Source organism: Denitraticella aggregata (assembly GCF_048158365.1).
Taxonomy (GTDB): domain Bacteria; phylum Pseudomonadota; class Gammaproteobacteria; order Burkholderiales; family Rhodocyclaceae; genus Azoarcus_F.
Genome location: NZ_JBLLNL010000002.1, coordinates 114,277 through 319,230, shown reverse-complemented (window position 1 = coordinate 319,230; position 204,954 = coordinate 114,277). Strand labels below are relative to the sequence as shown.

Below are 204,954 nucleotides of genomic sequence, written 5' to 3'. Positions count from 1 at the left end.
CGCGGAATTGCAATCGATCAGCATCAACGCATTCACATTGCCGGATGCACACGACATGAATACAGCACGACCGGATCACGCGGAGATCGACCCGCCGGTGTCGGTGGATCACGAGACACGCGCCACTGCGGATGATCACGAAGCCCTGAGGCTGTGGTTGCGCATTCTCGCCTGCACCAACATGATCGAATCCGACTTGCGCACACGCCTGAGGCAGGGTTATGAGTGCACACTGCCGCGCTTCGATCTGATGGCTCAGCTGGATCGCCATCCCAAAGGCCTGAAGATGCGCGAGTTGTCCCGGCGTCTGATGGTCACCGGCGGAAACGTCACCGGTCTCACCGACAAGCTGGTCGAAGAAGGTCTGGTCGAGCGTCGTGAAGATCCGCGCGACCGCAGGGTCTATACGGTTCTGCTGACGACGGCCGGCAAGCGCCAGTTCAGGAAGATGGCGCAGGCACACGAACTCTGGGTCATCGAACTTTTCTCCGGTCTGGATAAGGACGAGAAAGGCCGCCTGTTCGATCTGCTGGGTAAGCTCAAGGCCCACCTCGTCCGTCCGTCCTGACCTGCGCTCGGGCGTCGACCGGGTTTGGCGAGAATCGATTCGCGCCGTTGGTTTCGCTCAGGGTCCCCGTGCGCCCTTCTTAGCAGCTCCGGTGCATACGCAGAGTTCGCCGCGTTGGTGCAAAAGCGCTGTTGCGTGCCCCCGGGCAGCACGGACGTTCCCCCGCCCGAGGCGCACCAGCGCTTCGGTCAGACCACACCCTGGGCCAGCATCGCGTCGGCGACCTTGACGAACCCGGCGACGTTCGCACCATCCGAATAGCTGACGCTGCCGTCCGGCCGCGTCCCGTACTCCAGACACATACTGTGGATGCCCTGCATGATCTCCAGCAGACGGTCATCGACCTCCTCGCGCGTCCACGACATGCGCATCGCGTTCTGGCTCATCTCGAGGCCCGACGTGGCGACCCCACCCGCGTTGCTCGCCTTGCCCGGTGCGTAGAGCACGCCCTTGTGTTCGAACACCTTGACCGCCTCGGCGTTGCACGGCATGTTCGCGCCTTCGGCCACGCACACGACGCCGTTCTCCACCAGCATACGGGCGTCCTTGCCGTCCAGCTCGTTCTGGGTGGCGCACGGCAGCGCGATGTCGACCGGCACATGCCACGGACGCATGCCGGGTTCGAATTTCAAACCGAGCCGTTCGGCGTATTCGCCTACACGTCCGTAATGGACGTTCTTGACATCCATCAGCACCGCGAGCTTCTCGGCGGTGAAACCCTCCTCGTCGATGACGGTACCGCTCGAGTCCGAGCAGGTCACGATCTTCGCACCCAGTTCCATTGCCTTCTCGATGGAATACTGCGAGACGTTGCCCGATCCCGACACCGCGACCCTCATGCCCTTCATCGAGCGTCCGGCGTGGCGTAGCATTTCCTCGGCAAAATACACGGTGCCGTATCCTGTCGCCTCCGGGCGGATCAGCGAACCGCCGAAGCTCAGGCCTTTGCCGGTGAACACGCAACTCGACTTGTTGGACAGTTTCTTCATCATGCCGGCCATGAAACCCACCTCACGGCCACCGACGCCGATATCGCCTGCAGGTACGTCGGTGTCCGATCCGATATGACGATACAGTTCGGTGATGAAGGACTGACAGAAACGCATCACTTCACGCGGGCTCTTGCCCTTCGGATCGAAATCCGAGCCGCCCTTGCCACCGCCCATCGGCAGCGTCGTCAGGGCGTTCTTGAAGGTCTGTTCGAACGCGAGAAATTTCAGCACCGACTGATTCACCGACGGATGAAATCTCAGTCCGCCCTTGTAGGGACCGATGGCCGAACTATGCTGGATCCGGTAGCCCCGATTCACGTGCACTTCACCACCATCGTCCATCCAGGACACGCGGAACTGGATGATCCTTTCCGGTTCGACCAGACGATCCAGCAGCCCATGTTCGGCATAACGCGGGTGCTCGGCGATGAAGGGCCAGAGGCTCTCCATGACCTCGGCGACAGCCTGAATGAACTCGGGCTGACCCGGGTTACGCTCTTCTACATAGGCAAGGAATTCTGCTAGATTCTGGTAGCGCATGGTGTTGGACATCCTTCGGAAAATCGATCGACAAGGTCACCGCACGAAACGGTGGGCCTGCAATTTTCCAGGATTTTCACAGGACTTGCACTACTTCAGTGCACATTGCGTCCGGTTCTGGTGCAATCAAGCATGCCCACAGCTGCGATCAGGGCCTGCGCGCGTCGAACTCGATCGCCAAGGACTCGCCGAGGCCGGTGAAGGTCTGCATGCTGAAACGCAGCACGTCCCCGTGAAGCTGCGCCGCGTACTGATGGACTCTTTCCTGCTGCTGATTGCCGATCCGCTCGCGACTGCGCACCAGAAAGCTTATCCGATCGTCCTCGAGGTGCGCCTGCTCGATGACACGACGCACGCCACGCAGGCTCGCGGTTCCCGACGCTTCGGTGCCGGTCAACCTGAACTCGAATCGTTCCGCGTGCCGCGTGCCGCGCTCGTATTCGACATCGGCCACCCATGTGCCAATGATGGCTGCGGCCTCGGGCTCCCAGGAACGGCTGACCAGAAGAAACAGACCAAGCACCACGAGCAGCGCCGTGGTCGCCGCACTGACCAGGTAAGGGGTCGGCCACTTGCGCTTCACTTCGGAAACGGCCACAGGCAGCGCGCGCTCATCGTCCGCCATCTATCGGTTCTCCTCATCTTCATTCAAAAGTGGTCGAGATGCGACTCGCCGCAGTCCTGCCCAATGATACGTCGGGTCTGGTCCCGCAGTGTGACCATGTCATGCCAGGTGTCGCCGGGCGGGAGAATGGGCTCGCCGATGGTCACGCGGATGGGACCGCGCCGCGGCCACCATGTGCCATCCCGCAGCACCTTGCGGGTGCCGGCCAGCGCAAGCGGCACGACCGGGAGCCCTCCACTCGCGGCGATGCGGAAGGCCCCGAGCCGGAAAGGACGCAGACCGGACTGCGCACTGAAGGTCCCCTCGCCGAAGAACAGCAGCGGCGGCCCGTCCTGCGCGACTGCGACCAGCGTTTCGACGTCCCGGAGACCCTTGCTGGACTCGAAGCGTTCCACGAACTGTGCGCCCAGGCGTCTGAAAAGCAGATGCAGGAAGCGGTTGCGCATGAATTCGGCCTTGGCGATGAAGCGGACCGGACGCGGCAGTACCGCCGCGACCACGAAGCCGTCGATGTAACTCGCGTGGTTCGACACCAACACGCAGCCGCCTGACGGCATTCGTTCCAATCCCTGGAGTTCGAGTCGGCAACCGGCCAGTCGCGCGAAGGTTCGCGCGAGCCGATGGCAGAGGCGCCAGCGGTTGTCGATGCCCGGCAGCGCAAGCATGCCGACCACGGCCGGCATCAACAGCAGCATGAACCAGCCCCATGTCCACACGCCGTAGATCCGGGAACCCAGCAGCGACAGCCCCTTTCCGAGCCGCCCGGCCAGACTGCTCAGGTACAGCCGCAGCGCCTGACGCCACGGCGGGGCCGTCGCCGCGCCAAGTCGGCCCTCCAAGTACGCGTCGCGCACCGCAGACCGGCGGATCTTGCCGCTGGACGTCTTCAACACCGCATGCGGCGGGACCAGCACGATGTCGTCCGGCGGTAACCCGAGCGTGTCTGCTGCAACCGACATGATCTGCCCTTCGATCCTGCCACGCTCGCGCGCGTGCTGCACCGCGGCCTCCGCGACGACCACTAGACGCTCGCCGCCATGTACGGCGTCGACCACCCCGAACACGGCGACACAGCCCTTGCGCACCCCGTCGAGCTCGCCGACCGCGAGTTCCAGATCGTAGGGATAGAAGTTGCGCCCGCCGCGGATGATCAAGTCCTTGGCCCGGCCGGTGATGTAGATCTCGCCTTCGGCAAGGTAGGCGTAATCGCCCGAATTCAGCCAGCCACGATCGAACAGCGACGCGTTCGCTTCCGGATTTCGGTGATAGCCACGCGTCGCGGACGGGCCCCGGAACTCGAGCAACCCCACGTGTCGTTCGGGCAGGTTCTCGCCCTTGTCGCCGACGACCCGCACCTCGTGTCCCGGCAGCGGCGGTCCACATGATACGAAGCGCAGCACCTCGTCCCCTTCTGCGGGCGCACGCGCGATCTGCTCGCGCGTGAATGCATCGCGCGCGACGAGATCGACCCGCATGCCACGGCCGGGCGGCGGAACCGCCAGGCCCACCGAACACTCCGCGAGGCCGTACACCGGCATCAGAATCTCGCGACGCAAGCCGTATTGTGCGAAAGTCCGCGCAAAACGGTCGAGCGTGTCCGGGCTCACCGGCTCCGCACCATTGGCCGCGAGCCGCCATGACGACAGATCCAACCCATCGAGATCACGCTCGGCCAGGCGCTTCACGCACAGTTCGTATGCAAAGTTGGGTGCGGCGGCGACGGTACCCCGATGGCGATGAATCGCCCACAGCCAGCGTTCGGGATGGGCCAGGAAGTCGAGCGGCGACATCAGCACCAGCGGCAACGCATGGTAGAGGCTTCCCATCCACGTTCCGATCAGCCCCATGTCGTGATAGAGCGGCAGCCAGCTGACGCACACGTCGGACGACGACAGTTCGGCCGCCTGGCCCCACGCAACGATGTTGGACAACAGATTGCGATGACTGAGGGCCACGCCTTTCGGCGCGCCGGTAGAGCCGGAAGTGTATTGAATCAAGGCCAGATCGTCCGCCGCTGGGCGCATCGGAATCCCCGGCTTCGCGGCGAGCAGTGCAGCCGGGGTGGTCAGCGTGCGCAGTGCGGGCGACAGACCGGTGAGCGCCTGCGCCAGCGAATGCACGCGTTCGAAGGTGATCAGGACCGGAGCTTCGCAGTTGGCGAGAATGCCGGCCTGTCGCCGCAGGTGCGCCTCGACCTGACTCGGACGCGCCGGAGGGTAGATCGGCACCGGAACGGCGCCGGCATACAGGATGCCGAAGAAGCAGCGGAAGAAATCCAGCCCGGAAGGAAGCATCATCGCAACACATTGGCCCGGTTCCACGCCGAGCGCGGCCAGTCCGGTCGCGACCCGCGCGGCAGCCGTGTGCAACGCCTCGTAGGTCAGCGTTTCGGTTTCGCCATCGCTGTCACCGGCATAGAAAACGACATGCTCGCGCCCGGCGTGGCGAGACACATGCCACTCCAGCACCTCCACCAGCGTCGCGGCCTGGAGCGGTTGTCCAGCGTCGACTGCTCCCGGCAGGCGGGATGAGGCGTGTGCGAGATCGACGGGCCCGGCGTGAGCGGCAGGCGCGGCGTGCTGCAGCGCCTGAAGCAGGTCGCGCGGGGTCTGCGCGGTATCGATCAGTTCCGCGGAGAGACCGACGCCGAAACGTTGCTCGACCCTGGCCAGCAGTTCGACCCGTGCGAGGCTGTCCAGGCCCAGATCCTTCTCGAGCGAGCTGTCCAGTGCAGGGCGAAGATGGCCGCCCTGGCGGACTTCGCGCACCAGTGAATCGACGACATCGAGCAATGTTTCCGGCAGTTGCTGCGGGGAATCGCCATTGGACTTGGACATGGCTTCACTTTGAACAGCGATCGCGTGATTTGCAAGCGGCGGCCGTCACCGCATCGGTCTGACCCGTTACCACGGGCCGGCTCGCGCGCAGCTCAGTCGAAGACCTCCGCGTCGCTCAGCCGCGCGCCCAGACGGTCCTTGCCGGACAGCGCCGGTTCGCCGTCGATCGGCCATTCGATACCCAGTTCGGCATCGTTCCAGGCGATGCAGCGCTCATGTTCGGGTGCGTAGTAGTCGGTGGTCTTGTACAGAAAATCCGCCGTTTCGCTCAGCACCACGAACCCATGCGCGAATCCGGGCGGAACCCACAGTTCCAGCTTGTTGTGCTCCGACAGTTCCTGGCCGACCCAGCGTCCGAACGTGGTCGAGCTGCGTCGCAGATCCACCGCGACGTCGAACACCCGGCCCTGCACGCAGCGCACCAGCTTGCCCTGCGCCTGCCGGACCTGATAGTGCAGGCCGCGCAGCACATTGCGCGCCGAGCGGGAATGGTTGTCCTGCACGAACTCCAGATCGAGCCCGGTCGCTTCGCGAAAGGCTCGTGCGTTGAAGCTCTCGAGAAAGAAGCCGCGCTCGTCACCGAACACCCTGGGCTCGAGCACGAGGACGTCGGGTATCGCGGTCATGTGGATCTTCATCAGAAGACCCGTTCGTCCAGCAGCCGCAGCAGATAGCGGCCATAGCCGTTCTTCATCAGAGGCTCGGCCAGAGCCTGCACCTGCCCGGCGTCTATCCATCCCGTCCGCCACGCGATCTCCTCCGGACAGGCGATCTTCAGCCCCTGACGTTTCTCGATCGTCTGGATGAACAGGCTCGCCTCCAGCAGACTCTCGTGCGTGCCGGTATCGAGCCACGCGTGCCCGCGGCCCATGACCTGCACGTCGAGCTCGCCCCATTCGAGGTACTGACGATTGACGTCGGTGATCTCGAGCTCTCCGCGCGGGCTCGGCCTGAGCCCCTTCGCGATGTCGACGACCCGATGATCATAGAAATAGAGGCCGGTCACCGCATAGCGGCTCTTGGGTTGCATGGGCTTCTCCTCCAGACTGACCGCCCTGCCCTGCGCGTCGAACTCGACCACGCCGTAGCGCTCCGGATCATGGACCGGGTACGCGAACACCGTCGCACCGTCGGCACGCATGCCGGCAGCCTTCAGATCACCGGCGAATTCGTGGCCGTAGAACAGGTTGTCCCCCAGGATCAGGGCCGAGGGCGCGTCCCCGACGAACGACTCGCCGATGAGGAAGGCCTGCGCGAGACCGTCCGGACTGGGCTGGACCGCATAACTCAGCGACAAACCCCAGCGCCCACCATCGCCGAGTAATTGGCGAAAACGCGGCGTGTCGTCCGGCGTCGAGATGATCAGAATCTCGCGGATGCCGGCCAGCATCAGCGTAGACAGCGGATAGTAGATCATCGGTTTGTCGTAGACCGGCAGCAGTTGCTTGGAGACGGCGAGGGTCGCCGGATGCAGCCGTGTGCCGGAACCGCCGGCGAGGATGATGCCCTTGCGCACTGTCATGATCGTGAAATCTCAGGTTCGTTGGTCGCCCGCATCGGACGTGATGATCTCGTCGAGCATGCGCTCGACGCCGACCCGCCAGTCCGGCAGGGTCAGGCCGAACGTGTCGCGCAATCGTCGCGTGTCCAGCCGGGAATTCAGCGGCCGGGGGGCCGGCGTCGGCCACGCGCTGGTCGCCACGGGTACGACTTCCTGTACCGCAAGACGCAGGCCCTTTCGTGCCGCGATGTCGAACACCAGCAGCGCATAATCGTGCCAGCTCGTCTCGCCCGCCGCCGCCAGATGGTAGGTACCGCCCACTGCGTGACCGAGCGCCAGCGTGCGCAGCGCATGCGCGGTGACGTCCGCGATCAGTTCCGCCCCGGAGGGCGCGCCAATCTGGTCCGACACCACCTGAAGGCGCGCGCGATCGGCTGCCAGACGCAGCATCGTGCGCGCAAAGTTGCCGCCGCGCGCCGAGTACACCCAGGACGTACGAAACAGCAGATGACGACATCCGGACGCACGGATCCCCTGCTCGCCGGCAAGCTTGGTTCTCCCGTAGACCGACAGCGGCACCGTCGGGTCTTCCTCCTGCCACGCACGCACTCCGCTGCCGTCGAACACGTAGTCGGTCGAGTAATGCACCAGCACCGCATCGCGGTAGGCGCACCACCCGGCGATCATACCCGGCGCATCGCCGTTGATCGTTTGAGCGAGATCGGACTCGGCCTCGGCGCGATCCACCGCGGTGTGGGCGGCAGCATTCACGACGACATCGGGCCGCACGGCATCGAGGGTCGCTCGGAGAGCGCCCGGTCGCGACAGGTCACCGCACAGGCCGGATGCAGGCTCACGGCCGAGCGCGACCAGTTCTCCCAGCGGAGCCAGCGCGCGCTGCAGTTCCCAGCCGACCTGTCCGTTCGCACCCAGCAGCAGTATCTTCACGGACTCACTCCGCCTGCGTCGCCGTAGTGCTTGGCGACCCAGTCGCGGTACGCGCCACTTTGCACGTTGGCGACCCATTCGGAGTGGCCCAGATACCACTCGACGGTCTTGCGGATGCCGCTCGCGAAGGTCTCGGCGGGTCGCCAGCCGAGTTCCCGTTCGATCTTGCGCGCGTCGATCGCATAGCGGCGATCATGACCGGGACGGTCGGTCACATGCGTGACGAGCCGGGCACGGCTACCCGCCGGATCCGGCCTCAGATCGTCGAGCATCGCGCACAAGGTGTGGACGATTTCGAGATTGGTCATCTCGTTCCAGCCACCCACGTTGTAGGTCTCGCCGACCCGACCGCGTGCAAGCACTTCCCTGATCGCCGCGCAATGGTCGCCGACATAGAGCCAGTCTCGCACGTTTCGGCCGTCACCGTAGATCGGCAGGGGCCGGCCGGCAAGGGCATTGACGATCATCAGTGGAATCAGCTTCTCCGGAAACTGGTAGGGACCGTAGTTATTGGAGCAGTTGGTCGTGACCACAGGCAGGCCGTAGGTGTGATGCCAGGCCCGCACCAGGTGATCGCTGGCCGCCTTGCTTGCCGAGTAGGGACTGTTGGGTTCGTAGGCCCGGGTTTCCACGAACGGCGGATCCTCGGGCGCAAGGGAGCCATAGACCTCGTCCGTGCTGACATGCAGGAAGCGAAAGGATTGCCGCTCCTCGTTCGACAGCCGGGACCAGTAGGCACGCGTGGCCTCCAGCAGTGTGAAGGTGCCCTCGACGTTCGTGCGCACGAACGCCCCCGGGCCGTGAATCGAACGATCGACGTGACTCTCGGCCGCGAAATGCACGATGGCACGCGGCCTGTGCTGCGCGAGCAACGCGTCGACACCAGTCCGATCACAGATGTCGCCACGCACAAAAATATGACGTGGGTCGCCCCCCAGGGAAGCCAGGCTCTCGAGGTTGCCCGCGTACGTCAGCACATCCAGATTGACCACCGGTTCATCGTCGCGCGCGAGCCAGTCCAAAACGAAATTCGCGCCGATGAACCCGGCGCCCCCGGTGACGAAAATCATGGATCAACTCCAGGCAAGGATCTGGCAGCCGCAACCTCGAACGGCTTCGATCACGCCAGACGCAGCGCATTGTCCTATCAACATGCGCGCGGTGGCAAGTTGAAGTGATGGGCCAGACATGTTAAGGTAAAAAGCTATTCAATTTGTACAAAACTAGTTTGGCGCATAATTTTACGGATCGATCCCAGAGAGTTCCAGGAAGCACGACGGACCGCCGGACCGTTTTGTCTCCAGGAGCCCGATGAACAAGCCCGATCAAATCAGCTTCAGAGCGGCAAACCGCGAGGACGGCGCAAATCTGTGGCGTCTGGTGCAGTCGGCCGGTACCCTCGAACTGAATTCCGCCTATTTCTATCTGCTGTTGGCGAACGATTTCGGTGATTCGTGCCTGGTTGCCGAGCGAGGTGACCGGATCGTCGGCACGGTCATCGGATATCGTCCGCCGCGCGACCCCGAGACCGCCTTCGTGTGGCAAATCGGCCTCGCCCCGAACATGCAGGGTCAGGGCCTCGGAACGCGGATGCTGTCCGAGTGGCTGAACCTCGCGGGCAACCGCGACGCCCGCTGGTTGACTGCGACCGTCGCCGAAGACAATGAGCCATCCCGACGCCTGTTCACTGGTTTTGCCCGGCACCTTGGCGTCGACTGCGATATATCCGAGCATTTCACGACGGCGATGTTCCCGGATCCCCATCCGGCGGAACAGCTGTTTCGCATCGGCCCGCTTCCACCCCCGACGCGCACGGGCGATGCCTGAACTTCGATAGACCATTGATCCACTGAGGGAGACCACGACATGAACATCTTCGAACAGTACGAATCCGAAGTCCGCGGTTACTGCCGAAACTTTCCGGCCCTTTTCGACACCGCGAAGGGCGCCTGGATGACGACCACCGAAGGCCGGAAATACCTCGACTTTTTCGCCGGCGCGGGTGTGCTCAACTACGGGCACAATCCGGACCGGTTGAAGGAGGCCTTGATCGACTACATCGCGCGCGACGGCATCACGCACACGCTCGACATGTACAGTGTCGCCAAAGAGCGCTTCATCGAGGAATTCCAGCGCACCATCCTGGCGCCTCGGGGACTGAACTACAAGTTCCAGTTTCCCGGGCCGACCGGCACGAATGCGGTCGAGGCCGCGCTGAAACTGGCACGCAAGGTGACCGGCCGCGAGCGCGTGGTGAGTTTCACCAATGCATTCCACGGCATGACCCTCGGCTCGCTGTCGGTGACGGGCAACGGCTTCAAGCGGGCCGGTGCGGGCGTTCCGCTCAATCACACGATGTCGGTCCCGTTCGACGGTTACATGGGCCGGGACACGGACACGCTCGACTATCTCGAGGCGATGCTGATCGATGACGGCAGTGGACTGGATACGCCGGCGGCGGTCATTGTCGAGACGGTCCAGGCCGAAGGCGGGGTCAATGTCGCCTCCATGCAATGGTTGCAGCGGCTGCGCGAGATCACGCGCAAGCACGAGATTCTGCTGATCGTCGACGACATCCAGGTCGGTTGCGGGCGCACCGGCGCCTTCTTCAGTTTCGAGGCGGCCGGCATCGAACCGGATATCGTGACGTTGTCGAAATCCCTGTCGGGCTACGGGCTTCCGTTCGCACTCGTGCTGTTCAAGCCCGAACACGACCAGTGGGCGCCTGGCGAGCACAACGGCACGTTTCGCGGTCATTGCCCCGCTTTCGTCACGGCGACGGCAGCGCTGGGTTTCTGGAAGGATGGCTGGCTGGAGAAATCGGTGCAGTCCAAGGGAAGGCTCGCGATCGATCGCCTGAAACGGATCGTCAAGAACCTTGGCGTCAAGGCCGAAGTGCGCGGTCGCGGTCTGATCCTCGGCGTCGCGTTCGAGGACCAGGCGCTGGCCGCTCGGGTCTCGGCGGCCTGCTTCGAGCGCGGGCTCATCATCGAGACGGCCGGCATCAACGATGAAGTGCTTAAACTGCTTCCCAGCCTGACCATCAGCGAGGAGGAATTGCTTAAGGGGCTGGACACGATCGAAGCCGGCCTGAAGGCCGTGATGAAGGGTGACGCGCTGAGCGCGGCTTGACGTCAACCCAAAGGAGAAAGACAGCAATGATCGTAAAACACCTGAACGACCTGCTCGGCACTTCGGCCGAGGTCGACACCCCCGGCTGGACCAGCCGCCGTTTCATTCTCAAGGGCGATGGCATGGGCTATTCGGTGCATGACACGCTGATCAAGGCCGGCGCCGCACTCGAGATGGAATACAGAAACCATCTGGAGACGGTGTACTGCATCGACGGCGAGGGTGAAATCGAGGATCTCGGAACGGGTCTGACTCATTCGATTCGCGCCGGGACCCTGTATGCGCTCGATCGCCACGACCGGCATGTCCTGCGTGCCAACAAAGGGTCGCCCATGCGGATGGTCTGCGTCTTCAATCCGCCGTTGAGCGGACTGGAGGTACATGACGAAACCGGCGCCTATCCCCTGGACGCATGTGAGGCCCTATCCCCGTCCGCCTGAATGGAGGACTGGATCCACTTCAGCATTGCCATGGTTTGAAAATGAATATCGCAGCCTACGAGGACTTTTCTGCTCAGGATCCCTATCCAACCCGTCTCGATGAAAAGGGTTTCCTTACACCCCGGCGAGATCCGGTCGTCTATGGCCATCCGCCGGACGGCCCGTTGAGTGCAGTACAACTCGCCGCCTATGATCAGAACGGCTATCTCAGCCTGGAGCAACTGTTCGACGAAAAGGAACTGTCATCCCATATCGCGGAACTGGATCGCTTGCGAAGCAGTTCCGAGGTCAGACGGGAGGTCGAATCGGTTCTGGAGCCCGGCAGCAACGCACTCCGCTCCTTATTTGCCATCCACAAACGAAACGGCCCGCTGGCGAAACTGTGCCGGCACCCGAAGATCGTTGCGATCGCAACGCAGATACTGGGTGGCCAGGTCTATATTCATCAGTCGAGGGTGAACTACAAACCCGGTTTCACGGGCAAGGAGTTCTACTGGCACTCGGATTTCGAAACCTGGCACGCGGAGGACGGCGTCCCGGCAATGCGCATGCTGAGTTGCTCGATCAGCCTGACTCCCAACACTCCGCACAATGGTCCACTGATGATCGTGCCCGGATCGCACAAACAGTTCTTGGCCTGTCAGGGCAAGACCCCCGAGAACAACTTCGTCACCTCGCTGAGGCGTCAGAAAATCGGTGTTCCCGATGAACTGCATCTGGCCCGGATGGTGGAGCAGAACGGAATCATCAGCCCGCTCGGCGGAATCGGATCGGTCACCTTTTTTGACTGTAACGTCATGCACGGATCCAATTCGAACATCACGCCGCAGCCCAGGAGCAATGTATTCGTGGTGTTCAACAGCATCGAGAACACACCGGTCGCCCCTTACTGTGGCCAAGCGCCACGACCGCCGCATGTGGCCGAACGGCACGATTTCACACCGCTCCGTATCAAATGAGACTTTACTGGATTTCGATGCGAGAGATGATGGTCGGTCGGAAGGGGCTACCCGACCCTATTTGGCCATCTGGCGCTCGCGGATCTCCTCCAGCGTCTTGCAGTCGATGCAAAGGGTGGCGGTGGGACGCGCCTCGAGCCGCTTGAGCCCGATCTCCACGCCGCAGCTGTCGCAGTACCCATACTCGCCAGCTTTGATCCGCTCCAGCGTCTCGTTGATCTTCTTGATCAGTTTTCTCTCACGGTCACGATTGCGAAGCTCGAGGGCGATGTCCGACTCCTGGCTGGCGCGATCGTTCGGGTCGGCGAACACGGTCGCCTCGTCCTGCATCGCATGCACCGTGCGTTCGATGTCTGCCATCATCTCCCGGCGTGCGGCCTCCAGAATCTCCCGGAAGTGGTTCAACTGCTTTTCATTCATGTATTCCTCGCCGTCCGCGGGAACATACGGTGAAAAGGTCTTGTTCTGCAGCGTGTCTTCGGACATGCTCGGGTTCCGGTTATCGATCGCGAAGCGAACTTTTAACAGAATCCGTTGGGGTCAGCAAGACTTTCGAATCCCCCGTCGGGCCGAGCGCGGGGGCAAGGCCAGTCGTCTGAAAAATTCCAAATCATGTTTGACGCAGCCCCGACTGCTGTGTAATATTCGCGGCTCTCGGGGTGTAGCGCAGTCCGGTAGCGCGCTTGCTTTGGGAGCAAGATGTCGGGGGTTCGAATCCCTCCACCCCGACCAGCTCGCCCCGTTTGCCCACGGTTTTCTGCCCGTAGCTCAACTGGATAGAGCACCGGCCTTCTAAGCCGGGGGTTACAGGTTCGATTCCTGTCGGGCAGGCCAAAAAAGGCTCGAGAAAAGGTTTTTGGCTCGCAGTGAGCAGTCACTGCGGTCCTGAAAGTGGCGGCATTAGCTCAGTTGGTAGAGCACTGGATTGTGGCTCCAGTTGTCACCGGTTCGATCCCGGTATGTCGCCCCACTCATTCGATGCATGAGCGTACAACAACAGCAACAATCAAGAATAATACAAAAGCATTAGCGTGAAACCCGCCCTGATCCGGCGGGTTTTTTTTCGGGCATCGCAACGACGAACAGCCCTGACGAAAACGCCCCGCAGTGCGGGGCGTCGCTGATCATGAAACTGGCCTCGGAACGCGACTGTGGGCGTTGCAGCCCAAGCGGCGTCCCGTGCCGGCGCTTTACTCGGCAGCCTGTTGCTCGAGCAAGGCCTTCATGCTGAGCTTGATCTTGCCACGGTCGTCGGTCTCGAGAACCTTCACCCTCACGGCCTGACCCTCTTTCAGATAATCGCTTACGGCGTTGACCCGCTCGTTCGCAATCTGGGAGATGTGCAGCAGACCGTCCTTGCCGGGGAGAATATTCACGATCGCGCCGAAGTCGAGCAGACGCACGACCGTGCCCTCATAGACCTTGCCAACCTCGGCTTCCGCCGTGATGCCCTCGATGCGCGTCTTGGCCAGCTGGGCGCCTTCCGAACTGACGCAGGAGATCGTGATGTTGCCGTCGTCGTTGATCTCTATGATCGCGCCGGTTTCATCCTGCAGACCCCGGATCACCGCGCCACCCTTGCCGATCACGTCGCGGATCTTCTCCGGGTTGATCTTCATCGTGATCATGCGCGGCGCGAACTCGGAAACCTCGCCGCGATGAGATGCCAGCGCCTGCTTCATCTGCTGAAGGATGTGCAGTCGACCTTCACCGGCCTGCGCTAGCGCGACCTGCATGATCTCCTTCGTGATACCCTGGATCTTGATGTCCATCTGCAGAGCGGTCACACCGTTCTCGGTCCCTGCAACCTTGAAGTCCATGTCGCCGAGATGATCCTCGTCACCCAGGATATCGGTCAGCACCGCAAAGCGATTGCCGTCAAGGATCAGGCCCATCGCAATACCGGCTACATGCGCTTTCAGCGGCACGCCGGCATCCATCATCGCGAGCGACCCGCCGCACACTGAGGCCATGGAACTGGAGCCGTTCGATTCGGTGATCTCGGATACGACCCGAATGGTGTAGCTGAAATCCTCGCCATCGGGCAGCGCGGCGGCCAGTGCACGCTTGGCCAGGCGTCCGTGGCCGACTTCGCGGCGTTTGGTCACGCCCATCCGGCCGGTCTCGCCGGTGCAGAACGGCGGGAAGTTGTAATGTAGCAGGAAGTTTTCGCGATACTCACCACCGATCGCATCCACGATCTGTTCGTCGCGACCCGTTCCGAGCGTCGCGATGACCAGTGCCTGGGTTTCGCCGCGTGTGAACAGGGCCGATCCATGGGTACGAGGCAGCAGGCCGACGCGGATGTCGATCGGTCGGACCGTGCGGGTATCGCGCCCGTCGATACGCGGTTCGCCGTTCAGGATGCGGCTGCGAACGATACCGGCCTCGAGCTCGTGAAAGATATCCTTGAGTTCGTTGGAGGACGGGGGTTCTTCACTCGCGTCGGTGATCGCGGCGATGGTTCTGCTGCGGATTTCGCTGATCCGCTGGCTGCGTTCCTGCTTGCTCGTGATGCTGAACGCGGCCTCGAGATCGGAACCGGCAAGTTCCTGAATGCGCGCGATCACAGCCTCGTTCCGGGCCGGCGGCTGCCAGTCCCATTCTGGCTTTCCGGCTGCAACAACCAGTTCGTTGATCGCATTGATCGCGGCTTGCAGGTGCTGGTGGCCGAACACGACCGACCCGAGCATGACTTCTTCCGACAACTCCTTGGCTTCGGATTCGACCATCAAGACCGCGGAGGCCGTTCCGGCCACCACGAGGTTGAGTTCGCTGGTCAGCAGTTGGCTGGCAGTCGGATTCAGTATGTACTCGCCGTTCTGATAGCCGACCCGGCATGCGCCGATCGGGCCATCGAAGGGCACGCCGGAGATGGCCAGCGCAGCCGACGCACCGATCATCGCCGGGATGTCGGAATCGATCTCCGGGTTCAGCGACAGCACCGTGACGACGACCTGCACCTCGTTGTAGAAACCGTCCGGAAAGAGCGGACGGATCGGACGGTCGATCAGACGGCAGGTCAGCGTCTCCTTCTCGGTCGGCCTGCCCTCGCGCTTGAAGAAGCCTCCCGGGATACGACCAGCGGCATAGAACTTCTCTACGTAATCGACCGTCAGCGGGAGGAAGTCCTGCCCGGGCTTCGCGCTCTTTGCGGCAACCACGGTGGCCAGCACGACGGTGTCGTCCATGTTCACGATGACGGCACCGCCGGCCTGCCGGGCGATCTCGCCGGTTTCCAGGGTCACGGTATGGGCGCCGTATGCAAACGTTTTCTTGATTGAATGAGGCAAGATGAATTCCTTTAGGTTTAGGCAGCGAAATACAACTGCACGATGGTACGGAGCCGTCAGCGCAAAGAATAAAGCCGGCGGGACCCATGGACGGGCCCTACCGGCTTGTAGTCGCTCAGGGAGCCTTGCTTGGCGCTGCGGGGTTCGACATCAGTGTCGATGAAACCGACAGCTTACTTGCGCAGGCCCAGGCGCTCGATCAGGTTTCGGTAGCTATCGGCGTTCTTTCCCTTCAGATAGTCGAGCAACTTGCGACGCTGGCTGACCATCTTCAACAGCCCGCGACGCGAATGGTGATCCTTCGCATTGGCCTTGAAATGGCCTGTCAGGCCGTTGATGCGGGCGGTGAGCAGCGCGACCTGAACTTCCGGAGATCCGGTGTCACCCTGGGAGCGCTGAAAGTCCTGAACGATCTGCGACTTTTGTGCGGTATCGAGAGCCATGTGGTTATTTACTCGTGTGAATCTTCTGATTTGAAGCGCGTAATTATATCCAACGCACAGCATAAAACTCAATCACTTCGGCCCAATTAGCTGCAGGCCGCAGAAGCGACGAGACGTTTTGGCGACAACTCCCCATCCGGACGAAACTCCCCTAGCCCGAGAAAGCGCGTGTCACCGTAAAGACGGACCAGTCCGGCCGAACCGCTGACGTTCTTCAGCGACTGGCCGTACAGGATGGCCCGGGTCTGCTCCGCATCGAGCGCGAACTGCGGCAGATGCCGCACCAGCGCATCCACAGGTGCGAGCATCGCATCGCGCTCATCCAGCGACGCCGCATCGAGATCGGTCATCGACACCGCCTGCCCGATCCGGAACGGCCCGATGCGCGTACGGCGCAAGGCCGACAGATGCGCGCCACAGCCCAGCGCCGCGCCGATGTCCATGGCCAGGGTCCGGATATATGTTCCCTTGCTGCAGGCGACCCGGATCACGCAGGTCGCCCCACCGAACTGGAGGAGTTCGAGGCTGTGAATGCGCACGCGTCTCGGGGTTCGTTCGACCTCGATCCCGGCCCTGGCGTATTCGTACAGCGGCTTGCCATCGCGCTTGAGCGCCGAGTACATCGGTGGAATCTGCTCGATCTCGCCGACGAACCCCGTCAATACCCGCCCGAGCGAATCGCCTTCGACAACCCCCTCGGCGACGGCGATGCTCTTACCGTCGGCATCGCCGGTATCGGTTTCCACGCCGAACACCAGCGTCGCCTCGTAGGTCTTGTCGGCATCGAGCAGCATCTGCGAGAACTTGGTGGCCTCGCCAAAGGTCAATGGCAAAAGCCCGGTCGCCATCGGATCGAGCGTTCCGGTGTGCCCCGCCTTGGCGGCATTGAGCATTCGTCGGCACCTTTGCAGCGCAGTGTTCGACGTCATGCCCGCGGGCTTGTCGAGCAACAGGACTCCATCGACCTGGCGACGCTGAATCCTCCGCTGCATGTCAGTTGTCGTCGCGCTCGTGCGCCCGTGACTCGTCCTCGCGAACGACCTCGTCGATCAGCCGCGACAGCCGACTGCCTTCCTCGACCGACTTGTCGTAATGGAAATGCAGTTCGGGCGTGGTGTGAATCCGGACGCGCCGACCGAGTTCGCGACGCAGAAAACCGCTCGCGCGACGCAGCCCGACCAGAATCTCGTCCACGCCATCCGACCCCTGCATGGACGTGAAATAGACCTTCGCATGCGCATAATCCGGCGTGATCTCGACATCGGTCAGAGTGATGAATCCCACCCGGGGATCCTTCACCTCTGTCCGGATCAGTTCCGCCAACTCGCGGCGAATCTGTTCAACGACACGCTGACTGCGGGAATATTCCTTTGGCATCAGAGCGTCCGCGCGATTTCCTGAATCTCGTAGACTTCGAGCTGGTCACCCTCGACGATGTCGTTGTAATTGCGAATCGAAAGACCGCACTCGAATCCTGCCCGAACCTCCTTCACATCGTCCTTGAAGCGCTTGAGCGAATCCAGCACGCCACCATGGATGACCAGGTTGTTCCGCAGCACGCGCACCAGCGATCCGCGTTTGATCAGGCCTTCCTTCACGTAGCAACCCGCGACCGCGCCGATTTTCGGCACGCGGAACACCTGGCGAACCTCCACGAGGCCGATGATGTTCTCGCGCTTCTCCGGCGACAGCATGCCGGACAACGCGGCCTTAACCTCGTCCACCGCATCGTAGATGATGTTGTAGTAACGGATATCGACACCGAAAGTCTCGGCGAGCTTGCGCGCGCCGGCATCGGCCCGGGTGTTGAAGCCGATGATGACCGCGCCCGAAGCCTGGGCGAGGTTGACGTCGGACTCGGTGATGCCGCCGACTGCACCGTGAATGACGTTGACGCGCACCTCGTCGGTGGACAACTTGTTCAGCGACTGGACCAAGGCTTCCTGCGATCCCTGCACGTCCGCCTTGACGATCAATGGCAGTGCCTTGATCTCGGCTTCGCCCATCTGATCGAAGATGTTCTCGAGTTTGGCGGCCTGCTGCTTGGCAAGTTTCACGTCGCGGTACTTGCCCTGGCGGAACAATGCGATCTCGCGTGCCTTCTTCTCATCGGCAAGCGCGATTGCCTCGTCTCCGGCAGCGGGCACATCGGACAGCCCGAGGATCTCGACCGGGATCGATGGACCCGCCTCGTCGATCGTCTTGCCGTTCTCGTCCAGCATCGCGCGGACACGGCCGAACGTGGCACCGACCAGCACATTGTCGCCCTTGCGCAAGGTGCCGGACTGCACCAGCAGTGACGCGACCGGACCCCGGCCCTTGTCGAGTCGGGCCTCGATGATCAGACCCTTGGCGGGTGTATCCACCGGAGCGGTCAGTTCGAGCACTTCGGCCTGCAACAGGATCGCCTCGAGCAGGTCATCGATGCCCTGACCAGTCTTGGCGGACACATGGGTGAACATCACTTCGCCGCCATACTCTTCCGGCAGCACGCCTTCGGAAACGAGTTCCTGCTTGACGCGTTCGGGGTTGGCCTCGGGCTTGTCGATCTTGTTCACCGCGACCACCAGCGGCACGTTCGCCGCTTTGGCATGGTGAATCGCCTCGCGCGTCTGCGGCATGACCCCGTCGTCCGCAGCGACCACGAGGATCACGATGTCGGTGGCCTTGGCGCCACGGGCACGCATTGCCGTGAAGGCTGCGTGACCCGGCGTATCCAGGAAGGTCACCATGCCGCGGGGCGTCTCGACATGATAAGCGCCGATGTGCTGCGTGATTCCGCCTGCTTCACCGGCTGCAACCTTGGCGGTCCGGATGTAGTCCAGCAACGAGGTCTTGCCGTGATCGACGTGACCCATCACCGTGACGACCGGAGGACGCGGCACGAGGGTCGCATCGTGATGCGCTTCCGGGCTGTCGAGGAAGGCGTCCGGATCGTCCAGCTTGGCCGCAAAGGCCTTGTGGCCCATCTCCTCGACCACGATCATCGCGGTTTCCTGGTCCAGCACCTGGTTGATCGTGACCATCGATCCCATCTTCATCAGGACCTTGATGACCTCGGCAGCCTTGACCGACATCTTGTGCGCGAGATCGGCCACCGTGACCGTCTCGGGCACGTGTACGTCGCGCGTGATCGGCTCGACCGGTGTCTGGAAGCTCTTCTGGTCGCGCTGACTGCCGCGACCGCCGCGGCCGCCTCCTCGCGCACCGCGCCACGATGCCGCCGCACCCCCGACCTCTCCGCGCGTCTTGAGTCCGCGCCGCTTGGAGACATCCTCGGTCACGACTGCGCGTGCGCCACGTTTGGCGTCCTTTGCGGGCCCCTTGTCGTCGGTGCGAGCCGGTCGATGCAGCGTCCCCGTCGGCCCCTTGACCGCCGGCTTGACCGCTTCGACTTCGGTTGGCTGGCTCGCACGCGCCGCTTCCTCGACTTTACGCTGCTCGGCGGCCGCGCGTGCGGCAATTGCCGCTGCCTCGCGTTCCTGCCGGGCCTTCAGATCGGCCTCCTGACGCGCCCGCAATTCCCGATGCCGCATATCCTCGCGGTTGCGGGCTGCGATTTCCTCATCGGAGAGAATCGATGGTGCCACGCCACGCACACGCCGTTTGGTGGTCACAGCCGGCGCAACATCGGTCGCTTGTGCCTGTTCGGCTTCCGGCTTGGCCCCTTCCACGGTGATCGGTTCGGGCTGTTCGGCTTCCGGCTTGGCCGCTTCCGCGGCGATCGGTTCGGGCTGTTCGGCTTCCGGCTTGGCCGCTTCCGTGGCGATCGGTTCGGGCTGTTCGGGTTCGGACTTGGACGGTTCGACCGCTTCGACCACCGGCTCCCGAGCGACCACCGGTTCGGATGCAGGGGGCGTCGCCTCGGGCACCGGCGCAAGCGCCTCCGCCGTGACCGGCTCTATATGCGCCGACTCCATCACCGCAGACTCGGGTGCCTCCACGACCGGCGCAGGCGCTTCATCCACGTCGGACGGCACTTCTGCCGCGCTTGCCTCGGCGATCAGTTCGTCGCGCTTGACGAAGACCCGCTTCTTGCGCACCTCGACCTGCACCGTACGGGCGCGTCCAGTCGAATCGGTCGCACGGATCTCCGATGTCTCACGCCTTGTAAGCGTGATCTTGCCCTTGGGCCGGGTCTCTCCATGAGAGCGACGCAGGTACTCGAGCAGTCTCGCCTTGTCCTGTTCTGTCAGCAAGTCCTCGGCACCGGTCTTGAGCACACCCGCGCGTTGGAGCTGCTCGAGCAGCACCGTTGCCGGCATCTTCAATTCGCCGGCGAACTGAGTAACGCTCATCTCATCCATTGATTCCCTCCCTTCATTCTTCGAACCAGTGCGCACGCGCAACCGATATCAGCGCAGCCGCACGCTCGGCATCGATTCCGGTGATCTCGACCAGTTCGTCAACCGCCAGGTCAGCCAGATCATCGCGCGTGCGAATGGCGTTCTGTGCCAGCGTGGCGGCCAGTGTCTTGTCCATACCTTCGAGGTTCAGAAGCTCGTCGGTGACCTTCTCGAGCTGTTCCTCGGTGACGATGGCCTCGGTCAGCAAGACGTTGCGCGACCGGTCCCTGAGCTCGTTGACCGTCTCTTCGTCGAAGGCTTCGATCTCCAGCATCTCGGCGAGCGGGACATAGGCAATCTCCTCGAGCGACGTGAAACCCTCGTCGATCAGGATATCCGCCAATTCCTCGTCCACGTCGAGCTTGGTCATGAAGAGCTCGCGCAACTCATGACGCTCGGCGTCCGTCTTCTGGGCAGACTCTTCCTCGCTCATCAGATTGATAGTCCAGCCGGTGAGTTCGGACGCCAGCTTGACGTTCTGCCCGCTCCGACCGATCGCGATCGCCAGATTGTTCTCGTCGACCACGACATCCATGCTGTGGTTTTCTTCATCGACGACGATGGACACCACTTCGGCCGGCTGCAGGGCCGCGATCACGAACTGTGCCGGATCGGCCGACCAGACGATGATGTCGATCTGCTCGCCGGCAATCTCGTTGCGCACCGCCGTCACCCTGGAGCCACGCAGGCCGACGCACGTGCCGATCGGATCGATGCGCTGATCGTGAGACTGCACCGCGATCTTGGCGCGCAGGCCCGGATCCCTGGCGCAGGCCTTGACCTCGAGCAGACCCTCCTCGATCTCGGGTACTTCCAGTTCGAACAACTTGCCGAGAAAGTCCGCAGACGTGCGCGACAGGATCAACTGAGGACCACGCGCACTGCGGTCGATACGAAGCAGAAAAGCCCTGACCCGGTCACCGACCCGAAGGTTCTCCCGTGGGATCATCTGATCGCGCGGGATGACCGCCTCCAGTCGGCCGACCTCGATGATCGCATTGCCGCGCTCCATCCGCTTGATCGAACCTGACACGAGGTGCTCGTTGCGTTCCAGGAAATCGTTGAGGACCTGCTCCCGCTCCGCGTCGCGAATGCGCTGCAGAATCACCTGCTTGGCCGCCTGTGCACCCACCCGGCCGAAGTCGATCGGCTCGAGGGGCTCCTCGATGTATTCACCGATCTGGATGTCGGGCACCACGTCGCGCGCATCGATGATGCCCATCTCGGCTTCATCGTTCACGACGTCCTCGTCCGACATCACCAGCCAGCGTCGCGCCGACTCGTAATCGCCGGTCTCTCGATCGATCGTGACCCGCACGTCCGCGTCGTCGTGAATGCGCTTCTTGGTTGCGGACGCCAGTGCTGATTCGAGCGCGGCAAAAACGACGTCCTTATCGACGTTCTTCTCGCGCGCCAGCGCATCCACAAGCAGCAGTATTTCGCGGCTCATCTATCAAAACCTCCACATCCAAGTGCTCAAAACCTGGGAACCAGGCGTGCTTTTTCGATTTCTTCGAATGCGAACGACAGTTCGCCCTTATCTGTACGCAACAAAACCTTGCCATCGACCAATCCACTCAGCACCCCGACGAAGTTACGTTGGTTGCCCATGGGCATGCTGAGTCGCAACTGAATTTCGGACCCTGCGAAGCGTTCGAAATCGGCGGCTTTCTTCAGGGGCCGATCCAGCCCCGGCGACGATACCTCGAGACGGTCGTAATCCACGTTCTCGACCTCGAAGACCCGCGACAACTGATTGCTCACCGCGGCACAATCGTCCACGTTGATCCCCCGCTCGATATCGATGAATACGCGGATCAAGCGCCCCTTCGGCGACAGCTCGATATCGACCAGTTCGTACCCGAGGCCGGCGGCAACCTGTTCGATCAGTCGTTCGACGTCCATTCCAGACCCACAAATAAAAAAAGGGCGAAACGCCCATCCCTGTTGATCCCAACCGGAAAAAATGATGCGAGCACCTAAGTGCCCCATCAAAGCTTTTCGATTATAACCCTGAAGTGCGCCGCAGGCAATTTTGCGTCTGAACGCAAACGACCCGCCGTAAAGCGGGCGCACCCACCGGGGCGGGCCGGCCTACCGGACTGGGAACGCACCCACCGGGACCGACGCGATGCTCCCGACCCGTCAACGCTCCTTTCCAGCCGGAACCGTCCGTGGAACCGTCCGGTGAACGCGCGTCTGACGCTTCCTGGCATCGCCCGTGCCTGCCTGCTGTCGGGGCCGAGGCAATCCGGCGATCGCACACACCTCCTCCTCAGGCAGTTCCATCCACATCCCGCGCTTGAGCCGGGACGGCAGGGTAACCGGCCCGTAACGCACACGCATCAGGCGGCTCACCGTCAATCCCACGGCCTCGAACATCCGCCGGACCTCCCGATTTCGGCCCTCCATCAGGCTCACGCGATACCAATGATTGATGCCCTCGCCGCCGGCATCGCTGAGACTGATGAATCGTGCGGGTCCGTCCTCGAGTTCGATGCCGCTGGTCAGTGACTCGATCTGCTCATCGGTCAATTGACCCAGCAGCCTTACCGCGTATTCACGCTCGAGTTCGTAACGCGGATGCATCAACTGGTTGGCCAGTGTCCCGTCGTTGGTGAACAGCAACAGACCGGAAGTGTTGAAATCGAGTCGACCGACCGCGATCCAGCGTCCCTTGCGCACGATCGGCAGGCGTTCGAACACCGTCGGTCGCCCGTCGGGATCCTCGCGTGACACGATCTCTCCCTCCGGCTTGTGATAGATCAGCAGGCGGGGCGTGCGGGTCTGGAACTTCAGCGGAATCAGCTTTCCGTTGTACTTGACCCGATCACCCGGCCCGATCTTCTGCCCGAGCGTTGCAGTCTGATCATTGACCAGGACCTTGCCAGCGGTGATCCATTCCTCCACCTCGCGACGCGATCCGATGCCCATTTGCGCCAGTACCTTCTGCAGTCGTTCCGGCTCGACCGCCGGTTCATGGCGTGAGGACCGACCACCACGTGGGACCGGCCGGCGGGCTTGACCCGCATCATCCGCAGAACGCGCCGCAATCCGCGCATCGGTCTCCGCCGGCGGTCGGCGATGCCGTCCCGATTCCGACGGCTCAGTCGCTTTGCGCGTCGGGGGACGCAAGGGGCTGCGAGATTTCTTTGCTTTCGACAAGATCCATGATCCTTTCAATTTCGGTCAAAGCCGGCAATTCTGTCAGCGTGCGCAGACCGAGGTCATCGAGGAACTGACGGGTCGTCGCAAACAGCGCCGGCCTTCCGGGCGTGTCGCGATGACCCACGACATCGATCCAGCCACGCGATTCGAGTGCCTTGATCACGTTGGGCGACACTGCCACGCCGCGAATGTCCTCGATGTCTCCACGCGTCACCGGCTGACGGTAGGCGATGATCGCCAGGGTTTCAAGCACCGCACGGGAATAGCGTGGCGCCCGTTCTTCCTTCAATCGGTCCAGGTACGGCTGGCACTCCGGCCGGGTCTGAAACCGCCAGCCCGAAGCGAGCTGCACCAGTTCCACCCCGCGGCTCTCCCAGTCCTGCCTGAGTTCGTCAAGCAACCGGCGCACCAGATCCCCACCCGGATCCGGGTCGAACAATCTGCGCAACTGCGTCACCGACAGCGGCGCACCGGCGGCCAGCAGCGCCGCCTCGATGATGCGCTTGCAGCCTTCAGGCGTGTCCGGGCGCATCCGCTAGTCTGACGTAAATCGGCGAGAACGGCTCGTTCTGCGACAAATCGACGAGCCGTTCCTTGACCAGTTCGAGCACGGCCAGGAAACACACCACCAGGCTAGGCGCACCGAGTCGGGGCTCGAACAGGCTGTCGAACACGATGAAAGCACCACCGGACAGCCGCCGGAGAATGGTGCTCATGTGCTCCCGCACCGACAGTTCATCACGTTTGACGGTGTGATGCCGGGTCAGGCGCACCTTCCTGATCACATTCAGCCACGCCAGCTGAAGGTCGTGAAGACTGACCTCGGGGTGTCGCTCGACCAGCTTTTCAGCGACGAACACACCCACCCGTTCGAAGTCGCGCCCGACTCTGGACACCATGTCCAGCCGAATCGACGCCATCTTCATCTGCTCGTATTCCAGCAGCCGTCGCACCAGTTCTGCGCGCGGATCATTCTCGTCGTCCGCGGTGTCGCGAGACGGTCGCGGCAGCAGCATCCGCGACTTGATCTCGAGCAGCATCGCGGCCATCAACAGATAGTCAGCGGCGAGTTCCAGATTGTGTCTGCGCATCGCCTCGACATAGACAAGATACTGTGCCGTCAGCGGCGCCATCGGAATGTCGAGGATGTCCAGGTTCGATTTCCGGATCAGATACAGCAACAGATCCAGCGGCCCCTCGAACGCGTCGAGAATGACCTCCAGCGCATCCGGCGGAATGTAAAGATCCTTGGGAAGCTCGAGCAGCGGCTCGCCGTACAGGCGCACCACCGCCGCAATCTGTTCGACGCTCTCGATCGGAACGAGGTCCAGCGGTCGATTCATGGCGAACTCAGCACGGGCAGACGAGGCTCGACCAGCATGAGCCGCCGTCCATCAGGAGTACGACAGCCCCATGGATTCACGCACATCACGCATGGTCTCCTGCGCCAGTTTTCGCGCCCGCTCACATCCGTCCGCGATGATGTTGCGCACCAGCGACGGATCGTCGACATAGGGTTGCGCACGCTCGCGCATCGCCGCCTGCTCCGTCAGCACCGCGTCGATGACCGGTTGCTTGCAATCCAGGCAGCCGATCGCGGCACTCCGACAACCCTGCTGAACCCAGTCGCGGGTGCCGTCGTCCGAGTAGATCTCGTGAAACTGCCATACCGGACACTTGCCAGGATCACCGGGATCGGTTCTGCGCACGCGCGCCGGATCGGTCTGCATGGTCCTGATCTTCTTCGTGACCGAATCGGGCTCCTCGCGCAGGAAGATCGTGTTCCCGTAGCTCTTCGACATCTTCTGACCGTCCAGACCCGGCATACGTGCCGCCTCGGTGAGCAGCGCATCCGGTTCGACCAGGATCATCTTGCTGCTGCCCTCGAGATAGCCGTACAGCCGTTCCCGATCACCCATGCTCAGATTCTGGGCCTCCTCTAGCAGCGCATGCGCCTGCTCCAGCGCCTGATCCTCACCCTCCTGCTGGAAGCGCGTGCGCAAGTGGTAGTAAAGCCGCGCCCGCTTCGAGCCGAGCTTCTTGACCGCCTCCTTGGCCTTGTCCTCGAAACCCGGTTCGCGGCCATAGAGGTGATTGAAGCGACGCGCAACCTCGCGGGTGATCTCCACGTGCGGCACCTGATCCTCGCCCACCGGCACCTTGTCGGCACGGTAGATCAGGATGTCGGCCGACTGCAGCAGCGGATAGCCCAGGAAGCCGTAAGTGGATAAGTCCTTGCTCGACAGTTTCTCCTGCTGGTCCTTGTAGGTCGGCACCCGCTCGAGCCAGCCCAGCGGACACATCATCGACAACAGCAGATGCAGTTCGGCATGTTCCGGAACACGCGATTGAATGAACAGCGTGGCCTGACTGGGGTCGACGCCGGCGGCCAGCCAGTCGATCAGCATGTCCCACACACTCTCCTCGATGATCTGGGGTGCATCGTAATTGGTCGTCAGCGCATGCCAGTCTGCGACAAAGAACAGGCAGGGGTATTCCTCCTGCAGTTTGACCCAGTTCTTGAGCACGCCGTGATAGTGGCCGAGATGGAGACGCCCGGTCGGGCGCATGCCGGAGAGAACGCGTTCTGCGTACATAGTCTTGAATCTAGATCACGAAAAGGGTTGTCAGGACGGCGCGAAAACCACTGATCAGCGGCCAGAGGATTGATCCCAGTACGCCGGTAAATAGCAGAATCAGGAGAATGGGGAAGCCGTAGGGCTCAATACGTGCGAATTGCCAGGCCAACCGTCCCGGCAGCAGACTCACTGCGATCCGTCCACCGTCGAGCGGCGGAATCGGCAGCAGGTTGAGGAACATCAGCACAGCATTGATCGTAATGCCCGCGATCGCCATGTGAGACAAGGCATCGGAATAACTAGCGCCGGGGGTCGCGACCGCGAATTTGAGTAGCAAGGCCCAGCCGATCGCCATCACCAGATTCATGAACGGGCCAGCCGCGGCCACCCACAGCATGTCCCCCTTGGGATTGCGCAGACGTCCGAAATTGACCGGAACCGGCTTGGCCCAGCCAAACAGGATCCCACCGCCGCCCATCATCGTGCTCGCCGCAAGTATCCCGATGGGCACCAGAATCGTACCGACCGGGTCGATGTGCTTGAACGGATTCAGTGTGATCCGGCCGGCCAGATCGGCAGTTGGATCCCCAAAGTGGCGCGCGACGTAGCCGTGAGCAGCCTCGTGCAGCGTAATCGCGAGCAGGACCGGTAGTGCCCAGATGGCAATCGTCGGGATCAGTGTTTCCATTTGCCTGACGCGGAAGACCGCGTGAAACGCGCGATTCTAGCAGAGGCGGGCGACTCGTTCCTTCCCAGACCGACAATATTGTGCAATGTCCCGACGCTCAATCCAGGCCGAAGACCTTGAGATCGCCCCGCCCAGCCCTGACCAGCACCGGCGTGCCCGAAGTCAAATCGATCACGGTCGTGGCCTCGGGACCGCAGAATCCGGCCTCGATGATCAGATCGATCTGTTTTCCGATGCGCTCCCCAATTTCGTCCGGGTCGGTCAGCGGAAGGTCATCGCCGGGCAACAACAGCGTGGAGGTCAGGATGGGCTCCCCCAGTTCGGCCAGCAGCGCCGACACGACCGGGTGGTCCGGCACGCGCAGGCCGATGGTCTTGCGCTTGGGGTGCATGACCCGACGCGGCAGTTCCTTGGTACCTTCAAGGATGAAGGTGTAGGTCCCCGGCGTGGTCGCCTTGAGCAGACGGTACTGGCTGTTATCGACCCGGGCATAGGTGCCGATCTCGGACAGGTCGCGACACATCAGCGTGAAATGGTGCCGGTCATCGACGTCGCGAATGCGCCGGATGCGTTGCAGCAGTGCGGCATCGCCCATATGGCCGCCGAGCGCGTAGGCCGAGTCGGTCGGAAAGACCACCAGCCCGCCCGATCGCATGATCTGTGCGGCCTGGCGAATCAGACGTGGCTGTGGTTGCTCGGGGTGCAGCGAGAAAAACTGTGACATTGCTCTCTTGCCGTAATCTTGGTCAGTAGGAAGGACGTGGGCGTCGATTCAACACAGGCGCGTCCACACCGGCACCAGGTCCGGCGGAAGCGGCGAGCATCGTCCGAGATCGACCGGGCTCTCGTCCGCGCCATGGAAATCCGACGCTCGGGACGCGAGCAACCCCCGCCTGCGCGCGACCGACGCGAACTTCAGCATCTCGTCATGCGTATGGGCGCCCGAGACGACTTCGATCCCCTCCCCGCCACCGGCGACGAAGCGGTCGAGCATCGTACCCATTTGTTGCTCGGACAGGCGATAACGCGCCGGATGGGCGAGCACCGCAATCCCGCCTGCCCCGCGAATCCAGCGCAGTGCGTCATCCATGGATGCCCATTCGTGCTCGATGTACCCGGGTTTGCCCTTGGCGAGATAGTAGCGAAAAACCGTGTTCACATCCGGCATCAGACCGATGTGCACCAGATGACGGGCGAAGTGCGCGCGACCGACCAGATCCGGATTGCCGGCAAAGCCGCGCGCCCCCTCCAGCGCGTCGCGGATACCAACCGCAGCGAGGGCCTCACCGATACGTCGTGCGCGCGCGGCGCGGCCTCGCCGGATGCCGGCCAGTCCTTCGACCAGTTCGCTGTCGTGGTGATCGACGCCCAGTCCGACCACATGGATCGTCTCGCCGAAGCAGGACACCGAGATCTCGACGCCCGCCACGAACCTCAGTCGCAGCCTCTTGGCAGCAGCGATGGCCTCGTCCACGCCCCCCAGTTCGTCATGATCGGTCAGCGCGAGCAAGGTCACGCCGTTGGCCGCGGCGCGCGCGACCACTTCGCCCGGCGAAAGCCAGCCGTCGGACACGGTAGAGTGACAATGCAGGTCTGCGTTCATTTGATTCGGTACGACGGATGCGGGCGGTCTGCGTGCCGAACATCAGTGGCTTGCAAAATTCTCGATCTCGGCCGCGACGAACGCCGGTTGATCGTGATGCATATTATGACCGCTATCCGGGACTGTCACTTCACTGAAACGCCGGAAACAGGCCGCGCCTGCCCGATAAACGTCATCGCCGATGCCCGTGGACCGGCGCCAGGCAGGATCGGCCTGCACCAGCCACAACACCGGCGCGCTGACCCGACGCCAGCAACTTTCGGCCTCGGCCCGCCGATACAGAACCGGATTGACGTTGCGGTGCGCCGCATCGATTGCCACCCGCAGCCCACCCTCGCCATCGGCTTCGGTCATGTGCGCCGCGAGGAAGCGCGCGCGCGCTGCATCGAGTCGCGGGTTGTCCCGCATCATCCTGCGCGCGAACGCCTCCTCGTCCGGGTAGGATCGAAACCCATGTGGCGCACAGAGCTGCCCCAGCCATTTCTCCAGACGGCCCGGCGCCTGCTCGCTGGATCGATCGGGCAGCCCGAAAGCATCCATGCCCACCACCTTTGATACACGCGCCGGCCGGGTGCCCGCGTAAAGGCAGGCGACGTTTCCACCCATGCTGTGCCCTATCAGAGTTGCGGGTTCGTGCGGCGAGTATTCGTTCAACAGCGCATCCAGATCACCGACGTAATCGGGAAACCAGTACGCATCGCCCCTGCGTTCGGACAGACCGAAACCGCGCCAGTCCGGCGCGATCACGTGCCAGTCGCGCTGCAGCGCATCGACCACGAACTGAAAACTGATCGACATGTCACCCCAGCCATGCAGCAAGAACAGTCGTGGCGAACCCGGCGAGCCCCACTCGCGCACATGATGACGCAGGCCGCGCATGAGCTTGAAGACACTCCTGGATGCTTTCATGGAAGCGATCATAGCAAACGCACACGACACACCGCATCGACGATTGCCTCCGTGGACGGCCGATGTTATCGTGCGCTCCAGGCGCGGGAGAGCACTCCCAGCGAGTCGCCGAAGGCGCAACCTCCCCGGAACCGCTCAGGCAAACGGACCGCGCCCGGAACAAGATTCTGGAGAGAGATGCCGGCCCCGCTTGGGCCGGGCATCCACCGAAGGGGCACCCGGGTCCGATCGCCACTGGCGTCGCCGGAATCTCTCAGGTACAAGGGACAGATGGGGATACGACCTGTCGATGCCGGCAGGGAGGGTCCACAGCCATCACCTTTTCGCCGGAGAGCGTCCATGAACACCCCGCCATCCAAGCACACCCCTCTCCACGACTGTCATGTCGCCGCTGGCGCCCGCATGGTCGATTTCGCCGGATGGGACATGCCGGTCAACTACGGGTCGCAGATCGAGGAACATCATGCGGTGCGGACGGACGCAGGCATGTTCGACGTCTCTCACATGCTCGCGCTCGACCTGTCGGGCGCGGATGCCAGGGACTACCTGCGTCGATTGCTTGCCAATGATGTCGCGCGCCTGCAGTCGCCCGGCAAGGCGCTGTACTCGTGCATGCTCAACGAAAACGGCGGCGTCATCGACGACCTTATCGTCTACCGCATCTCCGACGGCGAGTACCGGATCGTCGTCAATGCCGGCACCGCCGACAAGGACGTCGCGTGGATGCGCAGACAGATCGCGTCGCTGGGCGCGAACGTGACGCTGGAGAGCCGTCGTGATCTGGCGATGATCGCGATACAGGGACCGAAGGCCATCGAGCGCGCCGCGCGGGTCATCCTCGAGATCAACACGGCGCGTGGACTGCCCGCGCCGTTCAGCGCCGCCCGCCTGGGCGACCTGATGATCGCGCGCACCGGCTATACCGGCGAGGACGGTCTGGAGATCACCGTGCCAGCGAGCCGCGCCGCAGATATGTGGAATGCGCTGGTCGGCGCCGGCGTGAGGCCTTGCGGACTGGGCGCGCGTGACACGTTGCGGCTCGAGGCCGGCATGAACCTGTACGGTCAGGACATGGACGAGAACGTGTCGCCGCTCGATGCCGGCCTGGGCTGGACCGTCGACCTGCGCGACGACGAACGCGACTTCATCGGGCGCGACGCATTGACCGCCCATCCGCGTAGCAAGAGCCTGATCGGTCTGATTCTCGAGGACAAGGGCGTGCTGCGCGCCCACATGACCGTCTTCACCCCGAACGGCGACGGCGAAACCACCAGCGGCAGCTTCTCGCCCACGTTGCAGAAATCGATCGCGTTCGCGCGCGTGCCGATGAGCGTGCAGGCGGGCACCAAGGTCGAAGTGGACGTACGCGGCCGGCGCCTGGCGGCGCGCACGATCAAGCTGCCCTTCGTGCGCAACGGACGGTCGCTGATCGACTGAGCTTCGCGCCGCCTGACCTACGGACATTCACCACACGCTTCAACCTCAGCCCGCGACAGTATCGCTGCCGCCCCTTTAGGAGATCGACAATGAGCAACATCCCGGCCGCACTGCATTACACCCGATCGCACGAATGGATCCGCGTCGAAGACGACGGCACGCTGACCGTCGGCATCACCGACCATGCGCAGGAAGCCCTGGGCGACATCGTGTTCCTCGAGCTCCCGGATACCGGCCGCAGCGTCGAGGCCGGCGAAGCCTGCGCGGTGGTCGAGTCCGTAAAGGCCGCATCGGACATCTACGCGCCGGTCGCCGGCGAGATCGTCGCATCCAATCAGGGCGCGGCCGACGCACCCGAATCGGTCAATGCCGACGCGTACGGCAACTGGCTGTTCCGCATCCGAGCGGACGCGGCAGACCTGCCCTCGTTTCTCGACGCAGCCGCTTATCAGGCCGAGATTGCCAACAACTGAGCGCCTGCCGCGCCCATCCACCCAAGCCAAACCCGGATCGCCCCATGTCAGCCCATCCGCTCAACGCCCCCCTGAACACGCTTGAACAACGCGACGCCTTCATCGGTCGCCATATCGGACCGAATGCGACCGAGGTCGCGGCCATGCTCGAGACCATCGGTGCAGGCTCGGTCGATGAGCTCATCGCGCAGACCGTACCCGCCGACATCCGGTTGAGCGTGCCGCTCGCACTGGCGGCGGCCCGGCCGGAACATGAGGCATTGGCAGACCTGCGGTCGATTGCCGGGCGCAATCGCGTCAAGCGGTCGCTGATCGGCATGGGTTATTACGGCACCCACACCCCCGCAGTGATCCTGCGCAACGTGATGGAGAACCCGGGCTGGTACACCGCCTACACGCCCTACCAGGCCGAAATTGCTCAGGGCCGGCTGGAGGCGCTGCTGAACTTCCAGCAGATGGTGATCGATCTGACCGGGCTGGAACTCGCCAATGCATCGCTGCTGGACGAGGCCACCGCGGCGGCCGAGGCGATGGCGATGGCACGCCGGGTCAGCAAGTCGAAGTCCAATGCGTTCTTCGTCGATGAGGCCTGCTTCCCGCAGACGCTGGACGTAGTGCGCACGCGAGCCGGCTATTTCGGCTTCGAACTGGTATCCGGACCGGCCTGCGAGGCGGCGTGCCACGACGTGTTCGGCGCGCTGCTGCAGTATCCGAACGATCGCGGCGAAGTGCTCGACCTCGCACCGGTGATCACCGCGCTGAAGGCTGCAGGGGCGGTCACCGCAGTCGCTTCCGACCTGATGGCGCTGGTCTTGCTGAAATCGCCCGGCGACATGGGTGCCGACATCGCGTTCGGCTCGTCGCAGCGATTCGGCGTGCCGATGGGCTTCGGCGGACCGCACGCGGCCTTCTTCGCGACCCGCGAGGCGAACGTGCGCGCGATGCCGGGTCGCATCATCGGCGTCTCGAGGGATGTGCGCGGCAAGACCGCGCTGCGCATGACGCTGCAGACCCGCGAACAGCACATCCGGCGCGAGAAGGCCAATTCCAATATCTGCACATCGCAGGTGCTCCTGGCCAACATGGCCGGCTTCTACGCCGTGTATCACGGCCCTGACGGCCTGCGCACGATCGCAGCGCGCATCCATCGCTTCACCGCGATGCTGGCCGAAGGCATCAAGCGCGCCGGTTTCGATATCGTCGCCGAACAGTTCTTCGACACGATTCAGATCGATACCGGGGCACGTTCCGATGCGATCGTGTCCGCGGCGGTCGACGCCGGCTACAACCTGCGCCGGGTCAACGAGACCCGCGTGGGCCTGTCGCTGGACGAAACCACCACCCGCGCCGACCTGAGCGCACTGCTGGGGCTTTTCGGTGCCGACGCCGATCTCGCGATGCTCGACGCGGTCGTGTATGCACACGGCGGAAATCTGCCCGCGGGTTTCCTGCGCGAGGATGCGATCCTCACCCATCCGGTGTTCAACGCGCACCACACCGAACACGAGATGCTGCGCTATCTTAAGAGGTTGCAGAACCGCGACCTCGCGCTCGATCACTCGATGATCTCGCTCGGCTCCTGCACGATGAAGCTCAATGCGACCAGCGAGATGATTCCGGTCACCTGGGCCGAATTCGGGCAGATGCATCCCTTCGCGCCGCTCGACCAGGCGCAAGGTTACCTGGCCCTGATCAACGGACTGGCGGACCAATTGCGCGCGATCACCGGTTTCCCGGCGATCTCGATGCAGCCGAATTCGGGTGCGCAGGGCGAGTACGCGGGTCTGGTCGCGATCGCGCGCTATCACGCCAGTCGCGGCGAGTCGCAGCGCAAGGTCTGCCTGATCCCCAAGTCGGCGCACGGCACCAACCCCGCGACCGCACAGATGTGCGGCATGCGCGTGGTGGTGGTCGCGTGCGACGACAGCGGCAACATCGATGTCGCCGACCTCAAGGCCAAGGCCGCACAGTACGCGAACGAGCTCGCCGCGCTGATGATCACCTATCCGTCGACCCATGGCGTGTTCGAAGAGGCGGTGCGCGAGATCTGCGCGACCGTGCATGCGCACGGCGGACAGGTCTACATGGATGGCGCCAACCTGAACGCGCAGGTCGGCCTGACCTCGCCGGCCGCCATCGGCGCCGACGTGTCGCACATGAATCTGCACAAGACATTCTGTATCCCGCACGGCGGCGGCGGACCGGGCATGGGCCCGATCGGCCTCGCCGCGCACCTGGCCCCCTTCATGGCCGATCACGTGGTGTCACCGACAGGTGATGACGATCGGCCCAACAAGGGCCAGGGTGCAGTGTCGGCCGCCCCGTTCGGTTCGGCCAGCATCCTGCCCATCTCGTGGATGTACATCACGATGATGGGTGGCGAGGGACTCAGGAAGGCCACCGAGATCGCGATCCTCAATGCCAACTACATCGCCAACCGGCTCGCCGATCACTACCCGGTGCTGTACACCGGCAGCCGGGGCCGGGTCGCGCACGAGTGCATTCTCGACATCCGGCCGATCAAGGCGGCCACCGGCGTGTCGGAAGTCGACATCGCCAAGCGTCTGATGGATTACGGTTTTCACGCGCCGACCATGTCATTCCCGGTCGCCGGCACCATCATGGTGGAACCGACCGAATCCGAGGACCTGGGCGAACTCGACCGATTCATCGCCGCGATGATCGCCATCCGCAACGAAATCCGCGAGATCGAGCATGGGCGCTGGACGCGCGAGGACAACCCGCTGGTGCATGCGCCCCACACCCAGTCGGACCTGGTCGGAGAGTGGACACGCCCTTACAGCCGGGAGCAGGCGGTATTTCCGCTGCCCTGGGTCGCGCACAACAAGTTCTGGCCGACCGTGAACCGCATCGACGACGTGTATGGCGACCGCAACCTGTTCTGTGCTTGCGTGCCGATGAGCGCCTACGACGAAGCCTGACGCGGCTGGCGAGACCCCGCGGTCAGCGCAACACCGCTGCTGCGCCAAACAGCACCGGCAACACGATCAGACTGACCCACAACCCGCAGCGGATCATCTGCCGCTGCGGCACGTGACCGCTGCCGAAGATGATTGCGTTCGGTGGCGTGGCAACCGGCAGCAGGAAGGCACAAGAGGTCGAGATCGCAACCACGACCGCGATCGGCAACGCGTCGATCTGCGGCGCCATGCCGATGAACAGCGGTACCAGCAGCGCGGCACTGGCGGTATTGCTGGTCACCTCGGTCAGCAACATCGCGAACAGGATCATCAGGATCAGGCTCAGCAATACCGGCATCGCCGCGAACGGTCCGCCCAACTGGGTAGCGAGCCAGGCCCCGGCCCCGCTTTCGTCGAGGACCCGGCTCAGTGTGAGCCCCCCGCCGAACAGCAGCAGCACGCCCCAGTCCGCGCTGCGCTCGATGTCCTTCCAGCGCGCCAGGCGCAGCGCATGCAGCAGCACCAGCGCCGTCAGCGCCACCGCCGCGTCATAACCCCGCCCGATGCCGAGCAGTTCGTTCAGCGGACGGCCGAACACCCACAGCGTGACTGCCAACAGAAACACCAGCAGCATCAGGGTGTGTGGTCGCGACCAGGACATCGCGACCGACGGCCGTTCGATCTCGACCTCCAGATCCGGGCGTATCGCGAAACGCAGCGCAAACTCCATCGCGGGCAGCATCAGCACCACCATCGGAATCCCGATCAGCATCCACTGCGCGAACCCGATGCCGACGTTGGACGCCGCGATCGCATTCGGCGGGCTGCCGACCAGCGTGCCGATACCGCCGATGTTGGCCGAAAAGGCAACGCCGAGCAGCACGTAGAGGTAGGTAGAGCGATGCCGTTCCGGTCGAAGGGGTGACAGCAAGCCCAGCGCGAGCGGCAGCATCATCGCCGCAGTGGCGGTGTTGCTGATCCACATCGATAACAGCGCGGTGAGCCAGAAAAGGTAGCGCGCCGCGACATCCACGCGGCTTCCTGCCTTGCTGATGACCCATCCCGCCATCCAGCGGTCCAGCCCCTGCCGCTGCAGTCCGGCGGCCAGCGCAAAGCCGCCCAGAAACAGGAAGATGACCGGATCGGCGAACTGGCTCAGGGCCTGATCGAAGCTCAGGACGCTGCTGGCCGTGGCCAGCAGCGGCACCAGCAAGGCGGTCACGCTCACATGCAGCGCCTCGCTCAGCCACAACCAGCCGATCGCCACCATGATCGCGATGCCACTGCCAGCCGGCCCCATTTCGGGCACGAGCCAGTGATCGAGCGCGAAGTACAGAAAAGCGGCGGCAAGGAGATTCAGGAGTCGGGTCATCAGCCAGTGAAGGCCAGCCCGGGAAGGGCGGTGACGAGTCGAAAACCCGTCGATGGTACCTGCGCGGTCCGGGGATCACCAATCGACCGGCCCGCTGCAGCGGCCGATGATGCCCGACACCGGGCGTGGGGCCGGGCCGGAGCAGGGCTCTGCCAGGCGCATGCGGCCCGTTATGGAATCATCGGCAGACGGATCTCATGACTGTTGCGCACGCCCGCGGTCAGATCCCGGCAACGGGTCAGGAAGCGACGCATCGCACCATTGTGGTATTTGCCCTTGCGCCACAGGAAATGAAACCGCCGTCGCAGGTCGAGTTCGGGTGTGTCCAGCGGTACCAGGCTGCCTCGACGGAACGCGTCGCGCAGCGCCAGCTTCGATATGCAACCCAGCCCGAGCCCACATTCGACCGCCCGCTTCACCGCTTCGGTATGTTCGAGCTCGAGACGGACGTTCAGACCCGGTTGCCAGTGACGAGTCGCCTGATCGAAGGTCTCGCGTGTGCCCGAGCCCTGCTCACGCAAAATCCAGGCCTGCGAGCGCAGCGCCACCGTCGCAACGGGTCCGGCCTCCGCCAGCGGATGCCCGGGCGAACAGAAGACCGTCAGTTCGTCGTCCACCCATGGCTCGACGTCTATCTCGGGGTGGCGACACGTGCCCTCGATCAATCCGAGATCGATCTGGTGGCTGGCAACCTTCTCGATCACGGTGGCGGTGTTGAAGACCTGCAGCCGGATTCGCGACTCCGGATGTGTTTGCAGGAATTCGGCGACGATCAGCGTCGCGAGATAGTTGCCGATGGTCAGGGTGGCGCCGATATGCAGGTCTCCCAGCGCGTCGTCATCGCGCAGCAGGCTCTCGATTTCCGACGCGCGGTCGAGCAGTTCGATCGCGAAGGGCAGCAAGGCCCTGCCCCATTCGTTCAGATGCAGCCGCTTGCCGTCCCGGTCGAACACCTGGCGGTCGAACTGGCGCTCGAGCTCGCCGAGTGCCGCACTGCTCGCCGACTGGGACATGTTCAGCTTGCGGGCCGCAACGGACACGTTCCCGCAGCGGGCGATCTCCACGAAGACGCCCATCTGGCGCAAGGTGTAACGCATTGCATATCCATATTTTCGATTAAGGATATCAACTTAATTCATTTTTAAGTATTTCGACAAGCGGCTAGACTGCTCCATGTGAACAACCAACGAGCGACGCGAACCGTCATGGCAAACTTATTAACCGAGCGGGTAATCAGCGTCCATCACTGGAACGACAGTCTGTTCAGCTTCAGGACCACCCGGGACCGCGGCCTGAGATTCGAGAACGGTCAGTTCGTGATGATCGGGCTGGAAGTCGAAGGTCGCCCGCTGACACGCGCCTATAGCATCGCGAGTCCCAACTACGAGGATCACCTCGAATTTTTCAGCATCAAGGTGCCCGACGGCGCGCTCACGTCCCGTTTGCAGCATTTGCGTGCCGGCGACTCGATCGTGGTGAGCAAGAAGCCGGTCGGCACGCTCGTACTGCACGACCTGCGTCCGGGCCGGCACCTGTATCTGATGGCCACCGGCACCGGACTCGCGCCGTTCATGAGCGTGATCCAGGATCCCGAGACCTACGAACGTTTCGAGAAGGTCGTGTTGATCCACGGCGTGCGCACGGTCTCCGAGCTCGCCTATCGCGATTTCATCACACGCACGCTGCCGTGCCATGAGTTCATCGGCGAGGACGTGCGCAACAAGCTGATCTACTATCCGACCGTCACGCGCGAGCCGTTCGAGCATCAGGGAAGGATCACACGACTGATGGACAGCGGCAAGCTGTTCGACGACATCGGCCTGCCACCGCTCGATCCGGCCCGCGATCGCGCCATGATATGCGGCAGTCCGGCCATGCTCGAGGACAGTTGCGCCCTGCTCGACGCACGCGGCTTCGAGGTGTCGCCCCGCATCGGGGTGCCCGGGGACTACGTCATCGAACGAGCCTTCGTCGAACGCTGAACGCGACCGTAGCCGGTCGCGCGGCGCTCACGGCGCAAACAGCCGCAGAGCCACCCCGGCCCCTGCAACAAGCCCGAGCGCGCCGAACGCGAGCGCAGCCATCAGAAACCCCGCACCACGACCATCCGGATCACGCTGATAGGCAAGCGCATACCAGATGCGACCGACCAGCCAGCACAGGCCAAGCGCCGCAGCGATGCCGTCCCCGATTTGGGCCGCAGCCAGCCACAGGCACGGCAGCGTCATGACCGCCCATTCCAGCGTGTTCATCTGCACCCGGTAGGCACGCTCGAACAGAGGATGGCCGGTGACGGCAGGTGCTTTCACCCCATGGCGTTTCCGGCGCACCCCGACCCGGGCAGCGGTCCAGAACATCAGCAACACGACCAGCAGTGTCACCGCGGCAGTCATCGGCAGTTCGGTCATCGGAGTGTTTCGATGTGGACCTCGGGACCATGAGTCTACGCGATACAGCCCGCAAGTCGAAACCCGGCCGTACAATCCCGGCTGCTGCGCAGCCATTGCGTTTGCGTGACCTTCGCGATTCATCCCTGACGGACTTCCGATGACCCCGTTCCGCAACCCCGGCCTCGCCCTCGCGAGTCTGCTCAAACCCTATCGACGCCGGGTGCTCTACGCGGGTCTGGCGCTGGTCGTCGCCGCTGGGGCGATGCTGGCGGTCGGCCAGGGTCTGCGTGCGGTGATCGATCAGGGCTTTTCCGCCGGCGATCCGGCCTGGCTGGACAGAACCCTCGCCGCGATGTTCGGCGTGATCGTGGTCCTCGCCGGCGCCACCTTCGTGCGTTTCTACAATGTCTCGTGGCTGGGCGAACGGGTCACGGCCGACCTCAGGCAGATGGTCTTCGATCATCTGCTGTCGCTGCCGCCGTCCTGGTTCGAGGCAGGACGCACCGGCGAGGTGATCTCGCGTCTGACCTCCGACACTGCGCAGATCGAAAGCGTGATCGGTTCCAGCCTGTCGATCGCGCTGCGCAACGCGCTGCTGCTGATCGGCGGGCTGATCATGATGCTCACCACCAGTCTCAAGCTCACGCTGCTGACGCTGATTGGTGTGCCGCTGGTGATCGCGCCGATCATCTTCTACGGACGCAAGGTGCGGCGGCTCGCGCGCGAAAGCCAGGATCGTATCGCCGACCTCGGAAACCGCATCGATGAAACCATCCACGAGATTCGCATCGTGCAGGCCTATGGTCACGAGGACGTCGATCGCAGTGACTTCGCACATCTGATCGCACGCAGTTTCGACACCGCGCGCAAGCGGGTGCGAAATCGCGCGATCCTTGTCGCCGCGGTGCTGTTGCTGGTCTTCGGCGCGATCGCGCTGATCCTTTGGATCGGGGGGCACGACGTGCTCGACGGTCACATCACCGCCGGCCAATTGTCCGCCTTCGTCTTCTACGCTGCGCTGGTCGCCGGCAGCATCGGCGCGCTGTCCGAGGTCTGGGGCGACCTGCAGCGCGCGGGTGGGGCCACCGAGCGCCTGATGGAGATCCTGGAGGCGCGTCCGGCCATCCTGGCGCCGATCCGACCGGCACCCTTGCCCCGCCCGGCACTCGGTGCGATCCGGTTCGAATCGGTCCGCTTTCATTATCCATCCCGCCCGGACATGGCTGCGCTGAATGATTTCAGCCTTGATATCCGCCCGGGCGAGAGCGTCGCGCTGGTCGGTCCGTCGGGTTCGGGCAAGAGCACCGTGTTCCAGTTGCTGCTGCGGTTCTACGACCCGGACGCCGGCGTACTGCGTCTGGACGGTGTTCCGCTGGCGCAGGCCGACCCGCGCGCGATCCGCGACTGCATCGCGCTGGTCCCGCAGGAGGCGGTGATCTTCGCCGGGAGCGTCATCGACAACGTGCGCTATGCGCGGCCCGATGCAAGTGCGGACGATGTGCAACGGGCCTGCGAAGCGGCATGGGCTCACGAATTCGTGAGCAGGCTGCCGCAGGGCTACGATACCGATCTTGGCGAGCGAGGCGTTCGGCTGTCCGGCGGTCAGCGCCAGCGCATCGCGATTGCGCGCGCAATCCTGGCCGACCGCCCGATCCTGCTGCTCGACGAGGCCACATCGGCGCTGGACGCCGAGAGCGAGCGCATGGTGCAGGCGGCACTCGAGAAGCTCATGGAGAACCGGACCACGCTGGTCATCGCCCACCGGCTGGCCACAGTGCAGAAGGCGGACCGCATCGTCGTGCTGGACGCCGGACGCATCGTCGAGACCGGAACACATCAGGAGCTGGTCGCGCACGACGGCCTGTATGCCCACCTTGCACGCCTGCAGTTCACCGTGTGACGAGGTGGCGCGTGCCGGGCATCGTTTGCAGCCTGCGCGACCAGGGCTATCATCGATAAGCCTGCCGACATGATGGCTGGACACTGGAGACGGAAATGACCCAACTGCTCGTAATCAGGCTGATCGGCGATGACCGTCCCGGACTGCTGGCCGACTGCGAGTTCGATGCCGACGCACTCAAGGACGACCTGGAGCGTCTGTCCTCCGACCTGATCGTCGACATCGACCTCGACCTCGGCGCCTGAGCCCCGACCGGACGCCTTTCCCTGGCACAGCGGGCCGGCGACGGGCATTGCCCTTGCGGCGACTCAGCCCGAGCGCATGCCGATGTTGGCGCGCGTAGCGGCCGCGGGCCCCGCTGTCTGAGCCCGAAGGGCGAGTTCGGGGCCCGCAGCGAAGCACGCCTTACAGCGGCAGCGCGAGTGGCTGCCGGAGCCGCAAGGGCAATGCCCGTCGCCGGCCGGACACTCTCCCGCCGAGGCCATCCTCATCGACGCAGTGGTATCCTTGCCCACTCGTTTTCAGCGATTACAGACAGGACCCCATGGCTCAATACGTAATGTCCATGCTCCGCGTGAGCAAGGTCGTGCCTCCCAAGCGGCAGATCATCAAGGATATCTCCCTCTCCTTCTTCCCCGGCGCAAAGATCGGCCTGCTCGGTCTGAACGGCTCGGGAAAGTCCACGGTATTGCGCATCATGGCCAACGAGGACAAGGAATACGAGGGCGAGGTGCAGCACTTGGCCGGCATCCGCATCGGCTACCTGCCGCAGGAACCGAAACTCGACGCCGACAAGACCGTCAGGGACGTGGTCGAATCGGGACTGGGCGAGATCATCGAGGCTCGCCAGAAGCTGGACGAGATCTACGCCGCGTACGCCGAGCCGGACGCCGACTTCGACAAGCTCGCCGAGGAGCAGGCCAGGTACGAGAACATCCTCGCGGCGGCAGGCAACGATGTCGACACCCAGATGGAGATCGCGGCCGACGCGCTGCGGCTGCCGCCCTGGGACGCGAAGATCGGGAACCTGTCCGGCGGCGAGAAGCGTCGCGTCGCGCTGTGCACATTGCTGCTGTCGCGTCCGGACATGCTGCTGCTGGACGAACCGACCAACCACCTCGACGCCGAATCGGTCGAATGGCTGGAACAGTTCCTGACCCGCTTCCCGGGCACCGTGGTCGCAGTCACGCACGATCGCTATTTCCTCGACAACGCCGCCGAGTGGATCCTGGAACTCGACCGCGGCCATGGCATTCCATGGAAGGGCAATTACTCCTCATGGCTGGAGCAGAAGGAGCAGCGTCTGGAGCAGGAATCCAAGCAGGTCGACGCGCACATGAAGGCGATGAAACAGGAACTCGAATGGGTGCGCTCCAACCCGAAGGCGCGCCAGGCCAAGTCCAAGGCCCGCCTGTCACGCTACGAGGAGATGACCACGGTCGAGTACCAGCGCCGCAACGAGACGCAGGAGATCTTCATTCCGCCGGGCGAGCGCCTCGGCGACCAGGTCATCGAGTTCAAGGAGGTCAGCAAGGCCTTCGGCGACAAGCTGCTGATGGACAAGGTCAGTTTCAGCGTCCCGCCCGGCGCGATCGTCGGCATCATCGGTCCTAACGGCGCCGGCAAGTCGACGCTGTTCAGGATGATCCAGGGGCTGGAAAAGCCCGACTCGGGCGAGATCCTCATCGGCAGCACGGTCAAGATAGCCGCGGTCGACCAGTCGCGCGAGGGGCTGGCCAACGACAGGACGGTCTTCGACGCGATCTCGGACGGCGCGGACGTGCTCACCGTGGGCAAGTTCGAGATGCCCAGCCGGGCGTACATCGGGCGCTTCAACTTCAAGGGCGGCGACCAGCAGAAGATGGTCGGCAACCTGTCCGGCGGCGAGCGCGGCCGCCTGCATCTGGCCAAGACGCTGATCGCCGGCGGCAACGTGCTGCTGCTCGACGAGCCGTCCAACGACCTGGACGTCGAGACCCTGCGCGCGCTCGAAGATGCATTGCTGGAGTTCGCCGGCTGCGCGCTGATCATCAGCCACGACCGCTGGTTCCTGGACCGGATCTGCACGCACATCCTCGCCGCCGAAGGCGATTCGCAGTGGACCTTCTTCGCCGGCAACTTCCGCGAGTACGAGGAAGACAAGAAGAAACGGCTCGGCGAGGAAGGCGCGAAGCCGAGACGGATCCGCTACAAGCCGATCAGCCGCTGACGGTCGTCGAACCGGCCTGCTGGCCGGTGAACCAGGTCGTCACCCGCTCGGTGAAGCGGTTGACCATCATGTACAGGCACGGAATCACGAACAGCGTCAGCAGCATCGATCCGACCAGACCGCCGATCACCGTCAGCGCGAGCGGCCGCATGATCTCGCCCCCCTCGCCCAGTCCGACCGCCAGCGGAACCATGCCCAGCGCGGTGGTCGAGGTGGTCATCAGGATCGGGCGCAGACGCACGCTGCCGGCCTCGACGATCGCATCGTGCATCGCAAGGCCCTTGTGGCGACCGATCTCGATGTATTCGACCAGCAGAATCGCATTGTTGACGACGATGCCGATCAGCAGCACCCCGCCGATCAGCACCGGTGCCGACACGGGGGTCCCGGTGAGGGTGAGGATCACGCTCACCCCGACCAGCGACAGCGGCGCGGCGGCGATGATCACGAAGGGGTTGCTGAGGCTCTCGTACTGCACCGCCAGCACGACGAAGACCAGGAACACCGACAGCATGATGACCATCGTCAGCTCGCGGTTGGTCTCCTGTATCGTCTCCCACTGCCCGCCTACGATCAGGCTGTATTGATCCGGCACGTCGATCTCGGCCAGGCGACGCTCGACCTCGGTCATGATCGTGCCCACGTCCGACAATGCGGTATTGATGTCGCCGACCACGCGGACGATCCTGTTCTGATTCTCCCGCTCAATGCTCGCCGGCCCGGTACCCAGATCGAAACTCACGACATCACGCAACAACACCGGCACGCCGTCCGGCCGCGCGAGCAGCAGGTTGCCCAGTTCGTCCGTGTCCTTCACCACGTCGCTCGGCAGCCGGACGCGGATGTCGTACTCCTGACCACCGCTGACATAGCGGCTGGGCACCGCCCCATCGACCGCATCGCGGATCGCATTGCCGACCTCGGACACCCGCAGACCGAAATCGGCGGCCCGTTCGCGATCCACGCGGATGCGCATCAGCGGACTACGCTCGTCGGCGCCCGCGTCCAGGCCCTCGATGCCGGGGATCCCCTCGAGGCGCTGCGCCACGTCCCGTCCGATGCTGCGCAACACCTCCAGGTCGTTGCCGACCACGCCGATCGCGAGGTCGTTGCCGGTCGAGGTGAAGCGTAGCCCGCGGATCAGCGGCGGGCGCATGAAGATGCGCGCGCCGGGAATGTCGAGCGCCCGGATGTCGCGCTGGGCCTGCGCCACCCACAGGCCGGCCGACATGTCGCGCATCCGCGTCGATTCGAGCTGGATGAAGAACATCGAGGAGCCGGGACGTTCCTGGATCGTACCGCCCCACAACGCGCCACCGGCGATCGAGAACACGCTCTCGACATGGGGCATGTCGCGCAGTCGCGCCTCGACCCGGCGTGCCACCGCCTGGGTTTCATCCGGCGTACTGCCCGGCGGCAGGGTCACGCGCAGGAACACGTTGCCATCGTCCATGGGCGGCAGGAACTCGTTGCCGAGCTGTGAGAACAGCCACCCCGCACCGACCAGTCCGGCCAGCGCCAGCACGCTCACGCCCCAGCGCAGGCGTAACACCCAGGGCAGCAGCCTACGGTAAGCGAGGCGCAGCAGTTCTACGAGGGCCGCGAACGCACGCAACGGCGCGCTGCGGACCAGACCGCTCTCGAAACGCATCTTGCCCAGCAGCGCGGCCAGCGTCGGCACCAGCGTCAACGCCGCCGCGAGGGTCGCGATGATCGCGAACGAGATCGTCAGGATCATCTCCCGAAACACCAGCGCGGCAACCCCGGTGATCAGCAGAAAAGGCACCACCGCGGCCAGATTGGTCAGCGTACCGGCGGTGATCGCCGACACCACCTCGGTCGTGCCGTCGCGCGCCGCCTGATCCGCGCCTTTGCCCAGTTTTTCCTTGTGACGGTAGATGTTCTCCAGCACCACGATCGCATTGTCGAGCAGTAGACCGACCCCGAGCGCAAGCCCGCCCAGACTGATGATGTTGAGCGTCAGACCGTTGGCCCCCATCAGCGCGAAGGTCGCCATCAGCGCGACCGGTATCGACAGGCCGATGATGAAACCCTTGCGCAGACTGCCGAGGAACAGCAGCACCATCAGCATCGCCAGCAATCCGCCCAGCATCGCCGCCGAGCCGACGCTGGACAGCGCACCACGAATGAAGAAAGTCGGATCGCGAAACGACTGATAGGTGATGTCGGCCGGGATGAAACCCGAACGTGACAGCCGGTCCAGCGTGGCCAGCACCTGATCGGCCACCGCGACGGTATTGGTCCCGGTCAGCTTGTACACCTGGACCTGGGTCGACGGGACGTCGTTCAGGCGCGCGAACACGCGTTGCTCCCGGTGGCCGTCGCGCACCTCGGCGATCTCGGCAACCCGGATGCTGCCGCGTGCCCCGTTACCGTCCATCGAATTCGCCGGCAGGCGCAGCAACACGTTCTCGATGTCCGTAGCCGACGTGAACAGGCCCTCGGTCTTCGCGACTACGTCGAAGGTCTCGGAGGTCAGTCGCCCGCCCGCGATATCGACGTTCTCGGCAGCCAGGCTGGAGACGACGTCGCCCATGCTCAGGCCGTACGAGCGCAAGCGCTGCTGATCGACGATGACCTCCATCTCGCGCGTCATGCCACCAGCCGCCTCGACCGAGGACACCCCCGGGATCGCGATCAGTTGCGGCATCAGGTTGTTCTCGACCCAGTCGCGCACCTCGACCTCGCTGCGCAGATTGGAGCTGAACCCGCCCTCCCAGATCGCGTTCTGACCCGGGTCGAACTTGCGGATCCGCGGCGGCTGAATGTCATCCGGCAGTTGGGTCCGGGCCTGTTCGAGGTAGCGGGCGGCGTCCTGCAGCGCAAGATCGAGATTGGTGCCGAACTCGAAGGTCATGTCGACATCGGTGCGGCCATCGCGAACCCGGCTGGTGATCAGGATCAGCCCTTCCGTAGCGGCGAGATTGCGCTCGAGCACCCGGGTCACCTGTTCCTCCATGACTTCGGGTGCCACCCCCGCATAGTTCACGGTGACGCGAAGCTGCGGATACTCGATTTCGGGGAGAAGGTCGATCGGCAGGCGCAGCAGGAAGAACAGGCCCAGCACGAATACCACGGAGGCAATCGCGAGCGTGCCGACCGGACGGTTGATCGCGACGCGCGCGATTCCGCCGCGCGGCGCATCGCCGGCCGGATCAGTGCGCATGGGGGCCGTTCCGCATGGCCACGATGCGCACCGGCTGGTCGGCGCGCATCTCGATCGGGTTGCTGGCGAGCACGATGTCGCCCACCGACAGACCGGACAGCACCTCCGTCCATTGGCCCCGGGTCACGCCGACGGCGATCCGGCGCCGCTCCAGCTTGCCGTCCCCGATCGCGTAGACGTAGGTCTCGTCCCGGTCGACGCCGATCGACGCAACGGGCACCACCAATGCGTCCGGACGATTGTCGATGACCGCGCGCATTCTCGCGAGGAAACCCGGCCGTACGCCATGGTCGATCGCGTCGGCAGGCAGCGCGACCTCCACCGTCACGAGTCGACTGCCGCTCTGCGCGACCGGAAAGACGCGCCGCACCACCCCCTGGAGTTCCAGGGCCGGCAATGCATCGAGCCGGATCGGGATGTTCATGCCAGGCGCGATATGAACGACGTCGAGCTCGGACACGCCGAAGCGAATCACCAGGTCGTCCAGCGCCGCCAGTTCGAACAGCGTCGCCTGCGCCTCTACCGCCTCGCCAGGCTCGATATGGCGCGCGGTCACAACCGCCTTCAGCGGCGACACGATCGTGCCGTACTCGACCCGGGTTCGCCACAGCGCATGCTCGCTCTGGGCGACCTCCAGCCCGACCTGCGCGAGTTCGTATTGCGCCTCGCTCAGCACGCCGCGCGTGCGCAGCTCGGATGCCCGCCGGTGCTCGAGCCGGGCCGAACGTTCCTCGGCACGCGCACGTGCGAGTTCGGCCAGCGCCTCGGCCATGTCCAGCGTCGCAAGGATCTCGCCCTGTTCGACCGAGCCGCCCTCTTCCACGCGCACGGTTTCGACCGCACCCGCGATGCGCGACGCGAGACGAACGCTGACACGTGCCTCGACGGTCCCGGACAGCGTCAATTGTCTCGACAGGTCGCGCGGCTGGATCTCGATCGCTGCGACCGGAATGGCCGTCCCTTGTTGCGTCTGCGCGGTCGGCGGCTCCGCCTCCCCGGCACAGCCGACCGCGAACAGCGACGCCGCGGTGGCTGCGAGCCAGATGCACGCGAGACCACACTTTCGGTCGTCGTTCGGGTCCTGCGGGGGTCTTCCGATCGCCAAGAGTCCATCCTCATCCGCTATTGTCGGCGCATATCTGCTACAACGCTACACGACGGTCCACGTCGGACCACCACTTCCGGACACCGTTCGGGTGCGACGGTTCGCACCGGCTCCGAGGGGTCGCCAGGCTGTCCACCGTGTCATGCTGCACTGCGCTGGGACAATCCGATCCCGGCGAGGATCAGCACCAGGGCAAGTATCGCATTCCAGTCCGGCCGCTCATTCAGAAAGATGACCCCGAGCGCCAGCGCCCACAACGGAATGAGATAGTTGATCTGGGACAGAAACGTGGGACCGGCCAGCGCCACCAGCTTGAAATAGACCACGGTCGCCATTGCGGTCGAGATCAGGCCGAGCAACACGACGGCGATCAGCGCCTCTGCCGGATACTCGAGCACCGGCGCGCGAGAAATGGCGAAGGGCGCACTCAGCAGGCTCGCGATGCTCAGTACGATCGCGGCCGTCATCCATGCATCCGCCTCGGGCCTGCGGCGCGCCACGATGGTGTTGACCGCGTAGCACACCGCCCCGCCGAGCACCGCGAGTTGCGCCCACAGGACTTCCCCGCTTCCACCCAGATGCACCAGCGCTTCCGGGCCGACCAGCACCACGATGCCGACGAAGCCCAGCGAGAAGCCGCCCAGGCGACGCCGGTTCATCTGCTCGCCCGCGACGAAGAAATGCGCGAGCACCAGCGTCGTGAGCGGCATCACCGCCATCAGGATGCCGGCCAGGCCGCTGTCGATGCGCTGCTGGCCCCAACTGATCAACAAGAAGGGGAGCACATTCCCGATGATCGCCATCGCGACGAAATAGACCCACACCACGCCCTGCTGCGGCCGCGGCTTGCGCGCCATCAGCACCAGCGCCCCCAGCAGCAGTGCCGCGATCAAAAGCCGGCCGGTGACCACATGCGCGGGCGGCAAACTGGCCACCGCAACCTTGGTCAGCAGAAAGGAACTCCCCCACATCGCAACCAGGGCGAACAGCAGCAACCATGGAACGATGCCGTTTTTTCCGATGGCAGACATCAGCTTGCAGGAATGATAGATTTGTCGGACAAAATGCGTACGCAGGGCTGCAGCTTACGCGAGCCCCGTGTGCACGCCAACCGGACCACCGCGTCGGTCGTCCTCGCTTCAGGGAGCATCCCATGTCACTGACCCCGTTCCATCTCGCCTTTCCGGTCGACGATCTCGCCAACGCAAGGCGTTTCTATGGTGAAATCCTCGGTTGCCCGGAGGGACGAAGCAGCGACGAGTGGATAGACTTCGACCTCTTCGGTCATCAGATCGTCGCTCACCTCGCACCGGCGCGCGAGCGCGCGCATCACAACCCGGTCGACGGTCATGACGTTCCGGTGCCGCATTTCGGCGTGGTGCTGGCCTGGGACGATTTCAACGCGCTCGCCGAGCGCGTGCGTAGCGCCGGCATCACGTTCGTCATCGAACCCTACCTGCGTTTCGAGGGACAGGCGGGCGAACAGATGACCATGTTCTTCCATGACTACAGCGGCAATGCGCTTGAATTCAAGACCTTCCGGGACATGGGGCAATTGTTCGCGCACTGACTCAGGCACCTTCCCGAACGACCGGCATGCACATCCCGGATCAGCGTTGCCCGGGCACCAGGGTCAGTTCGCCGGATTCCTCGATCGTGACCAGACGACTCAGCCTGCCCACGTCCAGCCTCGCGCGAAAGGTGTAGTTCACCCGCTCGCGACCGGGCGCGCTGATCAGGTCGTTGAACAGGCGCAGGCCGCTCAGCAGATCCACCCCCGCCTGCAGTTCGATCGTCGACTCGCCGAATGCAGGAATGCTGGCCAGATTGCCGGCGACCCCGGTCAGCAACTTGCGGCCCTCGAGTTCGACGTCGTAACTGAGCCCGCGCAGATCCAGCGCGCTGCGGTTCGGATTGACCACGCGCAGTCCGATCAGAAAGCGCGGCGCAATGCCCTCGGACGGCATGATCCGGAACGACTCCAGCGAGACACTGGGCTCCTGGAACTCGTCCGACCGGATTCCGGCACAGCCGGCCAGCGCCAGCACGCCGATCGCAATCAGGCTCTTTCGTTTCGCTTCGATCATTCTGTTCTCCATCGTCGTCCGGACCGGAACGTCCCGGGTCGCCGGGGCTTGCCCGTCCAGTCGCCGGCGCGCCCGTGTCGCGCACCCGTCTCTTCATACAGCATATCACCGGCGCAGATCATGCCCGAACTCGGGAACGTCGGGCACTTGCGGCGCACGATCCCGACCGTCATCATAGGCCTGCAATCGCCCCACGACCCTGCCCAGCCGACTTCGAGCGCAGGGCTCTGTCGGGCGATGTCATTCACGACAAGGAGACCCGACCATGGAAACGCCGCTTCACTCGATGCGCAATCTGTTCGCCCAGCTCGGTCTGCCCTCCGATCAGGCTTCGATCGATGAATTCATCGCGAGCCATTCGCCGCTGCCCGAGAACATGAAGCTCGCCGATGCGCCGTTCTGGACGCCTTCGCAGGCCGCGTTCCTGCGCGATGAGATCCTCGAGGATGCCGACTGGGCCGAGGTCGTAGACCAGTTGAACGCCAGTCTGCACGGCTGAACCATCCGACCGAGGCTCGCCCATCCCATGCCCCGCATCCAGATCACACTGCCCGAACGATTCCTGTTCAACACCGAGCTCGCGGTCTACGTGAGCCATATCAACGAGGCCGGACATGTCGATAACGCCCAGTTGCTGACGCTGGTGTCCGAAGCGCGCCAGCGCTTCTTCCAGTCGCTCGGATACACGCAGACCCGGGTCGAGGACGTCGGCATCGTGGTCAGCGATGCAGCGATCCGATACCTGTCCGAGGCGTTCCATGGCGACACGCTGGTCATCGATATGGGGGTGCACGACTTCAACAAGTACGGATGCGACCTGGTCTATCGCATCACGGAAAAAGGGAGCGGCCGGGACGTCGCGGTCGGCAAGACCGGAATCGTGTTCTTCGACTACGATGCCAGACGGATCGCCACGGTGCCGCAGGCCTTCAAGGACCGGGTCGCCCCGGCTCCACGCTGACCGGCGTCGCGGCCTCACGTGACCGCGACGCCGCGCCGACCGGGCGGGTCAGGCCGGATCCAGCCTCAAAATCCGCCCGTTGGACTCGTCCAGCAGATAGAGCCTGCCGTCCGGCCCCTGGCGAACATCGCGAATCCGGCTCCGCAGTTCGGTCAGCAGGCGCTCCTCATGGACGACCCGGTCGCCGTCCAGCACCAGGCGCGTCAGCAGCTGGCCGCGCAGGGCGCCGACGAACAGATTGCCCTGCCACTGAGGGAATGCGTCGCCGGTGTAAAAGGCCATGCCGGCTGGCGCGATCGACGGAACCCAGTAATGCGTGGCCGGCTCGACGTCATCGCGTTCCGTCGCTTCTCCGATGCGTGCGCCGGTCCCGTACTCTCGCCCGTGCGTGATGACCGGCCAGCCATAGTTCGCACCGGCGACCCCGACATTGACCTCGTCGCCACCCTGCGGACCGTGCTCGTTCGACCATACGACGCGGCTCTCCGGATGGATGGCCGCGCCCTGGATGTTGCGATGACCGTATGACCAGATCTCCGGCAGCACGCCCGCCTGGCCGACGAACGGGTTGTCGGTCGGAACCGAGCCGTCCGCATGGATTCGTATGATCTTGCCGAGATGGCTGTCCAGCGCCTGCGCCCGGTCGCGATGACTGGAGCGATCACCCAGACCGACGTAGAGCGTGCCATCGTCGGCGAAAGCGATCCGCGATCCAAAGTGATGGCGTCCGGACGGGTCCTCGTTCTGCGCAAAGATGACCTCGACCCGCTCCAGCCGGTTTGCGGCCATGTCGAGTTTGGCTCGTGCCACTGCGGTTCGCGCGCCGCGCGCGGTCGTCTGCGCATACGTGAAGTAGATCCGCCGGTCCTGCGCGAAGTCCGGTCCAACCACGACATCGAGCAGTCCGCCCTGTCCGTGCGCATGAACGTCGGGCACACCCTCGAGCGGTGGCGACAATTCACCGGTCGCGGACACGATGCGCATGCGCCCGGGACGTTCGGTGACCAGCATCCCGCCTTCCGGCAGGAATGCGAGCGCCCAAGGCGACTGCAGCCCGTCGGTCACCGTGACGACACTGACCGGGCCCGCCTCGGATGCGACACGGGTTTGCGCCAACGCCGTAACGGCGCCGATCGCGAACGCGACTCCCGCGACGGCGGTCATTACCAAACCTTTGAACTTCGTCATGAATCCCCCTTCTGTGTTCTCAGTGCAGACCGGATGCGTCGCGGTCCCGGATCGAACCCTATGGCTGCTGCGAGTGGTTGGCGCACATGGCATCTACATCGATAACGACCGTCGGTGCTGTCACGAGTTCAGATGGACCGGCTGGCAGCGACCGAACCACGCGGCTTGAATCCGATTCGCACGCCGCTCGCCGCTGGGGCAGAATGAGGCCCCCTTCACGCGCATGGACCATTTCTGCAATGTCGAAACTCATAGCCGCTGCGCTGACGATCCTGCTGCTGCTCGTGGTCACCCCCATCGTGTGGCAGATGTCGGATGAGCACGCGGCGCCCGAATCCAGTGCGATGCTGCCATGGCAGATCGAGGTCCTGGCCGATGGCAGCTCGCGTGTATTCGGGCTGTCGCCCGGCCTGAGCCGCCTGGACGAGGCACGTGCATTGTTCGGCCCGGATGTGGAAATCGCGATCGTCGCGCCGCCGGATCGCCCCGCCTTGCTCGAAGCCTTTTATGAAAACGCCAGCACCGGTTTCATCACCGGCAAGCTGATTCTGACCGCAGACCTGGACAGTGCGACCATCGCGGCGATGCGGGCGCGGGCGCTGAAAGAGAGCTATATGGAAAGCGTGACGCGCAAGGTCACGCTTCATCCGGACGATCTCGCCAGCGCCCGGCTTGCCGCGATCCGTGCCATCACCTTCATCCCGTCGGCCGACCTGGACGAGGACGTGATTCGTGCCCGGTTCGGCGAACCGGGCCAACGCATAAGACGCTCGGAAGAGGTCGAGCACTTCCTGTATCCCGAGCTCGGACTGGACATCGCGCTGAGCGCGCGCGGCAAGGAGGTCCTGCAATACGTCGCGCCGCGACACTTCGATCTGCTCGTCGCGCCGCTGCGCGAACGCGGCGAGGAGCAGGACTGAGAACCATGCCTGTCGCGTTCCGGACCACGCTCCGTGTCGTTTTCTTGATCGCACTCGTCACGGCCTTCGCTGCCGGGCTGGCCACCCCGTCGGAGGTGCCGGACCTGCTGGACCATCAGGACAAGATCGGGCACTTCCTCGCGTTCCTGGCCCTGGGTCTGCTCGGCTTCACCGCATGGCCGAATCATCGGCTCGCCATCATGGCGCTGTTGCTGGCGCATGGTGCGTTCATGGAGTATGCGCAGTCGATGACTGATCATCGCCGGGGTGATCCGTGGGACTGGCTGGCCGACGCGATGGGCGCGGTCGCCGCAGCCCTGGTCGTCGCATGGATCGATCGACGACAACACGGTCGCAAACGCCCCTGAACGGTGCGCGGATCGGCAAAACGCCACCGTTTCCGTTAGACTTCCAAGGGTTTTGTCGGACCAACGCGACCGACGGTCCAAACCGGACGCCGCATGCCCGGGCACTCACGCGCGCGCATGCCGAAAACCGCCCACAGCTGATACCGGATTCTCGAATAGGACTCGAACCCATGAACCGCAAGGAGTTCACGAAACCCATCCATGTCACCACGTGGATGGGCGTCTTTCTGGCACTGGTCGCCGCGCTCGCAGCCGTGCTCGTGCCCCAGCTCAAACACGTGTTCATGGCCAACCTCGAGTTCAACAGCGTGATCCTGTTCGTGCTGGCGATTGGCATCGCGGTCAATCTGCGGCAGGTCTGGCGCCTTCAGCGCGAAGTGTTGTGGATCGAGAGCTTCCACCAGTCCGACCCCGAACGGCCGACGCTGAGCCGCCCGGTGCTGCTCGCGCCGATGGCCAAGATGCTTTCGAGCCGCGAACGCGGCAAGCTCAACCTGTCGCCGGCATCGATGCGCACCATTCTCGACAGCGTCCAGATCCGTCTCGAGGAACAGCGCGATCTGAGCCGCTATCTGATCGGGCTGCTGATCTTTCTCGGCCTGCTCGGCACGTTCTGGGGGCTGCTGGTGACGATCCGCTCGGTCGGCGAGATCATCGGCGGCATGAGCGGCGGCGCCGATGCGGTCGCGATGTTCGAAGCGCTGAAGATCAAGCTGGACGAACCCTTGAGCGGCATGTCGACTGCATTCTCGACGTCGCTGTTCGGCCTGGCGGGTTCGCTGGTGGTCGGTTTTCTCGACCTGCAGTCGGGGCATGCGCAGAACCGCTTCTACAACGAGCTGGAGGAATGGCTGTCCAACGTCACGCGTATTCCGTCCGGTGCGATGAGCGGCGACGGTGACGGAGGCGTGCCGGCCTATGTCCAGGCCCTGCTCGAGCAGACCGCCGAGAGCCTCGAACGCATGCAGCGCTCGATCGGCGACTCGGAGCGCGAACGACGCGCCACCGTCGACCAGCTGAGCGAACTGAGCCATCAGCTCAACCGGCTGTCGGAGATGATCAGTCGCGAATCGCGTGGGCTGTCCTCGGTGTCCGAGTCCCAGGACGACCTGCGTGCGCTGCTGCGCCAGCTCGCACAACGCCCGAACGAGAATGCGCAGTTCTCCGAGGACCTGCGCTCCGAACTGCGCCTGATGTCCAGAACCATCGCAGCCGCACTCAGCGGTCAACGAGCGGAATAAAACCATGGCAGTCCTGTCCCGCCGTCGCCGTTACCTCGATTTCTGGCCTGGCTTCGTCGATGCGCTCGCGGCCCTGCTGATGGTGATGGTGTTCGTGATCCTGATCTTCGTGATCGGGCAGTTCGTGTTGTCCGATGCGGTCAGCGGCCGGGATCGCGCGCTGGCACGCCTGAACGCCGAACTGGCCGCGCTGGCGCAGACGCTGAGCCTGGAGACGGCCGCGCGCGCATCGGCCGACACCCGGATCGGCGAACTCAGCGCGAGCCTGGATCGAACCCGTGGCGAACGCGACACACTGGCCGGCGCGCTGGACCAGACCCGCAGCGCATTGTCCGAAACCGAACAGGCGCTGGCCGGCCAGCTCGAGGAGGCCGTGCGGCTGAACGCCAACATCGCTGCGCTGGAGCGGCTGAAGGCCGAACTCGAGAGCGAAGTGGCCCAGCTCGCCAGTTCGCTCGACACCTCCGAACGCACTCTGCGGGACCAGGCCGAGATCTCGGAGCAGGCCATCGCGCAGATCGAGCTGCTGAACCGCCAGATCGCGGCGGTGCGCACGCAGCTCGAGGAACTGATGAACGCGCTGGCACTCGCGGAACAGGGCATCGCGGAACGCGACATCCGCATCGAGGATCTGGGCCGCGAGCTCAATGTCGCACTGGCCGCGCGGGTGCAGGAGCTCGACCGCTACCGTTCCGACTTCTTCGGGCGGCTTCGGGCGGTACTCGGCGATCGCGACGACATCGCGATCGTCGGCGACCGCTTCGTGTTCGCGAGCGAAGTGCTGTTTCCGAGCGCATCGGACGAGGTCAGCGAGGATGGCCTGCGCCAGTTGATGAGGCTCGCCGAGACCCTGAAGCTGGTCGCGCGCGACATCCCCGAGGACCTGCCGTGGGTGCTGCAGGTCGACGGGCACACCGACCGCAGGCCGATCTCGACCGCACGCTTCCCGTCCAACTGGGAGCTCAGCACTGCGCGGGCGCTGGCCATCGTGAAGTTCCTGCGTGATCAGGGCATCCCGGCGAGGCGTCTGGCCGCGACCGGGTACGGCGAATACCACCCGCTCGACCCCGCCGACACGCCCGAGGCCCTTGCGCGCAATCGTCGCATCGAGCTGAAGCTCACCAGTCGCTGACCGGGCGCAAGCGCCGGCGACCCGCCCGGTCGCCGCAGCCCGTCAATAGTGCGGCGGAATCTCGTCGCGCGGATCGCGCTGCCGCGACGCGTCCAGATCGCCGATCAGATCGGTCAGCCGCGCGACCTGCTCGCGCAGCCGGTCGATCTGCTCCTGCTGGCGAAACACGGTCAGGTTGAGATCCTCGACCAGATCCTCGGTGAAGGCGATCTTGGTCTCGATGCATTCCAGGCGTTCTTCCACTTCATCGACTCCTGCAAATCTGTATAGTCATCGTCACGCGACAAGGATAGGAGGGAATTTCAATGAACGACCACGTCTATAAACTCGTCGAGATCGTCGGCTCGTCGACCATCGGCACCGACGACGCGATCCAGAATGCGATCGACAGCGCCGGAAGGACCATCCGCAACATGGACTGGTTCGAGGCAACCGAGATCCGCGGTCATATCGCCGACGGCAAGATCGCGCACTACCAGGTCAAGCTGAAGATCGGATTCCGCATCGAGGAGTGAACCGGCCCCGGCACGAACGGTCATTGCATCGGAATCGCGTTCAGCCGGAGGCGGCATCGGGGGTCGCGACATCGGCCACCGCAGGGGCCGCCGAGTCCAGCATGCGCTCGCGGCTGTCGGGTGTCTCCAGGCTGATCTGGCCGAGCGCGCCGCTGCGGAAATCGTCAAGCAACAGCAGCGACGCCTTCTCGAGATCCAGGCCGCCGCCCTTGACCAGGCAGCCGCGCCGGCGCGCCACCGCTTCGACCAGCGCGGGGCCATCCAGATGGCCGGTCTCGACGCCGTAACGCGCCGACAGACGTGCCGGATAGCGCTCGATCAGCAGCGCGGCCAGAAACACAGCGACCTCCTCGTCGATCACCGCATTGCGTCCGATCGCATGGCAGGCCGCGAGCATGAAGCCGTCCGAGTCATGCTCGATCTTGGGCCACATCATGCCGGGCGTGTCCGTGATGGTCATGTGATCGCCGAAATCGAAGGTCTGCTGCGACTTGGTCACCGCCGGCTCGTCGCCCACCTTCGCCACGCGGCGCTTCAGCAGCGCGTTCATAAGCGTGGACTTGCCCACATTGGGGATGCCCATGATCATGATCCGCAGTAGCTTGGTGCGATCGTTGCGGTGCGGCGCGAGCGACTGGCACAGCCTGGGCAGCCGTGCGACGTCACCCGGTTTCTTGCATGACAGCGCGACCGCGGTGACGCCGTCCTGGCGGTTGAAATGCTCCAGCCACGCGCGCGTCGCATCCGGGTCGGCCAGATCCGACTTGTTCAGCAGTTTCAGACAGGGGCGCTGCCTGAACAGCCGCAGTTCCTGGATCATCGGATTGCTGCTGGCCATCGGAATGCGTGCATCCAGCACTTCGATCACGAGATCGGTTCTCGCCATGGTCTCGGACGCCTTCTTGCGCGCCGACGTCATGTGACCGGGAAACCACTGAATTGCCATGGGGATGGAATGTCGGGAAAAGATGAGGATTATCCCGCAGAATACGCGCTTTATACTGCAGGACACTCCATGAACCGGGAAGAAGTGCTTGCCGCGATGCGGCTGTGGATCGAGAAGGCGGTGATCGGGCTCGAGCTGTGCCCATTCGCGCGGCAGGTCTATGTGCGCGACCAGGTGCGCTTCGTGGTCAGCGACGCGAAGCATCTGGATGCGTTTCTCGAGCAACTGGACGAGGAACTCGACCTGCTGGCCGAGGCGGACCCGGCCGAGATCGACACGACGCTGCTGATCCACCCGACATTGTTTCCGGATTTCGAGACCTTCAACGAGGTCGTCGGCGTTGCCGAGGAGGCGGTGCTGGAGCACGAACTGGACGGCGTGCTGCAGGTGGCGAGCTTTCATCCGCGTTTCCGCTTCGAGGACACCGGGGAGGACGACATCGGCAACTACACCAACCGCGCACCCTACCCCACGCTGCACCTTATCCGCGAGGACAGCCTGGCCAAGGCGCTGGCCGCCTTCCCGGGCGACCCGGAAGACATCTACAAGCGCAACATCGACACGCTGGAAAAGCTCGGTCATGCCGGCTGGCACGCACTTGGCCTGCACGACGCGGCCGACGACACGCAATGAGCCGCAGGCAGCCCAGGGCGCCGGTCGTGCCCCAAACCGATGCAGCGGCGCAGCTCGCCGACGCGTTGCACCCCGGCCAGTCGATCGAACTGCTCAAAGCCCTGCACATCCTCACCCGCGACGGGCGGCTCAACCAGGACAGCCGGCGCAAGCTCAAGCAAGTGCTGCACCTGTATCACTTCATCGAACCCTTGATGCAGCAGGTCATGGACGCACGCGGCGAGCTGACGCTGGTCGACCACGGCGCGGGTAAATCCTATCTCGGCTTCATCCTGTACGACCTGTTCCTGAAGTCGCGCGACAGCGGGCACATCTTCGGCATCGAGACGCGTCAGGAACTGGTCGCCGCTTCGAAGGCGCTGGCCGACAGGCTCGGTTTCGAGCGCATGCGCTTCCTGAACCTGAGCGTCGGCGATTCGATAGCGTCACCGGAACTGCCCGAGCGCGTCGACATCGTCACCGCATTGCATGCCTGCAACACCGCCACCGACGACGCGATTCGCTTCGCGCTCGCGAAGCAGGCGCACTTCATCGTGCTGGTGCCCTGCTGCCAGGCCGAAGTCGCGACCGCGCTGCGCCAATTCAAGAGCGCGTCGCTGTCGCGCACGCCGCTTGCCGAGATCTGGCGTCATCCCATCCATACCCGCGAATTCGGCAGTCAGATCACGAACGTGCTGCGCTGCCTGCTGCTCGAATCGCACGGTTACCAGCTCACGGTCACCGAGCTGGTCGGCTGGGAGCATTCGATGAAGAACGAGCTCATCATCGCGCGTGCAAGCGGCCAGCGACGCGGCAATGCGCGCGAACGGGCGGAGCAGATTCTGGCCGAACTGAACCTGGAAAGCCTGCATGATCGTTTCGTGTACTGACCCTGCTGCTGCGCCGACACGACTTCGGAACCGTCCGCGGCGGTCACGCACGGACGCGCAGCGACGCGTCGCACAGCGGCGGTGTGTTTCGAACGCGGATGTGTCGCGAATTGATCCAGGCTAATTCACTGGCGCCGTGACGGAGTTAAGCTTGACGTGCCACCTCTGCGGATCCAGACCGATGTTCAATATTCCCCTGCCGATCTACGTCGCATTCTTCTTCTTCCTCGGCGCGAGTTTCCTGCTGAATCTGCACCAGCGCTATCAGCGCCGTCAGCGCGAGCTTCCCGAACGGGATGCCTATCTGGCGGACGCCGGCACGAACGAACCGTCATGCACGAGTTGTGCGTCGCCCAACCTCAGCGAGACCGGGCTGCTGCACAACGAGGACGACACACGAATCGTGTCCTGCGGCGACTGCAAGACGCTGCTGTATCGCTACGAGCGGGAATCGACCGAGGACGAAGACGACGACGCCTGACCACGGACCGACCATCGGCCGGCATGCCCGGTCACGACCGCTCCGATGAGCCGGTCTGCGGCGACGGTTCGACCGCACGCGTCACCAGCAACTGGTCGATGCGGTAATTGTCGATATCGACGACCTCGAACTTGAAGCCGCGATACAGCACGGCATCGGTGCGTTTCGGCACCTTTCTCAACCGGTACATCATGAAGCCGGCGATGGTTTCATAGTTTTCCGCGCCCTCGAACGCGTCGATGGCCAGTGCCTGCATCACATCCTCGACCGGCGTCAGGCCATCGATCAGCCAGGAGCCTTCCTCGCGCTCGACGATGAGTTCTTCCTCGGTGTTGCTGCCCAGATCACCCATGACCGTGTTCATGATGTCCTGCAGCGTCACCAGACCGACGATCAGCGCATATTCATTCACGATTAGCGCGAAATCCTCGCGCGCGGCACGAAACCGCTCCAGCGCCTCGAACAGCGTCAGCGTATCCGGGATCACGAGGACGTCGCGCATCGCCGGGTCGGCGAGCAGCGAAAGTTTCTGGCCGGTCAGGATGCGCGAGAACACGTCCTTGGCGCTGACGTAACCGACCACACTGTCGATCGTGTCCTCGCAGACCGGAAACTTGGCGTGTGGATGCAGGGCGAGCGTGCCACGAATGCTGTCCTCCGATTCGTCCAGCCTGAAGAACACCACGTTGTCGCGGGTCGTCATCACGGACGTCACCGTGCGCGAATCGAGCTCGAACACGTTGGCGATCAGCTGGTGCTCCTGCTTCAGCAGCACGCCGGCCTGAGCACCCGCGTCGGCCATCGCGACGATCTCCTCCGACGTGATGTCGTCCGGACGCACGTTCGGCTGCTTCAGCAGTTTCAGGACCCAGTTCGCCAGGCTGTCGAAGGCCCACACGATGGGCATGAACAGCGACACGCAGAATCGCATCGGCGCAACGATCATGACCGCGAAGCGCTCCGGCGCGCTCATCGCGAGCCGTTTCGGAACCAGATCGGCAAACAGCACGAACAGCGACGTCATCAGTATGAACGCACCCACCGAACTGATCGACGCCAGTCGTTCACCGTGATAGAGCAGCCCGATGACTTCGGCCAGCGCCGGTGCGAGTGCCGACTCGCCGACGATGCCGGCCAGGATCGCCAGCGCGTTCAGGCCGATCTGCACCACGGTGAAGAAATGGCCGGGGTTCTCCTGCAGATGCAGCACCCGTTCGGCGGCGACATTGCCCTGCTGGGCCAGCAGCCGCAGCTTGATGCGCCGCGAGGCCGCGAGCGAGATCTCCGAAACCGACAGATAGGCGCTCAAAGCAATGAGCACGAAGATGATGAGGAACTGAGTTGCGGGACTCACGTCGATACTCCAGTGCATACCGGCGCGCGAAACACCGATGACGGCGCTATTCTAATGTCTTTCCGATCCAGGCTCGTTCGCGGTGAGTGCCTGGGCCGGACGGCAACGCATGGAGCGGCAACGTGGACCGAAAACGCGTACTCATCCTCGGTGCGGCCGGCCGGGACTTTCACGACTTCAACGTGCTGTACCGGCACGATCCTGCCCATGAAGTGGTGGGCTTCACGGCCGCGCAGATTCCGAACATCGACGAGCGCCGCTATCCCGCCACGCTCGCGGGGCCATACTGTCCCGAAGGTATTCCGATCTTTCCGGAACACGCGCTCGCGGACCTGATCGACATACTGGCGGTGCAACTGTGCGTGTTCGCATACAGCGACGTACTCGTCATCAACAAGCTGGACTCCGCTCCACCCGAGCGGGTGCGGATGCTGCTGGACAACATCCACCAGGCCAATCCCGCCGCTGTAATCGTTCGCGCCGAGTCCCGCGTCAGCCTGGGCGATGCCGGCCTGGTCGCCGGACGGAGGGTGCTGGTGATCGAGGACGGTCCGACACTGACCCATGGCGAGATGGCCAGCGGCGCCGGCCTGGTCGCCGCCCTGGCCGCGGGGGCGGCCGAAATCGTCGATCCGCGGCCGTTCGCGGTCGGCAGCATCGCAACCACGCTGTCGAAGTGGCCGCACATCGGCCGCGTGCTGCCGGCGATAGGCTACGGCGCCGAGCAGCGACACGATCTCGAGGACACGATCGCGGCCTGCGATTGCGACAGCGTCGTGATCGGCACGCCGATCGATCTCGCCCGGGTGATCCGCATCGACAAGCCGAGCACGCGCGTGCGTTACGAACTTGCGGAAATCGGACGTCCCGATCTTGGGGACGTGCTCGACCGCTTCATCGATCGCCACGCAATCGAGCCGGGCCGCGCATGATCCGGCAGACGATGACCGGATCGAACATCCCGATACGGCGCCCGGACGCAGTTCAGCCGGTCGGCCCCATCAAGCGCTGCGGCTCGACCAGGACCGTTTCGCGTCCGTTCGTGATCCACAATTGTCCGTCCTGCACCGTGCACTGAAGGCGCATGCTGCGCTCGGTCATTCGGGCCAGGGCCGGTGCGGTCTCGGCGGGAAGCCGCAGCACGGTCAGGTTGCCCGCTCGGGCGAGCCTGTTGCGCACGCCCTCCCACCAGATGTCTGCGGCCCGCCCATAGCAGATCACCACCACCTGCGCGGCACGGCCACAGGCCTTGCGCACCCACTTCTCGTCGGGCTGGCCGACATCGATCCACAGCTCGATCGCGCCGGTCAGATCGCGAAGCCACAGGTCCGGCTCGTCGTCCACGCACAGCCCCTGCCCGAAGCCCAGCCCTTCCGTCGCATACAGCGCGAACGCGAGCAGCCGCACCATCATGCGCTCGTCGGTCTCGGACGGATGCCGGGCGACCGTCAACGCATGTTCGCCCTAGTACGGGCGGTCCATGTCCGCGATCGACAGTTCCGCCTTATAGACGGTCGACTTCAGCGCCATGATCCCAGGATCATCAGTGCAACGGCCCGGAGGACGGGCGGTTGGCCTGTTGCCATGCGATCACCGATCTGGCCGCGTGCGCCATCACCAGATCGCGCTGGGGCGCGGGCAGCTCGCGCGTCAGCGCGGCGAACAGCGCCTCGGTGGTCTCCCGCGCCAGACCCTCGGTGGCGAGCGAATGCGACAGGCAGTGGATCTGGATGTTGGCCACCGCATCGGCCACCAGACGCCAGCCGAGCTCCGGCATCAGCTTCACCAGCGCGAACATCATGCCGCCGAGCTGGGTCAGGATGGCCGTGGCCTGCTCTCGTTCGTCGCTTGCGATCATTGCGTGCCACAGCGCGAGATGAATGCTGCGCCTGAGTTCGATCTTGAAGTCGATCGCATTGCCCTCGCCCGCGTCGATCAGTTCGAAATGACGCTGGAACTGCGCGTCCTCACGCGCATCCAGCGCGGTGCGCAGCGCACCGACCAGTTCGGTCAGGCCGGGGATCGCCTGCAGACCGAAGGCGCGACTGTATGCGACGCCCCACTGGTCCAGGCCCAGCACGACCATCGCCAGCCTGAGACTGCGCGCGTCCTCATCCGGGGCCGCGCCGCACCAGTTGCGCAGCGCATCGGCGAGCCGCGCGACACCCTGCGCCCGTCCGTCGTCGTCCGCGTTCAGCGTCAGGCGAAAAGTGTTCGAAAAGGCATCCTGGGCCATGCGTGCCGCCTGTGTCTGGGTGTCCCGCGATGCCAGCGGCAGCAGCGCGTCGGGCGGGATGACGGCGTGTGACGATGCGCTTCGTTCCGGGTCCATTCGCAACTTCCGCTCAAAAAGGAAACATTGTGACGGCCGCACCGGCATCGGGCAATGCCGACACCACTGCGGTTCGCCGCAACGGACCAACGGCTCGGTGGCGCAGCGCGTCCGCCCCACCCGTTCGCATCGATGTCCATTCGGTCCCACGGCTGTCGCGAATCACTGCGACAATGACGCATTCTCGAGTCCCCGGTACCGACATGAATCAAGCCTCGACCCCCACCCCCTTCGCCAATCTCACGCCCGACCGCATGCTGGACGCGCTCGAAAGCGCAGGCCTGGTTCCCGATGGCCGGATCCTCGCATTGAACAGCTACGAGAACCGCGTCTATCAATTCGGCATCGAGGATGGGCCGATGCGGATCGTGAAGTTCTACCGCCCTCACCGCTGGTCGGATGCGGCCATCGACGAGGAGCACGCGTTCGTGCAGGAACTGGCCGAACGCGAGATCCCGGTCGCCGCACCGTTGTCGCTGCACGGGCGCACGTTGTCGCACTACGAGGATCTTCGGTTCGCGGTGTTCGAGCGCCTAGGCGGTCGGGCGCCCGAGCTGTCGGATCCGGCGACGCTGGAATGGATGGGTCGGTTCATCGGGCGCATTCATGCGATCGGCGCGCTGAAACCCTACCGTGTGCGCCCGGAGCTGGATATCGCCCGTTTCGGCGAAGAACCGCGCGCCTGGCTGCTCGAACACGACTTCATCCCGCCCGACCTGCTGCCGGCCTGGCGCAGCAGCGTCGATCAGGCGCTGGACGGCGTCCGGCGCTGTTTCGACCGTGCCGGGGACTTCGCCCGCATCCGCCTGCACGGCGACTGTCATGTCGGAAACGTGTTGTGGAGCGCCTCGGGCGATTCACCCGGCCCGCAATTCGTCGACTTCGACGACAGCCTGATGGGTCCGGCAGTGCAGGACCTGTGGATGCTGATGTCAGGCGAACGCGAGGACATGAGTCGCCAACTGGGCGACATTCTCGCCGGCTACGAAGACTTCCACGACTTCTCGACCCGCGAACTGCATCTGGTCGAGGCGCTGCGGACCCTCAGGCTGATCCACTATTGCGCCTGGATCGCGCGCCGCTGGAACGACCCGGCCTTCCCGGCCGCCTTCTCGTGGTTCAACACCCAACGCTACTGGCAGGACCGCATCCTGGAGATCCGCGAACAGATCGCGCTGATGGACGAAGCGCCGTTGTGGAGCCACTGAGACCGGGGCGACCTCACCTCCAGTTCAACAACGACGCAGCGACCTTGGCAGGGGCCGCCTGAGGCACTCCGCTCGCCAAGGCGTCGAGCAGCGCATGCAGGCGTGCGGCGTCCTCGTCGGTGAAACCCCGCTTGAAGTCGGTCAGCACCAGCCGCGAGCGGGTCAGCCAGTTGCCCGGGGCATCGTCGAGCGCGCACCAGCGCGCCAGCGTCGGATCCGCCTCGTGCTGAGCGAGCCACAGCATCGCCTCGCGCTCGCGCAGGCCGTGCAGCTCGGGGCCGCGCGTGGGGATCAGGTGCGGTGTGGCACCCATGATGCGCGGCCGGATGTCCGGCGAGAAGCGGTCCACCAGCTTCGCCAGCGAGAACAGCATGCGCCAGTCGGACGAGATCACGATACGCGCTTCCGGGTGGTCGCGCACCACCGCTTCGATCAGCGGCAGGCTGCGGAAATCCTCGACCTCACCCCAAGGGTGGGTGACGCCGTCAAAGTCCATGAAGATGTAGGTTTTCTTTTTCATTGCAGCACCATTAGGGGTCGTCAATGCGAACAAACGCATCGATTGATGGAATCAGCATGCTGCAATGCGCCATAAAGTGCAAGCGTACGCTGTCTCGGAATCGTAACTAAATCACATCTGCCCAGCAAATGAACGCGCAGCGGCTTGTTTTGTAACGTCGATGCAGGCATGCTGGAATTGTTGCAACGCACCTAAAGCGGGGAACGAACAATGAAACCCATCGTGAATCTGGAAGGCAAGATCGGTCTGATCACCGGGATTGCCAACGAAAAATCGATCTCCACCGGCGTCGCCGAGGCCTGCGCCGATGCCGGGGCCAAGCTCGTGATCACCTATCAGAACGAGAAGACCCGCGCCTTCATCGAACCGGTACTGCACCGTCTCCGCGTCGAGGATGTTCATCTGCTCGATGTGACCCGTCCCGAGACCTTGACACGGGTTCGTGACGAGATCGCGACGAAATACGGCAAGCTCGACTTCGCGATCCACAGCATGGCCTTCGCCAAGCGCGACGATCTGCACGGCCGGGTGGTCGACACATCGCCCGACGGCTTCGCGCTCGCAATGGACGTGTCCACGCATTCCTTCGTGCGCCTCGCCCATGCATTGGAACCTTTGATGGAGAAGGCCGGCGGTGGCTCGCTGGTCACGATGACCTATCTGGGCAGCGAGAAGGTGATCCCGAACTATGGCGTGATGGGGCTGTGCAAGGCGGCGCTGGAAGCGGCCACCCGCTACATGGCGGCGGAACTGGGGCAGAAGAACATCCGCGTCAATGCGGTGTCGCCGGGGCCGCTGATGACGCGTGCCGCATCGGGCATCGCCGGCTTCGACGGCCTGATGGCGGCCGCGGTCGAGCGCTCGCCGATGCATCGCCTGGTCACGCCGGAGGACATCGGTGCGCTGACCGCCTTCCTGGTCTCGGACGCGGGACGACTGATCTCCGGAGGCGTGCATTTCGTGGACGCCGGCTACAACATCATGGCCTGAACCGTCGCTCGGTCGCGACATCGATGCGGTGTCGCGGTACGATCGGCATACCGAGTGCCGGATCGCAGACATGCTCGACCTCGAACAAGTGCGTTCAATGATGGGGCGGCAGACGACCGTTCTGCCCGATCCCGTTCCATCCCATCCGCTGCTCGACGGCAGGAAGGAGATCGGACGGGGCGAGTACAGCATCGTGCTGGACAAGGGCGACGGCGAACGAGTATTCAAGGTGGTCAGCTCACCGGCCGACTACTTTCTCTATACCGCGGAGGATCGCCCGCGTGGCCGTCACTTCCCGGTGGTTCATGCCGATCACGGCATCATCGGGCGGGCGAGCACAGGCTACCCCTTCCATCTGATCGAGATGGAGCGCCTCTATCCGCTCGCCGAGGGCACGGCCGCAGCCGAACTCGCATTGAAACTGATCGAGTTCTACTGGACCACCTGCCAGCAATGGAGCCAGCTCGGCATGGACATGGGCCGGATCGCGCTGCATCACATGGCCGTAAATCCGCTGAACGTGAGTGACAGCCTGAAGTCGGCGATCAGGGCGCTGTCGGATTTCGTCGATGAATATCAGGTGCTGCCCGACATCCTGAACGCTGACAACCTGATGATGCGCAAGGACGGCACGCTGGTGTTCTCCGATCCGGTATTCATCGCCTGACGTCACACGCGACCCGCTCGCCCCCGTTTTGATGCCGCCGCGAAGCGCCTCACAGCGGCTATCATCTGTGAACGCCCCGACCTCAGGAACACGCGATGGAACACGAACACGATCATATCCCCGCCGGACCCTGCCCGGACAGCATCGGCATACCTCGCACCGGACAGTTCGACCCGGACGCGTTCGAGGTCGCGGTCGGCGACCTGCTCAAGGCCTGCGGCATCTCACCCGACGGCGCGCACACCGGCAAGACCGCCAGGAGGGTGCGTGAACTCTGGCAACGACGCCTGCTCGGAGGATACGAGCTCGACCCTGCCGAGGCGCTCGGAGACGGTTTCGAGGATCCGCGTCGGGACATGGTGATCATCCGCGGTATCGCGATCCATGGCGTCTGCCCGCACCATCTGGTGCCGTTCCGCGGAGTCGCACATGTCGCCTATCTGCCGGAGGGTCGCCTGCACGGATTCGGCCGGATCGCACGCCTGGTCGATGCGATCGGGCACCGGTTCACCTATCAGGAATGGATGACACGCGACATTTCGGACGCATTGATGCACCACGGCAGGGCACGCGGTGCCGCCTGCGTCATCGAAGCGGAGCAGCTGTGCCTGCTGCTCGGCGAGGACAGACGGGGCGATGAACGGGTCATCACGCAGGCCTTCAGCGGCGCGTTTGCCGACTCGGCGCAACTGCGCAACGAGTTCCTGCGCAACTTCGGCGGCCCGCATATGTAAGCCTGGCTCAGGCGTCGAGTCATCGTCCGAAGTGCTCGCTGATGTCGAGCATTACGACCTCGCAACCAATCAGCATCACCGACCCACGATGACGATCGTGTCCCGAACCTGAATATTCGAAGTCATAGACTCTCTTCAGCGCAACCCGGCCATCATGGTCGCGGGTGAGGCGCAGTGAGCGGAACGCGACCGTATCGTCCAGCAGTTGCACGCCTTCGCGCAGGCAGCTCGATCTGGCCGCCTGCACGCCGGCTTCGCGTGCGCGATTGGTATCGAACCAGAACCACGCGGCCACACCGAGCGAGAGGAGTGCGAAGATTTCGAATGAGAGCATGGAGCCGGATCATAGCAGCCGGCAGGGGCCCGACGAGCCACTAGCGTCGACTCGACGCATCGAAACAGGCGCGTGCGGGCGGGGACAGCCTGCTGGCACGGCCCGGCGGCGGGCGAATCAGTCGATCAGCATGCCCTTGATCGTGTAGAACAGTATCGCGGCCATCAGCGCCGAGGCCGGTACCGTCACCACCCAGGCTGCAACGATTCTGAGCACCTGCGAACGCTTGACCAGCTCCTGGCGGTAGACTTTCTTCAGGCCCTTGCGCTCGGTCTTCGAGAAGTTCGCCGGGTCCATGTGTTCCCTGGACCGGCGCTTGAGTTCGCTCAGCATCAAGCCCTTCTCGCTCACCGACGCCTTGGAAAACCTGGCGAGAAACGCGTCGATCGCTTCCTGGTCACCTTCCGGATGGTGGGCCTTGATCGCTTCGAGCATTCGCGCGTGCTGGCTTTTAAGAAACTCGCGCAGGAATCCGACACCGAAGACCGCGCCTACGGCCACATGCGTGGTGCTGACCGGAATGCCCAGCTGGCTGGCGATGATCACGGTGATCGTGGCGGCCATCGCGATGCAGTACGCGCGCATCTTATCGAGTTCGGTGATCTCGGAACCGACCGTCTTGATCACGCGCGGCCCGAACAGGCCGAGGCCGACTGCGATGCCGAGCGCGCCGACCACCATGACCCACAGCGGAATCGGGGCGGCGCGCGCGATCTCGCCGGTACCGGAACTGACCACCTCCACGATCGCGGCGAGCGGCCCGACCGCATTGGCCACGTCGTTCGAGCCGTGCGCGAAGCTGAGTAGCGCCGCTGAGAAGATCAACGGCATGGTGAACAGCTGATTCACGCCGTCCTTGGAGTTCGCGATGTGCTCGGACCGTCTTGCCACCAGCGGCTTGACCACCATCAGCACCAGCACACCAACGGCCAGTCCGACCGTGAACGCCTGTGCATTGCCCACCTTCCACAATTTGCTGAAGCCCTTCAGCATCAGGTAAACGGTGAAGACGGTCGCCATCAGCGCAACCAGATAAGGCACGGTCTTTCGTGCCGCCACAATCAGATCGACCTGGTAAGTGATGCTTCGCTTGATCAGATAAAGAAACCCGGCAGCGATCACGCCGCCCATCAGCGGCGAGATCACCCAGCTGGCGACGATTCGTGCAACGGTATCCCAGTTGCCGATACCGAGTCCGGTCGATGCGACACCTGCGCCTAGAACCGCACCTACGATGGAGTGTGTCGTCGACACCGGCGCACCCAGCGCCGTCGCGATGTTGAGCCACAACGCCGCGGCCAGCAGCGCCGCCATCATCACCCAGATGAAGGTGTCGGCATCCTTGATCTGGTTCGGGTCGATGATGCCGCTGCGAATCGTTCCGACGACTTCTCCGCCCGCGATGATCGCACCCGCCGCCTCGAAGATCGCCGCGATGACCAACGCGCCACCGAGCGTCAGCGCCTTGGACCCGACCGCCGGACCGACGTTGTTGGCGACATCGTTGGCACCGATGTTCATCGCCATGTAGCCGCCGATCATCGCTGCGATGATGATGAACAGGCTACCCTGCGCTTCCCCTCTGGCGACCGAGTACAGCATCACGCCGATGATGAAGAGCAGACCGATTCCGAGACGGAAATGCTCGACGCTGCCTTTGGACGCCGCCTTTTCCAGGCCACTGATGTGCTTCAGTTCCACGCGCGACCTACATCAACACGAAAGGCGATATTGTTTCAGAAATATGTTCGTAACCCAATCACAATGCGGTCGAATCTGGCTGCATCGAAGCGGGCCCGGCTCCGTCCGTTACAGACGGTCGTATTTGTCGGCCTTCCCGTAGGCCTTGTCGACCGGATAACGCTGCGCGTTCAATGCCAGTTTGTTGCGCGCGGCATCGCCCAGATCGATATCGAGCACGTCGGCCAGACGGATCAGGTACAACAGCACGTCGGCCAGCTCCAGCGCCACATCGGCACGCGTGCCGTCGTCGAGCGTCATGGACGCCTCGGGCGTCAGCCATTGAAAATGCTCGGTCACCTCGCCCACTTCACCGGACAAGGCCATCACGAGGTTCTTTGCGGTGTGAAACTGCTGCCAGTCCCGCGCCTCGGCGAAAGTTCTGAGCGCATCCCGCAGCTCGATCAGCGTGTCTCGCTCGCTCATTCGATGTCGTGCTCCAGATCGAAGCCTGCGCCCTCGTCCTCGCCAAGCAGTTTCACCAACTGCGGCAGGACCGCCTCGAGCAGACCCGGGAGCACCCAGGGCGGATTGAAGATGTACAGGCCACTGCCGAACATGCCGAAGCCGTCCGGTGAAGGGGAGCGCACGCTCAGCCGCACATCCAGCCAGCTGCCCGCCCCGATCGCGGCCAGCCGCTGCGGCAGATCCCGGGCCTCGGGGCGCGCGAGCATCGGATACCAGATTGCATAGGTGCCGGCCGGAAAGCGCCGTATCGCGTCACGCACGACCTCGACCACGCGGCGATAATCGTCCTTCATTTCATAGGGGGGGTCGATCAGCACCACCGCCCGACGCGTCGGGGGCGGCAGCAGGCCTTTCAGCCCGGCGAACCCGTCCGCCTTGCGCACGATCACCCGGTCGAGGTCGCGCGCGAAAGTCTTGTCCAGGGATGCGGCATCGGCCGGATGAAGCTCGAACAGACGCATGCGATCCTGTGCGCGCAGCTGCGTCATCGCCAGTGCCGGCGAACCCGGGTAGAAAGTGAGGGCACCATGCGGATTGAACTCCCGCACCGCGGCCATGTACGCGTCCAGGCCCGCCGGCAAACCGTCCTGCATCCACAGGCGGCCGATTCCGGCCGCGAACTCGCCCGTCCTGTCCGCGTACTCGCCGCCGAGCGCGTAACAGCCAGCGCCTGCATGGGTATCGATATACCACCACGGTTTGTCCTTGCGGCTGAAGTAACGCAAAAGTTCGATCAGCACGAAATGCTTCAGGACGTCGGCGTGATTGCCGGCATGAAAGGCGTGGCGGTAGCTGAGCATGAAATATCGAGAGCTTGGGTACGGCGAAGATCGTACCACTGCCGACGCGATCGGGCAGTGAGGAAACGGAGGTACCCCGCGGGCCCGGATGAACCGCTAACGCGCACAAGCACGAGCGGTCTTGTTATCATGGCGCCGCCTTCCGGCAACAAGCCCCCGACCACGACAGAGAGAGACAGGAATGGCCATCTATGCGCTAGGCGATCGCGTACCGAGTTTCGACGATGGTTGCTGGGTCGCCGACAACGCCACCGTGATCGGTCGCGTTCAGGCCGGCAAGAATGTCAGCTTCTGGTACAACGTGGTGGTGCGGGGTGACAACGATCCGATCGTGATCGGCGATAACACCAACATCCAGGATGGCTCCATCCTGCACAACGACGAGGGCGTACCGCTGAACATCGGCTCGCACGTGACGGTCGGCCATATGGTGATGTTGCACGGCTGCACGATCGGGGATGGCTCCCTGATCGGCATCAATGCGGTCGTGCTCAATCACGCGGTCATCGGCAAGGAGTGCATCATCGGCGCGAACGCGCTGATTCCGGAAGGCAAGGTGATTCCAGACCGCTCGCTGGTCGTGGGCTCGCCCGGGCGCATCATTCGTCAGCTCTCGGACGAAGAAGTCGCGGGGTTGCGCGCCAATGCGCTGCACTATGTGGACAACGCGAGCCAGTACGCCGACGGCGCCCGACGGATCGACCCGCGCAGCGCCACCGGGAGTCCGTCGAAAGACTGAGCCATTGTTTCGCGTAAGACTTTTTTTACAAGGTCTTACGCGTCAAAGTTCATATATTTGTTCAAAAGCGTTACACTCCGATCCATCATGATCTTGGGGTGAAAACGTCATGAAGTCTTCGATCCGCAATCGGCTCTGCCGCACCGGGCTCGTCATCGTATTGTCCGTCGGCGCCCTTCAAGCGCACGCATCGACACCTGTGCCGCCCCCGACGGTCGACCTGTCCGCCGAGGCTTCCCGCAGCGCACCGAACGATCTCGCTCAGGCGAACGCGTATATCGAGGCCACCGACGCGCAACCAGCCGAATTGTCACGCAAGGTCAACGCCGCGATCGCGGCCGCGCTCGAACGGATCAAGGCCTACCCGGACATCAAGGCGAGCACGTCGGGCATCAACACCTCGCCGGTCTATGCACGCAACGGCCAGACCATCGAAGCCTGGCGAATGCGGTCGACTATCAGTCTGGAAAGCAGAAACATTGCGGCCATATCGGACCTGCTCGGGCAACTGCAGGCCGACCTCGCGGTGACCAGTCTGGTGATGCAACCCGCTCCCGAAACGCGCGCGTCGGTTGCGGACCTGGCCGCCGCCGACGCGATTCGCGCATTCGAGGCGCGCGCGACGTCGATCGGTGAAACCCTCGGCAAGCGCTACCGGCTTCGGCATCTTTCGATCAACTACGGCGGGGGCCAAGGTCCGATCCACCCGATCATGCGTTCCGGGGTAATGGCTGCCGAGGCTGCCGTAGCGGCCCCGCTCGAAGGCGGCGAGAGTCAGATCGTCGTCAATGTCAGTGGGACGATCGAGTTGATCGATTGACAGGAGACACCCCCATGGAAGAAACCCGAATCCTGTTCACGCCACCCAGCCGATCGCGCCTGGTTCTGACCGGGCTGCTGATCGCTGCCGCCGGCGCACTCGCCGGCACGGCCTACACACGCGATGCGGCGACCGTCGTCACCTACGCGTGCGACGATGGCGACCGGTTCGACATCGAACTCCGCCAGGGTCATGTCCGCCTCCGCCATGGCACCGGGGTGTTCGTGCTCGGCGAGGATGGCCACACATCGCAGCCGCGCTACAGTGACGGACACAGGGTTTTGCAACTGAGCGGCAACACCGCGACGCTCGAACCGTCCGGCCCGACGCCACGAGGGGGCTGTCTCAGCGAGGGTTGAATGATGCGCGCCCCCCCGGCATTCAGATCGCTGTGTCTCTTTGCCCTCGCACTGAGCGTACTCGGTGGCTGTGGAAGTACGCCGAAGCGCACGGATACGATTCAGGCTCCGGGCTATCCGTCCGCACCACGCAGTGACGGACGAGGATATTTCCACATCGAGGACGATGTCGCCGCACAGGAGATGGTGCTGTATGCGCTTGGGCTGCTCGGCACCGGCTACCGCTTCGGAGGCCGGAACCCCGAGGCCGGACTGGACTGCAGTGGCATGGTCAGCTACATCGTCGAGCAGGTCAGCGGAAAGCGACTCCCCCACAACGCCGCGCAGATCGCAGACATGACCCGACCGATCAGGGTCGCCGAACTTCGTCCGGGCGATCTGGTGTTCTTTAATACGCTGAACAAACGCCATTCCCACATGGGCATCTATATGGGCGAAGGCCGCTTCGTGCACGCGCCTTCGAGCCGGGGGCACATCCGCATCGAGCGGCTGGACAACGTCTATTTCAAACCGCGTATCGACGGCGCCCGGCGTCTGGTCACGACCACCAGCTGAACGGAGCAGCACCGGGGCCGGGCTCAGTCGCGCTCCGGCACCTGCACGAAGATTTCGTCCGGCTTGGTCAGCCCCAGATCGAAGCGTGCGCGTTCCTCGATGGCTTCGTTGCCGGACTTCAGATCGCGCACTTCGGCCTCGAGAGCCGCATTGCGCTGCTCCAGCCTGCGATTCACGTCGCGCTGCGCATCGAGCTGGGCGTCCACGTCCCAGACGCGCAACCAGCCGCCCTTGCCCATCCACAAGGGATACTGAAGCGCCAGGACCAGAACGACGAGAATGATTAACGGCCAGCGCATTCGGTGTATCCACCCAAGCCCGACCGCAGGGCCGGCAACACGACACCGCCGGCGGGTCGATCAACGTGAGGAAGGCACCGGCCGCAAACGCGCCCGGCCTTCGGCGACATGCCCCGGTCAGCGCACCCGCAGATTGTAAAACGCGCGCTTGCCCGGATAGCTGACGGTATCACCCAGGTCTTCCTCGATCCGCAGCAACTGGTTGTACTTGGAGATCCGGTCGGAACGGGACAGCGATCCGGTCTTGATCTGCATCGCGTTCAGGCCGACCGCGATGTCGGCGATCGTGGAGTCCTCGGTCTCGCCCGAACGGTGGGAGATCACCGACGTGTAGCCTGCACGCTTGGCCATCTCGACCGCCGCGAAAGTCTCGGACAGGGTTCCGATCTGATTGATCTTGATCAGAATCGAGTTCGCGACGCCCTGGTCGATGCCGTGCGCCAGGATTTCGGTATTCGTGACGAAAAGGTCGTCGCCGACCAGCTGGATCTTCCGGCCGAGCTTGTCGGTCAGTGCCTTCCAGCCCGCCCAGTCGTTCTCGGCCATGCCGTCCTCGATCGAGATGATCGGGAAACGGTCGGTCAGCGTGGCGAGATAGTCCGCGAAGCCCTCCGAAGAAAGCGTCAGGCCCTCGCCCGCGAGTACGTACTGTCCATCCTTGTAGAACTCCGACGCGGCGCAGTCGAGCGCGAGCACCACGTCCGTTCCAGGTTCATAACCGGCGGCGCTGATGGCTTCCTGGATCAGATTGAGCGCCTCTTCGGTACCGCTGACGTTGGGCGCGAAGCCCCCTTCGTCACCGACCGTGGTCGGGAAACCACGCTTGTCGGTCAGCTTCTTCAGGTGATGAAAGATCTCGGTGCCGCAGCGGAGCGCCTCGCGGAAGCTCGTCATCGACACCGGCATGATCATGCATTCCTGGATGTCCAGGCTGTTGTTCGCATGCGCGCCACCGTTGATCACGTTCATCATCGGCACCGGCATCGTCATCGGGCCGGACCCCCCGAAATAGCGATACAGCGGCAACCCTGCTTCCTCCGCCGCGGCCTTCGCGACCGCCATCGACACCGCCAGCATCGCATTCGCTCCGAGGCGGGACTTGTTCTCGGTGCCGTCGAGTTCGATCAGCGTACGGTCGATGAAGGTCTGCTCCTCGGCATCGAGGCCGATGATCGCCTCCGAGATCTCGGTGTTGACGTTCTCGACTGCGCGTAGCACGCCCTTGCCGAGATAGCGCGCCGCGTCCCCGTCGCGCAGCTCGATCGCCTCACGCGATCCGGTCGACGCGCCGGACGGTACCGCAGCCCGCCCCATCACACCGGATTCGAGCAGCACGTCCGCCTCGACCGTGGGATTTCCGCGCGAATCCAGAATCTCGCGGGCAATGACATCAACGATTGCACTCATGACTATTCCTGTTTGTACTTGAAAAGAATCAACAAAGATCTTCGACCCACGATATCCGAAACTACCCGGCACCCGCCCGCGCATCGTGCGCGGCGATCAGGCCTGCTCGAGAAAACCCTGCTGCTTCACCAGCCGGTCGATATCACGCAACACGCCCAGCAAGGCCTTCATGCGGTCCAGCGGCCAAGCGTTGGGCCCGTCCGACAAGGCTTTCGACGGATCCGGATGGGATTCCATGAACAACCCGGCGACGCCGACCGCCACGGCCGCCCGTGCCAGCACTGGCACGAACTCCCGTTGTCCGCCCGAGGACGTGCCCTGCCCTCCGGGCAACTGCACCGAATGGGTCGCGTCGAAGACCACCGGACAGCCCGTCTCACGCATGATTGCAAGACTTCGCATATCGGAGACCAGATTGTTGTAACCGAATGAGACGCCGCGCTCGCACACCATGATCGAGTCGGCTCCGCCGGCCGCCTCACGGGCCTTGGCCACGACCTGCTTCATGTCGCCGGGCGCGAGGAACTGGCCCTTCTTGATATTGACCGGCTTGCCCGAGGCCGCCACCGCATGGATGAAGTCGGTCTGGCGGCACAGGAAAGCAGGCGTCTGCAGCACATCGACCACCGCAGCGACGCGGGCGACTTCCTCGATCGCATGCACGTCGGTCAGAACCGGCACACCGACGCGCTCGCGTACCTCGGCCAGAATCTCCAGCCCCTGCTCCATGCCGAGGCCCCGATAGGACTGGCCGGAGCTGCGGTTGGCCTTGTCATATGAAGACTTGTAGATGAACGGGATGTCGAGCTCGACGCAGATGTCCCGCAGCCGCGTCGCGGTGTCGATCGCCATCTCGCGCGATTCGATGACGCAGGGACCGGAAATCAGGAAGAAGGGCTTGTCCAGCCCGACCTCGAAATTGCAGAGTTTCATAACAGGCCTCCCGAAGCCGTCAGTCCGAAAGCTTGCGCGCCAGCGACACCCTGACGAACGCGGTGAACAGCGGATGACCCTTGCGCGGATTGGACGTGAACTCGGGATGGAACTGACAGCCGACAAACCATGGGTGGTCCGGCAGCTCGATCATCTCGCACAGGCCGGAGCCCTCCGCCCGCCCGGACACCCTCAAGCCCTTCTCCTCGAGTTGCGGCAGCAAGATATTGTTCACTTCGTAGCGATGGCGATGACGTTCGACGATCTCGGCCGATCCATAGACCTCACGGGCGAGCGAGCCCTCGGTCAGGTGACAGGTCTGGCCGCCAAGGCGCATCGTGCCGCCCAGATCCGATTCGGCGGAACGTTTCTCGATCCTGCCGTTGCGATCCTGCCATTCGGTGATCAATCCGATCACTGGATACGGGGAGGCCATGTCGAATTCGGTGGAATGCGCTCCGACCATGCCGGCCACGTTCCGTGCAAACTCGACCACGGCGAGCTGCATGCCGAGGCAGATTCCGAGATAAGGCACGCGGTGCTCGCGCGCATGGCGGATCGCGGCGATCTTGCCTTCGGTCCCGCGCTTTCCGAATCCGCCCGGCACCAGAATCGCATCCATATTCTCCAGCACCGCGCATCCGTCGCGCTCGATGTCCTCGGAGTCGATGTAATGGATCGTGACCTTGCTTTCGGTGTGCATGCCTGCGTGATTGATCGCCTCGATCAGCGACTTGTACGACTCGGTCAGGTCCACGTACTTGCCGACGAACGCGACATCCACGGTGTGCCTGGGATGCTCGAGCGCGTGGATCAGCTTCCGCCACACGCTCAGATCGGCCGCTTTGGCCAGTATCTCGAGTTTGTGACAGACGATCTCGTCCAGCATCTGATCATGCAGCATGCCCGGGATCATGTAGATCGACGGGGCATCCAGGCACTCGATGACCGCTTCGGGCACCACGTTGCAGAACAGCGCGATCTTGCGCCGTTCGTCCACCGGGATCGAACGGTCCGCGCGGCACAGCAGGATGTCCGGCTGGATGCCGATCTCACGCAGTTCCTTGACCGAATGCTGCGTCGGTTTCGTCTTGAGTTCGCCGGCGGTCGGTATGTAGGGCAGCAGCGTCAGATGCATGAAGCAGGTGCGATTGCGCCCCTCCTCGAAACCCATCTGACGAATGGCCTCCAGGAAGGGCAACGATTCGATGTCACCCACGGTGCCGCCGACCTCGACGATCGCGACATCGGCGCCCTCGGCGCCGCGCTTGATGTACTGCTTGATTTCGTCGGTGATGTGCGGAATGACCTGAACGGTCTTGCCGAGATATTCGCCCCTGCGCTCCTTCTTGATCACCGACTCGTAGATCTGGCCGGTGGTGAAGTTGTTGCGCCGACCCATCTTGGCACTGGTGAAGCGTTCGTAGTGGCCGAGGTCCAGATCGGTCTCGGCACCGTCTTCGGTGACGAACACCTCGCCGTGCTGGAACGGACTCATCGTGCCTGGATCGACGTTGATGTACGGATCGAGCTTCAGATGAGTCACGCGGATGCCGCGGGATTCCAGAATGGCCCCGAGCGAGGCCGCCGCAATGCCTTTGCCCAGAGAGGACACGACACCGCCGGTAACGAAGACGTATTTGGTCATGGAAGGAGCTGTTGCGGGAAAGTGCGATGATAACCGAAGAGGCTCCCGATTCGGAAGGCGGGGCGTCTCTCAGGGCCACGCCCCGGCCAGGACCTCGCTGATGAATCGATCGAGCCCATCGACGTACTCCTGGCGACTGCGCAGAAAGCCGTCGTTGTGCCCACCGCGGATCCCGAGAAAGTGCTTGGGCGGGTTGGCCGCTTCGAAGACCGCTCGACCGAGCCGAAACGGCACGATCTCGTCTTCACGGCTATGCACCACCAGCAGGGGTGTCGTGACCGACTGAACCGCGCCCCGGGTGTCGTAATCGAAACGGATCAACTGACGCACCGGTAGCCAGGGCAGCAATTCCGCCGCGAGATCCGGGGCACTGGTGAAGGCCGACTCCAGGATCACCGCCGCGGCCGGTTCGCGCGAGGCCAGCCATGCGGCCACCGCGCTGCCGAGGGAGCGACCGAAGATCAGGATCCCATCGGCCGGGATGGCGCGCTCGTCGCGAAGATGGCGCCACGCGGCGAGGGCATCCTCGTAGGTGCCGGCCTCGGTGGGCCGCCCTTCGCTCTGACCGTAGCCGCGATAGTCGATAATGAAGACAGACAGCCCGAGTTCGCGGAAGATCCGGATCGAGTCGATTCGATGCGAGATGTTGCCCGCATTGCCATGCAGGAACAGCACCACGCCCCGCTCCTCGGGCGCCGGCACGAACCAGCCATGCAGACGCACCCCGTCGTCGGTCACGAAGAACACGTCGTCGTAGGCCATGCCGTGCGCGGCAGGCGTCGTCGCGAGCGGGCCGACCGGAAAATACAGCTGGCGCGACTGGGTCAGGAACATCAGCGCGGCGATCGATGCATAGGCCGCCAGACCGACTCCAATGAATCCCAGAACCGATTTCACGTTGTCCTCCGCTTCATCCTGGCATGCGCGGCGCCTCGCTGCGGAAGATCCTGCCGTGCCCCCCAACCGGTCATACCAGGCAGTCGCGTCATGCATGTGGACCGGACCGGGTGCAGCAGGTGACAGGACAACGGGCGCCGCCTTCGGTTATCTTCGCACATCATGAGCGTCGCCCCACGCCGCATTGCCCACCTCGACATGGACGCGTTCTACGCATCGGTAGAACTGCTGCGACGCCCCGAACTGCGGGGACGGGCAGTCGTCATCGGCGGGCGTCGCATCACCGCTCCCCAGCGGCCGAACGGAACCGTCACGCAGAATCCGCCGCGGCTCGGGGATTATGCCGGGCGGGGCGTTGTCACGACCGCGACCTACGAAGCGCGCGCCCATGGCATCCACTCGGGCATGGGCCTGATGAAGGCGGCCCGGCTCGCACCGGACGCGATCCTGCTGCCGGCCGATTTCGAGGCTTACCGCCACTATTCGAATCTGTTCAAGGCCGCTGTCGCCACGCTTGCACCCGCGATCGAGGACCGGGGCATCGATGAGATCTACATCGACATCACCGACATCGACGGGGACACCGCGATGATCGCGCAATCGATCAAGCAAGTGGTGCGGGACGCCACGGGACTGAGCTGCTCGATCGGCGTATCGCCGAACAAGTTGCTGTCCAAGATCTGTTCCGAACTGGACAAACCCGACGGGCTGACGATCCTGAGCCGCGCGGATGTCCCGGCCCGCATCTGGCCGCTCGAAGTCAGGCGGATCAACGGCATCGGTCCAAAGGCGGCGAGCAGGCTCGCAGCGCTCGGCATCGGGACGATCGCAGAGCTCGTTCGGGCCGACCTCGGTCTGCTTCAAGCGCACTTCGGCCAGAGCTTCGCGACCTGGCTGCACCGGGCCGCCCACGGGATCGATGACCGACCGATCGTGACCCGATCCGAACCGAAATCGGTCAGCCGCGAAACCACGTTCGAACACGACCTGCATCCATGTCACGACCGCGACCGGCTGAACGGCATCTTTACCGACTTGTGCGTGCGGGTCGCCGCGGACCTGACGCGCAAGGGCTACGTCGGGCGCACGATCGGCATCAAGGTGCGCTTCCAGGATTTCCGGACCGTCACACGCGATCTGAGCCTCGGGGCACCGACCGCCGATGCCGCCACCATTCGCCGCGCTGCCAGTCAGTGCCTGCGCCGGTTGACGCTCGATCGCAGGCTGCGCCTGCTTGGTGTCCGGGTCGGTTCGCTGAGCCCGCAGAATGACGGCGGTTACCCCGATCCGGTGGCTGATCCGGTGCAGCTTTCGCTGCTGCCCGGGGAATCGCCCTGAGCGGACCGATCGAAGTGGCCGGTGCGCAGAAAGGTATCGATCTGCCGGGTGCATTCGGCGGACACCAGCATCTGCATGTGGGTCACGTGCAACGTGATCCGGTCGCACGCCCCCGGCCAGCAGGTTTCATCGACACTCACGATCCCGTCGTTCGGCGTATCGAGCCCGAACAGCAGATGCCCCATGCCGATCGCACGATCGCCCGATATCACTCCGATCTGGTACGGGAGGGCCGGACAGCGCGATCGGGCGAGCCAGTCGGGCAATGCCCGCCCCAGTATCCACGACAGGCCCGGCCGGCGAGCCACGCCCTCGGCGCTGCGACTGCCCATGCATGGCGATCCCAGCAACAGCACGCGACGAATTCGGTCCGGGCAATCGTGTCGCGCGAGCATCGCCAGGATGATCACTCCCCCGAGGCTGTGCCCGACCAGATTCACCGAGCCATCGGGCATCCCGGCCAGTCGGCACATCAGCGAGTCCGCGATGTCGTCCAGCCGACCACGCATCGATGGATACGAGAAGGTCAGCACGCGGTAACCCAGCCGCTGCATACGCCGACGGTGCAGTGCGAATACGATTCCATGCATGCACAGCCCATGAACCAGCACGACCGTGCCGCGCGCATTTTCAGTCACGCCATGCTCGCCATGCCAAGATGGACCAGCCCAGGATCATGAGCGCGCCCCCGATCGGCGTGAGCATTCCAAGCCAACGCATGCCGGTGAGTGCGAGCAGGTAAAGCGTTCCGGAGAACAGCACGGTACCGGCGCCCAATGCCAGAATCGCCGGACCGACTCTTCGCAGGGGGCAGGCGCCGAGCGCGACCAGCCCCACCGCATGCCACATCTGATACTGCACCGCCGTATGCCACCAGGCCAACTCGATCGGTCCGAGCATGCCGCGCAGCCCATGTGCGCCGAAAGCGCCCAAGGCGACGCCAAGCGCGGCCAGCAAACTGCCGGACAGCAATGCGATGCGGCTCATCCTTGTGTCAGCGGATGAAATTGCGCATGACCTCGCTGAACATGTCGGTACCGCCCCGCTGCAGCCATTCGAACGCGACCATCTCGCGTGACACGATCTCGATGCCATGGCTGCGCATGCGTGCGTAGGCGAGGTCACGGTTGGCCGGGTCGCGGGACCCGCAGGCGTCGGCCACGACGAACACCTCCTTGCCCGCCCAGCGCAGACCCAGCGCGGTCTGTTGCACGCACACGTGGGCCTCGGTCCCGCACACGACGACCTGCCGACGCGACTCCACCGCCGTGACCTTGAGGCAACCGTCGGCCTCGGCCGAAAAGCATTCCTTGGCCACGTATTCGGCTTTCGCGGTGGCGGCTCTGACTGCCTCGACCGTTCCGCCGATCTTCTGCGGCCAGTGCTCGGTCACGACGATCGGCACGCCGACCCGCTCGGCGACGCCGCCCAGCCAGATGCAGTTCTCGATCACCTTGTCGCCATCGTGAATGGCCGGCGCCAGCCTGGCCTGCACGTCGATCACCAGCAGCGCTGACTTCTCCCGATTCATCAGCATTCCCTGTCCTCCATCATTTTTCGAGTTCGGCTCGCGCGCGAAAATGCTCGAGCGCCTCCGGGTTGGCCAGCGCTTCGATGTTCTTGACCGGCCGATCATGCATGACGTTGCGCACCGCGAGCTCGACCATCTTGCCGCTGCGGGTCCGGGGAATGTCATACACCTGCAGGATCTTCGCCGGGACATGGCGCGGCGTGGTGTTGTCGCGAATGGTCCTCTTGATGCGCGCGGTGAGTTCGTCGTCCAGCGTGAGGCCATCGCGCAATCTGACAAACAGTACCACACGCACATCACCTTGCCAGTCCTGGCCGACCACGATGGATTCGACCACCTCATCGAGCTTTTCGACCTGTCGGTAGATCTCGGCGGTACCGATGCGCACACCGCCCGGATTCAGTGTCGCGTCCGACCGTCCGTAGATGACCAGCCCGTCATGCTCGGTGACTTCGCAGAAATCGCCATGGCACCAGATGTTGTCGAAACGCCCGAAATACGCGGCGTGGTATTTCGACCCGTCGGCATCGTTCCAGAAACCGATCGGCATGACCGGGAATGGCCGTGTGCACACCAGTTCGCCCTTCTCGCGCCGAACCGGTTGGCCCTCATCGTCGAAGACGTCGACCGCCATGCCGAGCCCCTTGCACTGGATCTCGCCACGCCACACCGGCAGCGCCGGATTGCCGAGCACGAAGCACGAGATGATGTCGGTTCCACCCGAGATCGAGGCCAGGCACAGGTCGGACTTGATCTCGCGATACACGTAGTCGAAGCCCTCCGGCACCAACGGACTGCCGGTGCTCATCATCGCCCTCAACGCGTCGAGCCGGTGGCTCTGACGCGGCTTCAGATCGATCTTCGCGATCGCGTCGATGAACTTCGCCGACGTGCCGAAATGGGTCATGCGCTCGGCGTCGGCGTAATCGAACAGGATGGTGCCCTTGCCGATGAACGGGGAACCGTCGTACAGCAGCAGCGTCGCCCCGGTCGCGAGGCCGGACACCAGCCAGTTCCACATCATCCAGCCGCAGGTCGTGAAGTAGAACACCCGGTCCCCGGGTTTCACGTCGCTGTGCAGGCGGTGCTCCTTCAGGTGCTGCAGCAATGCGCCGCCCGCACAATGCACGATGCACTTCGGCACGCCGGTGGTGCCGGACGAATACATGATGTAGAGCGGGTGATCGAACGGCAGGGGCTCGAACGCGATCTCGGTTCGGTCGTGATGCGGGGCGACGAAATCGGCAAGCATGCGCGCATGCGTAATACCGGAAAGGTCGTGCGACTTGTGCACATAGGGAACGACAACGACCCGCTTCAGCGACGGCAACTGCGCGACCGCTTCACCGATCTTGGCCATGCAATCGACCACCTTGCCGTTGTACCAGTAGCCATCGGCCGCGATCAACAGCTTCGGTTCGGTCTGGCCGAAGCGATCGAGCACACCCTGCACCCCGAAGTCCGGCGACGCCGATGTGAAGATTGCGCCGATGCTCGCCGCAGCCAGCATCGCGACGATCGTCTCTGGCATGTTCGGCATCCATGCAGCGACACGATCACCCGGGGAAATGCCCATCTCGCGCAACGCCGCCGCGAAGCGAGCCACCTCGCGATACAGTTCGCCGTGGCTCAGCCGGTTCTTGACCTTGTCCTCCCCCCAGAAGACCAGCGCATCGGAGTCGTCACGACTGCGCAGGAGATTCTGCGCGAAGTTCAGCCGCGCCTGCGGAAACCAGCGCGCGCCCGGCATTCGATCGCCATCGACCAGGACGGAGTCGCCGGCCTCACCGAGCACGCCGCCGTCTTCCCACACGGCACGCCAGAAAGCCTCGGGCTGATCAACCGACCACGCGTGCAGGGCCGCGTAGTCCGGGAGCGTGATCGCGTGGCGCGTCTCGATCCGGCGCGCGAACTCGGTGATGTTGGCCGACGAAACCCGCTCGGCCGAAGGCGTCCACAGGGGTCGGGCATCACTGGTTTCGCCCGCAGTCAGGGTGGTCATAGTCGTCTCCTCCATTTCATGTTCCTCGCTTGCCCACGGGTTTCGAGTGGGGATGCGCGAGGCTATCGTTGGTCTCGTTCGCAGTGCGCACGGTGCCGGTCAGAACAGTCGCCGAATCACGTCGGGAAGCGGCGCCGACTTGCCACTTTGCACATGCATCCATACGATTTTCGCAGAACCTTCCGCGAAAAGGCGGTCGTCGCCGTCGACATGCAGTTCATACCAGTTCATCACGCTGGTCCGCCCCGGTTTTCCAGCATAGACCCGCACTTCCACCGTGGCCGGATAATTCACCGGTACCCTGAACGTGCAATCCGCATGGATGATGACTGCCCCCGTTTCGGCGTCCGGTCTCACCGGAAAACCCAGATCCTCTATCCATTCGACGCGAGCCTGCTCGAAATATCGAAAATAAAGCGTGTTGTTCAGATGCCCGTATGCATCCATGTCTCCCCAGCGTACCTGAATCCTGGTGGAATGGACGAGCTTGCGTTCGACGCTCATTGACGATCCTTATGTGTTCATCGATGGGGCGATAATGTAACATACGCTGCCGTATGTTACAGGCCGTATCGTTGACCGACGCATCGGGACGCCCTGCCCGCTACGACCGGGAGCGCCCCGACTGGCGGCACGAACCGGGTGCGGCCGGACGATGGTAGCGTCGGCCCGGACCCTGCGGGCTCAAGCGCGCTAAACTAATGGCAAACAATGCCGGCCCCGGCCAAGGTGTGCGCATGGCGGGCAGAAACGAGGAGAACACGATGGAACGCGAATCGATGGAATTCGACGTGCTGGTAGTCGGTGGAGGCCCGGCGGGGCTGGCTGCCGCGATCCGGCTGAAGCAAATGGCCGACGAGAAGGAACAGGAGTTGTCGATCTGCCTGATCGAGAAAGGCGCCGAGATCGGTGCGCATTCGCTTTCCGGAGCAGTCCTTGATCCGCGCGCGCTCGCCGAACTGTTTCCCGACTGGAAGGAAAGGGGCGCACCGGTCAACACCGAGGTCACCGAAGACCGGTTCATGTTCCTGTCGGAAAAGGGCAGTCGTGGCGTTCCGATCGCTTTGCTGCCGGCCTGCTTCCAGAACCACGGCAACTACATCGTGCGGCTGGGGCACCTGGCCAAATGGCTCGGCGAGCAGGCCGAAGCGGCCGGCATCGAGGTGTACCCGGGATTCGCAGCGGCCGAGATCCTGTACGACGACGAGGGCGCGGTGAAGGGCATCGCCACCGGCGACATGGGGCTGACCCGCGAGGGCGAACCCGGTCCCAATCACCAGCCGGGCATGGAACTGCACGCGAAATACACGCTGTTCGCCGAGGGCTGCCGGGGTCACCTCGGCAAGCAGCTCGAAGAGCGCTTCAAGCTGCGCGATGGCGTCGACCCCCAGACCTACGGCATCGGCATCAAGGAGCTTTGGGAAATCAAACCCGAACATCACGTGCCCGGACTGGTCGTGCATACCGCCGGCTGGCCGCTGGATACGCACACCTATGGCGGCTCCTTCATGTATCACCTGGAGGACAATCTGGTCGCGATCGGTTTCGTCGTGGGGCTCAACTACGCCAACCCCTATCTGTCGCCGTTCGAGGAGTTCCAGCGCTACAAGACGCACCCCGACATTCGCCACTTCCTCGACGGTGCCAAGCGTCTGTCCTACGGCGCGCGGGCGCTGTCGGCCGGCGGCCTGCAGTCACTGCCGAAGACGACGTTCCCGGGCGGCGCACTGATCGGTGACGACGCCGGTTACCTGAACGCTTCGCGGATCAAGGGCATCCACGCCGCGATGAAATCCGGCATGCTCGCGGCAGAAGCCGCGTTCGACGCGCTTTCGGCCGAGCGCGCCCGGGACGAACTGGAAGCCTATCCGCAGGCCTTTCGCCAGAGCTGGTTGTTCGACGAGTTGTACAAGGCGCGCAACTTCAAGCCGCTGATGAAGAAGGGTCTGTGGATGGGATCGCTGCTGTTCGGCATGGATCAGATGCTGTTCCGCGGCAAGGCGCCATGGACGTTGCACAACACCGCCGACCATGTCGCGCTGAAGCCAGCCAGTGAATGCCAGCCGATCGACTATCCGAAGCCCGACGGCGTGATCAGCTTCGACCGCCTCAGTTCGGTGTTCCTGTCGAACACCAACCACGAGGAAGAGCAGCCCTGCCACCTGCAGCTGAAGGATCCGTCGGTCGCGATCAGGATCAACCTCGACCAGTACGACTCGCCGGAGCAGCGCTACTGTCCGGCCGGCGTCTACGAGATCGTGCGCGACGGCGAAGGCGGCGCGCCGCGGCTGCAGATCAACGCCCAGAACTGCGTGCACTGCAAGACTTGCGACATCAAGGATCCCACCCAGAACATCAACTGGGTCGTGCCGCAGGGCGGCGAAGGGCCGATCTACCAGGGCATGTGAGGTTTGACGCCCCGACCCCGGCGGACGGGGTCGGGCATCGTTCAAGTCACTGACCGTGGCCGCGATGCATCTCGTGCATCTGGTGCATCGGCTGGCCTGCGCCCATGCCCTGCTGAGCGGTCCCCAGCGGCACGACCGGCGCCTCGATGGTCTGTTCGAAGCGGGCACCGGCCGCATCCTCGAAGATCAGCGTCAGCGGCACCGTCATGTCTGCGCTCATGTCCTGTTTCAGATCCATCAGCATCACATGATGGCCGCCCGGCTTCAATTCCACCGTCTGGCCAGCGGGCAGATCCAGTCGGTCGATCCTGCGCATCCTCATCACGTCATTCTCCATCGCCATCTCGTGGATCTCGACCACGCCGGCCGCCGGTGACCCGGCCCCGACCAGACGCGCGTCCTTTTCCGCAGTGAGTTGCATGAATGCACCGGTGGCGCGTTGCGGCGCGACGGTACCGCGGACCCAGGGATCCGACACGGTGACCTGTGCGAAGGCCGGCATGACGAGTGCGAGGGTGAGGGCGGATGCGAGTAATGCTTTTTTCATTATGTTCTCCTTGTCCAAACTATTTGGCGCGCTTGATTGGCAGGACCGGTCGCGCGGGTTCGACATGCTGAACCCATGCTGAAGCTTCAGCGAAGGATCCGACCGGAGCACGCGCGCCGCCTTGATTCTGCTCAATCCGCGGCGGGCCATTGTCCCGAAACCTGTCAACCCACCCAGCGCCGCGCATTACGGAACATGCGCATCCACGGCGAATCCTCAGCCATGTCGGCAGGATGCCAGCTCATCTGCACCGTCCGGAAGCAGCGCTCCGGGTGCGGCATCATGATCGTGAAGCGCCCGTCCGGCGTCGTGAATCCGGTCAGTCCGTCCGGCGATCCGTTGGGGTTGGCCGGATAACGCTGCGCCACCTGGCCGTGGTTGTCGATGTAACGCAGCGCCGCATGCGCAGCCTCACGATCCGCGTCCCGACGGAACACCGCCCTGCCCTCGCCGTGGCTCACGACGATAGGCATGCGACTGCCGGCCATGCCGGCCAGCAGGATGGACGGGCTGTCCAGCACTTCGGTCATCACGAAACGGGCTTCGAACTGTTCGCTGCGATTGCGCTCGAACACCGGCCAGTGCGCGGCACCCGGGATGATGTCGGCCAGGTGCGCCATCATCTGGCAGCCATTGCACACGCCCAGTGCGAAGGTGTCCTGCCGCGCGAAGAAGGCCTCGAAGGCCTCGCGCAACCCGGGGTTGAACAGGATGGACTTGGCCCAGCCCTGCCCCGCCCCGAGCACGTCACCGTACGAAAAGCCACCGCATGCGGCCAGCCCCTGGAACGTGGCCAGGTCGAAACGACCGGCCTGCAGATCCGACATGTGCACATCATAAGGCGCGAACCCGGCGCGCTCGAAGGCGGCGGCCATTTCGTTCTGCGAGTTCACCCCCTGCTCGCGTAGCACCGCGATCCGCGGGCGCGCGCCGCTCGCAATCATCGGCGCGGCGACATCCTCGTCCGGATCGAAGCGCAGCGACACGCTCAGCCCCGGATCGGTCGCATCGGTGAGCGCGTCGAAGGCCTCGCGGGTGCTCTCGGCGTCGTCGCGCAAACTCGCGATGCGATGACTGGTCTCGGACCAGGCCTGCAGCAGCTCCACGCGACCGGCGCCGAACACCAGCCTGGCGTTGCGCCAGAAACGCAGTTCGTCCTTGTCGTTGGGCTCGCCGACGAAATGGTAGCTGAGGCCTGCGTCGCGCAACGGCCCGGTGATGCGGGCCCGATCCTCACGACGGATCTGGACCACGGCACCGAGTTCCTCGGCGAACAGCCCCGCGAACAGCCGGTCGTTCAGACGGCCCTTGATCGTGTCCGGCTTCTTGTCCAGACCATCCACGTCATTCATGTACGGGTCATAGCAGACCGTGTCGAGCATCACCGACAGCCCGCAGCGCGATGCGAAGGCCATCTCGCAAAGCGTCGCGAACAGGCCGCCGTCGCTGCGATCGTGATACGCGAGCAGCAGGCCCTCGTCGCGGAAGCGGCGGATCAGATCGAAGAACGCGACCAGTTGAGCCGGGTCCACGTCCGGCGCATGTTCGCCGACCGACTCGTGCACCTGGGTCAGGGCCGATCCTCCGAGCCGGTTCCGGCCGCTTCCCAGGTCGATCAGCACCAGCTCGGTCTCATGCTCGCCATCGAGCTGCAATTGCGGCGTCAGGGTGCGACGGACGTCGGCAACCGGCGCGAACGCGGTGATCACCAGCGACAATGGCGCGATGACCGCCTTGTCCTGGCCGTTTTCGGTCCACCCGGTCTTCATCGACAGCGAATCCTTGCCGACCGGAATCGCGAGCCCGGCGGACTGGCAGAACGCGGACACCGCGGCGACCGTATCGAACAGCTTTGCGTCCTCGCCGCGATGGCCGGCCGCGGCCATCCAGTTGGCCGACAGCTTGACCCTGCCAATGTCGGCGATGTCGGCCGCGGCGATGTTGGTGATCGCCTCACCGACCGCCATGCGCCCCGAGGCCGCGGCATCCACGCACGCGACCGGCGTGCGTTCACCCATCGCGAAGGCTTCGCCCGCGTGACCGATGAAACTCGTGGACGTGACCGCGACATCCGCGACCGGAACCTGCCACGGACCGATCATCTGGTCGCGTGCGGTCAGGCCGCCGACCGAGCGATCGCCGATCGTGATCAGAAAACTCTTGCTCGCGACCGCGGGCAGCCGCAACACCTTCAGGCAGGTTTCGCGCAGGTCGAGATCGGTGACGTCGAAAGGCGGCAGATGCACCGCGCGCCGCGACACGTTGCGGGTCATCTTAGGCGGCTTGCCGAGCAGAACCTGCATCTGCATGTCGACCGGCTTGTTGCCGAAGTGGCGATCGGTCAGGGTCAGATGCCCATCGGCCGTCGCCTCACCCAGCACTGCGAACGGGCAGCGTTCGCGCTCGCAGATCGCGCTGAAGTCGTTCAGGCGCTCCGGCGCGATGGCGAGCACATAGCGTTCCTGTGATTCGTTGCTCCAGATCTCACGCGGGCTCATGCCCGGCTCCTCGATATGCACCTCCCGCAGTTCCAGCCGCGCACCCAGACTGGCCGAATCGGCGAGTTCGGGCATCGCGTTCGACAGACCGCCCGCACCGACGTCGTGTATCGACAGAATAGGATTGGCCTCGCCCTGCTGCCAGCAGCGATCGATCACCTCCTGGCAGCGACGCTGGATCTCCGGATTACCCCGCTGCACCGACGCGAAATCGAGATCCGCGGTATTGCTGCCGGTCGTCATGCTGGACGCCGCGCCCCCGCCCAGGCCGATCAACATGCCCGGTCCGCCAAGCTGGATCAACAGCGTTCCCGGTTCGAACTCGATCTTGAGCGCCTGCGCGCCCTGAATGCTACCGATGCCGCCGGCGATCATGATGGGTTTGTGATAGCCGCGCACCTCACCCATGACTTCCTGCTCGAAGGTGCGGAAGTAACCGGCCAGATTCGGCCGGCCGAACTCGTTGTTGAACGCGGCTCCGCCGAGCGGGCCTTCGATCATGATGTCCAGCGCGGAGGCGATGCGGTCCGGGCGACCATAGGGTCGCTCCCAGGGCTGAATGAAATCCGGAATTCGAAGATCGGATACCGAGAATCCGGTCAGGCCCGCCTTGGGGCGCGAGCCCCTGCCGGTCGCCCCTTCGTCCCGGATCTCACCTCCGGAACCGGTCGCTGCGCCCGGAAACGGGGAGATCGCGGTCGGATGATTGTGCGTCTCGACCTTGGCCAGGATGTGCGTCAATTCGACGTGATGCCGCCACTGGCCGTCCTGATCCGGATAGAGACGGTCGGCCACCGTGCCCTCGATGACCGACGCATTGTCCGAGTAGGCCACCACGGTGCCCTCCGGATGCGCCGCGTGGGTCTCGCGAATCATGCCGAACAGCGTCCTGCCCATCGGCTTCGCGTCGATGACCCAGTCGGCATTGAAGATCTTGTGACGACAATGCTCGGAATTGGCCTGCGCGAACATCATCAGTTCGACATCGGTCGGATTGCGTTCGATCCTCAGGAAATTGTCGAGCAGGTAGTCGATCTCGTCTTCCGACAACGCCAGACCGAGCTCGATGTTGGCCGATTCCAGCGCGCCGCGTCCGTCGGTCAACACATCGATGGCGGTCAGGGCCTGGGGTTCGTAATGATGGAACAAGGCCTCGGCGGCCTCGACGCTGTGCAGCACCGATTCGGTCATTCTGTCGTGCAGCATCGGCAGCAGCGCCGAAAAGTGGCGATCGTCCAGCGTGCCCCTGTGCTGCAGCGCATAGGCAAGTCCGCGCTCGATGCGCACGACCTTGTCGAATCCACACTGGTGCGCGATGTCGGTCGCCTTCGAGGACCACGGAGAGATCGTCCCCAGCCGAGGAACGATCACCAGGTGGGTGCCGTCGGTCGGGTTTCCGGAAACCGGCGACACGCCGAGCAGATCGGTCAGTCGCGCCAGTTCGGCCGACTCGAGTTCATCCGTCAGTTCGACGAAGAACCAGTGCTCGGCCGTCAGGCTGTGGAGCTTGGGAACGACGTCGCGCAAGCGTTCCTGCAGACGGGAAAGACGCGAGGAGGAGATCGCCGCGCCACCGCGCAGCGTGAGGATTTCGGTCATGTCGATCGATTCGGAAGGAGAGTGGGAGAGCGGCTGGCGTGGAGTCGCCGGAGCGTCGGAATTATACCCGAGCCGTGGCCCCGGGTTCGCCGCTGTGGCCGCCCGTCTCCGGGTTCGCACCCTTGCCGCGAGCGATTGACTGATAGAATCCACGCTTTTCGCCCGCCTTCTCATCATGATGCGCTCCGGCCCGTCGCCCGCCTCTGCTCGCGCACCCCACCGGTGGGTCTGGGCGCTCCCGGCCCTCACCGGGTTGCTGGCGGCGATCGCGCGTCTGAATGATTGGAACACCGACTGGTTCGTCGCATGGAATGGGGCCGCACAAGTCCTGCCGGCTGCAGTATGGGCGGGGGTGACGAATCTCGGTTCGACGGGCGGCGCGTTCGCGGTCGTGACCGCCACACTCGTCTGGCAACCGCGCTGGGCCGCCGCCGCGCTGCTGGCGGCGCCGGCCGGGACGCTGTTCACGCATGGCTTCAAACGCCTGTTCTCGGAGGCGAGACCGGCCGCCGTGCTCGATCCCGAGCAGATCACCATCATCGGTACCGCGCTGAAGGCCAATGCTTTTCCATCCGGTCATTCGGTCACGGCCTTCGCGCTGGCGGCCGTGATCGCGCTGTGCAGCCTGCACGCCGGTCGTCGCCGGCTGGCCTGGCTTGCGCTGGCCGTGGCCACCGTCACCGCGTTTTCCCGGGTCGCGGTAGGCGCGCACTGGCCGCTCGACATCCTGGTCGGTGCAGCCGGAGGCTGGCTGTGCGGCGCACTGGGCGTGTGGTGGTCCGCAAGATGGCGATTCTGGGAAGCGCCGAACGGGGTGCGCATCATGTCGGCGCTGCTCGGTGCGTCGGCGCTGTGGCTGTTCTTCGAGAATCTCGGTTATCCCGAAGGTCGCTGGATGCAATATGCCCTTGCGAGCCTCGGTGTCGCGGGCGCCGTCGCCGCGTTCATTCGCAGCAACGGGCGCCCGCACTGACATGAAGAAGCTGCTCGCGATCGCGTTCAGCCTCGCCTTGCTGGCATGGCTCGTCAGCGACGGTCGCGGGCGGGACCTGATCGATATGCTGCGCCGTCTCACGCCGTCGATGATCGTGATCGCGCTCGGTGGTCTGTTCGTGAGCTATCTGCTGCGCGCGATGCGGGTCTACGACGAGTTCCGCGTGAATGCCGGCGGTCGCTTTGGTCACTGCCTGCGCATCGTGCTGATCCACAACGCGATGGTGAATGTCGTGCCGTTCAGGGGAGGGGAGGCGGCCTTTCCGTTGTTGCTGCGCCAGACCTTCGGCACACCGCTGGGACGCGCGCTCGCATCGCTGTTCTGGTTTCGCCTGCAGGACGTGTTCGTGGTGGCAGTGATCGCAACGCTGGTATGGCCGGGGTTGCCGCCCGTGCTGCGCATGGTCGGCGTCACCGGGCTGATATGCCTGGCGTGGTATCTTCCGCGTTGGGCAAACGGCCCTGCACTTGTAGCGACCGGTTCTGCGAACGCCGGCCGCCTTGCAAGGCTGAGACAGGCTTTTGCCGAGTCCACCCGCCATGCGCGCTTCGGCTGGCTATGGACGCTCGCCAACTGGACGGTCAAGCTTGCGGTTCAGGCGTGGTTGCTGGCTGAGCTTCTGAACGTGGCCCTTCCGGTCGGCATGGCCGGCACGCTCGGTGCCGAACTGGCGGCCATTCTGCCGGTTCAGGGGGTCGCGGGCTTCGGCACCTACGAGGCGGGCGCCGCGGCAGCGCTGTTGCCCCACGGGGTCGGGCTCGAACAGGGATTGAAGGCTGCACTCGTGCTTCACCTGGTCGTGATTGCGTCCGCCGTCAGCGCCGGCGCGATCGCATGGCTGATTCCAGTCGATGAACCCGGCATCAGGCACTAGAATCCCAACACCGCATTCACACACGACCGACCCCGATGATCAAACGCCCCCTGCCCGCTACCGAGCCCCAGATTCCCGACGGTTTGCCGGAACACCGCCTGTCGGTGGTCGTGCCGATGTACAACGAGGCCGAAAACGTCGAGCCGCTGCTGGAACGTATCCACCTCGCTCTCGGCCCCTACCCCTGGCCATGGGAAGTGGTACTGGTCGACGACGGCAGTTCGGATGGCACGCCGATGGAACTCGCCCGCTGTGCCGCGCAGTTCGGCCCGCATGTGCGAATCGTCGAGCTGTTGCGCAACTTCAAGCAGACTGCCGCAATGCAGGCCGGACTGGACGCCGCGCGCGGCAACGTTGTGGTCACGATGGACGGAGACCTGCAGAACGATCCGATCGACATCCCGCGCATGGTCAAGCGCCTGCTGGTGGAAGACCTGGATCTGGTCGCGGGCTGGCGCAAGGACCGTCAGGACGGCCTGTGGCTGCGCCGGATTCCTTCACGCATCGCGAACCGGCTCATTGCACGCATGACCGGCGTTCATCTGAAGGACTACGGCTGCAGTCTCAAGGTCTTTCGCGCCAGCGCGATCAGGAACGTTCGCCTGTATGGCGAGATGCACCGCTTCATCCCGGCCTGGCTCGCCACGGTCACCACACCCAAGCGAATCGCGCAGGAGGTGGTCACGCACCACCCGAGGGTCTTCGGCGAATCCAAGTACGGTATCTCGCGCACCTTCCGCGTGGTGCTCGACCTGGTCTTCGTCTATTTCTTCATGCGCTACCGCACCCGGCCGGGCCACTTCTTTGGTGGAATCGGCATCGTGCTGGGCACCCTCGGCATGCTGATCCTGGCCTACATGTTAGGACTCAAAATCTTTCTCGGCGAGTCGATCGGCACCCGACCGATGCTGTTCGGCGGCTTCTTCCTGCTGATTGCCGGCGTTCAGATGGTCACGTCAGGGGTACTGGCCGAACTGCTGACCCGCATCTACTACGAGTCGGGTACGTCGCGTGCCTATCTTGCCCAGCCGCAGCCGAGTCTCGAAACGGACGAGGCCTGGCATCGCAGCGAAAATACACTTCCATCCCCATGATGCCATCGCTCTCTACCCGCCAGCAGACCGCCGCGTTGACGCTGCTGATCTTTTCGCTGCCGCTCGTGTCGTTCTTTCTGCGACTCGGGGCCGCTCCGCTGTTCGACATCGATGAAGGCGCCTTTTCCGAGGCGACGCGCGAGATGTTCGAACGCGGCGACTTCCGGACCACGTATCTGAACGGCGAGCCACGCTTCGACAAACCGATTCTCGTGTATTGGTTTCAGGCGATCGGCTATCTGATCTTCGGCGTGAACGAATGGGCGTTCCGCCTGCCCTCGGCGGTCGCGGCCGCCCTGTGGAGCTATGCGACCTGGCACTTCGCACGCGAGCGTCTCGGCCCGGAGGCGGCGCTGGTCGCCCTGGCCGTCTCCGCAACCGCGCTCGGACCCTATGTGATCGGTCGCGCTGCGACTGCCGACGGACTGCTCAATCTGCTGCTCGCGCTGGCGCTGTTCGACGCGTGGCGCCACCTCGAGACCGGCCAGCGCGCGCCACTGCTGCGCAGTTACGTGTGGATCGGCCTGGGGGTTCTGACCAAGGGGCCGATCGCGCTGCTGGTGCCGGGCATGGTGACCTTACTGTATTGCGCGACGAAGGGTGAATGGCGTCGCTGGCTCGCATCGGTATTCGACCCGAAGGGCTGGATCATCCTGATCGTGCTGGTGGTGCCCTGGTATGCGGTCGCGCTGTTCGTGCACGGTCAGGAATTCATCGACGGCTTCTTCATCAAGCACAACGTGGAACGCTTTTCCGGCACATTGCAGGGGCACGCCGGCAGCATCTTCTACTATGCGCTGGCGGTGCCAGCGCTGCTGCTGCCCTGGACCGGACCGCTGATCGCGATGTTGCGGCGAATCCGCAGCGACTACGCGACCGAGCTGCACCGTTTTCTGTGGCTGTGGGCCGGGTTCGTCATCGTGTTCTTCTCGCTGTCGGGCACGAAACTCCCGCACTATGTCCTTTATGGGTCGACCCCACTGTTCCTGCTGATCGCGGCCCACCACAAGACCTTCACCGACCGGATCGGACACCTGATCGCGCCGACCGCGTTGCTCGCGCTGCTGCCGTTGCTGCCGCTCGTGTTCGTGCTCGTCGCCGCCACGGACGCAGGCAACGCCTACTACCGGGCGCAACTCGCGCAGTCCCTGTCGCACGCCGGATGGAGCTATTTCGCGGTCACCCTCGCAGCGCTCGTGCTCTGGCTGTTGATCGCGTCACGCTGGAAAACCGATATCTGCCGAAAGCTGACCGTCGCAGCCACTGTTCAGGTGCTGGTGCTGAGCCTGGTGGTCACACCCTGGTTCGGCGCCGTGCTGCAGGGCTCGGTCAAACAGGCTGGTCTGCTGGCCAAGGAACTCGGCGAACCGGTGGTCAGGGTGCGCTTCAACGTGCCAAGCTTCAGCGTCTATCGCGAAGCGGTGACGCCGAGCCGCCAGCCGGAGGTCGGAGAACTCGCGATCACCCGCATCGACCGCCTGCCATCCGAGGGGGTGGAGGTCTTGTTCAGCGAGGGCGGCGTCGCGCTGTTCCGGCGCATCGCAACCGACTGACGGGAACATTCACCGGTTTCGCGGTTCGCGCCTTCGTGACGACCGCGAGCGGCCGGGTGTCAGCGTGCTGCAGTCTTGACCGCCTCGGGGACGACCGTAGCAGGCGCGGCTCGTGCTGCCTCAGTCGGGGCAGCGGAAGGCGTTGCCGGGGAAACCGGCACGCCCTGAGTGGAGGGCGGCACCCGTGCAGCCGCGGGTCTCTGGACTGCGCGCTCGGGCGCAGCGCCTGAAGCCTTCTCGGCCGGACCCACGGCCTTGCCTGCCCCCTTGTCTTCGACCCGGAGCAGATTACCCTCGACGGTCGCGCCGCATTCCATCTGCAATTGCCGGTAGGAGATATTGCCGGAAACCTTCGCCCCGGGCTGCAACTCGAGAAAATGCTCGACCTCGAGATCACCGGACACGGTCCCGTTGATGACTGCATCATAGGCGCGGACCCGGCCGACGATGCAACCCTTTTCGCTCAGCACGACCAGGCTCTTCTCTCCGCGTTTGCCGATCACACTGCCCTCGATCTTGCCGTCTACCCTGAGGCCGCCCGAAAAGAGGACGTCGCCGACGATGTGAAGATTGTCGGCAATCAGACTCGATAGTTTGGTCACCTCGATCGCATTCTTCTGTTTCCTGCCGAACATCGATACTCCTCATGCCGTCGATAATGTTTCGCGTCGCTCAACCGGACTCACCCGCGCTCTTCAGGAACTCGAGTTCCTCCTTGAGTTGCTTGAGCTGTTCATTGAGCACGACGATCTGCCGCTCGAGTTCCGATTGGGTCACTGCGCCAATCTCGAGATCCAGCATCGCCCGCTCGAACTTCTCGGACAGGCTGTCGGCCTTCTCTTCCAGCGCCAGCTTCTCGGACATCAGCGCGTCGAAGCGCGGATCTGCGGTGAGGCGCTCCTGTGCGTAGATCACGCCAAGAGCCGCCAGGGCCAGCACGACGATGACCGCCGAAACCGGTAAGACGAAAGCCCATGGACCGCGTCTCGACGCCAGCACCAACTCCCTGCCGGTCAGGTCACGGCCACTGCCACTGCCCGAAAACATCGAATCGGAACCCTAGAAACGGGCGAGATAGATCGAAGGATCGACGAAATGGCCGTCCTGGAGAATCTCGAAATGCAGATGCGGGCCGGTCGATCGTCCGGTCGACCCCACCAGCGCGATCCGGTCGCCCGGCATGACCGCCTGCCCTTTCTTGACAAGCAGTTTGGATGCGTGCGCGTAGCGCGTCACCAGGCCCGCCCCATGATCGATCTCCACGGTCAGCCCGTAGTGCCGACGATTGCCCGAAAAAATGACCTTGCCCCCCGCGCTCGCATGGATGGGCGTACCCCGAGGCGCGGCAAAATCGACCCCGCTGTGAAACGCCCGGCGCCGGCTGACCGGATCGACTCGATTGCCGAAACGGGAGTTCATGCCCACGCCCTGCACCGGATGCCGGCCGGGGAAAGCCATGTGGGCATGATTGACCGATGTGGCGACACGGTCGAGTTCGGACAGCACGTCGGCAAGCCGTCCCATATCCTGCTCGATCCGCGACAGATCCTCGGTGAGTTCGAACGCCGGATCGGCGTCCGCATCCTCGAACAGCACTGCGTCCAGCCCGCCTTCTTCGGTCGGCCGCAGTAGCGGGCCGCCTGCCGGGGATCCCGGCGGGGTTCGCGCCTCGCGACCACGCGGGATGTCCGCCGCATCGTCGGGTTTGATGCGCTCCTCGAAATCCTCGATCACGCCGAGGCGCGTCGCAAGCTCCAGTGCTTCCGCCTCGAGCTGGATGACGCGTCCGGACAGTTCGCCGAATCGCTCGATCAGATATCGATTCTCGATCGGAAGCCTGACTCCGGTACCCGAAGCATCGGACCCGGCGAGACCAACCGCATCGGCTGGCGGGAGCGCGTCGGGTGACAGTGCATACGCCTGAGAAACAGGCGCAACGCCACGACTGAAACCGTATCCCAACCAGATGCCGCCAGCCAACATGATCGACATGCCGACGAAAACGAGACCCAGAAACGCCCTCAGACTGACGGTGCGCATCCTCGATCGGGTCATCGATTGGGCGGAAAGAATGACCAGTGCCATTCATGTCCTCCAGAATTCTTGGGTCGCCCCTGCCGGACGGCAGTGGGTACCTGAACATCCATTCCCTGCTCGGCAAACTGGAGCAATTCCTGATGCCGGAAACAGAATTTTTCCAAGTCTAACACCAAAGTACGCGCGGCGTTCAAGTGTTACCACGTCGCCGAGACGGCACTAACACAATGTTTCGTATGAAAAAAATGACGTCCGAAAGGCACTGCCGGAAGGCTCTTCCGAGTGCGACCGCACACGTCGTCTGTCAGGACACTAAGCAGCGGGACCGAACGCCCCGTCCTGCAGTTGCTGCAGCGGTCCGGGCGCCACGGTCACGGATTCAGGCACGGCGCCATACCGTACCAGTTGGCGAGTCTTCCAGCACGACCCCCTGCTCCAGCAATTCTGCGCGGATCCGGTCCGCCTGTGCGTAATCACGCGCCTTCTTTGCCGCCACACGTCGAGCGATGCTCGATTCGATCGACCCGATGTCGATGCCGGCAGTTTCACCGCGCTGCAGGAAGGCGGTCGGATCGCGCGAAAGCAATCCGAGCAGGCTGGCCAGCCCTTTCAACTGGCTGGCCAGCTTCGAAGCGCCGCTCCGATTGACCTCGTTCGCCAGATCGAACAGCGTCGCGACCGCCTCGGCCGTATTGAAGTCGTCGTCCATGGCCTGACGAAACCTCAGCGCATGGCCCTCGCTCCAGTCGACCCGCGCGTCCTCGCTGGGGACATTGCGCAGCGCGGTATACAGTCGCGTCAGCGCATTGCGGGCATCGTCCAGATGCTTGTCGGAGTAATTGAGCGGGCTGCGGTAATGGGCACGCAGGATGAAGAAACGCACGACCTCCGGATCATATCTGTCCAGCACTTCGCGAATCGTGAAGAAGTTTCCGAGCGATTTGGACATCTTCTCGTCATCGACCCGCACGAAACCGTTGTGCATCCAGTAGTTGACGAAGGGATGGCCATGAGCACCCTCCGACTGCGCGATCTCGTTCTCGTGATGCGGAAACTGCAGATCCTGACCGCCGCCGTGGATGTCGAAGCGCTCGCCAAGCAGGTCGCCACTCATGGCCGAGCATTCGATATGCCAGCCCGGGCGCCCGATACCCCATGGCGAGGTCCATTTGACCTCGTCCGGTTCCTCAGGACGCGCGTGTTTCCACAACACGAAATCGAGCGGATCACGCTTGTCGCCGGAGACCTCGACCCGCTCACCGGCGCGCAACTCGTCTATGGATTTTCCGGAGAGTCTTCCATAGCCTTCGAACTTCCTGACCGCGTAGCACACGTCATGACTGTCGGCGACGTAGGCAAGCCCCTTGTCATGCAGTCGGGAGATCAGCGATTGCATGCTGCTTACGTAATCGGTCGCACGTGGCTCATGGTCGGGGCGCAGCACACCGAGTGCGTCGCCGTCCTGATGCATGGCCTGGATGAAGCGACCGGTCAGGGCGCGGATCGACTCGCCGCGCTCGCCGGCACGCCGAATGATCTTGTCGTCGATATCCGTGATGTTGCGCACATACTTGACCTGGAAACCGCTCGCCCGCAGCCAGCGCACGACCATGTCGAACACCACCATCACGCGCGCATGGCCGAGATGACAATAGTCATACACCGTCATTCCACACACATACATCCCGACTTTGCCCGGTTCGATCGGTTCGAATACTTCCTTCTTGCGCGTCAGGGTGTTGTAGATCGTCAGCATGAGAGCATCCAGTGGGCATTGCAGAACGGCGCGATCGACCCGATGCGTGTCGCCTCATCGGGGGCCCGCTTGAGCAGGCCGTCGGACGGTTCGATTGTACCGATTCGGGTCTGTTGATAGAATTGCCGCCTGTCACGGAACCAGGGTCTCCGAAGGCGGCGGATCATAGCACAGGGGACGCCCTCTTCACCCACTCCATCGGCCACGGTGCGACGCGCCTTCCACGGCAGTGCCGGGGTCGGGTCGGAAACACGTCTCAAGGAGTGCCTCCAAACACCGGATCGCGGCGCCTGTCACGCGCCCACCCATCCGCTTCGCCCGATTCACACACTTCAAGACAAGGGATTCACATGAAGCGCTTCTTCCTGGCCATGCTCTTTCTCGTTATCGCCGGACCCGTCGCAGCCGACCAGCCGATGGTCGAGATGCGGACCAACCAGGGCCTGATCACGATCGAACTGTTCGAAAAGGACGCGCCGGAATCTGTCGCCAACTTTCTCGAGTATGTGCGAACCGGTTTCTACGATGGCACGATCTTTCACCGCGTCATAGACGGCTTCATGATTCAGGGCGGCGGATTCGAACCCGGCATGAAACAGAAGCAGACCCGCGATCCGATTCGCAACGAAGCCAGGAACGGACTTCGCAATGAGCCTGGCACACTTGCCATGGCACGCACCAACGACCCTCACTCGGCCACCGCCCAGTTCTTCATCAATCTGGTATCCAACCGCGCGCTCGACAACCCGTCGCGCGACGGATGGGGCTATGCGGTGTTCGGCCGCGTCACCGAAGGTTTCGACGTCGTGCAGCAGATCGGCAAGTTGCCCACCACCACGGTCGGCCGCTACCAGAACACCCCGGTCGAGCCGGTGATCATCGAATCCGTTCGCATTATCGAAAGCGCGCCGGCGCAATGACACACCGACAGGAGAACAGCATGGCAGTCAGACTGCACACCAATCACGGCACGATCACGTTGGAACTCGATGCCGACAAGGCCCCCGAGACGGTCAAGAACTTCCTCGCCTATGTGACGGCGGGACATTACGACAACACGCTGTTCCACCGTGTCATCGACGGCTTCATGATCCAGGGTGGCGGTTTCGAGCCGGGGATGAAGCAGAAGCCCACCGGTGAACCGGTTCGCAACGAAGCCGACAACGGCCTTAAGAACGAACCGGGCACCGTCGCGATGGCACGCACCCAGCAGCCCCATTCGGCGACCGCGCAGTTCTTCATCAATGTCGGCAGCAACGACTTCCTGAACTTTCGCTCGGCCGACATCCAGGGCTGGGGCTACTGTGTGTTCGGACGCGTCAGCGAAGGCATGGACGTCGTCGACAGCATCCGCGCCGTCAGGACCGGATCCAGCGGATTCCACCAGGACGTTCCGGTCGAGGACGTAATCATCGAACGCGCCGAGATCGTCTGATCGACCATCTGTCGACGCGAACGGGATGCCCTGGATGAAGGCGCAATTCATCTCCGACCTTCACCTCTGCGAGGAAAGACCCGAGACCACGCGGGCCTTTCTCGCCTTTCTCGACGGGCCGGCGCGGCGCACCGACGCCCTCTACATCCTCGGAGACCTGTTCGAATACTGGGCGGGTGACGACGACGACTCCCCGCTCATAGACACCGTGAGCGTCGCGCTGTCCAGACTGTCGTCGGTAGACACTCGTCTGTTCTTTCTCGCCGGGAACCGGGACTTCCTGATCGGCCCCGGCTTCGCCGAACGTGTCGGCCTGCGGCTGCTCGACGAACCGAGCCTGATCGAACTCGACGGCACACGCGCCCTGCTCAGTCACGGGGACACGCTGTGCACCGATGACCAGGCGTACCAGACCTATCGCGGGCAAGTGCGCGATCCGGCCTGGATACGCGAATTTCTCGACCGTCCGCTCGCCGACCGCAAGCACTTCATCGAGAACATCCGCCAGCACAGCGAGCGCGCCAAGCGCGTTAAACAGGCCGAAATCATGGATGTGAATGCGGGTGCGGTGGAGGCGCTGCTGCGAGCCTACGACTACCCCTTATTGATCCACGGCCACACCCACCGTCCCGCCCGGCATCTGCATCGCGTCGACGGTCACGACTGCGATCGATGGGTGCTCTCGGACTGGCAGGACGAGGCGCATTACCTGGCGTGGGAAGACGGCACGCTCAGTGCCCGTTGCCTCCGCCCCGGTTCGGCATCGGACCGCTGAGCGGCAAGTCAGGCGAGCAGCCCCTGGACCAGATCGGCCTTGATGTCGTCTACCGACTCGAGGCCGACCGCAATACGCAACAGCCCGTCGCCGATACCGGCCGCACTGCGCGCTTCCGGTGAAATGCGGCCATGCGTCGTCGATGCCGGATGGGTGATCGTCGTGCGGGTGTCGCCCAGATTGGCAGTGATCGAGATCATCCGGGTCGAATCCACGATGCGCCACGCCTGCTCCCGGCCACCCGCGACATCGAAGCTGAGGATCGCACCACCCAGTCGCTGCTGCTGCATTGCGAGTCGATGCTGGGGGTGCGACACAAGACCCGGATAATGGACGCTGGCGATGCCGGGTTGATCCTCCAGCCATCGGGCGAGTTCCAACGCACTGGCAGACTGCGCTTCCATGCGGATGCGCAGTGTCTCCAGACCCTTCAGGATGACCCACGCATTGAACGGCGAAATGCACGGCCCGGCGGTGCGCAGGAACTTGAACACCTCGTCCATGACCGCCTTGCGGCCGACCACGGCGCCGCCGAGCACCCGTCCCTGTCCGTCCAGATACTTGGTCGCCGAATGAATGACCACATCGGCGCCGAGGTCGAGCGGGCGTTGCAATGCGGGCGTGCAAAAGCAGTTGTCTACCGCAAACAGCGCACCGGCTGCACGGGCGAGCTCGGCCAGGGCCGCGATGTCGACCACTTCGGTCAGCGGGTTCGACGGCGTTTCGACGAAAATCAGCCGCGTGTCCGGACGGATTGCGGCTCGACAGGCATCCATGTCGGTGGCCGGAACGAACGAGGTTTCGATACCGAACCTGTTCAGAATGCCGCCGAAAAGTTGCTGGGTCGCACCGAACAGGCCGTTCGATGCGACGATGTGATCGCCCGCCTTCATCGTCCCCATGACCAGCGACAGAATCGCCGCCATGCCCGACGCAGTCGCAACCGCGGCCTCGCCTCCCTCGAGGGCTGCGAGACGCGTCTGCATCATCGTCACGGTCGGATTGGAGAAGCGCGCATAGACGTTGCCGTCCTCGTCACCGGAAAACCGCGCGGCCGCCTGGGCCGCGTTATCGAAGACGAAGCTGGACGTGAGATACAAGGCCTCGCTGTGTTCATTGAACTGGCTGCGCGTCGTGCCGGCCCTTACCGCGAGGGTATCGAAATCGGATGGGATCATCGGCGTGAGGTTTCAGTTTTCATTGGAAGTGACGAGATTCAGATCGAGCTGTCCGTCGTCGCCGTCATCGCCGGCGAACTGCTTCTCGCCGCGCTGGTTCTCGACACCGAAGAGATACTCGTCGGTGATGTCCCCGGTCACGTAGCAACCATCGAAACAGGACGTCTCGAAGAAGCTGATGACCGGATTCAACGCCCGCACCGCGGCCTTCAGCGCGTCCAGGTCCTGATAGATCAGGCCATCAGCCCCGATCTCGCGACAGATCTCGTCCTCGTCGCGCCCGGCCGCAATCAGTTCGCCACGGGTCGGCATGTCGATACCGTAGACGTTGGCGTAGCGCACCGGCGGCGCCGCGGAAGCGAGATAGACCTTTTCGGCCCCTGCCTCGCGCGCCATCATCACGATCTCACGACTCGTGGTGCCGCGTACGATCGAATCATCGACCAGCAGGACCCTCTTCCCGCGGAACTCCTGCGGAATCGTGTTCAGCTTCTGACGGACCGACTTGCGCCTGACCGCCTGCCCCGGCATGATGAAAGTGCGACCGATGTAGCGATTCTTCACGAATCCCTCGCGGTAGGGCAGTCCCAATCGATAGGCCATCTCCATCGCCGACGGCCGGCTCGAGTCGGGAATCGGGATCACGACGTCGATATCGACATTCGGTTGGGTGCGTTTGAGTTTCTCGGCCAGGAACTCGCCCATCTTGACTCGCGACTCATAGACCGAAATACCGTCGATGATGGAGTCCGGACGCGCCAGGTAGACGTACTCGAACATGCACGGCGCCTGAATCGTGTGCTGGGCGCACTGCCGGCTGTGGAAACGTCCGTCGGTGTCGATCAGGATCGCCTCACCCGGTGCGACATCCCGAAGCATCCTGTAGCCGAGCACATCGAGTGCGACCGATTCGGACGCCACCAGCCAATCCGAGCCCTGCGCGGTGTCGTTGCGCCCGACCACCAGCGGCCGGATACCGTGCGGATCGCGAAAGGCGAGCAGGCCGAAACCGGCGATCAACACCACCGCTGCGTACGCGCCGCGACAGCGGCGATGAACGTTGGCCACCGCACGAAAGACCGCTTCCGCGTCGAGCTTGAAGCCATTTGCCGCGGCCTGTAGTTCGTGCGCGAGCACGTTCAGCAACACTTCGGAATCCGAGTTGGTGTTGATGTGTCGCAGGTCGGACAGGAAGATCTCGCGCGTGAGTTCGTCCGCGTTGGTCAGATTGCCGTTATGGGCCAGCAGCAGGCCGAACGGTGAATTCACGTAGAACGGCTGCGCCTCGGCCGGGTTGCAGGCCGAGCCGGCCGTCGGATAGCGGACATGGCCAATCCCCATGTTCCCGACCAGGTTGCGCATGTTGCGCGTCCGGAACACGTCACGTACCAGACCGGGTCCCTTGTGCATGAAGAAGCGGCCACCATCCGAAGTGGCAATGCCTGCAGCGTCCTGTCCGCGATGCTGAAGCACCTGCAAACCATCATAGAGGAGCTGATTGACCGGAGACGTCGCGACGACCCCAATGATTCCACACATGCTGATAACCCTATCTGAAGCGAATCCTTTCTGCGACCGCATCCGGCAGCCACGGTTTTGCAGCGATCACCGCCGTCTCGAGTGGCGGTGCGAACAATGCATTCGTCCACCAGGGCTCAGCAGCGATGCCAACCAACCCACCGAACAATACCAGCACGATCGCGATTGCGACGCCTCTCGCAAGCCCGAACAAAGTGCCGAAAAAACGATCCGCAGGTCCAAGGCCGGCTGCGCGCAACAGTTCGCGCAACAGAAATCGCAACACCGCGGCGATCAATAGTACGCCCACAAACAGGAGAGCAAAAGCAGCCACCTGTCTCCAGACCGGCTCCGCGATCACACCGGCCAGCATCGTCGCGACCCGGGCCGAATACAGCCACCCTACACCGAGGGCCAGCACCCAGGCCAGCAGCGCGATGATCTCGCTGACCAGCCCGCGCCACAGGCCCACCGCCGCCGAAAGCGCAAGAATGCCAAGGAAAATGTAATCGAAAACAGTCATTCGGCGCCGACGATGCTGAGGCCTGGGTCCGTGAGGCCGGCGCAAGCCTCGTTTCGGGCGTCCTGCCGACGCGCGCCGCGCCCAACTGAAGGGCACGTCGATCGACTGCAGATGGTCGGATCTCGCATCGAGTCAATCGTCCAATGACATCACCTTGCGGTGACAACGCCATCGATCCCGAGCGCGCTCAGACGCTCCACCGCCCGCTGCGCCTCGCTACGCGACGGAAATGGACCCAGCCTGACCCGCGTCACTGCACCGGCAGACTCGGTGAAGGCAGAGAATCCCCGCCCTTTGAGATCATCGCTCAAGGACACGGCCTTGCTCGCCTCGCTGAACGCGCCCACCTGCACGAAAAAGGATTGCGATACTCCGGCGGCCACCCGCCCTTCCAGAATGGCTCGAACCCTGGCCGCCTCTTCGTCGGCGCTCGCGGCGGGCTGCGCAGGCGCGCGTGTTGCAGGCGGAGCCGGTGCGGGTACCGGCGCGACCGGCCGAACGCTGGGCGCCTCGAGTGTGGCCGGCGCGTCTCGATCCGCGACGCGCGGGTCGGTCGCTTCAGACGCGGCCGCATCCTCACGCGCGTCCGGAGCGACTGCCCCGCCGTCAAGTGGGGGTTGCTCGACCGGTGCAGGCGCGACCTCGATGTCATCGACCGGGGTCGGGCGACCACCGATCGGTCTGGCCAACAGACTGTCGGCCTCCCGGTCAGGAATGGTGACCTGTATATCCTGCACCGGCAGCCCGGGCTCGTCGTCCATCACCATCGGCAAAATGAGGGCCGCAACCAGTGCAAGCGCGGCCGCACCGACCAACCGGCGTCGCGATCGCTTCTTCAGTTCCAGATTGTCGTTATCGGCCACGTCAGGACCTCACCCGCGCTGCATTCATTCCCGCCATCACGTCCGCTACGGTCAGGAAAGAGCCAAAAACGACGATTCTATCACTCTCGGCAGCACCATGTTGCGCCGCATCAAATGCCTCGCGTGGCAAATCGAAACAGCGGTCCTGCACGTCAATCCCGACAGCGGACAAGCGTTCGGCCATCTTCTGGGCGCTCATTCCCCGCCCCCCGGGCAGGCCGGCAATCAGCCAGTGGTCGATTCGGTCACGAATGAGCGCCACGACTCCTTCCACATCCTTGTCGGATAGCATGCCGAAAACCGCCCAGGTCTCCGGAAAGAACCCCATGTTGGACAGGTTTTCGGACAGCACGCCGACAGCCTGTGGATTGTGCGCGACGTCGAGCACGACCGCGGGACGTCCGGGCAGCACCTGGAAGCGCCCGGGCAGATCGACCAGCATCAAGCCTTGCCGGACCGCCTGCATCGATACCGGGATACGGTCTCGAAGCAGATCCAGCGTGGTCAGCACAGCCGCGGCATTGAGCAGTTGATTGGCGCCACGCAAGGTCGGATAAGCCAGTCCGCCGCGCCGCAACAGGCGACCGCTGGCATGGGGCGCCTCATATCGCCAGTAACCCCACTGCTGGCGGTCACCGCCGAACCCGAAATCCCGCCCACTGATCCACAAAGGGGTGCCGAGCGACTCGGCGTGTGCGAGCACGCTTGCCGGGGGCAAGGGATCACTGCAGACCGCAGGTCTGCCCGGCCGAAAGATCCCGGCCTTCTCGTGCCCGATTGCCTCACGATTGTCGCCCAGATACTCCATGTGATCCATTGCGACACTGGTGATGACAGAGCAGTCGGCATCGAAGATATTGACTGCGTCGAGGCAGCCGCCGAGCCCGACTTCGAGGATGATGACATCGGGCTTCGCGTCACAGAAGATCTTCCACGCCGCGAGCGTGCAGTGCTCGAAGTACGTCAATGGCACCTCGCCACGCACCGTCTCGACCGCCTCGAGCGCCTCGACCATCTGCGCCTCGGTGACCTCGTCCCCATTCACGCGCACCCGCTCCGTGTAACGCAACAGATGGGGTGACGTATACAGTCCGACCCGGAAACCCGCCGCCTTGAGGATGGCCTCCAGCATCGCGCACACGGAACCCTTGCCGTTGGTGCCGCCGACCGTGATCAACACCGCATCACTGGAACAGTTCAGGGCCTGCCTGATCTGCTGGACCCGGTCCAGTCCGAGCTGGATCGGAGTGGCATGTCGACGCTCGAGTCGCTCGAGCCAGGACGCAAGATCGTTCACGACGATCAGGCTTCGAGTACGTTCTGCCGGGTCAGCAGCCCGATCAGCGAGGCGAGCCGTTCGCGCAGCTCGCGGCGATCGACGATCATGTCGATCGCCCCTTTCTCGAGCAGGAACTCCGACCGCTGAAAACCTTCAGGCAGTGTTTCGCGAACGGTCTGCTCGATCACGCGCGGCCCGGCAAAACCGATCAGCGCACCAGGTTCGGCGATGACCACATCACCCATGAACACGAAACTCGCCGACACGCCACCCATGGTCGGGTCGGTCAATACGGTGATGAACGGCAGCTTGCGACGCGACAGACGGGTGATGCCCGCGGTGGTCTTGGCCATCTGCATCAATGAAAACAGGCCTTCCTGCATGCGGGCACCGCCGCTGGCCGTGACGCAGATGAACGGAATGCGCTGTTCCTCGGCTACCTGGACACCGCGAATGAAGCGCTCCCCGACCACCGAACCCATCGATCCGCCCAGAAACTCGAACTCGAAGCATGCCACGACCACCGCCAAGCCCTGGATGGCGCCCTGCATCACGACCATTGCGTCGGCCTCTCCGGTGTCCTTCTCCGCCACCGAAAGCCGCTCGGTGTATTTGCGCGAATCCTTGAACTTGAGCGGATCGATCGGCACCACCGATGTGCCGATCTCGACCCGCCCTTCGGCGTCCAGCAGCAGGTCCAGACGCGCACGGGCACGCAGACGCTGATGGTGGCCACATTTCGGGCACACCGCCTGATTGGTCTCCAGATCCGAACGGTAGAGCACTGCCTCACAGGCGGGACACTTGCTCCAGAGTCCTTCCGGAATCGACTTCCGGACCGAAGAGTCGGCCTTGTTGATCCGCGGCGGCAGTAGTCGCTTCAGCCAGCTCATGCGCGCGCCCCCACGATCTCGTCCATTGCGCTCCGCACACCCTTCACGAAGGCGGAGACCCGGGTGGTGACCTCCTCGCGGGGACTCGACTCCATCTCCTCGATGATCCGGCTGCCGATCACCACCGCATCGGCCACTTCGGCGATTCGAGCCGCGGTTTGCGCATCGCGAATCCCGAAACCGACACCGACGGGCAGTCCTACCCGCTTGCGGATTTGCGGGATTCGGGCCGCGACCTCGGTCAGGTCCAGCGTGGCCGAGCCGGTGACACCTTTGAGGGAGACATAGTAGATATAGCCACTGCCGGCTGCGGCGATATCGTCGAAACGGGCCGGTGTCGAAGTCGGCGCCAGCAGGAAGATCGCATCCAGGCCGGCCTGCCTGAGGGCCGCCGCGAATTCACGACATTCCTCGGGCGGATAATCCACGACCAGCACGCCGTCGACACCCGCCTCGCTCGCCAGTCGAACGAATTCCGGGACCCCGATGGCCTCGATCGGATTGGCGTAGCCCATCAGCACGACCGGCGTGTTCGGATCGGTCCGTCGAAACCGGGCGACCAGTTCGAAGACTTTTCTGAGATTCATCCCCTTCGCCAGGGCACGCTCGGACGCACGCTGAATAGTCGGACCATCGGCCATCGGATCCGAGAACGGCACCCCCAATTCGATGATGTCCGCCCCGCCCTCGACCAGCGCATGCATCACCGGCACGGTCAGTTCCGGATCGGGATCGCCTGCGGTCACGAACGGTATCAGCGCACACCGACCACTGACACCGAGGCGCTCAAAAACGGATTCAATTCTGGACATAATCTGCAACCGAATGGCCGGGTACGTTTGAACCCGGCGGTGAATTCAAAACTGGAGTCCCGAGTGCTCGGCCACCGTATGCATGTCCTTGTCGCCTCGACCGGATAGATTGACCAGGATGATCTGGTCGGACGACAGTTGCCGTGCGAGCCTGGACGCATACGCGAGCGCATGCGCGGTTTCGAGCGCGGGTATGATCCCCTCGAGACGGCACAGGTCATGAAAGGCCTTCAGCGCTTCCGTATCGGTCACGCCGACATATTCCGCACGACCGCTGTCCTTGAGCCACGCGTGCTCGGGCCCGACCCCCGGATAATCAAGCCCGGCCGAGATCGAATGCGTCTCGATGATCTGCCCGTCCTCGTTCTGCAGCAGATACGTGCGGTTGCCATGCAGCACACCCGGCCGGCCGGCCGACAGGCTGGCCGAATGGCGGCCGGTCTCCATCCCTTCACCCGCGGCCTCGACACCGACCAGGCGCACGCCCGGCATATCCACGTAGGGGTGAAAGATACCCATTGCGTTGGACCCGCCCCCGACGCAGGCCAGCACGTAGTCTGGCTGACGCCCGGTCAGTTCCGGCATCTGGGTCAGGCACTCCTTGCCGATCACCGACTGGAAATCGCGCACCATCATTGGATAGGGATGAGGGCCCGCTACGGTGCCGATGATATAAAAGGTATTGTGAACGTTGGTGACCCAGTCGCGCATCGCCTCGTTCAACGCATCCTTGAGCGTCTTCGAGCCCGACTCGACCGGCACGACCGTGGCGCCCAGCAGTTTCATGCGATAGACGTTGGCTGCCTGGCGCTTCACGTCCTCGGAACCCATGTACACCACACATTCCATGCCGTAGCGGGCGGCGACCGTGGCGGTCGCGACCCCGTGCTGACCGGCCCCGGTCTCGGCGATCACCCGCGGTTTTCCCATGCGGCGTGCGAGCATCGCTTGGCCGATGCAGTTGTTCACCTTGTGCGCACCGGTGTGATTCAGGTCTTCGCGCTTCAGGTAGATCTGCGCCCCGCCCAGCAGCTCCGACCAGCGCTTCGCGTGGTAGATCGGGCTCGGACGCCCGACGTAATGCTTGAGGTCGTACTCGAACTCGGCCATGAAAGCAGGATCGTTCCGACTCTGCTCGTAGGCCAGACGAAGCTCCTCGATCGCCGGGATCAGTGTCTCGGAGACGAATATACCGCCATAGGGTCCGAAATGTCCGCCGACATCCGGAAAATTGTATGCTGCATCAGCCATCTGCATTTCGAACTCCTGCGACGAATGCCGCGATCAACGCGGCATCCTTGATTCCCTTGGCCGATTCCACACCGCTCGACACGTCGACCGCCCAGGGACGGGTGCGTCGGACGGCCTCACCCACGTTGTCGGGATCGAGACCGCCCGACAGAATGAGCCGTCGATCGAGCCCGGCGGGAATGAGCGTCCAGTCGAATACCTTTCCACCCCCACCATATCCCGCGACGAACGCGTCGAGCAACAAGCCGGACGCGCAAGGGTGCGAAGCGCTGAATTCTATCAGATCGATACCCGGCTGGACTCGCGCAGCCTTGATCCACGGACGCTGATAACACGCACAATCGCTCTCGCTTTCGTCCCCATGGAACTGCAGCAGCTGCAACGGGACCTGCGCCAACACATCATTCACGAACGCTCGCTCGGGATTTACGAAGAGTCCGACGGTCGTGACGAAAGGCGGGATCAGCCTTGCGAGCTCGGCAGCGAGCGAGGGCGCGACGAAGCGCGGGCTGGGCGGATAGAACACGAGTCCGATGGCATCTGCACCGGCTTCGACGGCGGCGATCACATCCTGCGTACGGGTGAGGCCGCAGATCTTGATACGGGTGCGTGACATTCAGACCAAGGGCAGACGAGGCTTCGCGATGATACGCCCTTCCCCCGGAAGGCGCCAACCAGCAGGGTAATCCACGCCACAAAGATAAAGCCCCCCTGGCGGGAAAGTCGGGGCGGCAAGCCGGCGATCGCCGGACTCGAGCACGTGGCCGAGCCATTCTGGTGGATAGCGCTTCTTGCCGACATAGACCAGGGCCCCCACCAGATTCCGAACCATATGATGGAGAAAGGCATTGGCATGGAAATCGAAGATGATGAACTCGCCGTCACGCTGCACATCCGCCTGATGCACCAATTTCACCGGCGACTTGGCCTGACAGCCGGCCGCGCGAAATGCCGAAAAATCGTGCCACCCCAGCAGCCCGGATGCCGCAGTCTGCATCAACGGCGCGTCCAGCGGAACATGGAACCAGCCCACGCGCCCAGCCAGCATTGCCGGCTTGACCGGCGTGTTGTGCAGAATGTAGCGATACCGACGTCCCTGGGCGAGAAAGCGCGCATGAAATGCGTCGTCCACATCGACCGCCCAGCGCACCACCACCGGTTTGCGCAGCAAACTGTTGACGCCGCGGATCCAGCTGGAACCGGGCCGAATCGCAGACGTATCGAAATGAACCACCTGCGCGGTCGCATGCACGCCCGCGTCTGTTCGCCCCGCGCAATGCAGCCTCACGGGATGCCCTGCGATGCGCGCCAGGGCCTTCTCAAGATGATCCTGTACTGTGCGACCATGTTGCTGGCTTTGCCAGCCCTCGAAGGCATCGCCGGCGTACTCGACACCCATCGCAACCCTCATCCGAGCGACACCACGACAGTGAGGCCGACCATGACCAGGCCGAGCACCACATAATCGGTAAGCCGCAGGGGCTCCCTGACGATCCGAATCGGTTCATGGACGTCGTCGACTGGGTCATCCAGCCAGCTTTGCCAACTGACCGACTCGCGTGCATCGACGTGTTCGAGAACCAACAGGGTTCTGACCGCAACCCGCGCGGCCGGAAAGCCCAGTCGCTCCAACGGTTTCAGCAACGCGTAAAGGCCGCCCACCAGACGGCGTGCAGGCAGATGCTCCATCAGCATCGCAACGCAGAACACGACCGCAAGCACACGGCCCGCATGCTCGATCGCCAGCCAAACGCCTTCGCGCGACGGACTGAGGCTGGGCCAATCGGCGAACAGCGCTTCACCCGGGGTGAAACCGGCAAACAGCACGACGATGGCCAGAAGAAGGAATCTGATCCTGCGCAGCAGCCGCAGGCACCGCGCCCGCGCATAGGCCAGCGCGCCGACCGCGCAAAGCAACACGGCGCCCAGCAGCCAGTCAAGCTCGAGAACCTGAAGCGTCGCGACGCCCGTGAGCCACAGGAAGATCAACAGCCCGGCATGCATTCAGACAGGATGCAAAGTGATGATCCGCCTCACCGTTACGGTACCGAGACGGATCTCACGAGTCGCAATGACAGGAATCGTGATTCAGCCGAGCCGTTCCAGGAGTCGGGCGGCCGCTTCGCGCTGCACCGAAGAACCCTCGCGCATGACCTCGTCGATCAGTTCGCGAGCGCCTTCCTTGTCGCCCATCTCCTCGTAGGCCCGAGCGAGATCGAGTTTGGTATCGATCTCCTGATCGAGTTCGGGATTCGGCGCACGCTCACCGGTGACGGCACCCGCGTCGCCCGACCCGGCGGACGATGCAGCATCGCCGTCGAGGCCCAGATCCAGATCGAGATCGAGATCGATGCCGTTCAGATCCAGCGGCGGAGGCGCTTTTTCCGCCGGCTTCTTGTCAGCGCTCTCGTCGAGATTGAAATCGAAATCGAGCAAGTCGTTGTCGAATTCGGTCTGCTCCAGATCGACGCCAGATGCATCATCCTGAACATCGCGCAGGAAGTCCCGATCCAGCATGGTCGCGTCGAGGTCATTGCTGCTGGCGCTCGGGCTCGCGGCATCCGTTGCATCGTCGTCGGTCATGAAGTCCCTGACGTTGTTTCCGACGACCGTCGCATCGAGTGCCTGGGAATCGTCGGGCATCTCGGTCTGGACATCCGGCAGTTCTATCTCCGACAGGGCATCATCAACCAATCCGCCACCGGCCGCACTCCCCGCTGTGTCGTCGGCTTGCTTTGCCTTGGGCGATCTGGCACCGGGCACGTCCCCATGGGTTGCCCCGGTTGACACATCGCTCACGTCCAGATCGAACTGCATGCTCTGGTCGTCGCCCAAAGCGTCCAGGACCGATGCGTCATCGGCCCGAGCACGGGCATCGACCCCCGCTGGCGTCGACCGTTCGTCGAGTTCGTCGGGCTTCGTCGTGTCGTCTCCGAGATCGAAGTCGAGCACGGTAAAATCGACAGTGTCGTCGTCGGAACCGGCATCACCGTCGAATGACTGGGCTGCATCGGCATCGACCGTTTTCGAATCGCTGTCCTCGACCCGAGCGCCATCTTGGTCCGGACGGACTGCAACAGGCGAGGAAGTCGTGAAATCGACTTCGCTGAGACTCGCATCGGTCCCAACGCCGGCCCCTTCGCGGGATGCGTTCGAAGCCGCCGCTCCCGCGGCGAGACCCACGGCGCCCGCAGCGAGCATTCCGCTTGCGGCACCCGCTCGCGGAAAATCACGGCCCGGTTCGGTTTCCGGTGCGTCCTCCATGTCAACCCCTTCGGGGGACGACTGGTACAGGGGATTCTGCGGCTCCAGTTTGAGGCCCATCTGGGCGACTTTCGCCCAGTCCTCACCCTGCCCGCCCGTCTTGGCATAGAACTCGGTCGCAACCGACTCGAACTGTCGCGCACTCTGCCGCTGCGCGTAGATCTCGAGCAGCTTCACGTACAAGGCCGCCCGCGACGAATCCACCTTCAGTGCGTCCAGCAGGATCTCTTCGGCTTGCGCGTCGCGTCCGTAGGCCATATAGACGTCCGCCTCGGCAACCGGATCGACGCCCTCGTCCGCATCGATCGAAGACAGACCCGATTGGCTGAAGTCGGTATTCAGAACGCTGCTGCTGCCGGTATCGACCGACTGCCCACCCTTTCCGCCGAAAACCGAGTGTGCCTCGGACGGATAGTCTCCCGCCGCAGCCGTCACTGCGTCTTCCGCCTCGTTCCTGCTGCGCTGACGCCTCTTGATGCCCGCGTAGAGCAGCAACAGCCCAAGAATCCCCCCACCGCCGGCCAACAGCATCGGGTCCTGCATCAGTGTCTGCAGGAAGCCCGGTTGCGCCGCGGGCGGTGCAATCGGCGCACGTTCGGGGATGGTTTGCGGCGGCGCAGCCGCGGGCTCGGGTGGTGGAACCGGCTCGGCCGCCACCGGCGGAAGCGGTTCGACCACCCCGGGCGTCGGCTCGACGACCGGTGTCCCGGTTGCGGGCCCTGTTTCGGTCGCGTCTGCAGTGGCTTCCTGGACGGGAGGCAGCAGCAATTCAGCCGGAACCTCGCCACCGGCAGCCAGTTGCTGCTGCATCTGGGCGAGACTCTGGTTCCTGAGTTCGATCAAGCGTTGCAGGTCACGGATGCTGCGTTCGAGGTCCGCCAGTCGCTCGTTGGCTTCCTCCAGGGATTGCTCTCTGGCGACCAGTTCCTCCTCGAGCGCCTGTAGCCGCGCGAGCCGCGAATCCTCCGCGCCTTCCACCGGCGCACCGGACACCTCGACACGATCCTGTGGCGCATCGGTCACTGCAGGCGCTTCGACCCGGGGGGCGATCTCGCCGGCACTTTCTTGCGTCGCTGCGGGTTCAGCCGGGGCCGGGCGAGCGGCCACCGCACCGGACAAGCGGCTTCGATAGGCTTCGAAATCGGCAGCCTGCGCAACGATCTCGCGCCTGGCCTGCGCCAGCTCGACCGCGCTCGCAGTTGCCTGGTCGGGTATCGTCATGATCGCGCCGGCGCGCAGACGATTCATGTTGCCATCGTCGAACGCCTGCGGATTCTGACGTAGCAGCGCCACCAGCATCTGATCGAGCGTGACGTTCGACTGGCGATGAGCGCCTGCGATACCGCGCAGGGTATCACCTCGACGAACACGGTACTCCCCGGATGGCGCAGCGGCGCGCGGCGCCGCAGCCGCGGGACGCGGAGCCGGCGCTGCGGCCCGCGGCGCTTCGACCGGCACGGCCGCGACCGGCGGTCGCGTGAGCTGCACCGGATCGAGGAGGAAGGTATATTCGCGCAGCAAACGCCCGCCGGCCCAGTTCAACTCGACCAGCATCTCCATGAAGGGCTCGTTGACCGGGCGATCGCCGGTCACCCTGACCACTGAACGATTGCCGCGGGTCTCGACCGAAAACTGCAGGCCGGTCATGAACGGAGAGTAGGTCACACCCGTCTGCCTGAACGCATTGGCCGGCGCGACCCGTGCCGACAGACTCTGCAGTTCCTGCGCCGTCGCCTGGAGCTCGATTTCGGCCCGCAACGGCTGCCCCAGCCCACTCAGAACATTGATCGCGCCCAGGCCGGCCGCCTGACTCGCAAACGGAAAGGCTGCAATCGCGGTCGCGACCAGTGTTGCCTTGAGCGTGGTTTTCATAGCGGTCATATCGATTAACACACCCCTTCGGGCGCCGGGCTGCGCGGAGCACGGCGTCATGGACACGGATTGCTACCCATATTTTCTAGCAATCTAGCATTTTCGTGAGGTTTGCGCAGCAATTCTTTATTTCATATGGAACTTTTCGCTGCACCCTCGCTGCGAAAAGTTGTTCTCTCCCTCCGAGCGAGGCTCGGAGGGCATTGGATACGTCGGCGATTCGAGGGGCTCCTGCCCTCGCACCGGGCGTGATCCATCAAGCGTCGAGCAGGATTCCAAGCATGCGACGCAGCGGCTCGGCCGCGCCCCACAGGAGTTGATCTCCGACCGTGAATGCCCCGAGATACTCCGGCCCCATGGCCAACTTGTGGAGACGCCCAACGGGAATGCCGAGCGTACCGGTCACCGTCGCCGGACTCAGTTCACGCTCGGTGATCTCGCGTTCGTTTGGTACCACCCTCACCCAGTCGTTGGCAGTGGCAATGATTTCGCTGACTTGGTCGAGCGGCACATCCTTTCTGAGTTTGATCGTGAGCGCCTGCGAATGGCAGCGCATTGCGCCGATGCGCACGCACAGGCCGTCGATCGGGATACTGCCCGGGCTGCGGAAGCTGGGTCGGCCGAGAATCTTGTTGCACTCGGCACCGCCCTTCCACTCCTCCTTGCTCTGGCCATGCTCGACCGGTACGTCGATCCACGGAATCAGGCTGCCGGCCAGCGGCGTGTTGCGGAAGTTCTTCGTCGGGAAGGCATCCGAGCGAATCGTATCTGCGACCTTGCGGTCGATATCCAGGATGGCCGAGGCAGGATCGGCAAGCAGGTCGGACACCGACGCGTGGATGGCGCCCATCTGCGCAATCAGCTCACGCATGTTCTGCGCGCCGGCCCCCGAGGCCGCCTGATACGTCATCGCGGAGATCCACTCCACCAGGTCGTGCTTGAAAAGGCCGCCCAGGCCCATCAGCATCAGCGACACCGTGCAGTTACCGCCGATCCAGTTACGGCCACCCTTTGCCAGCGCGTCGTCGATGACATGCCTGTTGACCGGATCGAGGATGATCACCGCGTCGTCGGCCATACGCAGCGCCGATGCGGCATCGATCCAGTGGCCGTTCCAGCCGGCCGCCCGCAGCTTTGGATAGACCGCCTTGGTGTAATCGCCGCCCTGGCAGGTCATGACGATGTCGCATGCCTTCAGCGCATCGATGTTCATCGCATCCTGCAGAGGTTCGGACGCCTCCTTGCCGCCAAGGCGCGGTGCCGCACCACCGGCGTTGGAGGTGGAGAAATACACCGGGTCGATATGGGCGAAATCACCCTCTTCCACCATGCGCTGCATCAGCACGGAACCGACCATCCCACGCCAACCGACCAGACCAACCTTGTTCATCATCGTTCCTCTCGTGTTTCCGAAGTCTTCACAACGCCGCCAGCACGGCGTCGCCCATTTCCCGGGTTCCAACCTTCCTCGTGCCGGACTCGAAGATGTCGCCGGTACGGTAACCCTGAGCCAGCACCGTCCTGACCGCCGCTTCGATCCGCTGCGCGGCTTCTTCCAGCGCAAACGTGTAGCGCAGCATCATCGCCGCCGACAGGATGGTGGCCAGCGGGTTCGCCACGCCCTGCCCCGCGATGTCCGGTGCCGACCCATGCGACGGCTCGTAAAGCCCCTTGTTTCGCTCGTCCAGTGAGGCCGATGGCAGCATGCCGATCGAGCCGGTCAACATCGAGGCCTCGTCCGACAGAATGTCACCGAACATATTGCCGGTCACCATCACGTCGAACTGCTTGGGCGCGCGCACCAGCTGCATCGCGGCATTATCGACCAGCATGTGCGAAAGCTCGACATCCGGGTAGTCAGCGGCGAGTTCGGTCATCACGTCGCGCCACAACTGCGTGGTTTCGAGCACGTTCATCTTGTCCACCGAACACAGACGGCCGTTGCGCTTGCGTGCGGCCTCGAAGGCCACGCGGCCAATACGGCGGATCTCCGACTCGGTGTAGTGCATGGTGTTGAAACCGTAGCGTTCGCCGTCCCGAACCTCGATGCCCCGCGGCTGGCCGAAATAGATGTCGCCGGTGAGTTCGCGCACGATCAGGATGTCCAGTCCGGCCACAATCTCGGGCTTCAGCGACGATGCGTTGGCCAGTTCCGGATACAGGATGGCGGGTCGCAGGTTCGCGAACAGCCCGAGTTCCTTGCGGATCGCCAGCAAGCCACGCTCGGGGCGCTGCTCGCGCGGCAACGCATCCCACTTCGGTCCGCCCACCGCACCGAGCAATATTGCGTCGGCCTCGCGAGCCAGCCGCGAGGTCGCTTCGGGATAGGGACTTCCGGTCGCATCGACTGCAGACCCACCCAGCAGCGCCTCCTCCAGTTCGAACTTCAGATCGAGTGCTTGAAGCACACGCACGGCCTCGGCCATGATCTCGGGGCCGATGCCGTCACCCGGCAGGACACAAACTTTCATCGAAGATTCCTTGTACCGATCCAACCCCTGCGGGCCGGATCGCTTTCACGAAAAATAATACGGATGCTCGCTCTGACGGCGTGCCTCGAAAGCACGAATCTCGTCGGCGTGGAGCAGCGTGAGACCGATATCGTCCCAGCCATTGAGCAGACATTCCTTGCGGAATGCATCGACATCGAAACTCAGAACCACGCCATCGGGCCGCGTGATGGTCTGCGTGGCGAGATCGACCACCAGGCGATAGCCCTCGGTGTCCAGACATTGAAGGAACAACTGGTCGACCTGCCCGGCCGGCAACACGATCGGCAATACACCGTTCTTGAAGCAGTTGTTGAAGAAAATGTCGGCAAAGCTCGGTCCGATCAGGCAGCGAATCCCGAAATCCTCAAGCGCCCACGGAGCATGCTCACGCGAACTTCCGCATCCGAAGTTGTCCCGGGTCAGCAGAATCTGCGCGCCCTGATACCGCGACTGATTCAACACGAAATCCGGATTCTGCGGACGGGCCGAACAGTCCTGACCCGGCTCACCATGATCCAGATAGCGCCACGCGTCGAACAGGTTCGGCCCGAAACCGCTGCGCTTGATCGACTTCAGAAACTGCTTCGGGATGATGGCATCTGTATCCACGTTGGCGCGATCGAGCGGTGCGGCCAAGCCGTCGAGAATCGTAAAAGCTTTCATTATTGGACTGCCCTCTGGATGGCTTCCCCGCCCTTCTCGATATCCTTGCCGATGCCCTGAACGGTATTGCAACCGGCAACCATGAAGCCCGCGACAAGCAGGGAAAGTACGAAACACAACCTCATCATTTTCTCCACTCGCGGTCAGACCAACGTGCGCACATCGGTGAAATGGCCCGTCACCGCCGCCGCGGCCGCCATGGCCGGGCTCACCAGATGGGTGCGCCCCCCTGCGCCCTGACGCCCCTCGAAATTACGATTGGACGTCGACGCGCAGTGTTCACCATCCTCGAGACGATCGGCGTTCATGGCCAGGCACATCGAACAGCCCGGTTCGCGCCACTCGAATCCGGCCGCCGTGAAGATCTCGTGCAACCCCTCTTCCTCGGCCTGGCGCTTGACCAGGCCGGAACCAGGGACGACCAGCACACGCTTCACGCTGTCCGCCTTGCGACGCCCCCTGGTCACCTTTGCCGCTTCACGCAGGTCTTCTATGCGCGAGTTCGTGCACGACCCGATGAACACCTGGTCGACCGGAATCTCGGCGATTGGCGTGTTCGGTGCGAGGCCCATGTAATCGAGCGCACGCTCCACGCCCTCGCGCTTGATCGGATCGGCGATCGTCGCGGGATCGGGCACACGCCCGCCCACGGTCGTCACCATCTCGGGCGACGTGCCCCAGGTCACCTGCGGCTCGATCCCGGCCGCATCCAGAACCACGACCTTGTCGAACTCGGCTGCTTCATCCGAATGCAGCGTGCGCCAGTAGGCCGCCGCCTTGTCCCACGACTCGCCGCTCGGCGCGAATGGCTTGTCACGCAGATAGGCAATCGTGGTGTCGTCCACCGCGACCATGCCGGCACGCGCACCCGCTTCGATCGCCATGTTGCACACGGTCATCCGACCTTCCATCGACAGCGCGCGAATCGCGCCGCCGCCGAACTCGATCGCATAGCCGGTTCCACCCGCGGTGCCGATCTTGCCGATGATCGCGAGCACGATATCCTTGGCGGTCACGCCGGTCGGCAGGTCGCCGTCCACCCGCACCAGCATCGTGCGCGACTTCTTCTGCAGCAGACACTGCGTGGCCAGCACATGCTCGACCTCCGAAGTACCGATACCATGCGCCAGGCAACCGAACGCACCATGCGTAGAGGTATGCGAATCACCGCAGACCACGGTCATGCCCGGCAAGGTCGCGCCGTTTTCCGGCCCGATCACATGCACGATCCCCTGACGCAGGTCCTTGAACGGGAAATAGGCCAGCGCACCCGACTCTCGGATGTTCGCGTCCAACGTCTCGACCTGGGTGCGCGAAATCGGATCCTTGATCCCTTCATCCCAGTGGTCGGTCGGCGTGTTGTGGTCCGCAGTCGCGACGATCGAACTCACGCGCCATGGCTTGCGCCCTGCCAGCTTGAGCCCCTCGAACGCCTGCGGACTGGTGACCTCATGGACAAGGTGCCGATCGATGTAGATCAGTGCGGTCCCGTCGTCCTGCTGGCGCACGAGATGGCTCGTCCAGAGCTTTTCGTAAAGGGTTTGAGGTTTCATGCCCACCATTCCACCGAATCGATCAAAGTCGTTGATTATTTCACACGCCAACGCGAGAGGATAGGCTGCTGCCTGCGCGCATTCGGATACGGCGGCTTGAACCTCATGATTCACATCTTCGGTCCCGCCTCTCCGATCCGGGTTTCCAGCCCCACATCAACCAGACCAGCCCGACCAGCGCAAAACCGGAACCCAGCGTATAGGTCCACGCGGAACCAATACTGTCCCAGGTAAATCCGCTCAACACACCACCCAGCATGCCGCCAGCCCCGAACGAGAGACTCCCGTACAAGGCCTGACCCCTCGATTGGAGTTTGCCGGGAAACCACAGGTTCACCAGCGCGATTGCGGCCGCATGATAGGCACCGAAGGTCGCGCCATGCAGAAGCTGTGCGACCAACAGCACCGCGAGTTCATCGACGCCCCATGCGATCATCAGGAAACGCACGATCGCGGCGACAAAGGCGAAGATCAGGATATGCCGCGCGCCGAATCGCTTCATCAGACGGGGCATCAGCATGAATACGCCAATCTCGGCCACAACGCCGAGCGTCCACATCCAGCCGACCAGCGACTTGCCGTAACCGTTGTCCACCAGGTAGATCGAGTAGAAAACGTATAAGGCGCCGTGGGCGGCGGACATGAAGAAACAGGCCCCGAAAAGTGCCTGCACATGCCTTTGCCTGAGCGTCGTGACGAGGCTCTCCGCGGTCCGTGATTCCAGCGGCCGAGGGGCTTCCGGCAACAGCATCGCAGACAGCACGATCGAAGCGAGTATCAGCGTACTCATCCACAGCAGCGAAGACACCGGCAGGTGATCGAGCGCGTAACCGATGAGCAGCACCGCGACGATGAACCCGACGGATCCCCAGGACCGGATGCTGCCGTAACGATGCCCTTCGCCTCCAAGATGATTGAAGGTCGTGCTCTCAACCAGCGGCAACGCCGCGCTCCAGAAAAAGCTCATCAGCGCCATCGCTACAAAGACGCCGACGAAGTCGGTGGTGGCAAAGAAGAGGCAGAAACCCAGCAAGCTCGCCACGGCCGACACCCTCACGATGGGCATGCGCACACCCGCCCGCTCCGAGAGCCAGCCCCAGAGGTTGGGAGCGACGATTCGCATCAGTTGCATCAGCGACATCAGTATCGCGATGTCGGTCGCCGAGAATGCGAGTGACTGCAGGTATAGGGTGAAGTACGGTGCGAATGCACCGATGAACGCGAAATAGGCGAAGTAGTAGCCGGAAAGGCGCCAGAAAGGGAGCATCGCAGCATTGTAGCGTCCGGCAAAGCCGGCGCACCGGTTTGATGACCCGCACGGTGCGCCAGAGGCGGCGGCCGCTGTGCTACTCCGCCGCGAGGACCGCCGTCAGGCGCTCAGCATCTGATACAGATCGTCCTTGAGCTTCAAGCGCACCTTCTTGAGGCCCTCGAGATCGAAATCGCTCATGTGCTCAACCTCCTGCTCGACACGCTGTACCTGTCGATTGACCTCGTGATACTCGTCGAACAGTCGCGCGAAATGCGCATTCGAAACCTTGAGATCGTGAATGCGATCGTCGTATTCCGGAAACTCCGAGTGCAGATCATGCGGGTCTAACACCATATGGACTTCTCCCTGTTGCGTCGAAAAACTCACGTAAGCGTTCTCGAGGATTCAGTCTAGCGCCGCGACGATGTGACGCTGTTGATCGCCGTCAACGGCACGACCGAATCGAGCCACCTCAGTCGGTCGGTGCGGGCGGGCTTTGCTCGCCATCCGGGCTCAGGCGCGGAACGACCGGCATTTCGCTCGTCACATCCGCGCCTTGCGCACGCTGCCGCAAGGCATGATCCATGAGCACCAGCGCCAGCATCGACTCGGCGATCGGGGTTGCACGGATACCGACGCACGGATCGTGCCGACCATGAGTATTGACCACCACCGCATGGCCGCGACGATCGATCGAGCGCCGGTCCAGCCGGATGCTCGAGGTCGGCTTGATGGCGATGCTGACGATCACGTCCTGACCGGTGGAAATGCCGCCCAGCACCCCACCGGAATTGTTGCTGAGATAGCCGTCGGGCGTCATCTCGTCGGAATGCTGGGTGCCGCGTTGCACCACGCTGGCGAACCCCGCGCCGATCTCCACGCCCTTGACCGCGTTGATGCCCATCATCGCATGCGCGATGTCCGCGTCGAGCCGGTCGAAAACCGGTTCGCCCCAACCCGGGGGCACGCCAGTCGCGATCACGTCGATGCGCGCGCCGATCGAGTCGCCGGATTTGCGCAGCGCGTCCATGTAGCCTTCGAGCTGCGGGACGATGCCGGCATTCGGGGCGAAGAACGGATTGCGGTCGACCTCGTTCCAGTCGACGAACGGGATTTCGACTTCACCGAGCTGGGCCATGTAGCCACGGATCACGACGCCGTAGCGCTCGCGCAGCCACTTGCGCGCGATCGCGCCGGCCGCGACCCGCACCGCGGTCTCGCGCGCGGAGGAACGACCGCCACCGCGATGGTCGCGTACACCGTACTTCTGGCAGTAAGCATAGTCGGCGTGGCCTGGGCGGAAGGTGTCGGCGATGTTGCCGTAGTCCCGCGAACGCTGGTCGGTGTTACGGATCAACAATCCGATCGGCGTACCTGTCGTCACGCCCTCGAAAACACCGGACAGAATCTCCACCTCGTCGGCTTCGCGCCGCTGGGTGACATGTCGCGAAGTACCGGGCTTGCGTCGATCGAGTTCGCGCTGGATGTCTGCCACATCGATTGCAAGCCCCGGCGGACAACCATCGACGACACAGCCGATGGCCGGCCCATGCGACTCGCCGAACGAAGTCACGCAGAAGAGTTTGCCTAAGGTGTTACCGGACATGAAGGACTCGCAGCCGACGCTGATTCAAGGCGCCGCAGTTTAACACATGGGCTCCGGGCCCAGTCCCCGCGCCAGCGGGGACTGGCCGCCTCAGTGGAAAAAGCGCTCCAGCCGCTCGAAGACCTCGTGTTCGGCCGAATGCCGCCTGACCGACAGCACATCGATCAGTTTCTCGAGTTGAAGCACCATCTGCTCCAGACGTTGATCGTCGAAAACGAGCAGCCAGATCCGGCTGCGCTCGGGGTTGGACATCGGCATGCACAGAATGCCTTCGACGTTGAAGGCCCTGCGTGCGAAGAGATTGCATATGTGACTCATCACGCCGGGATGGTTATTCACCTCCAATTCGAGCACGACTTTCGCGTAGTCTGCCTGCTGCAACGGCTCGGCAACCTGTTCGATCATATTCAGCCTCCGATCATTTCGGTGTTGGCGGCGCCCGGCGGCACCATGGGATAGACGAATTCCTCGCGATCGATGGACGCATGGATCAGACAGGGACCCGGAGACGACAGCGCCTGCGCAAGGACGGCCCGCGGGTCGTCGGCCGTATCCAGATCGACGCCTGCGACGCCGAAACCCTCGGCGATCGTCAGAAAATCGGGTGCGCCGCGATACTTGGACGCAAATACGCGCTTGCCGTAGAAAAGGCTTTGTTGCTGATAGACCAGGCCGAGCGAGTTGTTGTTCATCAACACGATCTTCACGTTCAGGCCTTCCTCGCCCAGGGTCGCGAGTTCCTGGATATTCATCAGAAGACTGCCGTCGCCCGAAAAGCACACCACGGTGCGTTCGGGCGCCGCCAGCGCCGCGCCGATCGCGGCCGGCATGCCGAAACCCATCGTGCCCAGGCCGCCTGATGTCAGCCACTGCCTCGGGCGCCGGAACGGGTAGGCCTGTGCGACCCACATCTGATGCTGTCCGACATCGGTGGTGATGACCGCCTCATCGTCGAGTACCGACGCGACCGCATGGATCAGACCGTAGTGCGTTCGGGGATTCGCGCTTCCGGTCAATTGCATCGGGAAACGTGCTCTCAGGCTTTCGACATGGGCCAGCCAGCGCTCGCGCAACTGCACCCTGACCCGTGGCAACAGTACCTCCAGGACGGTCCGCACGTCGCCGTTGATCGCGACATGCGCCTTCTTGATCTTGTGCAGTTCCGACGGATCCACATCGATGTGGATGATGTTTGCGTTGGGACAGAACTGGGCCGCCTTGCCGATCGCGCGATCGTCGAAGCGCGCCCCGACACAGATCAGGAGATCCGCTTCCTCGAGCACGAAGTTCGTGTAGCGAGCCGCATGCATGCCGAGCATGCCAATCGACAGCGGATGATCGAGCGGCATCGCACCGAGACCCATCAACGTCATCGTGGTCGGCAGGCCCGCCTGCTCGGCCAGCGTCACCGCCTGCTGGGCTGCACCCGAGTGAATGACCCCGCCCCCCAGATAGAGCACCGGTTGCGCGGCCTCGTTGATCATGCTTGCGGCTCGCTCAACCGCGGTCGGGTCGACTGCAGGCGTGGCCTCGGCCACCGCCGGTTCGGGGAAAGCCTCGAAGGCGACCGTCTGGTTCTGCACATCCTTGGGCACATCGATCAGGACGGGTCCGGGACGGCCGGACATCGCGAGGCGGAACGCCGCAGGGATCACCTCAAGCAACTCCTTCGCGGATCGAACCAGGAAGTTGTGCTTGGTGATCGGCACCGTGATGCCATAGATGTCGACCTCCTGGAACGCGTCGGATCCGATCATCGAAAGCGGCACCTGCCCGGTGATCGCCACCAGCGGAATCGAATCGAGCATCGCATCCGCGATCGCGGTCACGAGATTGGTCGCACCAGGCCCGCTGGACGCGAAGCAGACCTCCGGACGGCCGGACACACGCGCCATGCCTTGTGCGATGAATCCGGCACCCTGTTCATGCCGCGCCAGTACATGACGAATCTTGTCACTACCCGACAATGCGTCATAAAGCGGCAGGATCGCGCCGCCCGGGACACCTGCGATCGTGCGAACACCCTGTCTTTCGAGCAGGCGCAGGATCAGTTCGGCACCGGTCATTTGCAGCATCTCATTCTCCTTTACTACGGTTATCCGGGCGCAAATACGACGGACAAAACAAAACCCCCGCCGGGCTTGCGCGCCGGCGGGGGTTGGATTCTGTTGCTGGTGTTTCCGGCCCTTTACGACGCGCGCCCGCCTACGCGTACTACTACGCGTACAGAGGAGCTGACGATCAGGGACAGGAAAAAAGCGTTCATTGGAAACACCGACAGTGGTGCTAGATTTTAATCATCGAAAGGCGTTCAGCGCAAGGACTGATTGAGTGCGAGCCCTCACTGAGCAGCGGCCATGGTGCGCTGCTTGAGCGAGGGCTCGCGCAAAACCCGAGAAGTCAGTGCGCTCGCGGGGCCTTCGCGACAGGCTGATCCGCATCCGGCACCGTTCCGGCAATCTCCGCCGGAACGGTCGCGTCGTCCGCGAGCGGCTTCGGTTCGCGCTCGAGCGCGAACTCTAGCACCTTGTCTATCCAGCGTACCGGGATGATCTCGAGCGCGTTCTTGATGTTCTCCGGCATCTCGGCCAGATCCTTCACGTTCTCCTCGGGAATCAGTGCCCTGGTGATGCCCCCGCGCACCGCGGCGAGCAGTTTTTCCTTCAGGCCGCCGATCGGCAGAACCTCGCCTCGCAGCGTGATCTCGCCGGTCATCGCGACATCGCAGCGAACCGGAATACCGGTCAGCGTCGAGACCAGCGCGGTTGCGATCGCGATACCCGCAGACGGCCCATCCTTGGGAATCGCTCCCTCTGGCAGGTGGATGTGGATGTCGCTCTTCTGGTAGAAGTCGTCGTTGATGCCGAGCGACCGGGCGCGCTTGCGCACCACCGACAGGGCCGCCTGAATCGACTCCTGCATGACTTCACCAAGTTTCCCGGTGGTCACCACCTTGCCCTTGCCTGGCAGGACCACCGATTCGATGGTGAGCAGTTCGCCACCCACCTCGGTCCACGCGAGCCCTGTCACCTGGCCGATCTGGTTTTCCTTCTCGGCCATACCGTACGAGAACTTCTGAACCCCGAGATACTTGTCCAGATTTTTCGCATTGACGGTGATCTCGCTACTGCGCTTCTTCAGCACCAGCGACTTCACGACCTTACGGCAGATCTTCGATATCTCGCGCTCCAGGCTCCGGACACCCGCTTCACGCGTGTAATAGCGGCAGATGTCGCGCAAACCGTCCTCGCTGACCGCGAGCTCATCGACCTTCAGGCCATTGTTTTTCATCTGCTTGGGCAGCAGGTAGCGCTGCGCGATGTTGACCTTCTCGTCCTCGGTGTAACCCGACAGGCGGATGACCTCCATCCGGTCGAGCAGCGCGGCCGGGATGTTCAGCGTGTTCGCGGTCGCGACGAACATCACGTCGGACAGATCGAAATCGACCTCGATGTAGTGATCCTGAAAAGTATGGTTCTGCTCCGGATCGAGCACTTCGAGCAGCGCCGAACTCGGGTCTCCGCGAAAATCCATGCCGAGCTTGTCCACTTCGTCGAGCAGGAACAACGGGTTCTTCACGCCGACCTTGTTCATGTTCTGCAGGATCTTGCCGGGCATCGAACCGATGTAGGTCCGACGGTGGCCGCGTATCTCCGCCTCGTCCCGCACGCCCCCTAGCGCCATGCGCACGAACTTGCGGTTGGTCGCCTTCGCGATCGACTGGCCGAGCGAGGTCTTGCCCACACCGGGAGGGCCGACCAGGCACAGGATCGGAGCCTTGACCTTGTCCACCCGCTGCTGCACGGCCAGATACTCGACGATGCGCTCCTTGACCCGCTCGAGACCATAGTGGTCACGGTCGAGAATCTTTTCCGCGGCTGCGAGATCCTTGCTGACCCGGGACTTCTTCTTCCACGGAAGACCGATCAGGGTTTCGATATAGTTGCGCACGACCGTCGCTTCGGCCGACATCGGGGACATCAACCGCAGCTTCTTGAACTCGGCCTGGGCTTTTGCGAGCGCCTCCTTGGGCATGCCCGCGCCCTTGATCTTGCGGTCCATCTCTTCCAGATCGGCGCCCTCCTCGCCCTCGCCGAGTTCCTTCTGGATGGCCTTGACCTGCTCGTTCAGATAGTACTCGCGCTGGCTCTTCTCCATCTGGCGCTTGACCCGACCACGGATGCGCTTTTCGACCTGCAGGATGTCCAGCTCGGTCTCCATCTGCGAAAGCAGCTTCTCGAGCCGGTCGGCGGTATTGAACATCTCGAGCACTTCCTGCTTCTGCTCGAGCTTCAGAGGCAGATGGGCAGCGATCGTGTCCGCGAGCCGGCCGGCGTCCTCGATGCCGGACAGCGACGCGAGGATCTCCGGCGGGATCTTCTTGTTCAGCTTCACGTACTGGTCGAACTGGCCGATGATCGCGCGGCGCATCGCCTCGACCTCATGGTCGTCCGTGTCGGGCAGCGGCACCGGCGTGACTTTGGCGACGAACAGGCTGGGCGTATCGACGACCGAGTCCAGGCGCGCGCGCTGCACCCCCTCGACAAGCACCTTGATCGTGCCATCGGGCAACTTGAGCATCTGCAAAATGCTTGCGACGCAGCCTATGTCGTACAGATCATCGGAAGAAGGTTCGTCCTTGGCCGCGGACTTCTGCGCGACCAGCAGGATGCTCTTGTCCGCTTCCATCGCGTTCTCGAGGGCCTTGATCGACTTGGGCCGACCCACGAACAACGGAATGACCATATGCGGGAACACGACCACATCTCTCAATGGGAGAAGCGGAAGCTCGAGTTGCTGGCTGGGAAGTTCGGGGGTGCTTGACATGTTGTATTTACCTTGCAGGAACATGTTGAGCCATGTGGGGGCTCAACCGACAAAATCAAGCGTCTGGCGGTCGATACCCGCCATCTGGACACTCTCCGCGGCCCCATCGGAGCGCGGGCGTCGTCCGTGCAGGCCGACGCCCGAAGGGCTCAGTTGGAGCCGGAAACCTTTTGCTGCGGCTGGTCCGAGTAGATCAGCAGCGGTTGCGACCCGTCCTCGATGGTTGCCTCATCGACCACGACCTTCTCGACATTCTCGAGCGCCGGCAAGTCGTACATGATGTCGAGCAGCGCTGCTTCCAGGATCGAGCGCAGTCCGCGCGCGCCGGTCTTGCGTCGGATCGCCTTGCGCGCGACGGCGTGCAGCGCCGCCGGGCGGATCTCGAGTTCGACTCCTTCCATCAGGAACAGCTTCTGGTACTGCTTGACCAGTGCATTCTTGGGTTCCACCAGGATCTGGATCAATGCATTCTCGTCGAGTTCCTGCAGGGTCGCGACCACCGGGAGTCGGCCGACGAACTCGGGAATCAGGCCGAACTTGACCAGATCCTCCGGCTCGACCTGCCGGAAGGATTCGGACGTGCTCTTGCCGCTGCGGCTCTTGACCTCGGCACCGAATCCGATACCGGCCTTCTCGGTACGCTCGCGAATCACCTTTTCCAGACCGTCGAACGCCCCGCCGCAGATGAACAGGATGTTGGTCGTATCGACCTGGATGAAGTCCTGATTCGGATGCTTGCGCCCGCCCTGGGGCGGAATGGATGCGGTGGTGCCCTCGACGAGTTTCAGCAGCGCCTGCTGCACACCCTCACCAGAGACGTCGCGCGTGATCGACGGATTGTCCGACTTGCGCGAGATCTTATCGATCTCGTCGATGTAGACGATGCCGTGCTGCGCCTTGTCGACTTCGTACTCGCACTTCTGCAGCAGCTTCTGGATGATGTTCTCGACATCCTCGCCGACGTAGCCGGCTTCGGTCAGCGTCGTCGCATCGGCCATCACGAACGGGACGTTGAGCAGTCGTGCCAGCGTCTGGGCCAAGAGCGTCTTGCCAGAGCCGGTGGGGCCGATCAGCAGGATGTTGCTCTTGGAGAGCTCGACTTCATCCTTGTCACCGCCCAGATGCCGCAAGCGCTTGTAATGGTTGTACACGGCAACCGAAAGATTGCGCTTGGCCTGACTCTGGCCGATCACATACTGATCGAGAATCTCGCAGATCTCGCGCGGTGTGGGCAGACTGCTCTTCGCGCCTTCGCCGCTTGGGTTGTCCATCATCTCGTCGCGGATGATGTCGTTGCACAGTTCGATGCACTCGTCGCAGATGAAGACCGACGGACCCGCAATGAGCTTGCGGACCTCATGCTGACTCTTTCCACAGAATGAGCAGTAAAGCAGCTTTTCGCTGCCGGTCTTTTTTTCCGTCATGGTCGGTCTCTCTCCAGGGTCAGGTATCTGCGCGCGACGTCAGCACCTTGTCTACAAGGCCATATTCAAGCGCATCGGTTGCGCTCATGAATCTGTCCCGATCGGTATCCTTTTCGATCTGCTCGATCGGCTGGCCGGTGTGTTTCGCAAGCATGCCGTTCAGCCGGTCGCGGATGCTGAGTATCTCACGGGCGTGAATCTCGATATCGGACGCCTGCCCCTGAAAACCGCCCAGCGGCTGGTGGATCATGACCCTTGAGTTGGGCAGGCAGAAACGCTTGCCCTTCTCGCCCGCCGCGAGCAGGAAGGATCCCATGCTGGCAGCCTGCCCGATGCACAGCGTGCTGACATGGGGCTTGATGAACTGCATCGTGTCGTAGATCGCCATACCCGCGGTCACCGATCCCCCGGGCGAGTTGATGTAGAAGTACACATCCTTGTCCGGATTCTCCGACTCCAGGAACAGCAACTGCGCGACGATCAGGTTGGCGGTCACATCATTGACCGGGCCGACGAGGAACACCACCCGCTCTTTCAGGAGCCGTGAATAGATGTCGTAGGCACGCTCGCCACGCCCGCTCTGCTCGACCACCATCGGAACCAGGCCGAGTCCGACCGGGTTCCACTTACTACCGCCTTCAGCTACGTTGCTCATCGAATGGCCCCTCGCCGCCCTCAGGCAGCGTTCCCCATCAGTTCATCGAAGCTGGTTTCGTTGTCGGTCGTGTGAACCTGCGAAACCACCCACTCAACCACGTTGTCCTCAACCACCACCGCCTCCGCCTGGGCGAGCCGCTCAGGCTGCGCATAATACCAACGTACCAGCTCCGACGGGTCCTCGTAGCTCTGAGCCATTTCCTCGACCAGAGTTCTGATCTGCTCCGGCTTGGCAAACAATTCCTTCGCCTTCACCAGCTCGGCCATGATCAGGCCCAGCTTGACGCGACGCTCGGCCTGCGACGTGAACCAGGACGGGTCGACCGGAATGTCCTTTACGTTCATACCGCGCATCTCCATGTCGCGCCTGGCGTTGTCGGCCAACTGACGCGATTCGGCCTCGACCAGCGCCGCCGGAACTTCGATCGGGTGGACCGCGATCAACGCATCCATGACCTGCTCCTTGACCTTGGCCTGGATGCGGCGCTTGACTTCGCGCTCGAGATTGCTCTTGACCTCTTCGCGCAGTTTGCCGACATCGCCGTCGGCCACGCCGAGCGCGCGGGCGAAATCCGCATCCACTGCCGGCAGCTTGGGCGCCTCGACGCCCTTGACCGTGATCTCGAACTGTACCGCCTGACCGGCGAGATTGGCGGCGTGATAATCGTCAGGGAAAGTCATGTCGAAGGTCTTGCTGTCGCCGGCCTTCAGCCCCTGCACGGCCGCCTCGAAATCCTTGAGCATCGAACCCGCGCCCACGACGAACGGAAAATCGTCCGCCTTGCCCCCTTCGAATTCCTCGCCATCCTTGCGCCCGACGAAATCGATCACCACTCGGTCGCCATCATGCACCGGCCGGTCGGTTGCCTCGAAGGTGGTGCGCTGCTTGCGCAGGACCTCGAGCGTCTTGTCGACTTCGGCGTCGCCGACCGCCAGCACCGGACGCTCGATCTTCTGACCGGACAGATCACCCAGTTCGACTTCGGGATACACCTCGAACACCGCGCTGAACGCGAGCATGTCTTCGTTGGCGGCCTCGCTCGGCTCGATGCGCGGACTGCCGGCCACCCGCAGCTTCTGTTCGCGGACCTGCTCCCCGAAACTCTTCTCCACCGCGGCGCCGATCGCCTCCGAGCGCGCCTGCTGTCCATAGGACTGCGCCACGATCTTGAGCGGTACCTTGCCCGGGCGAAAGCCCGGCATCTTGACGGTGCGAGCGAGGCGCTTGAGGCGGGTTTCGACCTCTTTTTCGATGTCGGCCATCGGCACGGACATCTCGATCCGCCGTTCCAGCGCGCTCCGGGTTTCCTGGTTGTTCTGCATCAATTCATCCCTGACAAGTCGAAGTGAAAAGGCACCGGTGCGAATGATCCGAGTGGCCGGATTCGGCTCGGTCGTTCGATGCGGCGCCCCGTATTTTGCGAATAAACGGGCATTCTAGCATACGGGACCAGTCTTCCTTCCAGCAGCAAGACCCGTCCATAATGGACTCATCGAACAGCTTCGGCACGACGAGGAACTCGGCGAGAGTGACCACTCTCTGACTGTCATGCGGTGGAGAGGAATTCGCGACTGCACGACTGCCGATTGCCCTTCCCGCGTGCTTCTTGAGCCGTAGCACCTGGCCAGCAGGCCTGAACAGGAGATCCGGAATGAGCATCTTCAACGCCTATCAGGCGCGTTTCGAGGCGGACAGAGAGGAAGAGTTTTCCATCCAGGAGTATCTGGAACTGTGCAAGACCGATGCTTCGGCCTATGCGACTGCGGCCGAGCGAATGTTGATGGCTATTGGCGAGCCCGAACTGGCTGATACGCGTCTGGACCCGCGTCTGTCGCGGATCTTTTCGAACAAGGTGCTGCGACTCTACCCGGCCTTTCGTGACTTCTACGGCATGGAGGAGGTCATCGAGCACATCGTGTCCTACTTCCGTCACGCCGCCCAGGGGCTGGAGGAAAAGAAACAGATCCTGTACCTGCTCGGACCGGTCGGGGGCGGCAAGAGCTCGCTGGCCGAAAAGCTGAAGACCCTGATCGAAAAAGTGCCCTTCTACGCGATCAAGGGCTCCCCTGTGCATGAATCGCCGCTCGGGCTGTTCGACCCCGACGAGGATGGCCAGTTACTCGAAGACGACTTCGGTGTCCCGCGGCGTTACCTCAACACGATCATGAGCCCATGGGCGGTCAAGCGCCTGAACGAGTTCGGTGGCGACATCACGCGCTTCCGGGTGGTCAAGCTCAGGCCCTCGGTGCTGCGTCAGATTGCGGTCTCCAAGACCGAGCCGGGCGACGAGAACAATCAGGATATTTCGTCCTTGGTCGGCAAGGTCGACATCCGCAAGCTCGAACAGTACTCACAGGACGATCCTGACGCGTACAGCTACTCGGGCGGCCTTTGTCTCGCGAACCGCGGCCTGCTCGAGTTCGTGGAGATGTTCAAGGCGCCTATCAAGGTCCTGCATCCGCTACTGACCGCCACCCAGGAAGGCAACTACAAGGGCACGGAGGGGTTCGGAGCGATTCCGTTCGACGGCATCGTGATGGCGCACTCCAACGAGTCCGAGTGGGTCGCGTTCAAGAACAACAAGAACAACGAGGCCTTTCTCGACCGGATCTACACGGTCAAGGTGCCCTACTGCCTGCGCGTGTCGGACGAAATCCGCATCTACGACAAGTTGCTCGCGGACAGCTCGCTGTCCGAGTCGCCATGCGCGCCCGACACGCTGAAGATGATGGCCCAGTTCGCAGTGCTGTCGCGACTGAAGGAGCCCGAAAACTCCAGCATCTTCTCCAAGATGCGCATCTACGACGGGGAGAACCTGAAGGACACCGACCCCAAGGCGAAGAGTCTGCAGGAATACCGCGACTACGCTGGCGTCGATGAGGGCATGACCGGGCTTTCGACCCGCTTCGCGTTCAAGGCGCTGTCCAAGGTGTTCAACTTCGACCACCGTGAGGTCGCGGCCAATCCGGTGCACCTCATGTACGTGCTCGAGCAGCAGATCGAGCGAGAGCAGTTTCCGCCTGAGACCGAAGCGCGTTACCTCGGCTATATCAAGGAATATCTCGCGCCGCGGTACGCCGAGTTCATCGGCAAGGAGATCCAGACTGCGTATCTTGAGAGTTACTCGGAGTACGGTCAGAACATCTTCGACCGCTATGTCACCTATGCCGACTTCTGGATCCAGGACCAGGAGTTCCGTGACCCGAACACCGGTGAGATTCTCGATCGCTCCTCGCTGAACGACGAACTCGAGAAGATCGAGAAACCGGCCGGGATCAGCAACCCGAAGGACTTCCGCAACGAGGTGGTCAATTTCGTGTTGCGCGCCCGGGCCAAGCACGATGGCAAGAATCCGAGCTGGACCAGCTACGAAAAACTGCGTGGCGTGATCGAGAAGAAAATGTTCTCGAACACCGAGGACCTGCTGCCGGTCATCAGCTTCAACGCCAAAGCCAGCATAGACGAACAGAAGAAGCACCAGGACTTCGTCGACCGCATGATCGACAAAGGCTATACGGAGAAGCAGGTGCGCCTGCTGTGCGAGTGGTATCTGCGGGTCAGGAAGTCCTCCTGACTGCATCGCAGACTGCCGACCTTAACGATGCACCTGGCCTTGAGGCACTCAATGGTCCGAATCGTCGACCGGCGCTTTGACAGCAAGAAGAAGAGTGCGGTCAATCGCCAGCGCTTTCTGCGTCGATTCAAAAAACAGATCCGGCGCGCGGTGAACGACGCGATCAACGATCGCTCGATTCGGGACCTCGACAACGGCGAGGACGTGTCGATCCCGGCGCGCGACCTCGGTGAGCCGCATTTTCAGCATGGTTCGGGCGGAATCTGGGAGCAGATCTTTTCGGGCAACGACCAGTTCATGAGCGGCGACACCATCAAGCGCCCGTCCGGAGGCAGCGGCGGCGGAGGTGGTGGACGGGCCAGCAACGAGGGTGAGGGCGAGGACGACTTCGTCTTCCACCTGTCGCGCGAGGAGTTTCTCGACATCTTCTTCGATGACCTGGCGCTTCCGAATCTGGTGCGCACGCAGCTCGCGCGGGTGACCGACTTCAAGAGCCAGCGCGCCGGTTTCTCCTCCGACGGCTCCCCCGCCAACATCAACATCGTGCGCTCGCTGCGCGGCGCGCTGGGGCGACGCCTGGCCCTCGGTGCGCCATTCCACGGGCGATTGCGTGAGCTGCAACGCGAACTGGAGCAGTTGATCGAAGCGCACGGCGAGGACCACGCGGACGTGATCGCGCTGCACGAGGAGATCGCCCGCCTCAAGCTCAAGATCGATGCGATCCCGTTCATCGACAGCTTCGACCTGCGCTACAACAACCGCATCCGCGTGCCCAAACCGACCACGCAGGCGGTGATGTTCTGCGTGATGGACGTGTCCGGGTCGATGGACGAGCAGAAGAAGGCGACCGCCAAGCGTTTCTTCATGCTGCTCTACCTGTTCCTGACCCGCAGCTACGAGCACATCGACGTCGTCTTCATCCGTCATCACACGATGGCGAAGGAGGTCGACGAGGACGAGTTCTTTCATTCGCGCGAGTCGGGCGGCACCGTCGTGTCGAGCGCGCTGAACCTGATGCATGACATCATTGCCGATCGCTACGCTGGCGGTAGCTGGAACATCTACGGCGCGCAGGCCTCGGACGGCGACAACTGGGACAACGATTCACCGATCTGCCGTGAGTTGCTCGCGACCCGCGTACTGCCGTGGTGCCAGTACTTCGCCTACATCGAGATCACGCCGGGCGAACCGCAGAACCTGTGGCGCGAGTACGAGAAGCTGATCGACAGCCACGCAAATTTCGCGATGCAGAATATCGAGGAACCGGCGCAGATCTATCCGGTGTTTCGCGAACTGTTCAAGAAGAGCCTCGCATGAGCCGACCCGCGCTGAAGCCACAGCCCCTGCCCGACACGTCCGAATGGACCTTCGAGGCGATCGAACGCTACCACACCGAGATCGCGAGGGTCGCGTCCGACTTCGGACTGGACACCTACCCGGTGCAGATCGAACTGATCACATCCGAGCAGATGATGGATGCCTACGCGTCGGTCGGCATGCCGGTCAATTATCACCACTGGTCCTTCGGCAAGCATTTCCTGGCTACCGAGAAGGGCTACAAGCGCGGTCAGATGGGCCTGGCCTACGAAATCGTCATCAACTCCAATCCATGCCTCGCCTATCTGATGGAGGAGAACACGCTGACGATGCAGGCCCTGGTCATCGCGCACGCAGCTTACGGGCACAACAGCTTCTTCAAGGGCAACTACCTGTTCCGCACCTGGACCAATGCGGACGCGATCATCGACTACCTGCTGTTCGCGAGAAACTTCATCACTCAGTGCGAGGAGCGACATGGTGAAGAGGAAGTCGAACTGTTGCTCGACTCCTGCCATGCGCTGATGAATCTTGGCGTGGATCGATATCGGCGTCCGCAGAAACTGTCACTCGCGAAGGAAAAGATGCGCCAGCAGGAACGCGAGGAATACCTGCAGAGCCAGGTGAACGAATTGTGGCGCACGCTGCCCAGTCTGGACGCGCGAGAAGAGCGCCTGCCGCAGCGCCGCTTCCCGCCCGAGCCTGAAGAGAACCTGCTCTACTTCGTCGAGAAGCACGCACCCCTGCTCGAACCCTGGCAGCGGGAGGTCGTGCGCATCGTCCGCAAGATCTCGCAGTACTTCTTTCCACAACGCCAGACCCAGGTCATGAACGAAGGCTGGGCGACCTTCTGGCATTACACCATCCTGAATCGTCTGTATGACGAGGGCCTGCTCGGGGAGAGCTTCATGCTCGAGTTCCTGCAGTCGCACACCAATGTGGTGTATCAACCCGCCTACAACGAGCGCTGGTACAACGGCATCAATCCCTATGCGCTCGGCTTTGCGATGTGGCGCGACATCAAGCGGATCTGCGAGGCGCCGACCGAAGAGGACAAGCACTGGTTTCCGGACATCGCCGGCAGCAATTGGCAGGACACCTTCGATTTTGCGATGCGCAGCTTCAAGGACGAGAGCTTCGTGGCCCAGTTTCTGTCGCCGACGGTCATTCGCGATTTCAAACTGTTCTCGGTGCTCGACGACGATCGGGAGGACAAGCTCAGGGTGTCCGCCATCCATGACGATGCGGGCTACCGTCGAATTCGCGAGATTCTGTCCGATCAGTACAACCTGGGTAGCCGGGAACCGAACATTCAGGTCTGGAACGTCGACCTTCGCGGCGACCGGTCGATCACGCTTCGCCACCAGCCCTACAAGCAACGCCCGCTGGCCGACTCGGCCGATGAGGTCATGAAACATTTCGCTCGTCTCTGGGGCTTCACGGTGCGACTCGAGACCGTCGACGACAAGGGCGAAGTCGAGTTGCTGCAGGAGACCCGTATCGAGAAGCGCCGAGGCAACGACCACTGATTCGACCAGGTCCGCAGCGGACAAGTACAATTGTGGTTCTTTCCTTCCGGGAGTCTCCATGTTTGCATCTCTCCAGCCGATCTACACGGTCGCCGGCATACGCGCGATCGAGAAGGCGGTCATCCCGGATGCCAACCCGCCCTTGATGGAGCGCGCCGGACGCGCGGCTGCCGAGGAAGCCTTTCGCCTCACGATGGACAGGACCGGTCCGGTGCTGATCGTGTGCGGACCCGGCAACAACGGCGGGGATGGATTCGTGATGGCACGCAGACTGCAGCAGGCCAAGCGGGAAGTCGTCGTGGTGTTCGACGGCAACCCCGATGCCCTGCCCGTCGAGGCCGCGGGCGCCCTTCAGGCCTGGCTCGATATCGGCGGGAAGATCGGTGACACGCTCCCGCCGTCGCCCGCGGACGGCTGGGCCTTGGTCGCGGACGCCTTGTTCGGTATCGGTCTGCAACGCCCGATCACCGGGCGCTATGCCGAGTGGATCAACACGCTGAACGAACTCGATGTTCCGAGAATGGCGATCGACGTCCCAAGCGGGCTGAATGCCGACACCGGGAGTCTGCTGGGTACCGCATTCAAGGCGACCCACACGCTGACCTTCATTGCGCTCAAACCAGGACTGTTGACGCTGGACGGACCCGATCATGTCGGACACCTGATCGTGCGCCCGCTGGATATCGACGTGCCGGAAGAGCACGCCGCCCATGGCCATCGCATCCACCCTGCGCTGTTCAGAGGCCATCTGCACCCGAGACTCTACAATACCCACAAGGGCAGTTTCGGCGAGGTCGGCATCATCGGCGGCGCGCACGGCATGAACGGTGCAGCGCTGCTGTCCGGCCGCGCAGCGCTCAAGCTCGGCGCGGGTCGGGTATATGTCAGCCTGGTCGATCGCGAGGCGCCGTCCGTGGACCCATTTCAACCCGAGTTGATGCTGCGCCGACCCGAGCACGTGCTCACACAGGCCAAGGTGCTGGCGATCGGGCCCGGGCTGGGTTGCGACGACGAGGCGGACTCATTGCTGAGCGCAGCACTCGAATCCGACAATCCGCTCGTGATTGACGCCGATGCACTGAATCTGCTGGCGGCCAACCCCGATCACATGGCTCGCTGCGTTCACCGCACCGCCCAGACGCTACTCACTCCGCATCCGGGTGAAGCCGGGCGTCTGCTTGGCTGCGGCACGTCCGGTGTCCAGCACGACCGCGTCTCGGCCGCGCTGCAGTTGGCCACTCGATTCGACGCGCTGGTGGTGTTGAAGGGCTGCGGCAGCGTCATTGCGTTTCCCGACGGCTGCTGGTTCATCAACAGCAGCGGCCATCCCGGTATGGCCTCACCCGGCATGGGCGATGTGCTGACCGGCTTGCTGGCGAGCCTGCTCGCACAGCACTGGCCGGCGGAGGCCGCGATGCTCGCGGCGGTGCACCTGCATGGCGCGGCCGGGGACCGACTCGCGCGCGAGGGCATCGGCCCGGTCGGGCTGACCGCAGGCGAGGTTCTGGAAACGGCACGCGGCGTGCTCAACGGCTGGATCGTGGAGGCCGGGAACGCCCGACGATGACCTGGCACGCCGCCGAAACCCGTCGGCCCAGGACGGCCGGTCCGCACCCGTCCACGACAGAACGCCAGGATGCGACCCGCCCGCCAGTGATAGAATTTACACATCTTCCCGGCGTAAATACCACCCCATGACATTCACCGAACAGCTCCGGATCGAGATCCAGCGTAACGTTGCCGCATCGCTTGCGGAGGACGTGGGTACCGGTGACCTGACCGCACAGCTCATTCTGGCCAAGACCGATGCGCGGGGACGGGTCATCACCCGCGAACCGGCCATCGTGTGCGGCACGGCCTGGTTCGACGCGACCTTTGCGGCGCTCGACCCGACCGCGACCGTGCTGTGGCATGTCTGCGACGGTGAAGAAGTCGAACCAGGGCAGGCGCTTTGCGATGTCGTAGCCGGCGCGCGCGAGTTGCTGACCGCGGAGCGGACTGCACTGAACTTCCTGCAGTTGCTGTCGGGCACCGCCACGGTGACGCGCCGGTTCGTGAAGGCGGTCGAAGGAACGTCGGCCTCGATCGTCGACACCCGCAAGACGCTCCCGGGCTTGCGTCTGGCACAGAAATACGCGGTCGCCACCGGGGGCGGCATTAATCATCGCATCGGTCTGTACGACGGCATCCTGATCAAGGAGAACCACATCATCGCCGCAGGCGGCATCGCCGCGGTCATGCGCAGGGCTCGCGAGATCGCGCCGTCACATGCGTTCATCGAAGTCGAGGTCGAATTTCTCGATCAGCTCGAGCAAGCGCTCGAGGCCGGAGCCGGCATGATCCTGCTCGACAACATGGATCTGGAAACCATGCGCGAAGCGGTCCGCATCAATGACGGGCGGGCCCAACTCGAAGCATCGGGCGGCGTCAATCTCGAGCAGGTACGCGAAATCGCCGAAACCGGCGTCGACCGGATCTCGATCGGCACGCTGACAAAGGACGTGCGCGCGCTGGATCTGTCGCTGCGTCACATCGAGGAGTAGCCAGCGCTTTCGGCGCCTACTTCCGGGACCGCCTGTCCGCCTCCTCGTCGAAGCGCCTGATTGCGCCCGCATAACCGCGCATACCCAGCACCGCGATGACCAGCGCGATGACCACGAGCACTGCGACCTTGAAGATCACGCCGACCATGCCGCCTCGACTCCCACGTTCGACGAGTTCATGACTGGACCACACGTTCGGCGATGAAGCGCTTGACCGCGTTCGCGTCCGGCGGCATGACCTCAACCCGTTGCGGCAGCGATTCGATGCCGATCAGCGCCTGCGGGCGCTCCGGTTCGCGGCCCAGCGCCTCGCGGATAGTCTCGGCAAACTTGACCGGCAGCGCGGTCTCGAGCACGACGATCGGCATGCCGATGTCGCTGTGCTCGAGGGCGACCTTGACTCCGTCTGCGGTGTGCGTGTCGATCATGACCCCATAATCGGCAAACACGCGCCGGATCGTGGCTAGACGGTCGGCGTGGGTGCTGCTGCCGGACAAAAAACCGAACGTGGGCAGCCGCTCGAGGTAGGACGTTTCGTTCAGGTCGAACGCGCCGCCCGCGTCCACTTCCTTCCACAATGCCGCGACCACCGCCGTGTCGCGCCCGACCAGGTCGAACACGAAGCGCTCGAAGTTCGACGCCCGGGAGATGTCCATCGACGGGCTGGACGTGACCTGCGTCTCGGCGGCGCGGCGCGGACGGTAGATGCCGGTGCGGAAGAACTCGTCGAGCACGTCGTTCTCGTTGGTCGCCAGAATCAGCCGCCCGACCGGCAACCCCATCTGCCGTGCGATATGCCCTGCGCAGATATTGCCGAAATTGCCCGACGGCACACAGAACGCAATCTCCTCGTCACTGGATTCGGTCGCGCCGAAGTAACCCTTGAAGTAATAGACGATCTGCGCTGCCACCCGCGCCCAGTTGATCGAATTGACCGCACCGATGCGATATCGGGACTTGAACTCGGCATCGTTGGAGACCGCCTTCACGATGTCCTGCGCGTCGTCGAACATCCCGGTGACCGCGATGTTGAAGATGTTGTCGTCCTGCAGCGAATACATCTGGGCGCGCTGGAACGCACTCATCCTGCCGTGCGGGGACAGCATGAACACGCGCACGCCATGCTTGCCTCGCATCGCGTACTCGGCCGCCGAACCGGTGTCACCCGACGTCGCGCCGAGGATGTTGATCTCCTGTCCGCGCCTGGCCAGCACGTACTCGAACAGGTTTCCGAGCAACTGCATCGCCATGTCCTTGAATGCGAGCGTAGGCCCGTTGGAAAGTTCGAGCAGCGCCAGCCTGCCCGGTGCCAGCCAGCGGACCGGTGTGATGTCGGCCACATCGTCGCCCGGCCGTGTGAAACGATACACGTCGGCGGTATAGGTCTTGTCGCACAGCGCCTTCAGGTCTTCGGCCGGGATGTCGGTGATGAACTTCGACAGGATCTCGAAGGCGAGTCCGGCATAGGACAGCGTACGCCAGCGATCGAGTTCTTCGCGCGTGATTCGAGGGTAGGATTCCGGCAGATAAAGGCCGCCGTCCGGCGCCAGCCCGCCCAGCAGGATGTCACAGAACTCGGCCTTGGCGGCATGACCGCGGGTGGAGAGATACTTCACGGAGAATCCTCGCAATGCATCGATGGCGGAAAGAGCAGGATGCTTCGCGTCAGCGTTCTATTCACCACTAAAACCGCAACATGGTGAATCCGAAAAAACAACCGTTTAGCACCACCCTGTGACACCGGAAAAGGGCGCATTTTGCCACCCCGAGTCCTTGAACTCAAGGGAGCGCGCAGACTGCGCAGGGAGCAAATGAAGTGTCCGGACAGGTCATTTGCTCCCCACATTGGCAACGGATAGAACTGGCTAATACCGGAATACGCCTCTAGTATGAAACACGAACTCCTCTTTGCAACGAGACAGCGACCAACGTCAGAGGGAGGCAGATGAAGGTGAAAGCGTATTCGTTACTGCCGGCCAGCAGCGAGACCCGGGGCGCGATCCGGGCGAGATATGCGGTCGATGAGGCCGAAGCCGTAAGGGACCTGGCGGATCGGTTGGGCCTTTCGCGAGACCGGCGCCAGGCGTTGTCCGATGAGGCCGCGCGGCTCATCCAGCGAGTCAGGGACGACACCAACCCGACGATGATGGAGGCTTTTCTCGACGAATACGGCCTCTCGACGGACGAGGGCGTCGGTCTGATGTGCCTCGCCGAAGCGCTTCTGCGTGTGCCCGACGCCGAAACGATCGATGACCTGATCGAAGACAAGATCGCCCCGTCCGACTGGAGCGCGCATCTCGGAAACTCGTTTTCGCCGCTGGTCAACGCATCGACGTGGGCGCTGATGCTGACGGGACGCGTACTCGCCTCTGATCCCTCCAAGCCCGCTGCCGGCGCACGCCGGCTGCTCAAGCGGCTGGGCGAACCCGTGGTCCGCACCGCCGTCGGGCAGACGATGAAGATCATGGGACAGCAATTCGTCCTCGGCCAGACGATCGAGGAAGGCATCAAGCGGGCCGAGAAGCTGCGTGCGAAGGGATACACCTATTCCTACGACATGCTCGGCGAGGGCGCACGGACCGACCCGGACGCACAGGCCTTCTACGACAGCTATGCGCACGCCATCAACGCGATCGCCAAGGTCGCGAAGGCGGATATCCGCGACAACCCCGGGATTTCGGTCAAGCTTTCGGCGCTCTCGCCCCGTTATCTGACCACGCATCGCACGGCGGTGGATGAACAGGTGATCCCGCGCTGCCTGAAGCTTGCCCGGATGGCGGCGAAGGCGAAGGTCGGGTTCAACATCGACGCCGAGGAGCAGGACCGGCTCGATGTGTCGCTCGATGTCGTCGACGCGGTGCTGGCGGACGAAAGCCTCGAGGGCTGGGACGGTTTTGGCGTCGTCGTGCAGACCTATGGAAAGCGTGCGCCCGAGGTGCTGCAGCACCTGTATTCGCTGGCCGAGCGACTGGACCGCAAGATCATGGTGCGCCTCGTGAAAGGCGCCTACTGGGACACCGAGATCAAGCTCGCGCAGGAGTTGGGCGCGCCCTCCTTCCCGGTCTTCACGCGCAAGGTGAATACCGACGTGTCCTACATGTCCTGCGCAAAGATGTTGTTGGACATGCGCGACCGGATCTATCCGCAGTTCGCGACTCACAACGCCCATACCTGCGCCGCCGTGCTCGAAATGGCCGGCAACGATCGCGACGGCTTCGAATTCCAGCGCCTGCACGGCATGGGAGAGTCGCTTCACGAGATCGTTCGAAAGCAGGCCGGCACGCGGTGCCGGATCTACGCGCCCTGCGGACCGCACAAGGATCTGTTGGCCTACCTGGTGCGGCGTCTGCTGGAGAACGGCGCCAATTCGAGCTTCGTGAACCAGATCGTCAACGAGGATATTCCGCCCGCGACCATCGCCGCCGACCCGGTGGATCGGGCGCTGGCGAATGATCCGATCCAGAACCCCGGCATCCCTCTGTCACGTGACCTGTTCAAGCCGGCGCGCGAGAATTCCAGGGGATGCCGGATCGAGGAACCGTCCAGTGTGCTGCCGCTGATCGAGGCACGTGATCGCTTCGCGGACACCAGATGGACCGCACGACCGATCCTTGCCGGCGATGCCGCGCCGGAGTGTGCGGCGAAAGACGTGATCTCTCCGACCGACGGCAGCGTCGTCGGAAAGGTTCACGAGGCGACTGCGAACGAGGTGGCGCAGGCGCTCGACGCCGCCCAGGGCGGGTTCGAGCAGTGGTCGCAGACCCCCGTCGCGACCCGTGCGGCGACCTTGCGCCGGATCGCCGACCTCTATGAGGAGAACATGGCCGAGTTCTGTGCCATCGCCACCCGCGAGGCCGGGAAGATCCTGCTCGACGGGGTGGCCGAGGTGCGCGAGGCCGTGGATTTCCTCCGTTATTACGCCTGTGAGGCCGAGCGGCTGGAAGCCGAGGATCCGGGCAGAGGGCGCGGCATCTTTGTCTGCATCAGCCCGTGGAACTTCCCTCTGGCGATTTTCACCGGTCAGATAGCCGCAGCCCTTGCAGCCGGCAACGCGGTCGTGGCGAAGCCGGCCGAACAGACGCCGATCATCGCGACGCGGGCGGCGGAGATGTTTCGCGAGGCCGGCGTGCCGGCGGCCGCCTTTCAACTGCTGCCGGGTGACGGCCCGGCCGTGGGCGGCCCGCTCACCTCCGACCCACGTATCGCCGGCGTCTGCTTCACCGGCTCGACCGAGACGGCGCAGCGGATCCATAAAGCATTGGCGGCCAACGCGTCCGCGAGCGCCGTGCTGATCGCGGAAACGGGCGGCCTGAACGCGATGATCGTGGATTCCACTGCGTTGCCCGAGCAGGCGGTCGACGACATCGTCGCCTCGTCCTTCCAGTCGGCGGGCCAGCGCTGCTCTGCGCTTCGCATGCTCTACGTCCAGGAGGACACCAAGGATCGGGTGGTCGAAATGCTGATGGGCGCGATGGACACCCTGGTGACCGGCGATCCCTGGTCGATCGACACCGACGTCGCGCCGGTGATCGATGCCGAGGCGCAATCCGACATCTCCGAATACGTCGACGCGCAGCAAAAGAAAGGCCGCCTGCTCAAGCGTCTCGCCGCACCCGAAGACGGCAACTTCGTCGGCGCCGCGCTGGTCGAGGTTGATGGCATTCAGGATCTCGAGCGCGAGGTATTCGGACCGGTGCTTCACGTTGCGTCCTTCAAGGCCAAGGACATCGATAAGGTGGTCGACGCGATCAACAACCGCGGTTTTGGGCTGACCTTCGGCCTGCACACCCGGATCGACGACCGCGTGCAGCAAATCGTCGACCGCATCCAGGTCGGCAACATCTACGTCAACCGCAACCAGATCGGCGCCATAGTCGGCAGCCAGCCTTTCGGCGGTGAGGGGCTCTCGGGCACCGGACCGAAGGCGGGCGGACCGCACTATGTCAACCGCTTCCGCCGAACCGAGGAACCGTCAGAGCATCCCGCACCTGAAGGCGATGCGGTTTCGGCGAGTCAGGTCGAGGATGCCTTCGCGACGCTCGACGCGACCGCCTGGTCGGCACGCGTGGACCGGGCGCAGGTGCTACGCAGGGCGCTCGACGGCAAGGGGGCATTGGTGCGCCGGGCCGTCAACACCGCCGCGAGTCTCGACAGCGGACCGTTCGCTCTGCCTGGGCCGACCGGTGAGTCGAACCGGATGATCATGCCGCCGAAGGGGCCGATTCTCTGCCTTGGACCGGAGATCGAGACGGCGCTCGGTCAGGCCGCCCAGGCGCTCGCCGCCGGATGCCCTGCGCTGATCGTCGCGCCCGGGGCCAAGGCAGCGGTCGAGCAACTCATCAAGGCCGGCGCGCCGGTCACAGGCATCGACGGGACCGTGCCTGCCGTGGAACTCGCGAAGGCAAAGGGATTCGTCGCCGTGGCCGCGGCTGGTGATTCCGACTGGACACGCGGGCTCAGGCAAGCGCTCGCCAGCCGTGATGGCCGCATGGTACTGCTCGAGACCGAAGTGATCTGTGCTGAGCGCTATTACGCCGAACGGCACATCTGCATCGATACGACCGCCGCCGGGGGCAACACCAGCCTGCTCGCCGCAGAGGCGTAACCCGCCTCACACAAAAAACGAAAGCGAGGAAGATCATGCAAACAGGAGTCTGGATCAGCCTGACCATCTACTTCGTCGCTATGCTGGGCATCGGGTTCTACGCCTATCGGAAATCGACGGGAAACTCCGAAGAATACATGCTGGGCGGACGCAACCTGCCACCTGCGGTCGCGGCGCTATCGGCCGGCGCATCGGACATGTCGGGCTGGCTGCTTCTCGGGCTGCCCGGCGCGCTCTACGCCGCCGGCCTCGTCGAGGCCTGGATCGGGATCGGCCTGTTCATCGGCGCGCTGGTCAACTGGATCGTCGTCGCCCCGAGGTTGCGCGAGCAGACCGAGCGCTATGACAACGCCCTGACCATCCCGGAATTCCTAGCCAACCGCTTCCCGACGCAGGCAACAGCGCTGCGCCTGGTCTCGGCGATGATCATCGTGGTGTTCTTTGCGGTCTACACCGCCTCTGGCCTCGTTGCAGGCGGCAAACTCTTCTCGACGGCCTTCAGCGGGGGCTACCAGACCGGAGTCTGGCTGACGCTCGGCATCGTTCTCGCCTACACCGTGGTCGGAGGGTTTCTCGCGGTCTGCCTCACCGATTTCGTCCAGGGCTGCATCATGATGCTGGCGCTGGTCATCATGCCGGCCGTCGTCCTTTATGCCGGTGACGGCGGCGGTTTTGCGCAGGCCGGAGTCACCTTGTCGGGTATCGACGGCTTCACCCTTTCGTGGTGGACCGAGGGCATGACCTTCATCGGCTGGCTCTCGTTGATGGCATGGGGGCTTGGCTATTTCGGCCAGCCGCACATCATCGTTCGCTTCATGGCAGTCAGGAGCGTCGCCGAGGTCTCGACCGCACGCAACGTCGCGATGAGCTGGATGGCCATCTCGCTGATCGGTGCGATCGGCGTGGGGATCTTCGGCCGCGCCTATGTCGAGCGCAGCGGAATCGCGCTGGCCGACCCCGAGACGATTTTCATACTGCTTGCCGAGACGCTGTTTCCGGCGCTGATCACCGGCTTCCTGTTCGCAGCCCTGCTCGCCGCGATCATGTCGACCGTTTCAAGCCAGTTGCTGGTGTCCTCGTCGTCACTGGCGGAGGACTTCTACAGGCTACTGGTCAACAAGAAGGCGAGCGACCGGGCGATCGTGACCGTCAGCCGCATCGCGGTCGTGGCGGTGGGTGCCGTCGCAGCCCTTATCGCGAGTGATCCGGACAGCCAGGTGCTCGGACTGGTGGCCAATGCGTGGGCCGGCTTCGGAGCCGCCTTCGGCCCGCTGATGATCCTGTCCCTGACATGGAGCCGCATGACCGGGCTCGGCGCCGTAGCCGGGTTGATCACCGGCGCAGTGACGGTGATCGTGTGGATCGCACTCGGCTGGAATTCGAGCTTCCTTGGCGGCCCGGGTATCTACGAGATGATCCCGGGCTTCGTCCTGGCGATGGTCGCCATCGTCGTCGTCAGCCTCGCCACCGATGCGAAGGGCGAGTTCCGCCCGATCACCGGAGGGGCGTGAGCGGTAGACCGACCTGATCTGGCCGACTGATCGAGCGACCGGCCAGGCGGAGGCTGGACCGGCCATGCGGTGCGCCCAAACGGCGTCGGGCGAATTCAACCCATGCCGGGACGCATGCCGCATTGTTCGAGCAGGGCCTGCCAGGCCTTGGTATGGCGCGCCACGGCACGATCGAAACCATGCCAGAGTCCTGTTTCGCCCTGCTGCGACAGCACCTCTTTGGCATAGGCGTCGAAGCTCGCGCTACGCATCTCGCCGCCGAGCGCGGCAAGTGACTCGATCGTCGGAATGAGCGCGAATCTCGCCTGCTGCACTTCCGACAGATAAGGCTGGACCTCTCCTGCAAAGACCGACAGGAACATACTGTGCATAGTGTCGGCGCGACGGGTACGAATGGGTTTTTCGCACAACGGGGTCTCGCCCAGTCTGGCCTCGAGCAATGAGCTGGCATCCTCCAGCCGGGTCGTCAGCAGGATCGCGCTCTGGATCAGTTGACCCGCGACCGGCTGGCGATGCCAGCGCTGGTAGACCGGGTCGAGTCCATCGACATCGACGTTCAGCTCTCCAGCCAGCGCACGCTGCAGCGTCGCGTCGAGGAACTGGAGGTCGGATGCGGCCTGCGACACTGCATTGGGATCCCTCCTCACCGGCATCGCGCCCCGGGACCGGGTGAACACCGCCTCGATCTCGCGGCTGCCCCAGACTGCATTCCACGCGATGTCGCCGAGGATTTCACGCTTGATCGCGATCACCTCGACCAGGCGCTGTTTCAGACCGTCGCGATCCAGTTCGGGGATGCACTCCTCGGCCGCGCGGATGAAGCGCAATTCATAATCCAGGCGGGCGGTCGGATGCATCACACGCCCGAGGGTGGAGTTACGCTCACCGACGACTTGCTGCAGCTCACATCCGTACAAGCCCAGGAAGTCGAGCATGCTCGCGTTGACATGCGCAATCTCGCGAACCCGCTCGCGCATGCGCGGAAACTCCGGCGCGACGGGAACCGTCGACAGCGACGAATCGACCTCCAGCACCCTGCCCAACCGCTTGACGTACTCTTCCATCAGCGAATCCGGCTTCGCGAATGGATCACAAGCCGCAATCATGGGCATCAGCATTATGACCGGCCACAGGCGTTTGAGCCCGGCCCTCAAGCGCGCAAAGCATTCCCTGCTCGAGCTCATCATGGCATAGCCATCCCCGTTACCGTCGCACTCGCCATTTGCGACGAAAACCTGCATGTCGACATCGACCTCAAAAGGCCCGCTACGGTTCGAAATACGGTCTTCAACCGCACGATAAAAAACGGGCCGGTGCGATCGCTCGCCACCGGCCCGGGATCGAGAAGCGGATGCCTTATTACTGCAGGGCTTCCATGCGGATGCGGGTCACCGAGCCATTGACGACCGGCAAGGCCTCGATCTGCCGGATCGCGAGGTTCGCGTTGCGCTCCACGGTGCGGTGGGTCAGCATGATGATGTCGGTCTGCGACTCGCCCTGCTCCGCCTCCTTCTGGATCAGCGCTTCGATCGAAATCTCGCTGTCGGCCAATATGCGCGTGATATCGGCGAGTACGCCCGGCTTGTCGTCCACCCGCATGCGCAGATAGTACGAAGTCACCACGTCCTCGATCGGCAGCACCATCAGGTCGCGCACCTGGTCCGCCTGGAAGGCGAGGTGCGGCACGCGATGTTCCGGGTCGGCCGTGTGCAGTCGCGTGACGTCGACCAGGTCGGCGATCACCGCGCTGGCGGTCGGTTCGGCCCCTGCCCCCTTGCCGTAGTAAAGCGTCGAACCCACCGCATCACCCTGTACCAGCACCGCATTCATCGCGCCCTCGACATTCGCGATCAGGCGCTTCTCCGGCACCAGCGTCGGATGCACCCGCAGCTCGATGCCCTCGTCGCGCATCTTCGCAATGCCGAGAAGCTTGATCCGGTAGCCAAGCTGGCCGGCATATGCGATGTCGACCGCGTCGAGCTTGGTGATGCCCTCGACATGGGCTGCGCCGAACTGCATCGGCACGCCGAATGCGATCGCGCTCATGATCGTGACCTTGTGGGCCGCGTCCACGCCCTCGATATCGAAAGTCGGATCGGCCTCGGCATAACCGAGCGCCTGCGCCTCGCTCAGCACATCGGCGAAAGGCAGCCCCTTCTCGCGCATCTCGGACAGGATGAAGTTCGTCGTGCCGTTGATGATGCCGGCCAGCCATTCGATGCGGTTAGCGGTCAGGCCCTCGCGCAGCGCCTTGATGATCGGAATCCCGCCGGCGACCGCGGCCTCGAACGCGACCATCACGCCGCGCTTCTGGGCCGCCTCGAAGATCTCGTTGCCGTGCATCGCGAGCAGCGCCTTGTTGGCAGTGACCACATGCTTGCCGTTGTCGATCGCCTTCAGGACCAGTTCGCGCGCCACACCATAGCCCCCGATCAATTCGACCACGATGTCGATGTCGGGATCGGTGACCACCGAGAACGCGTCATCGGTGATCCGTGCGTCATCACCCGCAACCGCACGTGCCAGTGCGACGTTCTTGTCGGCCACGGTCACGATCCGGATCGGGCGTCCGGCACGGCGCGTGATCTCCTCCTGGTTGCGCTTGAGTACGTTGAAGGTACCGCCACCGACGGTACCGATGCCCAGAAGTCCCACATTGATCGGTTTCATGAGATGCACTTTAGGTTGAGAAATGAGTTGAGCGACAAGAACGAGCGGGCCATCGGTGCCTGGACGCGCGATATTCAGCTGCCGAGCCGCTTGCGATAGTGTTCGAGGAAGCGCGAGATACGTCCGATCGAATCACGCAGATCGTCCTCGTGCGGCAGGAACACCAGGCGGAAGTGATCCGGCTGCATCCAGTTGAAGCCGCTGCCCTGCACCAGCAGGACCCGCTCGGACTCGAGCAACTCGAGCACGAACTGCTGGTCGTCGACGATCGGATACATCTTCGGATCCAGCTTCGGGAACAGATACAGCGCGGCCTGCGGTTTCACGCAACTGACCCCGGGAATGTCGCTGATCAGTTGCCACGCGAGGTCGCGCTGACGCGAGAGCCGGCCATCGGGCGCAATCAGTTCGTCTATGCTCTGGTAGCCCCCCAGTGCAGTCTGGATCGCCCACTGGCCAGGCACGTTGGAGCACAGACGCATCGAGGCGAGCATGTTGAGCCCCTCGATGTAGTCGCGCGCATGTCGCTTCTCGCCCGACACCACCATCCAGCCGGCGCGATACCCGCAGGTGCGATAATTCTTGGACAGGCCGTTCATCGTCACGAACAGCACATCGTCCGCGAGCGATGCGATCGACGTGTGCGTCGCACCGTCGTACAGCATCTTGTCGTAGATCTCGTCGGCGAAGACGATGAGCTGATTCTGTCGTGCGATCTCGATGATCTCGCGCAGGAAGGACTCCGGATAGAGCGCGCCGGTCGGGTTGTTCGGATTGATGATCACGATCGCGCGGGTGTCCGCCGTGATCTTGCGACGGATGTCGTCGAGATCGGGCAGCCAGCCGGCCTGCTCGTCGCAGATGTAATGACGCGGTCTGCCCCCGGCCAGGCTGACCGCTGCGGTCCACAGCGGGTAGTCGGGCGCAGGCACCAGCACCTCGTCGCCGTTGTTCAGCAGTGCCTGCATCGCCATCACGATCAACTCGGACGCGCCGTTGCCGAGGTAGATGTCCTCGATGCCGACCGCGGCGATCTTCTTCTGCTGAGTGTAATGCATGACCGCCTTGCGCGCGGCGAACATGCCCTTGGAGTCGGAATAGCCGGACGCGTCGCGCAGATTGTGGATCACATCGACCACGATCTCTTCCGGCGCCTCGAACCCGAACGGCGCGAGGTTGCCGATATTGAGCTTGATGATGCGATGCCCCTCGTCCTCCATCTGCTTGGCGCGGGCGAGCACCGGACCCCGGATGTCGTAGCAGACGTCGGCGAGCTTGGCGGACTTGCGCACCGTGCGCAATGCAAGCTCATCGGTCGGCTGTGCAGGCGGCTCGATCACCGACACCGGCGCGAGTTGCAGCTTGTTGGTCACGCCCATGGCGTCATCCTCGTCGAAATACATCCGCTGCATGCACGACCAGTGCCTGAACAACCGATGCGAAAGACTATAATCTTATCCAACCGACGAGCGCGCGGCAATTTTGCCCCTTGGCCGCCCAGTGGACGCAAGCGCATGAAACTCAATCTGGAACGCAATCCCAACCTGAATCTGGTCACCGGCTATGGCGCGGGCCATGTGCTGATAAACAAGATCCGCCACGACGGCAACCTGGTGATCAGCGCGTCACAGGTGTTACCGAACTGGGCGCCCAACGGCTTCGATGGCCTCAGCAGCGAAGACTTCGGCATGCTGCTCGAACTCGAACCCGAGGTAGTCATCATCGGTACCGGCAGTCAGCTGCGATTTCCCCAGCATGTGCTGCTGCGCCCCTTGATCGAGGCCGGCATCGGATTCGAGATCATGGACATGGCGGCCGCCTGCCGGACCTACAACATCCTTGCCGGCGAAGGCCGCGCGGTCGTTGCGGCGGTCATGTTCGACCCCGAGTGAGCGATTCGGCCGAATTTCGCGACCGGCAGATGGCCATCCGCGCGGCCCCTGGTGCGGACCGACCACTCATGCGGCGTGGCGACGCTCACCAGAACAGCCAGAACAGCAGCAAACCCAGCACGACCCGATAGATCACGTAGGGCAGCATGCCGGTGCGCGACAGCAGGCGGATGAACAGCTCGATGCATGCGTAGGCACTCAGGCCGGCGACCACCACCCCCACCGCCAGGATGCCCCAGTCCACCGACTCGGAGGTACTGATCAGATCACGCCCGATCAGCACATTGGATGCAATCAGCGTCGGGATCGACAGCAGAAAGGAGAAGCGCGCGGCCGCTTCGCGGGTCAGCCCCAGCATCAGGCCCGCGGTGATCGTGATGCCCGAGCGCGACGTGCCGGGAATCAGCGCGACAGCCTGGGCGAGGCCGACCAGGACTGCGTCGCGCCAGCCGATGCTGTCTTCGCTGCGCGCCCGCTTCCCGGTCACATCGGCCCACCACAACACCAGTCCGAACACGACCGCCGTGGTCGCGATCACCAGCGGACCGCGCAGCATGTCTTCGATGAAGGACTTGCCCAACAGGCCGGCCACCACCACTGGGACGGTGCCGATCACGACCGCCCAGGCCAGTCTCGCATCGGCGTTCCAGCGTCCCGCGAACGAGCCCAGTCCGGCCACGCTCATGCGCAACAGTTCGTGCCGGAAATAGATGATGACCGCGCCCAGGGATCCGGCATGCACCGCGACATCGAAGGCAAGACCCTGATCAGGCCAGCCGGTGAGCACCGGAACCAGGATCAGATGGGCTGAACTCGAAATCGGCAGAAACTCGGTGACGCCCTGCACCAGCGCGAGCAGGACGGTCTGAAGATAATCCACGGGGCAATTCCGGTTGCGGTTCGATGCGAACGGCGATGATAGCCGATCCGCTTGTGCATTGCAGTAAGGCGCTCATGCACGGCCGGCCCCCAAGGCCGCGGGCCGATGACCTGGCCACGATTGTCAAACGACACGAATCTCCGCTACGCTGCATCGTCCCGACAACAAAAGGAAAACACCATGAGTGCTCAGACCGCCGCGCCCGAATTCTCGCTGCCCGCCACCGGTGGCCAGACCATCACCCTGTCCGCGCTCAAGGGGCGCAAGGTGGTGCTGTATTTCTATCCCAAGGACAACACGCCGGGCTGCACGAACGAGACTGCCGCCTTTCGCGACCATCACGCCGATTTCGTGTCCGCAGGCTGCGCCGTCTTCGGCATCTCCCGCGACAGCCTAAAGTCGCACGAGAACTTCAAGGCGAAGCTGGAGGCACCGTTCGAACTGATCTCGGACGCGGACGAAATCGCGTGCCAGGCCTTCGATGTCATCAAGATGAAGAACATGTATGGCAAACAGGTCCGCGGGATCGAGCGCAGCACCTTCGTCATCGACGATCAGGGGCGGATCGCACACGAATGGCGCGGGGTCAAGGTGCCAGGACATGTCGAGGAGGTCCTCGCGTTCGTCCGCAGCCTCTGATTTCAGCGCCTTCAGGAGAGATCGTTCGATGACAAAACGCAGCGCGCGTGCCCCCCGCAACAAGCTTTTCGTGCTCGACACCAACGTGTTGATGCACGATCCGACGAGCCTGTTCCGCTTCGAGGAGCATGATCTGTTCGTGCCGATCATGACGCTCGAGGAACTCGACTCGAACAAGAAGGGCATGTCCGAAGTCGCACGCAACGCGCGTCAGGCGAGCCGCATGATGGACGAGATCGTGTCGTCCGACGTCACCGACATGAAGCAAGGCATACCGCTGGAAGGCCCGTCGCACGGGCTCGCGACCGGCAAGCTTTTCCTGCAGGCGGAGGCGATTCGCTTAGAGCTTCCGGACGCATTGCCCACGGTCAAGGGCGACAACCAGATCCTGGCGGTCGTCATGCATCTGGCCGAGCAACATGCGAAGCGCCCGGTCATCCTGGTGTCCAAGGACATCAACATGCGCATCAAGGCCCGCGCGCTGGGACTGGAGGCGCAGGACTACTTCAACGACAAGGTCCTCGAGGACAGCGACCTGCTCTACACCGGATCGCGCGAGCTCAGTGCCGAGTTCTGGGAGACTCATGGCAAGGAAATGGAGTCCTGGAAGGAGGAAAGCCGCACCTATTACCGTCTGAAGGGCGCGATCAGCGCCGAGCTGCTGATCAACGAGTTCCTTTATCAGGACGGGCCGAACCCGCTTCAGGCCTGGGTCCGGAACAGGCAGGGCAACACCGTCCTGCTCGAGACGCTCACCGACTACAGCCATGCGAAGAACGCGGTGTGGGGCATTACGACCCGCAACCGCGAGCAGAACTTCGCAATGAACCTGCTGATGAACACCGACATCGACTTCGTCACGCTGCTCGGCCAGGCAGGCACCGGCAAGACGCTGCTCACGCTCGCCGCAGCGCTGACGCAGGTGCTGGAGACAAAGCGCTACTCGGAAGTGATCATGACGCGGGTGACCGTGCCGGTCGGCGAGGACATCGGCTTCCTGCCCGGTACGGAAGAAGAGAAGATGGCGCCATGGATGGGGGCGCTGGAGGACAACCTCGACGTACTCAACGGCACGGCCGGAGAAGGCGGCGAATGGGGCCGTGCGGCCACCCGCGACCTGATCCGATCGCGGATCAAGATCAAGAGCCTCAACTTCATGCGCGGGCGCACCTTCATCAACAAGTTCCTGATCATCGACGAGGCCCAGAACCTCACGCCCAAGCAGATGAAGACGCTGATCACGCGCGCCGGCCCCGGCACCAAGGTAGTGTGCCTGGGCAACATCGCACAGATCGACACGCCCTATCTCACCGAGGGCAGTTCCGGCCTGACCTTCGTCGTCGACCGCTTCAAGGGATGGGCGCATTCCGGGCATATCACGCTGCAGCGCGGCGAACGGTCCAGGCTGGCGGACCACGCAGCCGAGGTACTCTGAACCGGAGCCCTTGACGATCGGCGTCGCACGCAGTCTGCGCCGCGACGCCGAACCCGCTCCCAAAACGCGTTCGCACGCAATGACAGCCGCAGAGCAGACCGACCGATCCTGGCAGCATGCGATATAATTCGGAGTCTCGCAAAGGATCGCCGAAAGTGACGTCACCCACCGCCCCCGAGATGCTCGTCGGAGCCAGCTCGGAATTTCTGAAGAGATTCTCGCCGTTTAACGGAATGGAAGCCGATGCACTGAGCTTTCTCGCGGATCGCATCCGACTTGCCTATCACATGAAGGGCGCCGAGATCCTGACCCCGGCAATGGGCCAGCCTCAGTTCTTCTATATCATTCAGCGGGGCAAGATCCAGGCCCGGCAGTCCGGCGCCGCGGCGGTCACCGAGTACGCGATGATGGCGCTCGGGCCGGGTGAATGTTTTCCGATCGGTGCCATCTCGGCGCAACGTCCATCGACCAACGCGTATGTCGCGGTGGAAGACAGTTTCGTCTACCAGCTCGCGGCCGAGGATTTCCTGACGCTGATCCAGATGAGCCCGGTCTTTCATCTGTTCTGCACCCGCTACATCGCCAGCCTGCTCAATCAGTCGCGCCAGCAACTGCAGACGACGTTCTCGCAGCGCGCCGCCGAGCAGCAGACCATGACGACCCCGATCGGGCAGTTGCTCAAGCACGAGGCCGTCTTCGTCGCACCTGAAACCTCGACGCGCGCAGCACTCGAGACGATGGCGGAATTCAAGATTGGCTGCATGGTGATCACCGATGCCGAGCAAAGACCGGTCGGCATCCTGACGCAAAGCGACCTGCTGCCCCGTATCGTGCTGCCCGGCCTCGACCTGTCACGCCCGGTCAGCGACGTGATGACGCCCGACCCACGCGCGTTGCCGCAGAGCGCATCGGCCTACGACGCAGCACTCGAAATGGCGACCCATGGCGTCCGTCACCTGATGGTGCTGGATGACAAGGGGCGTATGCTGGGCGTCGTGTCCGAGCGCGACCTGTTCTCGCTGCAGCGAATCAGCCTGCGCCAGATCCGCGCCAGCATCGACAGCGCAAGCGATACCGAGACCTTGCAGAGCGCCAGTCGCGACATCCGCCAGCTCGCGCTGAACCTGATCGCGCAAGGCATCGGTGCGGAACAACTCACGCTGTTCATCTCGGCGCTGAACGACGCCCTGACGCGCCGCATCATCCGCCTGGAGCTGGAGCGTCACGAGATCGAGGGCGTCGATTACGCGTGGCTCGCTTTCGGTTCCGAAGGACGCCATGAGCAGACCCTGTCCACCGATCAGGACAACGGCCTGATTTTCGTGTGCGCCGATCGTGCCGCACGCGAGCCCTTGCGCCAGAGATTGATCGGGTTCGCGCGCAGCGTGAACGAAAGCCTTGCCGCCTGCGGATTTCCACTGTGCAAGGGCAACATCATGGCCAGCAACCCGGAACTGTGCCTGACCCTGGACGAGTGGCAGGCACGCTTCGACAGCTGGATTCGAGAACCGGAACCGCAGGCGCTGCTCAACGCATCGATCTTCTTCGACTACCGGGTGTTGATCGGCAACGAACAACTGGGCGACAAGTTACGGGGCTGGCTCAACAAGACCGCCAAGCGCAATTCGACCTTCCTGCGCATGATGGCGGCCAACGCATTGGAGGTGCATCCGCCCCTTGGACGTATCCGGGACTTCGTGCTGGAAGACGACGGCACGATCGACCTCAAGAAGTCCGGCGCCCGCCTGTTCGTCGATGTTGCTCGCATACTGGCGTTGCGCGCCGAAGTCGGGTCCAGCAGCACCGCCCAGCGCCTGCGCCAGGCCGGCGCGAGAATGGGCGTGCAGACCGACGAATTGTCGGCGATCGTGGATGGCTTCCACTTCATCCAGTTGCTGCGTCTGCGCTCGCAGCACCTCGAGACCGAGCATGATGCAGACGGCGACAACCGGATTCGTCCTGACGAGCTCAACGAACTGGATCGACGCATCCTGAAGGAAGCGTTCCGGCAGGCGCGCAAACTTCAATTGCGCCTCAAGCTGGACTATCAGCTATGAGTGTCGAAGCGGTTCGCGCGCCTGCTACGGTGGCCCCATGATTGCAGACGCCCGGAATCACGGTGCAAGGGAGCGGCGATGAACTGGTTGAGCCGCCTGCTGCCGAACCGCGCCGACACCACCTCGCTCGATGCCGCGTCCCGCGAGGCACTCGCACACTGGCACACGTTGCCTGAAGCCGACCTCACACGCTCGCACTTCGAGACCCGTTACGTGGTCCTGAACACCGAGGCGTCCGGACTCGACCCTGACAGAAGCGCCCTGCTATCGGTCGCCGCCATCGCACTCGACTCGGGCACGCTGACCGCGTCGGACAGCTACTATTCGGCGCTCGAACCCGACCCGGGCAGCGTGCTGACGAACCTGCTGACCTTCTCTGGATCGGGTCCGGTTGTGGTATACAACGCTGGGCTCAACCGAGTCATGCTGGACCGTGCGTTCGACCGTCACGTGGGTGTGACGCCCGACTGGGTCTGGCTGGACCTGTATTGGCTGTTACCAGCCCTGTTCGAGGCGCGCATCCATGGGCCGACACGCCTGTCCGAGTGGATGCGGCAGTTCGATATCGAGACTTTCCAGCGGCACCATGCGCTCGGCGATGCCTACGCGATCGCTCAGCTGATGATGGCCACCCAGGCCCGCGCACTGAAGCGGGGATTGAACTCTGCGCGCAGCCTGGCCGAACTCGAACGCACACGACGACAACTGAGCGGACGCTGACGGCGGCCGATCTTGAAGGAGCGAGGCTCTCGATGTTGATTCGCAAGACGATCCTGATCGCGCTGATGCCGCTCGCACTCACCGTTTCGGTCGGCGCATTCGCAGGCGAACAGGGTGCGATCGATTCATCCTTGAACTCTGTCGATGAAGCGCCCGCGTCGGAGAACCGCGCCCAGGGTCTGATCGACCATGGAATGGAATACCTGGGCATCCGCTACAAGTATGGCGGCACTTCGCCGGAAACCGGCCTGGACTGCAGTGGTCTGGTGCAGAACGTGTTCAGCAAGGCGGTCGGCCTGGACCTCCCCAGACGGGCGAGCGACATGGCCAGACTGGGCACCAAGGTCGGCAAGGCCGACCTGCAGCCGGGCGATCTGGTGTTCTTCAACACATCCAGACGCGCCTACTCTCACGTGGGCCTGTACATCGGAGACGGTCAGTTCCTGCATGCACCGTCGAGCGGCGGCAAGGTGCGGGTCGAAAGCATCAACGGTCGCTACTGGCTCGCCCGCTTCAACGGTGGCCGGCGCCTGCTCGAATCCGAAGGCTGACCAGAATCGCGCTCTCGATTCCGACCCGAAGCGGCGCACTGCGCCGCTGATGGATGATTTTGCGCCCACTGACGTGCGCCGCGACGCGAATGCCAAACCGATCAAGCACCTACGGACTGTTGCCGAGACGGTCGGCACTGACGATCAGTGCATGCATGGATCCCTCATCAACAAGATTTCTTCGCATTGCAGATCACTAAAACGAGAAGTTTTTGCAATTAGGAATCACTCTCGTTATTATTTGCATAACCTGGAAACCAACCACTGAAGGTGTCTGCATCATGAAGAACAAGGCTGTCCTGTTGTCCCTCGTCGCTGCCCTCGGCATGACCTCGCTGACCTCCCCGGCACTCGCGCAGGAGCTGAACGTCTACTCGGCCCGCCATTACCAGACGGATGAGGCCTTGTACAGAGAATTCACCCGACTGACCGGCATCCAGGTCAACCGCATCGAAGCGCGCGACGACGAACTGCTCGAGCGGCTGCGCAACGAGGGGGCGAACAGCCCCGCCGACGTGCTCATCACGGTCGATGCCGCACGCCTGACAGCCGCCCAGGAACTCGGCCTCTTCGCGCCGGTCGAGTCAGAGCTCGTCGCATCGCGCATTCCCGAGCATCTGCGCACCGACACCTGGCTCGCGTTTTCACAGCGCGCGCGCGTCATCGTCTTCAACCCGGAATTGGTCCAGGCCGAACAGGTGACGACCTACGAATCGCTCGCCGATCCGGCACTCAAGGGCAAGATCTGCTCCCGTTCCGGCAGCCATCCGTACAACCTGTCGCTTGGAGCCGCCCTTCTCAGTCATATCGGGGCCGAGGCGACCGAAGCCTGGGCCAGGCATCTCGTCGACAACTTCGCGCGCCCGCCGCGCGGCGGAGACACCGACCAGCTTCGCTCGGTCGCCGCCGGCGAATGTGGCGTGACCATTACGAACAGCTATTATTTTGCGCGCCTGATGCGCTCGGACAAGCCGGAAGACCAGGCGGTCGTCGCGAACGTGCGCTTCGTCTGGCCCAACCAGCTCAGTTGGGGGACGCATGTGAATGTGTCCGGCGCAGGCATACTCAAGAACGCGCCGAACAAGGAAGCGGCTGTGAAGTTTATCGAGTATCTCACCTCGGATCAGGCACAGATCTACTTCGCCGACGGCAACAATGAATGGCCCGTGGTACCGGGCGTCAGAACCGACAATCCCGCGCTGGCCAAAATGGGCGAATTCAAGAGCGACACCACCCCGCTCGGCACACTGTCGGCTGGCATCGCCGAAGCGCAGCGCATCTTCGACCGGGCCGGTTTCCGCTGACCGGTTCTCCCGCGCGAGGATTTTTTTGGAGACCGCCTTCGGGCGGTCTTCTGTTGCCCGTCAGTTTCCCGCGGTCGGGTTCGCGCTGGCTGCCACGGGCACGGCCATGGCGACCATGCTGCGGCGCCGATTCTTCACTATCTGACGCGAGATCAGGAACATCGGGATCAGTCCGACTGCCACGATCGTCAGGGCCGCCGTCGAGGCTTCGGCGAGGCGTTCGTCGGCCGCCAGCGTATGGGCCTGGGTGGCGAGCGTGTCGAAGTTGAACGGCCGCATCACCAGCGTCGCAGGCAGTTCCTTCATCACATCGACGAACACCAGCAGGCCCGCGGTCAACAGGCTCCCACGCAGGATCGGCACATGGACCCGCCGCAGCGTCGCGAACTTGCCATATCCAAGGCTGCGCGACGCATCGTCCATGCTGGGCGTGATCTTGCCCAGACTCGAATCGACCGTGTGCAATGCGATCGCCAGAAAGCGGGTCAGATACGCGTAGACGAGGGCCGCGATACCGCCAGTCAGCACCAGCCCCGGGTTGATACCGAACACACTCTCCCATCCCGACGCGATGAAGTTGTCGAGACGGGTCACCGGAATCAGCACGCCGACCGCGATCACCGACCCCGGCACCGCATAGCCGAGACCGACGATCCGGTTCGCCGCGGACGGCACCGTCGAGCGTGCGAGCCGGGCGGCATAGGCCAGCAGCACTGCGATCGCGACCCCGAGCACGGCCGTGACCGACGCGAGCACGAAGCTGTTGCGCGCCAGCGTCACGAATCGCGGACCGAACTGCGCGTCGCCTGCCGCGAAAGCCATGTCGAGCAACAAACCGCCCGGAAGCAGGAAACCGAACAAGAGCGGCATGAAGCACGCAAAGGTCGCGACCCAGGCACGCGCGCCGTCGAGACGGATGCGCGCAGGCGCGCCTGGCTGGCGTGACGTGTTGTTGAACCGTGCCCGCCCGCGACTGGCATGTTCGAGCACCAGCACCAGCACGACGAAGCCCAGCAGCACGGCCGCAAGCTGCGCAGCTGCGGCACGATCCCCGAGCGAGAACCAGGCACGATAAATTCCGGTGGTGAAGGTCTGAACGCCGAAGTACGCCACCGTACCGTAGTCGGCCAGAGTCTCCATCAAGGCCAGTGCGGTACCGGCGACCAGCGCCGGGCGCGCGAGCGGGAGCGACACCTGGAAGAAACACCGCCACGGTCCGAGGCCGAGCGAGCGCCCTGCTTCGAGCATGCCCGACGCGCGCTCGAGGAAAGCGGTGCGCGCGAGCAGGTAGACATACGGATAAAGCACGAACATGAACATCGCGATCGCACCGCCGACCGAGCGAACGTCCGGGAACCAGTAATCTCCGGCCCGCCAGCCGAAAGCCTCGCGCAGGCCGACCTGCACCGGTCCGACGAACTGTAGAAAATCCGTGTACACGTAGGCCATCACGTAGGCCGGCACAGCGAGCGGCAGCACCAGCGCCCACTCGAAAAAACGACGGCCCGGAAAATCGAGCATCGTGGTCAACCAGGCTGCGGTGATGCCGATGCTGGACACACCCAGCCCCACGCCGATGCACATCACGATCGTGTTGCGGATGAACTCCGGCAGCACCGTCTGCGCCATGTGCGACCAGGTATCCGAGGTCCCGCCGACGACCACGTTCGAGAAGACCGACAGGACCGGTACCGCGATCAAGGCTGCGATCACGACGCCGAACAGCGTCAGTCCCGACCATCCCTGCAGGAAACTTCGCATCCCTGAAACCCGTCTCATCGACACTCCACATTCTTTGCCATGCGAACCATCCACATGGCCGGCGTTACGGAATTATAATTGATCGCATTTAGGATACGGCGAAGCGATCCAGGCGTCGCGCTCAACCAGGACGGATCATAGACGACATGTCCCATCTCGAACTCGTCGACATTGACCTCGCCTTCGGCGAGCACCCCATCGTCCGGAAACTCTCCATGAAGCTGGAGAAAGGGCGAATCGGCTGTCTGCTCGGTCCATCGGGCTGCGGCAAGACCACGGTGCTGCGCTGCATCGCGGGCTTCGAACGGGTCGGGTCGGGCGAGATTCGCCTGGACGGCGCTCTCGTGAGTTCACCGTCCAGGCACCTTCCCCCGGAACAGAGACGGATCGGCATGGTGTTCCAGGATTACGCGCTGTTTCCGCATCTTTCCATCGCCGAGAACATCGGCTTCGGACTTAGACGCCAGCATGCGTCGGTCCGGTCAGGGCGTGTCGCCGAGTTACTCGGGATCGTGGGTCTGGCGGGCCAGGGGAACAAGTATCCACACGAGATGTCTGGCGGACAACAGCAGCGGGTCGCACTCGCGCGCGCGCTCGCACCCGCTCCCAGCCTGCTGCTGCTGGACGAGCCTTTCTCCAACCTCGATGTGGAACTGCGCGAACGCCTGTCGCATGAGGTCCGGGACATTCTAAAGGCGACCGGAACGACCGCGGTCCTGGTGACCCATGATCAGAACGAGGCCTTCGCAGTCGCCGACGAGATCGGCATCATGCACGAGGGCCGGATCCAGCAATGGGATTCGCCCTACAACCTCTATCACCGGCCGGCGAACCGTTTCGTCGCCGACTTCATCGGCCAGGGGGTGCTGCTACCCGCCGAAGTGCTGAACGATCATCAGGTGCGCATGGAACTCGGCACGCTCAACAGCATGATCCCGGTCGAGTGCAGCGTCGGCTGCGCCGGTTGCGACCGCCACTGCCCGGTGGAGGTGCTGCTGCGTCCTGACGACATCATTCACGACGATGTCAGCGGCATGAAGGCCAGGGTGGCGAAGAAGGCCTTTCGCGGTGCGGACATCCTCTACACCCTCGAGCTGAGTAGCGGCGCGCGCGTGCTTTCGCTGGTACCTAGCCACCACAATCATTCGATCGGCGAAATGATCGGCATTCGACTGGCTGTCGACCATGTGATCACCTTTCACGAAAACTCCGATCAGGCCGCGCATGCCCAAGCCCGCAACAGCCTCGTCCGCGTCACCACCTGATGATACCGTGGCTGTCTGATGCGCCGGTGTTTCCGCCAGTGCAATCCGCACTGGTCGAGCCTGACGGATTGCTCGCCGCTGGCGGGCGGCTCGAGCCGGACTGGTTGATCGCCGCCTACCGTCAGGGCATCTTCCCCTGGTATGCGGAGGGCGAGCCCCTGCTGTGGTGGAGCCCCGACCCGCGCCTGGTGCTCATCCCGTCGCGAATCAGGATCAGCCGTTCGCTGCGAAGGACACTGCGCAAGCCCCGCTTCGAGATTCGATTCGACACCGCCTTCGCCGACGTCATCGAAGCCTGTGCGCAGCCCCGCGACGAATTCGGCGGCACCTGGATCACGCCCGACATGCAGCGGGCCTACATGTGCATGCACGAACTCGGCTACGCCCACAGTGTCGAAGCCTGGGCTGACGGCGCCCTCGCCGGAGGACTCTACGGCATCGCACTCGGACGCGCGTTTTTCGGCGAATCGATGTTCAGCCGGGTATCGGACGCATCCAAGGCCTGCCTCGTCCATCTCGCACGACGCCTTGACGCGAGAAATTTCGCTGTAATAGATTGCCAGATGACGACCGCACATCTGCTGTCGCTGGGGGCAGCCGAGGTCGAGCGCCAGGTCTTCCGTGACTGGCTCGACACGCTGACCCGGCAGGGCGATGGGCCCGGACAATGGTCCGCCACCTGGGATCCCGGACCATTCTGACTGGATAACGAGAGACCGCGAGCCATGCAGAACGACTACCCTTACGCGCTGATCCAGTTCTATGCGACCGCCCCGTATGCCTGTTCATATCTGAGTGACCATGTGGCGCGCTCGCAGGTGGCGACACCAGGACATCTGATCGACACGCCGATCTACAGCGAACTTGTGCGTAACGGGTTTCGTCGAAGCGGCGTGTTCACGTACCGCCCCTATTGCGACAACTGCCAGGCCTGCGTGCCGGTCAGGATTCCGGTAGATCACTCGCAACTCGATCGCAGCCAGCGCCGCGCTGCGAGGAAGCACGCCAACCTGAGTGCCAGCGAACATCCGCTGAAGTTCTCCGAAGAGCACTACGCGCTGTATCAGCGCTATCAGGCGTCCCGTCATGCCGGCGGCGGAATGGACCAGGACAATCGCGAGCAATACACCCATTTCCTGCTTCAGAGCCATGTCGACACGCGGTTGGTCGAATTCCGCGAGGACGGCGCATTGCGCATGGTCAGCGTGATCGACCGACTCGTAGACGGACTGTCCAGCGTGTACACCTTCTACGACCCCGACGTTGCGGGTGCGAGCTATGGGACCTATGGCGTGCTATGGCAGATCGAGGTCTGTCGCCGCCTGCGCCTGCCCTATCTGTATCTCGGCTACTGGATCGAACAGAGCGGGAAGATGGCCTACAAGGTGAGATTCAGGCCACTCGAAGGGCGAATCGAGGGACAATGGCGGGTCATCGAACCCTGAACCCAGCGTCATTCATGCTCTATCCACTCGTTCGTCCGCTGCTCTTCTCGCTCGACCCCGAAACCGCTCACGAATTCACGATCGCCGCACTGCACGTAGCGGGCCGCTTCCTGCCGTCTGGTCGATCGATCGCCGCACAACCGGTCGAGGTGATGGGTCTGCGCTTTCCGAACCGGATCGGTCTCGCTGCGGGGCTGGACAAGAACGGCGAGGCGATCGACGGGCTCGCACGGCTGGGCTTCGGCTTCCTCGAGGTCGGCACCGTCACGCCACGCGCCCAACCTGGCAACCCGCGTCCCAGAATGTTCCGCCTGCCCGAGGTTCGCGGCATCATCAACCGCATGGGCTTCAACAACCATGGCGTGGACGCACTGCTCGCCAATGTCCGCGCTGCCCGATTCCGCGGGGTACTCGGCATCAATATCGGCAAGAACTTCGACACCCCGATCGAGCGGGCGGCCGACGACTACCTCGCCTGCCTGGACAAGGTTTATCCGCTGGCGAGCTATGTGACCGTCAACATCTCGTCACCCAACACGCAGAACCTGCGCCAGTTGCAGGGCGAATCGGAGCTCGACGACCTGCTCGGTCGACTCAAGCACCGGCAGCAGGCGCTGGCCGACACGCATGGCCGCTACGTGCCGATCACGCTGAAGATCGCGCCGGATCTCGACTCGGCGCAGATCATGAACATCGCGGATGCACTGCGCCGGCACCGGATCGACGGTGTGATCGCAACCAACACGACGGTGGCGCGCGACCGGATCGCAGGCGCGCGCTTTGCCGAGCAACAGGGCGGGTTGTCCGGAGCGCCGCTGTTCGAGCCCTCGACTGCGGTCGTGCGCGAACTGAGCCACGCGCTGGCGGGCGAACTGCCCGTGATCGCTGCGGGCGGCGTACTCGGCGGTGACGACGCAGCGGCAAAGCTCGACGCCGGCGCGAGCTTGATCCAGCTCTACAGCGGGCTGATCTATCGCGGACCGGAACTGGTGTCCGAATGCGTGCGGGCAACGACCGGACGCGAGCCTGCAAACGGCTGAACGCGGCGTACGATGCGGAACCCTGAAGGAATCAGGGTTGAGTGCCCTGGCTCTGCGAGGGATAATTCCACGCTTACACCCTGAACCCTATCATGACCAGCTACATATTCGTTGTCATCGGCGCCGTACTCGTCAACAACGTGGTCCTCGTCCGCATGCTCGGGCTGTGCCCGTTCATGGGGGTATCGAAGAAGCTGGAAACCGCGATCGGGATGGGCGTGGCGACCACTTTCGTGCTCACACTGGGCGCAGGCACGAGCTACCTGATCGATCATTACCTGCTCGCGCCCAACGACCTCACCTACCTGCGCACGCTGTCGTTCATCGTCGTCATCGCCGGCATCGTTCAGGTCACCGAACTGGTCATCGAGAAGACCAGTCCGTTGCTGCATCAGGTACTCGGCATCTATCTGCCGCTGATCACCACCAACTGTGCGGTGCTGGGCGTGCCGCTGCTCAATGTGGGCTACGCGCACAACCTCCTCGAATCCCTGCTGTTCGGTTTCGGCTCCTCGGTCGGTTTCACGCTGGCCCTCGTGCTTTTTGCCGGCATTCGCGAGCGTCTGGACGGTGCCGACGTGCCGATACCATTCAGGGGCACCGCGATCGCGATGATCACCGCCGGCTTCATGAGTCTCGCATTCATGGGTTTTGCCGGGTTGGACCGGTTCCAGTAGGAGAGGATGCATGGTCCTGACAAAGGCATATGCGGTGATGACTCTACGGTTCAGTGCATCCGGACCTGTAGATTCGCCTCCACTCCGGGGGCGGACGAGCCCATGCTGACCGCACTGCTGGTCATGGCCGGCATCGCGCTGGTGCTCGGTGCGGCGCTGGGCTACGCGTCGATCCGTTTCAAGGTCGAGGGCGACCCGCTGGTCGAGAAGATCGACGCCATCCTGCCTCAGACGCAGTGCGGACAGTGCGGCTATCCGGGCTGCAAACCTTACGCGCAGGCGATCGCCAACGGCGAAGCGGACATCAATCAGTGCCCGCCCGGCGGCGAGGAAGGCATCCGTCATCTTGCCGACCTGCTCGGTCGCGAGTTCAAGCCGCTGTCAGAGGAGCACGGCGTCGAGAAGCCGAAGGCGATCGCAGTGATCGACGAACAGACCTGCATCGGTTGCACGCTGTGCATCCAGGCCTGCCCAGTGGATGCGATCGTCGGCGCCGCCAAGCAGATGCATACGGTCGTCGAGCCGCTGTGCACCGGTTGCGAGCTGTGCATCGCACCGTGCCCGGTGGATTGCATCACGATGGAGCCGGTGCGCGAGACGGTGGAAACCTGGAAATGGAAGTACCCGGTGATCGAGATCAAGGAAGCGGCATGACCGCGCGTCTTTTCAGTTTCCATGGCGGCGTCAAACCCCCGCACCACAAGGCAGAATCGGCCGAAGCGCCGATCCGCAGCGCGCCGATCGCCCCGCGCCTGGTCGTGCCGTTGCGACAGAACGCGCGCGCGATCTCCCGCTGCATCGTCGAGCCTGGCCAGAAGGTGCTCAAGGGCGAGCGCATCGGCGAAGCCGAGGGTGCGCTCGGCACTGCGATCCACGCCCCGACTTCCGGTACCGTGGTCGAGATCGCCGATCATCCGATGGCGCATCCATCCGGACTGAACACACGCTGCGTCGTCATCGACCCGGACGGCGCGGACCGCTGGATCGAACTGCACCGTTTCGACCATCTCCACTCGGACCGCCAGAGCACGCTGAACTTCCTGCGCGATTCGGGCATCGTCGGCATGGGCGGTGCCGCCTTCCCGAGCCATGTCAAGCTCGGGAACGGGACGGGCATCGAAACGCTGGTCCTGAACGGCGCCGAATGCGAGCCGTGGATCACCTGCGACGACCGGCTCATGCGCGAACGCGCGGCCGAAATCCTGGACGGCGCGATCCTCCTGCTCGAGTTGATCGGCGCCAGGCGCATTCTCGTCGGCATCGAGGACAACAAGCAGGCCGCGATCACCGCGATGCGCGAAGCGGCCGCGAGACTCTCAGCAGCGATCGAGGTCGTGGCCGTACCGACGCTTTATCCGGCCGGCGGGGAGAAGCAACTGATCCGCGTACTGACCGGCATCGAGATTCCGCATGGCAAGCTCGGCGGCGAGTACGGCGTCCAGTGCTTCAACGTCGGAACCGCGCACGCGGTGCATCGCGCGATCCGCTTCGGCGAGCCGCTCGTCTCCCGCGTGGTCACGCTGACCGGCAATGCCGATTCGCCCGGCAATTTCGAGGTCCTGATCGGAACGCCGATCGAACGGCTGCTGCCGCTGATGCAGCCCGGGCCCGACACGAACCGCTACCTGCTGGGCGGACCGATGATGGGCTTTGCGCTGCCGGACCTGTCAGTGCCGGTGGTCAAGGGCAGCAACTGCATCATCGCCGCATCCGAAGCGCTCTTTCCCAGCCCCCCGGCAGAGATGCCGTGCATTCGTTGCGGCGAGTGCGCGCGGGCTTGTCCGGCCGACCTGCAGCCGTTCGAACTGTACTGGTTCTCGCGCTCGCACAACTTCGGCAAGGCGCAGGAGTACCACCTGTTCGATTGCATCGAATGCGGCTGCTGCGCCTTCGTGTGCCCATCCCACATTCCGCTCGTCGACTACTACCGTTTCGCGAAGACCGAGATCTGGGCGCGTGAGCGCGAAAGCACGGCGGCAAGCCAGGCACGTGATCGGTTCGAGTTCCGGAACTACCGAATCGAACGAGAAAAATCGGAGAAGGCCGCACGACTGGCCGCCAAGGCCGCCGAAACCAAGGCCAGGCTGGCGAAGGGCAGCGAAGGCGTGGAGCCGGCGGTCGCGAAACCCGCCGAGGACGACCCGAAGAAAGCCCTGATCGCCGCTGCACTCGAACGTGCCAGGCAGCAGAAAGCCGCGGTCGAGGCCCGCAATACGACCGATCTGCCGCCGGATGCGGCCGCAGAGATCGCGGAGATCGACGCACGGCGCCGGGCGCTCGCGAACAAGGCCGACGGGGTCGAATCGCAATGATTCATTCCCCTTATATCCGCAAACCGACAAGTGTGCAGCGGGTGATGCTGAACGTGCTGATCGCGCTGCTACCGGGCATCGCGATGTATGTGTGGCAGGTCGGCGCCGGCATTCTCGTCAATCTGGCGCTCGCCACGATCGTCGCGATCGCCGCCGAAGCCCTGGTGCTGCGTCTACGTCGCCGCCCGGTGCTGATCGCAGTGACCGATCTGTCTGCGGTCGTCACCGCATGGCTGGTCGTGCTGTGCTTCTCACCGATCGTGCCGTGGTGGCTGACCGTCCTCGGGATCACCGTCGCCATCGTTGCGGTCAAGCATTTGTATGGCGGCCTCGGCCAGAACCCGTTCAACCCGGCGATGGTCGCCTACTGCGCGATGATCATCGCCTACCCGTCCCTGATGTCACAGTGGCCGCCGGCGGGTGGACTGGATTTCCAGACGCAACTGCACCTGATCTTCGGCGGCGCGCGCGATATCGATGCGGTGACCGCCGCCACCGCGCTGGATGCGCTGAGAACCGGTCTGCGCACCGGGGTGGGGTCCGTCGACACCGTGCTCGACCAGGCCAGTTTCGGTGCGCTCGGCGGACGCGGCTACGAATGGATCGCGGCCGGCTACGTGCTCGGCGGCGTGTTCCTGATGCTGCGCGGGGTCATCACCTGGCACATGCCGGTCGCCTTCATCGCCGCGCTGGTCTGCATCTCGGGCGGATTCTGGCTCGCGCATCCGGCACAGTTCGCATCGCCGCTGTTCCATCTGGCCAGCGGCGGCGCGATGCTGGCCGCCTTCTTCATCGTCACCGATCCGGTTTCGGGCGCGACCACGCCCCGTGGGAAGCTGATCTTCGCCGCCGGTGTCGGCATCCTCGCCTATCTGATCCGTGCCTTCGGCGCCTTTCCGGAAGGCATCGCGTTCGCAGTACTGCTGATGAACATGTGCGTGCCGTTGATCGACATGAAGACCCAGCCACCGGTCTTCGGCCAGCGTTCGAGGAAGACGCCATGACCCGCTACACCGCGGCGCGGACGTCGATCCGGACCGCCGGCATCATGGTGATCTTCACGCTGCTGTTCACGTCGCTGATGACCGTCACCCATCGCGTCACCCGGCCGGCGATCGAGGCGTCCCAGTTTGCCGAGCGCATGCGGCTGATCAACGAGATCCTGCCACCGGGGAGCTACAACAACGCACTGCTGGAGGATTTCGTCGAACTCGGTCCGACCGCCGAACTCGGACTGGACGAGGGTGGCAGGGTCTATCGTGCCCGCCAGGACGGCGAAGCTGCGGCCTTGATCCTGGAGGCAGTCGCGCCTGACGGCTATGCCGGCCGGATCATGCTCGCAGTCGGTATCCAGGCCGACGGACGCATCAGCGGCGTACGTGCAACCGGACATGCCGAGACCCCCGGCCTGGGTGATTACATCGATCCGCGCAAGGACAAGCGCAGCCCCCGGCCGTGGATCGAACAGTTCACCGGGGTGTCCTTCGAGGAGGTTGGTGCCGATCGCTGGCACGTGCGACGGGACGGCGGCGTGTTCGAATACCGGATCGGCGCCACCATCAGCGCCCGTGCGGTCACCGCGGCGACCGGTCGGGCGGCGGCGTTCGCAATGCGCCATCGCGACGCGCTGTTCGACGCCAGGACCGGCACTGTACTGACGGGAGTCCAGCAATGAATCTCCAGCATTTTCGCGAAAGCGCCTTCAACGGCCTGTGGAAGCAGAATCCGGGACTGGTGCAGTTGCTCGGACTGTGTCCGATCCTCGCGATCAGCACCAGCATGGTCAACGCGGTCAGCCTCGGCCTGGCGACGATTCTGGTCATGGCGGTCGCCAATCTCGCGATCGCTTCGCTGCGCAACTTCATCCCTTACGAAATCCGGATTCCGGTGTTCATTCTGGTGATCGCCTCGCTGGTGACGATTGTCGACCTCAGCTTCAACGCGTGGCTGCACGAGCTCTATCTGGTGCTGGGCATCTTCATCCCGCTGATCGTGACCAACTGCATCGTGCTGGCCCGGGTCGAGGCCTATGCCGCGAAGAACGATCCGCTGTCCTCGACACTGGACGGCGTGTTGATGGGTCTCGGGCTGGTCTGGGTGCTCGCGGTGCTGGGCGGCGTGCGCGAGCTGATCGGCCGTGGCACGCTGTTCTCAGGCATCGAGATGGTGTTTCCGTCGCTGTCACCGATCGAGGTGTTCGGCGACGGCTATCCGGATTTCCTGATCGCGATCCTTCCGCCGGGCGCCTTTTTTGCGCTGGGTTGCCTGATCGCGCTGTTCAACTGGATAAACGCACGCGCGGCGGCGCGCGCGCATGCCCGACCGACCATCGAAACCACTGCCGAGGACGCTCGACCCGTCTCCGCGGGATGAGGCCGCCTACGATGGACGATCGTGGTGCATCGAATCGGACGCCGTGCCCCTGCTGGCATGACGCCTGAAACACGCCGATGAAGCGCGACGCAATCCGTGAATTCTTTCGCCGGCTGGCCGCTGCCAACCCGACGCCGACCACCGAACTGGAGTACGCCTCACCCTTTCAGTTGCTGGTCGCCGTGGTGCTGTCGGCCCAGGCGACCGACCGGAGCGTGAATATCGCGACCCGGCGCCTGTTCGCGCAGGCGCCGACCCCGGAGACGATGGTTTCGCTGGGTGAGGGCGGTGTGGCCGAGCTGATCCGCAGCATCGGGCTCTATCGCAACAAGGCACGCAACACGGTCGCGCTCTCACACCGGCTGCTCGAACACCATGGCGGCGAAGTCCCACATGATCGCGCCGCGCTGGAGGCCCTTCCCGGCGTCGGCCGAAAGACCGCGAACGTCGTCCTGAACACCGTGTTCGGCGACCCGGTGATGGCGGTGGATACGCATATCTTCCGGCTCGCCAATCGCACCGGTCTCGCGCCGGGAAAGGATGTCGTCGCGGTGGAGCACGCGTTGATGCGACGGGTCCCGAAAGACTACCTGAAGGACGCCCACCACTGGCTGATCCTGCATGGCCGGTATGTATGCACCGCACGCAAGCCTCGATGTGCCGAGTGCAGCGTGCGGGATCTGTGCGATTTCAAGGACAAGACAGGCTGAAACATGTTCGACCCATCCCGTGACCAGGCCCGCCTCTTCTTCATCGAGGCATGGACAAAGCATCTCGCCACCGACACGCTGACACCGCTCGAACAGATCGCGGCGAGGTTGATCGAAATGCATTCGGAGTATCAGGTCCTGTTCCAGGATCCGGATGCGATCGCGCGCGACTTCCGGCCCGAGGACGGTCAGGTGAACCCGTTCCTGCACCTGTCGCTTCACCTGGCGATCGAGGAACAACTGTCGATCGATCAGCCGCCCGGACTGCGCGCCGCGTTTGCACATTGCCAGATGCGCTGCGGTAATCGCCACGATGCGCTGCACCTGGTGCTGGACTGCCTGGGCGAGACGATCTTCAATGCCCAGCGCAACCGTACGCCACCCGACGGCGCCGCCTATGTCGAGTGCGTGATGCGCAAGGCAACGAACGACTGAACACACACATTGGCGCATCGGTGAGCCGTCGCCCCGTCCCGTCGCAACCGCGTTGCCGTATCCAATCGTCACGCTCTCGGGTTAGCATGCGTCATCTACCCCAAACCAGCCGGAGAAGCACGCCATGAGCACCTGGATCGTCATCGCCATCGTCGTCGCCCTGATTGCCTGGGTCGTCCTCATCTACAACGGCCTGGTGGCCTTGCGCAACCGGGTCAAGAACGCGTTCTCGCAGATCGACGTGCAATTGCAGCGACGCTACGACCTGATCCCGAATCTGGTCGAGACCGCCAAGGGCTACATGCAGCATGAACGCGAAACGCTGGAAGCGGTCATCAACGCGCGCAATGCGGCGCAAGCGGCCGCCAAACGGGCCGAAGTCGACCCATCCGATCCGGCTGCCATGCGGGATCTGATGGGCGCCGAAGCTGCGCTGGGCGGCATGCTGACCCGCTTCTTCGCACTGGCCGAGGCCTACCCCGACTTGAAGGCCAACCAGAACATGGCGCTGCTGCAGGAGGAACTGGCCAGCACCGAGAACCGCATCGCATTCTCGCGCCAGGCGTACAACGATGCGGTCACGCACTACAACATCAAGCGCGAATCCTTCCCGGATGCCATCATCGCCAACAACTTCGGCTTCAAGCATGCCGAACAGTGGCAGATGGACGATGTCACCGCACGCGCACCGGTGAAGGTGAGCTTCACGTCCTGACCGGCGAGACGTCGACATGGATTTCTTCTCCGCCCAGGACCATGCACGTCGGAGCAGCCGGCTGCTCGTGCTGTGGTTCGTGCTCGCAGTGGTCGGTATCATCGTGACGGTCTATGTCGCGCTTGCCGCGGCAATAGGGCTGGGTTCGGCCACCGAGTATGCGTCACAGTACGGGGTCGGTGCGAGCGCAGCCGGTCCGCTGCGCCTGTGGGATCCGGAACTCTTCGCGATGACCGCGATGGCGGTCGGCGCACTGATCCTGCTCGGGTCCGTCTTCAAGATCATTGCGCTGTCGCGCAATGGAGGGCCGGCGATCGCCGAGGAACTCGGCGGGCGGTTGATCTCGCGCGCCACCGGCGACCCGCTCGAGCGCCGGCTGGTGAACGTCGTCGACGAAATAGCGATTGCGTCGGGCATTCCCGCCCCGCCGGTGTACGTGCTCGATGCCGAGCAGGGCATCAACGCGTTCGCCGCCGGATCGCGTGTCACCGAGGGGGTGGTCGCGGTGACACGCGGCACGCTGGAACGCCTGAATCGCGACGAACTCCAGGGCGTGATCGCACACGAGTTCAGTCATATCCTCAACGGTGACATGCGGCTCAACCTCAGGTTGATCGGCGTGCTGCACGGCATCCTGCTGCTCACGCTGGCTGGCCGCGTGATGATGCACAGCGCGCGCCGGTCGGACCGCGGCGGCGCACCGTTCATCATCGGTGGGCTCGCGCTGGTGCTGGTCGGCTACATCGGCGTGCTGTTCGGCAAACTGATCAAGGCCGGAGTATCGCGTCAGCGGGAATATCTAGCCGATGCCGCAGCCGTCCAGTACACGCGCAACCCGGCAGGGATCGCCGGAGCGCTGAAGAAGATCGCCGGAATAGGCTCCGAGGTTCATCATCCGCGCGCCGAGGAAGCGAGCCACATGTTCTTCGGCAGCAGTGCGAACTTCTCGCGCCTGATGGCGACCCATCCTCCGATACAGGAGCGGATCAGGCGACTCGATCCCAGCTTTGATCCGGCTGCACAGACCCATGCGGCCGCAGCCACGCATGGGGCCGCCCACCCGGCCGCAGCCGGTATCGGTGGCGCCTCGGAAACGCCAGTGCAGCCCGGTTCGCCGGCGTTCTCTCCGGCCGGTTTCGCCGCATCGATCGGCACGGTCCTGCCGGAACACGTGACGCAGACGCAGGCACTGCTGTCGGCCGTGCCGCCGCAGATCACCGACGCCGCGCACCAGGCCGGCGGAGCACGAGCACTGGTCTTCGCGCTGCTGCTGTCCACAGACCCCGACGTGAGCGCGCGCCAGGTCCGCGACATCGAAGCGGGCTTCGGGCCGGACATGCGTGAGCAGGCGCAGGCACTCTCCCGATGGGTGCAGCAGCAGGACGCGAGGGTCAGATTGCCCCTGCTCGACCTGGCCATCCCGACGCTGGGCGAATTGTCCGACGAAGCGCGAAATCAGGTGGTCGGCACCGTGGACAAGCTCATCGAGGCCGATAGCAGGACCTCGGTGTTCGAATACGTGCTGCGCCGACTGCTGCATTCGACACTTCAGCGATCGGGCCAGGATGCGGTCAAGACCGTATCGCTGAAGACACTCAAGGCGGACACGGAAACCCTGCTGGCCCTGCTGGCGCGTGCGGGTGCGCGCGACATCGCGCAGAGCACGGCTGCGTTCGAGGCGGCGACCCGGATCGCACCGCTGGACGGCCCCTGGCGCGCGGACCGCGCTGACCGACGCATCTCGATCGAGGATCTGGACCGAATCCTCGCACATCTTGCCGGCGCCAGGCCGGCATTCCGCAAAAAGCTCGTGGAGGCGGCCGCGACGGCGGTGACCCATGACGGCCGCGTGACCGCCACCGAGGCGGAACTCCTGCGGGCGGTGTGTCAGGCGCTTGATTGTCCTGCACCCTTTCGCGCCTGAGCGATCCACACCGGTGTCGGGTGCCTGACGCGGCGTCCGGGTCAGCCCCCCCTGAGCAAGTGCCAAATTCGAAAAAAGGCCCGGGCACCTGGAAGGTCCCGGGCATGTCCGGTGCGAATCTGTTCCGTCGGACTCAGCGTTTCAGATAAAGACCTTCCTGGCGAGCGAAGTAGGCCGCCAGATCGCGCATGTCCTGTGTGGACAACTCGGCCACCTGGCCCGCCATGATCGGATCCTGTCGGTTGCCGAGCTTGTAGTCGAGCAAGGCACGATAAAGATACTTTTCATGCTGCCCGCCGATATTCGGGAAATCGGGCACCGGACTGGTTCCGGTCGGACCGTGACAGGCGGCACAGACCACCGACTTTTCCTGGCCGCGCTCCGGCTTGCCGGCAAGCGCCGACGGACTCGAGAACACGCAGGCCGTGGCCAGCGCCAGTGACAACAGGATGGGTCGCATCGTCACTGCCCTCCTTTCTGACCCGCGTAATACACCGCGAGGTCGGCCATCTGCTGGTCGGTGAGACTTTGTGCGATCGCCTGCATGCTGGGATGGCTGCGGATTCCGTCACGATAGGCCTGCAGTGACTTGACGATGTAGGCGGCATGCTGGCCGCCGAGCATCGGCACCGGATACACCTGCGGAAACGAGGTCCGGTAACCCGGAATACCATGGCAGCCGATGCACATCGACAGGTACTCCTGTGCCCGCTCCGGATCGCCCTCGACCCCCAGCGCCGTTGCCGACGACAGGGCCATGCCCACCGCAAGCAATATATGTCGTCCCTGCATAGGGTCTCCTCTGTTCGAATTCTGCTTACGTTCTGAAACTGCGAAAAAATTCTACGTCGGCAGGTCGACTCAATGCAAACAATAATCAAACAATCTCGCGCAATCGCCGGCCGGAAGCGGCGCCGCATCGATCGCCGCAGGACCATACACACCTTTATAATGAGGCGTCTGCCATCAGGATGAGATTTCATGCGATTCGAGGGATCAAGAGATTACGTCGCGACGCCGGATCTGATGCTCGCCGTCAATGCCGCGATCAGCCTGCAGCGCCCTTTGCTGATCAAGGGCGAGCCCGGAACGGGAAAGACGATGCTTGCCGAGGAAGTGGCCGGCGCACTCGGCTTGCCCCTGCTGCAATGGCACATCAAGTCGACGACCAAGGCCCAGCAAGGCCTGTACGAGTACGATGCGGTATCGCGTCTGCGCGACTCGCAACTCGGCGACGACCGCGTGCGCGACATCGGCAACTACATCCTGCGCGGCGTGCTGTGGCAGGCCTTCGAGGCCGAGGGCCAGACGGTGGTGCTGATCGACGAGATCGACAAGGCCGACATCGAGTTTCCGAACGACCTTCTGCGCGAACTCGACCGCATGGAATTCCATGTCTATGAAACGCGTCAGACCATCCGTGCGCGTCACCGGCCGATCGTGTTCATCACTTCGAACAACGAGAAGGAACTGCCGGATGCCTTCCTGCGCAGATGTTTCTTCCACTACATCCGGTTTCCGGACCAGGACACGATGCAGCGCATCGTGGATGTGCACTTTCCGGACATCCGCAAGAACCTGCTGCGTGAGGCGCTCGAGGTCTTCTTCGGTTTGCGCAACGTCCCCGGACTGAAGAAGAAGCCTTCGACGTCGGAACTGATCGACTGGCTGAAGCTGCTGGTCGCCGAGGACATTCCGCCTGAAGCGCTGCGGAGCAAGGACGACAAGGCCGTGATGCCGCCGCTGGCCGGTGCGTTGCTGAAGAACGAGCAGGATCTGCATCTGTACGAACGACTGCTCGCGATGGCGCGCCAGCACCGCTGATCGGCCCTGCACCATGCTGATCGACTTCTTCCTGCATCTCAAGTCGCGCAAGCTTCCGGTATCGACCCGGGAGTTCCTGACCGTGCTGGAAGGCCTGCGCGACCATGTGTGCGGGCCATCGATCGACGATTTCTATCATTTTGCGCGACTCTGCCTGATCAAGGACGAATCGCTGTACGACCGCTTCGACCAGGCCTTCGGTGAATACTTTGGCCAGGTGACCGAACTGCCGGGTCTGGAGGTCGCGTTGCCCGAGGACTGGCTGCGCGCACTGGCCGCAAAGCACCTCACACCGGAAGAGAAGGCGCGGCTCGAGAAACTCGGCTGGGATCGGCTGATGGACGAGTTCAAAAAGCGCCTCGAAGAGCAGAAGGCTCGGCACCAGGGTGGATCCAGATGGATAGGCACCGGTGGTTCGTCGCCGTTCGGCAACAGCGGCTACCACCCCGAGGGCATCCGCGTGGGCGGCGAATCGGCTGGCAATCGCACCGCAATCAAGGTGTGGGAGCGACGCGAGTATCGCAATCTGGACGATTCGGTCGAACTGGGCACCCGTAATATCAAGATCGCGTTGCGTCGATTGCGCCGCTTCGCTCGCGAAGGCGCGGCAGACGAACTCGATCTGGACGGCACCATCGCCGCCACCGCGCGCAATGCCGGCTGGCTCGATCTGTTGATGCGACCCGAACGCCACAATGCGGTAAAAGTGCTGTTGTTTCTCGATGTCGGCGGCTCGATGGACGATCACGTGAAGGTTTGCGAGGAGTTGTTCTCGGCCTGCAAGACCGAGTTCAAGCATCTCGAGCATTTCTACTTCCACAACTGCGTCTACGAGTCGGTCTGGCGTGACACCACCCGTCGCCATGCGGAACGTATCGCCGTCGCCGACCTGCTGCACAAGTACGGCCCCGATTACAAGCTGATTCTGGTCGGGGATGCGACGATGAGTCCGTATGAGCTCCTGCACCCGCACGGTTCGATCGAACACCTCAATCCGGAACCCGGCGCCACGTGGCTGCGACGCATGCTCGACGCCTGGCCTTCGGCGGTGTGGCTCAATCCCGAACCCGAGCGGCTGTGGCCCTATCGCAAGTCGATCGATCTGGTTCGCCAGATCGTCGGCGACCGCATGCATCCGGCCACGATCGCCGGACTCGAACGCGCGGTCGCCCAGCTCAGCCGGAAGTACTGAACGCCCACCACCTCATTCGGTGAATGGCAAAGGCTGCATTCCGAAGCCCTCATCCAGCGTCCTGATCTGCTGCAACAGCGCATCCAGATCCATCTGCAGACGCACCAACTCGTCGGGCGGCAACAGCCGCAACGCCTCCGGCAGTACGCCGCGCGCCGGCGACGGAGCGTTACCCAGTAACTCCGCCCCGCTGTCGGTCAGGTACAACCGCACCACCCGCTGATCGACGGTCGTACGCTCCTTGCGCACCAGACCGGTCGACTCGAGCTTGTCGATCATGTTCGAAGCGGTCGATTGGTGCAGCGCCATCAGGTTCGCGAGCTCTCCGACCCTCAGACCGGGCTTGTCCAGCAGTTCGTGCAGGGCCCACAACTGGGCACCGGTGATGCCGCTCTGACGCTCGATCCACTGTGAATGTCGCTGCGCGGTCCGCATCAGTACACGAAAGCGCTGCAGAACGGACAAAGGCGATGCCTTGACCGGCGTCACAGGCTGGTCCGATGACGTGGAAGCGGTCTTGCGCGACATGAAATATTGCTCCAAAAGAAATATTCGGCGTCCGCGTTAACACGAACCGGCTAATGACGTATCGTATCGGAATATGACCGGAAGGCGTAGCGCGCGTGCACGAACGTCATCGCGTGATCACGTGCGGACTTCGCATCTGGTCGCCACGACGGCACGCGGAGGGGGTCCAGTCCCGCTGCTCCGAATCATTTCGACCCACGGCCCGACCAGAGCGCCCTGTTGATGGACAAGGACAAGGACTCCCCCTCCGAGACTTTTCGTCTTTTCAGACGGGGGGGTCGTCGCTATGCACTGCCATGGTTGTCGCTGCACCGCTGGCGCAGACGTGGTCTGCTCGTCGCAGCGGCACTGCTCGCCGGCCTGATCGCGATCCTGTTCGCGATCGGCGCGGAACTGGCCATCGCGGCGCATGCGCGCATGATCTCGGCATCACCATGGCTCACGCTGCTGATCGCGCCGGTCGGTTTCGCGCTGATGACCTGGATCGCGCGCCGCTTCGTCCCGGCCACGCAGGGCAGCGGTATTCCGCAGGCGATCGCGGCCTCGATGACCGACGACCGGCGCATCCGGCGCAAGTTGCTGTCGTTCAAGATCGCGATCGCGAAGGTGTTCCTGACCCTCGGTGCGCTGCTTTCCGGCGGCTCGGTCGGCCGCGAGGGACCCTCGGTGCAGATCGGCGCATCGATCATGCACCTGCTCGCCGGGCGCCGCCGCAACCGGATCGCGTCGAGCCGCGACCTGATCGTCGCGGGCAGCGGCGCGGGCGTGGCGGCCGCGTTCAACACGCCGTTGGGCGGCATCATGTTCGCGATCGAGGAGATGTGCCGCTATCGCGCCTTCCAGGCCAACAGCACGACGCTCACATCGGTGATCTTCGCCGGCCTGATGTCGCTCGGCGTGCTGGGCACCTATACCTACTTCGGGCGCACCCCGGCCACACTAAGCTGGCCGGGAGGCATCTGGCCCGTGCTGTTCGGGGGGGTCGCGGGCGGACTACTGGGCGGGCTGTTCGCGCGCGGATTGATCGCATCGTCACGCGGGCTGCCGGGCAGGCTCGGGCATTGGTCCTCGACCCGGCCGATCATGTTCGCCGCCGGCTGCGGACTCGGAACCGGCCTGATCGGACTCGCGAGCGGCGGCCTCACCTACGGAACCGGCTACGTCGAAACCAAGGCGGCGCTCGAGGGCGTGACGCAACTGCCGGTCTATTTCCTGCTCGCCAAGATGGCAGTGATATGGCTGGCGTTCCTGAGCCGCATTCCCGGCGGCGTGTTTGCGCCATCGCTCGCGGTAGGCGCGGGCATGGGTGCGAACATCGCGCTGTTCCTGCCGCCGGAGCAGGCCGCCGCGATGCTGACGCTGGGCATGGTCGCGTTTCTGGCCGGCATGACCCAGGCCCCGATCACGTCCTTCGTGATCGTCATGGAAATGACCGCCAACCACCAGATGCTGTTGCCGCTGATGGCGACCGCGGTCATCGCACACGGCTTCTCGCGCTCGGTGTCGCCGGTGCCGCTCTACCACGCGCTGGCCTACCCCACGCTGCGCCGGGTCGAAGCCGAGGTCCAACAGGAGTTGCAGGCCAAGCGCCAACGCCGCACCGACGCGGCACCGATGACCGAGACACCCGGTGCGCCAACGACTGCCACCGGCTCCACCGGCGCAGCCGGCACGCATGACGAGGTCGCGTCCGCCGATCGCGATCCGGAGCAGGGTCCGGTCGGTCCGAAACCGCCGCCCTGATGCATACGACTCGCCAGACGATCGGGCGGCCGTGGCCGCCCTACGCGTTGCATCACATCGAACCGGTCAACGGCTCATCGCGAGCATCAACTGATTGATGCGCTTCACGAAGGTGGCCGGGTCGTCCAGCGCCCCGCCCTCGGCCAGCAGCGCCTGATCGAACAGCACCGCCGCCCAGTCGTCGAAGCTCTGTTCTTCGGTGCGAAGTCTCTGCACCGCCGGATGGGCCGGATTGATCTCGAGAATCGGCCTCGAATCCGGGGCCTGCTGACCTGCGGCCTTCAGGATGCGGGTCAGATTCATGCCCAGGTCGTGTTCGTCCGCGACCAGGCACGCAGGCGAGTCCGTCAGGCGGTGGCTGACCCGCACGTCCTTGACCTTGTCGCCGAGGCTGGTCTTCATCCGGTCGAGCAGGTCCTTGAACTCGTCGGCCGCCTTCTCGGCTTCCTGCTTGTCCGCCTCGTCCTCGAGTTTGCCCAGGTCGAGGCCGCCCTTTGCGACCGACTGCAGCGGCTTGCCATCGAACTCGGTCAGATTGCCGATCAGCCACTCGTCGACCCGGTCTGTCAGTAGCAGCACCTCGATGCCCTTCTTGCGGAAGATCTCGAGATGCGGGCTGTTCTTGGCCGCGTTGAAGGACTCGGCCGTGACGTAATAGATCTTCTCCTGACCTTCCTTCATGCGCGAGATGTAGTCGGCCAGCGACACGACCTCGTCCGGCGTGTCCGCATGGGTGGAGGCGAACCGACACAGCCCGGCGATCTTGTCCTTGTTAGCGAAGTCCTCGCCGACACCCTCCTTCAGCACCTTGCCGAACGCCCCCCAGAAGGTCGCGTACTTGTCCTTGTCGTTCTCGGCCAGATCCTCGAGCAGCCCCAGCACTTTCTTGGTGCACCCTGCCCGGATCGTATCGATGTCCTTGGATTCCTGCAGGATCTCGCGCGACACGTTGAGCGGCAGGTCGGCCGAATCGACGACACCGCGAATGAAGCGCAGATAGGTCGGCATCAGCTTTTCGGCGTCATCCATGATGAACACGCGCTTGACGTACAGCTTGATGCCGTGTCGCGCATTGCGGTCCCACAGGTCGAACGGCGCATGCGCCGGCAGGTACAGCAACTGGGTGTACTCATGACGCCCTTCCACACGCGAATGGGTCCATGCCAGCGGTTCGTCGAAGTCATGGCCGACATGCTTGTAGAAGGCCTTGTACTCGTCCTCGCTGATATCGTTCTTTGAGCGTGCCCACAGCGCGCTGGCCTGGTTGACGGTTTCGTCCTCGTCCGTGACGACCTGCTCGCCCTTGTCCTTGTCCCATTCCTCCTTCTTCATCACGATGGGCTGGACGATGTGGTCCGAGTATTTGCGGATCAGGCTACGCAGTTTCCAGCCCGACAACAGGTCATCCTGACCTTCGCGCAGGTGCAGGACGATCTCGGTGCCGCGGGCGGCCCGTTCGACCGGCTCCACCGTGTATTCACCGGCCGCGTCGCCGCTCATCGCGCATTCCCACTTCACACCCTCGGCGGCGGCCAGACCGGCACGGCGCGTGAACACGGTGACCTTGTCAGCGACGATGAAGGCCGAGTAGAACCCGACGCCGAACTGGCCGATCAGGTGCGCGTCCTTCTGCTGGTCACCGGTGAGTTGGCCGAAGAACTCCCGCGTGCCGGACTTCGCGATCGTGCCGAGGTGGGTCACGACCTCGTCACGGCTCATGCCGATGCCGTTGTCCGACACCGTGATCGTCTTCGCGTCCGCGTCGAAGCCGATCCGTATCCGAAGATCCGGGTCGGCCTCGAACAATGCACTGTCGTCCAGGGCTTCGAATCTGAGCTTGTCACAGGCGTCGGACGCATTCGAGACCAGTTCGCGCAGGAAGATCTCGCGGTTCGAGTACAGCGAATGAATCATCAGGTGAAGCAGCTGCTTCACCTCGGCCTGAAAGTTGAGTGTCTGTGCGGTCGCGGCTTGTGCGCTTGTCATCGTATCGACTCCGTTTGCTGATTGACCGCCAACATATGGGCACGCAAAGCGGAAATTTCAAGTCCGACCTTCGTTGCGCGCTCGAACGCTCAGCAATACCGCACCTCGACCACCTCGATCTCGCGGATTCCGGCCGGGCTCATGAAACGCACCACGTCGCCCTCGCGCGTCTTCATCAACGCGCGCGCCAGCGGCGAGATCCAGCTGATCCGCCCCTGCGTCGCATCGGCCTCGTCCACGCCGACGATCTGCCAGGTCTGGGCGTCGCCGCCATCCACATCTTCGATCGTGACGGTCGCACCGAAGAAGACCTGCTCCAACCCGGCCTGGCGCTCGGGATCGACCACGTCCGCACTCTCGATGCGCTTGATCAGAAAGCGGATCCGCCGGTCGATCTCGCGCAGGCGCTTCTTGCCGTAGATGTAGTCGCCGTTCTCCGACCGGTCGCCATTACCCGCCGCCCACGCGACCGTCTCGACCATCTTCGGGCGTTCGATGCGCACCAGCTGATCCAGTTCGCGGCGCAGCACCTCGTAACCACGTCGGGTCATGTAGTTCCTGGACCCGGGCGGCAGGCTCACGGTCGGGCTCTCCGCGTCCTCGCCGTCCTCGTCCTCGTTTTCCTTCACGAATGCCTTGTTCATCCCTTCATACCCCATCCTGACCCCGATCATGATAAGCCCGATCGCAGGGCTGCATCGAGACCCGCGCGACACACGCGCACGCGGTGGCAACGAAGTTGTCATTCCGGGAAGTGGCGCATACCATAGCGACTCAGCGCGGCGGCCCACTGGCCCCGGAGCTCGATCCATCCATGCAGGCGCAGGTCAATCGATGAGTGACCAATTCGAGAACGATACCGATCTGCAACGGCGATTGACGCAATTGCGCGACGAGCACCGCGATCTGGACGCAGCGATCAACCAGTTGATGGCCGTGCCGGTCAGGGATGAGCTGCTGATCCGGCGCCTGAAGAAGCGCAAGCTCGCCCTCAAGGACAAGATCTGCGTCATCGAGCGCATGCTGGAGCCGGACGAACTCGCCTGATCGCACCACGCTCACCCACCGATCCCGTCCATGACCCGACCCAATCCGCCCCAGCCCGAAACGCTCGCCCTGCACGCCGGACAAAGCCCGGACGCAGACTTCGGCGCGCGCGCGACACCGATCTACTTCACCACCAGCTACGTGTTTCCCGACGCGGACCAGGCCGCCGCACTGTTCAATCTGGAACGCCCCGGGCATGTCTATTCGCGCATATCGAACCCGACCAACGCGGTGCTGGAAGAGCGTGTCGCCGCGCTGGAGGGGGGCGTCGGCGCGATCTCGGTCGCCAGCGGGCAGGCGGCGCTGCATCTGGCGATCTGCACGCTAATGGGCGCCGGCGGACATGTCGTCGCGGCCAATGCGCTGTACGGAGGCTCGCACAACCTGCTGAGCTATACGCTGCCCCGCTTCGGCATCACCACCACCTTCGTCGATCCTTGCGATGCCGATGCCTGGCGAGCGGCGATCCGGCCCGAGACCCGCCTGCTGTTTGGCGAGTCGATCGGCAATCCGGGGCTGGACGTGCTCGACATTCCGGTCGTAGCGGACATCGCCCATGCGCATCGCGTGCCGCTGATGATCGATGCGACGCTGGTCACGCCCTGCCTGCAGAGACCCCTGGACCTGGGCGCCGACCTGGTCATGCACTCGGCGACCAAATTTCTGGGTGGCCATGGCGTGGCGGTCGGTGGTGTGCTGGTCGATGGCGGCTGTTTCGACTGGGAGGCCTCCGGACTGTTTCCGACGCTGACCGAACCCTACGACGGATTCCACGGTATGGATTTCGCCGAGGAGTCGCCGATCGCGGCCTTTCTGCTCAGGGCACGGCGGGAAGGCTTGCGAGACTTCGGCGCCTGTCTGTCGCCGATGAACGCGTTCCAGATCCTGCAGGGCATCGAAACCCTGCCCTTGCGCATGCGCGCCCATGTCGCCAACGCGCAGGCGGTCGCCGAACATCTGGCCGCGCATCCGCTGGTCGAGCGGGTGGCCTATCCTGGTCTTCCCGGCGATCCGGGCCATGCCCTCGCGAGGCGACTGTTGCCGCAGGGTGCAGGCGCGGTGATGTCCTTCGTGCTCAAGGGCGGACGCGAGGCCGGCCGGACCTTCATCGAGGCCTTGCAGGTGTTTTCCCACCTCGCCAACGTTGGCGATGCCAAGTCACTTGTCATTCATCCGGCCAGCACCACGCATTTCCGCATGACCGCCGAAGCACTCGCACAGGCCGGAATCAGCGAAGGTACGGTCAGGCTTTCGGTCGGTCTGGAGCATTCGGACGACCTGCTCGAAGACCTGGATCGCGGCTTGCAGGCGGTCTCGCGCGCGATGAAGAAGGAGGGATGAGCGCCATGGAGCGCGAGATCGCCGGTCATCCGGTCCATATGTACTCGGGCGGACGCCCGTTCGACGCGGGCGCCCCGGTGGCGGTGCTGGTTCATGGCGCGGGCCATGACCACAGCGTGTGGAACCACCAGGCCCGCAGCCTCGCCCATCATGGTTTTTCCGTCCTCGCGCCCGATCTTCCCGGTCACGGACGGTCGGGCGGCGTCGCGCTGGACAGCATCGAAGCCCTTGCCGACTGGCTGGCCTGCCTGCTTGCCGATCTCGATGTCGCCGACGCGGCGTTGGTCGGGCACAGCATGGGCTCGCTGATCGCGCTGCACACCGCTTCACGTCATCCGGATCGTGTCGGCCGCCTGATCCTGGTCGGCAGCGTCGCACCGATGCCGGTCGCTGCCGCACTGCTGGAGGCCGCCCAAAACGATCGCCCGGTGGCCCACGCGATGATCAATCAGTGGTCGTACTCGCCCACACACAGGCTCGGACGCAGTCCGTCGCCCGGCATGGTGCTGACCGGACTGAATCAGCGGCTGATGGAACGCCAGCGCGAAGGCGTACTCGCGACCGACCTGGCCGCGTGCGACGCATATGCCGGGGGGCTCACGGCGGCCGCCTCGGTCCGTACCCCGGTCGCGATGATCTGCGGCGGACGCGACCAGATGACGCCGCTGCGGGCCACGCAGGCGCTGCGCCAGGCACTTGCCAATGCCGCAGGTGGACCGCGTATGATTATGCTCGACGATTCGGGGCATGCGATGATGGCCGAAGCGCCGGAGGCATTGACCGATGCAATACGGAGTTTTCTGCTACAACGATAAGCCCAACGCGGACGGCCGGCAGCTCACCTGGCCGCGATCGCGCAACGCCGACCGCTGCAGACGGCCCCAAAACCCTGACAGGAGAGAGACATCGATGTCGCAGTCGAACAACGTAAAGATCGAAGAGGACGCAGGGCTGCCGTTTCCCAAGCCCAGGGACGTACCGGCCGGTTCGCCGCTGCGGTGGCTGAAACGGGGTGTCTCGGATCTGATCTCATGCCCGATTCCGAGCCTGTTCTACGGTTTCTGTTTCGCAGCCATGGGCCTGCTGATCACCTTCGTGTTCGAGCATGCGTATGAATACACGATGGCGATGGCTTCGGGATTCCTGCTGCTGGGCCCCTTCCTCGCGATGGGCCTGTACGAGCTCAGCCGGCGACGCGAGCATGGGCTCGAATGTTCGCTCGCTCCGACGCTCACCGTATGGAAGCGAAACGCCGGCAACATCGGGATCTTCGCGGTCGTGCTGGGGGTCGTGTTCCTGGTCTGGGCGCGTGCGTCGCTGGTGATCTTCGCGCTGTTCTACACGACCGAGGTGCCGAATCTGACCGGCTTCCTGGCCCAGGTCGTCAAGCTCGAGAACGTCGAGTTCCTGCTGGTCTATTTCGGCGTCGGTTTCGTGTTCGCGACCATCGCATTCTCGATCAGCGTGGTCTCCATCCCGCTGATGCTCGACCGCAACCAGGACGCGATCACGTCGATGCTGGGCAGCGTCGGCACGCTGCTACGCAATCCGGGCACCTTGTTCGTGTGGGCGCTGGTGGTCGTCAGCCTGACGCTGATCGGCTTCATGACCTTTCATCTTGGCCTGGTGGTGCTGATGCCCATCATCGGCCATGCGACCTGGCACGCCTACCGCGACCTGGTCGAACCGCTGCCGCCGACCTGACGCAGCCGGCCGATCGCGCACGCTCAGTCGCGCAGTTCCAGCATGATCGGCTGATGGTCGGACGCCGCGGTGTCGGCCTGCACGACGACATCGACCACCTTGTACGCAAGATCTTCCGACACCCAGAAAAAGTCGCAGCAATAGGCACGATCCGGCCACTCGGCCCCGTGCAGTCCGACCGTCGGATGATGGGGCTCGAGCGCATGGGCGAGCGGCCAGACATCCCGCCAGCCCGCGCCGGACGTGAACGGCGGCATCGCCAGGGCCTGGTGATCGGACGAGCCCGGCTCGCAGTTGAAATCGCCGCACAGCACCGCGGAAACAGGACGTGGGCGGAATGCGAACACCGGGTTGTCTTCCCTGGTCGGCGCGGGTGCAAGGCCGGCGTGACCGAACACCTCTTCCTGCAACGCACGCAGGGCGCCGATCTGCGCGCGCCGCTGACGTGACGAGTAGTATTCCAGGTGGGTGGTCAGCACACGCAGCGGCCCGCCGGGTCTTCGCACCACCACCTCGATGCAAGATCGCTGCATGCCGGGTACCGACGCATCGGCCGGAAACGGCAGCAAGTGGCGAAACACCTGCTCGACCGGCACACGCGACAGCACCATGTTGCCGAATCGCGCCCGCCCGCCGGCCGACGCAGGCACATCGACCCCTGCCGCAAAAACCGCTTCATGCTCCGGAAAGGCTGCCGCGAGCAGCGCGACCTCGTCCTCGCAGTCGCCGCCGGGCAATCCCTGCACATTCTGCGCGACCTCCTGCAGGCAGATCACGTCCGCCTCACCCATGGTCTTCAAGGTCGCCACCGTACGCGCCAGATCGACGCACCCGTCCGCCCCTCGGCCCCACTGTATGTTCCAGCTGATTATGCGCATACTGATCACCTTATTCCGAAAATGCCGGTATCGGCACCGAATGCTGCTGCAAACCCGTTACCCCGAGATGACGTCGATGGCCGCCTGCCCGAACACCCGATGAGCGAAGCCGGTCGACACACCCACGATCATGGGCACCACGCCGGTCATCATCACGGCCCGCCGTCGTCCAGGGCGCGCCTGCTGCTCGCACTCGCGCTGACCCTGAGCTTCGCCGGTGTCGAGGCGCTGGCCGGCTGGTGGTCGGGCTCGCTGGCATTGCTGTCCGATGCCGGCCACATGGTGACCGACAGCTTCGCGCTCGCGCTCGCCGCGCTCGCCGCCCATCTGTCGGGCCGCCCGGTCTCCAGGCGCCATTCGTACGGGCTGCGCAGGGTCGAAACACTGGCCGGCCTCGTCAATGGCCTGCTGATGCTGCTCGTGGTCGGCATCATCGTCTGGCATGCGATCGGGCGGCTGGTCGCTCCGCAACCCGTGCGGGGTGAGGCCGTGATGCTGGTCGCCGCGATCGGCCTGGTGGTGAACGTCCTGGTCGCATGGATCATCTCACGCGGCCACAGCGACCTCAACACCCGGGCCGCGTTGCTGCATGTTATCGGAGACCTGCTCGGCTCGGTCGCCGCGCTGGCCTCGGGCGTGGTCATCCATTTCACCGATTGGTACCCGATCGATCCACTGCTGTCGATGCTGATCTGCGGCCTGATCCTGGCAGCGACCTTGCGCCTGCTTCGATCCGCCACCCATACCCTGCTCGAGGGCGTACCGGACGGACTCTCACTGCCGGTCATCGGACAGTCCGTGGCCAGCATCGACGGTGTGGTGTCGGTACACGACCTGCATGTGTGGTCGATCGACTCGAACACCGTGGCATTGTCGGCACATGTCGTGCTGCGCCGGATGGACGACTGGCCGGGCGTGCTCGAGCGCATCCGGACAGGGCTCGCCACCGACTACGGCATCGATCATGTCACGCTTCAACCCGAACCACTCCCGGCCCGAACCCTCACATTTCAACGCGGCGCTTCACGTCGGATGCACGATGACCGATAATCGGCGCAACCAAGCAGGAATTGCCAGATGCATTCGTCCCAGGAACTCGTCGCCCATATCGAGGCGCTGACCTCATTGCCGTCGGTCTACTTGCGTATCCGCGAGGTGCTGGACGCGCCGGACGGCTCGATGGCGGACGTCGCCGGCGTGATATCGGCCGATCCCGCGCTGACCGCACGCTTGCTGCAGGTCGTCAACAGTGCGCTGTACGGCTTTGGCGGAAAGATCGACAGTCTGCAGCGCGCGGTCACGCTGCTGGGCCTGCAACAGGTCCATGATCTGGTACTCGCGATGTCGATCGCTTCGGTCTTCGCCGGGATCCGTCCGGAGCACATGAACATGAACCGCTTCTGGCGTGACAGTGTGCTGTGCGGCATCGCCGCGCGCGAGATCGGTCGCCGCTGCGCACAGCCCACCGCCGACCGCCTGCTGGTGGTCGGGCTGCTCGCCGATCTCGGCCATCTGGTGCTCTACCAGACCGTCCCGGCCCTCGCCGACCAGGCGCGCGCGCTCGCCGAGGAAACCAATGAACCCTTGTTCCAGGTCGAACAGCGCCTCATAGGCTGCGATCACGCCGAGGTCGGCGCGACACTGATGGACCACTGGCGCCTGCCCGCGTGTTTCGCCGAGATCATAGGCGCCCAGCACAATCCCCGGCTCGCCGGCGAGTTCACCTACGAGGCTGCGATGCTAAACGTCGCGACCCGCATCATCGAGGCGGACAGAAAGGGCGAGACCAGCGAGGCGGCGGCGGATACGATCGCTCCGCTGATCTGGGCCGCGCTCGACCTTGAACCGCAGGCTTTCGGCGAGTTGCGTGAAGCCGCCGAACTCAACCTGGCGGGCTATCTCGCGTTGCTGTTTCCGGGCGTGGCCACCCGCGGCTGACCGCCGCGATCGCACTCAGGCGATCTTGCACGGCCCCTCGGGTGCCCGGATCGCCTGGCCGTTGCGCTTCTCGTGGTCCCGCCATGTCGCCAGGCTGGGGGCACCGAGCAGCGACTGAACCAGATCCCACCCCGCCTCGAGCGCATCCCGACCGATTGCCGACAGGTCCGCACCGAGTTCGAACGTCTCCCCGCGCAAGCCCAGCACGAAGGCCGGCGGTGCTGGCTCACCATAGACTCGCAGGAACACGTCCAGCACCACTTCCGGCGCCACCGCATGGCTCAGTGCGGACGCGTTGGCCCTGGCCCGGATCTCGTGGAATGCGATCCGCTGCGCGCCCGATCCGGTGATTGCATCGACGAACAGCACCAGATCCGCACCGAACAGGTCCAGTGAATGCTCGATCTGCAACTGAAAGTCGCGGCGCACGACGACGCCGGGAAAACCGTCCTCGATCCGATCCAGCAGCAGCGGGCCGAGCGCATCGTCACCGCGTGAAGGATTGCCCACCCCGATCACGACCACGCGCGGGGGGGCCATCAGTCCTTCACCCGCCTGTCCAGCGTCTGGCCGTCGGGTGCTTCGAGTTCCAGGACCAGCGGCATTCGTCCCAGCGCATGGGTCGCGCACGACAGGCACGGATCGAACGCGCGGATCGCGACCTCGATGTGGTTGAGCAGACCCTCGGTCAGCTTGCGTCCGTTCAGGTAGCGCTGCGCGACCGCGCGGATCGCAGTGTTCATGGCCTGGTTGTTGTGCGTGGTCGACACGATCAGGTTGCACATGCTGACCAGATCGTCCTCGCCGACCTGGTAATGGTGGATCAGCGTGCCGCGCGGGGCCTCGATGATGCCCACGCCCTCGCGACTGCGCGTGCCGCTGCTCATCAGCGGGCCTTGGAGCAGATCCGCGTCGTCGAGCAGATCGCGGATCACCTCGGCGGCATGCAGCATCTCGATCATGCGCGCCCAGTGATAGGCCAGCGTCGCATGGATCAGCCCGCCCTGCCCGTGCGCGACGAACTCCCGCCGTTCCGCCTCGGCGAACGGACTTGGAATGAAATCGCAGTTCTGCACACGCGCGAGCGGGCCGACCTTGTACCAGCCTGCATCGGGGCCGCGATCGCGCATGAACGGAAACTTCATGTAGCTCCACGGCTTGACCTGTTCGCAGATGACGTCGCGGTAATCCTGGTCGGCGACCTTGTCCAGGATGATCGCGCCGGTCTCGTCGCGAAAGCGCAACTGCCCGTCGTACAGGTCCATCGCGCCGTCGGCACGCACCAGGCTCATGATGCCCGACGGGAAGGTACCGAACGCGTCATACAGGCCTGGATCGGCGCGGTGCAAGCGCTTCACCAGCTCGACCGCGGCGCGGCTCCATTCGACCATTTTCGCGACCTCGGCGCGCAGCATGCGCTGATCGTCCGGCGCGAGGTGGCGGTTCATGCCGCCGGGCACCGCCCCGGTGCCGTGGATGCGCTTGCCGGCGGTGGCGCGGATCACCTCCTGACCGAACTTGCGCAGCAACACGCCCTGACGCGCGATGTCGGGATGCTCGGCCGCGACGCCGACGATGTTGCGCTTGCCGACCTCCGACTCGAAGCCGAACAGCAGATCCGGTGACGACAGGTGGAAAAAATGCAGCGCATGCGACTGCAGGATCTGCCCGTAATGCATCAGCCGCCGCATCTTCTCGGCGCTCGCGCTCAGCGGCAGTGCGCCCACAACATGATCCAACGCCTTGCTGGCCGCCAGATGATGGCTGACCGGACAGATGCCGCACAGCCGCTGAACCATCACCGGCACCTCCCAGTAGGGCCGCCCCTGGATGAAGACCTCGAAGCCCCGGAACTCGACGATGTGCAACCGCGCCTCGCGGACCTGGTCGTGCTCGTCGAGCAACAGCGTGACCTTGCCGTGGCCCTCGACCCGGGACACGGGATCGATTACGACTCGACGCAGCGAGTCCCGGTCGGCGGCGGTTTCCAGCGAGGGTGAAGTCATGAATGTTCTCGAGTCATCGGATGCGCGATGGTCGGCTTTGGCATCGCGGTATCAATCGAAATGCAGCATCGAATACGGCAGGCGCGGCGTTCTGCCGGCGATCAGGTCCGACAGGAACTTCCAGATCGCCTCTCCCGACGGCGGGCAGCCCGGAATGAAGTAGTCGACCCGCACGACCTCGTGGATGGGATGCACCTTGTCGAGCAACAGCGGCAGTTCGGGGTCGTCCGGCACGCCGGCATCCACCATTCCGTCGCGCGCCAGATAGACCTCCTGCAGGCAGGCACCGAGGTCCAGGTGATTGCGCTGCGCCGGCAGCCCGCCGTTGATCGCGCAGGCCCCGACCGCAACCAGCGTCTTGCAGTTGCGCCGGAATTCGCGCAGCACATGGACGTTCTCGGCATTGCATACGCCGCCCTCGATCAGGCCGATGTCGCACGGGCCGCAGCTCTTGATGTCGGTCAGCGGGGACCGGTCGAACTCGACCCGCTGGGCCAGTTCGAACAGATGCTCGTCGATGTCGAGGAAGGACATGTGGCAGCCGAAGCAGCCGGCCAGCGACGTCGTCGCGATACGAAGCTTGGGGCGCTCGTTCATTTGTCCGCCTCCATCGAGACGACGCTGATCGGCTTCTCGTCGTAGGCGCGCTCGCCTATCGGCACCGCGAAACCGACCCGCTTGTGCAGGATCACGCCGACCGGGCAGATGTTCGCGGCCAGATCGTCGGCCGCGAAGTCGGTGTCGCCCAGCCGGCCCGACTCGGCACTGACGACCAGGTGCTTGTGGATGCCGCGGTTGGTCAGCGCGAACACGTTCTTGCGGTCCACGTCCCGGCTCGCGCGTACGCACAGTTCGCAGAAGATGCAGCGGTTGAAGTCGAGCACGATGTCCGGGTGGGACGCATCGACCGGGCGGATCGGGAAGAAGTAGTTGAAGCGCGCGCTGGTCATCTCCAGCTCGTAAGCCTGGGCCTGGAGCTGGCAGTTGCCGCTCTTCTCGCACGACGGACAGAAGTGGTTGCCCTCGACGAACAGCATCTGCAGCAGCGCGCGGCGCTCGCCGTTGATCTCGGGCGTGTCGCTCTCGACCTCCATGCCGTCCTTCGCCTGCAGCGCGCAGGACGACACATGGCGGCCACCGACCTTCACGATGCACAGCTTGCACGAACCGTGCGGCGGAAAATCCGGGTGCCAGCACAGGTAGGGAATATAGCGCCCGGCCACGCGGGCCGCCTGCAGGATAGTCTGCCCTTCCTCGAACTCGACCGCCTGTCCGTCGAGCAGGAATCGTCCGCTCATCGTCGCAGCTCCTCGTTGTCGGTGCGCTCGTCGTTCAGGTGCGCGGCCGGGTCGTTCCGACCGGTCATCCGTCGAGCGGTCTCCAGCGCAGCATCCAGATCGAAGGCCGGTTCGAACTCCAGGGACTTCAGGCGACGCTCGTAGGCCGGCCGGAACTTGACCAGCGTGTCCACAACCGGGTTGGGTGCGGTCGTACCGAGTCCGCAATGACTGGCATTGCGCAGCAGACGGTTGACCCACTCGATGTCGGCCAGATCCACCTTCGCGCCGAAACCACGCGCGAGCTTGTCCATGTAGCCCTTCAGCAGCGACGTGCCGATTCGGCAGGGCGTGCAGAAACCGCAACTCTCGTGCGCGAAGAAATCGACGAAGTTGTGGGCCACCTCGAACGCGTCCCGGCTGGAATCGAACACCATGAACGCACCGGCGCTCGGTACGTCCTCGAAGGAGATTCGCCGGTGAAACTCGTAACCGGCGAGCGTGACCCCGGAGGCGCCGCCGACCTGCACCATCTGCGCATCGCTCGCCCCGCAGTCCTCGAGCACCCGCTCGACCGACACGCCGAACGGATACTCATAGATGCCCGGAAACGCGCAGTCACCCGACACCGACAGCAACTTGGTACCGGTGGACTGCGCCGTGCCGGTCTGAGCGAAGTCCGCCCCGCCATGCAGCGCGATCAGCGTGGTCTTGGCCAGCGTCTCGACGTTATTCACGACGGTCGGCCGTCCGAGGTAACCGTGCGTGACCGGAAACGGCGGACGGATTCGTGGCGTGCCGCGCTTGCCCTCGAGCGACTCGAGCAGCGCGGTCTCCTCGCCGCAGACGTAGGCGCCGGCGCCCAGATGGATGTCGATGTCGAAGTCGAAGCCCGCCTCGCCGAGAATGCCGGCCCCGAGCAGGCCGGCCGACCGCCGGCTTGCGACGAGAGCGCGCAGCGGTTCGAGCAGATAGCGGTATTCGCCGCGCAGATAGACCAGTCCGAGCGACGCACCGGTCGCCCATGCGGCCAGCGTCATGCCCTCCAGCACCTGATCCGCGAAACGGGTCAGCAGCACGCGGTCCTTGAAGGTACCCGGTTCGCCTTCATCGGCATTGCACACGACCACCTTGTCGGTGCCCGGTGCATCGCGGCAGCTCGCCCATTTGATCGCCGTGGTGAAGCCGGCGCCACCCCGCCCGCGCAGGTTCGACAAGCGCATCTGCTCCAGCCAGCCGTCCCGACCATATGAGATCGCGGCGATGAGCGCTGAACCCGGGCGGAAGTCGGCGCCGAGCAGCGCATCGCGGCGACGGATGTTGTCATCCACGACGAAGAAGCCGGCTGGCCATGCGTCGAGCGGCACCGATTGGCGCACCAGCTCGGCGATCTCGTTGATCCGCTGATGATCCAGTCGCGTGATCGTTCGACCATTGACCAGCATGGCCGGCCCTTGGTCGCACATGCCGGTGCACGATGTGGTATCGACACTGACCAGCCCGTCCTCGGACACCTTGCCCGCCTCCACCCACAGCTTGCGACACAGCGCGTCCATCAGCGCCGGTGAGCCGAGCATGCGATCCGTGATGTTGTCGGAGAACAGGATCCGGTAGCGCCCGACCGGCTCGACATGCAGGAAGCTGTAGAAACCAGCGACCCCTTCGACACGCGCGCGCGGGATGTCCAGACCGGCCGCCACCGCGGTCAGACAGGGCGCGGACAGGTGACCGACACGATCCTGCAGTTCAACCAGGATCTGCAGCAGGCGGGTCGCATCGTTGCCATGCCGCATCAGCACGTCGGTCACGTTCGTCTCGCAGTCGCTCACGAGTCTCTCCGGCTCACATCAACGCAGCCATTGTAATTTGGTTCGCATCACCAGCCCAGCCCGGCTCGAACCACAGCTGCCGAGTCACCTAAAACGCTTTCAAACCAAGGTTTTGATCAAAACCATGGTCAATTTGTGGCTACTACATGTAGTATATAAGCACAGCAATAAATACCGACAAATATTCTATCTGTCTGTTTTTTCTATGTTTTATTTTTTTGCATTTACTTGAATTAGGCGCTATGCTTCGACCTGTCCAACATCGATAAACGACCGGAGACTCGAAACAACATCATGAGCGCGAAGACACCGACCCAGACCAGTATTCAGAAGGACGCCTCGACCCTCGCTCCGCAGGAGATCTGCGACGAAGTGCTGATCGAGAAGTACGCGAAAGGCGACGAGAAGACCATCGAGGCCGTTCGCGCCCGCGTCGCACGGGCTCTGGCAAGCATCGAGGCCGAAGACAAGCGGGCCCACTGGGAGGCCAGGTTCCTGGACACGCAGCAGACCGGCTTCGTGCCGGCCGGCCGGATCAACAGCGCCGCCGGCACCAAGCTTCAGGCCACCTTGATCAACTGCTTCGTACAGCCGGTCGGCGATTCGGTCACCGAGTCGATCGATGGTCGCCCCGGCATCTATACTGCGCTGGCCCAGGCGGCCGAGACGATGCGGCGCGGCGGTGGCGTGGGTTACGACTTCTCGTCGATCCGGCCGAAGGGTGCGCTGGTCAAGGGCACCCAGTCGAACGCATCCGGCCCGGTGTCGTACATGCGCGTTTTCGACCGCTCGTGCGAAACGGTCGAATCGGCCGGTGCCCGCCGCGGCGCGCAGATGGGCGTACTGCGCTGCGATCATCCGGACATCGAGGAATTCATCCACGCCAAGGACAAGGGCGATCTGACCAACTTCAACATCTCGGTGGGCGTGACCGATGCATTCATGAAGGCGGTCGAGGCCGACCGCGATGTCGAACTCGTCCATAAGGCCGAGCCGATCGAAGAGCTCAAGCAGGCCGGGGCCTACCAGCTAGACGACGGCGTGTGGGTCTATCGCAAGTTGCGCGCGCGCGAGCTCTGGGACCAGGTCATGCGCTCGACCTATGACCACGCCGAACCGGGCATCCTGTTCCTGGACCGCATGAACCAGGACAACAACCTGTACTACTGCGAAACCATCGAGGCGACCAACCCCTGCGCCGAGCAGCCGCTGCCGCCCTATGGTTGTTGCGATCTGGGTTCGATCAACCTGACGCCCTTCGTCCGCGACCCGTTCGGCGAGAAGGCGGCGTTCGATTTCGAGCACTTCGGCAAGGTCGTCGACGTCGCGATCCGCATGCTCGACAACGTGCTCGACGTAACCCACTGGCCGCTGCCGGAGCAAGAGAAGGAAGCGCAGTCCAAGCGCCGCGTCGGCCTGGGCTTCACCGGGCTGGGCGATACGTTGATCATGCTACGGTTGCGCTACGATTCGCCCGAAGCGCGCCAGATGGCGACGAAGATCTCCGAGTTCATGCGCAATCGCGCCTATCTCGCATCGGTCGAACTCGCGGTCGAGCGCGGCGCCTTCCCGCTGTTCAACGCGGACATGTACCTGTCCGGCGGCAACTTCGCGTCGCGCCTGCCCGCCGACATCAAGGACAAGATCCGCAAGCACGGTATCCGCAACTCGCACCTGCTGTCGATCGCCCCGACCGGCACGATCTCGCTCGCGTTCGCCGACAACGCGTCCAACGGCATCGAGCCGCCGTTCTCCTATACCTACACGCGGCGCAAGCGCATGGCCGACGGTACCTTCAAGGAGTACGCGGTCGAGGACTACGCGTGGCGGCTGTACAAGCATGCAGGCGGCAACGTCGACAAACTGCCCGACTACTTCGTCACGGCGCTGGAAATCTCCGCGCAGGCGCACAAGGACATGGTCGCCGCAGTCGCGCCGTATGTGGACACGTCCATCTCGAAGACGGTCAACGTGCCGGCCGACTACCCTTACGCGGACTTCGAGGATCTGTACATGACCGCGTGGAAAGCCGGTCTGAAGGGGCTCGCGACCTACCGTCCGAACAGCGTGCTGGGCGCGGTGCTGTCGGTCACGCCGAGCGCCGAGCAGAAGCAGCCGCAGGACGTCGAATTGTCCGATGCCAACCGGCGCCTGGTCATCAACAGCCTGCCGGCCCCGGTGCTGTCCAGCCTGCGCTGGCCGGGACGCCCCGACCTGCCGGACGGCAACATGGCCTGGACCTACATGCTCGGCACTCCTCAGGGTGAGTTCGCGCTGTTCGTCGGTCATATCGAAAGCAACGGCCATGGCGGCTTCCCGTTCGAGGTCTGGGTCAATGGTGCCGACCAGCCGCGTGGCCTAGGCGCGGTGGCCAAGACCTTGTCGATGGACATGCGTGCCAACGACCGCGGCTGGCTTGAACTCAAGCTCGAGACGCTGGCCCGCACGATAGGCGAGAAGTCCTTCGAGATGCCCTTCCCGCCCCACGGCGAGAAGAAGATGTTCCCGGGCGTGGTGTCGGCCTTCGCGCAGGTCGTGCGTTACCGCTGCGAGAAGCTCGGCGCGCTCGAGGCCGACGGTACCCCGACCCCGGTGCTGGATACCCTCTTCAGCCTGCAGGAACCAAGAACGGGTACCGACGGCACGCTGTCCTGGACCGTGGATATCGCCAATCCGGCCACCAACGAGGACTTCGTGCTCGGTCTGAAGGAGATCACGCTGCCCGACGGCGTGACCCGTCCTTACTCGGTGTGGCTGTCCGGCAACTATCCGCGCGCGCTCGACGGGCTGACCCGCATCCTGTCGCTGGACATGCGCGTGATGGATCCGGCATGGATCGGCATGAAGCTGCGCAAATTGCTGAACTACCCGGAACCGCTCGGCGACTTCATGGCCTTCGTTCCGGGCACCAAGCGCCAGCAGAACTTCCCGAGCACGGTCGCCTACATGGCCCGCCTGATCATTCACCGCTACGCGATGCTCGGCGTACTCGACGAGCGGGGCTTCCCGATCCGTGAGATGGGCATCCTCGAAGCCCCGCACAAGGACAGCGACCCGGTCGTGATGCAGGGCTCGCTGTGCACCGAATGCGGCAACCATTCGGTGATCCGCAAGGACGGTTGCGACTTCTGCACCGCATGTGGGGCCGTGGGCACTTGCGGCTGACGCGCGCTCGAGGCTGACGGGCGCCACACTGTGTCCGTTGCGACCTGCGACACAGGGTGGACCGCTGATGAGCAGGACTGATCCCATGCGGGATCGAGTCCTGCGGTTCTGGTTCGACGAGACAGAACCGGCCCGATCCGTGATAACGGCATCGCGAGAAATTACGATTTCGAACTCAAGCACCGCACAGTGATCGAGCGCTTCGGTCACTATCCGCATCGCAACACGATACTCGGTCGCGCATCGACCGACGAGGAAGTGGAATTCCTGAAACAGCCGGGCTCCCGCTTCTGAGGCTGTGCGGCGCCGGAATTCAGGCCTCTCAGCGGACTTTCAGGCTGAGACTGACAGGGAACACTCAGCTGGCTCGTGCACCTGCACCGTCTGCAATTCCCAGACGCCCGCAGGGGGCGTGTTCTTCCAGACGATGGCGGTGCGTGTCCAGCGAAGGCTGCCCGGCGCGTTGAACGGTGCACGCGGCTGGTATGTGAACTGCACGAGTTTTCGCGAAGGGGTTTTCGCAAGAAATCGGCACAGACTGTCCACAGTCTCCATCGCAACCTGCCTGGGCAGTGATCTGAAGGGCAGACTGGATATGACGGTCACCTTACCCGGTACGTCGGCCAGCGCGTCGAGCACCTGTAATGCGGATGCCTGACGCACGTCGATGGCGGGGAACCGGGATCTGAGCGTACGGGCCAGCGCCGGTTGAATCTCGACCGTGATCAGGGCGGCGGGCGAAACGCGCTCGAGCAGTGCCCGTGTGACCGAGCCGGTTCCCGCGCCGAGCTCGATGACCAGATCGGAGCCGCTTGCCGCAGCTGCCATGCTGTTGGCCAGTTGCCGCGACGAAGGCAGCAGGGAGCCGGTCGAAGCAGGGTTTCTCAGCATTGCCAACATCAACTGAACGGGCATCGGGGTTCGGTCCATCGAACTTGAAAACGACTTCCATGATAGTCCTCACGGCCGCCACATATGGTACGAATCTGCGTCTGCCCGACCCCGCGAACGCCTCGGCCGGGCCACGCATCACTGCGCCGGAATCAGTTCCCCCTCGAGGACCTTCTCGTCACCGGAATAGATCGCGACCCGGTCCAGATGGAAGATCACCTGCATGCAGGTGGTCACGCCTGCCATCGGCCCGCTCGACCATTCACGGCAATACTGCCCGCCTTCGCCCGTCCACCAGCGACCTTCGCGACCGGCACTGTCGTCCAGACTGCCGTCCGCACCGAAGGTCATCGTGTAGGGCGTACCGGCACGCAGGTAGGTGCCGGAGAACTTGGCTCCGCTCAGTCGTTCCGCCAGTTCCGCGTCGCCCGCGGCATGCTGGTCCGCATGCAAGGCACCCGCGGTCATCATGAAGATGGCGGTTCCGGCGATCGTGATCAGTCTGGTCAATTTCATCGTGCGTCCTTCTTGTGTTGGAGAAACATCAGAACTTCAACGTGCAATCGCCGGCAGCGGTCAGGGCCGGGCGGCGTCGGGCGGACGATTTCCCATCATCTCGCCCATGCGCACGCCCACTGCAGGCGCCCATTCCGGATTGAACGCGATCGCGTCTTTCGGAAACAGCATCACCACGGTCGATCCGAGCAGGAAGCGCCCCATCTCGGCACCCTGTTCAAGCCGGATGTCCTGATCATCGTAACGCCACACTTCGATCATCGACCGGCGCGGCGGATTGACAATGCCATGCCACACGGTCGCCATGCTGCCGACGATGGTCGCGCCGACCAGGACCATCACGAAAGATCCGAACCCGGCTTCGAATTCGCACACGACACGCTCGTTGCGCGCGAACAGACCCGGCACGCCGCGGGCGGTGGCTGGATTGACCGAGAACAGCTCGCCCGGTACATGGATCATACGCAGCAGTCTGCCGGCACAGGGCATGTGGATGCGGTGGTAGTCGCGCGGACTCAGGTACAGCGTCGCGAAGGCCCCGTCTGTGAACCGGCTCGCGAGTTCCGCATCGCCGCCCACCAACGCGCGCGCAGAGTAATCATGGCCCTTGGCCTGGAATATCCGCTCATGCTCGATGACACCGAACTGGCTGATCGCGCCATCGACCGGACAGACGTATTCGGCCTCTGCCAACGGACGCGCACCTTCACACAGGGGTCGGGTGAAGAATTCGTTGAAGCTCGGGTAGGCCGTCACATCCGGATTGACGGCTTCGGACATGTCGACACCATAGCGGTTGACAAACCACCTGATGACCGCGGTGGTCAGCCTGCCGCCACGCAACCCGGCAAGTTTTCCGGCAAGCACGGTGAGCGCCTGCTTGGGCAGCACATACTGGACACTGACGACGAGACGTTCGGACACTTTGGGGATTCGTTCGGATGAAATCAGCTTGGAATTGTATAGGAAGCGTCCGCCGCCTGCCCCGTGAGGCGCTGCGCGGCTAGAATGTCGACTGACCAGACAGCGAACCTCGCTCCGTCACGACGATGCATAGCGCCGATCAACACGTCAGACATGCCGCCTCCGAAGAGGTGGAGATCGTTCCCTACGATCCCGCCTGGCCGGCGCAGTTCCGCGAAGAGGCAAGGCACCTGCGGGCGATTCTGCCGGCCGACCTGATCGGACGCATCGAGCACTTCGGCAGTACCGCGGTCCCGGGGCTGGCCGCCAAGCCGATCGTGGACATGCTGGTCGAGGTCCGTTCGCTGCAGGACGTGCGCGACCGGATCGCACCGATACTCGAAGCGGGCGGCTATGAATTCTTCTGGCGCCCGTCCTGGCGCGACGGCATCACACCGGAGTACACCTGGTTCATCAAGCGCGATGCGGCCGGCACCCGCACGCATCATGTGCATATGCTCACCGCCGATTCTCCGGACTGGGAACGCCTGCTGTTTCGCAACTATCTGATCGCGCACCCCGACACCGCGCGGGAATACGAGGCGCTCAAGCGCCGCATCGTCGCCTCGGCGCCGGCCGACGATCGAATCGCCTACGCGCAGGCCAAGACCGACTTCATCACCCGCATCACCACCCTCGCCCGGGCGCAACACGACCCCGGTTGAAACCCGCAGGGTCGAGCGGGTGCCTCCCGCAGGTCGGCCTCCGCACTGCTGCGGGGTGAAATGTGCGCACGTTCCAAATACAATGAACGAGAGCTCACCTCACGAGTGCATACGATTTGTCTGTCATCACATACCTGACCCGGTTCCAGCCGCTCCCGTTCGCGTTGATCGCCGCGTCGATACTGGCCACCGCAGCCTGCAGCAGCGACGATTCCACCGAACCACCCCAGGCCGTGGCGGGTGCGGCCCCATCGCCAGAAGCGCTCGCGCGCGAAACCTGTCGGGACGCCTGGCTGGCCACGCTGGAGACACCCGGAGCGGTCGATCGCGACATGACCGAAAGCTGGCCGGTCGAGGTCCAGCCCGACGGAACCCTGCACGTGCGCATCACGGCCGACATCCGTGATGCGCTGGACGAGAAGATCGAAGCCTTGTGGAACTGTGTGGTGCTGCCTGATGGAGTCGGCATGCGCCTGGTGTCCCTGGTCGTGGTCGATATCTGAACACAACGGCGCGAACGGGCCTCGCCACAGGGGCACGGGTTGTCCTGCGCCAGCTGCAACCCACAGGATTAAACGAAACCGTAACCTCGAGCGACTACGCTGAGAGTCTGTTCATGCTCTAAGCGCCCTCTTGTTTGTTGAGTTCCACGTCATCCGTGCCGGACCGATCACCATGCTGCAGTCCGCGCCGATGCGCGTCCGCAAAGCCCGGGGTCCGCACGGCCACGTGCGCTTCATGATCGGGACTGCGCCTGCAACGGTTCTATCCATCGGTGCGCGGCAAGAATGAGCGTCGATATCACGCCGATCATGGACCTCTCCACGCGCCGAGGACGCGTGCGCGCCTGGCTGAATATGCACATCGCGGACCATGGCCTGTTCCGCCTGGCCTACGCCAACCTTCATGCGCTCGGGGGTGACATGTACCGCAGCAGCCAGCCCAGTCCGTCCCAGATTCGCGATTATCACGAGCGTCACGGCATACGCAGCATCATCAATCTGCGTGGCTGCCACCCGTACGGGTCCTATGCGTTGGAAAAGGCGACCTGCGAGGAACTGGGCATCGAACTGTACGACTTCCCGCTCTACTCGCGCATCCCGCCCGCTGCGGAGCGGGTCGATGCACTGCGGAAACTGTTCGATCGCATCGAGTATCCGGCCCTGATGCACTGCAAGTCCGGCGCCGACCGGGTGGGCCTTGCCGCCGCACTGTATCGTATTTTCAGACTTGCCCATCCGGTCGAGGAAGCCGCCCGGGAACTGGCGTTGAAATACGGTCACTTCAGCCGGGCCCGCACGGGCGTGCTCGGATTCTTCCTGGCCTGCTACGTCGCGGACCGCGCGAAAGAGCCAATGAGCTTCATCGACTGGAACAACGCGCGCTATGACGAGAAGGCAGTCAAGAGTCGGTTCCGGGAGTCCGGCTGGGCGAGCCTGATCGTCGATGACATGCTGCACCGCGAATGAAGGATTCGATCGTCCTTTATCGGCGCCTGCTGGGCTGCATCGTGCCCTATCGACGCCTCGTCGTGCTGTCGATGTTCGCAATGATCGGGGCGGCGGCCATGGAGCCGGTGCTGCCGGCGCTGCTCAAACCGCTGGTCGACGATAGCCTGATCGCGCGGGATGCGAGCGCGCAGTGGCAGGTGCCGCTGTTCCTGCTCCTCGCGTTCCTCGCCAAGGGCGTCGCCGAATACCTCGCCAATCTCGGCAGCCAGTGGGTTGCCCAGCGAGCGATCGCGGACCTGCGCGAGCGCGTCTTCGATCACCAGTTGAAGCTGTCGATCACCGAACATCAGGCACAGGCCTCCGGGCGCATGCTGTCCCGAATCCTGCATGACATCCCGCAGGTCGGCAGCGCGCTGACCAACGCATGGATCATCGTCGTGCGCGACACGCTGATCATCGTCGGCCTGACCGCTTACCTGTTCTGGGTCGCATGGGAGCTCGCGATCGTGCTGGTGCTCGTCGCCCCGCCGATCGGCTGGTTGATCCGTCAGGCGAGCCGCAAGCTGCGCGGCGGCAACCTGGTGATCCAGAGGACCATCGGACACATGACCGGAACCATCGGCGAGAGTCTGCACGGCATTCGCGAGATCAAGGTGTTCGGCACTCACGAGCATGAGCATCGTCGCTTCACTGTAATCTCCGAGCGGCTGCGCCATGAGACGATGCGGACCGTACGCGTGGCAGCAGCCAATGCTCCGCTGGTGCAGTTGCTCGCCGCCAGCGCGGTCGCGCTGGTCCTGTGGATCGCGTCGTCGCTGTCCGCGCACGACCGGCTGACACCCGGCGCCTTCGTCGCCTTCGTCGCCGCGATGGCGATGCTGTTCGAGCCGATCCGACGCCTCACCAATGTTAACACCGTCATCCAGCGCGGTCTCGCGGGCGCCCAGAGCATCTTCGGACTGCTCGACACCGCCCCCGAGCCGGATGGACCGATCGGCCGGCGTACTCGCGTCCGCGGCGAGATCGTGTTCGAAAACGTCGACTTCCGTTATCCAGGACAGGCCGAGCCTGCGCTGCGGGGCCTTGACCTGCACATCCGGGCCGGCACCACGGTCGCGCTGGTCGGCGCATCGGGCAGCGGCAAGACCAGCGTGATCCAGTTGATTCCGCGCTTCTTCGAACCCCAACAGGGGCGTATCCTCCTGGACGACCAGCCCCTGCGCGAACTCCCGCTCGGGTGGCTGCGTGCGCAGATCGCGTGGGTGGGGCAGCATCCGGTCCTGTTCGATGCCTCAGTCGCCGAGAACATCGCCTATGGCCATCCGAACGCAACCGAGGTGGACATCATCGAAGCGGCTCGCCGGGCGCATGCGCTCGAGTTCATCAGCAGCTTGCCGCAGGGTCTGCACACGCGGGTCGGCGTCAATGGAGGAGAATTGTCGGGAGGCCAACGGCAGCGCATCGCGATTGCCCGGGCCTTTCTGAAACAGGCCCCGATTCTGTTGCTCGACGAGGCCACCTCAGCACTCGACAACGAATCCGATCGCGCGATCGGCCTCGCCCTGGAGGATCTGCGCAAGAACCGCAGCGTCGTGATGGTGGCCCACCGCCTGTCCACGGTGAGGAACGCCGACCTGATCGTCGTGATGGCGCACGGTCGCATCGTCGAGGCCGGAAGCCACGAGACGCTGTCGCGCGCCGACGGACCATATGCGCGACTGCTCGCTAGTGGCGATGCGCGCGGCCAGGTGACGGTCCCGCAGCCCGATTCGGACGGATCGGCCGCAATTCCTGCGAGCCCCGATCCCGACCGGCACCTCGCGACCGATCACTCCGGATCGAACGTATAGCCGAACAGGCGGATATCCGGCTCGAAGCGGTCGGCGATCATCTGGGCGGTCGCGTCGGAGTAATAACTGCGGTAGTCGCTGGCCCGATCGGTAGCCTGGCGACGGTGCGGCAACACCCGGGCGGGGATGCCTATACGGCCGCACACCGAATCGAAATCCTGTTGCAGGCGCTCATAGCGGCCGACGAAGTCCACCAGCATGTTTCCGTGCAGATCCAGCGCATAGTCGGACTGCAGCTCGATACTGGTATCGACATGAAACTGGTAGGGCCGCTCCGGATCGAGCTTCCAGCGGATGAATTCGCCAAAATCCCCGACGTGTTGCATCAGCTGCGGCCGCTCGCGGCGGATGTGATGAAACGAACTGACCTGCAGATCCCACGGATTGCGCACGAACACGAACTTGAACAGTTGCTCGAACAGCTCATGCGGCAGCATCTGCTGCGCGGCCACGATCTTGGCATGTCGCGGAAACTTGATGCCGAGCCGGTGACCGGACAGCGCGGACAGGCGCGAGCACACGAACTGCACGGGATACCACGGATCCCGGTAGCGCAGGGGACTGAGCGCGTCGCGGACCGACGTGCCGCCAGTCTTGGCAGTGTGGACGAACAGGAACCTGTACTTCAGGGACAGCAGCATCACAGGCTTCCACTGTGTTCGGCTCGATCCGGATCCAGACCCAGCACCTTCAGGTAGGCCACGGCCGAGGCGTCACGCGCATATTCGAACACTGCGGCACGCAACAGCTCGGGCGACGGCGGTGAGCGCATCACATGCTCCATCGCATCGGCCAGCGCCGATGGGTCGCCGACCGGCACCAGCGGGCCCCAGCGACCGTCGGCCAGCAACTCGCGCGGGCCGCTGGGGCAATCGGTCGCCACACTGGGCACACCGAGCGCGAGCGCCTCGGTCAGCACGTTCGGCGAACCCTCCCATGCCGAGCTCAGCACGAACAGTCGTGCGCGCGCCATCCACGCATACGGGTTGGACACGAAGCCGGGCAGCGCCACATCGGCAGCCACATCGAGATCCCGCGCCAGTTGCAGCAGCCGGGCACGTTCCCGGCCCTCGCCGAGGATCACCAGCCGCGCGGCCTGCCGGGTGCGCAATGCCGCGAAGGCCCGGATCAGGGTCGGAAAGTCCTTCTGCACCGTCAACCGCCCTGCCGCCACGATCATAGGGATCGACGAATCCTGCGCCCAGGGATGATCGACCGGGGACTTCGCGAGTTCGTCGATTCTTCTGCTGACTACCGGATTGCGGATCACCGATGCACGCTCCAGCGGAATCCGGGCCAGGTGGAGCGTATCCTCACGCACCCCCTTCGAAACGCACACCAGATGATCCACCCATCGGTACATCAACCGGATCGGCAGGATGCGCATGCGGCGTGCGAATCCGGAGCGCGACTCGAGTGCCGCGGACAGGTTGGTGCCCAGACGCCCAACGATGCGACAGCGCACCCCGGAAATGGCGCGCGCCAGCACTGCAGCGCGAATGGCCCGGTCCTTGGCGGCCAGCAACGCGGCGGGACGCCGGCTACGCAGGTAACGAACCAACGGCCAGACCGCCGATCCGCTGTGGCGGACCCCGAGATCGATGAGGTGCACGTTTGCGGGCAGTTCCCCACCAGGCATGCCCTCGGCCCGGATCACGACCAGATCCACGCCGACGCCGCGCGCGGCGAAACCCTCTACCAGGTTCATCACCATGCGTTCGACACCGCCCTGCCCAGAGAAGGACAGCAACACTGCGAGCCGTTGCCCGTCCTCGTCCACAGCGTCATGAAAGCGGGTTTTGCCCAGGATCGCTGCATCGATTGTGGTCATGCGAACTCCTCGAAGCCGAGCGCCGCCAGATAGGCTTTCGCGCTGTCGATGTCCCGGTAGGCGGCGACCGCTTCACGCGAGCGATGAGCATCTCGGGGTCGCTCGAGCTGCGCGGCGATCGCGACCGCCAGCGCCTCGTCGTCTCCCGGAGGAACCAGCGGGCCGACCCGGCCATCGTCGAGCACCTCACGCGGACCGGAAGGGCAGTCGCATGCGACGCAGGCCGCGCCCAGCGCGAGCGCCTCGATCAATACGATCGGCATGCCCTCCCAGCGCGATGAAGACACAAAGACCGCCGCACGGGCCATGTATGCGTAGGGATTGGGCACGAAACCGGGCAAGGCCACCCGATCGCCGATCCCCAGTTCCCGGACCAGGCTTTCCAGTTCCGACCGCCGCCGGCCCTCGCCCAGAATCATCAGACGACAAGACCGGTGGGCCGGGAGCCGCGCGAATGCGCGTATCAGGGTCGCGAAATCCTTGCGCTCCGACAGCTCGCCGACTCCGAGCACCAGCGGTGGGCCCCCATCGCCGAACCACGGATGCGTCGGCAGCTGCTCTGCCAGACCGACCATCGTTGCGGTGATCACCGGACTTTGCACGACAGTGATCCGATCGCGCACGAGGCCCGCGAAAACTGCTAGATCCTCGGCCACGCCGTGGGACGGCACCAGGATCGCATCGGCTGCCGGATAGGCCCAGCACATCGAGGCCCGCTGGAGCGATCGCTCGACGAATCCGCGACTGGCGAGATTCACAGAGACGGTGGTGCCGATCCGCACTCCGACCCGCGTTGGCACACCGGCAAGCCGCCTTGCCAACAAAGCAATCCGATTGACCCGGTCCTTGTCGCTCAGCAGCGCGCGTGGCCGAGTGCGCCGAAGGTATGCGAGCAAACCGGGCACCGCAGTGTTGACATGTTGCGCACCCAGCCGATGGCGGCGCACCAAAGGTGGTGCATCGCCGATCTCGGGCCCATGACCGTCTATCCCGAGGACATCCACGCGCAGGCCCAGCGCGGCCATCGCCGGAACGAGGTTACTCAGCACCCGGTCGACACCGCTGTGGCCGGACGTGGCCGCCAGTACCGCCAGATCGGGCCGTCCCTCGCCGGCCCTCATCCGCGTGCCGCCAGCAAACGCTCGAACAGCGCGTGATAGCGGCGGGCACATTCCTCGACCGTGTAGTGTGCCACCGCCGCGCGACGGATGGCGGCATCGCCGGGTTCGTCGAGCGCCCGGTCCATCGCGTCGGCAAGCGCCTCGATATCGTCGACCGGCACCAGCGGGCCGACCCGCCCGCCGTCGAGAACCTCGGCCGGACCCGACCGGCAATCTGTCGCGACCACCGGCACGCCGACCGCGAGCGCCTCGGTCAGTACGTTAGGCGAACCTTCCCAGCGCGAGGACAGCACGAATAGCGAAGCACGTGCGAGATATCTGTAGGGGTTCGGATCGAAGCCGGCCAGCAGCACTTCGTCCGCGACGCCGAGACCCGACGCAAGCCGCAGCAGTTCGCCCCGCAGGCGACCCTCGCCGAGGATCACCAGGCGACAGGCCCGGCGCGCCCGCAGGCAAGCGAAGGCACGCACGAGCGTGTCGAAGCCTTTCTGCCGGCGCAATCCTCCTATGCCGAGCACGACCGGCGGTTCGCCCGAACCGAACCAGCGATGGTCCAGCGGCGCGTTCGCCTGCACCTGCAGATCGGCCGAAATGACCGGATTGTGGATCAGGTGCAGCCGATCGGACGGCAGTCTGGTTAATGCCGCCACGTCGTCGACGACGCCCCGCGAATTGCCGACGATCGCGACCGCCGCGCCGTAGGTCGCGCGAACGGCGCGCCGGACCCGCCAGCGGTGCCAGGCGCTGCGCCCGGCCAGACGGGCGCTCAGCGTCGTGCCCGGCCGCATCACCAGTCCAAACGGTACGCCCGACAGACGGCGGGCCAGCAGCACCGCGCGCGCAGCCGCATCCTTGCCGCACAGCACGAGATCGGGGCGCCGTGCCACCAGGTAACGTCTCGCGGCAGGCTGCACCGCGAGGTGTCCGGTTGCACCGCTCTCGACAAGTCCAACGGCCGGATCCAGGCGCTCCAGATAGGGCGCGCACGCAACGCGGGTGACGAAGTCGACCTCCACACCAAGGGAAACCAGCCCGCCTGCCAGATTAACCAGCATACGTTCGACCCCGCCATCACCGTAGGACGGCATGAAAATCGCTACTCGCAACACGCACCTCCGAATCCGGACACATGAACCTAGCGGGCTTGTGTTACAGAAATCCGCGTCAATGCGCTGTAGCCGCAGCGTCACATGCACGCAATAGAGTGTCGGGCGTCTGCCCACCACACACAGAGTCATGCGCGCGCCGCCCTCCTCGCCCCCCGCCAACCGTCCGCTGCGGGCCGCATGGACCCGGGATACGCTCGGCCTCGCCGGCGCCTACCTGTTTGCGTTCGGGGCATGGCTGGGGGTCGCGCTCGCGCATCTCGGCCTGGCCCTGATGCTGATCGCGGCAATCTGGGACGCGCCGCGGGTCTGGGCTTGGCTGCGGCACAGCCCGTGGCCCGTGCTGATGGTGCTCTGGTGCGTAACGCTGGTGGCGACGCTGCTGGTCGCCTGGCCACGTGGCAACCTCGAACCGCCGACCCACCTGTCGGCCGCCGCCAGCCTTGCCAAACTGTGGTTGTTTCCATTGTTCGCATGGTATCTGCGCGGCGAGCGCCAACGGGTATGGACCGCGCTCGCGCTGGCACTGGCCGGCTTCGTGATCGGTCGCCTGCTCGCGATCGATCTGGACGACCCGCTGCGCACGCCGAGTTTCGACACCCGTCCCGGCTTCGGACTGCCGACGCTCGCGTTCGCGCAATATGCTGCGACCGCACTGATCGGCCTCTATCTGCTGGCGCCGCGTGTGCTGCGGGCGGGCAGCCACCTGCGCCGGGCGTTGGGGCTGGCTGCGTGGTTAACGCTGGTTGGGTTGGCATTGCTCGCACTGCTGATGGCGCAGGCGCGCATGGTGTGGATGAGCACGGGCGCGATCCTGATCGCGCTGTCCTGGGCGATCAGGGGCCGCGTCGCCGATCGGCGTGTAGTGCTCGCGCTGTCGATATTGATGATCGTGGCAATCACGCTGTTGTCGACGCGGTTCGAGCGACTCGGTCACGAGGTCGAGACCTATGCACTGCTGCTGCGTGGCGACTGGTCCGAGATCGGCTACGGCTCCGCGGGTCTGCGTTTCCATGCCTGGGGCTACGGACTGGAACTGTGGCTGCAGCGCCCCTGGCTGGGATGGGGACCGGGCGCGGCACGCGAGTTGCTCGCGACCCATCCGGACGTTCATCTCCACGTTCTCCCGCACTTTCACAACATCTACGTGGAACTGGCAGTAGGAATCGGCCTGCTGGGTGGCATTCCGCTGGCGATCGGATGTGTCGCGGTGTTCCGCTCCATCGCTGCGGCAAGCCGGTCCGGTCGCCTGCCGGCCGAACTGTGCCTGTTCCTCGCGGCCGGGCTCGCGCTGCACCTGCTGGTGGGTATGACGAACTCTCGGGTGGTGAACTCGGACTGGGCGTTCATGTGGATCCTGCTGGCCGGAGTGGCCACGACCACAACGTCGCCGCACGGCAACAAAGGTGTAACTGCGGCATAACATGCGCTTGATCTAATCCGCCCCAACCGGCGGAACTCGGTCTGCCGGAAAACTGAACGCACAAGCCGCAGCGGCTCGCGAAAAATCAAGAACCGGCACGACGTGAAGCGCATCCTCATCATTCGAAGTTCGGCCATCGGCGACATCGTGTTCGCGTCGCCGATCGCGCATTGTCTGCGCCGAGCACATGCGAACGCGCATATCGTCTGGCTGCTCGAACCCGGCCTGGAAGCGCTGATCGCCGACGATCCCGACGTCGACGCGGTACTGACCTGGTCGAAATCCGAATGGATCCGGCTGGCGCGCAGCGGTCGCCTGATAGCGCTGGCGAGGGCCGTGACCGATTTCGTCCGCACACTGCGGCAACAGCGCTTCGACACCGTACTCGACCTGCAAGGCCTGCTCAAGAGCGGCGTGCTTGCGAGACTGTCCGGGGCACCGACACGCATCGCGCTGGGCGGTTTCGAGGGCAGCCGTTGGCTGATGACGGAGGTCGTTCCGAAGAAAGGCGTGCATCTGCGGATCAGCGCCGAATACCGGCATCTGGCCGAGCACCTCGGACTCCCGGCGGGTGACTTCGCACCACGACTGCATCTGGCCCCACAGGCGGTGTCCGATACGTTCGCCAGACTGCAAGCACTCGATCTGGATAAACAGGCCTATGCGGTGCTCGCACCCTTCACTACGCGCCCGCAGAAGCACTGGCGAGAGGACGG

The 204,954-nt window shown here is 63.8% G+C and carries 193 protein-coding genes, 3 tRNA genes, 1 pseudogene and 1 riboswitch (1 of these 198 only partly in view); of the genes and pseudogenes, 89 read left to right on the top strand and 108 right to left on the bottom strand.

Features of this window, described 5'->3' with window-relative positions; all coding sequences use genetic code 11:
- On the top strand, window positions 1-568 hold a 568-nt coding region (locus ACKVEX_RS04885; RefSeq protein WP_473214566.1), incomplete at its 5' end, for a MarR family winged helix-turn-helix transcriptional regulator.
- Window positions 569-756: 188 nt separating this feature from the next.
- Here ACKVEX_RS04885 and gdhA read toward each other — a convergent pair.
- From gdhA to rfbB, 7 genes are all read right to left on the bottom strand, one after another.
- Window positions 757-2,100, bottom strand: a complete 1,344-nt coding sequence (gdhA, locus tag ACKVEX_RS04880) for an NADP-specific glutamate dehydrogenase (protein WP_473214578.1) — start codon at window positions 2,098-2,100, stop codon at window positions 757-759.
- Window positions 2,101-2,248: 148 nt separating this feature from the next.
- Window positions 2,249-2,725 carry a hypothetical protein gene (locus ACKVEX_RS04875; protein WP_473214565.1) on the bottom strand — a complete coding sequence of 159 codons (477 nt, stop codon included), beginning with the start codon at window positions 2,723-2,725 and terminating at the stop codon, window positions 2,249-2,251.
- A 23-nt stretch (window positions 2,726-2,748) separates the two neighbouring features.
- On the bottom strand, window positions 2,749-5,562 hold the full coding sequence (locus ACKVEX_RS04870; RefSeq protein WP_473214564.1) for an AMP-binding protein: 2,814 nt from the start codon (window positions 5,560-5,562) through the stop codon (window positions 2,749-2,751).
- A 92-nt stretch (window positions 5,563-5,654) separates the two neighbouring features.
- The gene (gene rfbC / locus ACKVEX_RS04865; RefSeq protein WP_473214563.1) at window positions 5,655-6,200 is read right to left on the bottom strand and encodes a dTDP-4-dehydrorhamnose 3,5-epimerase; all 546 of its coding nucleotides are present in this window, start codon (window positions 6,198-6,200) and stop codon (window positions 5,655-5,657) included.
- Window positions 6,200-7,084 (bottom strand): glucose-1-phosphate thymidylyltransferase RfbA, encoded by an 885-nt coding sequence (gene rfbA, locus ACKVEX_RS04860; RefSeq protein ID WP_473214562.1) that lies wholly within the window; start codon window positions 7,082-7,084, stop codon window positions 6,200-6,202. The genes rfbC and rfbA overlap by 1 nt, the downstream gene beginning before the upstream one ends.
- 12 nt (window positions 7,085-7,096) lie before the next feature.
- Entirely contained in the window at window positions 7,097-8,011 is a 915-nt protein-coding gene (gene rfbD / locus ACKVEX_RS04855) for a dTDP-4-dehydrorhamnose reductase (protein ID WP_473214561.1), read from the bottom strand.
- On the bottom strand, window positions 8,008-9,081 hold the full coding sequence (rfbB, locus tag ACKVEX_RS04850) for a dTDP-glucose 4,6-dehydratase (protein ID WP_473214560.1): 1,074 nt from the start codon (window positions 9,079-9,081) through the stop codon (window positions 8,008-8,010). Before rfbB ends, rfbD begins: the two co-directional genes overlap by 4 nt.
- A 241-nt stretch (window positions 9,082-9,322) precedes the next feature.
- Here rfbB and ectA point away from each other — a divergent pair, with 241 nt between their 5' ends.
- From ectA to thpD, 4 genes are read left to right on the top strand one after another with little or no spacing between them, the layout of a single operon-like run.
- Complete coding sequence (ectA, locus tag ACKVEX_RS04845; RefSeq protein ID WP_473214559.1) at window positions 9,323-9,838, top strand: diaminobutyrate acetyltransferase; 516 nt, start codon at window positions 9,323-9,325, stop codon at window positions 9,836-9,838.
- Window positions 9,839-9,877: 39 nt separating this feature from the next.
- Window positions 9,878-11,143 (top strand): diaminobutyrate--2-oxoglutarate transaminase, encoded by a 1,266-nt coding sequence (gene ectB, locus ACKVEX_RS04840; RefSeq protein WP_473214558.1) that lies wholly within the window; start codon window positions 9,878-9,880, stop codon window positions 11,141-11,143.
- Between the two features lie 26 nt (window positions 11,144-11,169).
- Window positions 11,170-11,583, top strand: a complete 414-nt coding sequence (locus ACKVEX_RS04835) for an ectoine synthase (protein WP_473214557.1) — start codon at window positions 11,170-11,172, stop codon at window positions 11,581-11,583.
- Window positions 11,584-11,624: 41 nt separating this feature from the next.
- Window positions 11,625-12,542 (top strand): ectoine hydroxylase, encoded by a 918-nt coding sequence (gene thpD, locus ACKVEX_RS04830; protein ID WP_473214556.1) that lies wholly within the window; start codon window positions 11,625-11,627, stop codon window positions 12,540-12,542.
- 57 nt (window positions 12,543-12,599) lie between these two features.
- On the opposite strand, the gene dksA is transcribed toward thpD, so the two are convergent.
- The gene (gene dksA, locus ACKVEX_RS04825; protein WP_473214555.1) at window positions 12,600-13,028 is read right to left on the bottom strand and encodes an RNA polymerase-binding protein DksA; all 429 of its coding nucleotides are present in this window, start codon (window positions 13,026-13,028) and stop codon (window positions 12,600-12,602) included.
- A gap of 169 nt (window positions 13,029-13,197) precedes the next feature.
- Between dksA and ACKVEX_RS04820 the strand changes: the two genes are divergently transcribed.
- The 3 genes from ACKVEX_RS04820 to ACKVEX_RS04810 all read left to right on the top strand — a co-directional run bounded on the left by ACKVEX_RS04820 (window position 13,198) and on the right by ACKVEX_RS04810 (window position 13,512).
- A tRNA-Pro gene (locus ACKVEX_RS04820) sits at window positions 13,198-13,274 on the top strand.
- Between the two features lie 25 nt (window positions 13,275-13,299).
- Window positions 13,300-13,376, top strand: a tRNA-Arg gene (locus ACKVEX_RS04815).
- Window positions 13,377-13,436: 60 nt separating this feature from the next.
- A tRNA-His gene (locus tag ACKVEX_RS04810) sits at window positions 13,437-13,512 on the top strand.
- Between the two features lie 220 nt (window positions 13,513-13,732).
- Here the strand turns inward: ACKVEX_RS04810 and pnp are convergent.
- The 15 genes from pnp to ACKVEX_RS04735 all read right to left on the bottom strand — a co-directional run bounded on the left by pnp (window position 13,733) and on the right by ACKVEX_RS04735 (window position 29,571).
- Window positions 13,733-15,835 carry a polyribonucleotide nucleotidyltransferase gene (gene pnp / locus ACKVEX_RS04805; protein WP_473214554.1) on the bottom strand — a complete coding sequence of 701 codons (2,103 nt, stop codon included), beginning with the start codon at window positions 15,833-15,835 and terminating at the stop codon, window positions 13,733-13,735.
- 173 nt (window positions 15,836-16,008) lie between these two features.
- On the bottom strand, window positions 16,009-16,278 hold the full coding sequence (rpsO, locus tag ACKVEX_RS04800) for a 30S ribosomal protein S15 (RefSeq protein ID WP_473214553.1): 270 nt from the start codon (window positions 16,276-16,278) through the stop codon (window positions 16,009-16,011).
- 86 nt (window positions 16,279-16,364) lie between these two features.
- Window positions 16,365-17,270, bottom strand: a complete 906-nt coding sequence (truB, locus tag ACKVEX_RS04795) for a tRNA pseudouridine(55) synthase TruB (RefSeq protein WP_473214552.1) — start codon at window positions 17,268-17,270, stop codon at window positions 16,365-16,367.
- A gap of 1 nt (window position 17,271) precedes the next feature.
- Entirely contained in the window at window positions 17,272-17,655 is a 384-nt protein-coding gene (rbfA, locus tag ACKVEX_RS04790; RefSeq protein WP_473214551.1) for a 30S ribosome-binding factor RbfA, read from the bottom strand.
- The gene (gene infB, locus ACKVEX_RS04785; protein ID WP_473214550.1) at window positions 17,655-20,585 is read right to left on the bottom strand and encodes a translation initiation factor IF-2; all 2,931 of its coding nucleotides are present in this window, start codon (window positions 20,583-20,585) and stop codon (window positions 17,655-17,657) included. Before infB ends, rbfA begins: the two co-directional genes overlap by 1 nt.
- A 13-nt stretch (window positions 20,586-20,598) precedes the next feature.
- Entirely contained in the window at window positions 20,599-22,074 is a 1,476-nt protein-coding gene (gene nusA / locus ACKVEX_RS04780; RefSeq protein ID WP_473214549.1) for a transcription termination factor NusA, read from the bottom strand.
- A gap of 26 nt (window positions 22,075-22,100) precedes the next feature.
- A complete protein-coding gene (gene rimP / locus ACKVEX_RS04775) occupies window positions 22,101-22,529 on the bottom strand; it encodes a ribosome maturation factor RimP (RefSeq protein WP_473214577.1) in 429 nt (142 codons plus the stop codon).
- A 240-nt stretch (window positions 22,530-22,769) separates the two neighbouring features.
- Window positions 22,770-23,789: a 23S rRNA pseudouridine(2605) synthase RluB gene (rluB, locus tag ACKVEX_RS04770; protein WP_473214548.1), complete on the bottom strand. Its 1,020-nt coding sequence runs from the start codon at window positions 23,787-23,789 to the stop codon at window positions 22,770-22,772.
- Window positions 23,731-24,324: an SMC-Scp complex subunit ScpB gene (scpB, locus tag ACKVEX_RS04765; protein WP_473214547.1), complete on the bottom strand. Its 594-nt coding sequence runs from the start codon at window positions 24,322-24,324 to the stop codon at window positions 23,731-23,733. Before scpB ends, rluB begins: the two co-directional genes overlap by 59 nt.
- Entirely contained in the window at window positions 24,305-25,135 is an 831-nt protein-coding gene (locus ACKVEX_RS04760) for a segregation and condensation protein A (protein WP_473214546.1), read from the bottom strand. The genes scpB and ACKVEX_RS04760 overlap by 20 nt, the downstream gene beginning before the upstream one ends.
- Before the next feature lie 51 nt (window positions 25,136-25,186).
- Window positions 25,187-26,389 carry a tryptophan--tRNA ligase gene (locus tag ACKVEX_RS04755; RefSeq protein WP_473214545.1) on the bottom strand — a complete coding sequence of 401 codons (1,203 nt, stop codon included), beginning with the start codon at window positions 26,387-26,389 and terminating at the stop codon, window positions 25,187-25,189.
- Between the two features lie 10 nt (window positions 26,390-26,399).
- The gene (locus tag ACKVEX_RS04750; RefSeq protein WP_473214544.1) at window positions 26,400-27,059 is read right to left on the bottom strand and encodes a site-2 protease family protein; all 660 of its coding nucleotides are present in this window, start codon (window positions 27,057-27,059) and stop codon (window positions 26,400-26,402) included.
- Between the two features lie 97 nt (window positions 27,060-27,156).
- Window positions 27,157-27,783 (bottom strand): L-threonylcarbamoyladenylate synthase, encoded by a 627-nt coding sequence (locus ACKVEX_RS04745; protein WP_473214543.1) that lies wholly within the window; start codon window positions 27,781-27,783, stop codon window positions 27,157-27,159.
- A 48-nt stretch (window positions 27,784-27,831) separates the two neighbouring features.
- Window positions 27,832-28,662 carry a 3',5'-nucleoside bisphosphate phosphatase gene (locus ACKVEX_RS04740; protein ID WP_473214542.1) on the bottom strand — a complete coding sequence of 277 codons (831 nt, stop codon included), beginning with the start codon at window positions 28,660-28,662 and terminating at the stop codon, window positions 27,832-27,834.
- Window positions 28,663-28,704: 42 nt separating this feature from the next.
- Entirely contained in the window at window positions 28,705-29,571 is an 867-nt protein-coding gene (locus tag ACKVEX_RS04735) for an alpha/beta fold hydrolase (RefSeq protein ID WP_473214541.1), read from the bottom strand.
- 74 nt (window positions 29,572-29,645) lie between these two features.
- Window positions 29,646-29,732: riboswitch (glycine riboswitch) on the top strand.
- Window positions 29,733-29,910: 178 nt separating this feature from the next.
- Here ACKVEX_RS04735 and gcvT point away from each other — a divergent pair.
- From gcvT to gcvP, 3 genes are all read left to right on the top strand, one after another.
- Window positions 29,911-31,008 carry a glycine cleavage system aminomethyltransferase GcvT gene (gene gcvT / locus ACKVEX_RS04730; protein WP_473214540.1) on the top strand — a complete coding sequence of 366 codons (1,098 nt, stop codon included), beginning with the start codon at window positions 29,911-29,913 and terminating at the stop codon, window positions 31,006-31,008.
- 89 nt (window positions 31,009-31,097) lie between these two features.
- Window positions 31,098-31,481 (top strand): glycine cleavage system protein GcvH, encoded by a 384-nt coding sequence (gene gcvH / locus ACKVEX_RS04725; protein WP_473214539.1) that lies wholly within the window; start codon window positions 31,098-31,100, stop codon window positions 31,479-31,481.
- A gap of 44 nt (window positions 31,482-31,525) precedes the next feature.
- A complete protein-coding gene (gcvP, locus tag ACKVEX_RS04720; protein WP_473214538.1) occupies window positions 31,526-34,423 on the top strand; it encodes an aminomethyl-transferring glycine dehydrogenase in 2,898 nt (965 codons plus the stop codon).
- Between the two features lie 22 nt (window positions 34,424-34,445).
- Here the strand turns inward: gcvP and ACKVEX_RS04715 are convergent, their stop codons facing one another.
- Both ACKVEX_RS04715 and ACKVEX_RS04710 read right to left on the bottom strand, forming a co-directional pair.
- Window positions 34,446-35,774 carry an SLC13 family permease gene (locus ACKVEX_RS04715; protein ID WP_473214537.1) on the bottom strand — a complete coding sequence of 443 codons (1,329 nt, stop codon included), beginning with the start codon at window positions 35,772-35,774 and terminating at the stop codon, window positions 34,446-34,448.
- Window positions 35,775-35,944: 170 nt separating this feature from the next.
- Window positions 35,945-36,871: a LysR substrate-binding domain-containing protein gene (locus tag ACKVEX_RS04710; RefSeq protein ID WP_473214536.1), complete on the bottom strand. Its 927-nt coding sequence runs from the start codon at window positions 36,869-36,871 to the stop codon at window positions 35,945-35,947.
- A gap of 108 nt (window positions 36,872-36,979) precedes the next feature.
- Here ACKVEX_RS04710 and ACKVEX_RS04705 point away from each other — a divergent pair, with 108 nt between their 5' ends.
- On the top strand, window positions 36,980-37,756 hold the full coding sequence (locus tag ACKVEX_RS04705) for a ferredoxin--NADP reductase (protein WP_473214535.1): 777 nt from the start codon (window positions 36,980-36,982) through the stop codon (window positions 37,754-37,756).
- Between the two features lie 27 nt (window positions 37,757-37,783).
- Here ACKVEX_RS04705 and ACKVEX_RS04700 read toward each other — a convergent pair whose 3' ends face one another.
- Window positions 37,784-38,182 (bottom strand): MAPEG family protein, encoded by a 399-nt coding sequence (locus ACKVEX_RS04700; RefSeq protein WP_473214534.1) that lies wholly within the window; start codon window positions 38,180-38,182, stop codon window positions 37,784-37,786.
- Window positions 38,183-38,321: 139 nt separating this feature from the next.
- Between ACKVEX_RS04700 and ACKVEX_RS04695 the strand changes: the two genes are divergently transcribed.
- The 3 genes from ACKVEX_RS04695 to ettA all read left to right on the top strand — a co-directional run bounded on the left by ACKVEX_RS04695 (window position 38,322) and on the right by ettA (window position 42,273).
- Window positions 38,322-40,064, top strand: coding sequence for an ABC transporter transmembrane domain-containing protein (locus tag ACKVEX_RS04695; protein WP_473214533.1), 1,743 nt, complete (start codon window positions 38,322-38,324; stop codon window positions 40,062-40,064).
- A gap of 95 nt (window positions 40,065-40,159) precedes the next feature.
- On the top strand, window positions 40,160-40,309 hold the full coding sequence (locus ACKVEX_RS04690) for a hypothetical protein (RefSeq protein ID WP_473214532.1): 150 nt from the start codon (window positions 40,160-40,162) through the stop codon (window positions 40,307-40,309).
- 299 nt (window positions 40,310-40,608) lie between these two features.
- On the top strand, window positions 40,609-42,273 hold the full coding sequence (ettA, locus tag ACKVEX_RS04685) for an energy-dependent translational throttle protein EttA (RefSeq protein WP_473214531.1): 1,665 nt from the start codon (window positions 40,609-40,611) through the stop codon (window positions 42,271-42,273).
- Here the strand turns inward: ettA and ACKVEX_RS04680 are convergent.
- The 3 genes from ACKVEX_RS04680 to ACKVEX_RS04670 all read right to left on the bottom strand — a co-directional run bounded on the left by ACKVEX_RS04680 (window position 42,263) and on the right by ACKVEX_RS04670 (window position 47,596).
- Entirely contained in the window at window positions 42,263-45,460 is a 3,198-nt protein-coding gene (locus tag ACKVEX_RS04680; RefSeq protein WP_473214530.1) for an efflux RND transporter permease subunit, read from the bottom strand. The two genes, ettA and ACKVEX_RS04680, sit on opposite strands and share 11 nt — an antisense overlap.
- Complete coding sequence (locus ACKVEX_RS04675) at window positions 45,450-46,565, bottom strand: efflux RND transporter periplasmic adaptor subunit (protein ID WP_473214529.1); 1,116 nt, start codon at window positions 46,563-46,565, stop codon at window positions 45,450-45,452. Before ACKVEX_RS04675 ends, ACKVEX_RS04680 begins: the two co-directional genes overlap by 11 nt.
- 140 nt (window positions 46,566-46,705) lie before the next feature.
- Window positions 46,706-47,596 (bottom strand): DMT family transporter, encoded by an 891-nt coding sequence (locus ACKVEX_RS04670; RefSeq protein WP_473214528.1) that lies wholly within the window; start codon window positions 47,594-47,596, stop codon window positions 46,706-46,708.
- Between the two features lie 122 nt (window positions 47,597-47,718).
- Between ACKVEX_RS04670 and ACKVEX_RS04665 the strand changes: the two genes are divergently transcribed.
- Complete coding sequence (locus ACKVEX_RS04665; RefSeq protein ID WP_473214527.1) at window positions 47,719-48,135, top strand: VOC family protein; 417 nt, start codon at window positions 47,719-47,721, stop codon at window positions 48,133-48,135.
- A gap of 40 nt (window positions 48,136-48,175) precedes the next feature.
- Here the strand turns inward: ACKVEX_RS04665 and ACKVEX_RS04660 are convergent, their stop codons facing one another.
- A complete protein-coding gene (locus ACKVEX_RS04660; RefSeq protein WP_473214526.1) occupies window positions 48,176-48,652 on the bottom strand; it encodes an LEA/WHy family protein in 477 nt (158 codons plus the stop codon).
- A gap of 265 nt (window positions 48,653-48,917) precedes the next feature.
- Here ACKVEX_RS04660 and ACKVEX_RS04655 point away from each other — a divergent pair, with 265 nt between their 5' ends.
- The gene (locus ACKVEX_RS04655) at window positions 48,918-49,151 is read left to right on the top strand and encodes a DUF2789 domain-containing protein (RefSeq protein WP_473214525.1); all 234 of its coding nucleotides are present in this window, start codon (window positions 48,918-48,920) and stop codon (window positions 49,149-49,151) included.
- 27 nt (window positions 49,152-49,178) lie between these two features.
- Window positions 49,179-49,613 (top strand): acyl-CoA thioesterase, encoded by a 435-nt coding sequence (locus ACKVEX_RS04650; RefSeq protein WP_473214524.1) that lies wholly within the window; start codon window positions 49,179-49,181, stop codon window positions 49,611-49,613.
- Between the two features lie 48 nt (window positions 49,614-49,661).
- On the opposite strand, the gene ACKVEX_RS04645 is transcribed toward ACKVEX_RS04650, so the two are convergent.
- The gene (locus tag ACKVEX_RS04645) at window positions 49,662-50,777 is read right to left on the bottom strand and encodes a PQQ-dependent sugar dehydrogenase (protein ID WP_473214523.1); all 1,116 of its coding nucleotides are present in this window, start codon (window positions 50,775-50,777) and stop codon (window positions 49,662-49,664) included.
- A gap of 263 nt (window positions 50,778-51,040) precedes the next feature.
- On the opposite strand from ACKVEX_RS04645, the gene ACKVEX_RS04640 reads away from it, so the two are divergent.
- From ACKVEX_RS04640 to ACKVEX_RS04625, 4 genes are all read left to right on the top strand, one after another.
- Window positions 51,041-51,721, top strand: coding sequence for a hypothetical protein (locus ACKVEX_RS04640; protein WP_473214522.1), 681 nt, complete (start codon window positions 51,041-51,043; stop codon window positions 51,719-51,721).
- Window positions 51,722-51,726: 5 nt separating this feature from the next.
- Entirely contained in the window at window positions 51,727-52,089 is a 363-nt protein-coding gene (locus ACKVEX_RS04635; RefSeq protein ID WP_473214521.1) for a VanZ family protein, read from the top strand.
- Between the two features lie 170 nt (window positions 52,090-52,259).
- Window positions 52,260-53,330, top strand: a complete 1,071-nt coding sequence (locus tag ACKVEX_RS04630; protein WP_473214520.1) for a flagellar motor protein MotA — start codon at window positions 52,260-52,262, stop codon at window positions 53,328-53,330.
- Between the two features lie 4 nt (window positions 53,331-53,334).
- On the top strand, window positions 53,335-54,462 hold the full coding sequence (locus ACKVEX_RS04625; RefSeq protein WP_473214519.1) for a peptidoglycan -binding protein: 1,128 nt from the start codon (window positions 53,335-53,337) through the stop codon (window positions 54,460-54,462).
- 42 nt (window positions 54,463-54,504) lie between these two features.
- Here ACKVEX_RS04625 and ACKVEX_RS04620 read toward each other — a convergent pair whose 3' ends face one another.
- Window positions 54,505-54,705 carry a SlyX family protein gene (locus tag ACKVEX_RS04620; protein ID WP_473214518.1) on the bottom strand — a complete coding sequence of 67 codons (201 nt, stop codon included), beginning with the start codon at window positions 54,703-54,705 and terminating at the stop codon, window positions 54,505-54,507.
- Window positions 54,706-54,767: 62 nt separating this feature from the next.
- Here ACKVEX_RS04620 and ACKVEX_RS04615 point away from each other — a divergent pair, with 62 nt between their 5' ends.
- The gene (locus ACKVEX_RS04615) at window positions 54,768-54,977 is read left to right on the top strand and encodes a dodecin (protein WP_473214517.1); all 210 of its coding nucleotides are present in this window, start codon (window positions 54,768-54,770) and stop codon (window positions 54,975-54,977) included.
- 40 nt (window positions 54,978-55,017) lie between these two features.
- Here ACKVEX_RS04615 and ylqF read toward each other — a convergent pair whose 3' ends face one another.
- Window positions 55,018-55,923 (bottom strand): ribosome biogenesis GTPase YlqF, encoded by a 906-nt coding sequence (gene ylqF / locus ACKVEX_RS04610; protein ID WP_473214516.1) that lies wholly within the window; start codon window positions 55,921-55,923, stop codon window positions 55,018-55,020.
- A 69-nt stretch (window positions 55,924-55,992) separates the two neighbouring features.
- On the opposite strand from ylqF, the gene ACKVEX_RS04605 reads away from it, so the two are divergent.
- The 3 genes from ACKVEX_RS04605 to ACKVEX_RS04595 all read left to right on the top strand — a co-directional run bounded on the left by ACKVEX_RS04605 (window position 55,993) and on the right by ACKVEX_RS04595 (window position 57,906).
- Entirely contained in the window at window positions 55,993-56,556 is a 564-nt protein-coding gene (locus tag ACKVEX_RS04605; RefSeq protein WP_473214515.1) for a DUF1415 domain-containing protein, read from the top strand.
- Window positions 56,553-57,425: a class I SAM-dependent methyltransferase gene (locus ACKVEX_RS04600; protein WP_473214514.1), complete on the top strand. Its 873-nt coding sequence runs from the start codon at window positions 56,553-56,555 to the stop codon at window positions 57,423-57,425. The genes ACKVEX_RS04605 and ACKVEX_RS04600 overlap by 4 nt, the downstream gene beginning before the upstream one ends.
- Window positions 57,426-57,606: 181 nt before the next feature.
- Window positions 57,607-57,906, top strand: a complete 300-nt coding sequence (locus ACKVEX_RS04595) for a hypothetical protein (RefSeq protein WP_473214513.1) — start codon at window positions 57,607-57,609, stop codon at window positions 57,904-57,906.
- Window positions 57,907-57,937: 31 nt separating this feature from the next.
- On the opposite strand, the gene paeA is transcribed toward ACKVEX_RS04595, so the two are convergent.
- Window positions 57,938-59,278 (bottom strand): polyamine export protein PaeA, encoded by a 1,341-nt coding sequence (gene paeA, locus ACKVEX_RS04590; protein WP_473214512.1) that lies wholly within the window; start codon window positions 59,276-59,278, stop codon window positions 57,938-57,940.
- Between the two features lie 104 nt (window positions 59,279-59,382).
- Between paeA and ACKVEX_RS04585 the strand changes: the two genes are divergently transcribed.
- Window positions 59,383-60,192, top strand: a complete 810-nt coding sequence (locus tag ACKVEX_RS04585; RefSeq protein ID WP_473214511.1) for a hypothetical protein — start codon at window positions 59,383-59,385, stop codon at window positions 60,190-60,192.
- A gap of 52 nt (window positions 60,193-60,244) precedes the next feature.
- On the opposite strand, the pseudogene ACKVEX_RS04580 reads toward ACKVEX_RS04585, so the two are convergent.
- Window positions 60,245-60,790, bottom strand: a pseudogene (locus ACKVEX_RS04580) (YaeQ family protein).
- Window positions 60,791-60,803: 13 nt separating this feature from the next.
- Window positions 60,804-61,592: a hypothetical protein gene (locus ACKVEX_RS04575; protein WP_473214510.1), complete on the bottom strand. Its 789-nt coding sequence runs from the start codon at window positions 61,590-61,592 to the stop codon at window positions 60,804-60,806.
- A 203-nt stretch (window positions 61,593-61,795) separates the two neighbouring features.
- Between ACKVEX_RS04575 and ACKVEX_RS04570 the strand changes: the two genes are divergently transcribed.
- Complete coding sequence (locus ACKVEX_RS04570) at window positions 61,796-62,800, top strand: serine/threonine protein kinase (protein ID WP_473214509.1); 1,005 nt, start codon at window positions 61,796-61,798, stop codon at window positions 62,798-62,800.
- A 13-nt stretch (window positions 62,801-62,813) separates the two neighbouring features.
- Here ACKVEX_RS04570 and ACKVEX_RS04565 read toward each other — a convergent pair whose 3' ends face one another.
- Entirely contained in the window at window positions 62,814-63,320 is a 507-nt protein-coding gene (locus ACKVEX_RS04565) for an HAD domain-containing protein (RefSeq protein ID WP_473214508.1), read from the bottom strand.
- Between the two features lie 210 nt (window positions 63,321-63,530).
- On the opposite strand from ACKVEX_RS04565, the gene fabI reads away from it, so the two are divergent.
- The 3 genes from fabI to folE all read left to right on the top strand — a co-directional run bounded on the left by fabI (window position 63,531) and on the right by folE (window position 65,711).
- Window positions 63,531-64,310, top strand: a complete 780-nt coding sequence (fabI, locus tag ACKVEX_RS04560) for an enoyl-ACP reductase FabI (RefSeq protein ID WP_473214507.1) — start codon at window positions 63,531-63,533, stop codon at window positions 64,308-64,310.
- A gap of 70 nt (window positions 64,311-64,380) precedes the next feature.
- The gene (locus tag ACKVEX_RS04555; RefSeq protein ID WP_473214506.1) at window positions 64,381-64,977 is read left to right on the top strand and encodes a hypothetical protein; all 597 of its coding nucleotides are present in this window, start codon (window positions 64,381-64,383) and stop codon (window positions 64,975-64,977) included.
- A gap of 95 nt (window positions 64,978-65,072) precedes the next feature.
- Window positions 65,073-65,711 carry a GTP cyclohydrolase I FolE gene (gene folE, locus ACKVEX_RS04550; RefSeq protein WP_473214505.1) on the top strand — a complete coding sequence of 213 codons (639 nt, stop codon included), beginning with the start codon at window positions 65,073-65,075 and terminating at the stop codon, window positions 65,709-65,711.
- A gap of 19 nt (window positions 65,712-65,730) precedes the next feature.
- On the opposite strand, the gene ACKVEX_RS04545 is transcribed toward folE, so the two are convergent.
- The 4 genes from ACKVEX_RS04545 to ACKVEX_RS04530 all read right to left on the bottom strand — a co-directional run bounded on the left by ACKVEX_RS04545 (window position 65,731) and on the right by ACKVEX_RS04530 (window position 69,053).
- A complete protein-coding gene (locus ACKVEX_RS04545) occupies window positions 65,731-66,045 on the bottom strand; it encodes a DUF3301 domain-containing protein (protein WP_473214504.1) in 315 nt (104 codons plus the stop codon).
- Between the two features lie 117 nt (window positions 66,046-66,162).
- Window positions 66,163-67,746: an inorganic phosphate transporter gene (locus ACKVEX_RS04540; RefSeq protein WP_473214503.1), complete on the bottom strand. Its 1,584-nt coding sequence runs from the start codon at window positions 67,744-67,746 to the stop codon at window positions 66,163-66,165.
- A 108-nt stretch (window positions 67,747-67,854) separates the two neighbouring features.
- Complete coding sequence (locus tag ACKVEX_RS04535; RefSeq protein WP_473214502.1) at window positions 67,855-68,211, bottom strand: nucleotide pyrophosphohydrolase; 357 nt, start codon at window positions 68,209-68,211, stop codon at window positions 67,855-67,857.
- Window positions 68,208-69,053: a 23S rRNA (adenine(2030)-N(6))-methyltransferase RlmJ gene (locus ACKVEX_RS04530; RefSeq protein WP_473214501.1), complete on the bottom strand. Its 846-nt coding sequence runs from the start codon at window positions 69,051-69,053 to the stop codon at window positions 68,208-68,210. Before ACKVEX_RS04530 ends, ACKVEX_RS04535 begins: the two co-directional genes overlap by 4 nt.
- Before the next feature lie 181 nt (window positions 69,054-69,234).
- Here ACKVEX_RS04530 and ACKVEX_RS04525 point away from each other — a divergent pair, with 181 nt between their 5' ends.
- The 4 genes from ACKVEX_RS04525 to ACKVEX_RS04510 all read left to right on the top strand — a co-directional run bounded on the left by ACKVEX_RS04525 (window position 69,235) and on the right by ACKVEX_RS04510 (window position 71,526).
- The gene (locus tag ACKVEX_RS04525) at window positions 69,235-69,792 is read left to right on the top strand and encodes a gamma carbonic anhydrase family protein (protein WP_473214500.1); all 558 of its coding nucleotides are present in this window, start codon (window positions 69,235-69,237) and stop codon (window positions 69,790-69,792) included.
- Between the two features lie 109 nt (window positions 69,793-69,901).
- Entirely contained in the window at window positions 69,902-70,612 is a 711-nt protein-coding gene (locus tag ACKVEX_RS04520; RefSeq protein ID WP_473214499.1) for an SIMPL domain-containing protein, read from the top strand.
- 14 nt (window positions 70,613-70,626) lie between these two features.
- Window positions 70,627-70,971 (top strand): MliC family protein, encoded by a 345-nt coding sequence (locus tag ACKVEX_RS04515; protein WP_473214498.1) that lies wholly within the window; start codon window positions 70,627-70,629, stop codon window positions 70,969-70,971.
- Window positions 70,972-71,526, top strand: a complete 555-nt coding sequence (locus ACKVEX_RS04510; protein ID WP_473214497.1) for a C40 family peptidase — start codon at window positions 70,972-70,974, stop codon at window positions 71,524-71,526.
- Between the two features lie 23 nt (window positions 71,527-71,549).
- Here the strand turns inward: ACKVEX_RS04510 and ftsB are convergent, their stop codons facing one another.
- From ftsB to ACKVEX_RS04485, 5 genes are all read right to left on the bottom strand, one after another.
- A complete protein-coding gene (gene ftsB, locus ACKVEX_RS04505) occupies window positions 71,550-71,825 on the bottom strand; it encodes a cell division protein FtsB (protein WP_473214496.1) in 276 nt (91 codons plus the stop codon).
- Between the two features lie 117 nt (window positions 71,826-71,942).
- A complete protein-coding gene (eno, locus tag ACKVEX_RS04500; protein ID WP_473214495.1) occupies window positions 71,943-73,232 on the bottom strand; it encodes a phosphopyruvate hydratase in 1,290 nt (429 codons plus the stop codon).
- A 96-nt stretch (window positions 73,233-73,328) separates the two neighbouring features.
- Window positions 73,329-74,165: a 3-deoxy-8-phosphooctulonate synthase gene (gene kdsA / locus ACKVEX_RS04495; RefSeq protein WP_473214494.1), complete on the bottom strand. Its 837-nt coding sequence runs from the start codon at window positions 74,163-74,165 to the stop codon at window positions 73,329-73,331.
- Between the two features lie 19 nt (window positions 74,166-74,184).
- The gene (locus ACKVEX_RS04490; RefSeq protein ID WP_473214493.1) at window positions 74,185-75,813 is read right to left on the bottom strand and encodes a CTP synthase; all 1,629 of its coding nucleotides are present in this window, start codon (window positions 75,811-75,813) and stop codon (window positions 74,185-74,187) included.
- 69 nt (window positions 75,814-75,882) lie between these two features.
- On the bottom strand, window positions 75,883-76,710 hold the full coding sequence (locus ACKVEX_RS04485) for an alpha/beta hydrolase (protein ID WP_473214492.1): 828 nt from the start codon (window positions 76,708-76,710) through the stop codon (window positions 75,883-75,885).
- A 162-nt stretch (window positions 76,711-76,872) separates the two neighbouring features.
- Here ACKVEX_RS04485 and dinB point away from each other — a divergent pair, with 162 nt between their 5' ends.
- Window positions 76,873-78,048: a DNA polymerase IV gene (gene dinB, locus ACKVEX_RS04480; protein ID WP_473214491.1), complete on the top strand. Its 1,176-nt coding sequence runs from the start codon at window positions 76,873-76,875 to the stop codon at window positions 78,046-78,048.
- On the opposite strand, the gene ACKVEX_RS04475 is transcribed toward dinB, so the two are convergent.
- The 5 genes from ACKVEX_RS04475 to ACKVEX_RS04455 form a co-directional block, all read right to left on the bottom strand.
- On the bottom strand, window positions 77,988-78,686 hold the full coding sequence (locus ACKVEX_RS04475) for an esterase/lipase family protein (protein ID WP_473214490.1): 699 nt from the start codon (window positions 78,684-78,686) through the stop codon (window positions 77,988-77,990). The genes dinB and ACKVEX_RS04475 overlap by 61 nt on opposite strands.
- Window positions 78,679-79,035 (bottom strand): DUF423 domain-containing protein, encoded by a 357-nt coding sequence (locus ACKVEX_RS04470; RefSeq protein WP_473214489.1) that lies wholly within the window; start codon window positions 79,033-79,035, stop codon window positions 78,679-78,681. The genes ACKVEX_RS04475 and ACKVEX_RS04470 overlap by 8 nt, the downstream gene beginning before the upstream one ends.
- A 7-nt stretch (window positions 79,036-79,042) precedes the next feature.
- The gene (locus ACKVEX_RS04465; RefSeq protein ID WP_473214488.1) at window positions 79,043-79,585 is read right to left on the bottom strand and encodes a hydrolase; all 543 of its coding nucleotides are present in this window, start codon (window positions 79,583-79,585) and stop codon (window positions 79,043-79,045) included.
- A gap of 13 nt (window positions 79,586-79,598) precedes the next feature.
- Complete coding sequence (locus tag ACKVEX_RS04460; protein ID WP_473214487.1) at window positions 79,599-81,581, bottom strand: acetoacetate--CoA ligase; 1,983 nt, start codon at window positions 81,579-81,581, stop codon at window positions 79,599-79,601.
- Window positions 81,582-81,680: 99 nt separating this feature from the next.
- Entirely contained in the window at window positions 81,681-82,085 is a 405-nt protein-coding gene (locus tag ACKVEX_RS04455) for an acyl-CoA thioesterase (RefSeq protein ID WP_473214486.1), read from the bottom strand.
- Between the two features lie 260 nt (window positions 82,086-82,345).
- On the opposite strand from ACKVEX_RS04455, the gene ACKVEX_RS04450 reads away from it, so the two are divergent.
- On the top strand, window positions 82,346-83,989 hold the full coding sequence (locus ACKVEX_RS04450; protein WP_473214485.1) for an electron transfer flavoprotein-ubiquinone oxidoreductase: 1,644 nt from the start codon (window positions 82,346-82,348) through the stop codon (window positions 83,987-83,989).
- 46 nt (window positions 83,990-84,035) lie between these two features.
- Here ACKVEX_RS04450 and ACKVEX_RS04445 read toward each other — a convergent pair whose 3' ends face one another.
- Together ACKVEX_RS04445 and purL are read right to left on the bottom strand one after the other, a co-directional pair.
- Window positions 84,036-84,536, bottom strand: a complete 501-nt coding sequence (locus tag ACKVEX_RS04445) for a copper chaperone PCu(A)C (protein WP_473214484.1) — start codon at window positions 84,534-84,536, stop codon at window positions 84,036-84,038.
- A gap of 164 nt (window positions 84,537-84,700) precedes the next feature.
- Entirely contained in the window at window positions 84,701-88,633 is a 3,933-nt protein-coding gene (gene purL, locus ACKVEX_RS04440) for a phosphoribosylformylglycinamidine synthase (RefSeq protein ID WP_473214483.1), read from the bottom strand.
- Window positions 88,634-88,808: 175 nt separating this feature from the next.
- Here purL and ACKVEX_RS04435 point away from each other — a divergent pair, with 175 nt between their 5' ends.
- The 4 genes from ACKVEX_RS04435 to ACKVEX_RS04420 are packed head-to-tail and all read left to right on the top strand — an operon-like array spanning window position 88,809 to window position 93,148.
- The gene (locus ACKVEX_RS04435) at window positions 88,809-89,606 is read left to right on the top strand and encodes a phosphatase PAP2 family protein (RefSeq protein ID WP_473214482.1); all 798 of its coding nucleotides are present in this window, start codon (window positions 88,809-88,811) and stop codon (window positions 89,604-89,606) included.
- A gap of 1 nt (window position 89,607) precedes the next feature.
- Entirely contained in the window at window positions 89,608-90,501 is an 894-nt protein-coding gene (locus ACKVEX_RS04430; RefSeq protein WP_473214481.1) for a lysylphosphatidylglycerol synthase transmembrane domain-containing protein, read from the top strand.
- Window positions 90,502-90,536: 35 nt separating this feature from the next.
- Window positions 90,537-91,595 (top strand): glycosyltransferase family 2 protein, encoded by a 1,059-nt coding sequence (locus tag ACKVEX_RS04425; protein WP_473214480.1) that lies wholly within the window; start codon window positions 90,537-90,539, stop codon window positions 91,593-91,595.
- Complete coding sequence (locus ACKVEX_RS04420) at window positions 91,592-93,148, top strand: ArnT family glycosyltransferase (RefSeq protein WP_473214479.1); 1,557 nt, start codon at window positions 91,592-91,594, stop codon at window positions 93,146-93,148. Before ACKVEX_RS04425 ends, ACKVEX_RS04420 begins: the two co-directional genes overlap by 4 nt.
- Before the next feature lie 59 nt (window positions 93,149-93,207).
- On the opposite strand, the gene ACKVEX_RS04415 is transcribed toward ACKVEX_RS04420, so the two are convergent.
- The 4 genes from ACKVEX_RS04415 to cysS form a co-directional block, all read right to left on the bottom strand.
- Window positions 93,208-93,783: a bactofilin family protein gene (locus ACKVEX_RS04415; RefSeq protein ID WP_473214478.1), complete on the bottom strand. Its 576-nt coding sequence runs from the start codon at window positions 93,781-93,783 to the stop codon at window positions 93,208-93,210.
- 37 nt (window positions 93,784-93,820) lie between these two features.
- A complete protein-coding gene (locus ACKVEX_RS04410; protein ID WP_473214477.1) occupies window positions 93,821-94,195 on the bottom strand; it encodes a hypothetical protein in 375 nt (124 codons plus the stop codon).
- A gap of 12 nt (window positions 94,196-94,207) precedes the next feature.
- Window positions 94,208-95,233: a M23 family metallopeptidase gene (locus ACKVEX_RS04405; protein ID WP_473214476.1), complete on the bottom strand. Its 1,026-nt coding sequence runs from the start codon at window positions 95,231-95,233 to the stop codon at window positions 94,208-94,210.
- 331 nt (window positions 95,234-95,564) lie between these two features.
- Entirely contained in the window at window positions 95,565-96,941 is a 1,377-nt protein-coding gene (gene cysS / locus ACKVEX_RS04400) for a cysteine--tRNA ligase (RefSeq protein ID WP_473214475.1), read from the bottom strand.
- A gap of 350 nt (window positions 96,942-97,291) precedes the next feature.
- Here cysS and ACKVEX_RS04395 point away from each other — a divergent pair, with 350 nt between their 5' ends.
- From ACKVEX_RS04395 to ACKVEX_RS04385, 3 genes are read left to right on the top strand one after another with little or no spacing between them, the layout of a single operon-like run.
- Window positions 97,292-97,861: a peptidylprolyl isomerase gene (locus ACKVEX_RS04395; protein WP_473214474.1), complete on the top strand. Its 570-nt coding sequence runs from the start codon at window positions 97,292-97,294 to the stop codon at window positions 97,859-97,861.
- Between the two features lie 20 nt (window positions 97,862-97,881).
- The gene (locus tag ACKVEX_RS04390; protein ID WP_473214473.1) at window positions 97,882-98,376 is read left to right on the top strand and encodes a peptidylprolyl isomerase; all 495 of its coding nucleotides are present in this window, start codon (window positions 97,882-97,884) and stop codon (window positions 98,374-98,376) included.
- A 34-nt stretch (window positions 98,377-98,410) separates the two neighbouring features.
- On the top strand, window positions 98,411-99,151 hold the full coding sequence (locus ACKVEX_RS04385) for a UDP-2,3-diacylglucosamine diphosphatase (protein ID WP_473214472.1): 741 nt from the start codon (window positions 98,411-98,413) through the stop codon (window positions 99,149-99,151).
- 8 nt (window positions 99,152-99,159) lie between these two features.
- Here ACKVEX_RS04385 and ACKVEX_RS04380 read toward each other — a convergent pair whose 3' ends face one another.
- From ACKVEX_RS04380 to tig, 26 genes are all read right to left on the bottom strand, one after another.
- Window positions 99,160-100,329 (bottom strand): O-succinylhomoserine sulfhydrylase, encoded by a 1,170-nt coding sequence (locus ACKVEX_RS04380; RefSeq protein ID WP_473214471.1) that lies wholly within the window; start codon window positions 100,327-100,329, stop codon window positions 99,160-99,162.
- 12 nt (window positions 100,330-100,341) lie between these two features.
- Entirely contained in the window at window positions 100,342-101,868 is a 1,527-nt protein-coding gene (purF, locus tag ACKVEX_RS04375) for an amidophosphoribosyltransferase (protein WP_473214470.1), read from the bottom strand.
- A 10-nt stretch (window positions 101,869-101,878) separates the two neighbouring features.
- On the bottom strand, window positions 101,879-102,370 hold the full coding sequence (locus ACKVEX_RS04370) for a CvpA family protein (protein ID WP_473214469.1): 492 nt from the start codon (window positions 102,368-102,370) through the stop codon (window positions 101,879-101,881).
- 149 nt (window positions 102,371-102,519) lie between these two features.
- Window positions 102,520-103,233 carry an SPOR domain-containing protein gene (locus tag ACKVEX_RS04365; RefSeq protein WP_473214468.1) on the bottom strand — a complete coding sequence of 238 codons (714 nt, stop codon included), beginning with the start codon at window positions 103,231-103,233 and terminating at the stop codon, window positions 102,520-102,522.
- Between the two features lies 1 nt (window position 103,234).
- Window positions 103,235-104,530 carry a bifunctional tetrahydrofolate synthase/dihydrofolate synthase gene (gene folC / locus ACKVEX_RS04360; RefSeq protein WP_473214467.1) on the bottom strand — a complete coding sequence of 432 codons (1,296 nt, stop codon included), beginning with the start codon at window positions 104,528-104,530 and terminating at the stop codon, window positions 103,235-103,237.
- A 5-nt stretch (window positions 104,531-104,535) separates the two neighbouring features.
- A complete protein-coding gene (accD, locus tag ACKVEX_RS04355; RefSeq protein WP_473214466.1) occupies window positions 104,536-105,405 on the bottom strand; it encodes an acetyl-CoA carboxylase, carboxyltransferase subunit beta in 870 nt (289 codons plus the stop codon).
- Window positions 105,402-106,217 carry a tryptophan synthase subunit alpha gene (trpA, locus tag ACKVEX_RS04350; RefSeq protein ID WP_473214465.1) on the bottom strand — a complete coding sequence of 272 codons (816 nt, stop codon included), beginning with the start codon at window positions 106,215-106,217 and terminating at the stop codon, window positions 105,402-105,404. Before trpA ends, accD begins: the two co-directional genes overlap by 4 nt.
- A 45-nt stretch (window positions 106,218-106,262) precedes the next feature.
- Window positions 106,263-107,474 carry a tryptophan synthase subunit beta gene (trpB, locus tag ACKVEX_RS04345; RefSeq protein WP_473214464.1) on the bottom strand — a complete coding sequence of 404 codons (1,212 nt, stop codon included), beginning with the start codon at window positions 107,472-107,474 and terminating at the stop codon, window positions 106,263-106,265.
- Window positions 107,461-108,084, bottom strand: a complete 624-nt coding sequence (locus ACKVEX_RS04340; RefSeq protein WP_473214463.1) for a phosphoribosylanthranilate isomerase — start codon at window positions 108,082-108,084, stop codon at window positions 107,461-107,463. Before ACKVEX_RS04340 ends, trpB begins: the two co-directional genes overlap by 14 nt.
- On the bottom strand, window positions 108,085-108,879 hold the full coding sequence (gene truA, locus ACKVEX_RS04335) for a tRNA pseudouridine(38-40) synthase TruA (RefSeq protein ID WP_473214462.1): 795 nt from the start codon (window positions 108,877-108,879) through the stop codon (window positions 108,085-108,087).
- The gene (locus tag ACKVEX_RS04330) at window positions 108,876-109,472 is read right to left on the bottom strand and encodes a CbiQ family ECF transporter T component (RefSeq protein ID WP_473214461.1); all 597 of its coding nucleotides are present in this window, start codon (window positions 109,470-109,472) and stop codon (window positions 108,876-108,878) included. Before ACKVEX_RS04330 ends, truA begins: the two co-directional genes overlap by 4 nt.
- 84 nt (window positions 109,473-109,556) lie before the next feature.
- Complete coding sequence (locus ACKVEX_RS04325) at window positions 109,557-112,604, bottom strand: motility hub landmark protein FimV (protein WP_473214460.1); 3,048 nt, start codon at window positions 112,602-112,604, stop codon at window positions 109,557-109,559.
- Between the two features lie 256 nt (window positions 112,605-112,860).
- Entirely contained in the window at window positions 112,861-113,994 is a 1,134-nt protein-coding gene (gene asd / locus ACKVEX_RS04320; RefSeq protein WP_473214576.1) for an aspartate-semialdehyde dehydrogenase, read from the bottom strand.
- 28 nt (window positions 113,995-114,022) lie between these two features.
- Window positions 114,023-115,075 carry a 3-isopropylmalate dehydrogenase gene (gene leuB / locus ACKVEX_RS04315; RefSeq protein ID WP_473214459.1) on the bottom strand — a complete coding sequence of 351 codons (1,053 nt, stop codon included), beginning with the start codon at window positions 115,073-115,075 and terminating at the stop codon, window positions 114,023-114,025.
- A gap of 45 nt (window positions 115,076-115,120) precedes the next feature.
- Window positions 115,121-115,759 carry a 3-isopropylmalate dehydratase small subunit gene (gene leuD, locus ACKVEX_RS04310; protein ID WP_473214458.1) on the bottom strand — a complete coding sequence of 213 codons (639 nt, stop codon included), beginning with the start codon at window positions 115,757-115,759 and terminating at the stop codon, window positions 115,121-115,123.
- Window positions 115,759-115,842, bottom strand: a complete 84-nt coding sequence (locus ACKVEX_RS04305; RefSeq protein WP_473214575.1) for an entericidin A/B family lipoprotein — start codon at window positions 115,840-115,842, stop codon at window positions 115,759-115,761. Before ACKVEX_RS04305 ends, leuD begins: the two co-directional genes overlap by 1 nt.
- A gap of 60 nt (window positions 115,843-115,902) precedes the next feature.
- Window positions 115,903-117,312 carry a 3-isopropylmalate dehydratase large subunit gene (leuC, locus tag ACKVEX_RS04300; RefSeq protein ID WP_473214457.1) on the bottom strand — a complete coding sequence of 470 codons (1,410 nt, stop codon included), beginning with the start codon at window positions 117,310-117,312 and terminating at the stop codon, window positions 115,903-115,905.
- A gap of 103 nt (window positions 117,313-117,415) precedes the next feature.
- Complete coding sequence (locus tag ACKVEX_RS04295; protein WP_473214456.1) at window positions 117,416-118,579, bottom strand: MFS transporter; 1,164 nt, start codon at window positions 118,577-118,579, stop codon at window positions 117,416-117,418.
- Window positions 118,580-118,681: 102 nt separating this feature from the next.
- Complete coding sequence (locus tag ACKVEX_RS04290) at window positions 118,682-118,918, bottom strand: YdcH family protein (protein WP_473214455.1); 237 nt, start codon at window positions 118,916-118,918, stop codon at window positions 118,682-118,684.
- Between the two features lie 118 nt (window positions 118,919-119,036).
- Entirely contained in the window at window positions 119,037-120,170 is a 1,134-nt protein-coding gene (aroC, locus tag ACKVEX_RS04285; protein WP_473214454.1) for a chorismate synthase, read from the bottom strand.
- A gap of 90 nt (window positions 120,171-120,260) precedes the next feature.
- Window positions 120,261-120,575, bottom strand: a complete 315-nt coding sequence (ilvN, locus tag ACKVEX_RS04280; protein ID WP_473214453.1) for an acetolactate synthase small subunit — start codon at window positions 120,573-120,575, stop codon at window positions 120,261-120,263.
- Window positions 120,576-120,577: 2 nt separating this feature from the next.
- Window positions 120,578-122,245: an acetolactate synthase large subunit gene (ilvB, locus tag ACKVEX_RS04275; protein WP_473214452.1), complete on the bottom strand. Its 1,668-nt coding sequence runs from the start codon at window positions 122,243-122,245 to the stop codon at window positions 120,578-120,580.
- A 325-nt stretch (window positions 122,246-122,570) separates the two neighbouring features.
- Complete coding sequence (lon, locus tag ACKVEX_RS04270) at window positions 122,571-124,997, bottom strand: endopeptidase La (protein WP_473214451.1); 2,427 nt, start codon at window positions 124,995-124,997, stop codon at window positions 122,571-122,573.
- A gap of 149 nt (window positions 124,998-125,146) precedes the next feature.
- Entirely contained in the window at window positions 125,147-126,421 is a 1,275-nt protein-coding gene (gene clpX, locus ACKVEX_RS04265) for an ATP-dependent Clp protease ATP-binding subunit ClpX (protein ID WP_473214450.1), read from the bottom strand.
- 19 nt (window positions 126,422-126,440) lie between these two features.
- Window positions 126,441-127,076 carry an ATP-dependent Clp endopeptidase proteolytic subunit ClpP gene (clpP, locus tag ACKVEX_RS04260; protein ID WP_473214449.1) on the bottom strand — a complete coding sequence of 212 codons (636 nt, stop codon included), beginning with the start codon at window positions 127,074-127,076 and terminating at the stop codon, window positions 126,441-126,443.
- A gap of 20 nt (window positions 127,077-127,096) precedes the next feature.
- Window positions 127,097-128,401, bottom strand: coding sequence for a trigger factor (tig, locus tag ACKVEX_RS04255; RefSeq protein WP_473214448.1), 1,305 nt, complete (start codon window positions 128,399-128,401; stop codon window positions 127,097-127,099).
- A gap of 329 nt (window positions 128,402-128,730) precedes the next feature.
- Here tig and ACKVEX_RS04250 point away from each other — a divergent pair, with 329 nt between their 5' ends.
- The 5 genes from ACKVEX_RS04250 (at window position 128,731) to nadC (ending at window position 136,042) form a co-directional block, all read left to right on the top strand.
- Entirely contained in the window at window positions 128,731-130,653 is a 1,923-nt protein-coding gene (locus ACKVEX_RS04250) for a PrkA family serine protein kinase (RefSeq protein ID WP_473214447.1), read from the top strand.
- A gap of 51 nt (window positions 130,654-130,704) precedes the next feature.
- Entirely contained in the window at window positions 130,705-131,970 is a 1,266-nt protein-coding gene (locus ACKVEX_RS04245) for a YeaH/YhbH family protein (RefSeq protein WP_473214446.1), read from the top strand.
- Complete coding sequence (locus ACKVEX_RS04240) at window positions 131,967-133,499, top strand: SpoVR family protein (protein WP_473214445.1); 1,533 nt, start codon at window positions 131,967-131,969, stop codon at window positions 133,497-133,499. The genes ACKVEX_RS04245 and ACKVEX_RS04240 overlap by 4 nt, the downstream gene beginning before the upstream one ends.
- A gap of 58 nt (window positions 133,500-133,557) precedes the next feature.
- Window positions 133,558-135,066, top strand: a complete 1,509-nt coding sequence (locus ACKVEX_RS04235) for an NAD(P)H-hydrate dehydratase (RefSeq protein ID WP_473214444.1) — start codon at window positions 133,558-133,560, stop codon at window positions 135,064-135,066.
- A 127-nt stretch (window positions 135,067-135,193) separates the two neighbouring features.
- Complete coding sequence (gene nadC, locus ACKVEX_RS04230; RefSeq protein WP_473214443.1) at window positions 135,194-136,042, top strand: carboxylating nicotinate-nucleotide diphosphorylase; 849 nt, start codon at window positions 135,194-135,196, stop codon at window positions 136,040-136,042.
- 16 nt (window positions 136,043-136,058) lie between these two features.
- On the opposite strand, the gene ACKVEX_RS04225 is transcribed toward nadC, so the two are convergent.
- Both ACKVEX_RS04225 and thrC read right to left on the bottom strand, forming a co-directional pair.
- On the bottom strand, window positions 136,059-136,190 hold the full coding sequence (locus ACKVEX_RS04225; protein WP_473214442.1) for a hypothetical protein: 132 nt from the start codon (window positions 136,188-136,190) through the stop codon (window positions 136,059-136,061).
- A 28-nt stretch (window positions 136,191-136,218) separates the two neighbouring features.
- Window positions 136,219-137,658 carry a threonine synthase gene (thrC, locus tag ACKVEX_RS04220; RefSeq protein ID WP_473214441.1) on the bottom strand — a complete coding sequence of 480 codons (1,440 nt, stop codon included), beginning with the start codon at window positions 137,656-137,658 and terminating at the stop codon, window positions 136,219-136,221.
- A gap of 329 nt (window positions 137,659-137,987) precedes the next feature.
- Here thrC and putA point away from each other — a divergent pair, with 329 nt between their 5' ends.
- Both putA and putP read left to right on the top strand, forming a co-directional pair.
- The gene (gene putA, locus ACKVEX_RS04215) at window positions 137,988-141,647 is read left to right on the top strand and encodes a bifunctional proline dehydrogenase/L-glutamate gamma-semialdehyde dehydrogenase PutA (RefSeq protein WP_473214440.1); all 3,660 of its coding nucleotides are present in this window, start codon (window positions 137,988-137,990) and stop codon (window positions 141,645-141,647) included.
- A gap of 35 nt (window positions 141,648-141,682) precedes the next feature.
- Entirely contained in the window at window positions 141,683-143,158 is a 1,476-nt protein-coding gene (gene putP, locus ACKVEX_RS04210; RefSeq protein WP_473214439.1) for a sodium/proline symporter PutP, read from the top strand.
- 95 nt (window positions 143,159-143,253) lie between these two features.
- Here the strand turns inward: putP and ACKVEX_RS04205 are convergent, their stop codons facing one another.
- The 3 genes from ACKVEX_RS04205 to ACKVEX_RS04195 all read right to left on the bottom strand — a co-directional run bounded on the left by ACKVEX_RS04205 (window position 143,254) and on the right by ACKVEX_RS04195 (window position 147,207).
- Entirely contained in the window at window positions 143,254-144,222 is a 969-nt protein-coding gene (locus tag ACKVEX_RS04205; protein ID WP_473214438.1) for a DUF3080 family protein, read from the bottom strand.
- A 295-nt stretch (window positions 144,223-144,517) separates the two neighbouring features.
- Window positions 144,518-145,828, bottom strand: a complete 1,311-nt coding sequence (locus tag ACKVEX_RS04200; protein WP_473214437.1) for a homoserine dehydrogenase — start codon at window positions 145,826-145,828, stop codon at window positions 144,518-144,520.
- Window positions 145,829-145,902: 74 nt separating this feature from the next.
- Window positions 145,903-147,207 (bottom strand): pyridoxal phosphate-dependent aminotransferase, encoded by a 1,305-nt coding sequence (locus ACKVEX_RS04195; protein ID WP_473214574.1) that lies wholly within the window; start codon window positions 147,205-147,207, stop codon window positions 145,903-145,905.
- A gap of 135 nt (window positions 147,208-147,342) precedes the next feature.
- On the opposite strand from ACKVEX_RS04195, the gene ACKVEX_RS04190 reads away from it, so the two are divergent.
- On the top strand, window positions 147,343-147,720 hold the full coding sequence (locus tag ACKVEX_RS04190) for an Mth938-like domain-containing protein (protein WP_473214436.1): 378 nt from the start codon (window positions 147,343-147,345) through the stop codon (window positions 147,718-147,720).
- Between the two features lie 85 nt (window positions 147,721-147,805).
- Here ACKVEX_RS04190 and ACKVEX_RS04185 read toward each other — a convergent pair whose 3' ends face one another.
- Window positions 147,806-148,600, bottom strand: a complete 795-nt coding sequence (locus ACKVEX_RS04185; RefSeq protein ID WP_473214435.1) for an undecaprenyl-diphosphate phosphatase — start codon at window positions 148,598-148,600, stop codon at window positions 147,806-147,808.
- Between the two features lie 180 nt (window positions 148,601-148,780).
- On the opposite strand from ACKVEX_RS04185, the gene ACKVEX_RS04180 reads away from it, so the two are divergent.
- The 6 genes from ACKVEX_RS04180 (at window position 148,781) to ACKVEX_RS04155 (ending at window position 155,306) form a co-directional block, all read left to right on the top strand.
- A complete protein-coding gene (locus ACKVEX_RS04180; protein ID WP_473214434.1) occupies window positions 148,781-149,239 on the top strand; it encodes a peroxiredoxin in 459 nt (152 codons plus the stop codon).
- Window positions 149,240-149,267: 28 nt separating this feature from the next.
- Window positions 149,268-150,674 carry a PhoH family protein gene (locus ACKVEX_RS04175; RefSeq protein ID WP_473214433.1) on the top strand — a complete coding sequence of 469 codons (1,407 nt, stop codon included), beginning with the start codon at window positions 149,268-149,270 and terminating at the stop codon, window positions 150,672-150,674.
- 116 nt (window positions 150,675-150,790) lie between these two features.
- Window positions 150,791-152,731 (top strand): DUF294 nucleotidyltransferase-like domain-containing protein, encoded by a 1,941-nt coding sequence (locus ACKVEX_RS04170; protein WP_473214432.1) that lies wholly within the window; start codon window positions 150,791-150,793, stop codon window positions 152,729-152,731.
- A 78-nt stretch (window positions 152,732-152,809) separates the two neighbouring features.
- Window positions 152,810-153,451: a 3'-5' exonuclease gene (locus ACKVEX_RS04165; protein WP_473214431.1), complete on the top strand. Its 642-nt coding sequence runs from the start codon at window positions 152,810-152,812 to the stop codon at window positions 153,449-153,451.
- Window positions 153,452-153,483: 32 nt separating this feature from the next.
- Window positions 153,484-154,002 carry a C40 family peptidase gene (locus ACKVEX_RS04160; RefSeq protein ID WP_473214430.1) on the top strand — a complete coding sequence of 173 codons (519 nt, stop codon included), beginning with the start codon at window positions 153,484-153,486 and terminating at the stop codon, window positions 154,000-154,002.
- 281 nt (window positions 154,003-154,283) lie between these two features.
- Window positions 154,284-155,306, top strand: coding sequence for an extracellular solute-binding protein (locus ACKVEX_RS04155; RefSeq protein ID WP_473214573.1), 1,023 nt, complete (start codon window positions 154,284-154,286; stop codon window positions 155,304-155,306).
- 60 nt (window positions 155,307-155,366) lie between these two features.
- Here ACKVEX_RS04155 and ACKVEX_RS04150 read toward each other — a convergent pair whose 3' ends face one another.
- On the bottom strand, window positions 155,367-157,067 hold the full coding sequence (locus ACKVEX_RS04150) for an ABC transporter permease (RefSeq protein WP_473214572.1): 1,701 nt from the start codon (window positions 157,065-157,067) through the stop codon (window positions 155,367-155,369).
- Window positions 157,068-157,213: 146 nt separating this feature from the next.
- Between ACKVEX_RS04150 and ACKVEX_RS04145 the strand changes: the two genes are divergently transcribed.
- The 14 genes from ACKVEX_RS04145 (at window position 157,214) to ACKVEX_RS04080 (ending at window position 169,963) form a co-directional block, all read left to right on the top strand.
- Window positions 157,214-158,332: an ABC transporter ATP-binding protein gene (locus tag ACKVEX_RS04145; protein WP_473214429.1), complete on the top strand. Its 1,119-nt coding sequence runs from the start codon at window positions 157,214-157,216 to the stop codon at window positions 158,330-158,332.
- Window positions 158,332-159,033, top strand: a complete 702-nt coding sequence (aat, locus tag ACKVEX_RS04140; RefSeq protein ID WP_473214428.1) for a leucyl/phenylalanyl-tRNA--protein transferase — start codon at window positions 158,332-158,334, stop codon at window positions 159,031-159,033. The genes ACKVEX_RS04145 and aat overlap by 1 nt, the downstream gene beginning before the upstream one ends.
- Before the next feature lie 24 nt (window positions 159,034-159,057).
- Entirely contained in the window at window positions 159,058-159,777 is a 720-nt protein-coding gene (locus ACKVEX_RS04135) for an arginyltransferase (protein WP_473214427.1), read from the top strand.
- A 14-nt stretch (window positions 159,778-159,791) separates the two neighbouring features.
- Complete coding sequence (locus tag ACKVEX_RS04130; protein ID WP_473214426.1) at window positions 159,792-160,817, top strand: quinone-dependent dihydroorotate dehydrogenase; 1,026 nt, start codon at window positions 159,792-159,794, stop codon at window positions 160,815-160,817.
- 92 nt (window positions 160,818-160,909) lie between these two features.
- Window positions 160,910-161,494, top strand: coding sequence for an electron transport complex subunit RsxA (rsxA, locus tag ACKVEX_RS04125; protein WP_473214425.1), 585 nt, complete (start codon window positions 160,910-160,912; stop codon window positions 161,492-161,494).
- A 102-nt stretch (window positions 161,495-161,596) separates the two neighbouring features.
- Window positions 161,597-162,148 (top strand): electron transport complex subunit RsxB, encoded by a 552-nt coding sequence (gene rsxB, locus ACKVEX_RS04120; RefSeq protein ID WP_473214424.1) that lies wholly within the window; start codon window positions 161,597-161,599, stop codon window positions 162,146-162,148.
- Window positions 162,145-163,806 carry an electron transport complex subunit RsxC gene (gene rsxC, locus ACKVEX_RS04115; protein WP_473214423.1) on the top strand — a complete coding sequence of 554 codons (1,662 nt, stop codon included), beginning with the start codon at window positions 162,145-162,147 and terminating at the stop codon, window positions 163,804-163,806. Before rsxB ends, rsxC begins: the two co-directional genes overlap by 4 nt.
- Complete coding sequence (locus tag ACKVEX_RS04110) at window positions 163,803-164,810, top strand: RnfABCDGE type electron transport complex subunit D (RefSeq protein ID WP_473214422.1); 1,008 nt, start codon at window positions 163,803-163,805, stop codon at window positions 164,808-164,810. The genes rsxC and ACKVEX_RS04110 overlap by 4 nt, the downstream gene beginning before the upstream one ends.
- Window positions 164,807-165,481, top strand: coding sequence for an RnfABCDGE type electron transport complex subunit G (locus ACKVEX_RS04105; RefSeq protein ID WP_473214421.1), 675 nt, complete (start codon window positions 164,807-164,809; stop codon window positions 165,479-165,481). The genes ACKVEX_RS04110 and ACKVEX_RS04105 overlap by 4 nt, the downstream gene beginning before the upstream one ends.
- Window positions 165,478-166,179: an electron transport complex subunit E gene (locus ACKVEX_RS04100; RefSeq protein WP_473214420.1), complete on the top strand. Its 702-nt coding sequence runs from the start codon at window positions 165,478-165,480 to the stop codon at window positions 166,177-166,179. Before ACKVEX_RS04105 ends, ACKVEX_RS04100 begins: the two co-directional genes overlap by 4 nt.
- A 77-nt stretch (window positions 166,180-166,256) precedes the next feature.
- The gene (nth, locus tag ACKVEX_RS04095; protein WP_473214419.1) at window positions 166,257-166,889 is read left to right on the top strand and encodes an endonuclease III; all 633 of its coding nucleotides are present in this window, start codon (window positions 166,257-166,259) and stop codon (window positions 166,887-166,889) included.
- Window positions 166,890-166,892: 3 nt separating this feature from the next.
- On the top strand, window positions 166,893-167,324 hold the full coding sequence (locus tag ACKVEX_RS04090; protein ID WP_473214418.1) for a DUF1841 family protein: 432 nt from the start codon (window positions 166,893-166,895) through the stop codon (window positions 167,322-167,324).
- 124 nt (window positions 167,325-167,448) lie between these two features.
- Window positions 167,449-168,039 carry a LemA family protein gene (locus ACKVEX_RS04085; protein ID WP_473214417.1) on the top strand — a complete coding sequence of 197 codons (591 nt, stop codon included), beginning with the start codon at window positions 167,449-167,451 and terminating at the stop codon, window positions 168,037-168,039.
- Window positions 168,040-168,055: 16 nt separating this feature from the next.
- Window positions 168,056-169,963 (top strand): M48 family metallopeptidase, encoded by a 1,908-nt coding sequence (locus tag ACKVEX_RS04080; RefSeq protein WP_473214416.1) that lies wholly within the window; start codon window positions 168,056-168,058, stop codon window positions 169,961-169,963.
- Window positions 169,964-170,096: 133 nt separating this feature from the next.
- On the opposite strand, the gene ACKVEX_RS04075 is transcribed toward ACKVEX_RS04080, so the two are convergent.
- Both ACKVEX_RS04075 and ACKVEX_RS04070 read right to left on the bottom strand, forming a co-directional pair.
- Window positions 170,097-170,423 (bottom strand): c-type cytochrome, encoded by a 327-nt coding sequence (locus ACKVEX_RS04075; RefSeq protein WP_473214415.1) that lies wholly within the window; start codon window positions 170,421-170,423, stop codon window positions 170,097-170,099.
- Window positions 170,424-170,425: 2 nt separating this feature from the next.
- On the bottom strand, window positions 170,426-170,755 hold the full coding sequence (locus ACKVEX_RS04070; protein ID WP_473214414.1) for a c-type cytochrome: 330 nt from the start codon (window positions 170,753-170,755) through the stop codon (window positions 170,426-170,428).
- A gap of 189 nt (window positions 170,756-170,944) precedes the next feature.
- On the opposite strand from ACKVEX_RS04070, the gene ACKVEX_RS04065 reads away from it, so the two are divergent.
- Window positions 170,945-171,787: an AAA family ATPase gene (locus ACKVEX_RS04065; protein ID WP_473214413.1), complete on the top strand. Its 843-nt coding sequence runs from the start codon at window positions 170,945-170,947 to the stop codon at window positions 171,785-171,787.
- 13 nt (window positions 171,788-171,800) lie between these two features.
- Window positions 171,801-172,979 (top strand): vWA domain-containing protein, encoded by a 1,179-nt coding sequence (locus ACKVEX_RS04060; protein ID WP_473214412.1) that lies wholly within the window; start codon window positions 171,801-171,803, stop codon window positions 172,977-172,979.
- Window positions 172,980-172,991: 12 nt separating this feature from the next.
- On the opposite strand, the gene ACKVEX_RS04055 is transcribed toward ACKVEX_RS04060, so the two are convergent.
- Entirely contained in the window at window positions 172,992-173,507 is a 516-nt protein-coding gene (locus ACKVEX_RS04055) for a MarR family winged helix-turn-helix transcriptional regulator (RefSeq protein ID WP_473214411.1), read from the bottom strand.
- Between the two features lie 222 nt (window positions 173,508-173,729).
- Between ACKVEX_RS04055 and ACKVEX_RS04050 the strand changes: the two genes are divergently transcribed.
- Window positions 173,730-175,250, top strand: a complete 1,521-nt coding sequence (locus ACKVEX_RS04050) for a chloride channel protein (RefSeq protein WP_473214410.1) — start codon at window positions 173,730-173,732, stop codon at window positions 175,248-175,250.
- 66 nt (window positions 175,251-175,316) lie between these two features.
- Here the strand turns inward: ACKVEX_RS04050 and htpG are convergent, their stop codons facing one another.
- Together htpG and greB are read right to left on the bottom strand one after the other, a co-directional pair.
- Window positions 175,317-177,236: a molecular chaperone HtpG gene (gene htpG / locus ACKVEX_RS04045; protein ID WP_473214409.1), complete on the bottom strand. Its 1,920-nt coding sequence runs from the start codon at window positions 177,234-177,236 to the stop codon at window positions 175,317-175,319.
- 89 nt (window positions 177,237-177,325) lie between these two features.
- Window positions 177,326-177,880 carry a transcription elongation factor GreB gene (gene greB, locus ACKVEX_RS04040; RefSeq protein ID WP_473214408.1) on the bottom strand — a complete coding sequence of 185 codons (555 nt, stop codon included), beginning with the start codon at window positions 177,878-177,880 and terminating at the stop codon, window positions 177,326-177,328.
- A 190-nt stretch (window positions 177,881-178,070) separates the two neighbouring features.
- Between greB and ACKVEX_RS04035 the strand changes: the two genes are divergently transcribed.
- The 4 genes from ACKVEX_RS04035 (at window position 178,071) to ACKVEX_RS04020 (ending at window position 181,328) form a co-directional block, all read left to right on the top strand.
- Window positions 178,071-178,283, top strand: a complete 213-nt coding sequence (locus tag ACKVEX_RS04035) for a YdcH family protein (protein ID WP_473214407.1) — start codon at window positions 178,071-178,073, stop codon at window positions 178,281-178,283.
- A 30-nt stretch (window positions 178,284-178,313) separates the two neighbouring features.
- Entirely contained in the window at window positions 178,314-179,624 is a 1,311-nt protein-coding gene (locus tag ACKVEX_RS04030; RefSeq protein WP_473214406.1) for an O-acetylhomoserine aminocarboxypropyltransferase, read from the top strand.
- Window positions 179,621-180,439, top strand: a complete 819-nt coding sequence (locus ACKVEX_RS04025) for an alpha/beta fold hydrolase (protein ID WP_473214405.1) — start codon at window positions 179,621-179,623, stop codon at window positions 180,437-180,439. Before ACKVEX_RS04030 ends, ACKVEX_RS04025 begins: the two co-directional genes overlap by 4 nt.
- A gap of 94 nt (window positions 180,440-180,533) precedes the next feature.
- The gene (locus ACKVEX_RS04020; protein ID WP_473214404.1) at window positions 180,534-181,328 is read left to right on the top strand and encodes a DUF2189 domain-containing protein; all 795 of its coding nucleotides are present in this window, start codon (window positions 180,534-180,536) and stop codon (window positions 181,326-181,328) included.
- A 23-nt stretch (window positions 181,329-181,351) separates the two neighbouring features.
- Here ACKVEX_RS04020 and ACKVEX_RS04015 read toward each other — a convergent pair whose 3' ends face one another.
- Window positions 181,352-182,206: an endonuclease/exonuclease/phosphatase family protein gene (locus tag ACKVEX_RS04015; protein WP_473214403.1), complete on the bottom strand. Its 855-nt coding sequence runs from the start codon at window positions 182,204-182,206 to the stop codon at window positions 181,352-181,354.
- Between the two features lie 99 nt (window positions 182,207-182,305).
- Here ACKVEX_RS04015 and ACKVEX_RS04010 point away from each other — a divergent pair, with 99 nt between their 5' ends.
- Both ACKVEX_RS04010 and ACKVEX_RS04005 read left to right on the top strand, forming a co-directional pair.
- Window positions 182,306-183,256: a cation diffusion facilitator family transporter gene (locus ACKVEX_RS04010; protein ID WP_473214402.1), complete on the top strand. Its 951-nt coding sequence runs from the start codon at window positions 182,306-182,308 to the stop codon at window positions 183,254-183,256.
- 27 nt (window positions 183,257-183,283) lie between these two features.
- Window positions 183,284-184,144, top strand: a complete 861-nt coding sequence (locus tag ACKVEX_RS04005; RefSeq protein ID WP_473214401.1) for an HDOD domain-containing protein — start codon at window positions 183,284-183,286, stop codon at window positions 184,142-184,144.
- Between the two features lie 15 nt (window positions 184,145-184,159).
- On the opposite strand, the gene ACKVEX_RS04000 is transcribed toward ACKVEX_RS04005, so the two are convergent.
- Genes ACKVEX_RS04000 through ACKVEX_RS03980 form a run of 5 tightly spaced genes read right to left on the bottom strand, consistent with a single transcriptional unit; the run spans window position 184,160 to window position 189,220 of the window.
- On the bottom strand, window positions 184,160-184,684 hold the full coding sequence (locus tag ACKVEX_RS04000; RefSeq protein ID WP_473214400.1) for a hydrogenase maturation protease: 525 nt from the start codon (window positions 184,682-184,684) through the stop codon (window positions 184,160-184,162).
- Window positions 184,684-186,150 carry a Ni/Fe hydrogenase subunit alpha gene (locus tag ACKVEX_RS03995; protein WP_473214399.1) on the bottom strand — a complete coding sequence of 489 codons (1,467 nt, stop codon included), beginning with the start codon at window positions 186,148-186,150 and terminating at the stop codon, window positions 184,684-184,686. Before ACKVEX_RS03995 ends, ACKVEX_RS04000 begins: the two co-directional genes overlap by 1 nt.
- Before the next feature lie 51 nt (window positions 186,151-186,201).
- Window positions 186,202-186,747: an NADH-quinone oxidoreductase subunit B family protein gene (locus tag ACKVEX_RS03990; protein ID WP_473214398.1), complete on the bottom strand. Its 546-nt coding sequence runs from the start codon at window positions 186,745-186,747 to the stop codon at window positions 186,202-186,204.
- On the bottom strand, window positions 186,744-187,448 hold the full coding sequence (locus ACKVEX_RS03985) for a 2Fe-2S iron-sulfur cluster-binding protein (protein WP_473214397.1): 705 nt from the start codon (window positions 187,446-187,448) through the stop codon (window positions 186,744-186,746). Before ACKVEX_RS03985 ends, ACKVEX_RS03990 begins: the two co-directional genes overlap by 4 nt.
- Window positions 187,445-189,220, bottom strand: a complete 1,776-nt coding sequence (locus tag ACKVEX_RS03980; RefSeq protein WP_473214571.1) for an NAD(P)H-dependent oxidoreductase subunit E — start codon at window positions 189,218-189,220, stop codon at window positions 187,445-187,447. The genes ACKVEX_RS03985 and ACKVEX_RS03980 overlap by 4 nt, the downstream gene beginning before the upstream one ends.
- Before the next feature lie 330 nt (window positions 189,221-189,550).
- Between ACKVEX_RS03980 and ACKVEX_RS03975 the strand changes: the two genes are divergently transcribed.
- The gene (locus ACKVEX_RS03975; protein WP_473214396.1) at window positions 189,551-192,421 is read left to right on the top strand and encodes an adenosylcobalamin-dependent ribonucleoside-diphosphate reductase; all 2,871 of its coding nucleotides are present in this window, start codon (window positions 189,551-189,553) and stop codon (window positions 192,419-192,421) included.
- A 108-nt stretch (window positions 192,422-192,529) separates the two neighbouring features.
- Window positions 192,530-192,715, top strand: a complete 186-nt coding sequence (locus ACKVEX_RS03970; RefSeq protein ID WP_473214570.1) for a DUF924 family protein — start codon at window positions 192,530-192,532, stop codon at window positions 192,713-192,715.
- Between the two features lie 39 nt (window positions 192,716-192,754).
- Here the strand turns inward: ACKVEX_RS03970 and ACKVEX_RS03965 are convergent, their stop codons facing one another.
- The 3 genes from ACKVEX_RS03965 to asd (ACKVEX_RS03955) all read right to left on the bottom strand — a co-directional run bounded on the left by ACKVEX_RS03965 (window position 192,755) and on the right by asd (ACKVEX_RS03955) (window position 194,752).
- Window positions 192,755-193,336: a class I SAM-dependent methyltransferase gene (locus tag ACKVEX_RS03965; RefSeq protein ID WP_473214395.1), complete on the bottom strand. Its 582-nt coding sequence runs from the start codon at window positions 193,334-193,336 to the stop codon at window positions 192,755-192,757.
- Between the two features lie 114 nt (window positions 193,337-193,450).
- Window positions 193,451-193,828 carry a hypothetical protein gene (locus tag ACKVEX_RS03960; RefSeq protein ID WP_473214394.1) on the bottom strand — a complete coding sequence of 126 codons (378 nt, stop codon included), beginning with the start codon at window positions 193,826-193,828 and terminating at the stop codon, window positions 193,451-193,453.
- A gap of 60 nt (window positions 193,829-193,888) precedes the next feature.
- Complete coding sequence (gene asd / locus ACKVEX_RS03955) at window positions 193,889-194,752, bottom strand: archaetidylserine decarboxylase (RefSeq protein ID WP_473214393.1); 864 nt, start codon at window positions 194,750-194,752, stop codon at window positions 193,889-193,891.
- Between the two features lie 125 nt (window positions 194,753-194,877).
- Here asd (ACKVEX_RS03955) and ACKVEX_RS03950 point away from each other — a divergent pair, with 125 nt between their 5' ends.
- The 4 genes from ACKVEX_RS03950 to msbA all read left to right on the top strand — a co-directional run bounded on the left by ACKVEX_RS03950 (window position 194,878) and on the right by msbA (window position 198,757).
- Window positions 194,878-195,456, top strand: coding sequence for a GrpB family protein (locus ACKVEX_RS03950; RefSeq protein ID WP_473214392.1), 579 nt, complete (start codon window positions 194,878-194,880; stop codon window positions 195,454-195,456).
- A 116-nt stretch (window positions 195,457-195,572) separates the two neighbouring features.
- Window positions 195,573-195,959: a hypothetical protein gene (locus tag ACKVEX_RS03945; RefSeq protein WP_473214391.1), complete on the top strand. Its 387-nt coding sequence runs from the start codon at window positions 195,573-195,575 to the stop codon at window positions 195,957-195,959.
- Between the two features lie 285 nt (window positions 195,960-196,244).
- Window positions 196,245-196,925, top strand: coding sequence for a protein-tyrosine phosphatase family protein (locus ACKVEX_RS03940; protein WP_473214390.1), 681 nt, complete (start codon window positions 196,245-196,247; stop codon window positions 196,923-196,925).
- Window positions 196,922-198,757: a lipid A export permease/ATP-binding protein MsbA gene (gene msbA / locus ACKVEX_RS03935; RefSeq protein WP_473214389.1), complete on the top strand. Its 1,836-nt coding sequence runs from the start codon at window positions 196,922-196,924 to the stop codon at window positions 198,755-198,757. Before ACKVEX_RS03940 ends, msbA begins: the two co-directional genes overlap by 4 nt.
- Here msbA and ACKVEX_RS03930 read toward each other — a convergent pair.
- From ACKVEX_RS03930 to ACKVEX_RS03915, 4 genes are read right to left on the bottom strand one after another with little or no spacing between them, the layout of a single operon-like run.
- Window positions 198,736-199,398: a sulfotransferase family 2 domain-containing protein gene (locus tag ACKVEX_RS03930; protein WP_473214388.1), complete on the bottom strand. Its 663-nt coding sequence runs from the start codon at window positions 199,396-199,398 to the stop codon at window positions 198,736-198,738. The genes msbA and ACKVEX_RS03930 overlap by 22 nt on opposite strands.
- Window positions 199,398-200,588, bottom strand: coding sequence for a glycosyltransferase (locus ACKVEX_RS03925; protein WP_473214387.1), 1,191 nt, complete (start codon window positions 200,586-200,588; stop codon window positions 199,398-199,400). The genes ACKVEX_RS03930 and ACKVEX_RS03925 overlap by 1 nt, the downstream gene beginning before the upstream one ends.
- Window positions 200,585-201,709 carry a glycosyltransferase gene (locus tag ACKVEX_RS03920; protein WP_473214386.1) on the bottom strand — a complete coding sequence of 375 codons (1,125 nt, stop codon included), beginning with the start codon at window positions 201,707-201,709 and terminating at the stop codon, window positions 200,585-200,587. Before ACKVEX_RS03920 ends, ACKVEX_RS03925 begins: the two co-directional genes overlap by 4 nt.
- Window positions 201,706-202,818, bottom strand: coding sequence for a glycosyltransferase (locus tag ACKVEX_RS03915; RefSeq protein ID WP_473214385.1), 1,113 nt, complete (start codon window positions 202,816-202,818; stop codon window positions 201,706-201,708). The genes ACKVEX_RS03920 and ACKVEX_RS03915 overlap by 4 nt, the downstream gene beginning before the upstream one ends.
- Window positions 202,819-202,945: 127 nt before the next feature.
- On the opposite strand from ACKVEX_RS03915, the gene ACKVEX_RS03910 reads away from it, so the two are divergent.
- Window positions 202,946-204,238: an O-antigen ligase family protein gene (locus ACKVEX_RS03910; protein ID WP_473214384.1), complete on the top strand. Its 1,293-nt coding sequence runs from the start codon at window positions 202,946-202,948 to the stop codon at window positions 204,236-204,238.
- A gap of 102 nt (window positions 204,239-204,340) precedes the next feature.
- Window positions 204,341-204,954, top strand: partial view of a glycosyltransferase family 9 protein gene (locus ACKVEX_RS03905; RefSeq protein ID WP_473214383.1) — the 5' portion only. The gene runs 508 nt beyond the window's last position; 614 of the gene's 1,122 nt are visible here — the first part of the coding sequence; its start codon is at window positions 204,341-204,343; the stop codon falls past the right edge of the window.

What these genes read in the sequence shown, in the direction of transcription:
- ACKVEX_RS04030 (WP_473214406.1), top strand. Translation starts at nt 178,314, where the DNA reads ATGACCCGACCCAATCCGCCCCAGCCCGAAACGCTCGCCCTGCACGCC.
- ACKVEX_RS04395 (WP_473214474.1), top strand. Translation starts at nt 97,292, where the DNA reads ATGAAGCGCTTCTTCCTGGCCATGCTCTTTCTCGTTATCGCCGGACCC.
- ACKVEX_RS03930 (WP_473214388.1), bottom strand. Translation starts at nt 199,398, where the DNA reads ATGCTGCTGTCCCTGAAGTACAGGTTCCTGTTCGTCCACACTGCCAAG.
- ACKVEX_RS03910 (WP_473214384.1), top strand. Translation starts at nt 202,946, where the DNA reads ATGCGCGCGCCGCCCTCCTCGCCCCCCGCCAACCGTCCGCTGCGGGCC.
- ACKVEX_RS04760 (WP_473214546.1), bottom strand. Translation starts at nt 25,135, where the DNA reads ATGAATCGACCGCTGGACCTCGTTCCGATCGAGAGCGTCGAACAGATT.
- ACKVEX_RS04070 (WP_473214414.1), bottom strand. Translation starts at nt 170,755, where the DNA reads ATGCAGGGACGACATATATTGCTTGCGGTGGGCATGGCCCTGTCGTCG.
- ACKVEX_RS04090 (WP_473214418.1), top strand. Translation starts at nt 166,893, where the DNA reads ATGTTCGACCCATCCCGTGACCAGGCCCGCCTCTTCTTCATCGAGGCA.
- ACKVEX_RS04050 (WP_473214410.1), top strand. Translation starts at nt 173,730, where the DNA reads ATGGACAAGGACAAGGACTCCCCCTCCGAGACTTTTCGTCTTTTCAGA.
- ACKVEX_RS04180 (WP_473214434.1), top strand. Translation starts at nt 148,781, where the DNA reads ATGAGTGCTCAGACCGCCGCGCCCGAATTCTCGCTGCCCGCCACCGGT.
- ACKVEX_RS04065 (WP_473214413.1), top strand. Translation starts at nt 170,945, where the DNA reads ATGCGATTCGAGGGATCAAGAGATTACGTCGCGACGCCGGATCTGATG.
- aroC (WP_473214454.1), bottom strand. Translation starts at nt 120,170, where the DNA reads ATGTCCGGTAACACCTTAGGCAAACTCTTCTGCGTGACTTCGTTCGGC.
- trpA (WP_473214465.1), bottom strand. Translation starts at nt 106,217, where the DNA reads ATGTCCAGAATTGAATCCGTTTTTGAGCGCCTCGGTGTCAGTGGTCGG.
- ACKVEX_RS04630 (WP_473214520.1), top strand. Translation starts at nt 52,260, where the DNA reads ATGAACCGCAAGGAGTTCACGAAACCCATCCATGTCACCACGTGGATG.
- ACKVEX_RS04085 (WP_473214417.1), top strand. Translation starts at nt 167,449, where the DNA reads ATGAGCACCTGGATCGTCATCGCCATCGTCGTCGCCCTGATTGCCTGG.
- ilvN (WP_473214453.1), bottom strand. Translation starts at nt 120,575, where the DNA reads ATGATCGAACAGGTTGCCGAGCCGTTGCAGCAGGCAGACTACGCGAAA.
- ACKVEX_RS04740 (WP_473214542.1), bottom strand. Translation starts at nt 28,662, where the DNA reads ATGAACGCAGACCTGCATTGTCACTCTACCGTGTCCGACGGCTGGCTT.
- ACKVEX_RS04245 (WP_473214446.1), top strand. Translation starts at nt 130,705, where the DNA reads ATGGTCCGAATCGTCGACCGGCGCTTTGACAGCAAGAAGAAGAGTGCG.
- purF (WP_473214470.1), bottom strand. Translation starts at nt 101,868, where the DNA reads ATGTGTGGAATCATTGGGGTCGTCGCGACGTCTCCGGTCAATCAGCTC.
- ACKVEX_RS04225 (WP_473214442.1), bottom strand. Translation starts at nt 136,190, where the DNA reads ATGGTCGGCGTGATCTTCAAGGTCGCAGTGCTCGTGGTCATCGCGCTG.
- ACKVEX_RS04080 (WP_473214416.1), top strand. Translation starts at nt 168,056, where the DNA reads ATGGATTTCTTCTCCGCCCAGGACCATGCACGTCGGAGCAGCCGGCTG.
- rbfA (WP_473214551.1), bottom strand. Translation starts at nt 17,655, where the DNA reads ATGCCAAAGGAATATTCCCGCAGTCAGCGTGTCGTTGAACAGATTCGC.
- dksA (WP_473214555.1), bottom strand. Translation starts at nt 13,028, where the DNA reads ATGTCCGAAGACACGCTGCAGAACAAGACCTTTTCACCGTATGTTCCC.
- accD (WP_473214466.1), bottom strand. Translation starts at nt 105,405, where the DNA reads ATGAGCTGGCTGAAGCGACTACTGCCGCCGCGGATCAACAAGGCCGAC.
- ACKVEX_RS04190 (WP_473214436.1), top strand. Translation starts at nt 147,343, where the DNA reads ATGAAACTCAATCTGGAACGCAATCCCAACCTGAATCTGGTCACCGGC.
- ACKVEX_RS04520 (WP_473214499.1), top strand. Translation starts at nt 69,902, where the DNA reads ATGAAGTCTTCGATCCGCAATCGGCTCTGCCGCACCGGGCTCGTCATC.
- ACKVEX_RS04330 (WP_473214461.1), bottom strand. Translation starts at nt 109,472, where the DNA reads ATGCATGCCGGGCTGTTGATCTTCCTGTGGCTCACGGGCGTCGCGACG.
- kdsA (WP_473214494.1), bottom strand. Translation starts at nt 74,165, where the DNA reads ATGAAACTCTGCAATTTCGAGGTCGGGCTGGACAAGCCCTTCTTCCTG.
- paeA (WP_473214512.1), bottom strand. Translation starts at nt 59,278, where the DNA reads ATGCACTGGAGTATCGACGTGAGTCCCGCAACTCAGTTCCTCATCATC.
- ACKVEX_RS03925 (WP_473214387.1), bottom strand. Translation starts at nt 200,588, where the DNA reads ATGACCACAATCGATGCAGCGATCCTGGGCAAAACCCGCTTTCATGAC.
- truA (WP_473214462.1), bottom strand. Translation starts at nt 108,879, where the DNA reads ATGAGGGTTGCGATGGGTGTCGAGTACGCCGGCGATGCCTTCGAGGGC.
- ACKVEX_RS04870 (WP_473214564.1), bottom strand. Translation starts at nt 5,562, where the DNA reads ATGTCCAAGTCCAATGGCGATTCCCCGCAGCAACTGCCGGAAACATTG.
- ACKVEX_RS04420 (WP_473214479.1), top strand. Translation starts at nt 91,592, where the DNA reads ATGATGCCATCGCTCTCTACCCGCCAGCAGACCGCCGCGTTGACGCTG.
- ACKVEX_RS04665 (WP_473214527.1), top strand. Translation starts at nt 47,719, where the DNA reads ATGTCACTGACCCCGTTCCATCTCGCCTTTCCGGTCGACGATCTCGCC.
- ACKVEX_RS04175 (WP_473214433.1), top strand. Translation starts at nt 149,268, where the DNA reads ATGACAAAACGCAGCGCGCGTGCCCCCCGCAACAAGCTTTTCGTGCTC.
- rpsO (WP_473214553.1), bottom strand. Translation starts at nt 16,278, where the DNA reads ATGGCTCTCGATACCGCACAAAAGTCGCAGATCGTTCAGGACTTTCAG.
- gcvH (WP_473214539.1), top strand. Translation starts at nt 31,098, where the DNA reads ATGAGCAACATCCCGGCCGCACTGCATTACACCCGATCGCACGAATGG.
- ACKVEX_RS04160 (WP_473214430.1), top strand. Translation starts at nt 153,484, where the DNA reads ATGTTGATTCGCAAGACGATCCTGATCGCGCTGATGCCGCTCGCACTC.
- htpG (WP_473214409.1), bottom strand. Translation starts at nt 177,236, where the DNA reads ATGACAAGCGCACAAGCCGCGACCGCACAGACACTCAACTTTCAGGCC.
- ACKVEX_RS04000 (WP_473214400.1), bottom strand. Translation starts at nt 184,684, where the DNA reads ATGGCCCCCCCGCGCGTGGTCGTGATCGGGGTGGGCAATCCTTCACGC.
- leuC (WP_473214457.1), bottom strand. Translation starts at nt 117,312, where the DNA reads ATGAAACCTCAAACCCTTTACGAAAAGCTCTGGACGAGCCATCTCGTG.
- ACKVEX_RS04005 (WP_473214401.1), top strand. Translation starts at nt 183,284, where the DNA reads ATGCATTCGTCCCAGGAACTCGTCGCCCATATCGAGGCGCTGACCTCA.
- ACKVEX_RS04875 (WP_473214565.1), bottom strand. Translation starts at nt 2,725, where the DNA reads ATGGCGGACGATGAGCGCGCGCTGCCTGTGGCCGTTTCCGAAGTGAAG.
- ACKVEX_RS04515 (WP_473214498.1), top strand. Translation starts at nt 70,627, where the DNA reads ATGGAAGAAACCCGAATCCTGTTCACGCCACCCAGCCGATCGCGCCTG.
- ettA (WP_473214531.1), top strand. Translation starts at nt 40,609, where the DNA reads ATGGCTCAATACGTAATGTCCATGCTCCGCGTGAGCAAGGTCGTGCCT.
- infB (WP_473214550.1), bottom strand. Translation starts at nt 20,585, where the DNA reads ATGGATGAGATGAGCGTTACTCAGTTCGCCGGCGAATTGAAGATGCCG.
- ACKVEX_RS04015 (WP_473214403.1), bottom strand. Translation starts at nt 182,206, where the DNA reads ATGCGCATAATCAGCTGGAACATACAGTGGGGCCGAGGGGCGGACGGG.
- ACKVEX_RS04240 (WP_473214445.1), top strand. Translation starts at nt 131,967, where the DNA reads ATGAGCCGACCCGCGCTGAAGCCACAGCCCCTGCCCGACACGTCCGAA.
- ACKVEX_RS04530 (WP_473214501.1), bottom strand. Translation starts at nt 69,053, where the DNA reads ATGCTCAGCTACCGCCACGCCTTTCATGCCGGCAATCACGCCGACGTC.
- ACKVEX_RS04680 (WP_473214530.1), bottom strand. Translation starts at nt 45,460, where the DNA reads ATGCGCACTGATCCGGCCGGCGATGCGCCGCGCGGCGGAATCGCGCGC.
- scpB (WP_473214547.1), bottom strand. Translation starts at nt 24,324, where the DNA reads ATGCGCCCGGACACGCCTGAAGGCTGCAAGCGCATCATCGAGGCGGCG.
- ACKVEX_RS04595 (WP_473214513.1), top strand. Translation starts at nt 57,607, where the DNA reads ATGTTCAATATTCCCCTGCCGATCTACGTCGCATTCTTCTTCTTCCTC.
- ACKVEX_RS04545 (WP_473214504.1), bottom strand. Translation starts at nt 66,045, where the DNA reads ATGCTCTCATTCGAAATCTTCGCACTCCTCTCGCTCGGTGTGGCCGCG.
- purL (WP_473214483.1), bottom strand. Translation starts at nt 88,633, where the DNA reads ATGACCGAAATCCTCACGCTGCGCGGTGGCGCGGCGATCTCCTCCTCG.
- ACKVEX_RS04640 (WP_473214522.1), top strand. Translation starts at nt 51,041, where the DNA reads ATGTCGAAACTCATAGCCGCTGCGCTGACGATCCTGCTGCTGCTCGTG.
- ACKVEX_RS04410 (WP_473214477.1), bottom strand. Translation starts at nt 94,195, where the DNA reads ATGTTTTCGGGCAGTGGCAGTGGCCGTGACCTGACCGGCAGGGAGTTG.
- nadC (WP_473214443.1), top strand. Translation starts at nt 135,194, where the DNA reads ATGACATTCACCGAACAGCTCCGGATCGAGATCCAGCGTAACGTTGCC.
- nth (WP_473214419.1), top strand. Translation starts at nt 166,257, where the DNA reads ATGAAGCGCGACGCAATCCGTGAATTCTTTCGCCGGCTGGCCGCTGCC.
- rfbB (WP_473214560.1), bottom strand. Translation starts at nt 9,081, where the DNA reads ATGATTTTCGTCACCGGGGGCGCCGGGTTCATCGGCGCGAATTTCGTT.
- dinB (WP_473214491.1), top strand. Translation starts at nt 76,873, where the DNA reads ATGAGCGTCGCCCCACGCCGCATTGCCCACCTCGACATGGACGCGTTC.
- ACKVEX_RS04600 (WP_473214514.1), top strand. Translation starts at nt 56,553, where the DNA reads ATGAGCCGCAGGCAGCCCAGGGCGCCGGTCGTGCCCCAAACCGATGCA.
- ACKVEX_RS04450 (WP_473214485.1), top strand. Translation starts at nt 82,346, where the DNA reads ATGGAACGCGAATCGATGGAATTCGACGTGCTGGTAGTCGGTGGAGGC.
- rimP (WP_473214577.1), bottom strand. Translation starts at nt 22,529, where the DNA reads ATGGACGTCGAACGACTGATCGAACAGGTTGCCGCCGGCCTCGGGTAC.
- rsxA (WP_473214425.1), top strand. Translation starts at nt 160,910, where the DNA reads ATGACCAGCTACATATTCGTTGTCATCGGCGCCGTACTCGTCAACAAC.
- ACKVEX_RS04660 (WP_473214526.1), bottom strand. Translation starts at nt 48,652, where the DNA reads ATGATCGAAGCGAAACGAAAGAGCCTGATTGCGATCGGCGTGCTGGCG.
- ACKVEX_RS04435 (WP_473214482.1), top strand. Translation starts at nt 88,809, where the DNA reads ATGATGCGCTCCGGCCCGTCGCCCGCCTCTGCTCGCGCACCCCACCGG.
- ACKVEX_RS04570 (WP_473214509.1), top strand. Translation starts at nt 61,796, where the DNA reads ATGAATCAAGCCTCGACCCCCACCCCCTTCGCCAATCTCACGCCCGAC.
- ACKVEX_RS04755 (WP_473214545.1), bottom strand. Translation starts at nt 26,389, where the DNA reads ATGTACGCAGAACGCGTTCTCTCCGGCATGCGCCCGACCGGGCGTCTC.
- msbA (WP_473214389.1), top strand. Translation starts at nt 196,922, where the DNA reads ATGAAGGATTCGATCGTCCTTTATCGGCGCCTGCTGGGCTGCATCGTG.
- ACKVEX_RS03940 (WP_473214390.1), top strand. Translation starts at nt 196,245, where the DNA reads ATGAGCGTCGATATCACGCCGATCATGGACCTCTCCACGCGCCGAGGA.
- ACKVEX_RS04025 (WP_473214405.1), top strand. Translation starts at nt 179,621, where the DNA reads ATGAGCGCCATGGAGCGCGAGATCGCCGGTCATCCGGTCCATATGTAC.
- fabI (WP_473214507.1), top strand. Translation starts at nt 63,531, where the DNA reads ATGAAACCCATCGTGAATCTGGAAGGCAAGATCGGTCTGATCACCGGG.
- truB (WP_473214552.1), bottom strand. Translation starts at nt 17,270, where the DNA reads ATGCAGCGGAGGATTCAGCGTCGCCAGGTCGATGGAGTCCTGTTGCTC.
- ACKVEX_RS04690 (WP_473214532.1), top strand. Translation starts at nt 40,160, where the DNA reads ATGACCCAACTGCTCGTAATCAGGCTGATCGGCGATGACCGTCCCGGA.
- ACKVEX_RS04060 (WP_473214412.1), top strand. Translation starts at nt 171,801, where the DNA reads ATGCTGATCGACTTCTTCCTGCATCTCAAGTCGCGCAAGCTTCCGGTA.
- thpD (WP_473214556.1), top strand. Translation starts at nt 11,625, where the DNA reads ATGAATATCGCAGCCTACGAGGACTTTTCTGCTCAGGATCCCTATCCA.
- eno (WP_473214495.1), bottom strand. Translation starts at nt 73,232, where the DNA reads ATGAGTGCAATCGTTGATGTCATTGCCCGCGAGATTCTGGATTCGCGC.
- ACKVEX_RS04370 (WP_473214469.1), bottom strand. Translation starts at nt 102,370, where the DNA reads ATGACTGTTTTCGATTACATTTTCCTTGGCATTCTTGCGCTTTCGGCG.
- gcvP (WP_473214538.1), top strand. Translation starts at nt 31,526, where the DNA reads ATGTCAGCCCATCCGCTCAACGCCCCCCTGAACACGCTTGAACAACGC.
- ectB (WP_473214558.1), top strand. Translation starts at nt 9,878, where the DNA reads ATGAACATCTTCGAACAGTACGAATCCGAAGTCCGCGGTTACTGCCGA.
- ACKVEX_RS04235 (WP_473214444.1), top strand. Translation starts at nt 133,558, where the DNA reads ATGTTTGCATCTCTCCAGCCGATCTACACGGTCGCCGGCATACGCGCG.
- ACKVEX_RS03995 (WP_473214399.1), bottom strand. Translation starts at nt 186,150, where the DNA reads ATGACTTCACCCTCGCTGGAAACCGCCGCCGACCGGGACTCGCTGCGT.
- ACKVEX_RS04415 (WP_473214478.1), bottom strand. Translation starts at nt 93,783, where the DNA reads ATGTTCGGCAGGAAACAGAAGAATGCGATCGAGGTGACCAAACTATCG.
- ACKVEX_RS04430 (WP_473214481.1), top strand. Translation starts at nt 89,608, where the DNA reads ATGAAGAAGCTGCTCGCGATCGCGTTCAGCCTCGCCTTGCTGGCATGG.
- ACKVEX_RS03960 (WP_473214394.1), bottom strand. Translation starts at nt 193,828, where the DNA reads ATGAAATTGACCAGACTGATCACGATCGCCGGAACCGCCATCTTCATG.
- gcvT (WP_473214540.1), top strand. Translation starts at nt 29,911, where the DNA reads ATGAACACCCCGCCATCCAAGCACACCCCTCTCCACGACTGTCATGTC.
- ACKVEX_RS03950 (WP_473214392.1), top strand. Translation starts at nt 194,878, where the DNA reads ATGCATAGCGCCGATCAACACGTCAGACATGCCGCCTCCGAAGAGGTG.
- asd (WP_473214576.1), bottom strand. Translation starts at nt 113,994, where the DNA reads ATGAACAAGGTTGGTCTGGTCGGTTGGCGTGGGATGGTCGGTTCCGTG.
- putA (WP_473214440.1), top strand. Translation starts at nt 137,988, where the DNA reads ATGAAGGTGAAAGCGTATTCGTTACTGCCGGCCAGCAGCGAGACCCGG.
- ACKVEX_RS04170 (WP_473214432.1), top strand. Translation starts at nt 150,791, where the DNA reads ATGCGATATAATTCGGAGTCTCGCAAAGGATCGCCGAAAGTGACGTCA.
- ACKVEX_RS04055 (WP_473214411.1), bottom strand. Translation starts at nt 173,507, where the DNA reads ATGTCGCGCAAGACCGCTTCCACGTCATCGGACCAGCCTGTGACGCCG.
- ACKVEX_RS04625 (WP_473214519.1), top strand. Translation starts at nt 53,335, where the DNA reads ATGGCAGTCCTGTCCCGCCGTCGCCGTTACCTCGATTTCTGGCCTGGC.
- ACKVEX_RS04565 (WP_473214508.1), bottom strand. Translation starts at nt 63,320, where the DNA reads ATGAAAAAGAAAACCTACATCTTCATGGACTTTGACGGCGTCACCCAC.
- ACKVEX_RS04710 (WP_473214536.1), bottom strand. Translation starts at nt 36,871, where the DNA reads ATGCGTTACACCTTGCGCCAGATGGGCGTCTTCGTGGAGATCGCCCGC.
- ACKVEX_RS04735 (WP_473214541.1), bottom strand. Translation starts at nt 29,571, where the DNA reads ATGAAAGCATCCAGGAGTGTCTTCAAGCTCATGCGCGGCCTGCGTCAT.
- ftsB (WP_473214496.1), bottom strand. Translation starts at nt 71,825, where the DNA reads ATGCGCTGGCCGTTAATCATTCTCGTCGTTCTGGTCCTGGCGCTTCAG.
- ACKVEX_RS04155 (WP_473214573.1), top strand. Translation starts at nt 154,284, where the DNA reads ATGAAGAACAAGGCTGTCCTGTTGTCCCTCGTCGCTGCCCTCGGCATG.
- ACKVEX_RS04465 (WP_473214488.1), bottom strand. Translation starts at nt 79,585, where the DNA reads ATGCTGATGAATCGGGAGAAGTCAGCGCTGCTGGTGATCGACGTGCAG.
- ACKVEX_RS04390 (WP_473214473.1), top strand. Translation starts at nt 97,882, where the DNA reads ATGGCAGTCAGACTGCACACCAATCACGGCACGATCACGTTGGAACTC.
- ACKVEX_RS04460 (WP_473214487.1), bottom strand. Translation starts at nt 81,581, where the DNA reads ATGACCACCCTGACTGCGGGCGAAACCAGTGATGCCCGACCCCTGTGG.
- ACKVEX_RS04835 (WP_473214557.1), top strand. Translation starts at nt 11,170, where the DNA reads ATGATCGTAAAACACCTGAACGACCTGCTCGGCACTTCGGCCGAGGTC.
- ACKVEX_RS04075 (WP_473214415.1), bottom strand. Translation starts at nt 170,423, where the DNA reads ATGCGACCCATCCTGTTGTCACTGGCGCTGGCCACGGCCTGCGTGTTC.
- ACKVEX_RS04305 (WP_473214575.1), bottom strand. Translation starts at nt 115,842, where the DNA reads ATGGTTGCCGGTTGCAATACCGTTCAGGGCATCGGCAAGGATATCGAG.
- ACKVEX_RS04635 (WP_473214521.1), top strand. Translation starts at nt 51,727, where the DNA reads ATGCCTGTCGCGTTCCGGACCACGCTCCGTGTCGTTTTCTTGATCGCA.
- ACKVEX_RS03965 (WP_473214395.1), bottom strand. Translation starts at nt 193,336, where the DNA reads ATGCCCGTTCAGTTGATGTTGGCAATGCTGAGAAACCCTGCTTCGACC.
- ACKVEX_RS04325 (WP_473214460.1), bottom strand. Translation starts at nt 112,604, where the DNA reads ATGAAAACCACGCTCAAGGCAACACTGGTCGCGACCGCGATTGCAGCC.
- rfbA (WP_473214562.1), bottom strand. Translation starts at nt 7,084, where the DNA reads ATGACAGTGCGCAAGGGCATCATCCTCGCCGGCGGTTCCGGCACACGG.
- ACKVEX_RS03975 (WP_473214396.1), top strand. Translation starts at nt 189,551, where the DNA reads ATGAGCGCGAAGACACCGACCCAGACCAGTATTCAGAAGGACGCCTCG.
- ilvB (WP_473214452.1), bottom strand. Translation starts at nt 122,245, where the DNA reads ATGCTGCAAATGACCGGTGCCGAACTGATCCTGCGCCTGCTCGAAAGA.
- ACKVEX_RS04035 (WP_473214407.1), top strand. Translation starts at nt 178,071, where the DNA reads ATGAGTGACCAATTCGAGAACGATACCGATCTGCAACGGCGATTGACG.
- lon (WP_473214451.1), bottom strand. Translation starts at nt 124,997, where the DNA reads ATGTCAAGCACCCCCGAACTTCCCAGCCAGCAACTCGAGCTTCCGCTT.
- ACKVEX_RS04340 (WP_473214463.1), bottom strand. Translation starts at nt 108,084, where the DNA reads ATGTCACGCACCCGTATCAAGATCTGCGGCCTCACCCGTACGCAGGAT.
- ACKVEX_RS04715 (WP_473214537.1), bottom strand. Translation starts at nt 35,774, where the DNA reads ATGACCCGACTCCTGAATCTCCTTGCCGCCGCTTTTCTGTACTTCGCG.
- ACKVEX_RS04745 (WP_473214543.1), bottom strand. Translation starts at nt 27,783, where the DNA reads ATGTCACAGTTTTTCTCGCTGCACCCCGAGCAACCACAGCCACGTCTG.
- cysS (WP_473214475.1), bottom strand. Translation starts at nt 96,941, where the DNA reads ATGCTGACGATCTACAACACCCTGACGCGCAAGAAGGAAGTATTCGAA.
- rsxB (WP_473214424.1), top strand. Translation starts at nt 161,597, where the DNA reads ATGCTGACCGCACTGCTGGTCATGGCCGGCATCGCGCTGGTGCTCGGT.
- ACKVEX_RS04535 (WP_473214502.1), bottom strand. Translation starts at nt 68,211, where the DNA reads ATGAGCGAGCGAGACACGCTGATCGAGCTGCGGGATGCGCTCAGAACT.
- folE (WP_473214505.1), top strand. Translation starts at nt 65,073, where the DNA reads ATGGAACACGAACACGATCATATCCCCGCCGGACCCTGCCCGGACAGC.
- ectA (WP_473214559.1), top strand. Translation starts at nt 9,323, where the DNA reads ATGAACAAGCCCGATCAAATCAGCTTCAGAGCGGCAAACCGCGAGGAC.
- clpP (WP_473214449.1), bottom strand. Translation starts at nt 127,076, where the DNA reads ATGAGCAACGTAGCTGAAGGCGGTAGTAAGTGGAACCCGGTCGGACTC.
- ACKVEX_RS04700 (WP_473214534.1), bottom strand. Translation starts at nt 38,182, where the DNA reads ATGACCGAACTGCCGATGACTGCCGCGGTGACACTGCTGGTCGTGTTG.
- rfbC (WP_473214563.1), bottom strand. Translation starts at nt 6,200, where the DNA reads ATGAAGATCCACATGACCGCGATACCCGACGTCCTCGTGCTCGAGCCC.
- ACKVEX_RS03920 (WP_473214386.1), bottom strand. Translation starts at nt 201,709, where the DNA reads ATGAGGGCCGGCGAGGGACGGCCCGATCTGGCGGTACTGGCGGCCACG.
- ACKVEX_RS04020 (WP_473214404.1), top strand. Translation starts at nt 180,534, where the DNA reads ATGTCGCAGTCGAACAACGTAAAGATCGAAGAGGACGCAGGGCTGCCG.
- ACKVEX_RS04105 (WP_473214421.1), top strand. Translation starts at nt 164,807, where the DNA reads ATGACCCGCTACACCGCGGCGCGGACGTCGATCCGGACCGCCGGCATC.
- leuD (WP_473214458.1), bottom strand. Translation starts at nt 115,759, where the DNA reads ATGAAAGCTTTTACGATTCTCGACGGCTTGGCCGCACCGCTCGATCGC.
- putP (WP_473214439.1), top strand. Translation starts at nt 141,683, where the DNA reads ATGCAAACAGGAGTCTGGATCAGCCTGACCATCTACTTCGTCGCTATG.
- gdhA (WP_473214578.1), bottom strand. Translation starts at nt 2,100, where the DNA reads ATGCGCTACCAGAATCTAGCAGAATTCCTTGCCTATGTAGAAGAGCGT.
- ACKVEX_RS04200 (WP_473214437.1), bottom strand. Translation starts at nt 145,828, where the DNA reads ATGAAACCGATCAATGTGGGACTTCTGGGCATCGGTACCGTCGGTGGC.
- ACKVEX_RS03990 (WP_473214398.1), bottom strand. Translation starts at nt 186,747, where the DNA reads ATGAACGAGCGCCCCAAGCTTCGTATCGCGACGACGTCGCTGGCCGGC.
- ACKVEX_RS04670 (WP_473214528.1), bottom strand. Translation starts at nt 47,596, where the DNA reads ATGTCTGCCATCGGAAAAAACGGCATCGTTCCATGGTTGCTGCTGTTC.
- ACKVEX_RS04655 (WP_473214525.1), top strand. Translation starts at nt 48,918, where the DNA reads ATGGAAACGCCGCTTCACTCGATGCGCAATCTGTTCGCCCAGCTCGGT.
- ylqF (WP_473214516.1), bottom strand. Translation starts at nt 55,923, where the DNA reads ATGGCAATTCAGTGGTTTCCCGGTCACATGACGTCGGCGCGCAAGAAG.
- ACKVEX_RS04490 (WP_473214493.1), bottom strand. Translation starts at nt 75,813, where the DNA reads ATGACCAAATACGTCTTCGTTACCGGCGGTGTCGTGTCCTCTCTGGGC.
- ACKVEX_RS04165 (WP_473214431.1), top strand. Translation starts at nt 152,810, where the DNA reads ATGAACTGGTTGAGCCGCCTGCTGCCGAACCGCGCCGACACCACCTCG.
- clpX (WP_473214450.1), bottom strand. Translation starts at nt 126,421, where the DNA reads ATGACGGAAAAAAAGACCGGCAGCGAAAAGCTGCTTTACTGCTCATTC.
- rsxC (WP_473214423.1), top strand. Translation starts at nt 162,145, where the DNA reads ATGACCGCGCGTCTTTTCAGTTTCCATGGCGGCGTCAAACCCCCGCAC.
- ACKVEX_RS04750 (WP_473214544.1), bottom strand. Translation starts at nt 27,059, where the DNA reads ATGGAAACACTGATCCCGACGATTGCCATCTGGGCACTACCGGTCCTG.
- ACKVEX_RS04130 (WP_473214426.1), top strand. Translation starts at nt 159,792, where the DNA reads ATGCTCTATCCACTCGTTCGTCCGCTGCTCTTCTCGCTCGACCCCGAA.
- ACKVEX_RS04290 (WP_473214455.1), bottom strand. Translation starts at nt 118,918, where the DNA reads ATGGTGTTAGACCCGCATGATCTGCACTCGGAGTTTCCGGAATACGAC.
- greB (WP_473214408.1), bottom strand. Translation starts at nt 177,880, where the DNA reads ATGAACAAGGCATTCGTGAAGGAAAACGAGGACGAGGACGGCGAGGAC.
- tig (WP_473214448.1), bottom strand. Translation starts at nt 128,401, where the DNA reads ATGCAGAACAACCAGGAAACCCGGAGCGCGCTGGAACGGCGGATCGAG.
- ACKVEX_RS04195 (WP_473214574.1), bottom strand. Translation starts at nt 147,207, where the DNA reads ATGGGCGTGACCAACAAGCTGCAACTCGCGCCGGTGTCGGTGATCGAG.
- ACKVEX_RS04385 (WP_473214472.1), top strand. Translation starts at nt 98,411, where the DNA reads ATGAAGGCGCAATTCATCTCCGACCTTCACCTCTGCGAGGAAAGACCC.
- ACKVEX_RS04380 (WP_473214471.1), bottom strand. Translation starts at nt 100,329, where the DNA reads ATGATCCCATCCGATTTCGATACCCTCGCGGTAAGGGCCGGCACGACG.
- ACKVEX_RS04100 (WP_473214420.1), top strand. Translation starts at nt 165,478, where the DNA reads ATGAATCTCCAGCATTTTCGCGAAAGCGCCTTCAACGGCCTGTGGAAG.
- aat (WP_473214428.1), top strand. Translation starts at nt 158,332, where the DNA reads ATGATACCGTGGCTGTCTGATGCGCCGGTGTTTCCGCCAGTGCAATCC.
- ACKVEX_RS04250 (WP_473214447.1), top strand. Translation starts at nt 128,731, where the DNA reads ATGAGCATCTTCAACGCCTATCAGGCGCGTTTCGAGGCGGACAGAGAG.
- ACKVEX_RS04150 (WP_473214572.1), bottom strand. Translation starts at nt 157,067, where the DNA reads ATGCGAAGTTTCCTGCAGGGATGGTCGGGACTGACGCTGTTCGGCGTC.
- ACKVEX_RS04695 (WP_473214533.1), top strand. Translation starts at nt 38,322, where the DNA reads ATGACCCCGTTCCGCAACCCCGGCCTCGCCCTCGCGAGTCTGCTCAAA.
- ACKVEX_RS03985 (WP_473214397.1), bottom strand. Translation starts at nt 187,448, where the DNA reads ATGAGCGGACGATTCCTGCTCGACGGACAGGCGGTCGAGTTCGAGGAA.
- ACKVEX_RS04405 (WP_473214476.1), bottom strand. Translation starts at nt 95,233, where the DNA reads ATGGCACTGGTCATTCTTTCCGCCCAATCGATGACCCGATCGAGGATG.
- ACKVEX_RS04705 (WP_473214535.1), top strand. Translation starts at nt 36,980, where the DNA reads ATGGCAAACTTATTAACCGAGCGGGTAATCAGCGTCCATCACTGGAAC.
- ACKVEX_RS04470 (WP_473214489.1), bottom strand. Translation starts at nt 79,035, where the DNA reads ATGAGCCGCATCGCATTGCTGTCCGGCAGTTTGCTGGCCGCGCTTGGC.
- ACKVEX_RS04615 (WP_473214517.1), top strand. Translation starts at nt 54,768, where the DNA reads ATGAACGACCACGTCTATAAACTCGTCGAGATCGTCGGCTCGTCGACC.
- ACKVEX_RS04455 (WP_473214486.1), bottom strand. Translation starts at nt 82,085, where the DNA reads ATGAGCGTCGAACGCAAGCTCGTCCATTCCACCAGGATTCAGGTACGC.
- ACKVEX_RS04605 (WP_473214515.1), top strand. Translation starts at nt 55,993, where the DNA reads ATGAACCGGGAAGAAGTGCTTGCCGCGATGCGGCTGTGGATCGAGAAG.
- ACKVEX_RS04645 (WP_473214523.1), bottom strand. Translation starts at nt 50,777, where the DNA reads ATGACCGCCGTCGCGGGAGTCGCGTTCGCGATCGGCGCCGTTACGGCG.
- ACKVEX_RS04295 (WP_473214456.1), bottom strand. Translation starts at nt 118,579, where the DNA reads ATGCTCCCTTTCTGGCGCCTTTCCGGCTACTACTTCGCCTATTTCGCG.
- ACKVEX_RS04205 (WP_473214438.1), bottom strand. Translation starts at nt 144,222, where the DNA reads ATGGAAGAGTACGTCAAGCGGTTGGGCAGGGTGCTGGAGGTCGATTCG.
- ACKVEX_RS04510 (WP_473214497.1), top strand. Translation starts at nt 70,972, where the DNA reads ATGATGCGCGCCCCCCCGGCATTCAGATCGCTGTGTCTCTTTGCCCTC.
- leuB (WP_473214459.1), bottom strand. Translation starts at nt 115,075, where the DNA reads ATGAAAGTTTGTGTCCTGCCGGGTGACGGCATCGGCCCCGAGATCATG.
- ACKVEX_RS04525 (WP_473214500.1), top strand. Translation starts at nt 69,235, where the DNA reads ATGGCCATCTATGCGCTAGGCGATCGCGTACCGAGTTTCGACGATGGT.
- ACKVEX_RS04555 (WP_473214506.1), top strand. Translation starts at nt 64,381, where the DNA reads ATGCTCGACCTCGAACAAGTGCGTTCAATGATGGGGCGGCAGACGACC.
- ACKVEX_RS04135 (WP_473214427.1), top strand. Translation starts at nt 159,058, where the DNA reads ATGCAGAACGACTACCCTTACGCGCTGATCCAGTTCTATGCGACCGCC.
- ACKVEX_RS04110 (WP_473214422.1), top strand. Translation starts at nt 163,803, where the DNA reads ATGATTCATTCCCCTTATATCCGCAAACCGACAAGTGTGCAGCGGGTG.
- ACKVEX_RS04145 (WP_473214429.1), top strand. Translation starts at nt 157,214, where the DNA reads ATGTCCCATCTCGAACTCGTCGACATTGACCTCGCCTTCGGCGAGCAC.
- ACKVEX_RS03980 (WP_473214571.1), bottom strand. Translation starts at nt 189,220, where the DNA reads ATGCGGCATGGCAACGATGCGACCCGCCTGCTGCAGATCCTGGTTGAA.
- ACKVEX_RS04575 (WP_473214510.1), bottom strand. Translation starts at nt 61,592, where the DNA reads ATGGACCCGGAACGAAGCGCATCGTCACACGCCGTCATCCCGCCCGAC.
- ACKVEX_RS04010 (WP_473214402.1), top strand. Translation starts at nt 182,306, where the DNA reads ATGAGCGAAGCCGGTCGACACACCCACGATCATGGGCACCACGCCGGT.
- trpB (WP_473214464.1), bottom strand. Translation starts at nt 107,474, where the DNA reads ATGCAGATGGCTGATGCAGCATACAATTTTCCGGATGTCGGCGGACAT.
- ACKVEX_RS04425 (WP_473214480.1), top strand. Translation starts at nt 90,537, where the DNA reads ATGATCAAACGCCCCCTGCCCGCTACCGAGCCCCAGATTCCCGACGGT.
- nusA (WP_473214549.1), bottom strand. Translation starts at nt 22,074, where the DNA reads ATGAGCCGCGAAATACTGCTGCTTGTGGATGCGCTGGCGCGCGAGAAG.
- ACKVEX_RS04445 (WP_473214484.1), bottom strand. Translation starts at nt 84,536, where the DNA reads ATGAAAAAAGCATTACTCGCATCCGCCCTCACCCTCGCACTCGTCATG.
- ACKVEX_RS04650 (WP_473214524.1), top strand. Translation starts at nt 49,179, where the DNA reads ATGCCCCGCATCCAGATCACACTGCCCGAACGATTCCTGTTCAACACC.